This window comes from Geopsychrobacter electrodiphilus DSM 16401 (assembly GCF_000384395.1).
In the GTDB taxonomy this organism is placed as follows: domain Bacteria; phylum Desulfobacterota; class Desulfuromonadia; order Desulfuromonadales; family Geopsychrobacteraceae; genus Geopsychrobacter; species Geopsychrobacter electrodiphilus.
The window spans coordinates 171354-402039 of the sequence record NZ_ARWE01000001.1; the positions used below are offsets into that span (position 1 = coordinate 171354).

201 protein-coding genes, 7 tRNA genes, 1 other RNA gene and 2 riboswitches (2 of these 211 only partly in view) are annotated in these 230686 nt (G+C 54.2%); of the genes, 134 read left to right on the forward strand and 75 right to left on the reverse strand.

Annotated elements, in window-relative coordinates; all coding sequences use genetic code 11:
* From cydB to D888_RS0100840, 3 genes are all read right to left on the reverse strand, one after another.
* Nucleotides 1–661 carry the 5' portion of a cytochrome d ubiquinol oxidase subunit II gene (gene cydB / locus D888_RS0100830; RefSeq protein ID WP_020674622.1) on the reverse strand. The gene continues 470 nt to the left of window position 1, outside the view, so only the first 661 of its 1131 coding nucleotides appear in the window; it begins with the start codon at nucleotides 659–661; its stop codon lies off the left edge, out of view.
* Nucleotides 662–664: 3 nt separating this feature from the next.
* Entirely contained in the window at nucleotides 665–2200 is a 1536-nt protein-coding gene (locus D888_RS0100835; RefSeq protein WP_020674623.1) for a cytochrome ubiquinol oxidase subunit I, read from the reverse strand.
* Nucleotides 2201–2262: 62 nt separating this feature from the next.
* Nucleotides 2263–2481, reverse strand: coding sequence for a DUF4492 domain-containing protein (locus tag D888_RS0100840; RefSeq protein WP_020674624.1), 219 nt, complete (start codon nucleotides 2479–2481; stop codon nucleotides 2263–2265).
* A 260-nt stretch (nucleotides 2482–2741) separates the two neighbouring features.
* On the opposite strand from D888_RS0100840, the gene D888_RS20265 reads away from it, so the two are divergent.
* On the forward strand, nucleotides 2742–3467 hold the full coding sequence (locus D888_RS20265; RefSeq protein ID WP_020674625.1) for an SIMPL domain-containing protein: 726 nt from the start codon (nucleotides 2742–2744) through the stop codon (nucleotides 3465–3467).
* A 47-nt stretch (nucleotides 3468–3514) separates the two neighbouring features.
* On the opposite strand, the gene D888_RS0100850 is transcribed toward D888_RS20265, so the two are convergent.
* Nucleotides 3515–3880 (reverse strand): winged helix-turn-helix transcriptional regulator, encoded by a 366-nt coding sequence (locus tag D888_RS0100850; protein WP_020674626.1) that lies wholly within the window; start codon nucleotides 3878–3880, stop codon nucleotides 3515–3517.
* A gap of 131 nt (nucleotides 3881–4011) precedes the next feature.
* Between D888_RS0100850 and D888_RS0100855 the strand changes: the two genes are divergently transcribed.
* Entirely contained in the window at nucleotides 4012–5007 is a 996-nt protein-coding gene (locus tag D888_RS0100855; RefSeq protein WP_020674627.1) for a YhdH/YhfP family quinone oxidoreductase, read from the forward strand.
* 68 nt (nucleotides 5008–5075) lie between these two features.
* Here the strand turns inward: D888_RS0100855 and D888_RS0100860 are convergent, their stop codons facing one another.
* Entirely contained in the window at nucleotides 5076–5525 is a 450-nt protein-coding gene (locus tag D888_RS0100860) for a DUF302 domain-containing protein (RefSeq protein ID WP_020674628.1), read from the reverse strand.
* A gap of 88 nt (nucleotides 5526–5613) precedes the next feature.
* Between D888_RS0100860 and D888_RS0100865 the strand changes: the two genes are divergently transcribed.
* The 10 genes from D888_RS0100865 (at nucleotide 5614) to D888_RS0100910 (ending at nucleotide 13774) form a co-directional block, all read left to right on the forward strand.
* Nucleotides 5614–6354 carry a TatD family hydrolase gene (locus D888_RS0100865; RefSeq protein WP_020674629.1) on the forward strand — a complete coding sequence of 247 codons (741 nt, stop codon included), beginning with the start codon at nucleotides 5614–5616 and terminating at the stop codon, nucleotides 6352–6354.
* A gap of 12 nt (nucleotides 6355–6366) precedes the next feature.
* The gene (locus tag D888_RS0100870) at nucleotides 6367–7134 is read left to right on the forward strand and encodes a tRNA threonylcarbamoyladenosine dehydratase (protein ID WP_020674630.1); all 768 of its coding nucleotides are present in this window, start codon (nucleotides 6367–6369) and stop codon (nucleotides 7132–7134) included.
* Nucleotides 7135–7890, forward strand: a complete 756-nt coding sequence (locus tag D888_RS0100875) for a sulfite exporter TauE/SafE family protein (RefSeq protein WP_020674631.1) — start codon at nucleotides 7135–7137, stop codon at nucleotides 7888–7890.
* A 170-nt stretch (nucleotides 7891–8060) separates the two neighbouring features.
* Nucleotides 8061–8576 carry a peptide deformylase gene (gene def / locus D888_RS0100880; protein WP_020674632.1) on the forward strand — a complete coding sequence of 172 codons (516 nt, stop codon included), beginning with the start codon at nucleotides 8061–8063 and terminating at the stop codon, nucleotides 8574–8576.
* Nucleotides 8573–9517 (forward strand): methionyl-tRNA formyltransferase, encoded by a 945-nt coding sequence (fmt, locus tag D888_RS0100885; protein WP_020674633.1) that lies wholly within the window; start codon nucleotides 8573–8575, stop codon nucleotides 9515–9517. Before def ends, fmt begins: the two co-directional genes overlap by 4 nt.
* Nucleotides 9518–9522: 5 nt before the next feature.
* Entirely contained in the window at nucleotides 9523–10311 is a 789-nt protein-coding gene (locus D888_RS0100890) for a DUF116 domain-containing protein (RefSeq protein WP_020674634.1), read from the forward strand.
* A gap of 18 nt (nucleotides 10312–10329) precedes the next feature.
* A complete protein-coding gene (htpX, locus tag D888_RS0100895) occupies nucleotides 10330–11160 on the forward strand; it encodes a zinc metalloprotease HtpX (protein ID WP_020674635.1) in 831 nt (276 codons plus the stop codon).
* A complete protein-coding gene (rsmB, locus tag D888_RS0100900; protein ID WP_020674636.1) occupies nucleotides 11161–12525 on the forward strand; it encodes a 16S rRNA (cytosine(967)-C(5))-methyltransferase RsmB in 1365 nt (454 codons plus the stop codon).
* Between the two features lie 23 nt (nucleotides 12526–12548).
* Nucleotides 12549–13208: a ribulose-phosphate 3-epimerase gene (gene rpe / locus D888_RS0100905; protein ID WP_020674637.1), complete on the forward strand. Its 660-nt coding sequence runs from the start codon at nucleotides 12549–12551 to the stop codon at nucleotides 13206–13208.
* Nucleotides 13205–13774 carry a CoA pyrophosphatase gene (locus D888_RS0100910; protein WP_020674638.1) on the forward strand — a complete coding sequence of 190 codons (570 nt, stop codon included), beginning with the start codon at nucleotides 13205–13207 and terminating at the stop codon, nucleotides 13772–13774. The genes rpe and D888_RS0100910 overlap by 4 nt, the downstream gene beginning before the upstream one ends.
* 52 nt (nucleotides 13775–13826) lie before the next feature.
* Here the strand turns inward: D888_RS0100910 and D888_RS22755 are convergent, their stop codons facing one another.
* Both D888_RS22755 and grxC read right to left on the reverse strand, forming a co-directional pair.
* Nucleotides 13827–15209, reverse strand: coding sequence for a S1C family serine protease (locus tag D888_RS22755; protein ID WP_020674639.1), 1383 nt, complete (start codon nucleotides 15207–15209; stop codon nucleotides 13827–13829).
* 111 nt (nucleotides 15210–15320) lie between these two features.
* The gene (gene grxC, locus D888_RS0100920; RefSeq protein ID WP_020674640.1) at nucleotides 15321–15569 is read right to left on the reverse strand and encodes a glutaredoxin 3; all 249 of its coding nucleotides are present in this window, start codon (nucleotides 15567–15569) and stop codon (nucleotides 15321–15323) included.
* Nucleotides 15570–15742: 173 nt separating this feature from the next.
* Between grxC and D888_RS0100925 the strand changes: the two genes are divergently transcribed.
* The 4 genes from D888_RS0100925 (at nucleotide 15743) to D888_RS20275 (ending at nucleotide 21304) form a co-directional block, all read left to right on the forward strand.
* Nucleotides 15743–16159 (forward strand): hypothetical protein, encoded by a 417-nt coding sequence (locus tag D888_RS0100925; RefSeq protein WP_020674641.1) that lies wholly within the window; start codon nucleotides 15743–15745, stop codon nucleotides 16157–16159.
* Between the two features lie 236 nt (nucleotides 16160–16395).
* Entirely contained in the window at nucleotides 16396–18351 is a 1956-nt protein-coding gene (locus tag D888_RS0100930; RefSeq protein WP_020674642.1) for an FAD-dependent oxidoreductase, read from the forward strand.
* Nucleotides 18352–18416: 65 nt separating this feature from the next.
* The gene (locus D888_RS0100935) at nucleotides 18417–20981 is read left to right on the forward strand and encodes a molybdopterin-dependent oxidoreductase (RefSeq protein WP_020674643.1); all 2565 of its coding nucleotides are present in this window, start codon (nucleotides 18417–18419) and stop codon (nucleotides 20979–20981) included.
* Nucleotides 20982–20992: 11 nt separating this feature from the next.
* Nucleotides 20993–21304: a cupin domain-containing protein gene (locus tag D888_RS20275; RefSeq protein ID WP_020674644.1), complete on the forward strand. Its 312-nt coding sequence runs from the start codon at nucleotides 20993–20995 to the stop codon at nucleotides 21302–21304.
* A 75-nt stretch (nucleotides 21305–21379) separates the two neighbouring features.
* On the opposite strand, the gene mltG is transcribed toward D888_RS20275, so the two are convergent.
* From mltG to D888_RS0100955, 3 genes are all read right to left on the reverse strand, one after another.
* On the reverse strand, nucleotides 21380–22375 hold the full coding sequence (gene mltG / locus D888_RS0100945; protein ID WP_020674645.1) for an endolytic transglycosylase MltG: 996 nt from the start codon (nucleotides 22373–22375) through the stop codon (nucleotides 21380–21382).
* A gap of 11 nt (nucleotides 22376–22386) precedes the next feature.
* On the reverse strand, nucleotides 22387–22974 hold the full coding sequence (gene plsY, locus D888_RS0100950; RefSeq protein ID WP_020674646.1) for a glycerol-3-phosphate 1-O-acyltransferase PlsY: 588 nt from the start codon (nucleotides 22972–22974) through the stop codon (nucleotides 22387–22389).
* 146 nt (nucleotides 22975–23120) lie between these two features.
* A complete protein-coding gene (locus tag D888_RS0100955) occupies nucleotides 23121–24293 on the reverse strand; it encodes an MFS transporter (protein WP_033423290.1) in 1173 nt (390 codons plus the stop codon).
* Between the two features lie 145 nt (nucleotides 24294–24438).
* Here D888_RS0100955 and D888_RS0100960 point away from each other — a divergent pair, with 145 nt between their 5' ends.
* Entirely contained in the window at nucleotides 24439–25167 is a 729-nt protein-coding gene (locus tag D888_RS0100960; RefSeq protein WP_020674648.1) for a PP2C family protein-serine/threonine phosphatase, read from the forward strand.
* A 158-nt stretch (nucleotides 25168–25325) separates the two neighbouring features.
* On the opposite strand, the gene katG is transcribed toward D888_RS0100960, so the two are convergent.
* Nucleotides 25326–27521 carry a catalase/peroxidase HPI gene (gene katG, locus D888_RS0100965; RefSeq protein WP_020674649.1) on the reverse strand — a complete coding sequence of 732 codons (2196 nt, stop codon included), beginning with the start codon at nucleotides 27519–27521 and terminating at the stop codon, nucleotides 25326–25328.
* Nucleotides 27522–27706: 185 nt separating this feature from the next.
* Complete coding sequence (locus D888_RS0100975; protein WP_020674651.1) at nucleotides 27707–28144, reverse strand: Fur family transcriptional regulator; 438 nt, start codon at nucleotides 28142–28144, stop codon at nucleotides 27707–27709.
* A gap of 704 nt (nucleotides 28145–28848) precedes the next feature.
* Between D888_RS0100975 and D888_RS0100980 the strand changes: the two genes are divergently transcribed.
* The 12 genes from D888_RS0100980 (at nucleotide 28849) to D888_RS0101035 (ending at nucleotide 44044) form a co-directional block, all read left to right on the forward strand.
* Nucleotides 28849–30984 carry a HAMP domain-containing histidine kinase gene (locus D888_RS0100980; RefSeq protein ID WP_020674652.1) on the forward strand — a complete coding sequence of 712 codons (2136 nt, stop codon included), beginning with the start codon at nucleotides 28849–28851 and terminating at the stop codon, nucleotides 30982–30984.
* Nucleotides 30981–32369 (forward strand): sigma-54-dependent transcriptional regulator, encoded by a 1389-nt coding sequence (locus tag D888_RS20280; RefSeq protein ID WP_020674653.1) that lies wholly within the window; start codon nucleotides 30981–30983, stop codon nucleotides 32367–32369. The genes D888_RS0100980 and D888_RS20280 overlap by 4 nt, the downstream gene beginning before the upstream one ends.
* 297 nt (nucleotides 32370–32666) lie before the next feature.
* Nucleotides 32667–33515, forward strand: coding sequence for a SphA family protein (locus D888_RS0100990; RefSeq protein WP_020674654.1), 849 nt, complete (start codon nucleotides 32667–32669; stop codon nucleotides 33513–33515).
* Between the two features lie 61 nt (nucleotides 33516–33576).
* A complete protein-coding gene (locus D888_RS0100995; protein ID WP_169513257.1) occupies nucleotides 33577–35139 on the forward strand; it encodes a hypothetical protein in 1563 nt (520 codons plus the stop codon).
* Nucleotides 35140–35141: 2 nt separating this feature from the next.
* Nucleotides 35142–36533 (forward strand): radical SAM/SPASM domain-containing protein, encoded by a 1392-nt coding sequence (locus D888_RS20285; RefSeq protein ID WP_020674656.1) that lies wholly within the window; start codon nucleotides 35142–35144, stop codon nucleotides 36531–36533.
* Nucleotides 36534–36568: 35 nt separating this feature from the next.
* A complete protein-coding gene (qhpC, locus tag D888_RS0101005; RefSeq protein WP_020674657.1) occupies nucleotides 36569–36898 on the forward strand; it encodes a quinohemoprotein amine dehydrogenase subunit gamma in 330 nt (109 codons plus the stop codon).
* 80 nt (nucleotides 36899–36978) lie between these two features.
* Nucleotides 36979–37989: a YncE family protein gene (locus D888_RS0101010; RefSeq protein WP_020674658.1), complete on the forward strand. Its 1011-nt coding sequence runs from the start codon at nucleotides 36979–36981 to the stop codon at nucleotides 37987–37989.
* Nucleotides 37990–38064: 75 nt separating this feature from the next.
* On the forward strand, nucleotides 38065–38889 hold the full coding sequence (locus tag D888_RS22760) for a hypothetical protein (protein WP_020674659.1): 825 nt from the start codon (nucleotides 38065–38067) through the stop codon (nucleotides 38887–38889).
* Nucleotides 38886–39854, forward strand: a complete 969-nt coding sequence (locus D888_RS20295) for a U32 family peptidase (protein ID WP_020674660.1) — start codon at nucleotides 38886–38888, stop codon at nucleotides 39852–39854. The genes D888_RS22760 and D888_RS20295 overlap by 4 nt, the downstream gene beginning before the upstream one ends.
* The gene (locus D888_RS0101025; RefSeq protein ID WP_020674661.1) at nucleotides 39848–41602 is read left to right on the forward strand and encodes an ABC transporter ATP-binding protein; all 1755 of its coding nucleotides are present in this window, start codon (nucleotides 39848–39850) and stop codon (nucleotides 41600–41602) included. Before D888_RS20295 ends, D888_RS0101025 begins: the two co-directional genes overlap by 7 nt.
* Nucleotides 41599–42279 carry a S8 family peptidase gene (locus D888_RS22765; protein WP_020674662.1) on the forward strand — a complete coding sequence of 227 codons (681 nt, stop codon included), beginning with the start codon at nucleotides 41599–41601 and terminating at the stop codon, nucleotides 42277–42279. Before D888_RS0101025 ends, D888_RS22765 begins: the two co-directional genes overlap by 4 nt.
* A 43-nt stretch (nucleotides 42280–42322) precedes the next feature.
* Nucleotides 42323–44044 (forward strand): aldehyde ferredoxin oxidoreductase C-terminal domain-containing protein, encoded by a 1722-nt coding sequence (locus tag D888_RS0101035; protein WP_020674663.1) that lies wholly within the window; start codon nucleotides 42323–42325, stop codon nucleotides 44042–44044.
* 132 nt (nucleotides 44045–44176) lie between these two features.
* On the opposite strand, the gene D888_RS0101040 is transcribed toward D888_RS0101035, so the two are convergent.
* Nucleotides 44177–45103: a homocysteine S-methyltransferase family protein gene (locus D888_RS0101040; protein WP_020674664.1), complete on the reverse strand. Its 927-nt coding sequence runs from the start codon at nucleotides 45101–45103 to the stop codon at nucleotides 44177–44179.
* 293 nt (nucleotides 45104–45396) lie between these two features.
* Between D888_RS0101040 and D888_RS20305 the strand changes: the two genes are divergently transcribed.
* Nucleotides 45397–45753 (forward strand): DUF1499 domain-containing protein, encoded by a 357-nt coding sequence (locus D888_RS20305; RefSeq protein WP_020674665.1) that lies wholly within the window; start codon nucleotides 45397–45399, stop codon nucleotides 45751–45753.
* A gap of 31 nt (nucleotides 45754–45784) precedes the next feature.
* Here the strand turns inward: D888_RS20305 and D888_RS0101050 are convergent, their stop codons facing one another.
* From D888_RS0101050 to D888_RS0101090, 9 genes are all read right to left on the reverse strand, one after another.
* A complete protein-coding gene (locus D888_RS0101050; protein ID WP_020674666.1) occupies nucleotides 45785–46405 on the reverse strand; it encodes an SOUL family heme-binding protein in 621 nt (206 codons plus the stop codon).
* 99 nt (nucleotides 46406–46504) lie between these two features.
* Nucleotides 46505–46741 (reverse strand): MoaD/ThiS family protein, encoded by a 237-nt coding sequence (locus D888_RS0101055; protein WP_020674667.1) that lies wholly within the window; start codon nucleotides 46739–46741, stop codon nucleotides 46505–46507.
* Between the two features lie 80 nt (nucleotides 46742–46821).
* Nucleotides 46822–47412, reverse strand: coding sequence for a chalcone isomerase family protein (locus D888_RS0101060; protein ID WP_020674668.1), 591 nt, complete (start codon nucleotides 47410–47412; stop codon nucleotides 46822–46824).
* Entirely contained in the window at nucleotides 47397–47978 is a 582-nt protein-coding gene (locus D888_RS20310; protein WP_020674669.1) for a DUF2878 domain-containing protein, read from the reverse strand. Before D888_RS20310 ends, D888_RS0101060 begins: the two co-directional genes overlap by 16 nt.
* The gene (locus tag D888_RS0101070; RefSeq protein ID WP_020674670.1) at nucleotides 47959–49974 is read right to left on the reverse strand and encodes a DUF1365 family protein; all 2016 of its coding nucleotides are present in this window, start codon (nucleotides 49972–49974) and stop codon (nucleotides 47959–47961) included. The genes D888_RS20310 and D888_RS0101070 overlap by 20 nt, the downstream gene beginning before the upstream one ends.
* Complete coding sequence (locus D888_RS0101075; RefSeq protein WP_020674671.1) at nucleotides 49971–51254, reverse strand: NAD(P)/FAD-dependent oxidoreductase; 1284 nt, start codon at nucleotides 51252–51254, stop codon at nucleotides 49971–49973. The genes D888_RS0101070 and D888_RS0101075 overlap by 4 nt, the downstream gene beginning before the upstream one ends.
* Nucleotides 51251–52033, reverse strand: a complete 783-nt coding sequence (locus D888_RS0101080; protein WP_020674672.1) for a DUF1295 domain-containing protein — start codon at nucleotides 52031–52033, stop codon at nucleotides 51251–51253. The genes D888_RS0101075 and D888_RS0101080 overlap by 4 nt, the downstream gene beginning before the upstream one ends.
* A gap of 13 nt (nucleotides 52034–52046) precedes the next feature.
* A complete protein-coding gene (locus D888_RS0101085; RefSeq protein ID WP_020674673.1) occupies nucleotides 52047–52460 on the reverse strand; it encodes a DUF2177 family protein in 414 nt (137 codons plus the stop codon).
* On the reverse strand, nucleotides 52457–52909 hold the full coding sequence (locus tag D888_RS0101090; protein ID WP_020674674.1) for an SRPBCC family protein: 453 nt from the start codon (nucleotides 52907–52909) through the stop codon (nucleotides 52457–52459). Before D888_RS0101090 ends, D888_RS0101085 begins: the two co-directional genes overlap by 4 nt.
* An 80-nt stretch (nucleotides 52910–52989) precedes the next feature.
* Here D888_RS0101090 and D888_RS0101095 point away from each other — a divergent pair, with 80 nt between their 5' ends.
* The 4 genes from D888_RS0101095 (at nucleotide 52990) to D888_RS22770 (ending at nucleotide 56649) form a co-directional block, all read left to right on the forward strand.
* The gene (locus D888_RS0101095; RefSeq protein ID WP_020674675.1) at nucleotides 52990–53871 is read left to right on the forward strand and encodes a MerR family transcriptional regulator; all 882 of its coding nucleotides are present in this window, start codon (nucleotides 52990–52992) and stop codon (nucleotides 53869–53871) included.
* 1 nt (nucleotide 53872) lies between these two features.
* On the forward strand, nucleotides 53873–54265 hold the full coding sequence (locus D888_RS0101100; RefSeq protein ID WP_020674676.1) for a pyridoxamine 5'-phosphate oxidase family protein: 393 nt from the start codon (nucleotides 53873–53875) through the stop codon (nucleotides 54263–54265).
* Nucleotides 54266–54388: 123 nt separating this feature from the next.
* Complete coding sequence (locus tag D888_RS0101105) at nucleotides 54389–54598, forward strand: hypothetical protein (protein WP_020674677.1); 210 nt, start codon at nucleotides 54389–54391, stop codon at nucleotides 54596–54598.
* Nucleotides 54595–56649, forward strand: coding sequence for a diguanylate cyclase (locus tag D888_RS22770; RefSeq protein WP_020674678.1), 2055 nt, complete (start codon nucleotides 54595–54597; stop codon nucleotides 56647–56649). The genes D888_RS0101105 and D888_RS22770 overlap by 4 nt, the downstream gene beginning before the upstream one ends.
* Nucleotides 56650–56901: 252 nt before the next feature.
* On the opposite strand, the gene D888_RS0101115 is transcribed toward D888_RS22770, so the two are convergent.
* The 6 genes from D888_RS0101115 to D888_RS0101145 all read right to left on the reverse strand — a co-directional run bounded on the left by D888_RS0101115 (nucleotide 56902) and on the right by D888_RS0101145 (nucleotide 64761).
* The gene (locus D888_RS0101115) at nucleotides 56902–58242 is read right to left on the reverse strand and encodes an alginate export family protein (RefSeq protein ID WP_020674679.1); all 1341 of its coding nucleotides are present in this window, start codon (nucleotides 58240–58242) and stop codon (nucleotides 56902–56904) included.
* Nucleotides 58243–58528: 286 nt separating this feature from the next.
* Complete coding sequence (locus tag D888_RS0101125; protein ID WP_020674681.1) at nucleotides 58529–59482, reverse strand: ABC transporter substrate-binding protein; 954 nt, start codon at nucleotides 59480–59482, stop codon at nucleotides 58529–58531.
* A gap of 60 nt (nucleotides 59483–59542) precedes the next feature.
* Complete coding sequence (gene betB, locus D888_RS0101130; protein WP_020674682.1) at nucleotides 59543–61024, reverse strand: betaine-aldehyde dehydrogenase; 1482 nt, start codon at nucleotides 61022–61024, stop codon at nucleotides 59543–59545.
* Complete coding sequence (betA, locus tag D888_RS0101135) at nucleotides 61021–62676, reverse strand: choline dehydrogenase (protein ID WP_033423301.1); 1656 nt, start codon at nucleotides 62674–62676, stop codon at nucleotides 61021–61023. Before betA ends, betB begins: the two co-directional genes overlap by 4 nt.
* Nucleotides 62677–62707: 31 nt before the next feature.
* Nucleotides 62708–63484, reverse strand: a complete 777-nt coding sequence (locus tag D888_RS0101140; RefSeq protein ID WP_020674684.1) for a FadR/GntR family transcriptional regulator — start codon at nucleotides 63482–63484, stop codon at nucleotides 62708–62710.
* A 281-nt stretch (nucleotides 63485–63765) separates the two neighbouring features.
* Nucleotides 63766–64761, reverse strand: coding sequence for an IS30 family transposase (locus D888_RS0101145; RefSeq protein WP_020674685.1), 996 nt, complete (start codon nucleotides 64759–64761; stop codon nucleotides 63766–63768).
* A gap of 647 nt (nucleotides 64762–65408) precedes the next feature.
* On the opposite strand from D888_RS0101145, the gene D888_RS20320 reads away from it, so the two are divergent.
* From D888_RS20320 to D888_RS0101160, 3 genes are all read left to right on the forward strand, one after another.
* Nucleotides 65409–67883 carry a two-component system response regulator gene (locus tag D888_RS20320; protein ID WP_020674686.1) on the forward strand — a complete coding sequence of 825 codons (2475 nt, stop codon included), beginning with the start codon at nucleotides 65409–65411 and terminating at the stop codon, nucleotides 67881–67883.
* Between the two features lie 588 nt (nucleotides 67884–68471).
* Complete coding sequence (locus D888_RS20325) at nucleotides 68472–70217, forward strand: aminotransferase class I/II-fold pyridoxal phosphate-dependent enzyme (protein ID WP_020674687.1); 1746 nt, start codon at nucleotides 68472–68474, stop codon at nucleotides 70215–70217.
* 230 nt (nucleotides 70218–70447) lie between these two features.
* On the forward strand, nucleotides 70448–70810 hold the full coding sequence (locus D888_RS0101160) for a hypothetical protein (protein ID WP_020674688.1): 363 nt from the start codon (nucleotides 70448–70450) through the stop codon (nucleotides 70808–70810).
* A 174-nt stretch (nucleotides 70811–70984) separates the two neighbouring features.
* Here D888_RS0101160 and D888_RS0101165 read toward each other — a convergent pair whose 3' ends face one another.
* Nucleotides 70985–71749, reverse strand: coding sequence for a fibro-slime domain-containing protein (locus D888_RS0101165; protein WP_020674689.1), 765 nt, complete (start codon nucleotides 71747–71749; stop codon nucleotides 70985–70987).
* A 557-nt stretch (nucleotides 71750–72306) separates the two neighbouring features.
* On the opposite strand from D888_RS0101165, the gene D888_RS23525 reads away from it, so the two are divergent.
* From D888_RS23525 to D888_RS0101180, 3 genes are all read left to right on the forward strand, one after another.
* A complete protein-coding gene (locus tag D888_RS23525) occupies nucleotides 72307–72633 on the forward strand; it encodes a hypothetical protein (RefSeq protein ID WP_083928742.1) in 327 nt (108 codons plus the stop codon).
* 541 nt (nucleotides 72634–73174) lie between these two features.
* The gene (locus D888_RS23865) at nucleotides 73175–73546 is read left to right on the forward strand and encodes a hypothetical protein (RefSeq protein ID WP_156826915.1); all 372 of its coding nucleotides are present in this window, start codon (nucleotides 73175–73177) and stop codon (nucleotides 73544–73546) included.
* A 197-nt stretch (nucleotides 73547–73743) separates the two neighbouring features.
* Nucleotides 73744–75096, forward strand: coding sequence for a hypothetical protein (locus D888_RS0101180; protein ID WP_020674693.1), 1353 nt, complete (start codon nucleotides 73744–73746; stop codon nucleotides 75094–75096).
* A 227-nt stretch (nucleotides 75097–75323) separates the two neighbouring features.
* Here D888_RS0101180 and D888_RS0101185 read toward each other — a convergent pair whose 3' ends face one another.
* Nucleotides 75324–76322 carry a transposase gene (locus D888_RS0101185; RefSeq protein WP_245554989.1) on the reverse strand — a complete coding sequence of 333 codons (999 nt, stop codon included), beginning with the start codon at nucleotides 76320–76322 and terminating at the stop codon, nucleotides 75324–75326.
* A gap of 105 nt (nucleotides 76323–76427) precedes the next feature.
* On the opposite strand from D888_RS0101185, the gene D888_RS0101190 reads away from it, so the two are divergent.
* Both D888_RS0101190 and D888_RS0101200 read left to right on the forward strand, forming a co-directional pair.
* Nucleotides 76428–76844 (forward strand): hypothetical protein, encoded by a 417-nt coding sequence (locus tag D888_RS0101190; RefSeq protein WP_020674696.1) that lies wholly within the window; start codon nucleotides 76428–76430, stop codon nucleotides 76842–76844.
* 344 nt (nucleotides 76845–77188) lie between these two features.
* The gene (locus D888_RS0101200) at nucleotides 77189–77524 is read left to right on the forward strand and encodes a hypothetical protein (protein WP_020674698.1); all 336 of its coding nucleotides are present in this window, start codon (nucleotides 77189–77191) and stop codon (nucleotides 77522–77524) included.
* 195 nt (nucleotides 77525–77719) lie between these two features.
* On the opposite strand, the gene D888_RS0101205 is transcribed toward D888_RS0101200, so the two are convergent.
* Complete coding sequence (locus D888_RS0101205; RefSeq protein WP_020674699.1) at nucleotides 77720–80137, reverse strand: hypothetical protein; 2418 nt, start codon at nucleotides 80135–80137, stop codon at nucleotides 77720–77722.
* A gap of 605 nt (nucleotides 80138–80742) precedes the next feature.
* Here D888_RS0101205 and D888_RS0101210 point away from each other — a divergent pair.
* The gene (locus D888_RS0101210; protein WP_020674700.1) at nucleotides 80743–82350 is read left to right on the forward strand and encodes an AAA family ATPase; all 1608 of its coding nucleotides are present in this window, start codon (nucleotides 80743–80745) and stop codon (nucleotides 82348–82350) included.
* Nucleotides 82341–83819, forward strand: coding sequence for a VWA domain-containing protein (locus D888_RS0101215; protein WP_020674701.1), 1479 nt, complete (start codon nucleotides 82341–82343; stop codon nucleotides 83817–83819). The genes D888_RS0101210 and D888_RS0101215 overlap by 10 nt, the downstream gene beginning before the upstream one ends.
* Nucleotides 83820–84052: 233 nt before the next feature.
* Here D888_RS0101215 and D888_RS0101220 read toward each other — a convergent pair.
* The 6 genes from D888_RS0101220 to D888_RS0101245 all read right to left on the reverse strand — a co-directional run bounded on the left by D888_RS0101220 (nucleotide 84053) and on the right by D888_RS0101245 (nucleotide 90722).
* Nucleotides 84053–84129: transfer RNA gene (locus D888_RS0101220), tRNA-Pro, on the reverse strand.
* Between the two features lie 175 nt (nucleotides 84130–84304).
* Nucleotides 84305–86014: an acetate--CoA ligase gene (locus tag D888_RS0101225; RefSeq protein ID WP_020674702.1), complete on the reverse strand. Its 1710-nt coding sequence runs from the start codon at nucleotides 86012–86014 to the stop codon at nucleotides 84305–84307.
* 274 nt (nucleotides 86015–86288) lie between these two features.
* Nucleotides 86289–86774, reverse strand: a complete 486-nt coding sequence (lspA, locus tag D888_RS0101230) for a signal peptidase II (RefSeq protein WP_020674703.1) — start codon at nucleotides 86772–86774, stop codon at nucleotides 86289–86291.
* A complete protein-coding gene (ileS, locus tag D888_RS0101235; RefSeq protein ID WP_020674704.1) occupies nucleotides 86774–89551 on the reverse strand; it encodes an isoleucine--tRNA ligase in 2778 nt (925 codons plus the stop codon). Before ileS ends, lspA begins: the two co-directional genes overlap by 1 nt.
* Before the next feature lie 135 nt (nucleotides 89552–89686).
* Nucleotides 89687–90013, reverse strand: coding sequence for a lipid-A-disaccharide synthase N-terminal domain-containing protein (locus D888_RS0101240; protein WP_020674705.1), 327 nt, complete (start codon nucleotides 90011–90013; stop codon nucleotides 89687–89689).
* A complete protein-coding gene (locus tag D888_RS0101245; protein ID WP_020674706.1) occupies nucleotides 90000–90722 on the reverse strand; it encodes a glycosyltransferase family 2 protein in 723 nt (240 codons plus the stop codon). The genes D888_RS0101240 and D888_RS0101245 overlap by 14 nt, the downstream gene beginning before the upstream one ends.
* A gap of 210 nt (nucleotides 90723–90932) precedes the next feature.
* Here D888_RS0101245 and D888_RS20335 point away from each other — a divergent pair, with 210 nt between their 5' ends.
* Genes D888_RS20335 through D888_RS22780 form a run of 3 tightly spaced genes read left to right on the forward strand, consistent with a single transcriptional unit; the run spans nucleotide 90933 to nucleotide 93926 of the window.
* Nucleotides 90933–92591 carry an ArnT family glycosyltransferase gene (locus D888_RS20335; RefSeq protein WP_020674707.1) on the forward strand — a complete coding sequence of 553 codons (1659 nt, stop codon included), beginning with the start codon at nucleotides 90933–90935 and terminating at the stop codon, nucleotides 92589–92591.
* Nucleotides 92578–93249 carry a phosphatase PAP2 family protein gene (locus D888_RS22775; protein ID WP_020674708.1) on the forward strand — a complete coding sequence of 224 codons (672 nt, stop codon included), beginning with the start codon at nucleotides 92578–92580 and terminating at the stop codon, nucleotides 93247–93249. Before D888_RS20335 ends, D888_RS22775 begins: the two co-directional genes overlap by 14 nt.
* The gene (locus D888_RS22780; RefSeq protein WP_020674709.1) at nucleotides 93246–93926 is read left to right on the forward strand and encodes a phosphatase PAP2 family protein; all 681 of its coding nucleotides are present in this window, start codon (nucleotides 93246–93248) and stop codon (nucleotides 93924–93926) included. Before D888_RS22775 ends, D888_RS22780 begins: the two co-directional genes overlap by 4 nt.
* 13 nt (nucleotides 93927–93939) lie before the next feature.
* On the opposite strand, the gene D888_RS0101265 is transcribed toward D888_RS22780, so the two are convergent.
* Both D888_RS0101265 and D888_RS0101270 read right to left on the reverse strand, forming a co-directional pair.
* Entirely contained in the window at nucleotides 93940–95460 is a 1521-nt protein-coding gene (locus tag D888_RS0101265; protein ID WP_020674710.1) for an ArnT family glycosyltransferase, read from the reverse strand.
* Nucleotides 95461–95501: 41 nt separating this feature from the next.
* On the reverse strand, nucleotides 95502–96170 hold the full coding sequence (locus D888_RS0101270) for an endonuclease III domain-containing protein (protein ID WP_020674711.1): 669 nt from the start codon (nucleotides 96168–96170) through the stop codon (nucleotides 95502–95504).
* A gap of 207 nt (nucleotides 96171–96377) precedes the next feature.
* On the opposite strand from D888_RS0101270, the gene D888_RS0101275 reads away from it, so the two are divergent.
* The 16 genes from D888_RS0101275 (at nucleotide 96378) to D888_RS24520 (ending at nucleotide 117837) form a co-directional block, all read left to right on the forward strand.
* Nucleotides 96378–98906 (forward strand): helicase C-terminal domain-containing protein, encoded by a 2529-nt coding sequence (locus D888_RS0101275; RefSeq protein ID WP_026362160.1) that lies wholly within the window; start codon nucleotides 96378–96380, stop codon nucleotides 98904–98906.
* A gap of 92 nt (nucleotides 98907–98998) precedes the next feature.
* Nucleotides 98999–99340 carry a cytochrome c3 family protein gene (locus D888_RS0101280; protein ID WP_020674713.1) on the forward strand — a complete coding sequence of 114 codons (342 nt, stop codon included), beginning with the start codon at nucleotides 98999–99001 and terminating at the stop codon, nucleotides 99338–99340.
* Between the two features lie 34 nt (nucleotides 99341–99374).
* Nucleotides 99375–99860, forward strand: a complete 486-nt coding sequence (locus D888_RS22785) for a hypothetical protein (protein ID WP_020674714.1) — start codon at nucleotides 99375–99377, stop codon at nucleotides 99858–99860.
* 69 nt (nucleotides 99861–99929) lie between these two features.
* Nucleotides 99930–100613 carry a RadC family protein gene (gene radC, locus D888_RS0101290; RefSeq protein ID WP_020674715.1) on the forward strand — a complete coding sequence of 228 codons (684 nt, stop codon included), beginning with the start codon at nucleotides 99930–99932 and terminating at the stop codon, nucleotides 100611–100613.
* 301 nt (nucleotides 100614–100914) lie between these two features.
* Nucleotides 100915–101277: a type IV pilus modification PilV family protein gene (locus tag D888_RS0101295; RefSeq protein ID WP_020674716.1), complete on the forward strand. Its 363-nt coding sequence runs from the start codon at nucleotides 100915–100917 to the stop codon at nucleotides 101275–101277.
* A complete protein-coding gene (locus tag D888_RS0101300) occupies nucleotides 101274–102233 on the forward strand; it encodes a PilW family protein (RefSeq protein ID WP_020674717.1) in 960 nt (319 codons plus the stop codon). The genes D888_RS0101295 and D888_RS0101300 overlap by 4 nt, the downstream gene beginning before the upstream one ends.
* Nucleotides 102220–102783, forward strand: a complete 564-nt coding sequence (locus tag D888_RS0101305; RefSeq protein ID WP_020674718.1) for a PilX N-terminal domain-containing pilus assembly protein — start codon at nucleotides 102220–102222, stop codon at nucleotides 102781–102783. Before D888_RS0101300 ends, D888_RS0101305 begins: the two co-directional genes overlap by 14 nt.
* A gap of 45 nt (nucleotides 102784–102828) precedes the next feature.
* Nucleotides 102829–106407 (forward strand): PilC/PilY family type IV pilus protein, encoded by a 3579-nt coding sequence (locus tag D888_RS0101310; RefSeq protein ID WP_083928745.1) that lies wholly within the window; start codon nucleotides 102829–102831, stop codon nucleotides 106405–106407.
* Nucleotides 106404–107027, forward strand: a complete 624-nt coding sequence (locus D888_RS20360) for a pilus assembly FimT family protein (RefSeq protein ID WP_020674720.1) — start codon at nucleotides 106404–106406, stop codon at nucleotides 107025–107027. Before D888_RS0101310 ends, D888_RS20360 begins: the two co-directional genes overlap by 4 nt.
* Before the next feature lie 226 nt (nucleotides 107028–107253).
* A complete protein-coding gene (locus tag D888_RS0101320) occupies nucleotides 107254–108759 on the forward strand; it encodes a sensor histidine kinase (RefSeq protein ID WP_020674721.1) in 1506 nt (501 codons plus the stop codon).
* A gap of 169 nt (nucleotides 108760–108928) precedes the next feature.
* Complete coding sequence (locus D888_RS22790) at nucleotides 108929–109486, forward strand: GspH/FimT family pseudopilin (protein ID WP_020674722.1); 558 nt, start codon at nucleotides 108929–108931, stop codon at nucleotides 109484–109486.
* A gap of 14 nt (nucleotides 109487–109500) precedes the next feature.
* Nucleotides 109501–109983 (forward strand): type IV pilus modification protein PilV, encoded by a 483-nt coding sequence (gene pilV, locus D888_RS0101330; RefSeq protein WP_020674723.1) that lies wholly within the window; start codon nucleotides 109501–109503, stop codon nucleotides 109981–109983.
* Nucleotides 109980–111029, forward strand: coding sequence for a PilW family protein (locus D888_RS0101335; RefSeq protein WP_020674724.1), 1050 nt, complete (start codon nucleotides 109980–109982; stop codon nucleotides 111027–111029). The genes pilV and D888_RS0101335 overlap by 4 nt, the downstream gene beginning before the upstream one ends.
* Complete coding sequence (locus tag D888_RS0101340) at nucleotides 111026–111538, forward strand: pilus assembly PilX family protein (protein ID WP_020674725.1); 513 nt, start codon at nucleotides 111026–111028, stop codon at nucleotides 111536–111538. The genes D888_RS0101335 and D888_RS0101340 overlap by 4 nt, the downstream gene beginning before the upstream one ends.
* 49 nt (nucleotides 111539–111587) lie before the next feature.
* Entirely contained in the window at nucleotides 111588–117344 is a 5757-nt protein-coding gene (locus tag D888_RS0101345; RefSeq protein ID WP_020674726.1) for a PilC/PilY family type IV pilus protein, read from the forward strand.
* 79 nt (nucleotides 117345–117423) lie between these two features.
* On the forward strand, nucleotides 117424–117837 hold the full coding sequence (locus D888_RS24520; protein ID WP_020674727.1) for a type IV pilin protein: 414 nt from the start codon (nucleotides 117424–117426) through the stop codon (nucleotides 117835–117837).
* A gap of 76 nt (nucleotides 117838–117913) precedes the next feature.
* On the opposite strand, the gene D888_RS0101355 is transcribed toward D888_RS24520, so the two are convergent.
* From D888_RS0101355 to D888_RS0101390, 7 genes are all read right to left on the reverse strand, one after another.
* Complete coding sequence (locus D888_RS0101355; RefSeq protein WP_020674728.1) at nucleotides 117914–119275, reverse strand: sigma-54-dependent transcriptional regulator; 1362 nt, start codon at nucleotides 119273–119275, stop codon at nucleotides 117914–117916.
* A gap of 148 nt (nucleotides 119276–119423) precedes the next feature.
* Entirely contained in the window at nucleotides 119424–120299 is an 876-nt protein-coding gene (gene sucD, locus D888_RS0101365) for a succinate--CoA ligase subunit alpha (protein WP_020674730.1), read from the reverse strand.
* Nucleotides 120300–120310: 11 nt separating this feature from the next.
* A complete protein-coding gene (gene sucC, locus D888_RS0101370; RefSeq protein ID WP_020674731.1) occupies nucleotides 120311–121474 on the reverse strand; it encodes an ADP-forming succinate--CoA ligase subunit beta in 1164 nt (387 codons plus the stop codon).
* Nucleotides 121475–121791: 317 nt separating this feature from the next.
* The gene (gene fsa / locus D888_RS0101375) at nucleotides 121792–122430 is read right to left on the reverse strand and encodes a fructose-6-phosphate aldolase (protein ID WP_020674732.1); all 639 of its coding nucleotides are present in this window, start codon (nucleotides 122428–122430) and stop codon (nucleotides 121792–121794) included.
* Nucleotides 122431–122457: 27 nt separating this feature from the next.
* On the reverse strand, nucleotides 122458–122706 hold the full coding sequence (locus tag D888_RS0101380; protein WP_020674733.1) for a PP0621 family protein: 249 nt from the start codon (nucleotides 122704–122706) through the stop codon (nucleotides 122458–122460).
* Nucleotides 122707–122712: 6 nt separating this feature from the next.
* Nucleotides 122713–123225, reverse strand: a complete 513-nt coding sequence (gene folK / locus D888_RS0101385; RefSeq protein ID WP_020674734.1) for a 2-amino-4-hydroxy-6-hydroxymethyldihydropteridine diphosphokinase — start codon at nucleotides 123223–123225, stop codon at nucleotides 122713–122715.
* 264 nt (nucleotides 123226–123489) lie between these two features.
* The gene (locus D888_RS0101390) at nucleotides 123490–123933 is read right to left on the reverse strand and encodes a hypothetical protein (protein WP_020674735.1); all 444 of its coding nucleotides are present in this window, start codon (nucleotides 123931–123933) and stop codon (nucleotides 123490–123492) included.
* Nucleotides 123934–124046: 113 nt separating this feature from the next.
* Here D888_RS0101390 and D888_RS0101395 point away from each other — a divergent pair, with 113 nt between their 5' ends.
* From D888_RS0101395 to D888_RS0101425, 8 genes are all read left to right on the forward strand, one after another.
* Nucleotides 124047–124256 (forward strand): hypothetical protein, encoded by a 210-nt coding sequence (locus D888_RS0101395; protein ID WP_156826916.1) that lies wholly within the window; start codon nucleotides 124047–124049, stop codon nucleotides 124254–124256.
* Nucleotides 124257–124376: 120 nt separating this feature from the next.
* A tRNA-Ser gene (locus tag D888_RS0101400) sits at nucleotides 124377–124464 on the forward strand.
* Between the two features lie 256 nt (nucleotides 124465–124720).
* Nucleotides 124721–124818, forward strand: an RNA gene (gene ffs / locus D888_RS23530) — signal recognition particle sRNA small type.
* A gap of 115 nt (nucleotides 124819–124933) precedes the next feature.
* Complete coding sequence (gene dnaX / locus D888_RS0101405) at nucleotides 124934–126661, forward strand: DNA polymerase III subunit gamma/tau (protein ID WP_020674737.1); 1728 nt, start codon at nucleotides 124934–124936, stop codon at nucleotides 126659–126661.
* 43 nt (nucleotides 126662–126704) lie between these two features.
* The gene (locus tag D888_RS0101410; protein ID WP_020674738.1) at nucleotides 126705–127019 is read left to right on the forward strand and encodes a YbaB/EbfC family nucleoid-associated protein; all 315 of its coding nucleotides are present in this window, start codon (nucleotides 126705–126707) and stop codon (nucleotides 127017–127019) included.
* A gap of 292 nt (nucleotides 127020–127311) precedes the next feature.
* Nucleotides 127312–127911: a recombination mediator RecR gene (recR, locus tag D888_RS0101415; protein WP_020674739.1), complete on the forward strand. Its 600-nt coding sequence runs from the start codon at nucleotides 127312–127314 to the stop codon at nucleotides 127909–127911.
* Nucleotides 127912–128074: 163 nt separating this feature from the next.
* Complete coding sequence (gene nifJ, locus D888_RS0101420; RefSeq protein ID WP_020674740.1) at nucleotides 128075–131656, forward strand: pyruvate:ferredoxin (flavodoxin) oxidoreductase; 3582 nt, start codon at nucleotides 128075–128077, stop codon at nucleotides 131654–131656.
* Between the two features lie 81 nt (nucleotides 131657–131737).
* A complete protein-coding gene (locus D888_RS0101425; RefSeq protein ID WP_020674741.1) occupies nucleotides 131738–132643 on the forward strand; it encodes an AEC family transporter in 906 nt (301 codons plus the stop codon).
* 62 nt (nucleotides 132644–132705) lie between these two features.
* Here the strand turns inward: D888_RS0101425 and D888_RS0101430 are convergent, their stop codons facing one another.
* The 4 genes from D888_RS0101430 to D888_RS20380 form a co-directional block, all read right to left on the reverse strand.
* Nucleotides 132706–134838: a two-component system response regulator gene (locus D888_RS0101430; protein WP_020674742.1), complete on the reverse strand. Its 2133-nt coding sequence runs from the start codon at nucleotides 134836–134838 to the stop codon at nucleotides 132706–132708.
* Nucleotides 134835–137924 carry a hybrid sensor histidine kinase/response regulator gene (locus D888_RS20370; protein ID WP_020674743.1) on the reverse strand — a complete coding sequence of 1030 codons (3090 nt, stop codon included), beginning with the start codon at nucleotides 137922–137924 and terminating at the stop codon, nucleotides 134835–134837. Before D888_RS20370 ends, D888_RS0101430 begins: the two co-directional genes overlap by 4 nt.
* Nucleotides 137925–137957: 33 nt before the next feature.
* Nucleotides 137958–138755 carry a PstS family phosphate ABC transporter substrate-binding protein gene (locus D888_RS20375; RefSeq protein ID WP_169513259.1) on the reverse strand — a complete coding sequence of 266 codons (798 nt, stop codon included), beginning with the start codon at nucleotides 138753–138755 and terminating at the stop codon, nucleotides 137958–137960.
* A gap of 92 nt (nucleotides 138756–138847) precedes the next feature.
* Nucleotides 138848–140074, reverse strand: a complete 1227-nt coding sequence (locus D888_RS20380; protein ID WP_020674745.1) for a sensor histidine kinase — start codon at nucleotides 140072–140074, stop codon at nucleotides 138848–138850.
* A gap of 365 nt (nucleotides 140075–140439) precedes the next feature.
* On the opposite strand from D888_RS20380, the gene D888_RS0101450 reads away from it, so the two are divergent.
* The 5 genes from D888_RS0101450 to D888_RS20385 all read left to right on the forward strand — a co-directional run bounded on the left by D888_RS0101450 (nucleotide 140440) and on the right by D888_RS20385 (nucleotide 147487).
* On the forward strand, nucleotides 140440–141780 hold the full coding sequence (locus D888_RS0101450) for a pyridoxal phosphate-dependent aminotransferase (RefSeq protein WP_020674746.1): 1341 nt from the start codon (nucleotides 140440–140442) through the stop codon (nucleotides 141778–141780).
* A 4-nt stretch (nucleotides 141781–141784) separates the two neighbouring features.
* Nucleotides 141785–143146, forward strand: coding sequence for a glutamate--cysteine ligase (locus D888_RS0101455; protein WP_020674747.1), 1362 nt, complete (start codon nucleotides 141785–141787; stop codon nucleotides 143144–143146).
* 240 nt (nucleotides 143147–143386) lie between these two features.
* A complete protein-coding gene (gene tkt / locus D888_RS0101460; protein WP_020674748.1) occupies nucleotides 143387–145378 on the forward strand; it encodes a transketolase in 1992 nt (663 codons plus the stop codon).
* A 283-nt stretch (nucleotides 145379–145661) separates the two neighbouring features.
* Nucleotides 145662–146171, forward strand: coding sequence for a GAF domain-containing protein (locus D888_RS0101465; RefSeq protein ID WP_020674749.1), 510 nt, complete (start codon nucleotides 145662–145664; stop codon nucleotides 146169–146171).
* Between the two features lie 215 nt (nucleotides 146172–146386).
* The gene (locus tag D888_RS20385) at nucleotides 146387–147487 is read left to right on the forward strand and encodes a tetratricopeptide repeat protein (RefSeq protein WP_083928749.1); all 1101 of its coding nucleotides are present in this window, start codon (nucleotides 146387–146389) and stop codon (nucleotides 147485–147487) included.
* A 93-nt stretch (nucleotides 147488–147580) separates the two neighbouring features.
* On the opposite strand, the gene D888_RS0101475 is transcribed toward D888_RS20385, so the two are convergent.
* The 3 genes from D888_RS0101475 to D888_RS0101485 form a co-directional block, all read right to left on the reverse strand.
* Nucleotides 147581–147656 (reverse strand) — tRNA-Asn (locus tag D888_RS0101475).
* Nucleotides 147657–147722: 66 nt separating this feature from the next.
* Nucleotides 147723–148310 carry a GTP-binding protein gene (locus D888_RS0101480; RefSeq protein WP_020674751.1) on the reverse strand — a complete coding sequence of 196 codons (588 nt, stop codon included), beginning with the start codon at nucleotides 148308–148310 and terminating at the stop codon, nucleotides 147723–147725.
* 17 nt (nucleotides 148311–148327) lie between these two features.
* On the reverse strand, nucleotides 148328–148825 hold the full coding sequence (locus D888_RS0101485; protein WP_020674752.1) for a roadblock/LC7 domain-containing protein: 498 nt from the start codon (nucleotides 148823–148825) through the stop codon (nucleotides 148328–148330).
* A gap of 223 nt (nucleotides 148826–149048) precedes the next feature.
* Between D888_RS0101485 and D888_RS0101490 the strand changes: the two genes are divergently transcribed.
* Genes D888_RS0101490 through D888_RS0101500 form a run of 3 tightly spaced genes read left to right on the forward strand, consistent with a single transcriptional unit; the run spans nucleotide 149049 to nucleotide 151712 of the window.
* Nucleotides 149049–150140: a hypothetical protein gene (locus D888_RS0101490; RefSeq protein WP_020674753.1), complete on the forward strand. Its 1092-nt coding sequence runs from the start codon at nucleotides 149049–149051 to the stop codon at nucleotides 150138–150140.
* The gene (gene mqnB / locus D888_RS20390) at nucleotides 150130–150897 is read left to right on the forward strand and encodes a futalosine hydrolase (protein ID WP_020674754.1); all 768 of its coding nucleotides are present in this window, start codon (nucleotides 150130–150132) and stop codon (nucleotides 150895–150897) included. The genes D888_RS0101490 and mqnB overlap by 11 nt, the downstream gene beginning before the upstream one ends.
* Nucleotides 150888–151712, forward strand: a complete 825-nt coding sequence (locus D888_RS0101500) for a 1,4-dihydroxy-6-naphtoate synthase (RefSeq protein ID WP_020674755.1) — start codon at nucleotides 150888–150890, stop codon at nucleotides 151710–151712. The genes mqnB and D888_RS0101500 overlap by 10 nt, the downstream gene beginning before the upstream one ends.
* A gap of 81 nt (nucleotides 151713–151793) precedes the next feature.
* On the opposite strand, the gene serA is transcribed toward D888_RS0101500, so the two are convergent.
* Nucleotides 151794–153386, reverse strand: coding sequence for a phosphoglycerate dehydrogenase (gene serA / locus D888_RS0101505; RefSeq protein ID WP_020674756.1), 1593 nt, complete (start codon nucleotides 153384–153386; stop codon nucleotides 151794–151796).
* Between the two features lie 190 nt (nucleotides 153387–153576).
* On the opposite strand from serA, the gene D888_RS0101510 reads away from it, so the two are divergent.
* Nucleotides 153577–153984 carry a bacteriohemerythrin gene (locus D888_RS0101510; protein WP_020674757.1) on the forward strand — a complete coding sequence of 136 codons (408 nt, stop codon included), beginning with the start codon at nucleotides 153577–153579 and terminating at the stop codon, nucleotides 153982–153984.
* Here D888_RS0101510 and D888_RS22795 read toward each other — a convergent pair whose 3' ends face one another.
* Nucleotides 153985–154485 carry a zinc ribbon-containing protein gene (locus D888_RS22795; RefSeq protein ID WP_020674758.1) on the reverse strand — a complete coding sequence of 167 codons (501 nt, stop codon included), beginning with the start codon at nucleotides 154483–154485 and terminating at the stop codon, nucleotides 153985–153987.
* 183 nt (nucleotides 154486–154668) lie between these two features.
* Here D888_RS22795 and D888_RS0101520 point away from each other — a divergent pair, with 183 nt between their 5' ends.
* Entirely contained in the window at nucleotides 154669–154899 is a 231-nt protein-coding gene (locus tag D888_RS0101520) for a hypothetical protein (RefSeq protein ID WP_020674759.1), read from the forward strand.
* A 140-nt stretch (nucleotides 154900–155039) separates the two neighbouring features.
* The gene (locus tag D888_RS0101525; protein WP_020674760.1) at nucleotides 155040–155612 is read left to right on the forward strand and encodes a hypothetical protein; all 573 of its coding nucleotides are present in this window, start codon (nucleotides 155040–155042) and stop codon (nucleotides 155610–155612) included.
* Nucleotides 155613–155957: 345 nt separating this feature from the next.
* On the opposite strand, the gene ilvD is transcribed toward D888_RS0101525, so the two are convergent.
* Nucleotides 155958–157676, reverse strand: coding sequence for a dihydroxy-acid dehydratase (gene ilvD, locus D888_RS0101530; protein WP_425402577.1), 1719 nt, complete (start codon nucleotides 157674–157676; stop codon nucleotides 155958–155960).
* Between the two features lie 321 nt (nucleotides 157677–157997).
* Nucleotides 157998–158074: riboswitch (cyclic di-GMP riboswitch) on the forward strand.
* A gap of 761 nt (nucleotides 158075–158835) precedes the next feature.
* Between ilvD and D888_RS20400 the strand changes: the two genes are divergently transcribed.
* Nucleotides 158836–159213: a c-type cytochrome gene (locus tag D888_RS20400; protein WP_083928932.1), complete on the forward strand. Its 378-nt coding sequence runs from the start codon at nucleotides 158836–158838 to the stop codon at nucleotides 159211–159213.
* 439 nt (nucleotides 159214–159652) lie between these two features.
* Here the strand turns inward: D888_RS20400 and D888_RS23870 are convergent, their stop codons facing one another.
* Nucleotides 159653–159823: a hypothetical protein gene (locus D888_RS23870; RefSeq protein ID WP_020674763.1), complete on the reverse strand. Its 171-nt coding sequence runs from the start codon at nucleotides 159821–159823 to the stop codon at nucleotides 159653–159655.
* 572 nt (nucleotides 159824–160395) lie between these two features.
* Here D888_RS23870 and D888_RS0101545 point away from each other — a divergent pair.
* The 6 genes from D888_RS0101545 (at nucleotide 160396) to D888_RS0101570 (ending at nucleotide 169961) form a co-directional block, all read left to right on the forward strand.
* A complete protein-coding gene (locus D888_RS0101545) occupies nucleotides 160396–161640 on the forward strand; it encodes a metallophosphoesterase family protein (protein ID WP_020674764.1) in 1245 nt (414 codons plus the stop codon).
* 3 nt (nucleotides 161641–161643) lie between these two features.
* Nucleotides 161644–164106 (forward strand): AAA family ATPase, encoded by a 2463-nt coding sequence (locus D888_RS0101550; protein WP_020674765.1) that lies wholly within the window; start codon nucleotides 161644–161646, stop codon nucleotides 164104–164106.
* 294 nt (nucleotides 164107–164400) lie between these two features.
* Entirely contained in the window at nucleotides 164401–165837 is a 1437-nt protein-coding gene (locus D888_RS0101555; RefSeq protein ID WP_156826917.1) for a PAS domain-containing sensor histidine kinase, read from the forward strand.
* Nucleotides 165834–166505: a response regulator gene (locus D888_RS0101560; protein ID WP_020674767.1), complete on the forward strand. Its 672-nt coding sequence runs from the start codon at nucleotides 165834–165836 to the stop codon at nucleotides 166503–166505. The genes D888_RS0101555 and D888_RS0101560 overlap by 4 nt, the downstream gene beginning before the upstream one ends.
* A 341-nt stretch (nucleotides 166506–166846) precedes the next feature.
* Entirely contained in the window at nucleotides 166847–169204 is a 2358-nt protein-coding gene (locus D888_RS0101565; protein ID WP_020674768.1) for a multicopper oxidase domain-containing protein, read from the forward strand.
* Nucleotides 169205–169289: 85 nt separating this feature from the next.
* Entirely contained in the window at nucleotides 169290–169961 is a 672-nt protein-coding gene (locus D888_RS0101570) for an FKBP-type peptidyl-prolyl cis-trans isomerase N-terminal domain-containing protein (protein ID WP_020674769.1), read from the forward strand.
* 228 nt (nucleotides 169962–170189) lie between these two features.
* Here D888_RS0101570 and D888_RS0101575 read toward each other — a convergent pair whose 3' ends face one another.
* Complete coding sequence (locus D888_RS0101575) at nucleotides 170190–170750, reverse strand: cob(I)yrinic acid a,c-diamide adenosyltransferase (RefSeq protein WP_020674770.1); 561 nt, start codon at nucleotides 170748–170750, stop codon at nucleotides 170190–170192.
* A gap of 161 nt (nucleotides 170751–170911) precedes the next feature.
* Here D888_RS0101575 and D888_RS0101580 point away from each other — a divergent pair, with 161 nt between their 5' ends.
* From D888_RS0101580 to xthA, 22 genes are all read left to right on the forward strand, one after another.
* On the forward strand, nucleotides 170912–171832 hold the full coding sequence (locus tag D888_RS0101580) for an ABC transporter ATP-binding protein (protein ID WP_020674771.1): 921 nt from the start codon (nucleotides 170912–170914) through the stop codon (nucleotides 171830–171832).
* Nucleotides 171829–172620 (forward strand): ABC transporter permease, encoded by a 792-nt coding sequence (locus D888_RS0101585; RefSeq protein WP_020674772.1) that lies wholly within the window; start codon nucleotides 171829–171831, stop codon nucleotides 172618–172620. Before D888_RS0101580 ends, D888_RS0101585 begins: the two co-directional genes overlap by 4 nt.
* Before the next feature lie 33 nt (nucleotides 172621–172653).
* Entirely contained in the window at nucleotides 172654–172785 is a 132-nt protein-coding gene (locus D888_RS24710; protein WP_020674773.1) for a carboxymuconolactone decarboxylase family protein, read from the forward strand.
* Nucleotides 172786–172935, forward strand: coding sequence for a hypothetical protein (locus D888_RS24310; RefSeq protein WP_020674774.1), 150 nt, complete (start codon nucleotides 172786–172788; stop codon nucleotides 172933–172935).
* A gap of 12 nt (nucleotides 172936–172947) precedes the next feature.
* Nucleotides 172948–173814: an Hsp33 family molecular chaperone HslO gene (hslO, locus tag D888_RS0101600; RefSeq protein ID WP_020674775.1), complete on the forward strand. Its 867-nt coding sequence runs from the start codon at nucleotides 172948–172950 to the stop codon at nucleotides 173812–173814.
* Between the two features lie 324 nt (nucleotides 173815–174138).
* Complete coding sequence (locus tag D888_RS0101605) at nucleotides 174139–174495, forward strand: NADH-quinone oxidoreductase subunit A (RefSeq protein WP_020674776.1); 357 nt, start codon at nucleotides 174139–174141, stop codon at nucleotides 174493–174495.
* A complete protein-coding gene (locus D888_RS0101610) occupies nucleotides 174486–175001 on the forward strand; it encodes an NADH-quinone oxidoreductase subunit B (RefSeq protein ID WP_020674777.1) in 516 nt (171 codons plus the stop codon). The genes D888_RS0101605 and D888_RS0101610 overlap by 10 nt, the downstream gene beginning before the upstream one ends.
* A 34-nt stretch (nucleotides 175002–175035) precedes the next feature.
* Nucleotides 175036–175515 (forward strand): NADH-quinone oxidoreductase subunit C, encoded by a 480-nt coding sequence (locus D888_RS0101615; protein ID WP_020674778.1) that lies wholly within the window; start codon nucleotides 175036–175038, stop codon nucleotides 175513–175515.
* 45 nt (nucleotides 175516–175560) lie between these two features.
* Complete coding sequence (gene nuoD, locus D888_RS0101620; RefSeq protein WP_020674779.1) at nucleotides 175561–176736, forward strand: NADH dehydrogenase (quinone) subunit D; 1176 nt, start codon at nucleotides 175561–175563, stop codon at nucleotides 176734–176736.
* 32 nt (nucleotides 176737–176768) lie between these two features.
* Nucleotides 176769–177266 (forward strand): NADH-quinone oxidoreductase subunit NuoE, encoded by a 498-nt coding sequence (gene nuoE / locus D888_RS0101625; RefSeq protein WP_020674780.1) that lies wholly within the window; start codon nucleotides 176769–176771, stop codon nucleotides 177264–177266.
* Between the two features lie 39 nt (nucleotides 177267–177305).
* On the forward strand, nucleotides 177306–179090 hold the full coding sequence (locus D888_RS0101630; RefSeq protein WP_020674781.1) for an NADH-quinone oxidoreductase subunit NuoF: 1785 nt from the start codon (nucleotides 177306–177308) through the stop codon (nucleotides 179088–179090).
* A 37-nt stretch (nucleotides 179091–179127) separates the two neighbouring features.
* On the forward strand, nucleotides 179128–181599 hold the full coding sequence (nuoG, locus tag D888_RS0101635; RefSeq protein WP_020674782.1) for an NADH-quinone oxidoreductase subunit NuoG: 2472 nt from the start codon (nucleotides 179128–179130) through the stop codon (nucleotides 181597–181599).
* Between the two features lie 70 nt (nucleotides 181600–181669).
* On the forward strand, nucleotides 181670–182734 hold the full coding sequence (gene nuoH, locus D888_RS0101640) for an NADH-quinone oxidoreductase subunit NuoH (RefSeq protein ID WP_020674783.1): 1065 nt from the start codon (nucleotides 181670–181672) through the stop codon (nucleotides 182732–182734).
* Nucleotides 182735–182759: 25 nt separating this feature from the next.
* Complete coding sequence (locus D888_RS0101645) at nucleotides 182760–183155, forward strand: NuoI/complex I 23 kDa subunit family protein (protein ID WP_020674784.1); 396 nt, start codon at nucleotides 182760–182762, stop codon at nucleotides 183153–183155.
* A 14-nt stretch (nucleotides 183156–183169) separates the two neighbouring features.
* Nucleotides 183170–183673 (forward strand): NADH-quinone oxidoreductase subunit J family protein, encoded by a 504-nt coding sequence (locus tag D888_RS0101650; RefSeq protein WP_020674785.1) that lies wholly within the window; start codon nucleotides 183170–183172, stop codon nucleotides 183671–183673.
* Between the two features lie 27 nt (nucleotides 183674–183700).
* Nucleotides 183701–184003, forward strand: a complete 303-nt coding sequence (gene nuoK, locus D888_RS0101655) for an NADH-quinone oxidoreductase subunit NuoK (RefSeq protein WP_020674786.1) — start codon at nucleotides 183701–183703, stop codon at nucleotides 184001–184003.
* 42 nt (nucleotides 184004–184045) lie between these two features.
* On the forward strand, nucleotides 184046–186040 hold the full coding sequence (nuoL, locus tag D888_RS0101660) for an NADH-quinone oxidoreductase subunit L (protein ID WP_020674787.1): 1995 nt from the start codon (nucleotides 184046–184048) through the stop codon (nucleotides 186038–186040).
* 44 nt (nucleotides 186041–186084) lie between these two features.
* Nucleotides 186085–187644, forward strand: coding sequence for an NADH-quinone oxidoreductase subunit M (locus tag D888_RS0101665; protein ID WP_020674788.1), 1560 nt, complete (start codon nucleotides 186085–186087; stop codon nucleotides 187642–187644).
* A 37-nt stretch (nucleotides 187645–187681) separates the two neighbouring features.
* A complete protein-coding gene (locus tag D888_RS0101670) occupies nucleotides 187682–189142 on the forward strand; it encodes an NADH-quinone oxidoreductase subunit N (protein ID WP_020674789.1) in 1461 nt (486 codons plus the stop codon).
* Nucleotides 189143–189233: 91 nt separating this feature from the next.
* The gene (locus tag D888_RS0101675; RefSeq protein WP_020674790.1) at nucleotides 189234–190583 is read left to right on the forward strand and encodes a UbiD family decarboxylase; all 1350 of its coding nucleotides are present in this window, start codon (nucleotides 189234–189236) and stop codon (nucleotides 190581–190583) included.
* Nucleotides 190580–192388: a DNA helicase RecQ gene (gene recQ / locus D888_RS0101680; protein WP_020674791.1), complete on the forward strand. Its 1809-nt coding sequence runs from the start codon at nucleotides 190580–190582 to the stop codon at nucleotides 192386–192388. Before D888_RS0101675 ends, recQ begins: the two co-directional genes overlap by 4 nt.
* Before the next feature lie 26 nt (nucleotides 192389–192414).
* Nucleotides 192415–193230: an exodeoxyribonuclease III gene (xthA, locus tag D888_RS0101685; RefSeq protein WP_020674792.1), complete on the forward strand. Its 816-nt coding sequence runs from the start codon at nucleotides 192415–192417 to the stop codon at nucleotides 193228–193230.
* Nucleotides 193231–193330: 100 nt separating this feature from the next.
* Here xthA and D888_RS0101690 read toward each other — a convergent pair whose 3' ends face one another.
* On the reverse strand, nucleotides 193331–193825 hold the full coding sequence (locus tag D888_RS0101690; protein ID WP_020674793.1) for a YqaA family protein: 495 nt from the start codon (nucleotides 193823–193825) through the stop codon (nucleotides 193331–193333).
* A 67-nt stretch (nucleotides 193826–193892) separates the two neighbouring features.
* Between D888_RS0101690 and D888_RS0101695 the strand changes: the two genes are divergently transcribed.
* From D888_RS0101695 to D888_RS0101725, 7 genes are read left to right on the forward strand one after another with little or no spacing between them, the layout of a single operon-like run.
* Nucleotides 193893–194780, forward strand: coding sequence for a UbiA-like polyprenyltransferase (locus D888_RS0101695; protein ID WP_020674794.1), 888 nt, complete (start codon nucleotides 193893–193895; stop codon nucleotides 194778–194780).
* A 5-nt stretch (nucleotides 194781–194785) separates the two neighbouring features.
* Nucleotides 194786–195382: a UbiX family flavin prenyltransferase gene (locus tag D888_RS0101700; RefSeq protein WP_033423320.1), complete on the forward strand. Its 597-nt coding sequence runs from the start codon at nucleotides 194786–194788 to the stop codon at nucleotides 195380–195382.
* 16 nt (nucleotides 195383–195398) lie between these two features.
* Nucleotides 195399–196463, forward strand: coding sequence for an aminofutalosine synthase MqnE (mqnE, locus tag D888_RS0101705; protein ID WP_020674796.1), 1065 nt, complete (start codon nucleotides 195399–195401; stop codon nucleotides 196461–196463).
* Nucleotides 196460–197530 carry a cyclic dehypoxanthinyl futalosine synthase gene (gene mqnC, locus D888_RS0101710; RefSeq protein ID WP_020674797.1) on the forward strand — a complete coding sequence of 357 codons (1071 nt, stop codon included), beginning with the start codon at nucleotides 196460–196462 and terminating at the stop codon, nucleotides 197528–197530. The genes mqnE and mqnC overlap by 4 nt, the downstream gene beginning before the upstream one ends.
* Nucleotides 197527–198579: a histidinol-phosphate transaminase gene (gene hisC, locus D888_RS0101715; RefSeq protein ID WP_020674798.1), complete on the forward strand. Its 1053-nt coding sequence runs from the start codon at nucleotides 197527–197529 to the stop codon at nucleotides 198577–198579. Before mqnC ends, hisC begins: the two co-directional genes overlap by 4 nt.
* Nucleotides 198572–199663 (forward strand): A/G-specific adenine glycosylase, encoded by a 1092-nt coding sequence (gene mutY, locus D888_RS0101720; protein WP_020674799.1) that lies wholly within the window; start codon nucleotides 198572–198574, stop codon nucleotides 199661–199663. Before hisC ends, mutY begins: the two co-directional genes overlap by 8 nt.
* Nucleotides 199664–199675: 12 nt before the next feature.
* Entirely contained in the window at nucleotides 199676–200794 is a 1119-nt protein-coding gene (locus D888_RS0101725; protein WP_020674800.1) for a ribonuclease D, read from the forward strand.
* On the opposite strand, the gene D888_RS0101730 is transcribed toward D888_RS0101725, so the two are convergent.
* On the reverse strand, nucleotides 200791–202167 hold the full coding sequence (locus D888_RS0101730) for a class II fumarate hydratase (protein ID WP_026362168.1): 1377 nt from the start codon (nucleotides 202165–202167) through the stop codon (nucleotides 200791–200793). The genes D888_RS0101725 and D888_RS0101730 overlap by 4 nt on opposite strands.
* 111 nt (nucleotides 202168–202278) lie before the next feature.
* Between D888_RS0101730 and D888_RS0101735 the strand changes: the two genes are divergently transcribed.
* From D888_RS0101735 to D888_RS0101780, 10 genes are all read left to right on the forward strand, one after another.
* Nucleotides 202279–203151 (forward strand): EamA family transporter, encoded by an 873-nt coding sequence (locus D888_RS0101735; RefSeq protein ID WP_020674802.1) that lies wholly within the window; start codon nucleotides 202279–202281, stop codon nucleotides 203149–203151.
* Between the two features lie 47 nt (nucleotides 203152–203198).
* The gene (locus D888_RS0101740) at nucleotides 203199–203780 is read left to right on the forward strand and encodes an HD domain-containing protein (protein WP_020674803.1); all 582 of its coding nucleotides are present in this window, start codon (nucleotides 203199–203201) and stop codon (nucleotides 203778–203780) included.
* 246 nt (nucleotides 203781–204026) lie between these two features.
* Complete coding sequence (gene serS / locus D888_RS0101745) at nucleotides 204027–205298, forward strand: serine--tRNA ligase (protein ID WP_020674804.1); 1272 nt, start codon at nucleotides 204027–204029, stop codon at nucleotides 205296–205298.
* An 87-nt stretch (nucleotides 205299–205385) separates the two neighbouring features.
* Nucleotides 205386–205471, forward strand: a tRNA-Ser gene (locus D888_RS0101750).
* 55 nt (nucleotides 205472–205526) lie between these two features.
* Nucleotides 205527–205614 (forward strand) — tRNA-Ser (locus D888_RS0101755).
* A 249-nt stretch (nucleotides 205615–205863) separates the two neighbouring features.
* On the forward strand, nucleotides 205864–206358 hold the full coding sequence (locus tag D888_RS20410) for a DUF2155 domain-containing protein (RefSeq protein WP_020674805.1): 495 nt from the start codon (nucleotides 205864–205866) through the stop codon (nucleotides 206356–206358).
* Between the two features lie 41 nt (nucleotides 206359–206399).
* Nucleotides 206400–206476, forward strand: a tRNA-Arg gene (locus D888_RS0101765).
* Nucleotides 206477–206495: 19 nt separating this feature from the next.
* A complete protein-coding gene (gene tadA, locus D888_RS0101770; RefSeq protein WP_020674806.1) occupies nucleotides 206496–206987 on the forward strand; it encodes a tRNA adenosine(34) deaminase TadA in 492 nt (163 codons plus the stop codon).
* A 6-nt stretch (nucleotides 206988–206993) separates the two neighbouring features.
* A tRNA-Ser gene (locus tag D888_RS0101775) sits at nucleotides 206994–207081 on the forward strand.
* 140 nt (nucleotides 207082–207221) lie between these two features.
* The gene (locus D888_RS0101780) at nucleotides 207222–208073 is read left to right on the forward strand and encodes a YitT family protein (protein ID WP_020674807.1); all 852 of its coding nucleotides are present in this window, start codon (nucleotides 207222–207224) and stop codon (nucleotides 208071–208073) included.
* Here the strand turns inward: D888_RS0101780 and greB are convergent.
* From greB to D888_RS0101795, 3 genes are all read right to left on the reverse strand, one after another.
* Nucleotides 208070–208579, reverse strand: coding sequence for a transcription elongation factor GreB (greB, locus tag D888_RS0101785; protein WP_020674808.1), 510 nt, complete (start codon nucleotides 208577–208579; stop codon nucleotides 208070–208072). The two genes, D888_RS0101780 and greB, sit on opposite strands and share 4 nt — an antisense overlap.
* 457 nt (nucleotides 208580–209036) lie before the next feature.
* A complete protein-coding gene (locus D888_RS0101790; RefSeq protein WP_020674809.1) occupies nucleotides 209037–210095 on the reverse strand; it encodes an NAD(P)-dependent alcohol dehydrogenase in 1059 nt (352 codons plus the stop codon).
* A gap of 27 nt (nucleotides 210096–210122) precedes the next feature.
* Complete coding sequence (locus tag D888_RS0101795) at nucleotides 210123–211127, reverse strand: aldo/keto reductase (RefSeq protein WP_020674810.1); 1005 nt, start codon at nucleotides 211125–211127, stop codon at nucleotides 210123–210125.
* Nucleotides 211128–211798: 671 nt separating this feature from the next.
* Here D888_RS0101795 and D888_RS0101800 point away from each other — a divergent pair.
* The gene (locus D888_RS0101800; RefSeq protein ID WP_033423323.1) at nucleotides 211799–212416 is read left to right on the forward strand and encodes an arylesterase; all 618 of its coding nucleotides are present in this window, start codon (nucleotides 211799–211801) and stop codon (nucleotides 212414–212416) included.
* Nucleotides 212417–212785: 369 nt separating this feature from the next.
* Here the strand turns inward: D888_RS0101800 and D888_RS20415 are convergent, their stop codons facing one another.
* A complete protein-coding gene (locus D888_RS20415) occupies nucleotides 212786–214171 on the reverse strand; it encodes an InlB B-repeat-containing protein (RefSeq protein ID WP_020674812.1) in 1386 nt (461 codons plus the stop codon).
* A gap of 376 nt (nucleotides 214172–214547) precedes the next feature.
* Between D888_RS20415 and D888_RS0101810 the strand changes: the two genes are divergently transcribed.
* A complete protein-coding gene (locus D888_RS0101810; protein WP_020674813.1) occupies nucleotides 214548–215711 on the forward strand; it encodes a multidrug effflux MFS transporter in 1164 nt (387 codons plus the stop codon).
* A 5-nt stretch (nucleotides 215712–215716) separates the two neighbouring features.
* Here the strand turns inward: D888_RS0101810 and D888_RS0101815 are convergent, their stop codons facing one another.
* Nucleotides 215717–215992, reverse strand: a complete 276-nt coding sequence (locus D888_RS0101815) for a type II toxin-antitoxin system RelE/ParE family toxin (RefSeq protein WP_020674814.1) — start codon at nucleotides 215990–215992, stop codon at nucleotides 215717–215719.
* Nucleotides 215993–215994: 2 nt separating this feature from the next.
* The gene (locus tag D888_RS0101820) at nucleotides 215995–216264 is read right to left on the reverse strand and encodes a hypothetical protein (RefSeq protein WP_020674815.1); all 270 of its coding nucleotides are present in this window, start codon (nucleotides 216262–216264) and stop codon (nucleotides 215995–215997) included.
* Between the two features lie 141 nt (nucleotides 216265–216405).
* On the opposite strand from D888_RS0101820, the gene D888_RS0101825 reads away from it, so the two are divergent.
* Nucleotides 216406–216900 carry a Fic family protein gene (locus tag D888_RS0101825; RefSeq protein WP_026362170.1) on the forward strand — a complete coding sequence of 165 codons (495 nt, stop codon included), beginning with the start codon at nucleotides 216406–216408 and terminating at the stop codon, nucleotides 216898–216900.
* 43 nt (nucleotides 216901–216943) lie between these two features.
* On the opposite strand, the gene D888_RS0101830 is transcribed toward D888_RS0101825, so the two are convergent.
* From D888_RS0101830 to D888_RS0101850, 5 genes are all read right to left on the reverse strand, one after another.
* Nucleotides 216944–218203 carry a HipA domain-containing protein gene (locus D888_RS0101830; RefSeq protein WP_020674816.1) on the reverse strand — a complete coding sequence of 420 codons (1260 nt, stop codon included), beginning with the start codon at nucleotides 218201–218203 and terminating at the stop codon, nucleotides 216944–216946.
* Nucleotides 218193–218522 (reverse strand): helix-turn-helix transcriptional regulator, encoded by a 330-nt coding sequence (locus D888_RS0101835; RefSeq protein WP_033423325.1) that lies wholly within the window; start codon nucleotides 218520–218522, stop codon nucleotides 218193–218195. Before D888_RS0101835 ends, D888_RS0101830 begins: the two co-directional genes overlap by 11 nt.
* A gap of 188 nt (nucleotides 218523–218710) precedes the next feature.
* Nucleotides 218711–219316, reverse strand: a complete 606-nt coding sequence (locus D888_RS0101840) for an SRPBCC family protein (protein WP_020674818.1) — start codon at nucleotides 219314–219316, stop codon at nucleotides 218711–218713.
* 305 nt (nucleotides 219317–219621) lie between these two features.
* A complete protein-coding gene (locus D888_RS0101845; RefSeq protein WP_020674819.1) occupies nucleotides 219622–219999 on the reverse strand; it encodes a PaaI family thioesterase in 378 nt (125 codons plus the stop codon).
* 80 nt (nucleotides 220000–220079) lie between these two features.
* Nucleotides 220080–220280, reverse strand: coding sequence for a hypothetical protein (locus D888_RS0101850; protein WP_020674820.1), 201 nt, complete (start codon nucleotides 220278–220280; stop codon nucleotides 220080–220082).
* Nucleotides 220281–220459: 179 nt separating this feature from the next.
* Between D888_RS0101850 and D888_RS0101855 the strand changes: the two genes are divergently transcribed.
* Both D888_RS0101855 and D888_RS0101860 read left to right on the forward strand, forming a co-directional pair.
* Entirely contained in the window at nucleotides 220460–221389 is a 930-nt protein-coding gene (locus D888_RS0101855) for an AraC family transcriptional regulator (protein WP_020674821.1), read from the forward strand.
* 68 nt (nucleotides 221390–221457) lie between these two features.
* Complete coding sequence (locus tag D888_RS0101860; RefSeq protein WP_020674822.1) at nucleotides 221458–222699, forward strand: M48 family metallopeptidase; 1242 nt, start codon at nucleotides 221458–221460, stop codon at nucleotides 222697–222699.
* Between the two features lie 180 nt (nucleotides 222700–222879).
* On the opposite strand, the gene D888_RS0101865 is transcribed toward D888_RS0101860, so the two are convergent.
* The 4 genes from D888_RS0101865 to D888_RS0101880 form a co-directional block, all read right to left on the reverse strand.
* Nucleotides 222880–224061 carry a hypothetical protein gene (locus D888_RS0101865; RefSeq protein WP_020674823.1) on the reverse strand — a complete coding sequence of 394 codons (1182 nt, stop codon included), beginning with the start codon at nucleotides 224059–224061 and terminating at the stop codon, nucleotides 222880–222882.
* Between the two features lie 240 nt (nucleotides 224062–224301).
* A riboswitch (cyclic di-GMP riboswitch) is annotated at nucleotides 224302–224391 on the reverse strand.
* A gap of 235 nt (nucleotides 224392–224626) precedes the next feature.
* Nucleotides 224627–225829 (reverse strand): L-serine ammonia-lyase, iron-sulfur-dependent, subunit alpha, encoded by a 1203-nt coding sequence (locus D888_RS0101870; protein ID WP_026362172.1) that lies wholly within the window; start codon nucleotides 225827–225829, stop codon nucleotides 224627–224629.
* Between the two features lie 241 nt (nucleotides 225830–226070).
* Nucleotides 226071–227477, reverse strand: a complete 1407-nt coding sequence (locus tag D888_RS20420; protein ID WP_020674825.1) for a radical SAM protein — start codon at nucleotides 227475–227477, stop codon at nucleotides 226071–226073.
* 224 nt (nucleotides 227478–227701) lie between these two features.
* Nucleotides 227702–229318, reverse strand: coding sequence for a glycerol-3-phosphate dehydrogenase/oxidase (locus tag D888_RS0101880; RefSeq protein WP_020674826.1), 1617 nt, complete (start codon nucleotides 229316–229318; stop codon nucleotides 227702–227704).
* Nucleotides 229319–229439: 121 nt separating this feature from the next.
* Between D888_RS0101880 and glpK the strand changes: the two genes are divergently transcribed.
* Nucleotides 229440–230686, forward strand: the 5' portion of a protein-coding gene (gene glpK, locus D888_RS0101885) for a glycerol kinase GlpK (protein ID WP_020674827.1). The gene runs 247 nt beyond the window's last position; the window shows 1247 of its 1494 coding nt (coding positions 1–1247); it begins with the start codon at nucleotides 229440–229442; its stop codon lies beyond the right edge, outside the window.

Below are 230686 nucleotides of genomic sequence, written 5' to 3' on the forward strand. Positions count from 1 at the left end.
GAAAGGGCAGGGCGCAGAGCAGGTTGTTGAACCCCGATTTTTTCAGACGCCGGACCAGACTGTCGTGGTCGAGGTTGTTCGCCAGATAGAGCGCACCGAGGGTCCGTGCCAGAAACACCAGAAAGAGTCCGAAGCTGAGATTGAACAGGCTGAAAGCGGCTTCAAGACCACGCAGCGAATGTGTCCAGTGAACCAGATTATATGCGTTGAGAGTGAAATTTGATCCGGTAAAAAAGGTTCCGAGCGCGGCACCGATCAGTAACACCCCGACGGTCCCGTTGATGAACAGAAAAATTTCGTAGGTCTTCTGACCGAGGAAATTATTCGGTTTACGTCGGAATTCATAGCTGACCGCCTGGATGATAAAGGTAAACAGAATCGCCAGCCAGACCCAATAGGCCCCGCCGAAACTCGAGGCATAAAAGAGCGGGAATGAGGCGTAGAAGGCCCCGCCGAAGAGAACCAGAGTGGTAAAGGTCAATTCCCATTTGCGTCCGAGGGAGTTGGTGATCAGGGTCTTTTCGTTGGCGTCGGCCGCCAGGGTTAAAATCAGGGTTTGCCCCCCCTGAACGAAGGTCAGAAAGACGAAGAGCCCACCGACGACAGAAACGATCAACCACCAGAGTTGCTGTAACGTCGACCAGTCAAGGTTTCCGAGCATGATTTATTCTCCTTCCGGACCGATAGAGATTTGCTTGACCATGATCTTCAGTTCTGCGATCAACAGCGCGGTGAAGAGGGTCAAGAACAGGAAAAACGTCACCATGACCGTGCCGGAATCGAGGTTTGAGCGGGCAATGCTGACCGGCAGTAGACCCTGAATCGCCCAGGGTTGGCGGCCGACTTCGGAGACGACCCAGCCCGCCTGGGATGCCACCCAGCCCAGGAAGAGTGAGGCGACACCCAGCTTGAGGATGAAAGTCTTTTCTTCCAGACGATTTTTTTCCATCAGGTAGATATAAACTACGAACAACAGGATGAAAAACATCCCCAACATGACCATGATGCGGAAGGCATAGTAGGTCAGCAGGACCGAAGGCACCGCCTCTTCGGGCGCGTTCAGATAACCGTAACCGAGGAATTTCTGATCCTGATCAAAGCGGCTGAGGGCCGCCTCGGCTGCAGGTTTATCCCCGGTGGCACTGGCTCTTTTATAGGCGCTCAGGTTAGCGACTGCCTGCTTGCCGCGCGCGATTTTTTCCCCGACCCCGACAATCCCCTGAGTCGGGTTGCCGTAGACCAGATCATTAATCCCCGGCACAAAACCCTGAAAGCTGCGTTTGGCCAGTAGTGTCAGCATCCCCGGAATTTCGATTTTGTAGAAGAACGCGTCCTTGTGATCTCCCGGTTTTTTCTCCGGGTTGATCAGGCCGATGACCGCCAGTCCGGTGGGCAATCCACCATCGTACAGTGCTTCCATCGCGGCCAGCTTCATCGGTTGGGTGCGGGCGGTGATGTAGGCATGCTCATCCCCGGTGAAGGCCACGAAGCATGAACTGAGCAAACCAAAAACGCAGGCTACGGCGATCGAGCGCTTGGCGAACTCGATATGTCGCTTCTTGAGCAGGTACCAGCTGGAAATCCCGAGAACAAAGAGTGAAGAGAGCAGGAACCCCGAGCTGGTGGCATGGACAAAATGGCTGATAGCCACCGGGGATGAGATCACCGCCCACAGATCCTGCATTTCGAAACGGGCGGTTTCGGGGTTGAAGCTCATTCCGATCGGGTACTGCATCCAACCGTTGGCGACCAGAATCCAGAGGGCCGAGAGGCTGGAGCCGACGGCAACCATCCAGGTTGAAAATAGGTGGAATTTTTGTGACACCCGGTTCCAGCCGAAGAACATGACGGCGAAGAAGGTCGCTTCGAGAAAAAATGCCAGAATCCCCTCGATCGCCAGGGGTGCGCCGAAGATGTCGCCGACCATCCAGGAGTAGTTCGACCAGTTGGTGCCGAACTCAAACTCCAGAATAATGCCGGTGGCGACCCCGATCGCGAAATTGATCCCGAACAGCGTCATCCAGAAGCGCGTCAGGGTTTTCCACTGCGGGTTGCCGGTGCGGACATAAATCGTCTCGAAAAATGCGCACAGAAAAGAGAGTCCCAGAGTCAAAGGTACGAATATCCAGTGGTACATGGCGGTCAGGGCGAAGGTCCCTCGCGCCCAGTTCACCATACTCAAATCAAGCGACTCAATCACGTTTGTTCCTCCTGTTCTCGGTCTAAGGTTAGGGTCTTTGACTGGCCGGTTTCTGACGACGGTTAGCGCCCTTTTGTTGATGGCGAGGTCAGCTGCTGCAGAACATAGTCAGCGCACTGTGAATCGGTATCAAAGCGACTGGCTAAAAAGTCGGGGAAAAAGAACAGCTTCAGGACGGCAAAGATAATAAACAGCTTGAGCAGGATGATTTTCCACAGGGTGCGCCCCACAACCATGGAACGAAAGCCATTCAGGTAGAGATCAACGGCATTTTTAAGCATCTTTCCCTCCTCTGATGTCGCACGTTTTGTGTGGAATTATAACAGGTGCGGATGCTTTTACGTGATTGTGTGGACGTGAGTCAAGAAAATTATTACCAAACAGGTTGTAATTTAAGGAGCGGGAGAAATTTATCCCGGAATTGCTGATACCCTGAGCAGCAGTCCGAGGGGGCACTGGTGGTGATTCTTCTGTCAGGAGTGTTACACTGATCCAGCATGCGAATGATTGATAGAACTCATGACTTTTGGAGAGGTTAACAATGCGCTACCTATATTTTTTACTTCCCGTCCTCTTCCTGTCCGCTTGCGTCCCACCCCAGCCTGTGGCCGCACAAAAACAAGTCTCGCAGCTCAGTGTCCGCGGTGAAGCGACACTCAAGGTCAAACCGGATCAGGTGGAAATGTCGCTTGAGGCGGTGACGACCGGTGCGACGGCCGATGCGGCGATGGTGAGCAACAACGCTGCGATGGGGCGCCTGCAGCAATTACTGTTGACGGAAGGCTTGACCTCAGCCGACTACCACACCGGTCAATTCAGCATCCAGCCGCAGTGGAGTCGACCGCCGCGACCGGCGCCTGCCAATTGGGCGCCTGAAATTGTCGGCTATCAGGTGAATAACAGTTTGCAGATTGCGACCACGCATGTCGAATTGGCCGGGCACCTGCTGGCGTTAGCGCAGCAGGCCGGGGTGAACAAGGCGAGCCAGCTGAGATTTTCGCTGGCCGATTCCGAGATCTCAAGCCGTCAGGCGATCGCCGAAGCAACAAACCGGGCGCGCCAGCGGGCTGAAACCCTGGCGAGTGCCGCCGGGGTGAAATTGGGTCGGCTGCTTGAAGCGCGGGTCGATGACAGCGGCGCGGTTGCGCGCCCGATGCTGATGATGGCCGAAGGTGTGTCGGCCCGGGCGGTGAACAATGTGCCGCTCAACGCCGGGGAGGTCGAGGTACACGCGGCAGTGATCTTACGTTATGCGCTGGTGGACTGACGGGATGTTGGCTCTGACCGCCGGCGAAGGAGGCCGCGGGCCAGCCTTTACGCGGAAGCCGGGGCTTTGATGTCGGCGCAATCCAGCTCAATTCCTTTGGTCTCCCGGAGATAATCCTGTCCCCAATCACACATCAGCTCAAGCATGGGGACCACACTAAGTCCACGTTCTGTCAGCGAATATTCAACCTTTGGGGGGACCTCGGCAAAGACCTGGCGATGGATCAAACCTTCTGCCTCAAGTTCACGTAATTGCTGGGTCAGCATCTTCTGGGTGACGGACTGCAGGCGGCGTTGGAGTTGACTGAAGCGCAGGGTTTTAAGACGCAGGTGCCAGAGGATCAAACCCTTCCATTTTCCGCCAATAACAGACAGAGTGACTTCGACACCACAACGATAAACAGGTTCGTTCATATAATTCCTTAGTAAGATCAACAAAGTATCTTTATGGATACTACATATCATAAAGGTTGGTACTTGAGTTTTTTATAGTAGTCGCTTAGGCTGTTCTGATCAATCCAATTCATTTTATGAGGGAGATAATCATGTCCGAAACATTTAAGGCGCTGCTGGTTGAGCAACCGGAGAAGAAGGTTTTTACGCGCAGTATTGTCGCGCGCAGTGTTGCCGACCTGCCTGAAGGCGAACTGCTGGTGCGTGTGCATTATTCATCGCTCAATTTTAAAGATGCCCTGTCGGCGACCGGCAATCCGGGTGTCACCCGCAACTACCCGCATACGCCGGGGATCGACGCGGCCGGCGAAGTCGTCAGCTGCAGTGACGGCGCTTTTAAGCCGGGCGATCAGGTCATTGTGACCAGCTATGATCTGGGGATGGAGACCGATGGCGGCTTCGGCCAGATGATCCGCGTGCCGAGTAAATGGGCACTGAAGCTTCCGGCCGGGCTCAGCCTGAAAGAGAGCATGATGCTCGGCACCGCCGGTTTGACCGCGGCGCTGTCGGTTTACGAGCTGGCGCAGGGCGGCATCAAGCCGGAGGATGGCCCGATTCTGGTCACCGGCGCGACGGGTGGCGTTGGTTGTCTGGCGGTGGCGATTCTGGCCAGGGCTGGTTATCAGGTGACGGCGGCGACCGGCAAGGCTTCGGAGGCGGACTATCTGAAATCGATCGGTGCAACAGAGGTGATTGAACGGAGTGAAGTGACCGAAGGGAGCGACCGGCCGATGATGAAGGCCCGTTGGGCCGGGGTGGTCGACTGCGTCGGTGGCGAAATGCTGGCGGCGGCGATCAAATCGACACGCAACTGGGGGGTGGTGACCTGCTGCGGTCTGGTCGGCTCTATCGACCTGCCGATCAACGTCTTCCCCTTTATTTTGCGCGGCGTGCGTCTGATCGGGATCGATTCGGCCGAATGCCCCCGAGAGCCACGTTCCAAGGTCTGGCAGAAGCTCGCAAATGAATGGAAGCTCGCCGGACTCGAAGCGATGGTTGATGAGGTTGGTCTGGAGGGCCTCGAGGAGAAGATTCAATTGATGCTTAAAGGCGGGATGAAACGTCGCGCGCTGGTTAATCTGCAATAGTTTTTGTCAGGTAGCGCGGCAGAGTCAGGACAGGCGGCTGGGTGATTCCCGGCCGCCTGTCGTTCGAGTTACTTTTTTGTCGCCCCGAGGGCAAAGTTAGCCAGGGCAGCGCTGATTTTTTTCAAATTCTGATCACAACCTTCGATTTGATGTCGATCTTTCAGATAGGTCGGATCATTGTAAGAGAACCAGACCTGCTGATTCTCATCCTGCCAGATCAATGCCTTCTGCGGCAGATCGATGGCCGTGGTCTGGCTGCATTTCATCAGCGGGCTGCCGACCTTGGGGTTGCCGAAGATCACCAGGGTGGTCGGGCGTAGTTCGACGCCGACTTTCTGAGCGGCGGCGGCGTGATCGATACGGTTAAAAACGGTCATCCCTTTGCTTTCCAGCAGAGAGACCAGGCGATCAGCAGTGAGCGAGACAGAGTGTTGGCTGGGCAGGCTGACCAGGCCTTCGGCCGCGACAGCCGGAAGGGCGATAAACAGAGACATGACCGCAATCAGCAGGGTGCGCATAGTGGACCTCCATGGTTTTTGATTGAGTGTTCCCACTATAACAGCTGGAGCATTGCTCTGCAGGGGCTTGAGAAAGTAGGATGCGCTCATGACCTTTTGTGATACACACATTCATCTTTTTGCCCCGGAATGGACAAGTCTCCTGGCTTCTCGACTCGCCGCCGCGCACCAGGCCGGAATTGAGCTATTGCTGCAGCCGGGGGTGCGTGCCACAGGCTGGGCTGAGTTGATTGATCTTGCCGGCCAGAATCCCGGCGTTTATGCTGCACCTGGCCTGCATCCGCTAAGTGCTGATGCCTGGGATGAACGGGTCGCCGTGCGCTTGCGCGAACTTTGTGCCCTGCCGCAGGTGGTGGCGGTCGGCGAGATCGGACTTGACGTCTTGTTAGATGTTGAGTTGGCGGTTCAGGAGCGTGCTTTTCGCGGCCAGCTGGAGATTGCCATCGACGCCAGGCTGCCGGTGCTGATTCATTGTCGCAAGCAGACGGCCGCCGTGCTGCAGATTCTGCAAGAGGTCGACATCGCGCGGGTCGGCGGCATCTGGCACGGGTTCTCCGGGAGCCCGGAGACGGCCCGGCAGATTGTCCCCCTCGGTTTGAAGCTCGGTATCGGCCCGGTGCTGCTGCGGGAGACGGCACGCAAGCTCCCCGCAGTGGTGAAGCTCATGCCGGCAGATGCTCTGGTGCTCGAAACCGACGCGCCGGATATGGCGCCCGGTCCCGAAGCGCTGCTGACCGTGGCGACAAAGCTCGCCGCACTGCGTGGCTGGACTCTCGCCGAGACCGCGCGTATAACCACAGAAAATGCACGTCAATTGCTGAACATATAGGGAATGAGCAAGGTGAGTGAACACAGATTCAGCCGGCTGAAGCTGCTGGTCGGCGGCGCGGGGATGGCAAGGCTTAAAGGCGCGCGGGTCGCGGTCTTCGGCATCGGCGGGGTCGGCAGCTATGCGGCGGAGGCGCTGGCACGGGCCGGAGTCGGCCACCTGACCCTGGTCGATTTTGATGAGATCTGCGAGACCAACGTTAATCGGCAGATCCATGCCCTGAGCAGCACCATCGGCCAAAAGAAGGTTGAGGCGATGGCGGAACGTTGTCGCCAGATCAATCCCCTGGCCGAGGTTGTCGCCATCTATCGGTTTTATGATGCCGAGGCGAGTGCCGAGCTGCTCGGACCGGGGTTCGATTATGTCCTCGACTGCATTGATCATATCACCGCCAAGCTGCATCTGATCCAGAGCTGTCTGGAACGTAAACTGGCAATTATCAGCTCCATGGGCGCGGCCAACAAGATCGACCCCTCCCTGATCAGGGTAGCCGACATCAGCAAGACCGAAAAATGCCGTCTGGCGCGGATTATCCGCAAAGAATTGCGCAACCGCGGGATCAACAAGGGGGTGCAGGTGGTCTTCTCGACCGAAGAGTTCCGCCCCTTAAGCAGCGATACCGCAGCCTGTGCCGAAAATTGTGTCTGTCCCAATAAAGAAGATCAACGCTGGAGTTGTGAAGATCGCCGCGTGATCCTTGGGAGTTCGTCGTATATTCCGCCGATCTTCGGCCTGTGCATGGCGGGTGAAGTGATCCGCAAACTGAGTGGAGTGAATTAAATGGATCCTCTGTACTGGCAGCTTCCCTTGCTCTTCGCCGTCGGTATTATCGCCGGCATCCTCAATGTCCTGGCCGGCGGCGGTTCACTGCTGACCCTGCCGCTGCTGATTTTTATGGGCTTGCCCTCGGCGGTCGCTAACGGCACCAACCGTATTGCCATCTTTTGTCAGAATCTCTTCGCCATCCGCGGCTTCCGCAGCCGTGGCGTTTTACCCCTGCAGCTTGCCCTGCTCTGCACCCCGCCCGCCCTGCTCGGCAGCTGGTTGGGTGCCAACCTGGCGATCAGCATCGATGACCTGATGTTCAAACGTATTCTGGCGCTGGTCATGTTGGGGGTGCTGATCTTCACCGCCCTTGATCCGATGAAGCGTATCCGTCAGCAGGAGGTCGTCTTCGGTTTCTGGCGCAAACTGATTCTGGTGATCAGTTTCTTCGGCGTCGGCGTTTACGGCGGTTTCGTGCAGGCCGGGGTCGGATTTATCGTGATTACCGCCCTGCTGGTTCACGGTCTCGATCTGGTTCGGATCAACGCGATTAAGGTTTTTGTCATTTTCTGTTACACCTTCGTGGCCCTCGGCGTCTTCATCTATCATGGCCAGATCAACTATCTGCTCGGATTTTCTCTGGCCGCAGGCAATTCCATCGGCGGGATGCTCGGCCCGCGTCTGGCGGTGGCCAAGGGGCATGACTGGATCAAAAAGGTGGTCACCCTTACGGTTGCGGTTTTTGCGCTGAAACTGTTGTTATTCCCATAATGCAACCCTCGCCCTTAGGTTGACTGCTACTCTGCAGCCACGTATCATAAGGTTTCATCTGAAGCTCCCCGGCACGCCGAGTTATTGCTGTTGCGACCGGGGATTTCTGTGTCGAATCGGGTGGTTTCTGTTCCCGAAATTTGGCCCATTATAGAAAGGACCGTCGGCCGATGGCCGTTCGTACAATTCTGCATTATCCCGAACCTGTGCTGAAAAAGATTTCTAAGCCCGTTGTCCACTTCGACGAAGCGCTCAAACAATTGGCCGCCGACATGGTCGAGACAATGTACGATGCTCCCGGTGTCGGGCTGGCTGCACCGCAGGTCGGTGTGCTGCAACGGGTGATCGTGATGGACTGTTCAGGCAAGGAGAACCCCCCTGACCTGATCGTCGCGGTCAACCCTGTCCTGGTCGAAACTGAAGGAGAATCTTGCGAAGAGGAGGGTTGCCTTTCGGTACCGGAGTATTATGCCGTGGTGAAACGCTTCAGCCGGGTGACCATGAACTATCAGGATGTCGATGGCAATCCGCGGCAGCGGCAGGCCGAAGATCTGCTGGCGGTGGCGATGCAACATGAAATTGACCATCTGCAGGGGATTCTGTTTGTCGACCATCTCTCCCCCTTGAAGAGATCAATCTTCCGCAAAAAATATCAGAAGCTGATGCAGCAGAGAGACGAAGAATGAAGCCGCAGGATATCCGCACCGTCTTTATGGGAACCCCTGATTTTGCCTTGGACTGCCTGCGTGGCCTGATTGAGTTCGGAGTGCAGCTGGTCGGGGTTTACACCCAGCCGGACCGACCCAGGGGGCGTGGCAATAAGCTGGCGCCACCACCGGTCAAGGAGCTGGCGCTGCAGCACGATCTGCCGGTGTTGCAGCCGCTGAAATTACGCAATCCGGAGGCGGTCGAAGAGTTGCGGGCGCTCAACCCCGATCTTATCGTGGTGGTCGCCTATGGCCAGATTCTGCCGCGGGCCGTGCTCGATATCCCCCAATACGGGTGTATCAATGTGCATGCCTCGTTGTTGCCGCTTTACCGCGGTGCGGCTCCGATTAATAAGGTGATCGTTGATGGCGGCACTGAAACCGGCGTGACCACCATGTTGATGGATGTCGGCCTCGATACCGGCGACATGCTGATCAAGCGGACCCTGACCATCGGCCCCGATGAAACCGCCGGGGAGCTGCATGACCGACTGGCTCCCCTCGGGCGGGAGGCGCTGGAGGAAACCCTGCGCCAGTTGTGTGCGGGGACTCTGGTAGCTGTGAAGCAGGACGATGACAAAACCTGTTACGCGGCGATGATGAAGAAGGAGGATGGCCTCATCGACTGGAACCTTTCGGCGCAGCAGATTCATAATCTGGTCCGCGGGCTCAATCCCTGGCCGGCGGCTTACACCAGTCTGAATGGTGAGACACTGAAGGTCAGCCAGACGCGGGTTGAGGCGGGAACCGGTGAAGCAGGGGCTGTCCTCAGCGCCGATGATCAGGGGCTTTGTGTTGCCTGTGGTGAGGGGGTTCTGCGGATTGGTGCCTTGCAACTACCGGGCAAGAGGATGATGAACGTCAGCGATTTTCTACGCGGGCACAGGCTGCCGGCAGGCATGCTGTTGGGGAAACAATAGTTTCTATGACCGGATCTGAAAATATTCCACAGCCGCGCAAGCGGCTGTTTATCCTTCTATTGGCGGTGGGGGCGGCGCTGGTACTGGGTCTGACTTTTTTGCTCTGGTGGGTGCCGAGCGTCGGTCTTGAAAATATTCATCCGATATTGCCGGTTGTTTTTGGTGTTATCCTACTGGGCCTGGCGCTGTTTATTGTGGGAGGTCTCGGGCTGCTGATTCTGACCCTGCTGACCGGGCGCGACCTGTTTATGCTGCAGTCGTTGCGCGGCCTGGTGGTGCGTTACCTGTTTCCGGCGATAATCTCTCTGGGCAAGCTGTTCGGGGTCGATCGCGACATGCTGCAGCGCTCGTTTATAGCGCTCAATAACCAGCTCGTACATACCCGCAGGCTGCGGGTTCCCGCTGAGCGGACTCTGATTTTGCTCCCTCATTGTATCCAGATGTTCGACTGTGCGATCAAGATCACCGGTGATGTTGAAAAGTGCGTGCGCTGTGACAAGTGTGATATCAGTGGCCTGCTCGGCCTGGCCCAGAAATTCGGGATTGAGATGGCGGTCGCGACCGGCGGGACCCTGGCGCGTAAACTGATTGTTGAGAAGCGTCCCAAGTTGATTGTCGCGGTTGCCTGCGAGCGCGATCTGACCTCGGGCATCCGCGACGCCTACCCGCTGCCGGTGGTCGGCATCCTTAATAAACGCCCCAACGGTCCCTGTTTCAATACCCATATTCTGCTCCCCGAGGTCGAAGAGGTTTTGCAGGAATATGTTCTTCCTGCCGCATCCCGGCCTGGATAGAAAAAGGAGTTAGCGCCAATGAATATCGCAAAAACCGTCATGTTGATGACCCTGCTGACGCTGGTGCTGGTGTTTGCCGGCGGCGCCCTTGGCGGCCAGGGTGGCGCCCTGTTTGCGTTGGTGCTGGCCGGAGCGCTGAACATGGGGTCTTACTGGTTTTCCGACAAGGTTGTGATCAAGATGTATCGTGGGCAGCAGGTTCACAGCGGGCCCTTGTTTGAGGTGGTCGCTCAACTCTGTCAGCGTAATCAGTTCAGTATGCCTCAGGTTTACATGCTCCCGCAGTCGACCCCGAACGCCTTTGCCACCGGACGTAACCCAGAGCACGCCGTGGTTGCGGCGACCGAAGGGATTCTGCAGGTGCTCAGCCGTGATGAGTTGATGGGGGTGATGGCGCATGAGCTGGCCCATGTCCAGCATCGCGATATTTTGATCGGTTCGATTGCGGCGACGCTGGCCGGTGCGATTGGCTTTCTGGCGCATATGGCTCAGTGGTCGATGCTCTTTGGTGGCGGGCGGGACAACGAGGACAGCAATCCGCTGGGGATGATCTTGCTGATGATCCTGGGGCCGATTGCGGCGATGCTGGTGCAGATGGCGATCTCGCGCTCACGTGAATTTGGCGCGGATGCGGGCGGTGCGCGTTACTGCGGTAACCCGCGGTTTCTTGCCAGTGCCTTAAGCAAGCTTGAAACGGCCAATCAGCAGCGGCCGATGCCCAAGGTCAATGAAGCGACGGCGCATATGTTTATTGTCAGCCCGCTGAGCGGCGGAGGGCTGGCCTCACTCTTTTCGACCCACCCGCCGATGGCCGAACGGATTCGCCGACTCGAAGGGATGAGCGTCTAATTGTCTACTGAATATTATCCACTTGATGCGCGGCGCGCCGCCTTCGAGGTGTTGCAAAAGGTCGAACTGGGGGCCTATTCCGATCTGGCCCTCGACACGCTGCTCAAGCGCAACCGGGGGACCGATCCGCGTGATCGCGCGCTCTTGACCGAACTGGTCTACGGCATTCTGCGGCTGCGCGGGCGACTCGATTTTGCCCTGGCCCAGGTCAGTCGTCAGCCCTTTGCCAGGCTCGAATCAGCGGCGCAGCAGCTGCTGCGTATCGGCGCCTACCAGCTGCTGGAGCTGGAGCGGATTCCGGTGCGTGCGGCGGTGAACGAAACCGTCGAGCTGGCGCGTAAACTCGACCTGGAACGGCTTGCCGGGCTGGTCAACGGCACCCTGCGCGAACTGGATCGCAAGCGCGATCAGTTGAATTGGCCACCGCCGGAGAAGGTCCGCGAGTATCTGGAGCAGGTCTGCAGTCTTCCTAAATGGCTGGCGCGCGAGATCATGAGCCAGCTGCCGAATGAGGGCGCACGCAGCTTCGGTGAGGCGCTCAGTCAGGCCGCGCCCATGAGTCTGCGGATCAACGGCTTGAAAACCGATGCCGCAGGTTTCAAGGCGGCGCTGGATGGGGCTGGTTTTCAGTATCGGGAGTGCGGCTTCGCTCCCGAGGGTCTTATCATCGAACAGCGTGGCCCGGGCGGGATTCCGGGGGATGAAGAAGGCTGGTATCAGGTGCAGGATGAGGCGAGTATGCTCATCGCCCATCTGCTTGATCCCCAACCGGGGGAGAAGATTCTCGACGCCTGCGCGGCACCCGGGGGGAAAACCACCCATATCGCCGCCCTGACCGGGAATCGCGCCCGGATCCTGGCGCTGGAGAAACACCCCCAGCGGGTGCGATTACTGGAGCAGGGGGCGGCGCGGAATGGTTGCACCTGTATCGAAGCGCGCCAATATGATCTGGAAGAGTTCCCCGATTTTCTTGAAATAGACAGTTTCGACCGGGTGCTGGTCGACGCACCCTGCAGCGGGCTGGGGGTCTTGCGACGTAATCCGGAGAGTCGCTGGACGCGTCAGGCCGCCGAGTTGAAAGTATTGGCCGAACTGCAGCTGAAGATTCTGTTTAATGTGGCCCCTCTGGTGAAGCGCGGCGGTATATTGCTCTATTCGGTCTGTACTTTCAGTCGTGCTGAAACTACCGGGGTCATCGAGACCTTTCTCGAGAATCACCGTGAATTTGACCTTGAGTCGTTTGGTGGGCAGGTTTCAGATCACTGGCAAGCGCTGCTCGACCCTTCGGGGGCCCTGCGCAGCTTCCCGCATCAGCATGATGGAATGGACGCATTTTTTGCCGTGAAGTTGCGGCGCCAAGCTTGAACAAGCAACAGGAGGATCAGCTGATGGTCAAGATAGCCCCTTCAATACTCTCCGCCGACTTTACCCGCCTGGGTGAAGAGGTTGCGGCCATCGCCGCTGCCGGCGCCGATTATGTCCATGTCGACGTGATGGACGGTCATTTTGTGCCGAACATCACCATCGGCCCGCTGGTGGTTGATGGGCTGCGTAAGGTGACCGAGCTCCCCTTTGATGTCCATCTGATGATCGAGAACCCCGATCTTTATATCCCCGAGTTTGCCCGGGCGGGGGCCGATATCATCACCGTTCATCAGGAGGCAGTGCATCATCTCCACCGTACGGTGCAATTGATCAAGAGTCAGGGGAAAAGGGCCGGGGTGTCGATCAATCCGGCGACGCCGGTCAGCAGTCTCGAAGTAATTCTTGATGACCTCGATCTGGTTTTGATCATGTCAGTTAATCCCGGCTTCGGCGGACAATCCTTTATCGAGAACTGTCTGCCTAAGATTGAGCAGTTGCGCAAGATGATCGACGCGCGGGGTCTGCGGGTCGAACTTGAAGTCGATGGTGGGGTGAAGCCTGATAATATCGGACGGATCGCTGCCGCCGGTGCTGATGTCTTTGTTGCGGGGAGTGCGGTCTTTTCGATGAGTGACTACGCCGCGACGATCCGCGCGCTGAAGGAGAATGCAGTCCAGAGATGATCGCCGAGCTGAAGGGGGTTCTGGCCGAACCTCAAATCAAAATCCTGCCTCAGAGACAAATGCGCGCGGCAGCGGTGCTTGTACCCCTACGCCTGTGTGCAGGTGAGCTGCAGCTGATCCTGACCCGGCGGACCGACCATCTGACGCATCATGCCGGGGAGATCTCGTTCCCGGGCGGGGGGGTTGAGCCGCTGGATGACGATGACTGGGCGACCGCTCTGCGAGAGACCCGGGAGGAAATCGGCGTTGAACCGGATCAGGTCGAGCATCTGGGTCGTCTGAATGACTGTTATTCCATCCATAAATATCGCGTCAGCTGCCATGTCGGCCTGCTTCCAACCGAGCTGGAATTCGTGGTTGAGACCGGAGAGATCGCTGAGTTGATCGAGCTTCCGCTGAGAGCCCTTAATAATCCGCAAATCTACCATCAGGAAGACTGGCAGCATCGCGGGCGGAGTATCCCGGTCGATTTTTACACGCTGGACGGCTATGTGATCTGGGGGATGACGGGGACGATTCTGAAGGATTTATTGCAGCGGCTTGTGCCTTTGCTTGAACAGGGCTGAGATCTAAATTATGACAGGAGGTCGTGGATATCAAATTTACGGCCTCCTGTTATTAATTGAGCAGATGGTTGAAGAAACGTCGGGCCTCATCAATCGGGATCGCAAAGGAGGCCTTTTTCTGCTGGTCGTCAGCGCGGCGGATGTTGATCCCCATGACTTGGCCGGAGCTGTCGAGCAGCGGCCCGCCGGAATTTCCGTCACTGAGCTTGGTGTCGATTCGCAGCAGCGTGGTGCCCTGATATTTTTCGACGCGGGTGATGGTGGTTGGGACAACCGACAAGCCGACATCTTCGCCATAACCGATGGCCACCATCGCTTCGCCAACGTGAACACCTGAAGATTGCCCCAGTTGGAGGGGGATCAGGTTTTCGGGCGCGACAGCGAGCACCGCAATGTCCAGCTTTGGATCACTGAGGATCATGTGGGCTTTCAAGGTGCCGCCCTGCAGGAACTGAAGTTTGATCTCTTCGGCACCCTTTACGACATGCAGGCTGGTGACGGCATAGCCGCGGTCAGAGATGATAAAGCCGCTGCCGGTGCTCTTTTCGGTTAAAACCTTGAAAACGCTCGGGCTGACCTGACGGATCATGTCGGGGAGTTCAAGCTTTTGGGTTGTTGATCGGGTGGTGACGGACTTTGTTTTAGCCGCTCTGGTAGTCGTCGTCAGCGGGGTCCGTCTGCTGGTGGGGGTGCGATTCAACTCATCGGCAACCTTACGCCAGGACCGCTGCAGCAGTTGCAACGGGAGTTCCGCAAGGATCTGCCTATTCATGTCAGCCAGGGTTTGGCGGGTCAACTTACGGATCCATTTGACCTCTTGCGACATTTCCTGTGCCCCAAAAAAGCTCCCCTTCAGCGAGGCTTTACTGGTGTAATCCTTATCGAAAACGCGGATTTTTTCCAGATCTTTATCGACATAGTAGACCACAACATGCCCTTCAAGCATGGCGCTGTAGGTGAACATTTTAACGGGTGCGGCGAGAAAGCAGGTGCCGAAGGTCGCTAGCGCCGCGAGCGGGCTACCATTACCGAGACCGTAGGTGTAGCGCAGGTCAATCGCTACCAGAAAGGCATCGGGCTCCCCTTTCTGGCGAAAACTTTTCTGGTCTTCGATGCGATAACCCGGCAGGACTTTCAGCGGCCCGCGAATGACGGTCTTTTTCAGTCCCTCAGCGAGGCTATAACCGAAATTTTCCGTTTCGGTGGAGTAGAATTGGTCCAGCGTTTCCTGATAAGAAGTCTCCCACAGGTTTGAATCATAGAGTTGCGGGTCGAGGGAGGTACTCAGGTAAGCAGGCCGGTTGATCCGTTCATCGGCATGCACATGACAGGGGATGCTGATCAGCGCGAGCAGAAAAAACAGCAACGGGAGGTATATGCGGGGCTGAAAATACATGATCAGGGTCTCGCGTTTAGGGAGCGTTGGACAGACCACGTCGAATTCCAGACTGGTGCTTATGGCGCTGAATCGAGGTTGTCTAACTATAACGCAGCCTGCAGAAAAACCAATAAAAACTAATGAACTAATGCATGTCTTTCAGCTTGCTTACAGGAGCGGGTCAAGTTTCCCCTGTTCATCCAGGGCAAACAGATCATCGCAGCCGCCAATATGCCGGGTTCCGATGAAAATCTGCGGGACCGTCTGTTGGCCAGTCCGTTGTCTCATCTGTGTTTCCAGAGCGCTATTTTTAGTGACATCGTGTTCAATGAAGGGGATCCCCTTAATGCTCAGGAGTTCCTTGGCCCGGTGGCAATATGGGCAGTAGTCTTTGGTGTAAATTTCGGTCTGATTCATGACTTCTCCCAGGAGTGGATTTAAAAATTCGTGTTAGAATGGGCGCTGTCTCGTAGCGCAAGGGCAGAAGTCTATCCAAAAATTACAAGCATGCAACCTGTTGTCGGGAAAAATCTGCGTGATTTTCCGATTTGCTTTAAACCCCTTATAATCCGATCTCTCCGGGAGGGAACATGAAGAAGCTTTTTTATCTGTCAGCCTGTATTCTGAGCCTGATGCTGGCAGGCTGTGCCTCGAAGGTTGATCTTGGCCCCGGTTATCAGCATACCAGCAAGCGATTTATGGAGGCGATGCGTTGGCAGGATTACAGGGGGGCTGCGGAGTTCCTGCAGGATGAGTATCGTGCGCAGTTGTTGGAATCTTTTGGGCAGTACAAGGATAATCTGCATATCGTCGAGGCGGAATACCTTTTCAGTCAGCTGGACAAAAAAACCGGAACCGCCAAGAGCGAACTGGAATTCAAATATTACCTGCTGCCGTCGCCCCAGGTTAAGGAATGGCACTGGAAAATCGACTGGGTATTGATTCCGGTCGACGCGAATCAACCCGGGACCTGGCAGGTGCAGGGGGCGCCACCAACTTTTCCCTGAAACTGCCGAAACTAGTGAAAAACATCATATTTTCAATCGGTTAAACTCATCTATGGTAAGCGGTAAAGGCTAAAAATGGCCTTGATTTTGCTTTGCCGTCTGTGGTATCTACCTGCATACTGTATACGATTTTCGGGTACTGTAAACCGTTCATTGATCGGGCAATTATCCCCCTGCACAGGGGTTTATCGATCTCCCCTTCAAAGGGAGATTGAAGCAGGTTACAGGAGGCCAGTTTGGCAGAGGTGATTTTTTCCAGCTGGGGGAGAGAGATTGTCGATAACCGCAAGGGGCAACCACAACCCCTGGGCGAGTTGCAGATCAAGCTCCCTGCTCAATATCTTGAAGATGGTGAGATTAAGGCGTTTATCGGGTGGGATGGTCTGATCCTGCTCGACAAAAATGTCGATGTGGTCGCAATGGCGGCCGAATATATGAAGCGGGTGCAGGAAAAATACTGCTGCGGCAAATGTACTCCCGGCAAAAAGGGGACACGGGTTCTGCAGGATACACTGGCGCGCATTCTGGCTGGTCACGGTCAGGAAGAAGATCTGCAGACCATTGAAGATCTGGCCCTGCTGCTCGAAAGCTGCAAGTGTACGCTGTGTATGACCTCCGCCATTCCGGTGTTCGATACCATCAAGTATTTCCGCGATGAGTATTTGGCTTACACCCGCGGGGAAAAGACCCCGGCGGTCAATCTGCGTTACACCGATAAATTGACTGCGCCCTGCATGGACCGCTGTCCGGCGCATATCGATATCCCGGCCTACATCGAAGAGATTAAAGATCGTCGTTTCGACGAGTCTCTTGATGTGATTCGGCGCAATATGCCGATCCCCGCAGTTTGCGGCCGCGTCTGTCCGCACCCCTGTGAAACTGCCTGCCGGCGTGCGCTGGTCGATGAGCCGGTTAGCATCATGGTCTTGAAGCGGGTTGCCGCCGACCATGAATGGATGCATCACAAGACCCCCCCGATGAAGCCGGCACCCGCCAAAGGGAAGACCGTCTGCGTGGTCGGAGGCGGCCCGGCCGGCATTTCGACTGCTTATTATCTGGCCCTCGACGGGTTTAAAGTCACCATCCTCGATATGCTCCCCGAGCCGGGTGGCACCGTGGCCGTCGGCATCCCCGATTACCGTATGCCGCGCGACCTGTTGCGGCGTGAGTATGAGATTGTTGAAGCGCTTGGCGTCGAAATCCGCTATAACACCAAGCTCGGTGTCGATGTTTCGCTCAAAGAGCTTAAAGAACAATATGACGCGGTCTTCCTCGGCGTTGGCGCTTTTCGCTCCAAACCGATGGGGGTCGAAGGTGAAGACGCAGGCTATGAAGGTTTCTCCGAAGGGGGGATCAATTACCTGCGCACCGTGGCGTTGGGGCAGCCGATAAAAACCGGCAAGCGCGTGATCGTGGTTGGCGGTGGGAACACCGCTATTGACTGCGTGCGGGTCGCGCTGCGTGAAGGCGCCGAGGATTCGATTCTCATCTATCGTCGGACGCGCAAGGAGATGCCGGCTGAATCCTACGAGGTCGATGACGCTGATGAAGAAGGCGTACAATTTGAGTTTCTACGCAATCCGACGCGTCTGGTGCATGAAGATGGCAAGGTCGTCGGCGTTGAAGTGGTGGTCATGGAACTCGGCGAGCCGGATGAATCGGGTCGCCGTCGCCCCGCGCCCATGCCCGGCAGCGAATATGTCATCCCCTGCGACATGGTCATCCCGGCTATCGGTCAGGATCCCGATCTCTCCTTCCTCGAGCAGGATGATCTGGGGATTGAGACCACCCGCTGGAGCACCATTGTTACCAAGGGCGGCGTGCTGATGACCGATTCCGAGGGTGTGTTCGCTGGTGGTGACTGCGAGATTGGCCCGATGACCGTCGTCGCTGCGGTTGGCCAGGGGCGCCGTGCGGCGCGGGCCATGTCCCGCTGGTTGACTGAAGGCAAGGCCTATCGCGATGATGCCGATGCGATGGAAGATCTGGTCGCCGAACTGGGTGTCTTCAATAAAAAAGAGCATACCGGACTTATCGGCGGCCTGCATCGGGAACATCAGCCGAAGGTCAGTGGTGCCGAACGTGCGCGCAATTACGCTGAAATTGAACTGGCAATGCCTGAAAGCCAGGCTGTGACCGAGGCTGAGCGCTGTCTGCGTTGTTATCGTGTCGGTATGATTGCGGTCGGTTGAAACGCTATAAACCTGAGCTTTAGTGCCGGCTAGAGTCCCGGTCGATGGCTTGAAGTGGAGATATCATGGTCAACCTCAAGATAGATGGTCGTGACGTAGAGATTGCTAAAGGCGCTACGATCCTTGCGGCCGCAGAAAAGGTCGGGGTCAAGATCCCGACGCTCTGTTTTTTAAAAAAGATCTCCCCGACCGGTGCCTGTCGCATCTGCGTGGTTGAGATCGAAGGCGCTGACAAACCGATGACCGCCTGCAATACCCCCGCAACTGAAGGGATGCAGGTTACGACTCAGACGGAGAAGCTGAAGAAGATCCGTCAGCAGGTGATGCAGCTGATGCTGGTCAATCATCCCCTCGATTGCCCGGTCTGTGATGCCGGGGGCGAATGCGATCTGCAGGACAGCTGCTACGGGCTGGAAGTCTCTACTCAGCGATTTGAGGGGGAGAACCTCAATCATGCGGACATCAACAACTGGCCGTTGATTCAGCAGGTTCCCTCACGCTGTATCCTGTGTGAAAAATGCGTCAAGGTCTGCCATGAGATCGTTGGCGCCAGCGCACTGCAGGTGCATAATCCGGGTGAAGCTGCCTATATCGACACCCGCGACGGCAAACCGCTCAACTGCGAATTCTGTGGCAACTGCGTGGCCGTTTGTCCAACCGGGACCCTCAACTCCAAACCGTTCAAGTTCAAGGCTCGCCCCTGGGCGCTGCGCAAGACGCCATCGGTGTGTACCTTCTGTCCCAGCCATTGCCAGATCGATATCAACACCCATGGCAATGAGATCTACCGGATCACTTCGGATGACGCGGGGACAACCAACAACGGCAACCTTTGCATCGGGGGCTTTTTCAGTTACGGCTATGTCAATCATGCCGAGCGCTTGACCCAACCTCTGATCGGGCAGGAAACGGCGAGTTGGGACCAGGCGTTTGACACCATTGTGAGCGAGGTTGAAGCGATCCGCGAAGCAAACGGCTCGCAAACCCTGGCTGGATTGGGGTCGCCGCGCCTGTCTAATGAAGAGAATTACCTGTTTCAGAAGCTGTTCCGCGTCGCCCTCGGCAGCAACAATATCGATTCCGAGGCCCGTTTCGGAGCCCTGCGTGCCTTGAAGGCGACCGAGTCGGTGCTGGGACTCCGAGGCGCCAGCAACCTGCTCAGCGCTATCGGTAAGTCTGATGCGGTGCTGGTGTTTGGTGCTGATCCGACGGCCGAAGTTCCGGCGGTTGACTGGCAGGTGCAGAATTCCTGTCGGCGTAACGATGGCAAGCTGATTGTCGCCGGCATGCACAAGGTCAAGCTGAGCAAGTTTGCCAATGTTTCACTGGTCTGTAAGCCAGGCACCGAACTTGAACTCGCTAACGGGATCAGCCGTCTGCTTTACGAACGCAATCTGCTTGATACTCCGTACCTTAATCAGTGTCTGGCCAACCCGGAAGAGCTCAAGGTCCATCTTGAGGCGATTAATGTTGACAAGGTCTGTGCTGACACCGGCGTCAGCCGTAAATTATTGGAAGAGACCGCTGATATGCTCGGTGCGGCCAAAACCGTTTCGATTATCTTTGGCGCTGAGATCACCAAGAGTATCCGTGGGTATGAGAAGGCCATCGCCATTTCCGACCTTGCGATTCTCTGTGGCGCCTTGCGTGGCGGCGATGCCGGCGGCCTGTTCCCCCTTGATGAAAAGGGGAACATGCAGGGCATGCTCGACATGGGCGTCTGCCCTGAATATCTGCCCGGCTACCAACCTTATACCGCATCACGCGAGCGCTTCGGCAAGTTATGGAAGGCCGAACTCCCCGCAGGCGGACTCGATGCCATGGGGATCCTTGAAGGGATCGAGGCCGGTCAGATCAAGTTCCTGTATCTGGCGGCAACCAATCCCCTGACCTACCCGAACGCTAACCGTTGGCGCAAGGCGCTCGAAAAAGTTGATTTCCTGGTGGTGCAGGATATTCTGCCGACCGCAGTGACCAAGCTGGCGAAGGTGGTTCTGCCCGGAGCTTCCTGGGCAGAAAAAGGTGGCAGTGTCACCTCCATCGATCATCGCGTGCGGTCGCTGGAGAAGGCGATTTCCTCCCCGGGTGAGTCCCTCGAGGACTGGGAGATCTTTGCCGGTCTCTATGGGCGTCTGACGAAACAGGCGGTCAGCATCAGTCGCAATGAGATTCTGGCCGAAGTCAGTGGCTTAAGTGGGCTTTATGGCGACATCTGTTTTGCCGGGGATGCGCGTAATCACCCCTGCCTCAAGCAACCCTATCGTCCGACCCTGAAAGGGTTTCATTATCAGACCCCGAAGATCGTCGAGGTCGAAACCGGCCTGCAACTGGTGAGTGGCAAATCAATCTATCACTTCGGTACGACCTCGACCTGGTCTGCCGGGCCTCTCGAAGTTGAGAACCAGGGTGTCGTGCGTATCAATCCCGCCGACGCAGCAGCGGCCGGGGTTGTCGATGGGGCGCGCGTCAGGTTGACGACGCGGGTTGGCTCGACCACCGGCAAGGTTCAAATCGACGAAGCCCTGCCGAGTGGACTTATTTTTGCGCCCTATCATTTTTCCGATTTGGGAATTCAGGGTTTGCTGACGGATGGCAGCAACCGTATTGGTGTTCAACTGGCTAAAGCCTAGAAAGGCGATTCATGCAATACGCAAACTATCAGGACAAAATTGCCTACAGTCAGGAGAAAGCCAACAAGGTCTCTCTCGGCGAAACCACCCATGGGCGCATGACCCTCTGGTGTCTGTTGCCCGGACAGCATATCCATGCCCACGTCCATGCCGGTGATCATTACTGGGTCGTGCTCGAAGGCACAGGGAATTATCTGGCCGAGGCGCACGAGAAGGTGGCTGTCTCCGCCGGGACTGTTCTGGTTGCGCCCGCCGGTGAATCTCACGGAATTGAAAATTCAGGGACTGAAGGTCTGGTCTTCGTCAGCGTCTCCGCCGGCTAGGAACAAGCATCGCCCAAATAAAAAGCCCAGCCCCTCATCGCGAGGCGCTGGGCTTTTTGCGTTGTATCTTCAAGGTCAATGATGAAGTTGAAATTTACGCACCGCGCGATTGTGTTCGGCGAGGGTGCTAGAAAACTGATGAGTCCCATCGCCACGTGCCACAAAGTAGAGGTAATCGCTCTGGGCCGGCTCGGCCGCGGCCTGCAGCGCCTTGAATCCCGGGCTGGCAATCGGTCCCGGTGGCAGTCCCCGATTCAGATAGGTGTTGTAGGGGCTTTGGGTTTGCAGGTCCTTGCGGGTCAGATTCCCATTAAAATCCGGGATCCCGTAGATGACGGTCGGATCCGTCTGTAACGGCATGTTGCGTGCGAGGCGGTTATAAAACACCGCCGAAATCAACGGCATCTCCTCTTCCTGGCCGGTCTCCTTCTGGATAATCGAGGCCAGGGTCAGTAACTGATGGCGGTTGAAATGGGTTTTGTGTTTGTCGAGTTTCTGCAGGCGGAGCAGCTGGAGCTCAGTTTCATTGACCATCATCCGCAGCAGCTCAAACCGGCTGATACCGGGGACAAAGTGGTAGGTTTCGGGAAACAGGTAACCTTCAAGCGACTTGGCCTTGACGCCGAGTTTGTCGAGAAAGGCGGCATCTTGAGCAGCAGCGATGATTTTAGTCTGGTCAGCGACCCCTGCTTCAGCCAGGCGTCGGGCGATCTGCTGGAGATTAAACCCTTCCGGGATGGTAATGCTCACCTGATCAACATCGCCAGCGGTAAGTCGATCGAGAACGACGCTGGCTGCTGCGGCGCGGGTAAAGCTGTAGGTGCCGGCCTGGAGGGCTGTTGCACGTCCCTGAATGCGGGCCAGTAAGCGAAATGTCAGCGCAGAACGGATGATTTGATGATCGGCCAGGGTATTGGCGATGGAGAGCAGCGAGCTGCCAGACTCGATGCTCACAGAACTTTCGGCCGGCGGCGTAAGCGGTGAAAAGAGCGACCACCAGCCGAAGCCCAGAGTGCAGAACAGCCACACGACAAAAACCAGAAGCAGGCGGTGTCTCCAGCGAAAGCGCATTCTATTTTAGCCTAAAGGTTAAAGCGGTTTTCGCTGCCTGTGCGCAGGCGCTCAATATTGGCACGATGACGCCAGATGACGATTGTCGCAATCACCAGGGTGGCGACAACGAGCGGGATTGAACGTTCAAAGAACAGGACCAGAAAAGGGACCGCAGCAGCGGCTGTAATTGACGCCAGTGAAATAAACCGCCACAGATAAAGGACTACAACGAAAATACCCAGCACGCCGAGCACGGAAAACGGAGAGAGAACCAGAAAAATTCCGAGGGCGGTCGCCACGCCTTTTCCCCCCTTGAACTTCAGATAAACCGGATAACAATGGCCAAGGAAGGCAGCCAGCGCAACACCGGCGACTTGCTCAACGGGAAGATGCAGCGTATAAACTGCAATCGCCACCGGAAAAACCCCCTTCAGGCAATCACCCACCAGAGTCAAAATTCCGAGTTTACGCCCCGCCACGCGGTAGACATTGGTCGCCCCGATATTCCCGCTGCCGGTTTTACGGATGTCCTGGCCACCGACCATATGGGTCAACACGACACCGGTGGGAATGGCACCGATCAGGTAGCTGGCGAGGAGTAGTATGAAAAGGGTCATAGTGTTTTTCGGTTCGGAGTAGAGGGTGGGGGGCGGGTATGTATCTGTGCCCTCATGTCAATGTAGCCGGGTTCTTTATTGAGGCCTGTTTTTACCATTCTCGCACAGAAAAAAGCAAGATGGTTCACCTCTGGGCTGCTGCGTGTTCAGGTCCCTAAGGCTGAAGCGCTCCCTTTGAGATCGGGGTCGGAGAATTGCGGAATACGTTGTACGGCCAACAAGGAAACCAGGGCGAGAAGGGCGCCGAAAATAAAGGGGATGCGATAATCAACCAGCCAGAGTGCCCCGCCGATGGCCGGCATGACCACCGCGGCAACATGATTGATGGTGAAGCCGACCGCCATACTCGGGGCGATGTCCTGTGGATCCGCGACCTTCTGGAAGTAGGTGCGGATGGCGATGGCGAAATTGAATAGGATATGATCAAGAATGTACATCAGGATGACCACGATTTTAGAGCCGCTGAAGGCGTAGACCATGAAAATAGCGATGAGGCCGGCATACTCAAGCGACAGGACCTTGCGTTCGCCGAAGCGGACGATGGCCCGCCCGATCCTGGGACTCAGCAGATAATTGACCGCGTTGTTGACGACAAACAGCAGGGTGATCTCGGTCAGCGTACAGTGAAAGACCTCGACCAGCAGATAGACCGAAAAGGCGATAAAAATCTGACGTCGGGCGCCGGCCATAAAGGTCAGAAAATAATAGAGTGCATACTTCTTGCGGAAGATCATCTTGCGATGCTGCGGCGGCACGCGGGTATGAGTCGGGTCCTGCTGCAGGCCCCAGAGACCCGCGGCGAGGATCAGACTGCCGACCGCCAGAAACATAACTTCGTAGCTGCAGACCAGGCCGAGCAGAAACAGCAACAGGCCAACGCCGATGCTGGTCGCCGCCGCCAGGCTACGCAATCTGCCGAAAACCAGCGGCGATGTGACGGTGTCGAAATACTGCAGGGTCAGCGACTGATTGGTGGTCTCGTAGTAGTGAAACCCGAAGCTCATGATCAGCGTGGTGATCACCAGACCGGTGAAGCTGGGGAAGACCCCGGTCAGACCGATGCCGATGCCGAGACAGATGATGGAGAGCGCTGAGAGTTTGTGCTCGCGGATCAGCAGCAGCACGAAAATTGCCAGTAGCGCCAGAAAGCCGGGGATCTCGCGCATCGAACCGATGATCCCGATCTGCAGACCATTGAGACCGGCGGATTCCACGGCAAAGTTGTTGAACAGGATCATCCAGCACTGAAGTCCGACCACCGAGGCCGTGGTCTGGACAATCAAGAAGCGCAACATCGGGCGCTGTTCGGCTGAAACCATATCGAAAAATTTTGCGGACAAGGGCGGCACCTTTCAAAGGAGGATAGTCTGCGTCAATGTCCGTTAAAGATAAAGGATTAATATCATTCCCATGCCATGATATGTTGAACCTTTAGGTCCCACAACATGACGCTTGGAGATGACCATGTCAGAAGACCTGCAACTCGCGGCCAAGGTTCATTACGGTTTCCTGCCCGATGATTTTGACGATGACCGTCTGAACATTGCGATTAGTCTGCGCCCTCTGCATGCTCTCGGCGGGGACTACTGCAGCATTCTTCCCCTGGGGAAAGACCGGATACTGGTCGCTATCTGCGATGCGGTTGGTCATGGTGTCTCGGCGGCCCTTTTTGCCGCGCGGATCAATACCTATATCCTCACCCAGGCCAGGCCCGATCTGATCCCCTGTGATCTGGTTGCCGATCTGAACGCCTACCTGTGTAAACGCCTGGGCGATACTGGCATGTATACAACATTTTATGCACTGTTGCTGGATTTTGAATCCGGCAACATGTCCCTGACGGGGGCAGCCCACCCACCGGTCCTGCAACTGCAACAGGGGCAAGAGCGCTGCCGGGAATGGGAATCGATCATTACCTATCTCGGCATCGCCGACCCAATGCCGCTGCTTTGTGGTTCAGAGCGTCTGCCATTAAAAACCGGTGATCGGTTTCTGATCTATTCTGATGGCTTGATAGAGGTGGAAGACGTCGCGGGGCAGGCCTTCGGGATCGAAAGGTTGTCCCGGAGTTTTATTGCACATCGCCATCTCAGCGGTCAGGCATTGAATCAGGCCATACTCTCTGAGGCCGAGTCATACGCGGGGTTTGGTTTTCAGGATGATGTTTTGCTGATGAGCATTACGCTTAAGTAGTTTTCTGCTCTGAATTTTTTTAAACAGTGCAGGGTGGATTCCCTGCGTAAGTGGACCACTAAAAAGGCTGAGCTGAAAAGCAGGATATGATGGGGATCTTCAAAGATAAAAGGCCAGCTATCCAGCTGGCCTTTTATTACTCTATCTATTTACCAGGTTCAGGCGAGGTCAAATCGATCAAGGTTCATGACTTTATTCCACGCGGCGACAAAGTCGTGCAGGAACTTTTCTTGAGAGTCCTTACAGGCGTAGACTTCCGCGACGGCACGAAGCAGGGAGTGCGAACCGAAAATGAGATCGGCACGGGTGCCGGTCCACTTGAGTTCGCCCGTGGTGCGATCACGGCCTTCGAAGAGATCATCGACTTTTGAGGTCGCCTTCCAGGTGGTGCGCATGTCGAGCAGATTCACGAAAAAATCATTGGTGAGCGTCTCTGGCCGCTTGGTGAAGACGCCATATGGGGACTCTCCGAAGTTTGTCTTCAAGACACGCAAGCCGCCAATGAGAACCGTCATCTCGGGAGCGGTCAAGGTTAGTAACTGAGCCCGATCAAGCAGCAGCTCCTCTGCCGATACGCTGTATTTGGTTTTGAGATAGTTACGGAACCCGTCTGCGTCTGGTTCGAGTACGGCGAATGCCTCCACGTCGGTTTGCTCCTGTGTCGCATCCATGCGTCCCGGCGTGAAGGGGACGGTCACATTATGGCCGGCATTCTTCGCAGCTTTCTCAACCGCTGCACAGCCCCCCAATACAATCAAGTCGGCGAGGGAAACCTTCTTCCCGCCCGCCTGCGCGCTGTTGAACTCCTTTTGAATTCCCTCAAGGGTCTGCAGCACGCGCTTCAGTTGGGCGGGCTGGTTAACTTTCCAATCCTTCTGCGGGGCGAGCCGGATGCGCGCCCCGTTGGCCCCGCCGCGTTTGTCGGAGCCGCGGAAGGTGGATGCAGACGCCCAGGCCGTCGTGACCAGTTGTGAGACAGAGAGCCCAGTAGCGAGGATCTTCGCCTTAAGGGCGGTGATCTCCTGCAGATCAATCAATTTATGCGTGACCGCGGGGATCGGGTCCTGCCAGAGGAGCTCTTCCTCAGGCACTTCCGCGCCGAGATAACGCGAGCGCGGGCCCATGTCGCGGTGGGTCAGCTTGAACCAGGCACGGGCGAAGGCATCCGCGAACTCTTCAGGGTTGTCGTGGTAGCGCTTAGCAATCGGGTTATAGACGGGATCCATTTTCAGCGAGAGGTCCGCCGTGGTCATCATCGGACGGTGCTTCTTCGATGAGTCGTATGCGTCAACCACCATGTCCTCTGCGGCTACATCCCTCGCCAGCCACTGATGAGCGCCGGCCGGGCTCTTAACCAGCTCCCACTCGTATTTAAAGAGGACCTTCAGATAACCCATGTCCCATTTGGTGGGGTTCGGCTTCCAGGCGCCCTCGATCCCGCTGCCGATCGTATCGCCGCCTTTGCCGCTGCCGAAACTGCTCTTCCAGCCGAGGCCCTGTTCTTCAATGCCGGCGCCTTCCGGCTCAGGGCTGACATGGGCGGCATCGCCAGCACCATGGCATTTTCCGAAGGTGTGTCCGCCGGCGACAAGTGCGACGGTCTCTGCGTCGTTCATCGCCATGCGCGCGAAGGTCTCCCGTACGTCGATACCCGACGCGACAGGATCCGGTTCGCCGTTAGGCCCTTCCGGATTCACGTAGATCAGGCCCATCTGCACAGCGGCAAGGGGATTGTCGAGTTCGCGGTCGCCTTTATAGCGCTTATCCCCCAACCACTCGTCCTCTGATCCCCAGTAAATGTCCTCTTCCGGTTCCCAGATATCTTCGCGGCCGCCGGCAAACCCGAAGGTCTTAAAACCCATCGACTCCAGCGCGCAGTTGCCGGCGAGGATCATCAGGTCGGCCCAGGAGATTTTCTTGCCGTATTTCTGCTTGATCGGCCAAAGCAGACGGCGCGCCTTGTCGAGGTTCACGTTGTCGGGCCAGCTGTTAAGCGGCGCAAGACGCTGGCTACCTGACCCTGCTCCGCCGCGGCCATCTCCCGTGCGGTATGTCCCTGCGCTGTGCCAGGCCATGCGGATGAAGAGCCCGCCGTAGTGACCGTAGTCGGCCGGCCACCAATCCTGAGAGTCGGTCATCAGCGCAAAGAGATCCTGCTTAACGGCAGAAAGGTCAAGACTCTTGAACTCCTCAGCGTAGTTGAACACTTCGCCCATAGGATTGGACAGGGAAGAGTTCTGATGAAGTATCTTAAGGTTCAACTGGTTCGGCCACCAATCGCGGTTCGAGGTGCCGCCGCCAGCTACTTGTTTGCTGGTTCTGCCCGTGACCGGGCACTTGTTTGCTTCATTCATAAAATTTTCTCCTGTTTATGATGACCTCATTCACGACACTGCACAGGAAATGACCATCTTTTCCAGAAATAAGCGCCCTGAAGAAGTGCAGGCTGAGAAGATCTATTTTATTCTTACCACTGCTTATGATTTTGTCAATACTTATAGATAATAGTTATCCGTAAGTGCTTAAAAAAATATGCGCCCTACTTTTTTTGACAAGAGGGACAGACACCAAAGAACGTGACCTGGTGTGAATCGATGCGGAAACCGCTTGCATTGGCGATTTCTGTCGTCATTTGGTCTGGCAGGTTGACTTGGGGATCGCTGATCTTTTTACATTGGGTACAGATCAGATGAGGATGAGGATAGGGTTTGTTGCCGTCGTAACGTTTTCCCCCATCCGTGAAACCAATCTCCAGGATTTCACCGATATCTTTGAGCAGGCTGACAGTTTTATATACCGTGGCTAAACTGGTCGTGGGGAAATTTACTTTGACTTCTTCATAGACCTGCTCAATACCAGGGTGATCCTGACTCTGAAGAAATATCTTGAGGATGGCTATGCGCTGCGGTGTGATACGGAAATCGCGTTGGCGAAGTTTAGTCAGGATTTCATCCAATCGCGACTGAATATTACTCATTTTGTGTTCCTTTATAAGAGGCCCCCTGATGAGAATGATTGTTAATAAACAATCACAAAATGCCAGCGGTATGTCAAGCCGCTATCTCAGATCATCACTTCAGGGCAATGGGACTCTGTCAGCACATAGTATCGTTCGGTTCTCGGAGGCCTTCTGCTCTCGAACAGTTTTCTTGAGCTTCTCAAAAGGCAATATTTTTGAAATATAGTTCTATTCAGTCTAATATTATTTTCATAAATGAGCCCTTGCTGCCAGCTCGGGCAGTTAACCTATAGATGTTTTTCTAGAGGAACTGAAAGGCCAATTGCCTCCGTGCAATTTGAATCCGTCCTGCTTATACAGGCCAGATGAAGCGGAGTTGCTCTTTTGTTCTATTCCGCGGAGACTGGAGGCTTGGTGTCGGAAATTTACCAAAAACTTTGTCTGTAAGTGAGAATTTAAACTTCGGCACCCCACCTTATTTGAAGCAGGTGAGTCACCGGATTGTATGAATTTCCTGACACCTCGAAATTTCATTTCGAATAATGGATCATATCGTGCAATAAAAAAGAACGGTGTTATTTTACGTTTCAGACGCAGATGCCAGGGGGGCTATCAGGAGAGCCCGTTATGCTGTCTTGGCACGCGTTTGAGAGATGTGCGTTGATCGTGTTGACGTACTGGCCGGATTGTCTATCTCTGTAACAGATTAAGGTCACAATCTTATGTTTCTGGAATATTGGGGGAAAAAACGCCTGATTTTCAAAATCTTCGTCTGTGCCATGGTGCTCTTTTTGGTGCCGATCGGAGTGATATCCAATCTTACTTTCCGGCACCTGCGCACAATCAAGGATGTTTCGCTTCAGGAGGTCAGAAATGCGCTACTCACAGCACAAATTGACTTTTTAAAAAACCACCTGGCGCAAAAAGCGGGAAAAATTTCCACGGAATTTTCAGATATCCGCGATGAGGTGCATCTGCTTAGCGCTTTGTCCCAGGCTATTTTGGAAAATCCGGACAATTTTCGGTATCGGAATGGCAGTCATTACCGGTTGGATGAGGTTGGTGATTACTCCAACCCGGTAGATGACGGAAATTCAAGTCTGTATGTCCCCCGGCGGCTGCCCTCATTGGATTCGCTGATTCCAGCGATGGAAAATTTCGGTAGCGCGAAGTCACCACGAAATATTCCAGAGTACAATACCTCGCTTGATTCGTTGATTTCGGCAACTGAAAGTTTGGATATTATCCTCAAGCCTTTGGTGAAATCAGAGCCACGGGTGGTTCTTGGATGGTTTATTCATAAAGATCTCATCAGTCGCACTTACCCATGGCGGGATTTCAAGCATCTACCTCGCTACCCAAAGGTAACCTCCTGGCCTTTCTACTATCTTTCAGATCCTGCGCATAATCCCTCGAGGCAAGAGGTTTTTACTCCGGTCTACACCGATCCGTTGACGCAGGATAATATGATTTCCTGCTTATCTCCGGTCTTTGTCGGCGGGGAGCAACGCGCCACCGTTGGTGTTGATATCACCGTAGAAACTCTGCTCAAGGAGATTCGCCAGGTTCGTTTGACCGATGGCTCGAGCACCCTGCTCATGTCGCATGGTGAGATAATCGCTGCCTCTGAGAATCTACCCCTCGCCGTCCTTGGTTTGAATCCCACGCTACCTTCCGCTGGCCAGTCTCTTACGCCTGAGTTCCTTTCCGCAACAGGTCGGGCGGTCGTGGGGCCGAAGCGAGATAAGTTTGGCGTAGATTTCGTTAATACCCCAGAGTTAAGAGCTTATGTGGGATATGCCCAAGTCGAATCGTTAGGTTGGCAGCTTTTTCTTTTGGTTCCAGAAGAGGACCTGCTCGGCCCGGTGAATAAAAAAGCTCAAGCAATATTTTCAGAAACTGAGCGAATTCGGGGAAACTTCGTGCATTTTCTGGTTTTTGCCGTCCTCGCAATGGCAAGCATCGGCTATGTGGTGGTGGCCCACCAGTCTCGCGGGCTGCGCACCCTCCTGGCCGGCATTCGCGAATTCGGCCGCGGCAACCTTACCCACAGGGTCCGCGATGAAGGGACTGAGTTTGGCGACCTCAGCCAGGCCCTAAACTCCATGGCGGAGAGCCTTCTCGTGCAAAATCAGAAACTTGAAAAGGCAAACGCTGAAGTTGAACAGGGGCGCAAACTTACAGCTGTTGGTCGTCTGGCGGCCGGGGTGGCGCATGAGGTCAATAACCCTCTGGCGACCATCTCGACCTATACACAGCTCTTGCTGCGGCGTTCGGACCTTTCCGGTGAAGCCTCCGATAATTTGCAAAAAGTCATGGGTGAAATTGATCGCATACAACTAATATTGCGTAATTTCCTGAATCTCTCCCGTTTGCAGAAATTAGTAAAAACCAGAGTTAATCCGGATGTCCTGGTACGAGATGTTGTCGAGATGGCCAGGCATGAAGCGGGTGCCATGGGGGTTGAGTTGCACCTGTTTCTCAGTGAAACCCCAGCGGATTGTTGTCTCGATCAGTCAGGCTTCAAGCAGATATTATGGAATCTATTGGGCAACGCCATCGCTTCTCAGACAGAGGCGGGACAGGTGCTGATTCGGACCAGCTACATTTTATCTGAAAGTGAATCATCCGTATTCATCCTTGAGGTCGAAGACGAGGGGCCAGGGATTTCGGAAGAGGTGATGCCGCATATCTTTGACCCCTTCTTTACGACCAAGGAGGTGGGGAAGGGGACGGGGCTTGGTCTGGCCGTTGTCAGCAGCATTGTTGACGGTCACCATGGCAGAATTGAGGTCCAAAACCTGAGCCCCAAAGGGTGCCGATTTCGCGTGATATTTCCTGCAGGAGAGAGTGAATGAGTACTGTTGCCCGTCCCCGAATTCTGGTGGTTGATGATGATAAGGCCTTGCTTGAGGCGCTGGTTCAGGCATTGAGGCAGATGGGTTATGAGGTGCTTGGCGAACACGATCCCTTAAAAGGCTTGGTTGGAATCGGTTCCTGGGATCCAGATGTCGTAATCTTTGATCTCAAAATGCCGGGGATGGATGGTCTAGAGTTGTTACGCCGAGCACTCCTGATCGAGCCTGAACTGCCGGTCTTGCTCCTGACCGCACACGCGACGATAGAGACTGCTGTTCAGGCAGTGCGCAATGGGGCCTATGATTTTCTGGAAAAACCCTTCGACCTGACCAAAATCGAATTGACTCTGCAGCAGGCCCTCAATTATCGCGGGCAAAAGCGGCGTTATCAATTGCTTGCCGAAACTACTGCCCGGATAGGGACTTTTGAAGGGATTGTCGGGGAAAGCGCCGCGATCCGCGAGGTCATTGAGGCTGTAACGGCGGTTGCCGAAACCGATTCCACGGTTCTGGTAACCGGCGAAAGCGGAACAGGTAAAGAGCTGGTCGCTCGTGCTGTCCATGTTTCGGGTTCACGTAAGGAGAAACCCTTTATTACAGTTGACTGTGCTGCCATTCCCGATTCTCTGCTGGAAAGTGAGCTGTTCGGGCACGTCAAGGGCGCCTTTACCGGCGCATATCGAGAGCGGGCGGGCTATTTCGAAGCTGCAGCTGACGGTACTGTTTTCCTTGACGAGATTGGTGAGATCCCTCATGTCCTCCAAAAAAAACTGTTGCGGGTCCTGCAGGAAAAAACCTTTTCGCGCGTCGGAGAATCCCGACAACGAACCTCCGAAGCACGGATCGTGGCCGCGACCAACCGGAATCTTGAAAAATGGGTGGCAGAGGGTGGGTTTCGCGAGGATCTCTTCTACCGGCTCAAGGTGATCGAAATCCCTGTCCCCCCCTTGCGTGAGCGGTCGGAGGATATCCCCTTGTTGGTTCAACATTACCTCGGCCGACTCAACCGCAAGCTGAATCGTAAGATTCAGACGGTTAGCCCTGAAGTTATGGCTATTTTTCAACGCTATCCCTGGCCTGGAAATATCCGGGAACTGGTCCACCTGCTTGAGCAGATCATGACCTTCCATAATCCGGAAAGACTTGATCCTCTTCATCTTCCGGCTTATTTGCGCAGCGACTCTATTTCGGCATTGCCCCCTGAATCTTATGCCAGCCTCAAAGAGAAATTACTCGCCGAAGTGGGCATCGAGTACTTCAGAAAACTGCTCGGTTATTATCGGGGCAATGTGACACGCGTAGCCGAGCACGCTGGGCTCAACCGCAGACATCTAAGTCGGTTGTTGCAGCATCTTGGCCTCGATCCCGCCCTTTTTCGTAAATAATGAGACAATTTTGTCCCGGTTTCCCCTTGCTTTCCGCACCCGGGACATAGATGTCCCGTCTCTCAGCTCAAGATAGGGCTATTAATGTCTCTATCTCCGTCCCTCAGGTCCACTTCGCTGAAAATAGATAGAACAGTGTTTATCCAATTCTGAAATAAAAATCCCTTTAGTTTAAGTAACATACAATTGAATATCAGCAGTTTTATGCGCGATATATTTATTGTGGAACGTTGTTTGAATATACCGAGGGCGAGTTAATGTCATTCGTCTTGCTACCAATAAGGGAGGATCTGTGAAATGAAAAAAACCGTAATTTCTTTGTGTCTGGGACTAACTTTTCTCTGGGTAAGTGCCGCCGGGGCCGTGCTGGTCGATCCCTACGACAATATTCTCCCCCCCGATGGGCTTTATGGCCTTTATTACGGCAATTACTACCAGGCGGATCGGATAAACGATGCCAGCGGCAACAAGGCGCTCGACATCGATCTTACCGCGAAAGTCAGTCTTTTGCGTGGGCTCTATTATCACCATTTCGGGAAAATACCTATTGCGCTCCAGGTCATTGTCCCCTTTGGTGAAGTTAAAGAGACGAAGTTGCTGAATGAAAAATCCTCGGGTCTGGGAGATATCACCTTCGGTCCTGGCGTCTTTCTTTACACGAATGAAAAAAGTGGCACCTACCTTTCGTACTGGCTCTACCTGACAGCGCCGACCGGCGAGTGGAATATGAATCAAGCCATCAATCTCGGTCAAAACCACTGGTATTTTGAGCATCAGCTTGCCCTGGAGCAGTTGTGGAAAGGGTTCGTTTACGACATGAACCTGAACCTTTATCACCACAATAAAGAATCGGACAACAACTTCCAGGCGCCAAAGAGGTTCGAGGTGGAAGCCAGCCTGGGTTACCAGCTCACTGACAAGCTGATCCTGGGTGTGAATGGTGGCGGCTACTGGGATCTGGAGAATGGCAAGGTTGGCGGAAGCTCCGTTGCCGACACCAAGGCCAGAAGACTTCAATTCGGTCCGACCCTCGGCTATCAGGCCACCGAAAAGATTGGAGTCAATCTTCGCTGGACCCACGATCTGAGCGCAAAAAACGATACCCAGGGAGATGATGTTTGGCTGCGACTGTCTTATGCCTTCTGATGCAGCGGGAAGCCTTTACAGCTGCGAAAATAACCGACAAATAAACAAGAGGTTTAAAATTATGCGAAATACACTGTTGATCCTGATCGCCCTGTTTTTTTCGATGGGGGTCCTCGCCCCCGGAGCCATGGCCTTCAGCAAAGATTCGTTGGTCTGGCAGAAGTGCACCGGCTGTCATGCGCCCAAGGCTAATAAAATCTCCAGGGTTGAAGAGCTACGCACCACACCCGAGGAGTGGGCGGTCATCGTCGATCGTATGGCCAGACTGCATGGGATGGATTTGAAGCCGGGTGAGATGAACCCGCTCATCAAAGAACTTTGCTCCACCCAAGGCCTGACGGCTGCGGAAGCTGCCCAGGTGAATTACCTCGATCTCTACAATAATCCACAAAATATTGAGAAACCACTGGCCACCGATCCGGAGAAGTTGTTTGTCACCTGCGTGCGTTGTCATAGTGCGGGGAAAATCCATTCTTACCGGATGACCGAATCCGCGTGGAAAAAGGTCCGCGACTTCCATCTCTACACAACTCCGACTGTTCTGAGTCAGATGCGGGAAATGAAATGGATTCCCGAGGCCGACGCCGTACTGGCGCAGCTGGCCAAGAGTCAACCCTATGGTGCCGCTCTGAAACCTTCTAAGAATTCACTCCCTGCATCATGGCTGATTCTGGGGTACGAACCCATCAAGGGGAATTATCGCGGACAGGCGTCGCTCAAAAAAACTGCCAACGGGGATTATGCGGTAGTCGGTAATTTACAGTATGCGGACAACACGACCGAGAGCTTCAGCGGTGATGCCTCCCTTTATGGTGGTAGCGCTTTCCGGACCAATTTAGAGCGCAACGGTTTTAAAACGACAGGTGCTTTCGCCTTCGCCGACGGCATGCTGCGCGGCCAGCACAATTTCCCGGCGCCAAATTTTCGTAACTCAACCAGCAGTTGGTATCCCCAGAATGGCAAGTCACGCGTGCTCAAGCTGAGCCCCGGCTATCTGGTCGATGGTGAAACCACAACCCTGGTGCTGGAGGGGGTCAACCTGCCACAGGTGAAGACCGCTGATGTCACTACCACGAATGACGCTATAACAATCATCTCGTTAAAACAGTTGGGCACCAATGCCATTGAGGTCCAGGCTCTCTACCGTGGCAAAGGGGCGGCGCAGGCTAAACTCAGCGTTAAGGGGCTTGTAGCCGGGACGTTGAACCTGGTCGCGCAGATTGATTATATCGCCATCACCCCGGAGTTGGGGCGTGCCAGGGTCAGCGGCGGACCGCACTTTCCTTCGGAAGGGGTGCAGTTTGAAGCGATCGCCTATTCCAAAGGGACCAACGCCGACGATCCGGCAGACGATGTAGCGCTGGGCCCGGTTGCCGCCAGCTTCACCTTGAAGGAGCTGGTGACCCGTCCCGGTGATGACGATCTGCGTTGGCTGGGAGATATCGGGGCCGCCGGGACTTACATCCCTTCCAGCGACTATGGCCCAATCCCCGAAAGAGCATTTCATGCTGAAGGAACTGGTCTGGTCAAAGTCATGGCTGAGTATAAGAAAGACAAGCGCAGTTATTCGGCAGAGGCCAGGTTGGTGGTCACCGAACCCGACTTTATTCCAAGGATAAAGTAACCATGAATTACCTGTGGGCAGAGCATAGGGTTTTTCCGGCCGGCGATGGCGCGATTCTCTTCGGGGTGGATCATGCAAGTCTGTTTTTTATCGACGCGCAGACGCGCGAGGTTCTGCAGCGCTTGGGTTCTCGACCCTCCCTGAATCTTAGCGAGACAGCCCCGCAGGATCGAGAGATTCTGTCCGGGTTGCGAGAAGCGCGTTTTTTACGGCCGGAAATCACCATGGAAAGACCCGCTCCAGTGCTACCTGATCCACAGGGGATTCCCTTGGCGACTATGGTATTGGAAGTGGCGCAGGATTGTAATCTGCGCTGCACCTACTGCTACGCTGAAGGCGGCGGCTACGGCGGCGAAAGGCGCCTGCTCACTCCACAAACAGCCCGCAAGGCCGTTCGTCTTCTACTCAGAGAAGCGGCCGATCGCGAGGTCGTGACTCTGGTGCTGTTTGGCGGCGAGCCGCTACTCAACATGCCGGCGGTCAAAGCTGCGATCGAAGAGGCGGTCCTTAAAGGGGGGGAGGCAGGGAAAAAAGTCCAGATATCGCTGACCACCAACGGCACCCTGCTTAGCCCTGAGATTATCGCCTTCTTGCACCACCATCGTGTCGGCGTTTCAATCAGCCTCGACGGTCCTCCTGACCTGCACGATGCCAACCGTCCCGATATCAGCGGACGGGGAAGCTACACCAGAATCCTGCCGAAGCTGCTGCAGCTGTTGCACAACACCCCGGCGCCGGTTGGCGCGCGGGTGACCCTGATCCCGAATCAATGGAGCCGCATCGAAGAGGTCTACGATCACTTGATCAGTCTCGGCTTTCATGAGGTCGGCATTGCCCCGGCCAGTCCGATTACCAACGAACTGCTTCCCGACAGCGACCAGGAAGAGATCCTTCTCCAGGGTTTTGCCACCATGGCTCGCCGCTTCAAGGAGGAGGCTGAAAAAGGCCGGATTCTCCCGTTCAGCAACATTCTCGACCTGCTCGGTCGGCTCCATCTGGGACAGACGAAATCGATCGCCTGTGGCGCGGGCTTCGGTTATCTGGCGGTCGATGCCGCTGGCGACTTCTTTCCTTGTCACAGGTTAGCCGGCGAGGAGATCTTTCGCGTCGGCGACCTTGATTCAGGTATCGATATGCACAAAATCAGCGCCAGCCTGGCAACACTCACCGAAGGGAAAGCCCAAATGTGCTCGGACTGCTGGGCCCGAACCCTCTGTGCCGGGGGCTGCCACTACGAGAACCATCTCCGGGAGACCAAATTGGGAATGCCCCCGGGGGGCAGCTGTCATTTTATCCGCAGCTGGTTGCAGCTCGGTATCGAACTTTATGCTGAATTGCGCAGAACGGGCGCCGAGGCCCTGCTTGAGAGGCTAGAGAAACGGATCGCTGGTTAACAAATTAACGATATTTTTCACGAAAGGTAAAACTCATGGATAAGAAAAGACGGATTGAGGCCTTGAACCTGAAAGCCAAAGCCATAGAAGCATTGGCCGAGGGGGAAGGAAAAACGGTCGAGGCCCTTGCGGAAGGCGATCCCTTGAACATGCCGGTCGGCTGCACCACCATCTTTGATACCGGTTGGGAAACCAATCCACGCCCGGCCACTCCGGTCGGAAACTGCCTCTCTTCGGCGCGTGATTACGCCGGTTGTGCGGGTGATTGCTGGTGGCCAGCCCAGGTTCCAGACGGTCTCACCAACAGTCCTGATTTCGATGTGGCCTGTCCCAATATCGCCCGGGACTGGCGCACTCTGAAATAGTAAGGAGTTGCCGGCTGTTGACTCAGACACAGTGGCAACGCAGACGAAAACCCTTCATTTTCAAACAACAGGAGTAATTCATGGCTTTCAAAAAGTATTTATTTTTAGCAGCTTTGCTGCTTGGTACCACGCTGATCTGCAGTCGGGTCGAGGCCAAAGACCTGATATTCCAGATGGGGAACGAGATGATTCAGGTTATCGATGCCGACACCGATCACATCACCAACATCCCGATGAAGGGCGCTGCCCGTGATTCGTCTTTTACCGCTGACAAGAAGTTTCTCTATGTCACCGGCAGTCGCAGAGTCATCAACAAGCTTGACCTGCAAAAGATGAAGATCGTCAAAAGTATCAACGTCGAAAAAAAGGGCTGGGAGCGTTTCATCTACGGGATGGCGATCAGCCAGGATGGCAAGACCGGTTACGTGAGTGTTTTCTCCCGCCGCACCGAAAATGGTGAGGCGATCATCGGTGCGCCTGAGGTGCTGCAGATCAATCTCGACAACGGCAAAATACTGCGCAGCCTGAAAATCCCCTTCGGCGTGGTCAGCCTCTGCCTGGTCGAAAATGACACCAAACTCTATGCCGTCGGCCAGGACATTTTTACCATCGACCTCAGCCACAAGCAGATGAAAATAGTGGACACCATCCCCATGTTTGATAAGGGGATGAACATTCTGGCCTTATGGAACTACACCGAGGAGAACGGTGGCGTCTGGCTCTCTCCCTACTACTCAGCCGAGGGGATGGGTCTGCTGAGCATCGATACCAAGACCGGCAAGGTCAACGAGACCATGCTCAAGGGCGAGCCGCCTTTCGCCTATAACGCCATTTATTCACCCGATAAGACCAAGGCCTATGCGGTTATGGATGAGGTGGCGGTCATCGATCTGAAAACCAGAACCTACAGCAAAATTGTTCCCATTCCCGAAGGGACCTGCTACGGCATCATGCCGACCACCGACGGCAAGAAACTCTACGTCGGCGCAGGGGGCTCGACGATTACAGTCTTCGATGTCGCCAGCATGAAGCCGATCAAGGTGTTGCAGATGGAAACCGATGCCATGGGTTTGCGACGCTTGACGCTCTAATTAACCACTGGTGCGGAGCCGAAAAATCTGCATGCGGATTTTTCGGCTCCGCGTTTTTTATCTTGAAAGGCGGATATGGAATACGGCATACGTCTCTCTCGCCCGGTCTTGCCCTTAGATGATCCGCGGCAGTGGTGCCCGAAGAAATGGCGAGACTTGCTGCCTGACGGTCCCTTGACCGCCGTTTATTTTGGTTCCGAGTTCTGTCAGGATCTGCTCCCCGCGGCCAAAGAGGCGGAAGCGTTCTGCGTGCTGGCCACGGAAGCTGGCCTGGAAGCGGTCCTGCTGACTCCACCGGTCAGAACGGATGGGCTGCACCGGATTCAAACCCTGGTCAGCGCCCTTACAACCCGGGGTTATGCGCCGACCATTGTGTTTAATGACTTTGGGGTGCTGCACCTGCTGCGCAGCGCGCACCCCGCAAGTAAACGCCAGGCCGGCCGACTCCTCAATCGCGCCCTCAGAGATCCGCGACTTGTCGAAGAGTCGCCTGCAGCACAACGCCCAGAGACGGCCAGGGGGGGTCAGCTACGCACGCTGCTGCAGCGTTACGGTGTCGCAGGTCTGGAGACCGATCCCGACCTGACCGGGGGGTATCTCGGTGAACAGATGAGTGGTCTGCAGCGGGTATTGCATCTCCCCTACACCTTTGTGGCCTCGGGCCGCAACTGCCTGTTCAAGGCCGAAAGCAACAACGATCAAATGAATTTCGCCACTGGGTTGACCAATTCCTGTTCAGCGTCCTGCCGGGACCGCTGGCAGCAGGAGGAGCGCCAGGATCTTGCCTTTCCCCTCTGGCGGGCTGGGAACACACTTTTCTACGAAGCGCATCAAGCCGCGGTCGAAGCACATCTGGACCAGGTTGACAGAATTGTCGTCCACGAAAGGCCGTTGGCATGAAGCTGCTTGCTCCGTTGCGAAATTCCTCCGAAGTGGAACCCCTGTTGGCGGCCGGGGCAGAGGAATTCTACTGTGGCATAACCCCTCCTGCATGGCAGACGCGGTTCAGTCACAACTGGATCAATCGCCGCTCCCCCGGTTCGGCCGGGATCGACGATTTTGCTGATTTGCAGCGGATTCTGCTCCAGGCTGCAGGCCGTCCCGTTTACGTCACCCTCAACGCCCCATTTTACCCGGCCGGGTCGTTGGAACTACTGGTCGAGTTCAGTGCCGAACTCCTTGCCGCGGGGGTCGCCGGGCTGATCGTCGCCGACCTCAATCTGCTCCTAAGTCTGGTTGAAGCAGGGCTGGCCGCCAAAATTCACCTCTCAAGTCTTGCCACCTGCACCAACCAAGGCGCTGCGACATTTTTTCAGGAACTGGGGGTGTCCCGGGTCATCCTGCCGCGCCACCTGACCCTGGATGAAATCGCGTCGAGTCTGGTCCCCGGGCTCGATTTTGAGGTCTTCCTGCTGAATGACGGCTGCGTCTTTGAAGAGGGTCTCTGCGCGACCACCCACGCCGCCGGGGCCTTCTGTCTGAACGATGGTGAAGCTGTACCGGGGATCTCAGCGCAGACCCTGGAGGGGTACGCCTTCTGGAAGTGGACCCTGAACCATTGTGGCTGCAAAACCAATCATGGCTATCCTCTCGGACCCTGTGGCCTGTGTGCTTTACCGAGGTTGCGGCATATGGGCATCAGCAGCCTGAAGGTGGTGGGGCGTGAGGCCTCACTGCCGCGGAAGCAGGCCGCGGTCAGCCTGGCCGCCCAGGCGCTGCGCCTGGCGCGTTCCGGTGCTGGTCCGGAGGAGATTCGCGACAGGGTGATTGAACTGCGCGGTGGCGCGGCCCTCTGTCAAGGGAGGCACCTCTGTTACTATCCCGAGGTGTGGGCCGCGGCGCAATCCGGGGAGGGCAGATGCTGAAAGGGATAAAACTCTTTACCCGTCATCTGCGCGGCAAGAAGGGATTGCTGGCGGCGGTGTTTATTCTCGGCCTGGCCGGTTCGGCGTCATCCCTGGCGACCCCTCTGATCGGCAAGAGCTTTATCGACGCCGTCGCCGAGCGCAGGGATTTTTCCAGTGTGCCCTTGATCGCCGCCGCCCTGCTCGGCCTGGCTGTAGTTGACTTGCTGCTGGGAACTCTGACCCGGGTGGTGCATACCAAACTTTCGGCCGTGGTGTTGGTGGAGATCAGGGCGCGACTTTTCGCCCACTGCGTCAACGCACCGCTGGAGGCGCTGGAAAAATTTCGCCACGGCGATCTGTTGAGCCGGTTCGGCACCGATATTTCCAAGATCCAGACCCTTCTGGTCGACGGGGCCCTCGGGTTTATTCAGAACCTGATCTTTCTGGTTGTGGCAGCTACCATTCTGTTTAATCTCTCACGCCCTCTGGCGCTATGGTGTTTTCTCGGGATTATCCTCGCGCTGATTATCACCGCCGCCTTCCGTCGTCCCATCGAAGCAGGGACCAGAGGTATTCGCGAGGTGATGGCCGGGCTCTCGCATTTCCTTTCAGAGCGGCTGGGTGCCTTGCGCGCCGTGCGCCTGCACAGCGCGCAGCAGGAGGAACAGCAGCGCTTTGGTCGACATAACACCAACCTGGTCAGCAAACTGCTGAAGTTTCAGTTTTTGGATGCGGCGGCGACCGGCCTGCCCGGCATCATCCTGACCGCGAACCTGGCCTGGATCTATCTGCTCGGCGGCGGGTTGTTGGAGCGCTCGGAGATCAGCCTGGGGACTTTTGTGGCCTTTATCCTCTACCAGGGGCGGCTGTACGGGCCTGCTCGGGGGCTGCTGGGGTTGGTGCGCAATCTTCAGGAAGTGCGCGTGAGCCTGGACCGGGTCACCGAGGTGCTCAGCGATGAAGGCGAGCCCTGCGGGCAGCCAGAAGCTGAGGCGGATGGTGAGGCGGGGGTTCGCCTTGAGGAGATCAGCTATGCCTATCCGGGCAACCCCCTGGTGCTGAACGGAGTCAGTCTGCAGATTGTGCCCGGAGAGCGGGTGGCACTTTTCGGTACCTCGGGCGCAGGCAAGTCGACCCTGATCCAGATCCTTTTCGGCCTGCGCCGCCCACAGCAGGGGCGAGTTTACCTGGGTGAAAAGAGCATCGGCTACGCGGGGAGCGAGCCCTTTTTGTTGCATGCCTCAGTCGAGGAGAATCTGCGCTACGGCAACCCTCAGGCCAGCTTTGAAGCTCTGGTGATTGCTGCGCGGATCGCGGCGGCCCACGAATTTGTCGAGGGGCTGCCACAAGGCTATCAGACCATCATCGGCGGTCGAGGCCAGGCCCTCTCTGACGGACAGCGGCAGAGGCTGGGGATTGCTCGGCTGGTGTTGAGGCGGCCAGATATTCTGGTGTTTGACGAAGCCTTCTCAGCGCTGGATCCAGATACTGAAGCACGGGTGCGTCGTAACCTTTGGAGCCATTTTCAGGAGAAGATCATTCTGGTGGTCACTCATCGGCTCGGAGGTTTGAATGAGTTTGATCGCCTGTGCCTGCTGCAGGAGGGTCGGCTGCGGCAGGTTGATGAACACCAACTTCTCGCCGCATTGGTGACAGCTTCCGCAGCTGAAGGCAATGTCGAATCAGAGCCGGGGCCGGGACGGACTGTCAGGGTTAAGCCGCCGCAGGGACATCCCCCGCTGGAAGTGGCACGGAGATCGGCATGAACAAAAGATTGGTTTTTGAAACCACAGGCTCTTTGCGCATCGGCATTATCGACACGGGGGTCAACCCCTGGCATTCCCACGTGCGCGGTGAGGTGCGTGGACTCCGGATTTATTCAGACGCACAGGGAAGAATTCAGGAGGATGAGGACTTTCGGGACATGGTTGGTCACGGTACGGCCGTCGCCGGAATTCTGCGTCAGGGTCTCCCCGCCGCAGAACTTTTTGTGCTTCGCGTCTTTGATGGGGAGTTGAACTCCTATCCTTCATTGGTGGCTCGGGCGCTACTGCGAGCTGCTGCCGAGGGGTGTCAGATTATCAACCTCAGTCTGGGGATGCTTCATGGCTCGGGGGCCGAGGTCCTTGAACAGGCCTGTCGAACCGTTCTGGATGCGGGATCTGTGCTGGTGGCTGCTGGCCATCCGCAGAGGCCGGGTCTGCTTCCGGCGTCATTTCCTGGCGTGATCGGCGTAGTATCCGCTGAGCATCTGAAACCGGGGGAGATTGAGGTTAATCCGAATCGACCTTATTCATACCAGGCTTCGGGCTGGCCGCGCGACCTGGAGGGGCTGCCGCCAGGGGCCAATCTGTGGGGCAATTCTTTTGCCTGCGCCAGAGTCAGTCTCAATTTTGCCTTGAAAACTCCGGCCGGATTGAGGTCGTCGGAAGCGGTTATCTGAGTCAAATTTTCAATCATTTCACTGTCACTCGAAAGGGCAACTCATGAAGCATCTGCTGCGCATTAATATGGAGAGTCAAACCACACTCAGCGAAACTGTCGACCAGAAATATGCACTTTTCGGAGGGAGAAGTTTGATCGCCCAAATCCTCAACCAGGAGGTTGATGCCAGGGTAGTTCCCCTTGGTTCAGAAAATAAACTCATCCTTTGCCCCGGACTGTTTGTTGATACCGCGGCACCCTGCTCCGGGCGCATTTCGGTGGGGGGAAAGAGTCCACTGACCAAAACGATTAAGGAAGCCAACGCCGGCGGGACCATGGCTAAAAGAATGGCCGCCTTGGATTTGCATGGACTGGTTTTGGAGGGTCAGCCACCCAAGGACAAATGGTTTGTGCTGGTGGTGGATGCCTCTGGGGTCGAGTTTTTGTCGGCTCAGACTTACCTTGGAATGAACAACTACCAACTTGGGGAAGAGTTGAGAAAAAAGATGGGGAGTGATATCTCCATCGCTTCGATCGGTTTGGCCGGAGAACGGGGCTATTTGAACGCTTCGATTCAATTTACCGACCTTGACGGGCACCCTTCCCGGGCCGCTGCGCGCGGTGGCCTCGGTGCCCTGATGGGCTCCAAGGGGGTGAAAGCGATCGTCTTCAAGGATCCGGAGACGACGGATTGGGCGTATGTGGCCAAAGCGAATTTTGTTGCGGCCAACAAGGCTTATGGCCAGGCTATTCTGGCGCACCCCTTTTCGGGACAGGGCCTGCCTGCGCTGGGGACCGCTCTTTTGGTTAACGTGACCAACGAAATGGGCATTTTGCCGACGCATAATTTCAGCAAGGGGCGTTGGGAGCATGCCGAAGAGACCAGCGGCGAGCGGATCGCCGAGCTGCAAGCAGAACGGGGCGGCAAGCAGACCCATGCCTGCCAGCGCGGCTGCACCATTCGCTGTTCCCAGGTCTATAACGACAAGGAGGGCAAATACCTGACCTCGGGGTTCGAGTATGAAACTATCGGGCTGTTCGGGGCGAACTGCGGAATTCGGGATATCGATGTTATCGCCAGACTGGACAGACTTTGTGACGACCTCGGCGTCGATACTATGGACGCGGCCTGTGCGCTTGGCATGTGTATGGAAGCCGGTCTGATAGCCTTCGGCGATGCCGCGGGGGCCTTGCGTCTTGCGCAGGAGATGATCGAGGGCACCGAACTGGGGCGGATTCTTGGTAATGGGACTGAAGCTACCGGTAGACACCTCGGAGTAAAGCGGATCCCTACGGTAAAAGGTCAGGCGATGGCGGCCTATGACCCCCGCGGGTTAAAGGGCACCGGGGTGACCTACGCGACAAGTCCTATGGGGGCCGATCATACAGCTGGTTGCACAGTCGGCGACCAGAGTCTTGATGGAAGGTGCAAGGACGGGCAGGTCGAACTTTCGCGTAATCTGCAGATCATGATGACAGTCTTTGACTCTCTGGGAATGTGTATTTTTTCCGGATTCTGCTGTGAAGATCCCAAGGTGCTCGGGTATCTGATCGATATGGCCGCTGCCAAGTTCGGCGGTGATTGGGACGTCAACCGTCTCATGGGTCTCGGGGTACAGACCTTGCTCTTGGAAAAGCAGTTCAATAAGGCTGCCGGTTTTACCGAGAAGGACGACCGTCTGCCGCAATTCATGTACACCGAGGTTCTCGAAACGGCAGGTACGACCTTTGATCTCACCACCGAGGATCTGGCCAAGACCCTCGCTTTTGGCGAATCAGTGTGAATAACTGCAACTCTGAAAAAGGGTTGAACAAACGCTGCGGATCGACGTCGAACTTTTTGCCACCATCCGGATCGGTCGCTTAAAGCAAGGGCAAAGCGGCTACCTGGACGAGGCTAGTTATCTGGCATGCAATTAAGTATGAAGCTGCTCTGCCAGCATGGCGATATGGTCGGGACCGATACCACAGCAGCCCCCGATCAGGGTCGCACCTTCGTCTCGCCATTGTTGTGCCCAGTGCAGGTAAGCCGAAGGCGTCAAGTCTGTACGTATTTTATTGAGGCCCTCGTTTGCGGACAGGGTTTGAAGCTGCGGGGAAAATGCGTTGGCATAGGCTCCAAGTTCAAGGTCTGGTGTGCCGGCGGATACCAGTGTTTCCCGTGCTACTTGAAGTGCTCCCCTGATGACTTCTGGCTGGCAACAGTTAAATAGAATCGCATCGACCTCCAGGCCGGACAAGGATTTCACGGCGGATACGATGGACTCTCCAGATCTCAATAGCGGCTCAGGGGTGGGCACGGCATCTTCGAGAGAGAAGGAGACCCAGATTGGCTTCGTCCCCTTATCCAGACTTCGGATCAATGAGGTTACGCGTACAGCCTCGGCCACAAGGCTTTGTGTTTCGCAAAGCCATAAATCGACATAGGGACCAAGCCCCTCTATTAAGGGCGTAGCAATTTCGGCAACGCGGTCAGCCTGATAGAGGTCGGCTCGATAAGATCCGAACAATGGTGGAATAGAGCCTGCGACCCGCGTGTTCGTTTGAGTTTCTTTAACGGCTGCACGTGCCACTTGTCCCGCTGTCGCGGCCAGGAGCCTGCCCTGGTTTTTGAAACGTTCCTCTCCGATATGGAAAGGAACCAGAGCATAACTGTTCGTTGTGATGACAGAAGCCCCGCTCTTTATGAACGCCTTATGGACCTCTTTGACCGTTTCGGGAGCCTCGATCATCGCTAACGCCGACCACTCCGGTTGTTTAAAAGGGGCCCCACGAAGTTCAAGCTCTCGCCCCATGCCACCATCCAGAATAGTGATCTTGGTTTCCAACGATTTAACAGTCATCACTCCTCACACTCTTTGTGATCATGAAAACTGATGCGGTGTTTCGGGTCCGCAGAGGACGAGATTGCATGTTGACATGGGGTCGACTCATGTTGCGACAATAGGGATGAAGCCAGAACAATGCAACCGGGGAATTTGCCCTTCCCGGTCGACCCTTTAAGACAAGATCACAGGATCCTATTATGCTAATTTGCAAAACAGTTCCCTTAAGAAAAACACTCTTTCTAACGAGCATTTTTCTTGTTTCCTGTTCGGGAAGCATCCCCCCAACCCTTGGCGTCTCTGGTTCCAGGATGGCTCCCTGTCCGTCTTCACCGAACTGTGTTTCGAGTGATGCCCAGGACAATGAGCATCTGGTTGCCCCGTTTCAGATTGTCTGTCCGACCATGGACGCCTGGAGGGTCGCGCGGGATTTACTCTCGAAGCTCCCGCGTACGCGGATTGTGACGGAAAAACCTGATTATCTGCACGCCGAATGCCGCAGCGCCCTGTTCGGTTTTGTTGATGATCTTGAGCTCAACCTGCGGTCTTCCGAAAGGATCATCGCGGTCCGTTCGGCCTCGCGTCTGGGGTATTCAGATTTCGGTGTCAATCGCCGCCGCATTGAAGGGCTGAGGGCAGCTCTCATCAGCCGCGGGGTTGTAAAATAGGCCGCACTCAGTTGTCGCCCTGGGATCGATTTTAGTGAGCGACAGGAATCAGAATTTCATTGCGCCGCATGAACCAGGGGACAAAAGGCGCGTTGTATCGTGCCCAGACCGCTTCTCCGTTAACGGTCAGGCCTTCTTGTTGAATCCAGACATCCAGTTTTGCCTTGTTCTGCTGATAGTTCTTTTTACTCCAAAACCCGGAGTAGCGCACTGTCGCCACGCGCCTGGCGGGAACCTGGCGCAGCCTGATCAGAGGGTCGTCTGGAGTCGGAAGGGTTTCGATGCTGTAGGACGCTGGCATCATAAAGCTGACCGCCCAACGATCCCCTGATTTTTGTTGTCCGACCGGGGCGGTCATCGCAATATTTTCGCCCTGCGTCTGGGCGACCGGCGCAGTCATGGCGATTTTTGTTTGGGATTGGTTGTCCCCGGAGATGTAACGAAACAGCCGCCGAAATGCGCTGCTTCCCGCCTTCTCAAAGTCGGCATCGACAAGAGTCTCGGCGAGCAGAGAGGGCGCATAATCGCGAATTTCAAAAGCGGCTTCTGTTTTGACGACTGCGTATGGGGCTTCTTCAATAGCCATAGTGTTATGCGATCCTGAGAGTATGATGATCAAAGTGAGAATGATCAGCGGGGTTCGTTGTTTCATTCACTTTCTCCCGTGTCATTTGAGGTTTTGACTGTCATTATGCGCTACCGTAAAGAGAGCGCTTAATGACAGAGAGTTCCGATTAATTACAACAATCCGTTACATACCACCCGTCGCTGGGGCAAAAGCAACCCGGTCACCTTCATGGAGCCGGGTTGTCTGCGGAACAATGACGTTGTTCACATAGACCAGTTTAATCTCTTTACCCTGAAATCCGAGCTTGTCAATCAGGTTGTTGACACTGGCTCCGGTGGGCAGCTCATGGGCGGTACTGTCGCGGTAATCACAGACATCCCTTTTGACCAATTGAGCGAAGCATTTTAACGAGACTTTCATGGCTGAAACTCCTTTCACAGGTTAATTGATTGCCAGCGCCGGGAACCTGGATCCCTCACTGACTCTCTTCCCTCCCTATCTCACAGACCATTTTCAGTGCCTCCTGCTAACAAGTGATCCCTGAAGCCCTTGCTGATCGGTTTCTCCCCCAGCCAGATCCCGAAATAAGCGCCGGCGAAGTCGGCTCCGGGGGCAGTGCCGAGCAGCTCATCATTCAGGTGCAGCTCAGTCCCACGGCCCGGCAGGTAGATTAGACGGTAGCGATCACCCGGCTCGACATCACGAAACAGGGCATAAAAGGTCTTTAACCGTGCCGACAGGCTGGCATACTCTGCGTCGTTAAGAACTTTTTTCAACAGCTTGTCCGAAGCGGACGCGAAATCTGCGGCCTTGATGCCATGGAAGTAAGAAAGCTCCAGACTTTTGCTAATGTCAGTGTTCCAGTCCTCTGAGCTGTGGTTCTCAGGCAGATACAAGGCCCCGGCATAGACATTAATAAAACCGGCCCATTTCATCAGCGCGACGCCCTGAATTCTGAGCGGGGTCCCTTCCACCAGTATGTGATCTTCAAACCCGACACCTTTTATTTCAGCGGCCTGCAGGCTTGTACCCAACACAAACAGGACGGCAAGCAGAGGGCAGATCAGGGAAGATTTCACTCTTTTTCGCATAGCGGAAGTTCTCCTGTCTTGCAGAGGGTTCCCAGGCCGCGATACTGACCTTCAGGCGCAGCGATTCTGGTGCGCAACCAGAATAACAGCGGAATCATCACCCCCCAGACAAGCGCCAGAGAGCTAAGGCTGAAGATCAGATTACCACCAAACTCAGCCGCTCCGATTCTGACTCCACCCAAGTAGGCCAGCGGCCCGCCGAGCAGCCCGAGGCTGGCCCCCAGCAGATAACGCCCGGACAGCCAGTTGAGCGAGAAACGCAACAGGCTGGCGAACTGGGCCCAGATAACGAACACCCAGAGCGGCAGCCACAACCCCCAGTTCGGGTCGGTCCTGAAGGTCAAAACTCCGAACCTCTGCTGCAGACTGTCGACCAGGATGCCGAGCAGGCAGGTGATAAGGATCAACTTTAGCTCGGCGCTCCGTGAATCGGTCAGCAACAGGTGGACAAGCAGCAACAGCAGCGCCGCCAGGGCGCCACTCAAGGGGTAGTCCCAGGCCGCGCCAAGTACGCAGCAGAACCAGCCGAGCTGGTAAAGAAGAATATTAAGCAGCTTGCTCTTCATCGCTGACATCATCCTGAACCTCTTTTGCGTTTGCCGGTTTCTCTACCACCAGCTGGGCCAGATCGATGATCCTGGCTTCAAAACCGGCCATGCAATAGGAAAAATAGTAATCCCACTTGCGCAGAAAGTTATCGTTATAACCAAGCCGCACAATCTCGCGCCGCCTGGCCAGCAGCGTCTCGCGCCAACACTCCAGGGTGCGCGCATAATCGAGACCGAAATGCTCCAGCTGACCAAAAATAAGGCGCGATCCGGCGGCCATCTCTTTGGCCAGCACACCGACCGAGGGGAGGTGTCCACCCGGGAAGATGTGTTTGCGGATCCAGTCGGAGCTGTAGCGATAGGCGGTATATTTGCGGTCAGGGATGGTGATGACCTGAATCACGGCCTTGCCGCCCGGTTGTAACAGACGCTCACAGGTGGCGAAGAAAGGTTTGAGCCCGGCATGGCCAACCGCTTCGAGCATCTCGATGGACACGATCTTGGAATACTCTCCCTTAACCTGGCGATAGTCGCAGAGCTGCAGATCAATACTCCCTTCCAGGCCGGCAGCCTTAACCCGCTCGCGGGCCAGGGCCAGCTGTTCATGCGACAGGGTGATCCCGGTCAGTCGGCAGCCAGTCTGGCGCACCGCCTCAATGGCGAAGCTCCCCCAACCGCAGCCGATCTCCAGCACATGATCCTCGCTGGTGATCCCGGCTTTGGCGATGATCGTTGCTATTTTGTTGCGCTGAGCTTTTGCCAGGCTGGTCTCCTTTGAGGGAAAGATTGCGGCAGAATAGGTCATGCTCTTATCGAGGAAAGTTGCGAAAAAATCGTTACTCAGGTCGTAGTGTTCGCGAATATTGCGTGAGCTGCCTTTGAGGGTATTGGCGCGCAGCAGATGGCGCAGATAGTTAAGTCCGCGGCCGATCTTCGCAGTGAAAATCCGCCGATCATCCAGCGCTGCTTCGTTGGCCGCCAGCAGTCTCAGCAGGCCGGGCAGATCATCCGCCGTCCAGTCGCCATCGGTGTAGGCTTCGCCAAAGCCGATATCCCCTGAAAACATGGCGCGCCGGAAAAAACGATTCTCGCGGATCTCCATTTTCATGGCAGGTGCGCTCCCTGGTTGGCCGAAAACATAGCTGCGGCCATCGGGAATTGTGACCTGCAGTTCGCCTTCAGGCAGACGCGAGAGAAATTTGAAGCAGAGCAACATGCCGAGCCGGTCGAGCAGGGTCGGTGGCACGGCACGCACGGTCATGGTCTGATTCGGAACGGGCTTGTCATACACGGGAAGCCTCCTTTGCCAATAGAGTTTTGCCGCCTGCCAGAGGATGCGGGGCATGGTGAGGCTGGCGCCGAGCGGGAATTTCAATATGATGCCCAGCAGGTTGTGGGTGGTGAAGGGCCGGGATTGGCCCTGCAACCTGGCCACCAGCATCAGCTCACCTTCCAGAAAATAGTTGATCTGGTTGTCGAGGTCGTGGTCCGGCCCAGTCAGCTGGAACTGATACTCTCCCTGACGCTTAAAGAAGGGGGAAACGTGAAACTGTTTTGCCGTCGTATATTGCAGCCGATCAGCCTTCGCTCCAGACTCAGGTTTGCTGAGGAGATAGAGATGCATCTCACCAAAAGTATTTCTGACCTGGGTCAGCACGCAGAGCAGTTCGTCGGTTGCAGAGTAGCAGTAGAAAAAACTGATCGGATTAAAGACGTAGTTGAAATAACGTGCGGCGGTGACCAGCACCACGCGGGCCGGTTCGATGTTGATTGCCGCGTCCTGTAAAACTTTGGCCAACTTTACGCGGATCGGCTCAGCTCCGGGCTGCAGGTAGTCACGGTCGTAAATCGCTACCGGCCGCAGTTGGTTGTAGCCGAACAGCGGGTTCTGGCGCGCAAGGAGTGGCAGCTCATCCAGATCAAACGCGTAAAAATAGGCCGGGTAGCGAAAGCTGTGTTGCAGCGGAGCCAGGCGCGCGTGACTGACCTCACCCTGGTAGATCACGGATTTCATAATTTCCCTCCCAGTGCGGTCCCGACTGCAACCGCAGAGCGAACAGCATCTTCATGGAACCCATAGCCGAAATAACTGCCGCAGAACCAACTGTCGCGCTGGCCGTTAAGCTGCGGAAGTTCCGGCTGCGTCGCAAGTGAGTCGAAACTGTATTGCGGGTGCATATAGTCGAACTCGGCGATCACCGTTTCTGGTCGGAACTGTTGCTGTAGGTTGAGGGTCACGCAGTAGTCCTGTTTAGCTTTAAAACCCTGTAGCAGGTTCATGTAGTAGCTGACATAAACAGGCTGAGTCGCAGAATCCTGGGAGGTGCGGGTAAAGTTCCAGGCCGCCCAGGCCGATTTACGCTTGGGCAACAAAGACGAATCGGTGTGCAGTACGGTGCGGTTGAGCTGATAGCTCCAGGGGGAGAGCAGGCGTTTTTCGTCAGCGCTTGGATCGCCCAGCAGGCGCAGGGCCTGATCGGCATGGCAGGCGATGACCACCCGCTCGAACTGCTCGCTGTGACCATCGGCAAACTGCAGTCGCACGCCATCAGCTTCGCGAAAGACCTTTTCCACGCCAGCGTTCAATTGAATATCACCATTGAACTCCTGCCGGAAAGCTTTCACGTAGGCAAAGCTGCCGCCAACCACCGTCTTCCATTGCGGCCGGTTGCGCACTGACAAAAGGCCATGGTTCTTGAAAAAACGCAGAAAGGCCTCGGCTGGAAAGTCAGCGGCCCGTAGTGCCGGGGTCGACCAGATCGCTGCCGCCATGGGCAGAAGGTAATTATTGACCATAAAAGATGAATATTTCTTATGCTGCAGATATTCACCAAGGGTCACTGCAGGCACAGCATCGGTAGTAAGTTCCTTACGTGCGTTGCTGTTGAAGCGACTGATTTCCAACAGGAAACGGTAAAATTCGGGGCTGGCCAGATTGCGGCGTTGGGCAAACAGGCCGTTCAGGTCGTTCCCAGCGTAAACCAGCCCGCTCTGCAGGCACTGAAAGCCGAAGGACATTTCTGAATTACGGGTTTCGACACCGAGTCGCGCCAGAAATTTTTGAAACAGCGGATAAGTGGCTTCGTTCAGCACGATAAAGCCGGTATCAACTGCCAGGCCGGCATCAGGTCCAGAGCTGATTTCGATGGTGTTGGTGTGGCCGCCCAGGTAGTGGTTCTGCTCGAACAGGCTGACTTGATAACGATCCTGTAAAAGATAGGCAGAAACGATTCCGGCGACACCGCCACCGATGACTGCGACCCGCTGTTTTGTTGTCGATGATGTAGAAGTCATCCACCCCTCCGCTCTTTGGGCAACCAAGGGAAAAAACCGCTGGTGCGTTCTTTATAATTTTCGAACTCCGGGTTTCGTGCATACTTCGCTTCGAGCATCGGAATTCCCGAAACTTTCAGAAGCAGGAAGCCGATCAACATCGGGCTGATGACGCCGATAACACCATGCGGAGAGCCAAGTGAGATCAGAAATATCCCCCACCAGAGGGCCGCCTCGCCGAAATAGTTCGGATGGCGGGTGTAACGCCAGAGTCCGGTCTGGATAATTTGTCCGCGGTTGCCCGGGGCCGCCTTGAAACGCAGTAATTGCCAGTCGCCAACCGCTTCAAAAGTGAAACCAATGAACCAGATCAGGGAGCCGAGCAGATCGACCCAGGTCAGTTCGCCGCCAGGCTGGTTGATGACCAGCAGCACCGGCAGAGCGACCAGAAAGACCACCGCCCCCTGCAGCATGAAAATTTGCAGGAAACTGCGCCAGATGAAGGTTTTGCCCCAGGCTTCGCGCCACTGACGGTAACGGAAATCTTCCCCTTCTTCGCCAAGCTTGCGCAGGGAAATATGGGCCGCCAACCTCAGACCCCAGATCGTCATCAGGGCCAGCACCAGATCCTGCCGCACATGTCCGCTGTCCGCGGCGATATAAAGGCACCAGCCGACCAGGACAAAAGCCAGGCCGTAAGCGATATCGACGATGCTGTTATCCTTCAGTTTCATGGCTAGGGCGAACATCAGGCTCATAAAAATTAACAGGACGATAATGGCGAGCAGAAACGAGTTCATTCTTTCACTTCCTTCAGCCGGGGGTCAGCCAACGGCCGATCTGATAACTTCCCGTGGCGACCAAGGTGCAGAGCAATGTGCCCCAGACAATATCGACAACAACCACCTTGATTGGCCAGTCACGCAGGGTCGCCAGGTTGGTCAGATCGTAGGTGGCGTAGGTGAAGAACCCGAACAGTGCGCCCCAGATTGCCGCTTTACCTAGCGACTCGGCGTCCAGTCCTGGCTTAACCGCGAACAGGATAATCCCGGCGATATACATGAAATAGAACAGCAGTGCTGCCGACCAGTTGACCGCTGGGCTAAGTAAGTGGGAAAGATTGTTCTGGTAGAAGTTCTTCGCCACCACTCCCAGCCAGAGCAGGTCGATGGCGAAAAAGAGCGGTATCGTCAGCAGGTAAAGTTTCAGGTAAAAGTGAATTGTCATGAGAAGATCTCCGTCAGTTTTTGGCTGCGGTAATCAAAGATGCCGGCCAGCATCTTTTTGACCTGAACCGAATGAACCAGGCGGCCCAATAGCCCGAAAGGCAGCTGGTAGGTCACGCGGTCAATCATTCTCGTTCGGTCGTCAGTCATAGACTCAACCGCGTGGTAGTGGTACCAGAAGCGGTAGGGGCCGCACCGTTGTTCATCAACAAAGCTGTGTCCCTCTTTAATATGTTTGATCTCGGTCAGCCAGAGGTGCCGGCCGAAGAGTGGAATGCCGATGGCGTAATGAATCGTCAACCCGTTGAACATCCGCTCCGGAAGCCTGGAGAGAATCTCAAAATGAAGATCGGGGGGTGTCAGCTCGTTGAGGTTGACAGGGTTCGCCAGGAAATCCCAGACCTCCTGGGCGGGTGCGTTGAGAATCATCTCTCGTTCAAGTTGGTACATAAATATTCCTTTTTTAGTTGCAAGAACCTTCGTTTTTATTTATATTACTCACAAGGTTACCATTTTGTCTAGGACAAAAAATGAAAAATATTCAACAGCTCAGCAGTGAGGTCGGGATCGGGGTTGATACCCTGAGGATCTGGGAACGTCGCTATGGCTTTCCGGCCCCCCAGCGCGACCGGCGTGGCCACCGCAGTTATTCCCAAAATGAGGTTGAAGAGCTGAGGATCGTCAAAAAACTTCAGGATCTTGGCCAACGGCCAGGTGTTATTTTCGCACTTAATCCGAATCAACGACGTAAGCTGGTGGAGAAGCTGGTCGAAGAACAGGCTCCGAAATCGGCAAGCTTGAAATATCTGGCCGCGCAGATGCCGGTGGTTGAGATCGGTCCGCAACTGCGCCTGCTGCTCTCAACTCATGGCTTGAGTGACTTTATTCACGAGACTGTCGTACCCTTGGTTCTGTTACTTGGCCTGGGCTGGACCGATGGCAGTATCAGTATTGCGCGCGAACATTTCATCTCGGATCTACTAGAAGACATCATCAAAAATGAAATAAAAAAACCGCCAGCAGATGCAACTGCCAGCATTCTGTGTTCAACTCTCAACGGAGAGCGGCATCGACTTGGCTTGCTTATGGCGGCGGCAATTTTTCATCAGCAGGGAATCGGCTGTCAGCTGATCAGTGACGATCTCCCCATTTCCGAAATTGCACAACTTGCCGAGCAACTTCAGGTCGATGCGGTTGCTCTCTCTTTCAGCCCTCACTTTCCGGCAACCCAGGCGAAAAAAGACCTGGTCAGCCTGCGCAACATTCTTGACCCGCAGATCAAGCTAGTCGCAGGTGGCCAGGCGCTTGATCATGCACCCTACCTGGCGGGGGTCCGTATCTGCACTGACCTCAAACAGATTCCGGCGCTGTGCCAGAAGGAATTCGGCGTCCGGATCATAAAGGAGCAATAAAATGAATTTAAAAAATTATTTCAGTGAACAGAAAGGAATCGGCGTGCTCTCGACGGCCGATAATGAAGGCCGCGTAGATGCGGCGATCTATGCACGCCCCCACATCATGGAAGATGGCCGTCTGGCGATGATTATGCGCGAGCGCCTGACGCATAAAAATCTGCAGGAGAATCCGTACGCCGTCTATCTCTTTGTCGAAAATACCCCCGGTTATCGGGGGCTGCGGCTCTACTTGAAGAAACACTCCGAAGATACTGATCCGGCCCTGATCAAAGAGTTAACCCGGCGTTGCCTCTCCCCTGAGGAGGACCAGGCCAAGGGGCCCAAGTTTCTGGTTTACTTCGAGGTGGAGAACATTCGCCCCCTGATCGGCAATGATGAAACAGATCATTAGCCGACAGCAGATTTGACCTCTTGCTTTCGTATTTTTCTCCTGATGAGGTAAGGGCTATTTTTAAAAACATTTTACAAAACTAATTAATTCTCGTATAGTTTTCTGCCTGAGAATGGGGAAAGTATGGCTGCAATGGTGAGTGCATACCGACGGTTGATCATTGGTCTGGTTGGTCAGAAGCTGCATGTCGGCGGCACACGCCTGGCTGTGACCTTTCTGCAGGATCTGTTAGTAGAATTGACGTGGAATATTTCCGCCTGGATCAGGGTTGGAACGGGTCCCGGGTTTTTCTTCAGCAAAATCAATATGTCTGCAGATCAATGCTCTCCATGAAAAAGGGAATTTTTTCCAGGAACTATCCCTCATCTCCCAGGTCCAGTGTCAAACGAGAGATCTTTCAAAGCAGCGCACTGCTGGCTTTGATTGTGGTTGCTGTTTTCAGCGTTTTTCTCTCAACTATTCTGTATTATTCTGAAATCTCCAAGGCACAAGCGGTCATAAACCGCACCAACCGCGCCGTCACTTTCTCCCTTAAAGCCTATTTCACTGAAATCATCAATACGATCAAGGTGCTGGACGAGAACAAGGAAGTCCGGGATGCGATGAGTCTCGGCAACGAGGCGCGCCAACGTATCAGGGATGAGTACCGCTCTTTTTCCAACGCCAACAGCCATATTACTTACCTCTATTCGGGGTATAAAAACGGGTTGATGCTGATCAACGACTATACTCTGCCTGCAGGGTTTGATCCGACCTCCAGACCCTGGTACCAGGCGGCAATGGCCATTAAGCCTGAGACTTCAATCGGCCTGCCCTACCGGGATATTAGTACGCAAGAGTGGTTGGTTTCGACCAGTCGGGCGCTTAAAAATTCCGCTGGGGAATACGGTGGGGTGGTCTCTATCGATTGTTCTTTTGAGCAGATTTCTCAGCTTATTGCGCAGCCCGAAGAGTATAAAACCGAATACAGTTTTGTCATGGATCGCTCCGGAAATATGGTCATACATCCAGATCCGGCCCTGATGGGCAAGTCGCTGCAGAAAATGGCTGAATCCATTCGGTCGGCCAATCAGGGTGACTTTACCTACCAGGTGAACAATGTAACCCATCTCGCTCACTACAACCGTGTCGCCTCAACCGGTTGGACGGTCGTGACCCTGGTTGACAAGAGCGAAATCCTGCGTCCGATTATCACCAAAATGTTGTTGCTCGTCGGTTTGATCGGTGTCATGGCTGTGTTGCTGGGGTTTGTGCAGGGCGTGCTGCTGAGTAGACGTTTGTCCCAGCCACTGGTTGAGTTGGGCAGAAAAATCAAGGCGACTATTGCCGGAGAGGTGGAGGGCGTTGCGGCATATGTCTATCCGAACAATGAAATCGGGATTATGGCGCGGGAAATCGGTCAGTTAGCAGAAAAAGCTCTGATCGCAAAAACCCAAGAACTTCAGGCAAGCGAAGAGATTTATAAGAGCATCCTGATGGCCTCACCCGATGATATTACGATTGCCGATCTTGCCGGGCGCATCATTATGTTCTCTGATGCCGCACCCGAAATGTTTGGGTACTCTCCAGAGGAAGGGGTCGGCATGTTGATTATGGATTTTATTCATCCTGAAGATCATGCCCGGGCGCGCGCCAATATCGTGAAATTATTGCAGGACAATCATACCGGTCCCAATGAATATCGCGCCATTCGCAAGGATGGCCGCTGCTTCGATATCGAGGTCAAAAATGCCCTGATTCGCGATCGACAGGGAAATCCCTATCGGATGGTTCTTATTATCCGGGATATAACGAGTCGCAAACAAACAGAGCAACAAATTCAACTGCTGGTTCAACAGCTTGAGCTCGAGAGGGATCTTGCTCAACGGAATTCGCTGACGGACAGTCTGACCGGTCTGCCCAATCGGCGGTTTTTTGACAATGCCTTGCGGGCCGAATTTTCAAGGCACCAACGATCAGGTTCGCAGCTGTCCCTGATCATGCTTGATGTGGACCATTTTAAAAAATATAACGATCATTATGGACACCCTGCCGGGGACGACTGCCTGCGTCAGATTGCGCAAACCCTTAAGGCGGTGGTTGAGCGTGAGTCAGATTTCATTGCGCGCTATGGCGGCGAGGAATTCGTCGTCATTCTTGCCGATACCAGTCTTCAGGGTGCGTTAGCTTTGGCCGCGCGCATCAGCAAGGCGGTGTCTAAACTGGCGCTGGCCCATGCCAGATCAGATGTTTCCGACTTTGTCACGATAAGCCTGGGGATCGCAACCGCCGCAGATCATGTCCTGAATGATGGTTCCCAGCTGGTGTCCCTCGCCGACCAGGGGATGTACCAGGCCAAAATGAAGGGCCGCAATCGTTGTGAGGTCATGCCACCCCCGAGTTAAATTCATTTATGTGTATTAAAGGGGCACGTTTTTACTCCTGATTGTTATCTCCAGACCAAAAACCGCTCCATCGGCACAACCGATGGGGCGGTTTAAAATATGGTTCAATGATATTCGGCGAAACCCTCTCGCACCATCTCAACCCCTCTCTCAAAAGCTTTTTAAAATCAAGAGAGTCCCTGCGCGCTTTGCCTTTCAACAGTCAGGCAGCACAAAGTGATCAGGACGTGATTACAGCCTTTCAAGAAACCGTTAGAAGTACAGGAAGGCTGCAATTTCAAAGAGCTTGGTGTCTTCAAGATTGCCCCCTGCACTCCAGGCTTCATCGGGCGTTGCCTGGGCGAAGACGGCGGTAAGCCAGAGGTTGTCATTGACGGCGTAGTCAGCATAGAGGTTAACCTCGGTCGCAAAGTCGTTGCCAAACCCGGCCGCTTGGTCCAGGTTGAAGTCGTAGTAGATGCCTCCGACGGAAAGGCTCTCGGTCGGCTGCAGGTTCAGCTTGAGCATCTGGGTCTTCTGGTTGGAGTTGAACAGCTGGTACTCGCCGACGATTTCGCCCATGAAGTGGGTACCCCAGCCTCGGGAAAAGCCATAGAACAGGGGATCAAAACTTTCATCATCAGAGGTGCCAGCTTTGTCGCCGCTGAAGAAAGCGTACTTGTATGATAATGTCGGGCTCCAGGGAAGAGCGCTAACTGTGTAGCCAGCTTCGGCATACCACCCGGTGGCGTCCTTTTCTACCCGATCGCCCCCGATCTCTTTGACATACTCGGAAGCAAGAAAGAGGTCTTCGATGCCCATGGAGGCAAAGGGCGTGCCTTGGCCGCGGATGCTGTAGACATCCATCCCTTTGCGGTTTTCATAGTAGCCCAGGCCATCTTCATTGGAGTCGGTGACAGTCATCCAGGTCGCACCGATGGTGCCCAGAGTGTCGTTGATGTGTTCAACATTGATACCGTAGAGTTCGGTATCATTGTAATCAGCGTCGGATTTGAGGTAGAAGAGGTCGGCGCGAACCGGTTTTGTGTTAATGCGAACAATCGCCGTATTGTCAAATGACTTGTGGGGCGCGGTCCAGTATGCGCCGTACCGGCCGTCGAACTCGCCATCATAAATCAGGAAGCCGTCGCCGATCTGAAATTCCTGCTCACCCAAGGAAATATCAAGCAGGTCTTCCCCGAGAGAGAAGAGCTTGCCGGATTTCCACCCGATGTATGCCTGCTCGGATTTGATCTTCTCAGTATTGCCCTTCCACATTTCCCACTGTCCGTCGTTACCGTAGCTGCCGGTGGCGACGTAGCTGAGTCCACTGTAAAAGCGGCCAATCTCAGCCGTGTCGTAGGTGAGATTCAGAATCGGCTTGATGAACCCGTCAGAATATCCCCTGTCCTTATCCTTGTCAGCATAATTTACGTTGTCAAAATGGGCGTTCTGAATGGCGATTACAGCTGCGCCCATCTCCAGCGAAAAGTTGGCCTTGAAGCCGCCCTTATCAAACAAGGTAGATTCCGCTTTTGCCATGGCAGGAGTAAATACCAACAAAACCGCCAGAAAACCAAAAACGAAAAATTGCCCTATTCTTCTCTTTTGCATGAATTATCTCCTCTTACTGATCTACCTCTCAATGAGGTTAAAAATGGGCACTGGATTGGACCATGCCCTCGAAATATACCGGTCTATTGGCTACAACCGCTTTTTTGAAATGATTAAGCGAGGTGTCTTAAAGAATGCTTCGGGTACGTGGCCCCTAGGCAGGGTTCTGGGAGAGGGTGAGAGGGATGGGGTGAGCTTGTTGCTCACCTCACCCGACTCGATTACCGCTCTGAGCCTGGTTGGGAGCCCGTCAGCTTAGCGGCTGAGGGCCCCCTTCTCGTCCGGTTCAGGTCTGCTTGAGATAGGCTTCAAAGACCGGCAGTGCTGCCTGGCCATCGATGGTTGTTACCCCTTCGAGCCAGCCGCGATAGATTTCCGGGTGCTTCTTGAGCCAGATCAGTCCGGCCTCGCCGTGTTTCAGCTGCTTGTTGTCCTGCAGCATTTGCGAAATTTCGTTCATCATCCCGATCGGGAAGGTGAAATTTTTGAGAAACCGGCCGAGGTTCGGCTGTTCTTCAGCGAACCCTTTGCGAATATTGGTGAAGACCGTAGCCGTGCCGTCGTTTGCGCCGAAGGTCTCTGCTGTGCTGCCGGTCAAATACTTCATGTCAATAATCTGGTTCATGTAGTGGGGTGACCAACCAAGAAACACCACCCAGGTTTTCTCTCGTACAAGGTTCTTGACCTCGGAGAGCATGATCGGTTCGCTGGTTTCGATCAGTTTGAAGTTGCCGAGTCCGAACTTGTCGTTGTCGATCATGGCTTGAATGATCTGATTGCCGTCATTCCCCCGCTCAATACCATAAATCTTGTGGTCAAGCTGGTCGGCGTACTTGGCAATATCAGAAAAATCCTTCAGACCGCCATCAACCACGTAGGCAGGGGCCGCCAGGGTGTATTTTGCCCCCGGCATATTTGCCACGTACTGGATAACTGTGCCCTGTTTGAAGAATTTTTCGGCTATCGTCTCCATGGAAGGCATCCAGTTGCCGAGGAAGATGTCCGCGTCACCCATGGCGAGGGCATTATAGGCGATCGGCACCGAGAGGGTGACCTTGGAGGCATCATAGCCGAGGCTGTTGAGAATGCTGACCCCCAATTCGGTCTTGATGGTGACGCCGGTCCAGCTGACGTTGGCGAAACGCACCTGATTCGAGGCCAGCGCGGTGCCGCTGAAAAGCAAGGACGCCGCGAGGAGCATGATGGCAATAATAATTCTGCGCTGAGTTCGATAGAACATATCTTTTCCCTTTTTTAGTCAATCTGGATGGAGTCGGCAAGTCCGCTCCTTTTCCAGTAATTAAATGCCGAACCAGTTAATCGGTTTGGGGCTATGGTTTTGGAAAATATGTTTGACTTCGGTGTATTCCTCAAGACCGCTACGGCCGAGTTCGCGGCCCAGGCCGGATTGCTTGTAGCCACCCCAGGGGGCCTGGGTAAAGTAGACGTTGAAGTCGTTGACCCACACTGTACCGAAGCGCAGCCCTTTGCTCAGACGGTGAATCCGGTCCGGGTTGCGGGTCCAGAAACCGGCGGCCAGTCCGTAGATGCTGCTGTTGGCCCGATTCATTGCCTCAGTTTCGTCGCTGAAGGTCTCGATGCTGATCACCGGTCCGAACACCTCTTCCTGGACGATGCGCATGTCGTTGGTACAGGCGGTGAAGAGGGTCGGCAGGTAAAAGAAACCGGCCTGCAGCTCTGGGTCGTCCGGACGCTTGCCGCCGAGCTCGAGTTTGGCCCCTTCTTCCTGGGCAATTTTGACGTAGTTCTCGACCTTGGCGCGGTGTTCAGCTGAAATCAGCGGCCCCATCTGGGTGCCCTCGGCAAAGCCGTCACCGAGACGAATTTTTTCCATCCGTGCCTTGAGCCGGGCAACGAAGTTGTCGTGGATTGATGCTTCAACCAGCAGCCGTGTTCCGGCGGAGCAGATCTGTCCGGCATGGAAAAACACGCCGTTAAGGGCATAGTCGACGGCGACGTCGAGATCGGCGTCGGCAAAGATGATGTTGGGATTTTTGCCCCCCAGCTCCAGGGCGATCTTCTTCACATTGCCGCTCGCCGCGCGCATGATCGCTTTGCCGGTCTGCAGGCTGCCGGTAAAAGAGATCAGGTCGACATCCGGACTTTCAGCAAGCTCGGCGCCGACGCTGACGCCGGGTCCGAGGACGGTATTGATAACCCCTGAGGGGAAGCCGGCCTCGATCGCCAGCTCCGTGACCCTGATGGTCGTAAGTGGAGTAATTTCGCTCGGTTTTATGACGACAGTACAGCCCGCCGCCAGAGCCGGCGCCAGCTTCCACGAGGCCTGCAGCAGGGGGTAGTTCCAGGGCGAGATCTGGCCACAGACTCCAACCGGTTCGCGTATCACCCGGCTGCTTGAGTCGGCGATCGGCGAATCGATGACTTCACCGGCGTCCTTGTCGGCGAGTCCCGCATAATAACGGAAGATCCCGGCGATATCGTCCATATCCCAACGGCTCTCCTCGACGGTCTTGCCGGTGTCGAGGCTCTCAAGCACGGCCAGCGATTCGCGCTCGCGCTCGATCAGTTCGGCCAAACGGTAGAGGAGTGCGCCCCGGGCAGCGCCGGACTGTTCCGACCAGATACCGCTATCGAAGCACTGACGCGCCGCCGCAATCGCGGCCCTGGCCTCTTCGCGATCACCTTCTGCGACGCTCGCGATCACTTGTTGATTGAAGGGGTTGATTATCTCTCTGGTTTGCCCGGTTGCTGCAGGGACCCAGTGACCACCGATGTACATCTTCTGCGTGGTTTCACTCATTTTTTCACCCCATCGTCATGCTTATAAAAACCGGCCGGTGACGGAGTATCCGGATAATTGCCGAGAATCAGGTCGGCGGCTTTTTCGGCCACCATCATCACCGGGGCGTAAATGTTGCCATTGGTGATCGCCGGAAAGATCGAAGCGTCGACTACCCGCAGATTCTCCACGCCGTGAACCCTGAGGTCGGCATCGACCACGGCCATTTCGTCATAGCCCATCTTGCAGGTGCAGCTCGGATGATAGGCGCTTTCTCCTTCGCGGGCGACGAAGTCGAGAATCTCTTCGTCGGTCTGCGCCTCTTTCCCGGGCGACAGCTCCTTGCCGCGCAGATCATTGAAGGCCGCCTGGGCAATGATGTCGCGCGAACACTTGATCGCTTCCACCCATTCGCGCCGTTCCTGGTCGGTGGAGAGGTAGTTGAAGAAGATCTCCGGATAATCGCTCGCCTGTTTCGATGTGATCTTGACGTGACCACGCACATCGGTATTCATCGGTCCGACGTGCAACTGAAAGCCATGCCCCTGGGCGGGCGCCGAGCCGTCATAGCGGATGGCGATCGGCAAAAAATGGAATTGCAGATTGGGATAGGCGACCTCTTTGTTGCCGCGGATAAAGCCTCCGGCTTCAAAATGGTTGGTAGCTGCTGCGCCCTTGCGGCGGAACAGCCAATCAAAGCCGATCTTCGGCTGGTTGTACCACTTGAGGGCCGGGTACATGCTGACCGGCTTGGTGCAGGCATACTGAACATACAGCTCCAGGTGATCCTGCAGGTTCTCGCCGACTCCGGGGAGGTCGTGGACCACATCAATGCCGAGACCCTTCAAATGTTCGCCGTTGCCGATACCGGAGAGCTGAAGTAGCTGCGGGGAATTGATCGCCCCGCCGCAGGAGATGATTTCATTCCCGTAGACCTGATAAGTCTTGCTCCCCCGGCTGTATTCGACGCCGATCGCTTTTTTCCCCTCGAAGAGGATCCGCGTAGCCATAGCCCGGCACTGGACGCGGAGGTTCGAGCGGTTCTTGATCGGATGGAGATAAGCCCGGGCGGAGCTGTAGCGACGCGCCCGGTAGATGTTCTGGTCAAAGCGACCGAAACCCTCCTGCTGATAACCATTGACGTCTTCAGTCTGAGGATGTCCGGCTTCCTCGGTGGCCTTGAAGAAGGCGTCAAACAGCGGGTTGTCGCACTCCGCCGTCGTCAGATAGAGCGGACCATTGGAACCGTGGTATTTGTCTGCCCCCTTCAGCCGGGTTTCAGACTTTTTGAAGTAGGGGAGGCAGTGGGCATAATCCCAGTTTTCCAGCCCCTTGTTGCTCCCCCATTTTTCGTAATCCATGGCGTTGCCGCGGATGTAGATCATGCCGTTGATACTGCTCGATCCGCCGAGAACCTTGCCGCGCGGCTGGGCGATGCGGCGATCGTGCATCTGCGGCTCGGGGGCCGATTCGTAGAGCCAGTTGTAGGTCTTGTCGGTCAGCAGGTAGGTCAGGGCCGCCGGCATGTGGATGCGGAAATCCCACTTGAAGTCGGGTTTGCCGGCCTCCAGGACCAGTACTTTGTGCTGCGGATTTGCGCTCAGGCGGTTGGCCAGCACGCTGCCGGCTGATCCGCCACCGATAATGATAAAATCGTACATCTGCTTTTTCATGGTCATAATGTCCTATCCCTTTTTGGAAATATTAGTCTGCATTTGGTGTCGGTTTGTCGTCCGCCAGGTTTGCGGGACGCTGCGCATCCTCTACTTCCGCTGCGCAACGCTGCAGCATTTCGTAGTGAGCACCGACCGAAGCTTGTGCTCGTAGCGGTTCATTGTCTGCAATATGACGGGCCGTTTCGTCCCAGTTCGCGACGGTTTTCTGTCGGTAGCCCGGATCTTCATACAGGGCGTAATCCTGCGAGCTGAAACCGAGCTGCAGAGCCCGCATGATCCACTCGAAGATCGGGTTCTTGGTCATTTTTGCCAGACGGATATTCAGTTCGCGGTCCATATCCCCCAATGCTTCCATATCCGGCTCTGCTTGCTGAAGGCATTCCTGCAGCTTTTCGACCTCTGTCACCAGCTGTTGCTTCTCGGTGTCGTCGGCACGCGCGATCGCCAGGGTGGTGATAGTGCGATCGATGCTCTCTCGAAATTCTGCGATATGGGCCAGGCCGATATGCTGTTGCTTAAGAAACAGGGCCAGGGATTCGCTCACATTGCTGACGTCGATCTGCTTGACATAGGCGCCACCCCTGGCCCCTTTACGGATTTCGATCAGGCCTTTTTGCTTCAGCGCGCGCATCGCCTCCCTGATCACCCCACGACCGGTTTTGAACTGCATCTGGAGTTCCCGCTCACTGGGCAGGCCCTCCCCTGGCTTAATTTTTTCATCCATAATTGCAGCTTCTATCTGTAGCGCCACATCCTCGCCGGCGCGACCGATCCTGGCCGGTGTAAACAGGAAATCTAAATCCATACCTAGTGGACCTTTCTTTATTGGTAGTACCTATTTGCCAATCCTGAAGGTTTTTTGCGAGGAGGATTGATATAATGGGCAAAATATTTCAAAAAATTGGGATATTAACTACAAAACTGGAAGGGTAAGTTGTCTCCGACCGTTTAATGGTAGGACCAATCTACACGTTGCTGGTGCTTGCGTCAACTTTTATGGCTGAAAAAATCGGATAGGGGCCGGGTTGCCAGCTTAGTTCAATTCAGCGGTAGGTCAGAGAGGTGTGCATCGCAGGGGGGGTAGATTCATATTGCAAGTGCACCATCTGAAGCCTCATCAAGAACTTCTTGGGGTGTCCGGTAGCCAAGGCACTTTCTCGGGCGGTTGTTGATCTTCTGTATCACTTTGGCCAACGCTTTTTCTGATACGCGCTTAAAGTTCATCCCTTTTGGGAAGTAGAAGCGCAGCAAGCCATTGATGTTTTCATTCGCTCCACGCTGCCAGGCGGAATAGGCGTCGGCAAAGAAAACCTTGAGGCCAGTCCCGGCTTCCAGGTCTTTGAATCGTGAGAACTCTTTACCGTTGTCCAGGGTCAGCGTATGGCAAATCCCTTGCGGCAGTGACTGATAAGCCGGAATCGCTGATGCATTGAAGGTCTCGGCTTTTCGGTCCGGCAATAAAGACGCCATGAGATAGCGGCTTTTGCGTTCAATATGGGTGGCAATAGCGCCTGAACCTCGTCGGCCAAGGACCAGATCTGCTTCCCAGTCACCATAGCGACCTCGTTCGGCAACAACCTCAGGCCGCGTTTCAATGCCGACCCTGCCGGGGATGAATCTGCGACCGGCACCGTAGCGTTTCTGCCGTCTGCGGCACTTATGCCGTCTTCGCAAATGGCGATGCAGGTTGCCACCCTGCTCGGCGTCGAGAAACACCCAGCGGTAAATGGTTTCATGACTGATCCGCATGCGTTCGTCATGAGGGAACTCTGAACGCAGGCGTTGAGCGATGACTTCTGGCGGCCAGTCTTCCCTGAGTTTGGTATCGATGTACTGAACCAGTGGGGGATGACTCTGACGCCGGTAACTTCGCGCTCTATGCCGATTTATTTCAACTTGTCGCTCGATAAAGTAGTACCAGTAAACTCCGCCTGGGTAGGTTGGACCATTACGCTTGAGTTCACGACTGATGGTCGTGTGGTGTCGTCCCAGGCGACGAGCAATCTCTCGCAAACTGAACTTCGCCACCTTTAAATGGCTGATGACATACCGATCTCTTGGAGTAAGATGTGTGTAGGGCATGATGGATTCCTTTCTGGTGTATTGGTTGCTCGCACTTCCAACATTACCAGAAACCCCATCATGTCCTGCTTTTTAGCCCGTGTTACGGGTGGTGCACTTACGAATAGAATCTACCGGGTATCTAAGTGAGTAAGGGGTGCATGTTCTGGATATGCCGAACATTATCGGTAAGGGGAACAGGGTTTAACATCGAATTCTGTAGATGGCGGGGAACCCTTTGTTTTGGTAAACTTTCTATGCTGGTGGTGTGGCTCGTGGGGTCAGTGACCTGCTTTTTCCGATTCCCTTATACCTGAAAGGCCACCCCCGTCATTTGCATCATTCGACGAACTGTCCCGGGCCGGATTGGCGGCGAGCCTCTCTATCGCACTAAAATACCTGGTCTTTTAAAGGGATTTCATTGATGATCGTTTATGGCTGTGCTAAATTGTGGGCTTGAGGATTTTTCAGTGATAGAGGGGCGCACAATGGCGGGGAAAATCTGCTATTTATAGATAAGGCGTTTTCGGTCGTGGAGCCGGGGCGTCTTTTTTGGTTTATTCAGGATCAAGGATAAACCCCTTTCGTTCTAATAAGTTGTCTCCCTCATACGGCTGGTGCCGAAGTTGTCGATGACTTATTCTTCTGGATGATTGGTTTAAGGCCCTATGCATAATCTGGATCAGCCGATATCGCTTGCCAGGATTCTGGTCGTGGACGACGAGCTGTTCATGCGGGTTACCCTGCGCGATATGCTGGAGGACAGTGGTTACGCGGTAACCGACGCGGAAAGCGGCACCCAGGCTCTTGGCCTGGTCGCTGCGGGGGGGATTGACGCCGTTCTTCTCGACATCGTCATGCCCGGCATGGACGGTTTTGAAACCTGTGTCGCCTTGCGCGGGATGGCAGAGGGGAAACACCTGCCGGTCCTGATGGTCACCTCCCTCGAGGACGAAACTACCGTCAACCGGGCCTACGCCGCAGGGGCGACAGATTATCTACCTAAACCGGTCAATCAGACCCTGCTACATCACCATTTGCGCTATGTGTTGCGTTCCAGTCAGTTGTTCGAAGAACTCCGCCAGCAGCAGGAACGTCTGGTTGTTGCCCAACGGATCGCCCGCCTCGGCCATTGGGAGTGGGACGCGCAAAAGGGCCAGCTGCTCTGCTCTCTCGAAGCGAAACGGGTTTTCGGACTGACGCAGAGCACCCCGGCAGCATCTCTCAACCTTGAAACCCTGTTGAGCAGGGTTCACCCCGAAGACCGCTCCGCCTTCCGCACCGCTTTGCAGCAAACCCTTGATACCGGAAACCCCAGCGATCTGGATCATCGTCTGCTTTACCCCTGCGGCACCTTGTACTATGCCAATTCGCATCTTGAGACCGGGGACAGCGCTCAAGGCCGCGGCAGCATCCTCACCGCGACCATCCAGGATATTACCGAACGCAAACAGGCCGAAGAGAAGCTGCTGCTGTCAGGAAAAGTTTTCGACCACAGCAGCGAAATGATCCTGATCACCGACGCCGATTTAATCATTATCGACGTCAACCCCGCCTGTTGCAGTCTGACCGGGTTCGAGCGTGCCGAACTCGTCGGCAGCAGCATCCGGAGTTATCCATCGACCAATCAGGATGAACATTTTTTTCGCAGACTATGGGAATCCCTTACCCAATTCGGGCGCTGGCAGGGAGAGTTGTGGAATCGGCGCAAGGATGGTGAATCCTTCCCGACGCTGGTTGCCATCAGCAATGTGACCAATGAACAGGGGGTTATCACTCACTATGTGGCCGTCGCCACCGATATCTCCAAACTGCGTGAAACCGAGCAGCGCCTGCAGTATCTCACCCAGTTCGATCCCCTCACCGATCTGCCCAACCGGGTGCTGTTTTACGACCGGGTGGAACAGGCCCTGGTCCACTCGCGGCGCAACAGCGGGGTGTCAGGCGTGCTGTTTCTCGATCTCGACAATTTCAAAGAGATTAACGACACCTTGGGCTATCAGGCCGGAGATCTGGTCTTGCAGATGTTCGCCAGACGACTGGTCAGTGGGGTGCGGAAGATCGATTCGGTCGCCCGGCTTGGAACCGACGAATTCTCGGTTATCCTGCGCGAACTCAACTGTAACGAAAGCGCCGCCCTGGTCGCGCAACGGATTCTGGATGCCTTGAATCAGCCGTTCGAGGTCAACAACAGCGAATTCTTCTTGACCTGCAGTATCGGCTTGGCGCTCTTCCCCGCGGATGCCGATAACTCCGAAGACCTGATCAGAACCGCCGAAAATGCCATGCAATTCGCCAAGGCCCAGGGCAAGAATAACTATCAATTCTTCAGTAAAGAGATGAACAGTCAGGCTCAGGCGCGTCTGAAATTGAAGACCGATTTACGCCGCGCCCTGGAACGCCAAGAGTTTCTGCTCCATTATCAGGCAAAGTTCGACAGCCAGACCACAGAACTCACCGGGCTTGAAGCCCTGGTCCGCTGGCAACATCCTGAGCGGGGCCTGGTGCCGCCACTCGAGTTCATCCCCCTGGCCGAAGAGACCGGTCTGATCGTGGCTCTCGGCGAGCAGGTTTTACGTATGGCCTGCGCCCAGAACCGCGAATGGCGGGACCGCGGCTTCGCACCGATCCGCGTGGCGGTCAATCTTTCGGCCAATCAGTTTCGCGACCCCAATCTGCTCTCGATGGTCAGCCGTGTCCTGGCCGAGAACCGGTTGCCGGCCGATGCCCTGGAACTCGAAATCACCGAGAGTGCTTTGATGCAGGATACCTTGGAAGTTGCCGAGACTCTGCAGCAGTTCAGATCCATGGGGATTCGGATCGCGTTGGATGATTTCGGAACTGGATATTCATCCCTCAGCTACCTCAAGCGCTTTCCGGTCGACACCCTGAAGATCGACTATTCCTTCGTCAAAAATATCTTCGTCGATGCCGGAGATGCCGCCATTGTAGAAGCCATAATTGCCATGGCCCTGAGTCTGAAAATGCAGATTATCGCCGAGGGTGTCGAAACCGACGACCAGCGTAATTTTGTGCGGGATCGGGGCTGTCAGGAAGTCCAGGGTTATGTCGCTGGAATGCCGCTGCCCGCCAGCGGAATCGAATGTTTTTTCCAGCAGCGGCAGGCAGCGCCCCATCCATAAGTCGCTACCCTTGCGGCAGAGCTGAACTCCCGTGTTGGTTTTCTGCGAACACTCTTGAACAGCTGTTCCATTTAACTTAGATTTTAAAAACTATTTGAACTCCATTATTATTTTTGGGTGATAGATGCCATGTTTTTGATTTCTTGCGGACCTATGTCTTGAAATGATAGTGCCACAACACGTCTGATCTACCATCAAAAGAGAACCGCCCTGAAAGGTATCACATAGAATTTACTCAAGAATTTGACTCTTGAGCGTCTCGAAGAAAACCTTTATCGTGGTGCGTAGCGACATCGGCAGTTCAAATGTTTGCGGCGGTCAGGTCTTGGGGCTTCATCTTCTGAGAATACGTCTGCGCCATCATTGCCCCTCTGACCCATTGACATGTTCAGCCAATCCAGCACGATGAAGTTCAACGATATTGTCAATTCCGCTATGGCTAAATAATTGCTCATTACCTGCCGATAAGAACGTGTCTCTGTGGCAATGCTGCGCGCAGTTGAACTCTCTGGCGCAGCACCCGGCATACCGTACTTAAATGAAATAATGCCCTTTTCTTTAACCCTAATTAGCAGCGGAGGCTGAGGTATGGAGAATCGTTTTTTTTCTATGGGTGAGGTGTTGGTTTCTATCAAAAAAAGCAATATCACTGACATCGACGAACGCGCCTCTCGCATTCAGGCCTACATCGATCATGCAAACAGTGGCAGCGGTTATGAATATGACCGTTTCCTTGAGTTTGGTGCCTCGAATTTTGGCAATGTCGTCACGGAAAATTCAGGGAACAAAAAAGAGTGCATCCTCTGGTGTGTAAACCATTACCTGAGTCTCAACCGAAATGCGAACGTAATAGCGCGGGCGCGGGACACCTTGCTAACCTACGGGACCGGCTGCGGAACCTCAGCGGCTTCCTGCGGCATGAGCTCTTTGCATAAAGAACTTGAGTCGAGGCTGGCAGGTTTAGTTGGCAAGGAGAAGGCTCTGCTTTATCCGACCGGGTTCACTGCCAATACTGCTGCTATCTCATACCTGACCGGGAAGGAAGACCTGATTATTTTCGATCGTGAGAGCCACTCATCAATCATCAACGGCCTCAAGCTATCCGAAGCAAAATGGATCTCGTTTAAGCACAATAACGTGCAGGATTTGGCCCTTAAACTTAAGAGGTACCGCAATTCCTACCAGAATATCTTTGTCCTGGTCGAGGCGGCCTACTCGATGAGTGGCGATTTGGCGCCACTTAAAGAACTGGTGTCCCTCAAAAAGGAATTTGGCTTCTACCTTTATGTCGATGAGGCCCATACTTTTGGCATCTATGGTGACAAGGGCCAGGGTTACTGCCATGACCAGGGGGTCAGCCAGGATGTTGACTTTATTATGGCCACCCTCTCCAAGTCGACGGCAGCAATCGGAGGGTTCGTTGCCGCTAAAAAGGAGTATTGCTCCCTGCTGAAATGGTCTGATCCCTATGTTTTTCAGGCATGTATCCCGCCCGCAGACGCCTCCGTCATTCTCGCCTGTCTCGATGAGATCGAGCAGCGGCCCGAAATGATCAGCGAACTTCACGCTATGAACAGTTATATGCGGGGCCTTTTACTCGAAAAGGGTTTCAATCTCGGGGAAAGCCAAAGTCCCATTATCCCAATCTTTATTGAAGATCATAGAAAGCTGCAAATGGTTGCTCGGGATCTTTACCAGCAAGGGGTCTATTCGACGCCCATCTGTTTTCCCGCCGTCAAAGTGGACGAGGGGAGAATCCGCCTCATTCTCAACGCGGCCCATACCAGAGAACACATCCACGCCACGGTCGAAGCGCTGGAGACTGTCTGTAAACGACATCAGGTTATTGGCGGTCAGGAAGATTCGGTAACGGGACTTTACAACCGCGCCTTTTTCGACGAAAAGCTGGAGAAAGCATTCAATCTGGCGGTGCGACAAGAACAGCCACTTTCAATTGCGATCGTCGCCGTCGATAATTTCAGGCAGATCTTTACCAGTCATCCAGCAGGGACTGGAGATAAAATATTGAACGCCGTGGGTGGCATAATCAACGCTTCAATGAGGTCCAGTGATATAGCAAGTCGCTATGACGAGGAAGCCTTTGCCCTAATGTTTTTTAAAGCAGAGGTCTCCGACATGAAAGTGCTCTGTGAACGGCTGATCGACAGGGTTCAGCAGAATGACTGGTCCGCTATCTGTGCCGGGGAGAAGGTGACCGTCAGTATCGGCCTGGTCGACTCACGCGGTACCACCACCACCGGCGCGTTGATGAAGAAAGCGCTGGAATGTCTCGATCGGGCGCAGCAGATGAAAGGCAGTCACGTCTCAAGTTAGACGAAGCCCCATGACGCTGAAGCAGCCGTGGACTTTTCACTGTGGTTCGGGGAAGTGGTTGAGTTGACGGCAGTCGGATGGTTGGTGAATGTGGATCATGGGGGTTCACTCTCTCGAAATTAAACGACCCAACCAAATTATTAAATGGTTGGGCCAGATAGAATCATTGAGTTGTACCGGGAAGCGGACAAAGTCACTATCAGGTTTGCAGACAAGATAAGGGTGAAATCATGAAACTATTAGTTATTCCCTTTCTACTTCTGGTTTTTGGTGGCTGTACAACAATGGTGCCAGTCGAATTAGCACCAAAACAACTTCATGACAAAATTACTACTTCAGATATTGTTAAGGTCGGACAGAGCGTGAAAATTGTAGTAACTGATGGTTCTCATCATGAATTCAGGGTAACAGAGATTACAGATTCCCATATTTCTGGCAAAGATGTTGCTATCCTGATAGCGGATATCGTCGCACTTGAAACAAGTGAGTTTAGTGGTGGGAAGACAGCCCTTTTGGCCGGAACGGTGATAATGACACCGGTATTAATTCTTACCATCATGTTGATATCAATGGGTGGAGTTTTGGCCCTGTAACATTTTTTGTTTAAATGCCATGCTTTGCAAGTTATTGAGTGTATTGCGGGGGCCTTTCCGTGGAAACAGAAAAGCCCGATCCAATGTTATCTGATCGGGTCGTATAGAAAATAAAAAAGCGGAGCCATTTCTGACCCCGCCTTTGTTTTAGCTGAATTCGTTACACCTTCTGCTCTATGCTTGTCTCCGCTTCCGTCCGTACCAGGCAAGGCCTAAAAGGCCAAAGCCGAGGAGGATGATTGTAGATGGTTCGGGAACCGGTTGAGTATCATTTAATTCAATAGACGTCTCGATTTTTAAATTTGACTGGGTAGTGTGGCGTTCTGCAAAGAAGAAATCAAAATCATAACTCTCGCCATCATTCAGCCCCAAATTGTCTAGATCCACAGACGCAATTGCTGCCGCGTGGATGCCACCAAGATCAACCACAAGCTGCTTGTTGATAAAAACCCAGACATCATCATCACCTGTAAAGTTAAATGTTTGTCCTGACTTATAGGTGAAATCAGTATGTAGTTCGTATGTAAAATGAAAATTGTGCCCGGATCCTGGATAATTACCTAGAAGTAAATTGTCGATTGGAAAGAAACTGCTGTTTTGGTAAGAAAAAATGCCATTTCCTGGAGAGGTTTCATTTAGTGTAATTGTGTAGTCCATCACTCTAGCAGGATCGGAAATGTTGTACCACTCGTTGAAAGATGTGGAGCTGGCGATACTATCGTTAGCCGCTCCTTGATAAACCGGCTTGCCATCCGTACCCAGGGTGTTTTGAACTATCCCCGTTATAACTGCACCTGTATAAGATGCTTGAAAGTCTGAATTAAGTGCCGGTGTAAAATCTCGCACTGTTCCTGTGAGGTTGATAGATGTTGCTGAAGCCATAGTCGCAGTTGACAGCGTGATTATAAGTATTGAGATCCCAGCCAGATAACGTTTCATTAGATTCCTCCATTAGGCAATATTTGGAGAACTTACTGTGCAGTATTAGTGCCGACGTCTAACTTACTGAAATTACATTAGAATCCGTGACACATTGAGGTTGTGTAAACTTTTTAGTCAATTTCCCACTGTTGAGCCAGCGATTAGGGCCAATGCTGTCGGGTTTTTTTACAGTCTTATACCAAAATGCTGTCCAGAAGCACCCCGCTCCAGTCAATGTCCCCGGAGACGTCGTCCCAGAAGCATTTCTCGGATCGGTCCGCCCAGGGTGAAACTTCCCAATCCACTCATTCCGTAAACGAAAGAAGCCCCCGGACCAGAGACGGACCGGAGGCTTTCTTTTGTCATTTTCGACTTGCAGACTCGGGATGCGAAGCCGTCGGAAATTATCAATAAAAGGCTAGAGGGTTTGAACCTCCGACCCTTCTACTTTAATAGTCGGCCCTGAAGCATCGGTTGCTTGGAAAATACAACAAATTTGCATTATCAAGCTAAGGGGAATAACCTGATTTTATGTAAAGTAATGAGTTTAATTTACCCCGAAAGGTGATTAAGAAATGAAGTGTCCTTTATGTAAGGGTAGAGAACATGTAGAAATTGACCTGCATGCAGAGGGCTTCTCCCAAGATGCTCGTGAGTGCGGTGACTGTGGCGCAATTTGGACATTCTCTGGTGATGCTCTCAAGATTATCAAGGGCCGTGTACAGCAACGACAGAAAGTCTGCACAGAATTTGTCTGCCCAACCTGCAGAAGCATAGTCAACGCTGAAACCGATTTGGATGCATTTAAATTCCACGAAGAGCTTTATAAGTGCGCTGCTTGTGGAACGGTTTGCTCTATTGCTCACGATCAAGTGAAGGTAGTTAAAAATTCACAAAAATGATCGTTCCTTTATTCTACTGGTGGCCAGGTGTAATCAGGCGACTATAATGTAACGAGATAAAATTGTATTACAAAGGTCCGTCTTAGTTCAGTTGGAGCATCCCTATACATCCCTGGGTTGTCAGGGGATTGACACTCTTAAGGAGTAATGCCCCTAGCCCTTTGGTTATGTTATCGCATCATTAGTCCTAATACCTTTGCCATTTTTTTCTAGCTCACCGCATCATTGCCCTATCCCGTTGGTCCGATAGTATCTCACAAAGACAAATGTACCCAATGTGACTGTTCCCTGGCGTTAAACGCTGAGGGCGCGACAGAAAGATCTCTAGGCTAAAATAGTTTGCGCTGGAGAAATGTGAGTCATAGGGAAAACCGAGGCGGCTATGGTTGGCTGCGTGAAAGCGCCTTCAGGGGCCATTTCCATAAAGGGGTGGCCTAATAAAATCGAGTTGAAAGCATAACCTAACCATTCAAGCCCAAGGAGAAAAGCGATGAAGAAAATATTGAACGCACTCAAACTCTAGCTGACTGTCTTTGCTTGCATGTTGCTGACAATTTGGACAACACCAACTCAAGCACTGACCCTTGACAATGATCAATCGCAAATTTATCTGGCCAGTGGTGGAGGCAGCGGTGGAGGCAGTGGGAACACTGGAGGACAAAGCGGTCAAGGCGTAACAGGTTCATTTAGTCACGAAACCACGGAAATGGAACAAACACGTGAGAGGGAGCAAGAGCGTAATCAAAATCAGGATCAAGTGAAAGACCAGGATCAAGTGAAAGATCAGGACCAAGTGAAAGACCAGGATCAAGTGAAAGATCAGGACCAAGTGAAAGACCAGGATCAAGTGAAAGATCAGGACCAAGTGAAAGATCAGGACCAGGACCAGGATCGAGATAAGGTTCACCAATAATCATATGCTACCTAACAGGCTGCTGGCCTTGATCATTTTGGGCAAAATCAAGTTAAAACCGCGGCTCAATAGGAACTTCTACGAAAAAACAACCTTTATAAAAATAGGAGGTTTGTAAGTTAGAGATGGGCACTATGCGGAAATTGCCTTGACTGTTTCCAGGCCGGCATATCTCAAACTCGAGGAAGGAGGACAAGATGGGAATCGTTACGAGATACTTAGTTGATGGTCCTAAGAGAAAATGGCAGTCGGCAGGGGGGCTGACTCTCTTGCTGACCTTCTTGTTAGTTCTTCCGACGGCCAGTATGGCGGCTAAAGGCGGCATCCCTGGCCCCCCGGCGGGGGATGAAACCTCGAACAACCTGTCGATGCCGGCGGTACAGACCGAGTCGGTGAACTCGATTCCGGCCAACTGGAGCACACCGACGGAGCCGGTGCTCGGCGTCCACTATTCCTATGGCTGTGATAAAGGGGAAAGCGACGGTAGTTTCAGTTACCCAAACACATCCTGTGTTGACAGTCTGTCAGATCCCACAGTCTTTTACGACGCCACTGAGTGTACTGACGCCGTGATGCCTTCACCCTGCGAGGGGCTACCAGTCGATCGAATCTATTGGCAGAAGGTTGACGTCAACGAGTGGTGGGCCGACGACGACGGGATATCCCCCGACCCGGGGCATGTCGCGTATGTGGATTGGGGTGATGCCCTCGAGGCGGTCTCCTGGAGCGAGCGCTCGGTCATCCGTGTGGAAACTCAGCCTTACAGCAGCCAGATCCCCGATTTCGACCCCGTCATAAGCTGCTATGATGCGGCCATTGCTGCTTCGCTGGATCCGGAAACGGCCTGCAAGGTGGGCTTCCAGATGTGGCACATAGGCGGTCAGGGTATCAATGAAAACTGGGGAGTTCGGGCTGATGAAACCGCGGTCTCGTATAACTACGATTCGCCGTTCCAGATCATCAAGACCGGCAACGCTCGACTGAATTTGACCAAGCTGGCACCAGGGTCGGCGACTTGCCCAATGCCTGGTGGCAATTCCGGTGATTCATCACCTCTCGGGGAAGATGGGATTTGGACCGGTACCGAGTGGCAAGGGACCTGTACCTATTCGGATGAGCCCTATAGTGTCGAGACCAGCGTCGGCGGAAAGTACGTCTACGGCTTCAACTGGCGCATGAAGAACGTCGAGTTGGATTCGCATTGTGCCGGATGGGAAAAGACCGGTTTCTGGCGTCTGACCTTCTATGCCCCAGAGGGCGACGTGATGTTCAGCGATCCGAACGCCCCGAATGTCGCGCCGCCGGCCGTGCCTTCCGAGGTGCGTACCTTGCCGCGGGGGACCGATTTCAACACGGTCACTGTGCCCGCCCCTGAGCCGGTAGTGGTGATCCTCGCGGAGGAGGAAGAGGAAGACCCAACGGCGGATGACAGGCTCTACAGACCGGTCATTGACACGGAAAACAACCTGACCTACCTCGACATCTGCATTGTCGGCAAGACGCAAGGCGGTGGTGGCGGCAAGCCTGGTGGCGGCAAAGGTAAGCCATAACCTGGTCATAACAGGCGCAACAGTTCCAAGGCGTAACGGCTTGTGATTGCCTGAGTCATAACACGCCGGGGGGCGGTGCCCGTCCCCCGGTTACCCGGCAAGGCATTCGGTGCCTGTCTGAATGAGCAATTTTGAGAGGTTGGCGAGAAATCGTTTGCGGTCGGCATCGTTGCGAAAGATGTCACAGCGACCGACACCGCGGAAGATTAATCCTATAGGGACGTTGTTTATTTGTCGATTAGTCTCAACAATACAGGGTTATTCTGCACTAAATGTTCGCCTCGACCCGCAGCAACACTTACACCTGATCTCCCGAGTCCTAACTGTCTTCCGAGTTCGGCCCCATTCGCGCCGGCTTGGCGGGTGACAATGTAGCAGACAACACTACGCACTTCTGCAACACCTGGCGCTCGGGTCTTTAGTCGCAGTTGCTCAGGGGCGATGGAAAAATGAGCACAGACTTTGCCGATCAGTGCGCGGATATCGACGCTGAATGCAAGCTCCGGCGCCAGTTCCCGTCGCGTGCGCAGTTCCTCAATAAAATCCCCACCGCCGAGAATTCGGTCATCATATGGATCATCCGGCAGATTTGTTCTGCGTCTTTTGCCGCTGGTCAAGTCGTCCCGCGTTCCTTGCGCGACACCATCAGTGATAAACCGGTGGTAGTGTCGTCTTGCTTTGGTGGCACTTTTCGAAAAGAGTGCGAGAATGTCGTCTGCCACCTGACCCTCCAATATTCCGTTGCCCATGATGACCGCATGCCCGGTCCAGGGGTAGCTGTCGAGAGTGGAAAGGTCGGGCACCAATCCGGACCGCAGCGGATTGAGATGGATATAGCGCAGCAGTTCGAGAAGATAGACATCCTCATCGCAAACAATCGATTTGTAGCGATTTTGAAAAAGGTGTCCTGCGCGTTTATGGCGAAGGTTAAAGTAAATGGCATAGCCTGTCAGAAGCCTGCGCATCAGAGGTGCCAACCGCGACTGGCGAGGACAGAGCAGAAGATGAACATGATTGGTCATCAACGACCAGGCAAGGCATTCGGTGCCTGTCTGAATGAGCAATTTGGAGAGGTTGGCGAGAAATCGCTTGCGGTCGGTATCGTCGCGAAAGATGTCACAGCGACCGACACCGCGGAAGATGACGTGTTGGAGTAGACCTGGGATATCTAGGCGGGCGGCTCTTGGCATGTAGTGAAGGTAGCAAAGGGATATGAGGCTAGTCAACTAATAAACAACGTCCCTAGATTGCCCTACTTTCGGCAGAAAATAAAAAAGATTGACAGCGCTATTTAGGGCTGGCATAGTAATGAAAAGAAAGGGAGGTTCATTATGAGTGTTCGGCGATTTGACGATTTTGTGGCAGTACCAATCTCTACAGAACTCTACATGGCTATTGCCGCGAGGTATCCAGGAAGTGTTACCTCGCTAATTGAGGACGTTGTTGAGGCTTTCCTCGAGAGAACAAAGGAAGAAGAACCATTTCTGGCAAGATCTTCGAATGGAATTAACTGGAGTTCAGTGTTTCTCGCTACGGGAACAAAATTAAGAGTCAAGTACCGCAATGAATACAAATACGCTGAGATCGTAGAGGATGAGATTCACTATGACGGCGAGGTGGTACCTTCAGTCTCAAAGATGGCAAGTGTTATGTGTAACAACACTTCAGTGAATGCTTGGATCAATGTTGAAGTAAAAAGACCCTCTGACAAGACCTGGATAATTGCTGATATCATTCGCAAGGGTTAGTTCAAATTCTTCTCAAGGCAGGAGTCAAGAATGGACATGACACATCACGCTCAGACAAGGTCCCAGCAAAGAGGAATATCTCCGGTTCATCTGAAACTGCTTACCGCTTTTGGGCAGTCGGAGAAAATGCCTGGAAATGCAACGGCGGTTTTCTTGGGAAAGAAGGGCCTGAAAGACCTTGAGTTCATCTTGCGTGAGGGCCTACAGGTCATGGATAAGCTAAAGGGACAAGTTGTCCTCCTAGCTGAAGATGATAGCGTGATCACTTGCTACCATAGAACCAAGCGGACTTGGCGCTAGGAGAAACGACACAGGATGGAAGCCAAAAAGAGGAGGGACTTAGCATGTTAGATGAAATCAGGAATGCCTTGGAAAAAACAGCAAAGATGGACAACTCCATAGACCGGGCGGAGGAGCTGGATGTTTGTCTCACTTGGATCGAAGATGAACTGGAAGGATGTGGTCTGACTGACCAAGAGTTGGAGAGAATCAACAACATACGCAAGGCCCATTGTCGCGAATTCATCGAATCATTGAGTGGCTACGGCAATTCTGGATATGAGGAGGCCGGACCACTGGCTGGATTGTTTCTCCACCATATTCAACTATGGGGAGAGTTGGGTAGGGATGATCCTGAATTGCTTACAAAGGTCCAGCCCTTTTTCGTATGTATTGAATAGATTTTTGTTTGCAATAAGACGCTGAGGTAGCCGTAGACTTCTCGCCATAGGGTGGGATCGGATTCGGACAGGGGGTGAAGGTCGTCGAGGGATCGGTAGTGGTTCATTGAGGGGGTCCTCTCTTGGGGGAGAAAAAGAAAGGCCCAACCAAATGTGATCTGGTCGGGCCATTGTGCGGATAGTTGTAAATGGTTTTTAAGGTTTCTTGCGGGTCAGGCGCTTCTTATTTTTCTCATCTAACCATGTATGATAAGAAGGCATTTTGAGGTAGAGTTGCTGGGTCAGATCGGCCAAGACTCTCAGGTTTTCTAGCCTTATGTAGGCTGGTCGAACAATGTCGGCGTGTCTACCACCGACTTCTTCCCATGCATTTTGGAGCGAATAACCTGCAAACAACTCTGTGCCAGTCAGCATGATTACTGGTGCCCGCGTTTGTTGTCTTTCTTTTATGTACTCGCGACCCCACTCAGCAAATTTTGCAATACGTTTAATTTCGTCAGTGGACAAGTCGGCCGCTTGTTTCATCGTTGAAAAAACAACTACAGATCCTGGAAAGCGGCAAGCAAGGGTCTTCATCCTATCGATGTCTTCGGCTTTGAACACCTCTTTCCCAAAACTTTTCGCTTCGCCAAAAACGACTTCAGTAGGGAAATTATTTCCAAAAAACTGCTGTCTTTGATACCAGAGTATGAAATCGGACTCTATCTCAATTTTTGGTTCAAGTTCGAGTGTTTGTCCAGCAGACCAAGTTGTATTTGCTTCGTGAAATTGACCAATTACTTCCGAAAAAAATCTAATTGACAAAGAGGCAGCGTAACCCCCTTTGGCATAATCTGGTAATGCAAAAGGTCCAACTAGCCGATATGCCCACCGAGTATTTATACTGCTCGGATCAATATTAGGAAAATTAAACTGTTGTAAACAACGACTACAGTCAATTTTTTGGTCTAAATTTTTTAATGAATACCAACTCCAGTTTGAGCACTTCGTACACTTAACTTCCAACCCTAGTTCTACTGCGCCCCTTTCGACGAGACCTTTAAAGTTTCTTTCATGCCTATCATTGGCTTTCGTTGCATTGTTGATTCTGTTTCTGAACTCCTGATGGTGGGCACTCCGCGATACAGGCCTGCGGGAAATTTCATTTAGCCATCGGACAATCTCTGCATTAGCAAAATTTGCAACACCCCAAAAGCCGCCTAATGTTTGAATTATCTGTTGGGTTGCTTTTCCAGCATCGGATAGTTGGCATTTAATTCCGATTTTCTCAAGCCAATTGCTGATAGCTGTTGAGCCACAAGGGAGTTCCCATCTTTTAGATAAATCTTTATATTTAGGAAACGTCACTAACCCTTCTGTCGTAGGTAAAAGGTGGTTTCCTCCAAGACCGAAATTTGGATAAACGGGGTTTTTAAAATTACAGGGAAACGTGGTGGCAATTTGATTTTTGTAGCTATGATCATTCAGGGTGACTACATTCGCATAACAATTGCTATTCCCATATTTTTCAGAAAAATCTGGTGCCAAGACGTCAAAGTGTATCTCAGGTTTATCATCAATAAATGCAGAATCGAAAGACTTCTCATCGGCGGACAATGTTGGTCGCATTTCACGGTGGGTAAAATTTGGCGATGATCTCCAAATGGAGGGATACCAGTCTTGACGGCAATTCGCTCCATCGACATCAACTCGTAAATGTTTTTTGTGTAGATCTTCAATGTCTGTAGTTGGGATTGACCTCGAAAACATAACCGTCGGACGAATCATCACTCCATTAGGGTTCCCAGGTAGTGGTCGATAGTTTTCTAGAATATAATCCCTGCAAAAATCGGAAAGAGCTTCGATCCATTGAACCGGAATAGGTAAAACATTACGTGTTACTGCCCGAAGATTCCAGAAGTCGATTAAGTCCCTTGGTTCATGCGTATCTAGAATAAACAGGGCTGGATCACGATGATCATGATAATGAACCTCTATCTCTGATCTCCCAATGCGTAGTGCTGAGGTGAAGCTAGATTTGTAGAGTTCGGCAAGGGCCCTACTGCCAAGTGTTTGAACTTTGGGAGTAAATACATCAGTAAAACCCTTATGCAAATACTTTAAATCTTGTTCTTCTGGGAAAGCCCCGAACATACAGGCGCAGAACTCTTTCAGTTTTCTTGACTCAGGTGTAATGTCGACGATGTTATGTTCATGTCTATGGGCAAATTGAAACTCCTTGCGATAGAGGTCCCTATATAGATCAAATACACTCTGACCGAAGCCCTGCCTGTCGCGATCACCATCTAGAGTCAAAATGTCTTCTATTTGCAATACTCTGCCTCTTTCAAAGCCAAGAGAATTTGCTAAGCCCTTTTCAGCTTCAACAAGAAAGTCCGGTTCGAAAAAGTCTAGATATCCATTAATTATCTGTGTAGCATTTTCAAAGTGGTTATTGTGTCGATCCCACCATTTAGGTAATTGTTTGAAGAAAGGAATAATCGGATTGAATTGCCCACCCCACAGGCAAGTGTTTGTCTGGAAAATTTTGAGGAGTCGTTTTCGATCATTAGGGCGTACGAGAAATGCAAACCTTGCAGGCCGTAGCCTGACTTGAGCATTGATAGACGTCATGTTCCCTCCCATTGCAATTCAGGAAGCCTACCTGAAGTTAAGCAATGTCTCCAACTATTTATAACGCCCCTCAATCCTCCCGGTGCGAGGGGTTTTCTTTTGACGTCCCGGAGAGAGACCCTCCCCAAAACCCCGGACCGGACCACCCAGGGTTGCACCTCCCGCCTCCCCATCTCAGATGGACATGAACCCGTACACTCCTCGCCACAGGTCGGGATCGGTTTCGGACAGGGGATGAAGGTCGTCGAGGGTTCTGTAGTGGTGCATAGCGGGGCCCTTTCTGGGATAGTTGTTGCTTCTGTTTTAACAAGGGGCAGGGGCAGCCGGGAAGGACCGGAACATAAATCTGTCCCCTATTCGGGATTCTGATTATTTCGGCTGTTTTAGATCAGCCATAGGTGACGCAAAGATATCTGAACCATTCAAATTTTGACCTAAATTCTCAATTGCTGTACATTGACAAGTATCTTATATTACATGGCAATTTAGAATTTTAAGAGGAAATTAATTAGCAATCACAAGACATCCGTAGAATGATGGATGGCTTTTTTCTTATGGGGACAAGGAGTCATGAATATGACCAGCAGGGAAGGACTTAATCCTTTATGAGTACTGCAACTACTGAAATAAAAATTAAACAGAAGTCATCTTTTGACAATGAACTGAATCTTAACCAGCAAAGTGATATTCGCGAGCGGTTGAAGCAATTGCTCTCACAAATTGGTGCAGGGTTGCATGAGCGAGAGCAAATACTTGCTATTGCATTATTGGGCACTATATGTGGACAAAACACTTTCTTGTTTGGGCCTCCAGGAACAGCAAAAAGTTTGATTTCACGTCGTTTGGCTCGTGCCTTTAAAAGTCCTGTTTATTTCGAATACTTGATGAATAGATTTAGTACGCCCGAGGAAGTGTTCGGTCCTGTATCAATTAAGGCACTTAAAGAAGATAAATATCTAAGGCAAGTTGAGGGTTATTTGCCGACGGCTAACTTTGCATTCTTGGATGAAATTTGGAAATCCAGTCCGGCGATATTAAACACGCTCCTGACATTAATTAACGAACACGTCTTTAAGAATGGCAATGATATTATTGATGTGCCGCTGAAAGCACTTATCGCGGCATCGAACGAAACTCCTGCCGAAAACCAGGGGTTAGATGCTCTTTACGACAGATTTATCCTCCGTTTGTTGGTGCCACCAATTAAGAATGAAGATCGCTTCAATGCATTGCTCAATTCCAAACCATCATTGTCCAAACTGCATGTTGATGTAAATTTAACCATTGATTACCAAGAACTGTCAACATGGCAGCAACAACTACATAACGTTGCGATCAGTGACGACTCATTACTGATTATTAAATTTATTCGAACAACACTGGCAGAACGTTTTGATGAACTTGGCGTTTATGTTTCAGATCGTCGTTGGCAGCGGGCTGCCATGCTTTTGAAAGCATCTGCATTTTGCAACGGTAGAACTGAGACAAACCATAGTGATGCTATTTTACTTAAGCATTGTCTGTGGACGTCTCAGATACATCTACAAGAAGTTTCTGATATTGTCATGCAAGCGGTAGAAGAGTGTGGGTTTGTCACCGACGCTAACCTTTCTGAGCTAGACAAAAAGAAAGAATCGCTAGATAAGGAGATTAATAGAGAGCTATTTTTTAATGAAGATGTGTACGATACTGTAAAATTAGGCTGTAATAAAAAATACTTTAAAGAAACATTTACTTTTAAATCTAAAAGTTATGCTCGTGACACTGAAAGATTTGAGATATTTATGCAGTATTCAGAGTTTAAAGCTAAAAAGGAATTCACGCCTGTTGATGTTAATGGGAATGAAAACGAAGAGATAATTTGCAAATTTGATGAACAAGGCTCTTGTATAGTTTCTTATGTAAATAATTATAATAAATATGAAAATATAATTTTCACTCCTAAAGTTATGTTCCATAAGGGAGATAAAAAAGAAGAGATAAATACGCGTTTAGTCAAATCTCTTGCTGGATCTGTAATTAAACTGCGAGGCGAATTAAAAAAAACATTGTATTTGACTGAAAAAAAACTTCAAGGCTATAAAATTCACCTTGAAAGCTTGTTTGCAGTTGAACGAGAAACTGACGTTGCCGTAAAGGGTATTCAATCGCAAATCGGCCAGTTGAAATTACGAATCAAAGATTGTGAGCGTCTGGAAGCGCTATGCAGGTAAGATCGGTAAATAACGCTTCGGCGTTAATTCAAGCTGAAGTACAAACAGGGCACGAAGAACTTTTTTCACAGGTTGATGGGTTGAGTACAGAATTTGGGAAACTGCTTTCCGATTGGCAGAAAACTAGTGGAAAGTGGCTTCACAGCGAGAACCCATTCGTAGGACACACTGAGAAACTTGAGGGTTGGCATCAACAATTTGCGCTAGGAACCCTGAGTGATTCAAGCTTTCTAATCGGCGACTTTCAACGTTTTAGTCGATTTGCCAAAGTGCCTTTTGATTTGGATTTCTGGAATCGGCAACTCATGGTTGAAGGTGAGTCAGAAAACCCTTTGTCGCATGATATAGGCATAACACAGGAGTTGCTTTTAAGCGATTGGCAAAAAAAACTCGATGAGGCTCAGGCTGCTTGGCAGGTAGAAAAGTTGCAGCTGTTGCGTGAGCAGTTTTTGATGCAAATCAATGAGTGGCTGAGCTTACTTGCGGAGCTAAAGGAGGACTTGGAGTCCCTTGGTTTGGAGCCAGGTATTTGGCTCGATTTGAGCAAGGGTGAGTTGAGCTTGCAGCAGATTGACCAGCTTAAACGCTGGGCTAAGTATCTTGCCGAAGATGAGGGGGCTCGCGCAATTTGTGAATTGTTGGGTAAGGTGAGGCAAGCCGCAAAATTAGAGCGCGTTGAATGGGTTAAGCAGGCAATTTCTGTTGACACACCATACGTAGATGTTTCTTCAAAAGAGGAAATCGTTGGGATAAAACTAGGAAGGGAGATTGAACATACCTTGCCTTCGGAACTGGCTCTATTGTCAGATTCCGATACTTCCATTTTGTTTGATCTGAAATTTTTGGAATCCAGATTACTCTGTTTCGAGATGCAAGGCATTTCATATATACAAGAGCAACAAGAAATGGAAGTCGAGCAGGCACAGGCTGATGATGAGAAGCTGGGGCCAATGATCTTATGTGTTGACACCAGTGGTTCAATGTGTGGAGAACCTGAACATATTGCAAAAGCAATGGCACTATTTCTGTCAACACAAGCCAGAGCACAAGATCGGAAGTGTTACTTAATTAACTTCTCAACAAATATAGAAACCTACGAACTGACAGGCAGAGAAGGGCTTTCTAGGCTGATTAATTTTTTAGGCAGCTCCTTTTATGGAGGTACAGATGTTGGCCTGGCGCTTCGGCATGCGCTTGAAATAATGAAGCAAGAAGCCTATGCAAAAGCTGATATACTCGTGCTCTCCGATTTTATTATGGGGTCTTTGCCGACAGGAATTTTAAATGCCATCAGCAAGCAAAGAGAAAATGGGAATACGTTCAATTCATTGGTGATTGGTGATTGTTTTATGACTGAGCGATCACGTACTTATTTTGATCATGAGTGGGTATTCAACCCAAAAAAAAGCATAATCCAAGAATTAACTCAGTTTGAAATGTGCATACGTGAACCGAAGGCTAGATTTTAGTTTTGCTTCATCATAGGTCCTATCTGGCGCAGTAATTATGCCTTCCAACATGCCGCCCCGGACACGGTCCCTCCCCAAAACCCCGGACCGGACCACCCAGGGTGAAACTTCCCGATCCACTCATTACGTAAACGAAAAAAGCCCCCGGACCAGAGACGGACCGGAGGCTTCTTTGTTGTCATTTTCGACTCTCGGGTTCGGGACGAGAAGCCGTTTAAACTTATCAAAAATTTTGGTCGGGGCGAGAGGATTTGAACCTCCGACCCCCTACTCCCGAAGCAGGTGCGCTACCAGGCTGCGCTACGCCCCGACAACATCTCTTTCGTGGTACGGGCCACATTTCTAGCACCCTCGATTGTGAAAATCAAGACATTTTGCCATGAACTGAAAACGAAAGTAACAAGTGACCAATGTAGGGCCAGGAACTGTCAGCTGCCGGCGCAGGTGGCGGCCAGGTGGATGACCGGCCGGGATGGCAATCCGGCTCAGGTGACATTGCGATTCGCATCCCCTTGATTAAGCTCCGCTTGTTTGCGCAGTACGACCCGTCGGATTTTTCCCGAAATGGTTTTGGGTAATTCGGGTAAGAAGACTATCTGACGTGGATACTTGTAGGGCGCGGTCTCTCTTTTGACGTGCTCCTGGATCTGGGTGGCCAGCTCGTCGCTGGGCTCAAACCCCGGGGCCAGAATCACAAAGGCCTTGACGATGGTTCCACGCAGCTGGTCGGGGGCTCCTATCACCGCACTTTCGGCAACGGCTGGATGGCTCTGCAGGGCGCTTTCGACTTCGAAGGGACCAACCCGATAGCCTGAAGCATTGATCACGTCATCGGCGCGGCCGACAAACCAATAATAACCGTCCTTGTCCTTGTAGGCTTTGTCCCCGGTGTAATACCAGTCCCCGATAAATGACTCCCGGGTCGCTTCTTCATTGCGCCAATACTGCTTCAGCAGGCCGACAGGTGGCTCGGGCTTGACCCGTACGGCAATATTCCCTTCCTCACCCTGAGGCACAAGGTTGCCCTCGTCATCGATCAGTTCGACCTTAAACCCCGGTGTCGGTTTGCCCATGGAGCCCGGCCGGATTTCCAGGCAGGGGAAGTTGGCAATCAAATTGACCGATTCTGTTTGACCGAAGCCATCATAAATGGTTGTGCCGGTGTGTTCTTTCCAAACCTTGATGATCTCGGGATTCAAGGGTTCGCCGGCGGCCAGGGAATGGCGGATGCCCGATAGATCATATTGGGTCAGATCTTCCAGGACCAGCATCCGGTAGACCGTTGGTGGTGCGCAGAAGGTGGTTATTCCGCATGACTGCATGAGTTGAAGGTGGGTTCGCGCGTTAAATTTGCCGTCAGCGTCATGGACCATAATGGCGCAACCGATCTGCCATTGGCCGAAGAGCTTGCCCCAGGCGGCCTTTGCCCAGCCGGTATCGGAGAGAGTCCAGTGCAGGTCGGTCGGCTTAAGATCCTGCCAGAATTTGGCGGTGATAATATGGCCGATCCCGTAGGAGGCCTGGGTGTGGGGGACCATTTTGGGAAATTTGGTGGTCCCGGAGGTAAAGTAGATCAGCATAACATCGTCGGCGCGGGTTGCCTCAACCTCTTCCCGCTTCAGGGAGGCTGAGGCCTGTTGCATCAGGTCGCGGTATGAATGCCAGCCCTCACGCTCCCCCCCGATGGTGATCATGTGTTTCAGGCTCGGACACCCGCTCTTTGCTGCCTCGAGTTTACTGGCGTTTTCATGCCAGACCACCGCACCGACGGCTTCGGCCTGATTGACGCGGTACTCAATGTCTTTGGGCACCAGGATATTGGGCGCCGGCAGCGGAATGACGCCGAGCTTGAAGCAGCCGAGCATGACGGCGTACCATTCGACCAGGCGCGGGACCATGACGAAGAGGCGATCCCCTTTTTTAAAACCGAGGGTTCTCAGGCTGTTGGCAAAGCGGTTGGAAAGACACTGGAGATCGTAAAAGTTGTATTTGCGGATCTCCTCACCGCTGCGGTCGGCCCAGACCAGGGCCAGTTTGGTTCGGTCCTTGGCCCAGCGGTCGAGGACATCGAAGCCGAAGTTGAAAAATTCGGGGATAGTTAGTTGGTAGTTCTTTACAGTCTCCTCGTAGTCCAGCATGTTCGGTCCGTTCAGGTTCACCGGCTGGTTGTCGTAAGAGTGCAATGTCATCGTCATGGCTTCTCCTTTTCTACATATTGAGTACGGCGGGTAAAGGCGTGCAAGATCACTAAAAGTTTCAATCTGTAGAAATAGCAAAGAGGGTGCCAAGCATTGCTTGACCATCGATGTGCGGATAAGTTGCTGTTTTGGATGAAGTTTTTTTAGGAATCTGTGGAATCTGAACAGTGTCTCGACTGTCACCGAAATTAACACTGTCGATCAGGGGTGAAATGTTTTGCCGTGAGCTGGGAAAGCAATTTTAAGTCCGGACGGCCTTCTTTGCCCGATCCTAAACTATTTTCGCCTTGTTCTTTTCTTCAAGCCAGGAATCAATCAGCATCAGGCCGACCCCGATACAGATGGCGCTGTCGGCGATGTTGAACGCTGGCCAGTGATACTGGTACCAGTGTATATCGATGAAATCGATGACTTCATGAAAACGGATGCGGTCGATAAGGTTGCCGACCGCTCCGGAAAAAATCAGTCCCAGGCCGAACTGCAGGCGCCGACTGCCGCCCTGGATTCTCTTGAGGTACCAGAGGATGCCGATCCCGGCGACGATCGAGACCAGAAAAAAGAACGGCAGGCGCAGGCTGTTGTCGGCCAGGATGCCGAAGGCGGCACCCGGGTTGCGCACGTAGGTAATGTGGACAAAATTGGCCAGCAGTTCAATTGACTGGTGCAGTTTAAGGCTGCTGACAATCAGCCCCTTGCTCAACTGGTCGAGCAGGACGCTTACAATCGCAATATTGATGAACCAGCGATATTGGCGCATCAACAGCTGGCCAGCGCCGCAACGCAGCGTTCACAGGCCTGGGGGTGTTCCGCGCTGGCGCCCACCGAGGTGACGTAGTTCCAGCAGCGTTCGCACTTCTCCCCTTCGGCGGCATCAACACGCAGCTGCAGGTCTGAAATCCCTTCGGCGGCGGTTGCCCCCTCGAGGGTCGCGCAGAGCTCAACCTGAGAAACGATGAAGTAACTGGGGAGCAGCGGCAGGTATTCTTGCAGTAACGGCAGCAGGGATGCGGGGGCGTTGAGCAGGACCTTGGCCTCCAGGGACTGGCCGATTCGTTTTTCGCTGCGCGCGACTTCAAGCGACTTGGAGACGGCGCCGCGCACCTTCTGGAGTTGTTCATAGCGTTCTTCGAGGGGCAGGTTACGCCAATTGTTCTGGGCCGGGGCCTTGGCCAGGTGCACACTCTCCTCACGCTCACCCGGGAGCTCGGTCCAGATCTCTTCGGCGGTAAAGCTCAGGATCGGGGCGAGCATGCGCGTGAGCGCGTCGAGGATCAGGTAGATGGCGCTGCGTGCGCTGCGGTACTCGAGACTGCTCTTCGGGCTGGTGTAGATCCGGTCTTTTAAGATATCCAGATAGAAAGCGCTGAGGTCGATGGCGCAGAAGTTATGAATCGCGTGGTAAATGACATGAAACTCATAGGCAGCGTAGGCTTTTTCGACCCGCCCGGTCAGGCCGGTCAGGCGCGACAGCGCCCAGCGGTCAAGTTCGAGTATGTCGCTGGTTGCGATGAGATCGGTGTCGGGGTTGAAGCCGTTGAGATTGCCGAGGATGTAGCGTGCGGTGTTGCGAATCCGCCGGTAGGCGTCGGAGAGGCGTTGCAGGGTCTCCTGGCCGATGCGGATATCGTCACGGTAATCGGTGGCAGCAACCCAGAGACGCAGGATTTCTGCGCCGAATTTGTTGATGATCTCTTCGGGGGCGATGACGTTGCCGGTCGATTTTGACATGGGGCGGCCGTTGGCGTCGAGGACGAAGCCGTGGGTCAACACCGCATCATAGGGTGCGCGGTCACGCGTGCCGACCGATTCGAGCAGGCTCGAATGGAACCAGCCGCGGTGCTGGTCGGAACCTTCAAGATAGAGATCGGCCGGGCTGTGCAGGTTTTCGCGGTGTTCTAGGACCGCAGCGTGCGAGACGCCGGAGTCGAACCAGACATCGAGAATGTCGGTCTCTTTGGTGAATTTGTCATGCTGGCAGGCCGGACATCTGGTCCCTTCGGGGAGCAGTTCGGCGGCGTCTTTTTCGAACCAGATATCGCTGCCGGTCGCTTCGAACTGATCGGCGATATGGTGCATGACCTTGCCGTCGATCAGGGCTTCACCACATTTTTCACAGTAGCAGATGGTGATCGGTACGCCCCAGCTGCGCTGGCGACTGATGCACCAGTCGGGGCGTCCGGCGACCATGTTGAAAATACGGTCGTGACCCCAGGCGGGGATCCATTCGACGCGGTCGATCTCGGCCAGCGCTTTGCTGCGCAGGTCCTTTTGATCCATGGAGATGAACCACTGCTCGGTGGCGCGGAAGATGATCGGTTTTTTGCAGCGCCAGCAGTGCGGATAGCTGTGGTTGATCTCGCTCTGCTTCAAAAGGGCGCCGACCTCGGCCAGTTTGGCGTTGACCGCCTGATTGGCCTCGTTCAGTTTCATGCCGCCGAACAGTTCCAGCTCTGGAACGTAGCGGCCGTAGTTGTCGACCGGATTATAGACTTCGAGTCCGTAGCGCAGCCCGACCACATAGTCATCCTGACCATGGCCCGGTGCGGTGTGGACGCAGCCGGTTCCGGCTTCGAGGGTGACATGGTCACCGAGCATCAACAGCGAGGCGCGATCGTAGAAGGGGTGGCGGCAGTTGCGTTTTTCAAAGATGGTGCTGCTGAAGCTGGCCGCGATGCGGGTGTTTTCGAGGCCGAGGGTTGCCATCACCTTTTCGTAGAGGCCTTCGGCGACGACCAGATATTCACTGCCGATATCCACCGCGACGTAATCCAGCTCGGGGTTCAGGCAGATTCCCAGGTTGGCGGGGATGGTCCAGGGGGTCGTGGTCCAGATCACAAAGGAGAGCGGTTTATCGCCCAGGGCCGCGACCTCGAAGGGGAGTTCGTCGGTATAAGGGAATTTAACGTAGATCGATGGTGAGCTGTGGTCGGCGTATTCGACCTCGGCCTCGGCCAGCGCCGTGACGCAGGATGAGCACCAGTGGATCGGTTTTTTCCCCTTGAAGAGGGAGCCGCGCTCGGCCAGACGCGCCAGTTCCCGGGCAGTGGCGGCCTCGTAGCTGGTCGCCATGGTCAGATAGGGGTGGTTCCAGTTGCCGAAGATACCGAGCCGCTTGAATTCGTCAGCCTGAATGCTGACCCACTCGCTGGCGTAGTCCCGGCACAGGCGACGGAAGTCGGCTTTTTCCATTTCACGTTTCTTTTTGCCCAGCTTCTTATCGACCATCAGTTCAATCGGCAGGCCGTGACAATCCCAGCCGGGAACATAGGGGGCGTAGTGACCCTGCATCCGTTTGCTCTTAATGATGACATCTTTGAGAATTTTGTTGAGGGCGTGGCCGATGTGGATATGCCCGTTGGCATAGGGGGGGCCGTCGTGCAGGATAAACGGTTTCTGGCCAAGGTTGGCGGAATCGATCCGGTCGTTCAGGCCGGAGTCCTGCCAGTTTTTAAGAATTTCAGGTTCCCGTTGCGGCAGGTTGCCACGCATTGGAAAATCGGTCTGCGGAAGATTGAGCGTCTCTTTGTAGTCCATTGCCGCCAGCTTTGCGAAAGGGGTTGAATCTGCTGCAAAATATCCGCGCAGACTAACAAAATAGACCGGTCTGGGGCAAGGGAAATCAGGTGGGGTCTGGACTTAGGGGGCAAAGGCGCATACGCGCTCGTGATGTCATTTTTGGTCTAGCGGGGTCTCCGCCTGTTCTGCCGCCCTTTTTTCACGCCGCTCGCGCGAGATCAGGAAGAGGTTCCGAATGTAGATGATGAAGCCGGTTGATTGTCCGACCATAAAAACCGGATCGCGGCGGATGATGGCATAGATCAGCAGGAGGGAACTGCCGCCGAGGCTGAAGTACCAGAAGGCGGTGGGGATCAGGCTGCGTTTATGTTTTTCCGAATAGAGCCATTGCACAAAGAAGCGCATGAAAAAGAGGGACTGCCCAACGAAACCAATGATCAGGATCAGAATCTCATTGGTGGTGAGCTCAGTGCCGAACATTGGTCTCTTCGATTTCGATGCGCAGATTGCGGATCATCATCCAGCGCACCGCAATCAGGTCGTAGAGTCCTTCAATACCCCGGCGCAGATTGGTGTATTTCGATTCGCCGTGGAGACGCGGGCGATGGTTGACCTTGACCTCTTTAATGCACGCACCCTCCAGTCGCATCAGGGTCGGCAGAAAGCGGTGGAGACCCTTGTAAATACGCACGCGCTTGAGCATGGCCGCGTTCATGATCTTGAGTGAACATCCGGTGTCGTGAATATTGTCGGCGGTTACCCAGTTACGGATGCCGTTGCCCAGTTTGCTGGCCAACTTCTTTGACAGGCTGTCCTGGCGACTGTAACGCCAGCCGGTGACCATCTGATAATCGTCGCCGTAATGCTTGATCATCTCGCGCAGATCGGCAGGGTCATTCTGCAGGTCGGCGTCCAGGGTGATGATGACGTCCCCGCTGGCGTTTTGAAAGCCGGCCCACATCGCGGCCGATTGTCCAGCGTTACGGGCGAACGACAGATACTTAAAACGCTCGTCTTCCGCGGCCAGCTGCTTGATCAACTCAAGACTTTTGTCGCTGCTGCAGTCATCGACCAGCAGGAACTCGCAGGGGGCGCCCAGGTCGGCAGCAACCGCTTGAAGCTCAACCGCCAGGGGACGAAGGTTATCTTCTTCATTGTAAATCGGTACCACAAAACTGATTTTTTCCATCCGAAATCGGCCCTTTCCGTGGGTGATGTCAGATCCGGCGTAACGCCGGATTCAATACTAAAAACGGAACAATTTAACACGCATCTTTTCTCGCTGTCTGCAAAAAAAAGCGTGAAGGTGGAGACCCGCCGACAGCCTTCTTGACATGACATCGGCGAATCACTAGTCTGCGCGGAAAGCCCCACCGTTCGTGGGGACGGAGGTATTTTTATGCGGGCCGTATTAGGTGTGATGGAAAATCTGGAAAAGGGGAGCCGCGCCTATTTCTTTCTGCTGTTGCTCGGACTGCTGTTTTTTCTGCCAGGCTTAAGCACTCTGCCGCCGACGGATCGCGACGAAGCGCGCTTTGCTCAGGCGAGCAAGCAGATGGTTGAGACCGGAAATTATATTGATATCCGTTTTCAGGAGGTGCCGCGCTACAAGAAGCCGATCGGCATTTACTGGCTGCAAGCTGCGAGCGTTAACCTGATGGGCGAGCCGCTGAATGTTATCTGGCCCTATCGGATCCCCTCCTTGTTGGGGGCCTTGGCAACGGTCCTTTTGACCTGCTTCTTCGGGCGCCGGTTTTTCAACCGACGGGTCGGACTGCTGGCCGGTGTCCTGGTCGCCAGCTGTCTGTTGCTCGGGGTCGAGTCACGTCTGGCCAAGACCGATGCCAGTCTGCTGGGCACGATTGCGTTGATGCAGGGTGCGCTGGGACTGATCTACCTGGAAAGACAGGAGCGTCACCGGGGTCGCTGGCCGCTGGTGCTGCTCTTCTGGCTGGCCTGCGGCGCCGGGGTTCTGATCAAGGGGCCCCTGTCTCCAGTGATTGCGCTGGCGACCATTTTGTCTCTGGCGGCGGCTGATCGTAACATCAGTCTGTTGCGAGCGATTCGTCCTCTGCCGGGCTTGTTGATGGTGGTGGCGATGGTTCTCCCCTGGTTCATTGCGATCCAGAATGCCACCCACGGGGAATTTTTACAGAAGGCCTTCTTCGGAGATTTTCTGCCGAAGCTGCTGGCGGGGCAGGAGTCCCACGGGGCGCCGCCCGGCTATTATCTGCTGCTCTTTCCTATTCTTTTCTGGCCGGGTTCGTTGCTGGTGATGCATTTTCTGCCGCGCCTGTGGCGCCGCCGCAGCGAGGATGCCGTAAGGTTTCTCTTCGCCTGGCTCATTCCGGCCTGGATTATCTTTGAACTGGTGCCGACCAAGCTGCCCCATTATGTAATGCCCTTTTTCCCGGCGATTGCCATTCTGACCGCGGCCGGCTTATGTCAGGCAGGACGGCTCGAACCGGCGACCGGGTGGGTGCGTCGTCTTATCCTTGCTCTCGGGACCCTGGTCTGGTGTGTTGGAGCCGTGATCCTGATGCTGGGGTTGCCCCTGTTGCCGGCCTGGTTCGGTCAGTTCCAACCCTGGCACATCCTCCCCTTTGCCGGCGGGGTGCTGGTCTTGCGCGGGGCGTGGAAGCTGCGGCATAACCTGCCGCCGTTGTCGGTTATGCCCTTGTTCCTGGGGGGGGCCTTATTGATTCTGCCATTGAGCTTTGCCGACATTCTGCCACGACTCTCCATCGCCTGGCCGAGTCAGGAGGTGGCCGAAATCCTCCAGCATCGTCCCCCGGGAGAGCTGATTTCCGTCGGCTTTGGCGAGCCCAGCTTACCTTTTTTGAATGGCACCAAAACGCGCATGACGGATGCCGCAGGGGCCGTTCCGTTACTGGCTGACCCCCAATTCCGTTATCTGCTGCTCGAAGGGCGTCAGAAACAGCGGCTGCAGGAACTGGCGCCCGCTGAGCTGGGGCAGATGCATCTTGTCCAGTCTTTTAGCAGCTATAACTACTCCAAGGGAAAAAAGATGAGGCTCGAGTTGTATGCCAAGCCCTGAACCGCGGCGCGCAGGTCTGTTGATTGGCGGCGGGGTGTTCGTCCTGCTGCTCTGTGGTCTCTCCACTGTCTATTTTGATCGGGTGGCGATCAATTATTTTCTGGCCGCTGACCCTTTCAGCCTCAAAATTTTTGACGCCATGACCCAATGGGGAGACTCGCTCTATTCCCTGTTGCTGGGGGCCGGATTGTATTTTGGCTGTCGTTTGCGTTTGCGCGGCAAAATAGACGCGGCGAAACGCCTGTGGCTCGAGCGCTGGCAACAGCGCGGTCTCTTCCTGTTCGTGGCTGTCGCCAGTTCCGGACTCCTGACCGACCTGATCAAGTTTATCTGTGGTCGGGCCCGGCCGGTCAAACTTCTGACCGAAAATCTTTACGGCTTCTCCTTCTTCGAGACCTCCTCGAAGATGACCTCCTTCCCCTCGGGGCACAGCAACACTGCGGCCGCCATCGCGCTGGTGGTCTGGTATATCTGGCCGAAAAGCTGGCCGCTTGGGCTGCTGTTGACCGGCGGGGTTATGCTGAGTCGGGTGGCGCTGCTCAAGCACTATCCTTCAGACACTCTGGCCGGGGCCTATCTGGCCGTGGTCACCACTTTTTACCTGTTTCATCTCTTTCGGCGGCGGTATCCGGCGCTCTTCACGCGGGGCGACCTATGATGCCGAGCCGGCACGAACTGCAGCGTGATTTTCTGCTGCCGTTGGTGATCATCCTGTCCCTGTCGTTGCTGATCAGTCAGACTGATTTTGATCGAACCCTGGCCGGGTTTTTCTATCAGCCCCCGGCGGGTTGGGTGTTCGGCGAGGATTGGCTGTGGGCGACGCTTTATCGGTTCGGCATGGTGCCAGGGCTGATCCTGGCGTTCGGCGGGCTACTGCTGGCGCTGGCCGGGACCTGGGTAAAGCGCTTGCACCGCTATTGGCGTCCGGCGACATTTTTAGTGCTTATGGCCTTGATCGGTCCCGGGCTGCTGGTGAGCCTGGTCGGTAAGGAGATGTGGGGTCGGCCGCGACCCATAGATACCATCGATTTTGGCGGTTTTCGACCCTATCATCAGGTCTATCAGCCCGCCGGCCCCGATATGGGGAAATCCTTCCCCTCCGGGCATGCCGCCATCGGGTTTTATCTGATTGCGCCCTTCTTTGTGCTGCGGCGAAAACGGCGCAAACTGGCCTTGAGCGCGCTGGCTATCGGTGTGGCTTATGGCGCCCTGATGAGCGTCGGGCGCATCGCGCAGGGGGGGCATTACCTGACGGACGTCCTCTGGAGCGGCTATCTGGTTCACCTGAGTGGCATGCTCTTTTACTATCTGCTGGATCCTGAGCGGGAGATTTGAGCCCTTTTCACGCTCAGGGCCGTTGCGGCCAGCTCTTTAAATTCTCACCCAGATAATAGTCGAGCCTGCGCGGCAGACTTCCCCCCAGATCGATCTCTTTTTTCTGTAACGGAATCACCCTGCTGAAGCGTTCAAGCAACTTTGGCGGCAAGGGCGTGCCTGAATCACTGAGGATCAAGGCATCCCAGCCGATGCGGTCGAAGGGACCTGGCCAGACTTCGTACTGTGAGCTGACGACTGGTGGATCACCCGCCCAGCGGTAGGTGCGGGGATGATCCGGGAGGTAAAAGGCGGATTCGGCCGCGTGTTTACGTTCAATCCCGAGGATAAAGGTTTTATCCGAGTGGGGTTGCTGCGCCAGGATCTCTGCTGTCACACGACCTGCTTCTTGCCAGCCACGGATCCGCCAGGTTGGGTCCTTACGCCCCAAATCGAGCAGGTTCTGGCTGACAAAGGGGAGCAGATACCCGGCCAAAAGCAAGATCAGCCCGAGTTTCCAGGCCGGATTGAAGAACCGGCGCAGCCGATCAAGGCGCCCGGCGTTAAGCGCTCCGCGTCCCCAGGCGGCGAGCAGGATCATCCCGGCAGGATAGAAAACAGCTGGCCAGTTGGGGTTAATGCTCTTCTTGAAGCTCATCAGGAAGAAGCCGATAAGACCGATCAAATTGAAGCAGAGCAGGTAAAGGGTCTGTCGCGGCAGCTTTTTCAGCTGCAGCAGCAGGCTGAAGGCCAGCGCGACCAGCAGTAACCAGCTTAAGGGTGAGAGCAGCCCGAGCTGTGAGCCGACAAACTCGCTAAAAGTAGCGAGACGCGCCAGCATATCGGGGTTGCTGCCGCCGATATTATGTGCGGTGTGGCGAAAGGTGATCCAGTCGTGCTGTGCATTCCACCACAGCGGCGGGATCAGAAAAAGCAGACTGCCGCAAACGACCAGCCAGGGCCAGGGGCGTTTGAGTTGTGGCCGATCCTGAGGGCTGAGCAGCAGATAGATCAGCATCAGCAATGGAAAGACCAGCATCATCTGCTTGCCCAGGGTGCCGATGCCGATCAGCAGCGCGGTCGCCAGCTTCCAGCCGAAGGTATCATCCTCCAGGCTGTGCCACAGGGTCCAGAGCGCCAAACTCCAGCAGCAGATCAGCAGAACGTCAGTTGCCATAATCAGCCCAAGGGCGGCGGTGGCCGGGGTTGCGAGCCAGACGACCAGGGTCCAGAAGCCGACCTCGGCAGAGTAAATCCGCCGCGCGGCCAGAAACAGCCCCCAGAGGCCGAGCCCCCCGAGGACGACCGCGGGGAGCCTTACGGAGACTGAGGTGGCGCCGAATAGCGCGGTTGTCAGGGCATTGATCCAGGCGATCAGGGGCGGCTTGCTGAAGTAGCCGAAGGCCAGTCGTCGTGACCAGTCCCAGTAGTAGGCCTCGTCGGGGCCCAGGTCGAGGGGTACGATAAACAGATAGAGCAGACGCCAGAGGCTGATGGCGGTCAGCAGAATCAGGGCACGGCGGGTCCATTGGGCGTTTTCGTTTTGTATTGTCATGGTTTATTTCATGGGTTTAAGAATTAAGGTTGCCTGGCAGATTAGCCCAGGGATGACTGTCGATCAAGTAGATAGCGGCACCGGTCTGCCAACGGGCAGCCTGTGCAGGCCGGTTTTTTGCGGCAGTGTTCTTTGGCGTGGGCAACGATCAGGGCGTGGTATTCGTTGAAGAGGGGAGCCTCCGGCGGCAGAATATCCATGAACATCTGCCTGATGACCGCATAGTTCTTTTGCCCGCACAAAATCCCGAGACGCTCAAAAATCCGCCCGGTGTAAGCGTCAACCACAAAGGTGAGATGTTCGCCGGCGTAGAGCAGGATCGAGTCGGCGGTTTCCGGCCCGATCCCCTTGAGGCTGAGGAGTTCAGTGCGTAACGGTTCAAGGGGCTGCTGGAGCAGCAACTCAAGCCGGCCCTCATAATGCTGCTGCAGGTAGCCGGTAAAGAGTTGCAGCCGCTCTGCCTTCTGACGGAAAAAGCCGGAAGGTCGAATCAGCCCCTCCAGACTGGTGCGCGGCAGCGCGGCGAGCGCGGGAACGCTGAGTGCCTCTGCGTGACGCAGGTTGAGGATCGCCTTCTCGACGTTCCGCCAGTTGGTGTTCTGGGTCAATATCGCGCCGACCGCCATTTCAAACGGGGTCTGTGCCGGCCACCAGTGGCGTGGACCGTAGGCGGCCAAAAGTTTTTGATAGATTTTCAGCAGGTCGGTCATTGTCAGCGCTCCCTGAAATCGGCACAACATAGCACGCTGGTTTGTCGCGGGGTTAGTCAAATGCTCCTGAAAATTGTTTCGCGCAATGGCGCCCTTTTCCGCTGTTGCTACCGGCGTTCGCGGTTCTCATGGCCCTTTGGTTGCGGGCAAAAAATTACCTTGAGGGGTGGTTTCTTTTTCTCCCTCAGCCCTCTATAATCCCGCCCCATGCAAAAGAGATTCTCCATAGACGCGCGGATGCAGCTGCAGGCGGCGATCGCCGAGGCCGGGGGTAACGAGGTCTTCGCCCTGGGACACACCGATGCTGATTGCCGGGTGGTCGAGCTTGACGTGCTGGCGCGTGGTTCGCAGCAGGCGGTGCCGGCGGTTTTGAACAACTGCAGTTACGGCGACATCATTATCCACAACCACCCCTCGGGTAACTTATCCCCATCCGAACCTGATATCCAGATCGCCAGCGGTATAGCCAGCCTGGGGGTCGGTTTTTATATTGTGGATAACGCTGTCGATAAGATTTACGCAGTCGTCGAACCCTTTGCGCCGCAGGATGAGACCCAGCTGGATCCGGCGCGGATTGATGCGATTCTGGGCACAGCTGGACAGGTGGCGCAGCAGCTCCCAGGCTATGAAGATCGCCCCGAACAGCTGCGTATGGCGCTTTGTGTCGCCGAGGCCTTCAATCGCGGCCAGCTGGCGGTGATTGAGGCCGGCACCGGCACCGGCAAGAGTCTGGCTTATCTGGTCCCGGCGCTGTTGTGGGCGCTGAATAACGGCGAGCGGGTGGTGGTCTCGACCAATACCATCAACCTGCAGCAGCAGTTGATCAGCAAGGATCTGCCGCTGTTGCGGCGGGCGACGGGCCTGGAGTTTCGGGCGGTGCTGGTCAAGGGGCGCAGCAACTATCTGTGTCTGCGCCGCAGCGATGAGGCGGGACGCGAGCCGGGTCTGTTCGTGAGCAACGAAGAGGCCGAACTGCGGCAGATTCTGCAGTGGGGCGAAGCGACGAGCGATGGTTCGCGTGACGATCTCGGCTTTAATCCGCAGCCCTCTGTCTGGGAAGAGGTTTGCTGCGAGGCGGATCAATGCAGCCGGGTGCGCTGCCGTTTTTACGCGAAGTGTTTTTTTCACAAGGCGCGCCGCCAGGCGGCCCAGGCCAACCTGCTGGTGGTCAATCATGCCCTGCTGCTCTCCGACCTGGCGCTGCGCCAGCAGACCGATAACTACAACGCCACCGCCGTCCTGCCGCCCTTCGGGCGGGTGGTAATCGACGAGGCCCACCATCTCGAAGATGTGGCGACCAGCTATTTTTCCGGGCAGGTCACGCGCTTCGTTTTTGCACGCACCCTGAATCGATTGCGTCATCCGCGCAAGCCGGACAAGGGGCTGCTGCCGCGATTTTTGTCACAGCTGGCCAAGGAGCTGCCCGATAGCTTCGATGAACTCTATCGCGGCATCCACGAGCGGGTCGAAACCCTGCAGGGGTTGCGACAGACGCTGCTCGATGAAGCGGTCGAAGCGCTGGATCTGGTCGGGCAGCGCCTGGCCAGAGAACTGAAGCAGGAGATCCGTGAAGGGTTTGATCTGCGCCATCGCTTAAAGGCTGAGTTCTTTCAGACCGGTTGCTGGGATGAAATTGTCGGCCTGGTCAAGCCACTCCTCAAGCAGAGTAAGTCTCTGGCGCGCAAACTCGATGGCCTGTTGAGCCAGTGTGAAGAGTTGCCCGACGCGGTCGCCGATAAGCTGAGCTCCCCGCTGGTCGATCTGGCCGGGATCGCCCGCCGACTCGATGGCATCGCCGCAGATCTGAACCTGTTCCTCGGGGCCGCGGAGGAGAACTGTGTCTGGATCGAAGTCAGTAAGGGGCGCATCGGCCGGGCGCGAGGCAATATCACCAAACTCTGCAGCGCGCCGCTGGAGGTCGGCAAGGGGCTGAACGAAGCGTTGTACGAGCGGTTCCGTACGGTGGTTTTGACCAGCGCTACCTTGAGCGTCGCCGGGCGCTTCGACTATTTTTGCGGGCGCACCGGGCTGGACCTGGCCGAAGTTTCGCGCCTGCAATCGCTGGTGCTGGCCTCCCCCTTTGATTATCAGACCCAGGCGCTGGTGGCGGTGCCGACCGATATCCCCGAGCCGGGCCGTCCCGGTTTTGATGCCGCGATCGCCGAACTGACCGAAAAGGCGTTGCTGTTGGCCGGCGGACGCAGCTTTGTGCTCTTTACCGCCTATCAACTCTTGACTAACACCTATGAGGCGCTGGCGCCGCTTCTTGAAGCGCACAAGATTCACGCCTTGCGGCAGGGGAGTGAAAATCGGCATCTGTTGCTCAAGCGCTTCGCCGAGGATGAGACCAGTGTGCTTTTCGGTACCGACTCCTTCTGGGAAGGGGTCGATGTCCCCGGGCGCTCCCTGGAACAGGTGATCATCACGCGTCTGCCCTTTCGAGTGCCGACCGAGCCGGTGCTGCAGGCGCGCGCCGAGGCGCTGGAGGCACGCGGTCAGGACCCCTTCATGAAATACACCGTGCCGCAGGCGGTGATCCGCTTCAAGCAGGGCTTCGGACGCCTGATTCGCAATCGCAGCGACCGTGGCGTGGTCCTCATTCTCGACAGTCGGGTCGTACGCCGCGGCTATGGCCGCACCTTTTTACGCTCGCTCCCGGAGGCTCAGACCCTGAACCTGCCGACGGCCGAACTGCTGCCGCGTATTGCCAGCTTTTTCGCCGACAGTTCTGATTGAATCTGCTAGACTATGCAGCGACCCGCGATATATGCCACCCATTTCGATATCGCGGTTAGATGCTGTTTTGGTTGTCTTATGAGGGTATAACCATGCTTCGCCTGTTGCTGCTGCTGTTTCTGCTGATCCCCGCACCCTTGCTGGCTTCGGACCAGACTGGTCCGGAGGCGGTTGAATACCCGTCGCGCTGGGGGGTCGTCACCTTCAAGCATCTTTCCCATCAGCAGAGACTCGGCAATTGCCGGATCTGTCATCATCAGGGGGTTGAAATGGGCAGTTGCGCCAGTTGCCACGGCGTGATTAAGGGTCTGCCGCAACTGAAGGATGTGCTGCACAAACAATGTGTCAACTGTCATTGGCAGCAGCATGGCCCCACCGAGTGTGCCGGATGTCATGATCCTGAGCGGCTCGATGAGAGCGTCTACAAGGATTAATCTGTCATTTACTGAGGGTTGAAAGGATCTATTTATGAAACAGATTTTGTTACTTGCCAGCTTGATTCTTCTGGCATGGACCTCTCTCTCTCTGGCCGCTGTACCTGAGTCTGCCGAGGCGCAAAAAATCCTCAATACCAAATGCAATAAATGTCACCTCCTCGACCGGATTGATCAGGCCCTGGCCGAACATCGCGACATGCTCGAAATCCAACAGCGGATGATCAGGCATGGGGCCGAACTTGATTCGCATGAGCAGCAGGTGCTGGGGATTTACTATCGCAACTACGCCACGGATAAAGCTTCAACTCAACCTCTTCCAGCTGATCCTTTGGCCGAATATCGTTCTGTCGTTGCGGCGCGTTGCAGCGGATGTCATTCTCTCGCCATCGTCGAAAAGGCGATGCGCGAAAAACGTGACTTCGGCTCTCTGGCGCAGATGATGATTAAACGTGGCGCGGTGTTGAATACCAAGGATATGAAGATTATTCAGACCTTCTGGGGTCAGCCGCTGAGGTAGGTCTGTGAGGAGTGAGGGGTAAGGAGTGAGGCGAGAAAAGCCTTACGATTTTAAAAAAAGGAGGGGGATATGAGTCGGATCAAGGATTGGCCGGAAGACGAACGGCCGCGCGAAAAGCTGCTGCAGCGCGGGGCCGAGCAGCTCAGCAGCGCCGAACTGCTGGCGTTGATTCTGCGCAACGGTGACGCCTCAAGCGGGCGCAGCGCCGTTGATCAGGGGCGCAGTCTGCTCGAGCGTTTTGGCGGGCTGCGCGAGCTGGCCCAGGCGCGCACCGCCGAACTCTGCGAGCTGCCCGGCATCGGACCGGCCAAGGCCGCCGAGATCCAGGCGGTTTTTCAACTGGCGCGTCGTTTCGCCGCCGCCGCCTTGCAACCCGGTGCCCGCTATACCAGTTCAAGTGATGCCTTCAGTCACTTTCATCCCCGCCTGCGCGATTATCGGCGCGAAGTTTTTCTTGCCCTGCTCCTCGACAGCAAAAACTGTCTGCTCCGCGAGGTCCAGATCTCCGAAGGAAGCCTTAACGCGAGCATCGTTCATCCGCGTGAGGTCTTTGTGCCGGTGGTCCGTGAATCGGCCGCCGCCGTGCTCTTTATTCACAATCACCCCTCGGGGGATCCCACCCCCTCCAGCGAGGATATCGCCCTGACCAGCCGTTTGAAACAGGCCGGTGAACTGATGGGGGTTCGGGTTCTGGATCACATTATTATCGGCGATGGGCGCTATCACAGTTTTGCCGACCAGGGGATGCTTTAACAAAAAGTGAAATTCTTTGCTTTACAAATTTAACGCGCAATCGTAGATTACCGCCCATCGATCTCATTAGAGCTCGGAGGGGGAATGAAATCGTGATGTGCTGAGGGAATCCCCTCGGGACACTCCTTTAATTTAAGCAAATTCCCCTCAAAAATCGGTTTTTTTGGTCATGCCTCTGGAGCTGTGTCCCGACTCTGACTCGACGTCGGTGCTCTCGTTTACTCCGGATTGACCCAGATGCGAAATGCTGGCCTGACAACAGGTTTCAGCTGGATTTAAGGTAAAAATGGGGGGGGGGGGAATGCTTGTAAACCGTGGGTTTTCACTGGTTGAGCTGATGGTTGCGCTGGCGATTTTTATGATCGCCGTACTCGGAATGGCACCCTTGCTGATCACTCATATCCGGGTGAACGCTGAGAACCAGCTTCGCAGTGCCGCGCAGGATATCGCGGTCGAAGAGATGAACCGGCTTCAGGTTCTGGACTATCCGGATCTTGCCGCAGTGAGTGCCGGCCCCATCACCGAAAGATCGCTCTATTCGCTGGTCAGAACCATTGAGGGGGATCAGCCCGGGACCGATCAGACCCGCATCACCGTCAAGGTGAACTGGATCAGTCGGGGGGTGAAAAATTACCAATTGATTGCCGTCAGGACCGCCCAATGACGGGGTCCAGAGGGTTCAATCTGGTCGAGCTGCTGGTGGTGATGGCGCTCATGTCGATCATCAGTCTGATCACTTATCCCTTCTTTATCAATTTTCAGTTCCAAAGCCTCAGTCAAATCAACAAGAGCGATCTGAATGATCGTGCCAACCGGCTCCTCAATTACCTGGCTGAAGAGGTTCAGGAGACCGGATTTATGGTGACCTCGGTGCCGCACAACGGCGACGGTACGACCTTTCAGATAAAACACGGCGCGAGCCTCGAGACTTTTAGCCAGAGTATCCGGGTGGAAGATGTCGCCGGGGGGAATGATCGTCTGGATATTCTGAAGGCGGTCTCTTTCTTCCCTCCCCTGGTTGTTACTGAAGTCGATGCGGGTCCTCCGCACAAAGTGAAAATCAATCGCCCGCCAGACTATAACGTCGAAATCAACGATGCCGCCGGCGTGAATGCCATTTTGACGCGCAATCAGGTCATCTTTGAAAATCATAAGAAAATTTATCGGGTCATCGATATCGCAAGCGACAGCCCGGATCTTGATCTCGACGGTGATGGCCACAAGGACCGGTTCCTGACCCTGGTGCAAGCTCTCGCCGAACCGGTGCCCCTCGGTTCTGAAGTGCTGGGAGTGCGGGTGCTGGGTTTTTTTGTCGACGCGGGTGGCTTACGCGCTGACAATTATGTGACATCCCAGGTTCTGGATAAGGATATCGACGGTCTGCAGTTTGAATATTTTATGAAAGATGGCAGTACGAGCGCCGCCCCGATTGGCGCGGCGATTGAAAATATTCGTGGCATTCGCATCGCTCTGCTGGTGCGGGCCACCAGGACCGATAAAAACTATGTCAATACCACGATCTACACCCTGGGGAACCGCTCTTATGGACCCTATGGCGATGGATTTCGACGGGTGGCAGTCGAACGACTGGTGGAGGTCAAAAACTATGCTTTGGAATAGCCGTGGGATCGCCCTGGTTTCGGTCCTTTTGATCACCGCTGTCATGTTGATCATCTCCTCGCTGCTGGCGCAAAAGGTGATTCAGACGACGCGGGTTTCAGCCCAGCAGGGCCTCAAGAAAAAATCTCATTACGCCGCCAACAGCGGAGTCGAAGAGGCGCGACGTCAGTTGGCGCTCAACTATGATTCGACCTCCTTGTGGGGCAATGTCCTGAGCGTCAGTACGGCCGGAGCTTACCCTCTGGCCCCGACCTTTACCACGACGGTCGATAATTTTGCGGTCAGAATCTTTGTGCGGGACAACAACGATGGTGATGGCGACTACACCCACGACAATGATCTGCGGGTTTTTGTTCTGGCCGAAGCACAGGGACCTGATAACACCCGGACCATGGTTGAGACCCTCGGTTTTCTCAAGCCGGGGGGGAGCACCGGCGGCTACAACGGGCAATATGGGCAGGGCGCCGGGAAAACCAACCGCACCAGTGGGGGTCTGGCAGATGCACTGGCCGCTTCAGCGACCGGGTACGATATCAGTGACGCACAGTAGTTTTCTATTGAAACCATTAAGGGCTTGATACAAGAGGAGGGGTGCATGAAAAGAAGGACTCCGGGCAGGATTTTGTCGATGATACTACTGTTGTTGGTGAGCTTGCCTTACACGGCGGCGGCGACCAACAAGACCTTTTCTGCCGGCTCGGTGATTATCCCGATGGATCCCTGCTGGCAGCCCAACAATGATCCGGGTGTCGATCCGGCATTTCTGCATGCGGCCTGCGATTATCAGACCCCGAGTCTGCGCAATGATCAGGGGGTGTTTCAGGCCTATGGCCTGGTTTATACCCTGTTACGCCAGGGCGTGCCGGTGCACTGGATTATCGATCCGCTTAAAACCAGCCGTCATGGGATCGATTTCAGTATCGCCGGGGATGGCATCAGCCCGCCGGTCGCAAGATACAGCAGCGCCCCAGGCCTTGCGACCAGTCTTGATCCTCTGACTGTCCGGACCCTGGGTGATGCGACCCTCGCTGCTCATGTGGTGGAATACCGTGGTGGTCCTTTTGTTATTCGCAAGCAGGACCTTTCCGCCGCCGGGCAGGAGGTGCTGAACAGTTACGCCAATGTCAAAAAGCATCTTGCCCTGGTCGATTTTACCGCCCCGGTCGAGAAGGTTTTGGCCAACCTGCCGCCGAAAATAGCGGTGCTCGGTCAGGGCGCGACGGATGTCCTTAAGGATTATCTGACCGCCTCAGGTCTCGGCAATCAAACCAATGTGGTTTATAACATTATTCAGCCGGCTCAGATCATCGATGGCACCCTGGCCGCCGAATATCAGCTGTTCTGGGCACCTCACTGGATCGTTGAGGATGAGATTGCCGCCCAGGCGGACCGCGACGCGGTCATGCTCAAATTGCGGGAATTTCTGGAGGCGGGCAACTCAGCCTTTCTCGAATGTGCCTCGATCGAGAGTATCGAAGGTTCCTCAAGGGGTGGCGTCGACGCGTCAACTCAGGCCGCCGGTGGATGGCTGACCGGCAAGGCCAGCAGGATTCCACGCATCGAGATCAACCAGGGGAGCCAGGATCCTGCCTACATGGTCTTTGAAGCGCCGGTCTCCTATCTGGCCCAGTGTGCCGGCTGGACCTATCAGGCCACCGGCGGCCATGTGCATAATCTGCGTCCCCGTCAGACGACTCCTTTTGTCTACAATGATACGGTCACCCGTTTTGTCCATGATGGCGATGGTCTCTGGGATCCCGGCAGCACGGTTTACACCCCGGGGTTTGATTACTATCTCGGTGGGCGCATCAACGGCAGCCCGACCCAGGGTTATGTCTCCTATCTGGCCGGGCACAAATATGCCAAGTGCAATGGCGCCGGCGGTGGCGATTTTGTCATGCGGATCAAGCTGGCAAACGCAATCGGCAGTGGGCAGTACGTCGACCTGATGCTGACCTATGACAGCAATCAGACCCTTGAGGCGCGCTATTACACCGACGGAACCTTTACCGCTTTGAGCGGAGCGAACAGGGTCGATCAGCCGGGGGAAAAGCAGGTGCATGATGGCACCATGGGCTTCAACTTTCTCGAGACAGAGTTCAGGACTGATCGCAAAGAGATCCGGAATCTTCAGATTGTTAACCGAAGTGCTGCCAGCCACAAGATCGACAGTATCAGGGTGAGCTATCCGGCCTCCGCTGGCCGTCTTGTCGAGATCCGCGATGCAAACGGGATCGCCAATGTCAGCAATGACCGGTTTTGTAGCAATGTTCGCACGAATCCGGCTTCCTGCCCGGTGAACTACGCTTTGCCGGGGGTCGATTCTGCCGCAGTCACCAGCTGTGATGTGACCTGGGCGGATACCAACACCTGCGGGCTGCGTTATGTGCTCAATACCGTGCTGGGTCTGCAGTTCACCATAATTTCTGCTGAATATGTGGCCTCGTCGCCGATTATTGACGACAAGCTGCTCTTCAGTGCCTCGTTTGAATATCCAGCGCACGTTGGCCATCTCAAGGCTCTTGACCTGACCTCGACGACGGATGCCGGGCGACTGGTGTGGGACGCCGAACGCCAAATTCCCCTGCCGGGGATCGGTGCCGCACCGGGCGATTTGCCGAACAGTGACCCACCGAATCATCCGCAGAAAAACAATATCTACCGCTATCTCTTTACCAATGTGGGCGCGACTGACCTTCCGTTTACCCAGGCTCAGGCTGCCAACCTGCAGGGCGCGCTCGGGACCGCCAGCCTGAATGAAACCAGGGCGCTGATTAACACGGTTCGTGGGCGCTTCGGCGCATCGGAGAGCCTGGTCGACGGGAGCTCGGATCAGGGGCACAGGCTCTGGGGGGTCACCCGTTCGACCCCTGCGGTGATCAGCGGCTCGCCGATTATTTCAGGGTCTAAAGAGCGTGACCGTATCGCCTATATCGGCGCAGAAGACGGAATGTTGCATGCGTTTTACGCCGGCAGCTGGGACGCGACCCTCAACGCCGGCCAGGGCGGTTATACTGCAGGTACCGGCCGGGAGATCTGGGCCTATATCCCTTCGACGCTGTTGCCCTATCTGCAGAACCAGCCGTTTAATGACACCAACCGCTCGGCGATGGTCAACGTCGACGGTTCACCGGCGGTTGAGGATTTCTTTATCGATCTGAATGGGGATGGCGCCAATGAATGGCATACCCTGCTGGTCGCGACGGCCTCTATCCAGGCGCAGAATCTGGGGGTTGTGTTCGCCCTGGATATTACCGACCCCTACGCACCCGACCTGTTATGGGAGCGCACTTTCCCCGATTTGAATATGGGCGATTCGCGTGGGGTCTCCATCGGCTCGGTGCATATGGGAGACAGCCTGCGAAATTCGGTTTATCTGACCTCGACCTATCACAGCAAGCTGGCGTCCGATGGCAGTCTCGATGCGATCAGCGGCAGTTACGGGATTAATGCCTATTCGCTGGATCTGGCCAGCGGGAATCTGCGCTGGCAATTCCAAAGAAATTACCCTGGAGCTGCGAAAAATATCAACGAGTCGCCCGCAATCCCGGCCCTGATGGATCTGGATAATACCGGAAACGAGGATTTTCTCGTTTTTGGCGACATGGCCGGGCGGCTCTGGGCGCTCGATACCAAAACCGGTGACCCGATCACCGCCGCTGACAGCCCGGTCTATACGGTCGGCGCTGGTGCCGACGAGCCGATCGGCGCCGGAGTGGCTATTTTGGGTAACGATCTGGTGTTTGGCACAGGTGGGGCCGATTTCGCGAGCGGGGACAATTATGGCCTTTATGCCCTGCGCCTGAGCCGGACCGGCGGGCGGTTTTTATGGAAATATACCTTGAATACGGGCGAAAAGGTCTGGTCGGCCCCGACCTATGATCGCTTTGGCCAGATCTTTGTCGGCACCGGCATCGGGTTTAATTCACAAAGCAATGCAGACGCCATGGAGTCCACCAGCGGGCGCCTGCTGTTGCTTGACCGGCAAGGCACTCTCCAACGCGCGATCGCGACTGAAGGCGCCCAGCTCGGGAGTGTTGATGTCGGCAGCGGCGCCGCTGTCGCGGTTTCCTATACCGGGCAGGTGACTCAGTTCGGCACACCGGACGGGTCGAGCCGCGGCAGTTCCCCCATCGCGTCATGGCTCAAAATCTTCTCCTGGCGGCTGCGATGAACGGCCAGGGGCAGCAAGGGTTTACCCTGCTTGAAATGCTGGTTGTGGTGAGCGTCATGGGTATTATCGCTGCCCTTGCCGCGCCGAACCTCCACGACTATATTGCGCGCTGGCAAGTCCGCAGGGCAGCCAACCAGGTTTATGACGATCTGCAGAAAGCCCAGCAGGCGGCGCTGCAGGCGGGAAATTACGGATTGAACAGCGCTGGGCGCCTGGCAGAAAAAAAGCTTTTCTGGGTGTTTAATGTCACAAATCGTAGTTATCAGACGTTCCGTTGGGAAGATGAGGATGGCGATGGGACGCCGGATGCGGGGGAGGCGACCCCCCTCTTCATGTCGACCCTCCCCGAGAACGTCAGCTTCGGTATGGTTTCGGGGGTGACGCGCACCGCCTGTGGCGACTCTGTGGGATCTCCTGCCGCCGCGATCACCTTTTCGGCGCCAGGTTATCCGCCGTGCAATGACAGCCCCAGCCTCAGATTTAATAAATTCGGTTTCAGCGAAACCGGACCGGGAGGGATCTATCTGACCAAAGGAGAGGTCTCTTATGCTCTCAGCATGACCCGCCCCGGCAATATCACTATGTGCCGTTGGGATGGCGCTCACTGGCGGCCGATGTGACCCGCGTAAAGTCAGGTCAATGGCTTAAGGAGCCTTTGACGGCACGGAGGGCGGCGCTTTTTTGGGGCAAAAAGGTAATGGTTGTTCAAAATTGTAGATTAGCAGCTGTCTTTTTTAGAGGAGGTAAGCCTGGCACGTTGTTGCCGACCGCATTTCACTTTTAAGGGAATTGTGCTAGTTACTTGTGCAGTATTTTGTACTTGCGCCCCCTTTAAAGGAGGAGTTGTTGGCAAAAGTTGTTGGTTTGCGGACCGAAATCCTGACAACGCTGACCTTGCTGATGGCTGCCGCGCTGTTGCTCGGTGGTTTCCTCATGCTGAGGCTGACGGAACAAAGTCTGCTCAAGCAGCGATTAAGCCAGCTGAACTCAGTGACTCAGGTTATTGGCACCGCGCTGAATGAAAACAACCCACAGGCGTTGCCGCTTGCCAACCTCTCTTTTCCCACGGAGTTATTGAAGCGTTTGCCGGATGAAATGCAGAACAGTGGCTGGTGGTTATTCGACCAGGATCTGCATTTACTTTCTTCTTTTCGCAGCGGGGTTGAACGACCTTTCGATCTTGCCCGCTTGCGTCAGATCATGTTGTCTCAGGAACCTTTTCAGACAGTCGAATTTCCTTCTCTCCTCAACAGTTTCACGACCACGTCCACGCAGAGCAAGATCGTTCTGCCCCTTATAAAAGGAAATCGTTTTTACGGTCTTCTGGAAATCCATTTTTCCCTCGATGACATCTGGTATCGCCTGTTAAAGACGCGACGCTATGTCCTTCTGTATGTCCTTCTCTATGGAACCGTGCTGGTTGTTATCGGCTATTATCTGTTACAGCGGAATGTGGTGAAGCCGGCCCGAAATCTTTTGTTGGCGACCGAAGAGGTCGGACGTGGCAGTCTGGAAACCCGGTTGCCGGTCGCCGGTCCCTTGGAAATTTCGCTTTTGGCCGAAGCCTATAACAATATGGTTGATGCCTTAAAAGGGAGTCGCAGGGAAACCCAGGCGCATATTGAAGCCCTGGAACGCACCAATAATGATTTGAAGGTTTCACGCGAAGAGTTGATCCGGAGTGAAAAATTGGCATCTGTGGGCCAATTAGCTGCGGGGTTAGCGCATGAGCTTGGAAATCCGTTGGCCGCCTTGATCGGCTATCTGGAAATAATGAAGGACCGGATTGAAGATAACTCGAGTCGCGACATCCTGCAGCGATCACTCGTTGAAACAGAACGGATCGATTTCCTGGTGCGTGAGTTACTAAATTTTTCACGCCCGTCAGATAATATGCCTGAACGATTTGATCCTGCAGTTGAGGTGACAGACTGCCTCAACTTATTAAAAAGCCAGGGCGTTTTTGGCCCGCGCCAGATTGAAGTGTCGTTGGGAGAATCCTTGCCCTTCGTCAAGATGGGTCGTCAGAGATTTCAGCAGATTTTTATCAATCTGCTCCTGAATGCCGTGCAGGCGACAGAGGCATCCGGCCAGATTACGCTCACCGGCGAGGCTGGTGAAAAGTTTGTCTGTCTGGAAATCATGGATAATGGTTGCGGGATCAGTGCTGAAGATCGTAGTCGCATCTTTGACCCATTTTTTACGACCAAGGCCCCGGGCTGCGGCACCGGTTTGGGGCTCTCGATCTGCCACCGTCTGATTGAAGAAGTTGGTGGGATGATCGAGGTCTATTCTGAACCCGGCAAGGGGAGTCGTTTTAAGGTTTTACTCCCGGCATCGGATATAACCTAGTGCGCAAAATTTGCACTTAAGCTCGTGCAAATTTTGCATTTATTGGAAACTGGGTTTATTGTCCCCTAATTCCATCTAACTGGAAATACAAGAAATATTCTTCATAGTATCGATGGTGTGAATTTTGCTTTTTAACCTGAGCACAAAGTGAACTGTTTCGTGGGGAGATATGATTAAACATCAAGCGACAGCTAAGACTCAACATGGACCCTGGTCAGCAAGAGCCGCCGGATTCACCTTAATCGAACTGATCGTCGTCCTGGTGATTATCGGGATCGCAGCGGCGATCGCTATCCCCAGCTTTAATGGGTTTTTAGCGAGTAGCGATGTGACGTCTGCCACTAATGATCTGGTCTCAGCGCTGAATCTGGCGCGGAGTGAAGCGGTGACGCGGGGCGTAAATGTCACGGTTTGCAAGAGCGCTGATCAGGCGACCTGTACCACCGCCAATACCTGGGCGCAGGGGTGGATCGTCTTTGCTGATCTTAATGGTAACGGGGTCGTTGATGCCGGGGAAATCGTGCGTGTTTATCAGGGCGCTGGAGGCAACACCACCATGGTTGGCGGGGCTTCAGTGGCTGATCGTGTAACCTATTCAAGCACAGGCTTCCCAAATCCGATGCTTGCCGGGACGGCAGCCCAGTTAACCATCACGGTGACCTCGGGCAGTCGTACCTTACAAGTCATTTCGAGCACAACCGGCCGTGTCCGGACGGCTACGCCATAGATAAGGGAATGTTTATGATGATTAAAGGCGAAAAGAACAATCAGGGATTTACCCTTATCGAAGTTTTGGTGGCGCTGATTATCCTGTCAATCGGTCTGCTTGGGGTTGCCGGCATGCAGATCAGCAGTATGCGAGGAAATCATAACGCCTACTTGCGTTCCGAGGCATTGCAATATGCCTACGAAGTTGCGGATATGATGCGGGCCAACCGCACCGCCGCAATCAGTTCCAACGGCACCATAAACTATACAATTACTGCGACTCAAGACCCGGCCACGCTTTTAAAAACCGGCATTGCGCTAACGGACCTCCAAGAATGGCGGCGTGGGCTTACGGGGGCAAGTAATCCCGCATCCGGGTTGCCTGGTGGACAGGGCGCCATTGCGGTGGTTGCCAACGCCGATAATACCTGGACCGTGACCATTACCGTGTCCTGGGCTGAGGGGCGCTTAGCTGATGACACAACGCCATCTGTCGTAGTGGAGACCAAGTTATGATGTGCCTGAAAAAGAAGAAAATGGGACAAGGCGGCATGTCTCTGGTCGAGTTGCTGGTCGCTTTAACCATAAGTCTTGTGCTGCTGGCCGGGGTCTATCAGGTGTTTACCGGGAGTACGACCAGTAATCGTGAAAATGAACAGTTTGCCCGGCTGCAGGAAAACGCGCGTTTTGCCATGGAGATCTTGGGGCGTGAAATCCGGGTCGCCGGGTACTCGGGATGTTCAAATACCCTCCCTGTAAATAATCTGAATCCGGCAGGAACCGGATACATCGCGCAATTCCTTGATTTCGCGAATGGAGTTCAGGGGAACAACTGGAATGGTGCGGGCTGGACCCCGGCGATTGATGCCACCGTCATTACCAATGCGGTCAATGGCAGCGATATCCTCACCGTGCGGAGCCTCGATAGGACTGACCGCATTGAAATAACGGGGAGTAATATCAATTCCGCCAATTTGGCCGTCGTCGCGCGAAACAGCATCAACCAGGGCGAAATTGTCATTGTCAGTGATTGTCGGGGCGGGGATATCTTCCAAGTCACAAATAACAATACTTCGGCGACACTGGCCCATGGCGTCTCAACCAACCCTGGAAACCTCTCCCCCAATCTGAGCAAGGGGTACAATGCCGGTGCAGAAGTTTTCAAGTTCCGCAGTCAGATTTTTTATATCCGCAATAATCCCGCCGGGGTGCCTTCCCTGTATCGCTTGCGTTGGGATGGGACGACCGGTGCTTTTGGGACCATGGTCGCCGAGGAGTTGGTTCAGGGCGTTGAAAATATGCAGGTACGCTATGGCATAGATACAAATGGCGACCGGCAGGTTGATTCTTATGTTACCGCCGCCGGCGTAGCAAATTGGACCCAGGTTGTGGCAGTGAGGGTTGGTTTACTTTTTCAGAGTGATATCAACGGGAAAACCCCGGTTGATACCTCGTCTTATGATCTGGATGGTGACGGAGTTAATGAATTTAATCCCCCGGATGAACGGCGGATGCGCCGGGTTTTCAAGACGACCATTGCGATAAGGAACAGGGTGTCATGATGAGGACTGTGAAGAAGAATCCCATCGATAATCAACGTGGAATTGTGCTGGTCGCAGGTTTAATGATTCTGGTTATTCTTTCCCTGTTGGGCATTACGACCATGCAGACCTCCACCATTGAAGAAAAAATGGCCAACAATATGGGGCAGCGGCAACTGGCTTTTCAATCCGCCGAAGCTGGGTTGCGTCAGGCTGAGGCCCGCTTGACCGGCTTGGGCGGCATCGACCCGACTCTGCCGATTCTGACACCTGCGTCCCCCGGCGCGACCCCGTTGTGGAATACGGCAAATCGTTGGAGCGGTGCCAACTCAAGCGTCGGTTCAGGCATTTTAGGTGTGACGGAACAGCCGCGTTATATCGTGGAGAAGGTAGCTGAACTGCCCGTCGGCGACGAAGTGCTTGACGCTGATGCCGTGGTGGCAACCAACACCATGTACCGCGTGACCGCCCGCGGGGTTGGCGCCATTAACACCGCTGAGGTGATCCTGCAGATCACCCACCTGCAATAGACAAAAAACGGCTTATCCCGATGAAAAATCAGCTTGATTGGAGACAGATATGAAAAAGCGAACAGAAATTTTACGGTTGTTGAGCATCAGTGTGTTGCTCTGCCTGTTGAGCGTAACGCAGTCTTTCGCCGGAATCTGCTCCATCATCAACGCCGGAACTCTCATTGAAGCCGAACATTTCACAAGCTTTGGCGATAATTTTAAGACCAAGACGAATGGTTCAGCCAGCAACAGTAGTTTTCTAGAAGCGATTTCAAGTTCAGATTATAGCAACCCTCCGTCGGGGACGCCGGTGAGTTTTCAGGTTGACTTCCCGGCAGGAACCTATCCTCAAACCTACCGTCTGGTAGTTCGTGGAGATGGTCGTCACAGTGGCAGTAAGGATTCGATCTGGTATGGGGTCGATGGAACCGCGACGGGTAATTTGAACTTCAACTCTTCCAATGGCTGGAAGTGGAGCAGCACCCGCCAGAACTATGGGAGCAACCCGGCAGATATCGTGATCACCTCGGCCGGAACGCATACCCTGAATTTTTGGACACGTGAAAAGGGTTTCTATTTCGATTCGTTTGTCCTTACCACGGACCTGACCGTCACCTCCTACTCAGACAGTGTTAAGGTGCCACCTGGCGTAACGGCGGTCGACCCGACCGATCCCGGGAATAACAGTTGCGGCTCTGTGGTTGTTGACCCGGATACCGACGGGGATGGCTATACCGATTCAAATGATTGCGCGCCCTTGAACCCGGCCATTCATCCAGGCGCCGCAGAATGTCTGATTACCGGTCTGGGTGATGGCATCGACAACAACTGCAACACGGTGGTCGATGAAGGGTGTCTGACAGATAACGATGGTGATGGCGTCACCAGTTCCCTCGATTGTAATGATAACGACCCGGCAATTTATCCGGGGCATCTCGAGCTGTGCCACGACGGCAAGGATAATGACTGCGACGGGTTCGTCGATATGGCCGACCCGGATTGTGACGTCGATGGCGATGGCTACACCACCGACCAGGGCGATTGCCGTGATGATCGTGCCGACATTCACCCCGGTGCGGTGGAGATCTGTGGTGACCTGATCGATAACGACTGCAACGGGACCGTTGATGATGGTTGTGATACCACCGCGATTACCGACAGCGGCCTGATTTCCCAGATTCCACTCACCCTGAAGAACCCGGCCAAGCCTCAGGTTATGCTTGATATGTCGAACGATCAGCAGCTGTATTTTGCGGCGTACAGCGAATACGGTGACCTCAACCAGGATGGCATTCCTGATGGAACCTATATCCACGCCATCGATTACTTCGGCTACTTTGACGCTCACAAATGCTATGTCTACGATACGGGCGCCGGCTACTTCAGTCCCGTTTCGATCACAGCGGACAAGTATTGCGCCGGGGGCAGCAGCAAAGAATGGAGTGGCAACTTCCTCAACTGGGCATCGACTGCCCGCATTGATGCCGTGCGTAAGATCCTCTATGGCGGTAATCGCTCAACCGATACCTCTGCCCTGACAGTTCTCGAGCGCAGCTATCTGCCGAATGATGCCCATAGCTGGGTGAAGTATTACAGCGGCACTGATATCGCCAAACTGACCCCCTTTGCCGTCGGCAGTCTGCCCAAGACCGCTACCAGCACAAGTTCAGTGGCCATCGGCGGCGGGAGCAAGACCTTCACCACCACCTTTTTGCCGGCCGAAGTCAGGGTGGGCGATCAGTTGATCATCAGTAAGACCATCGATCCAAGCCAGTTTTACATGCGTGGCGCAGTGACCAAAATTTCCGGTTCGGACGTACAGGTCGATGTCAGTGATTTTGCCGGCAGCGGGACCAATGCCGCCTGGACCCTGAGCAACCAGACCCGCAAGGGGATCACCCTGTGTAATACCACGCTCGCAACCTCCGGCTATTCGCAGGACGTCACGGCCGCACCCTTAATTCGGGTTGCGAATGGCGACTACAGTCTCTGGACTGCCAACGAGCGCTGGCAGTGTCGCTGGGACGGTGAAAAAAGTGTTGATAACGGAAACGATATCGGCCTCACCGGGATAACCGCCAACAAAAAAACTCCGGTTCGGGGAGACGTGGCTCTGAGTGTTTCCGGGCTCAGTGTGGCGGGTGATTATGCTGCACGGGTGAAGGTTTGTGACAGCACGCTACTCGGCAACGAAAAATGTCGCCAGTATCCGTCTGGAGATTACAAACCGGTCGGACTGTTGCAGGTGCATGGCGAGAATGACAATCTGGAATTCGGGCTGATGACCGGCAGCTACAAAAAGAATAAGTCGGGCGGGGTGCTGCGCAAGAATATCAGTTCAATCAGCGATGAGATAAATGTTACCACCGATGGGACCTTTACGGCCGCGCCTTCCGCTGGCTCGATCATTGCGACCCTTAATAAACTGCGTCTTTATGGCTATAATCAGTCCACGGGGACATACAATGATAGTGGCAGCGGTGATAATTGTTCCTGGGGCCTGAGCTCGTTTACCGATGGTAACTGCAGCAACTGGGGGAACCCGCAGTCGGAAATCTTCCTTGAGAGTCTGCGTTATTTTGCCGGCAAAACCGCTAACAGCGCGTTTACCTTTAGCGGTGACGACAAGCTTGCCGGGCTGACGACCGCGACCTGGAGTGATCCTCTCAGCGACAAAAACTATTGTTCATCGCTGAACATCATCGACTTCAACGCCAGCATGGCGTCTTACGACAGCGACCAGCTCTCCAGCGTTTCTGATCTCAACACCACTTTGAGCGCTGCAGAAATGACCGATACTGTTGGCGCCGGTGAGTCGATTAATGGCAATACCTGGCTGGTCGGAGAATCAGGCACAAACAACAACCAGCTATGCACAGCTAAGACGGTTGCTTCTCTTGGTGATGTTCAGGGGATTTGCCCCGAGGCACCACGCTTGTCCGGCTCTTATGCGATTGCCGGGCTCGCTCATCAGGCCTTTACTCACGATATCCGCGCCGCGTTACAGGGAGAGCAAACGGTCAAAACCTTTGGCGTGTCTTTAGCGGCGGCGGTGCCGCAGATCGATATTCCGGTTCCGGGCTACCCTGCCAAATCGATTTCGATCATGCCCGCTTGTCGGAATACGAGCCTGTCGCCAAATGCAAACTGCAATATCGTCAGTTTCAAGCCGATCTATTTTAACAAGACCACCGGTTCCGGAAAATTCTTTATCCAGTGGGAGGATAGCGAGCAGGGCGGGGACTACGACCAGGACATGAGCGGTTTTCTGGGCTATAAAATCGACTCATCAACCCTGAAGATTGAGGTCACGACCGATGTTTTTTCTCAGTCGACAGGTAATAGGCTGGGCTTCGGATATATTATCAGCGGAACCAGATATGTTGATGGCACGACCAGCTCCGGTGAAGGTTTCCATGTGCACTCCGGGATCAATGGATTCAGCTATGTAGATGGATCGGGGGCACAGGATTGTAGCGCGGGGTGTAATAGCGCGGAGGATGCCACATCACAGACCTATACAATCTCGGGAACTCCGAGCGGTCGTCTCGAATCACCCCTTTATTACGCCGCCAAATGGGGGGGCTATAACAAGAAAAATACCAGCCTGACCTTTCCGACCGACACGGCCTCCTGGGATGCCGATGGGGACGGACAACCGGATAACTATTTTTATGCGACCAACCCCAGTCAACTCGAAGCAAGCCTCGGTAAGGTTTTCACTGATCTTGCCGAAGTCAACTCGTCGTCGGCGGCGGTTGCCAGTAATTCGACCCAGCTTCAGACCGGTACGACCATCTATCAGGCCAAATTTAACAGCGCTGACTGGTCAGGAGAGTTTCTCGGTATTGGTTTGACCAAGAGCACCAGTGGTGCAGTCGTCACCAATCAGATCTGGAACGCCGAAAATCATTTTCCGACGCCGGCGAATCGGAATATCTTTACCTTTAATCCCAGCGCGACTTCAGCGCCTTACGGAAGTCTCTTTACCTGGGCTACGTTGACGACGGGACAACAGCTGTTGCTGAATACCAGCATCGCTGGAGCCAATGATGGAATGGGTGCACAACGCGTGGCATTTTTCCGCGGTGACCGCACCGTTGAACGCCAGAATGGGGGCACCTTGCGCGATCGCAATAAGGTGTTGGGTGACATCATCAATTCCGATCCGGTCTACGTCGGAACCCCGGACTACGGATACGCCAAACTTCCCGGTACAGAAGGGACGAGCTACACCAGTTTTCGCGCTGGAAGCAGCTATGGAACGCGGACGAGAATGGTCTATGTTGGCAGTAACGACGGGATGCTTCACGCATTCAATGCGGAAACTGGAGCAGAGACATTTGCGTATGTACCAAATTCTGTAATCAATCTCATGCCTCGGCTCACCGCCACCAACTATGGAACGCAACAGAACGGCCACCATTTTATGGTCGATGGCGCGCCGAAGCCTGGCGACGCTTATTTCGGCGGTGCCTGGCACACCGTTTTGCTCGGTTCTACTGGAGCCGGCGGGAGAACGGTTTTCGCGCTGGACGTGACTGATCCTGGAAGTTATTCCACCAGCAATGTCATGTGGGAAATCACTCCGCAGACGAGAGATGCCTCAAGCAATTTTGTTTATGCCGACCTGGGCTATACCATTCCGCAACCGACAATCGGTCGTCTGTCGAGCGGCGAGTGGGTGGCTTTTATCAGCAATGGTTACCATAGTACAAATGGCAAGGCTGTCCTTTATGTGGTTGACCTGGCGACCGGCCTGCCGCTGGCAACCGCTTATGGAACCATTGATGTCGGGGTTGGTGATTCCCTGACCCCGAACGGCCTCAGTACCCCAGTCCCGGTGGATGAGAATGGCGACAAGATTGTCGACTATGTCTATGCCGGCGATCTGCTCGGTAATCTGTGGAAGTTTGATTTCACCGATGCGCTCCCCAGCAAATGGGGGGTTGCCTATAAAACGGGGGGGACCACCCCGGCGCCGTTGTTCACGGCGAAAGGACCCAATGGTGAAGTTCAGCCGATTACGGTTCGTCCTGCGGTTGGTCGTCTGCCGAGCACAAACCAGATTATGATCTGGTTCGGGACTGGAAAGTTCTTTGACAGCAACGATAATGTTATTGACCCGGTTGTGGCGAATCGTCCGGTGCAGACCTTCTATGGCATTCTTGATGAGGGATCCGCGCAGACATACACCAGTCGCAGTACTATTCTGCAGCCACAGACGATTCTCTTTGAGGGGAAGGTTCCGATTCCATCGTCGAGCCCTACAGCGTACTATTTTGATGGTCGCGCCATCCGGGTGCTCTCACAAAATTCTGTGTATTATGGTAGCGGAACAGGGCATAAGTCGGGTTGGTATCTCGACTTGACATCCCCGAATACTCCAACTAAACGCGGTGAGCGTGTTGTTGAACAGGCCATTTTGGACAATGGAAAGATTATTTTCGTAACCCTGATACCCTCTGATAGCCCCTGCGTTTCGGGCGGTTCAAGTTGGCTGCTGGAGATGGATCCGTTCTCTGGTGGTCGGCTCCCAGCCCCGATTTATGATGCCAACAATGATAATAATATCGACAATGGTGACAAGGTGACGGTTAATATTGGCGGGACCGACATTCAAGTTCCGGTGACCGGTCTTGAATCGAGTGAAGGGATCATCCAGTCGCCGAAGGTTCTTAACGATGATTCCGCTGCCAACTCTGATGGGACTGGAACCCAGGTGAAAGTGTTCTCCGGTTCGACCGGTAACCTGATGTTCCAGAAAGAAAAGGGCGGAAGTTTGTCGTCAAAAGGGCGACAATCCTGGCGACAAATAAAGTAAGATTCTGGTTTAGAGATACCAATTTTACAGCGCAGATATGATTGCTGCGCTGTAAAATTTCATCTTGGAGAGTTTCGATATGTTTGGAAATGAAAAAGGTTTTACCCTAATCGAATTGATGATTGTGATTGGTATCCTTGGAATTCTGGCCGCGATAGCAATCCCGGTCTATTCAGGATATAGACACAATGCTTACCGCGCTGCTGCTAAAGCGGCTTTGGTAGAGGGTGCCCAAAATATGGAGCGCTATTTTACTCGAAAAAACGAGTATAAGGACGCAAAGGTGGGTGATCCTGCTACAGGGGATCAAGTGTTACAGACAACGGAGGGGGGGAAGTACACGCTGACATTTCAGCCAGGAAGTGTCACTACGGCGGCCACGACAACGACTTTTACGATCAGGGCGACCCCCTCTTTCACGGATAAGTGTGGCTATCTGGAAATTACCCAAACTGGAGCAAAAACTTCAGAGATTGCTGCTAATTGTTGGTAGGGAGTATATTGCGCATATTTTTAAGGCCTACCGGGTTTTATGGTAGGCCTTTTTCATGTGGAGGTTGGTTTCAAATTTAGCGTATGTCAAATTCTTTCATTTTATAGAGTAGAGATCTTAAGCTGATCTCAAGGAGTTTCGCGGCCTGAGTACGATTACCAAGAGTATGCGCTAATACTTTGGTGATGTATTCCCGTTCTATCCTCTGTGAGGCCTCCTTCAGGGAGAAGTCACCCTCTTCAGGTCGTTGTGTCAGGCGTCTTTCGGTTGGCAGAGGAGGCAATTCCAGAACCTGGTTGCGGCAGAAGATCAGTGCCTTTTCAATGAAGTTTCTCAGCTCTCTAATATTCCCGGGCCAGGAGTATGTTTGCAATTTTTCGAGGGCTTGTTCGGTTAGTCTTGGTGCGGCTCTGCCATCCCGGAAAGAAATTTGGTCGATGAAGTGATAGGCTAAAACCCGAATATCCTCCGGTCGTTGGCGAAGAGGGGGGAGGTTGATGTCGACCACTGCCAGGCGGTAGTAGAGATCCTTGCGGAACAGGTTTTTGTCAATTTCTTGTTCCAAATCTGTCCCGGTTGCTGCTACCACGCGGGTATCAATCCCTTCTGATTTAGTCGCCCCAACCTTTCGAATCTCAGCCTCCTGAAGAACACGCAAAAGTTTAGGCTGTAAATCGAGGGGGAGCTCTGCAATCTCATCTAAAAACAGGGTCCCGCCACGGGCCACCGAAAACAGACCTTGCTTCTCATGCTCGGCACCTGTAAACGCGCCTTTTACATGCCCGAAGAGCTCACTTTCAAGTAACCCCGGGGAGATAGCACTGCAGTTGATTGCCAAAAAAGGGCCAGTCCGGCCGCTTTCGGAATGGAGTGCTTTGGCAATAAGTTCTTTCCCCGTGCCTGTTTCTCCGCTGATCAACACCGATGTGTTCGATGTGGCGACTGTACGCACAGTCTCAAGGATCCGGTTCATGCTGTTGCTTGCAAAGATGATCTGCCTGACATCAAAAGTTGTGACTTGCTGCGACAACTGATTTTTAAGAAAAACGTTTTCCTGCTGTAGTTGAAGGCGCTCTTCTGCTTTTTTCAGGGTCAGCAGGACTTCATCTGGCTTAAATGGTTTTGAAATATAATCATAGGCGCCAAGTTTCATACAATTGAGAGCCGTCTCAATGGAACCATAAGCACTCATCATAATGATTGTGGTTGTCAGGTTAATGATTTTGGGATGGCGGAGGAATTGGAGACCATCCATATCCGGCATGCGAATATCACAGAGGATGACATCAAAAAGTTCTTTTTGGAGCAGCTCCAGGCCAATCTGGCCATTAGAGGCTTCGGTAACACGATAGCCCTGTTGTTCGAGGACCAGGCGCAGCATATGGCGCATGGAGGCTTCATCATCTATAATCAGCAGATTTTTGAAGCTTGCAGGCATAAGCTGTCCATGAAGGCAAAGGGTTGATGGTGAAACACATCAAACAGTGTGGTCAGCATATCTCCTGTGGCCCAAGTTTTCAAATTTATAACAAAAAAGGCCGGGCAAAATGCCCGGCCTTTTTTGTTGAGTTTGAATGAAGCCTAATTCAGGGCTGCCAGATTTTCAGTAGAGCTTCGGCCATCTCGGCCGGGGAATCGGCGACCGAGATACCGCATTCGCGCAAGAAAATTTTCTTGCTTGCGGCGTCCCCTTTGCCCCCGGAAATGATCGCTCCGGCGTGGCCCATGCGTTTTCCGGCTGGCGCGGTCGCGCCGGCGATAAAAGCGGCGACCGGTTTGGTCATATGGTCGCGAACGTATTCAGCGGCCTTCTCTTCGGCGTCGCCGCCGATTTCTCCGATCATGATGACCGCTTTGGTTTCGGGGTCGGCTTCAAACATCTTGAGCGCATCGAGATGGCTGGTGCCGTTGACCGGGTCACCTCCGATACCGATGCAGGTGGTCTGGCCGATGTTACGGCTGGTGAGCTGCCAGACCGCTTCGTAGGTCAGGGTACCGGAACGTGAGACGACTCCGACCGGGCCGGGCTTGTGAATATAGCCAGGCATGATGCCGATCTTGGACTGGCCGGGGGTGATGATACCGGGGCAGTTGGGGCCGATCAGGCGGGTTTTCTTGCCCTCCATGTATTTTTTGACCTTGACCATGTCGAGGACCGGTACGCCCTCGGTGATGCAGATGACCAGCTCCACGCCGGCATCGACCGCTTCCATAATCGCATCGGCGCTGGCGATCGGCGGGACGTAGATGATCGAAACGTTGGCGCCCGTTTGCTCCACGGCCTCAGTTACGGTGTTAAAGATCGGGAAGCCGTCAATTTTGGTCCCGCCTTTGCCGGGGGTGACGCCGCCGACCATCTGGGTGTCGCAGTAATCACGGCAGCCCTGAGCATGGTAGAGGCCGGTTGCCCCGGTGATCCCCTGGGTAATAATTTTGCTGTTTTTATCGATCAGAATACTCATCGTATTTCTCCTTAGCCCTTGACCGCTGTGACGATCTTTTGCGCGGCATCAGCCATGCCGTCGGCGGTGACAATATCAAGCCCTGATTCGGCCAGAATCTTCTTGCCGAGGGCGACATTTGTTCCTTCAAGACGCACGACCAATGGGATCTTGACGCCGACCTGTTTGGCCGCTTCGACGATACCGGTGGCAATCACATCACACTTCATGATGCCGCCGAAGATGTTGACCAGGATCCCTTCGACCTTTTTGTCAGAGAGGATGATCTTGAAGGCTTCGGTGACACGTTCGATGGTTGCGCTGCCGCCAACATCGAGAAAGTTGGCGGGAGCCGCTCCGTAGTGCTGGATGATGTCCATGGTCGCCATCGCCAGACCGGCACCATTAACCATGCAGCCGATATTGCCGTCGAGGGCGATATAGGAGAGGTCATACTGCGAGGCCGCGGTCTCCATCGGATCCTCTTCATCGTAGTCACGCAGATCACGGATGCGGATATGGCGGAAGAGCGCGTTGTCGTCGATGTTGAGCTTGGCATCCAGACAGAGCAGTTTACCGTCGGCGGTCAGCACCAGCGGGTTGATCTCCAGCAGGGCGCAGTCGGCTTCAATAAAGGCGGTATAGAGGTTCATCAACAGCGGGACTGCCTGCTTGACCTGAGCGATGGCGAAGCCGAGCTTGAAGGCCACTTTACGCGCCTGAAAGGCGGTCAGGCCGACTACGGGATCGATCACCTCGAAGAAGAGTTTTTCCGGCGTATTGGCGGCGACCTCTTCGATATCCATCCCCCCCTCGGCTGACGCCATCAGGGTGACCTTTGAGGTTCCGCGATCAACCAGAAAGGAGACATAAAATTCATCGGCAATGTTGCAGCCAGATTCGATCAGGACCCGTTTGACCAGTTTCCCCTCGGGGCCGGTCTGATGTGTGACCAGAGTCATCCCCATCATGTCGCGGGTGAATTGTTTGACCTCGTCGGCGGTTTTGGCGATCTTGACCCCGCCACCCTTGCCCCGGCCCCCGGCATGGATCTGGGCCTTGACCGCCCAGGGCCCTTCGCCCAGACGTTTGGCCCAGTCTCGCGCCGAATTACTGTTGTACACGACGTGACCATCCGGAACCGGTACCCCAAAGTTCCTTAGGATCGCTTTTGCCTGATACTCGTGAATATTCATCGCTTCCTCTTTCGTTGAAGATGACAGTCGGCGATCCTTATATGGAGAGCCTGACTGCTGGAAGATGTTCAGCGTGGCAGCCTCAATTTTGCCACCCGAATGCGTATACACCCGCTTTGGCAGAGTGTCAAGTGGCCAGACCAGGTGACTGGTCGGCCTTCGGGCTCAGCCAGCGCAGAACGTATTAACGAAAGAAGGCTTGCCGCTGGATGTCGCGACAGGCCTTCTTTTTTGATCAGACCTTTAAGTGGCGAAAGGTCAGGGAAACTGTCGGACTAGTCGTGCTCCGATTGCAAGGCAGTTCGTCCGGCAGGTTCCTAGCGTTTTTTCCAATCGGCCAGGAATTTGTCGATGCCGGCATCGGTCAATGGATGTTTAGTTAATTGCTGCATGACGCTATAAGGGATGGTGCAGATATCTGCACCGATCAGTCCGGCGTTCAGCACATGCAGGGGGTTGCGGATAGAGGCGACAATAATTTCGGTTTCATAACCGTAGTTATCTAACAGGGTGCGGATCTGTTCGACTAATTCCATCCCGTCATGGCCGACGTCATCAAGACGCCCAACAAACGGCGAAACATAACTGGCGCCAGCCTTGGCCGCCAGGAGTGCCTGAACTGCACTGAAGATCAGGGTGACGTTGGTTTTGATCCCTTCATTGCTGAAGATACGGGTCGCCTTAAGCCCTTCCTCGGTCATCGGCACCTTGACCACAATGTTCGGGTGAATCGCGGCCAGATCACGTCCTTCCTTGACCATTCCCGGCGCGTCAAGCGCGATCACTTCGGCCGAGATCGGGCCATCGACAATTCCGGTGATTTCAGTGATGACCTCTTTGAAGTCACGACCACTCTTGGCAATCAACGATGGATTGGTGGTGACGCCATCGACGAGGCCCAGTTCATTGGCGGCGCGGATTTCAGCGACTTCGGCGGTATCGATAAAAAATTTCATACAATCTCCTTGGTAAAAGTGAGGTGGTTAATGCTTCTTTTTGAACTGGCTGCGGCACTTGCGCGAGCAGAAGTAGTGCTGCTGCCCCTGGATATTGGCTTTAACGGATTCGCTGAGAGGGATATAGGTCCCGCATTGCGGATCGAGCACCATCTGTTCCCCCTCCGGCTTTGCATTGTCACTACTTTTCGGTCCCTTGGAGCGTGACGGGAAGAGGGTCTGGATAAAACTGTAGCCGACAAAAAAGAGCAGGACGAGTAAGAGAAGTTTGATCATAATTATCTACCAGGTCAGGGTTAGCAGCAGTATGTTTTTGATCTCCGGTAACCGACTGAGCGTTTCAGACAACTTTAGTCTGGAGATCGGATGGCAGAGGTCGGGTGACAGAGCAACCAGGGGCTCCAGCACAAAGCGGCGCTCAAGCATCCGGGGATGAGGAATTTCGAGGTCCTCTTCCTTGATCTGGTGTTGACCGTGGAGCAACAGATCAATGTCGAGGGTGCGCGCCCCCCAGTGTTCCAACCGTTCACGACCTTCGGCCTGTTCGATCCCCAGACAGAGGGCTAACAGTTCCCGTGGCCTGAGCTGCGTTTCAAGCCGCAGAACCGCATTGAGGTAATCGGGTTGTCCTGCCGGGCCACCCACTGGTGGGGTCTGGTAGAGCGGGGAGGCTTGACAGTCGCTGACAGCGGGATGCTCGCCCAATGCCTGACGAGTGCGTCGGAACGCCGCGAGGGGATCGCCCAGATTGCCACCCAGTCCCAAAAATACTGAAGTTTTTTGCACAGATTTCATCGGTAGGGCATTAAAGCACAGGGGCTAAATCGAAATCAATTTGTAAGCAGTGGTGTTTGCCGTCCGGTCGGCCTGTACCGATTTTGCTTCCTTCGGTCGCCGAATTTTTTTCAATTATCAAGGTGTCCTGGATGACAGTAAAGGCTCACAATGGGGGATTGTTACACAGGAGGAATGACTGAACCTGTCAGTGGTGACGGTCTACGAAGATAAGTCGAATAATCTCAACCTGCAGGCGCCGATTCAGTTAGGTGCCTGAGAGCTTTACCTGGCCAGCGCCTTTGAGCGGATGTTGAATCGATACACCGAGAAGGCATCGTTCAGGTCAAGAATAGCGATGGTGATTTCTGCATCGCCGGTACTGTATCTGGCGGCCACAGTGTAGCTGACGACGAGCCGGTCTTTGTCGGAAAAAACTTCTTCAAAGTGTGGTTTTCCCAGGTCCTGGAGCTCGCCGACCCTTGAGAGAGCCTTCAGGGCAGAGGCCAGTTTAGCGGCAGAGGTCTTTTGCATAAAGGTGGCGGACATATATTTCTGTGCTACAGCAGGATCCCATTTTGAGAGCTCGGGGATCACCCGCAGCAGATAGGGGACTGCAGTGGTGGCGTACTGCTTCTCCTTCTGAGCCGAATAATAATGGAAGCTGGCAATTATGGTTATTGCGACGGATGCCAGAACACAGATCATGATAAAAATCTTTTTTTTCATAGAACCCTACATGCAGGACTTAGATTGACGAAGCATTGAATTTGAGCCGCCAGAAGTTAACACGGAACCGCTTGAAATTGCCAATAAGCTGATTATGGACCTTCGTCGAATTGGTGCGCTGGCAGACTCGTGCGGCGCTCAACAGCTTGAAACCGGTGTCCCTGGGTGCGCGGGGTGATATTGCGCAAATGATTCTGGCGGCGGCGCGGCAAGCCAGCGGTGGATATTTGTTGAAGATCCTGAGCTGCAGAGAAGTTCTGGGCGGGGTGCCGATCGGACCGAAATCCCCATCCCTTTATATCAGGCTGTGGCCGAAATTCTAGCCTTTGTGTATCCGCCCAATAATCGTTATGCAGCGCGTAAATCCGGGAATTAGCGCCGCTTTTGCTCACCTGAAAAAGCCTTTACACCCAACACCCCTTGGTGTATCTTGTCCAGCCTGCGGAGAGGTGACCGAGAGGCCGATGGTGCTCGCCTGGAAAGCGTGTGTAGTGCAAGCTACCGGGGGTTCGAATCCCCCCCTCTCCGCCAGTTTCTACTGGGCTGATCAAAAACGCCCATCTGCGGCGTTACCCTCGGACCGCTTCAACGACGTACCATTGAGGTACGTCTTATTCTGCGGACCTTCGGGCGCCTTGCATCTGGGCATTTTTGATCAGCCCGGCAACTGGCTACGACAGTTGAAGTTAATGTTAAAGCAAAAGTGCAAGGGCTAAGCAATTGCTGCAACACAGCAGTTGGTGAGTTTTTGCAACGCCATCTTCTTTGATTTGCCGGCAGAAGTGACAGCCGGGTCCCACGCAACGAGCGGTTGTGAACTCCGTCAGGCCCGGAAGGGAGCAGCGGCAGCAGCTTGATCGTGTGCCGTGGGGGTGCCTGGCTGTCACTTGTGTTGGCAAGTTTATAGAGTCCGGGAATTGTGGTTTTTCCCAGGCTCTTATCTCCTCACCCCTAACACCTCCGCCTTTACGGGCCGAGTTCACGGCGAGGACATCTCCCCATGTCGTACATGGTACTGGCGCGCAAATGGCGCCCCCAGCAGTTTGATGATCTGATCGGTCAGGAGCACGTCAGCCAGACGCTGAAGAATGCGATCACGGCCGACCGGGTGCATCACGCCTTTCTGTTTACCGGGGCCCGTGGTGTCGGTAAGACCTCGGCGGCGCGGATCTTTGCCAAGGCGCTGAACTGCGCTGAAGGTCCGACCCTGACCCCCTGCGGGGTTTGTCCCTCCTGTGTTGAAATTACCGCCAGCCGTGGCATCGATGTCTTTGAAATCGACGGCGCCTCGAATACCGGCGTCGATGATATCCGCGAACTGCGTGAAAATATCCGCTACCTGCCGTCTACTTCCCGCTATAAAATCTTTATTATCGATGAAGTCCATATGCTCTCAATCAATGCCTTCAATGCGCTGTTGAAGACACTTGAAGAGCCTCCTGATCACGCAAAGTTCATCTTCGCTACGACCGAACCCCATAAAATTCCGGTTACGATTCTGTCGCGCTGCCAACGTTTCGATTTCCGCAAGATAGCCCTCGGCAAGGTCGCGGCGCGGTTGAAGACGATTGCCGCCGCAGAGGGGATAAAGGTCAGCGATGCCGGGCTGACGATGATTGCCCGCGCTGGTGGCGGCAGCATGCGTGACTCCCAGTCGACCTTTGATCAGGTGATCGCTTACTGCGGAGAACAGGTTGATGATGTTCAACTTCAGGGGCTGCTCGGGATGGTTGACCAGCGCCTGTTGATCAATCTGCTGGAGGCAATTTTTGAGGGTGATGCTGGACGGGGATTGGGGATTCTGCAACAGGTCGACGAACAGGGTCATTCTTTCCGGCAGTTCTGCCAGCAGCTGATTGAGCTGGTGCGCGCCTTACTCTTTATCAGCGTCGTCGAGGATCCGAGCGAGATGCTGGAGGTCAGCGAATCTGAGCTGCAGGAGTTGAGAAAATTGGCCGTTTCGGCAGATCTTAATCGCCTGCAGCGGACGCTGACCCTGTTGATGCAAACCGAAACTCAGCTCGCGCATGCGAATTATCCGCGGTTGTGTGTCGAGATGGCGGTGGTCAAGTTGGCCAGCCTGCCGAACGGCGCCGATGTCGCGCATCTGATTCATAAGCTGGATCTGCTCGAGAAGCGCCTGCCAGTTGGCGGAGTGGTTCCGTCACGACCTGCGCGGACTGAAACTTCTTCCAACATTCCGCCGCCTCCACCGCAGCCGTTCAGGTCTTCTCCACCAGCGGAGGAACCGGAATCTCCAGCGGAATCCAGAGTTCAAGAACCTGTCCCTGTACCCGCAACTGCCCCGGCCGCTCCACGACAGCAGGATTGGGCAGGCCTGGTTGAGTTTGTCAATCAGAAGCGTCGCGCCCTCGGTTCGGTGCTTGAGCACGCTCACCCGTTGACCAGTGAGTTGCCGCTGCTCAAGTTCGGGTATCCGGAGGGTTCGTTCAATCTGCAGCTGTTGGGAGACAGCGAGACTCGCAGTGCGCTTGAAGCCCTCGCGGCAGAGTTTTTTGGCCGCCCGGTGCGCCTGGAGGTGGTCAAGATGGACGGGGAGCAACAGCCCGCAACCCCGACTTTTGCCCAGCAGCAGAAGGAAGAGCAAGTCAGTCGTCAGCAGCAGTTGCGCGATAACGCGAATGAACACCCGATGGTCAAGGCAGCCAAAAATATTTTCGATGGCGAGGTCGAAGATGTTCGGCCGATTGATAAAGGTTTTATCTGAGATTCTGGTGAAAAAAATTCACGATCTGCAAGGAGAAAAGTAGATGGCTAAAGGTCTTGGTAATATCATGAAGCAGGCCCAGCAGATGCAACAACGTATGGCCCGCGTTCAGCAGGAGCTTGAAGCGCGTCAGGTAGAAGCTTCTGCCGGTGGCGGTATGGTGACCGCTGTTGTTACCGGCAAGATGCAGCTTGTGAGCCTGAAGATTGAAAAGGACGTGGTTGATCCTGAAGATGTTGACATGCTGCAGGATCTGGTCTCGGCTGCGGTTAACGAAGCCTTGAAGAAGAGCCAGGAGATGATGCAAGAGGAGATGGGTAAGGTGACCGGTGGTATGAACCTTCCCGGTTTGTTCTGAACCTGCTGCTGTTGAATTTAGATTACTCTTCATCCAAAAGGCCGTCGGCAACTGTTCCGGGGGTCTTTTGTTGTTTTGTCCTCTGGCGCAAGAAGCTGGAATTCAGACGATAGTTGTGGTTTGAAATTGTGGACTGTATACAATAAAAGATTGAAATGGAGAAAGTTGTTATGCTAAAGTCCTCGCCTGGTCAGACCAATGGACCAAGAATATTTTCGCTAGAATTTAAATTTTTAGCGTCCCTGAAAAAAATAAAACAGCATTTTAATTTGTTGGAAATAGGGCATTTCCCATGCTAGGCTCGCTCCCATCTTTTGCCAGATTGGTCGCCGAACTCGGCAAGCTCCCGGGGATTGGCGGTAAGACCGCCACGCGACTGGCGTTTCATCTGTTGCGCAAATCGCAGGAAGACGTTCAGGCTCTGGCAACCGCGATGGTAGAGATGAAGCGTAATCTCTCTTTCTGCGTCCGTTGCTTCAATATCGCCGAAGGCGAACTGTGCCGCATCTGCACTGATGCTGGCCGGGATGAGAGTTGTCTTTGTGTTGTGCAGGAACCGCAGGATCTGATTGCGATCGAACGCAGCCATGGCTTTCGCGGGCAGTATCATGTTTTGCATGGCGCCCTCTCGCCCCTTGATGGCGTTGGTCCTGAGGACCTCAAACTTCCGCAACTGCTTGAGCGGCTCAGGGGCGACAAGATTCACGAAGTTCTGGTCGCGACCAGCTTCACCGTAGAAGGGGAGGCGACGGCGCTCTATCTGGCCCGGATCCTCAAGGATACAGGGATTAAGATGACGCGCCTGGCTCATGGCATCCCTCTGGGGAGTGATCTCGAGTACATCGATTCGGCTACGGTCCATCAGGCGATTGATAGCCGGCGTGAATTCTAGATAATTTGTTCCAGAAATATGTCCTCTGACAGGTATTTTAACCAAGATCTGTTAGAAGTTTATCCAGGCTTAAATCTCTACTGACTCCATACAATCGACGAAAAAAAATTGGTAGAAAACAGTTGAGCGTGATCTATCCGTTCACCAGCGAAGGAGGAAACTGATGTCTCGAAAGATGGTTTGTATTGATGGTTGTTCCGCTGCCGCGCATGTTGCTCATGCGACCAATGAAGTTATTGCGATCTACCCGATCACTCCCTCATCCGGCATGGGTGAAATCTCCGACGCCAAGAGCGCGGCCGGGCAGAAGAACATCTGGGGAACGATCCCCAAGGTCGTTGAGATGCAATCTGAGGGCGGCGCCGCCGGGGCTGTCCACGGTTCTCTGCAGGCTGGTGCTCTGACCACAACCTTTACCGCTTCGCAGGGTCTGTTGCTGATGATCCCGAACATGTACAAGATCGCCGGCGAGCTGACCCCGACCGTTTTCCATGTTTCAGCGCGCGCCATCGCGACCCAGGCCCTGTCGATCTTCGGCGATCATTCCGACGTCATGGCCTGTCGTCAGACCGGTTGGGCGATGCTCTGCTCCAACAACGTTCAGGAGGTCATGGATTTCGCCTTGATTGCTCAGGCGGCAACCCTTGAGTCCCGCATCCCCTTCCTGCACTACTTTGACGGTTTCCGGACCTCCCATGAGATCCAGAAGGTCGAAGAGCTGACCAAGAAGGACATGAAGGCGATGATCGACGATGATCTGGTTTCCGCTCATCGTGAACGCGCCCTCTCACCGGATCACCCGGTTCTGCGCGGTACGGCTCAGAATCCGGATGTCTATTTCCACGGGCGTGAGATCGCCAACGCCTATTACGAAAAAGTGCCTGGGATTGTTCAGGCGCAGATGGACAAGTTTGCCAAGCTGGTCGGGCGTCAGTACAATCTGGTCGACTATGTGGGTCATCCGAAGGCTGAGCGTGTCGTGGTGATGCAAGGTTCCGGTTGCGAAGCGATGGAAGAGCTGATCATGCATCTGGTCGCTCAGGGAGAGAAGGTCGGTCTGGTCAAGCTGCGTCTGTTCCTGCCCTTCCCCATCGAGCAGTTCTGCAAGACGGTACCCGCCAGCGTCAAGAAGATTACGGTTCTCGACCGCACCAAGGAGCCGGGCTCCATCGGTGAGCCGCTTTATCAGTCGGTTCGCACTGCCGTTGGTGAGGGGATGGTCGATGGCTTCACCAGCTTCGAAGGCTATCCTTCGATCGTTGGCGGGCGTTACGGCCTCGGTTCTTTTGAATTTAATGCCGGGATGTGTAAGGCCGTTTTCGACAACATGCTGCAGGATAAGCCGATGAACCATTTCATCATCGGCTTCGATGATGATATCAGCGGCAAGAGCCTGAAGTTCGACGCTGCCTACAAGGTCCCCTTTACGGGCTACGCGGCCATGTTCTACGGCCTCGGTTCTGACGGCACCGTCGGAGCCAATAAAAACTCGATCAAGATCATCGGTGACAGTACCGATAATCAGGTCCAGGCCTATTTTGTTTATGACTCCAAGAAGGCCGGCAGCTTGACCACCTCCCACCTGCGCTTCGGCAAGGATGTGATCCGCAATACCTACCTGGTCTCTGAAGATGAGGCCGACTTTGTTGCCTGTCATAACTTCTCCTTTCTTGAGAAGTACGACATGCTCAAAAACGCCAAAAAAGGTGCGACCTTCCTGCTTAACTCCGCATTCGGCAAGAATGAGATCTGGGCTCAACTGCCGAAGTTTGTTCAGCAGCAGCTCATTGACAAGCAGATGAAGTTTTACGTCATTGATGGCATTGCTCTGGGTGAAAAGTTGGGTCTGGGTGCGCGGATCAACGTCATTATGCAGACCGCCTTCTTCAAGATCTCAAATATCATTTCCCTCGATCTGGCGATCAGCGAGATCAAAAAAGCGATCCTCAAGTCTTACAGCAAAGCGGGCGAAAAAGTCGTCAACATGAACAACCAGGCCGTTGACGTTGCGCTCGAAAATGTTGTTGAAGTTGCAATCCCGGCGGTTGCCGACAGCGCAGTTGAGATGCAGATCGGCAAGTGGGATGGCTGCTCCGAGATGGTCAAGAAGACCATCGGTCCGATCATCGACGGTCTCGGTGACAAGCTTCCCCTTTCGGCGATGTCAGCCGACGGAACCTTCCCGACCGCAACGGCATGTGTCGAGAAGCGCAATATTGCCGTTACCGCGCCGGTCTGGAAAGATGAGCTCTGTATCCAATGCGGAATCTGCTCATTCGTCTGCCCGCATGCTTCGATTCGGATGAAGATTTATGACGAGGCCGAGCTGAAGGGTGCACCAGCGGACTTTAAGTCGGTGGCGGCCAAGGGTAAGGACATGGAAGGGAAGAAGTTTACCTTGCAGGTTGCAGTTGAAGACTGCACCGGTTGTGGCGCCTGTGTGTACAACTGTCCGGTTAACAGCAAAACCGAAGAGGGCGTCAAGGCGATCAACATGGCGCCTCAGCCGCCCCTGCGCGTCAAGGAAGCCGCTAACTTTGACTTCTTCCTCGGCCTGCCTGATACCGACCCGGCACTGTTCAATCGCGCGACTGTCAAAGGCAGCCAGCTGCTGCCGCCGATGTTTGAATTCTCCGGCGCATGTGCCGGTTGTGGCGAGACCCCGTTTGTTAAACTCTGTTCGCAGCTGTTCGGCGACCGCATGATCGTGGCCAACGCTACCGGGTGTTCTTCGATTTATGGTGGCAACCTGCCGACCACTCCCTGGGCCAAGCGCAAGGATGGCCGTGGACCTGCATGGAGCAACTCGTTGTTTGAAGATAACGCCGAGTTTGGTCTGGGGATGCGTCTGGCGGTCGACAAGACCTCTGAATTTGCTCGTGAACTGCTGATCAGCAATATCGACTGTGGCTGCAGGGCCTGTGAAGGAACTGCCGGTTTGAAGCAGGAGATTCTTGACAGTCTGCAGAATACTCAGGAAGAGATCGAAGTTCAGCGCGGCCGCGTCGCCAAGCTGAAGAAGATTCTTTCCGCCTGTACCCATGAAACCGCCAAGCCCTTGCTGGTTAATGTCGACTATCTGGTCAACAAGTCGGTCTGGATCCACGGTGGTGACGGCTGGGCCTATGATATCGGTTACGGCGGTCTCGATCACGTCCTCGCTTCGGGTGAAAACGTCAACGTGCTGGTTCTCGATACCGAGGTCTATTCCAACACCGGCGGTCAGGCTTCCAAGTCGACCCCGATGAGCGCCGTGGCGCTCTTCGCGGCTGGCGGCAAGAAGATGCCGAAGAAGGACCTGTCGATGATTGCCATGTCCTATGGCAACATCTATGTCGCACGGGTCAATCTGTCTAACCCGGCACAGGCGGTTAAGGCTATGATCGAGGCGGATGCCTATGATGGGCCCTCCCTGATTATCGCCTACACTCACTGTATCGCTCACGGCATCAACATGACCAAGGCGGTCGATAACTGTAAGGAAGCGGTGGCATGTGGTCACTGGCCACTGTTCCGTTACGACCCGCGTCTTGCTGCGCAAGGGAAGAATCCGTTGCAGATGGACAGCAAGGATCCGAGCATCAGTTTCGCCGAGTATGCCAGCCATCAGAACCGCTTCCGGGTGCTGAAGAAGGCGAACCCCGAGCAGGCTGAAGAGTTGATGGCTGCGTCGGCCAAAGATGTGGCAACCCGCTACGATCTGTATAAGAAATTGGCTGAACTGCAGGCTGATTGCGGTAAATAAGCTGATTGTTTTAAGTTGAAACATCGAGGCTCCCGACAATTAATTTGTCGGGAGCCTTTTTAACTTCTATGCAGGGGTGCTATGACGGAATTCTTTTCAGTCTTTTTCAATGTGATTCTGCCCGTGTTCGGTATAGTCGCCCTCGGAGCCCTTCTGGGCGGTCGGCTGGAACTGCAGGCGCGCACTCTTACCCGTGCGGCCTATTATGTGTTCGTGCCGGCATTTATCTTTCAGGCCATCAGCAGCGCGACCGTCCCGTTGGGCAGCGCGATGAAGATGATTTTATTTATCGTGCTCACCCATGTGCTGGCGGCCCTGGTTGCCGGCGGCATAGGTCGGGTGCTGGGGAAATCGAAGGAGATGATCGCCGCGTTTGTGATGATCGCGGCTTTCGGTAATGTCGGCAATTACGGGTTGGCGGTGATCCGGTTTCGACTCGGGGATGCCGCCCTGGCGCCGGCGACGATCTATTTTGTGGCCATAAGCATTACCGCCTTTGTGATCTGTGTCGGTGCCGCAGGTTGGGCACATGGGGGCAGCAAGGGCGCGATCTGGGGGGTCGTCAAGACGCCGGCGCTTTGGGCGACGATCCCGGCGCTGCTGGTTTTATCCTGTGGCTTGACGCCCCCGTTGGTGATCAGTCGCATGATCGGCCTGCTGGCCGATGCCATGATTCCGGTGATGCTTTTTGCCCTGGGGTTGCAACTGCTCGAGCAGCGGCGGGTGTCTCTTTCTCGAGATGTTCTCCTGGCCACAGGCATGCGCCTTTTGCTGGTGCCGGCCCTTGCTTTTGGTGTTGCCATCCCTTTCACACTGGGTCCGATCGAAAACGCGGCGGGAATTCTCCAAGCCGGAATGCCAGCGGCGATTCTGGTGGCGATTATCTCGAAGGAGAATAATATTGTCCCCAATTTTGTGACCTCGGTTGTCGTGGTCTCGACCCTGGCGAGTCTGGTGACGCTGACCCTGCTGATGGTCATGCTTTAGCCTTGAAAAAAAGGAACAGCAGGTCAATTTGACGGGTGATGAGGCATAACCCGCTCTATTGACTACCTGAAACCTTCTTGCCTGAACAGTTCTAAAAATTCGTCGGCGGGTAATGGTCGGCTACGTAGATAACCCTGATATTCCTGGCAACTCAGTTGTTGCAGAAAACCGAGCTGTTCATTGGTTTCAACCCCTTCGGCGATGACCTTCAATTCCAGATGGTTGGCCATCGATATGATTGCCCGGGTTATGGCGGCGCTATCGGTGCTGGTGGTGATATCTCGCACAAAGGAACAATCGATTTTCAAGGTGTCGATCGGGAAGGCCTTTAAATAGGCCAGCGAAGAATATCCGGTACCAAAATCATCAATGGCGATACTGACCCCCACCTTCTTCAATTGCTGCAGAATGAGTCTGGTGTCTTCAGTGTTTTCCATCAACATGCTTTCCGTCAGCTCAATTTCAAGATACTGCGGATCAAGCCGGCTGTTTTTGAGGGAATTCTCCACCATTTCAAGAACTTTTGTACGACTTGATGGCAAGGAGAACTGCTGACCCGAGAGGTTGATTGAGACTCTTATCGCCGGTAGTCCCAGGTTCTGCCAGGCCCTGTTCTGGTGACAGGCTTTCTGAACCACCCATTCAGACAGCGGGGTCATCAGCCCGGCGTCCTCGGCGATGGCGATGAAATCTCCGGGATTAAGCAGCCCCCGGGTCGGGTGCTGCCAGCGGATCAAGGCTTCTGCACCGACAATCCGACCACTCTCTACGTTAAATTGCGGCTGATAAAAAAGCACAAACTCATCCCGTTCCATAGCCTTGCGCAGCTCGTTTTCCAGGGCAAGGCGTTCGGTTGCGACGTTGTTGAGCTCGGCCTTGTAGAATTGAAAGCTGTTGCGGCCCTTGTCTTTGGCGTCATACATGGCGATGTCGGCGTTTTTCAGCAGCAACTCCGCGTCCTGACCATCTTCCGGAAAAAGGCTGATACCGATACTGGTCGTGACAAACACCTCGTGCCCCCCGAGCTGCAATGGTTCTGAAATGGCTTTAAGAATCCTTCGGGCGACTCTGGCGGCATCCTCGGGGTTAGCCAGTTCGCTCAGCAGAACCAGAAACTCATCACCCCCCAGTCGCGATACGCAGGTGTTCGTCTCATCCAGATAAAAGCGTCCCAGCGAATCCGTGTCGCGGATGCAGGTCTCAATTCTCTCAGAGACTGTTTTTAGCAGCAGATCGCCGAGGTGGTGCCCGAGGGTGTCATTGATCCTTTTGAATCGATCCAGATCAAGAAATAACAGAGCCATTAAGCGCTCCGATCGACGGCCGGTCGCCAACGCATTTTGCAAGCGATCAGAGAACAGTTGACGGTTGGCGAGGCCGGTCAACCCGTCGTAAAAGGCCAGATGCCGGATCTGTTCTTCGGCCTCTCTTATTCGGGTCACGTCTTGTATGATGCCGCGAACGATGCTTCTGTTACCAACCTCTGAGAAGACCACTTCCCCCTGATTGAGGAGGTTACGCTCCTCGCCATTTGTCAGCACGACTCGATGATTCAGGGTGAAGGGTTTTTGTTCAGCGAGAGCGTCTTCAATAGTAACGCGGACCAGTTCCTGCTCTGCGACAGGAATATACCTGAAGACCTCCTTGAAGGCGAGCTGCGCGTCCTGGTTGTCCAGGCCCAGCAGACGGAAGCACTCAGCCGAGCCCTTGATGCTCCTGGTCGGTGGGTCCCATTCCCAGTTCCCCAGCTTGGCCAGCTGCTGGGCTTTGGCCAGCTGCAGTTGGCTTTGTTGTAAATCCTGAAAGACTTTGCCGGAACGAAGCAGGTAGCGCACCCGGTAGCCGAGCATGGCCCAATTGAGGGGCTTGCTGATAAAATCGGTGGCGCCCGCCTCAAAGGCGTGGTGAATCGCAGCTATGTCGTCAAGGCCGGTCATCATTAAGACCGGGGTGTGTTCGCCGCCGGGGAGCTGGCGCAGGGCGCGGCAGGTCTCGAAACCGTCCATGCCCGGCATCATGACATCCAGCAGCAGCAGATCTGGTCGGAGCTCGGTAAAGGCTTTGAGCGCTGATTTGCCGTCTCCTCTGATCAGCGTGCTGAAACCGGCCTGTTCCAGTGCGCCGCGCAAGCTTAGCTGCATGGTCAGGTCGTCATCGACAACCAGAATGACCGGCTTTTTAGGGTCTTGAATCATGTATCTGTTTCCAGTCCGCTTCGTGTTTCAATCAGCAGGGCAGCCTGTGCGCGCTGATATTCGTCGCTGATCTGAGTATAAAGGTCTGCGGCGTTTTGCACCTGTCCAGCGCGGCTCCCCATCTCCATGGTTTTACACAGCTCAGCTAAATGCAAGGCCCCAAGGTTGGCGCTGCTCGATTTCAGACAGTGGGCCATCTGTTGGGTCGTCTCCCAGTCGTTATCTCCGACCGCCTGATGCAGTTGGGTCAGAAGTCCGGGGGATTGTTCCAGGTATGCGGCAACTATCTGCTGGACCAGATCGGGCATGGCCTCAGTTTCCAGGGCACGCAGCGCGTCCAGGGCCTTACGGTCGATGGGTGAGGATGGCCCTTGTGCGGCAGCGTCAGCCACAGTTGCTTGTTTGGCGACTTGTTCGATCAGGATCGGTGTCTGTAACTGCGCTGGCCCCAGCCAACGTTCGAGGACGCTGTGTATCTGGCTTTTATTGAACGGTTTGGTCAGGTAGTCGTTCATGCCGGCTGCCAGGCACTTTTCGTTGTCACCTTCCAGGGCATGGGCGGTCAAGGCAATAATCACCAGCGGCTTAGTTCCAAGTTCCTGCTCATTTTTGCGAATCTCGGCGGTGGCCTGGTATCCGTCCATGACCGGCATCTGGCAGTCCATGAAGACCAGTTCGTAGCTGCCAGAGTTGATTGCCTCAAGCGCTTGTTGGCCATTATCAACCACATTTATCTGGCAGCCGAAAAGGCTCAGCATCCCTTTGGCCACCCGCTGATTGACAAGGTTATCCTCGACGACCAGCACCCGCGCATCGAACTGCGTAGTAACGTCCTGCAGATTGTGACGGGTGACCAGCCGTGGACTGCAGTTGTCGGGTTTGGAGTTCATGACCGAGACCATGGCGCTGAAGAACTCGGTCTGCCTCACCGGTTTCGTCAGGTAGGCGTTGATGCCAACCTCGCGGGCCATCTGTCCATCGCCACGCAAACCGACCGAGGTCAGCATGATTTTTTTCAAGGCTTTAAAGTCAGGATCCTGTTGAATCTCCCGGGCGACTTCAAACCCGTCCATTTCAGGCATATGCATGTCCAGCACCAGCAGGTCGAAGGGGAGCTGGCGTGTGCGTGCCGCCCGCAGCATGGCCAGTCCCTGACGGCCGGAGTCGGCGCTTTCGCAGAAGATCCCCCAGTAGCTGAGGCTGTGCGCGAGGATTTCGCGGTTGGTGGCATTGTCATCAACGATCAAGGCGCGCAAGCCGACTAAATCCCTGCGCGCTGAGTTCGGCGTTGGTGTCGCAGATTCACTGCGTGATAATTTAATTGTGAACCAGAACTTAGAGCCCTTGTTGGGTTGGCTTTCGACGCCGATCTCCCCTCCCATCAGTTCTACCAGTTGTTTGGAGATGGCGAGGCCGAGACCCGAGCCGCCATATTGGCGGGTGGTCGAGCCATCCGCCTGGGAGAAGGTTTTGAACAGCTTAGTCTGAGCGGCAGGGGTAATGCCGATGCCGGTATCCTCAACTGAACAGTGCAAACGAACAGTCCTGCCCTGCTCTCGGCCCGCAGTGACTCGCACCACCACCTCTCCCTGCTCGGTGAATTTGATCGCGTTGCCCATCAGGTTGGTCAGAACCTGACGCAGGCGACTGGGATCACCGACCAGGATTTCAGGGACCTCGGTGGTGACCTGAACGGCCAATTCCAAACCTTTGCTGTGCGCGGGGCCAGACAGCAACTGGGCGATATCGTCGATCATTGGCCGCAGTTCGAAGTCGAGCGCTTCCAGTTCCAGTTTACCGGCCTCAATCTTGGAAAAATCGAGGATATCATTGATCAGATTTAACAGGGCTTCACCGGAGGCCCGCACTGTTTCAGCGAATCGTCTTTGCTCCCGGTCCAGGGTGGTCTCCAGCAACAGTTCAGTCATGCCTAGCACACCATTCATGGGAGTGCGGATTTCATGGCTCATGTTGGCCAGAAACTGGGATTTGGATCGATTTGCAGCCTCGGCAGCGTCCTTGGCAAGGCTCAGCGCTCGTTGGTTCTCGCAGATACTGCTGGTCATGCTGTTTACGGCGTCGGCCAGCATTTCGAGCTCATCCCCACTGCTGATATTGAGCCGCTCGGATAAATTTCCGCGGGCAACATTTCGCGCATGCTGGTTGAGTTGTTCGATGTGGCGAACGATCGGTCGGGAGAATCTTCGGGAAAGGAAAATGCCGACCAATAAAACGGCCAGGCAGATGGTTAGAGTCATTAATGCCAGATGGATTGGCACCTTTAGAAATTCGCTCGCCGGAAGTACAGTGAACAGTTGCCACCCGGTTGTCGGTACCTGGGCCCAAGCGACGAAGACCTCTTCCCCCTGATAGGTGCCCTGGTCAAAGCCTGCGGTGCCGTGGAAAAGACTCTGCAGCTGAGAATATTGAGATGGCGCCGGATCCTTGGAGGTCGTGCCAGAAGAGCTGAGCCGGTGGCCACTAGTGTCAAACAGGAGGATAAATCCATGCTCACCAACTTGCTGGTTATTAAAGTTTTGGGTCAAAAAACTTATGGGAACCTGAGCCAGCAAGACCCCTTCAAAGGTATTACCAAAATAATTAAAACGCGCCATGGCCATCGGCAGGGATGGCTCTTGGCTGTCAGGCAGGGTTGTCACCTTACCGAGGACCACCTGATTGGGTTTGCTCATGGCCTGTGCAAACCAGAGGGTCTGTCGATAATTGTCAAAGCGTTGTACGACCTTGTCATTGACAACCTTGACTTCTTCCTCTCCGTCCCGGTTCAGGTAACTCAGGCGAGGTAATACCTTATGAAATTTGGTGAAGTGTTTGACGAGCGGCAGGTCGCGAGAGTATTTCTCATACTCAAGGGTCTCGACGCGTCCCAGTAATGATATTTTATCCTGCAAGGTAGATTCGATAGTGCTGGCCAAAGATTTTGCCAGGACAAGCTGCTTATCGAACAGCGCATCTTTGAGGGCAGTTGTTATAAAGAACATACTGAGACCGCCCAGCAGCAGGATGCTGAGCAAAATGACCAGGGACTGAGCAATCAGGAATTTTTGTTTGATGGTACGGCGCATCAAGTCTCCCCCAGAAGCTGTGACAACGAAAATTTATTTAACACCTGCCGGAACGACCCCGGCGTCCCGGATGATCTTCTCACCCGCCGGACTGAAGATGAACTCAACAAAGGTTTTGGCCAGGCCAGACAACTTGCCTCTCCAGACCAGCCCGAATGGTGCGACCAGGGGGTAAGAACCCTTCTGGACATTTTCTTCAGTCGGCGCAATTCCGTTGAAAGAAAAAATCTGCAAAGGATGATTGAGGGTGGCGGCCAGGGCACTGTAGCCGAGGGTGAAGGCATGGTCCGCAATGGTCTGAATGGTCTCCGGGGTTGAGTAAATCGTCTGGCCGACCGGTTGGGCGATGCTGGCAACTGCTGGAACCACCTTCTCGATTACTGAGCGTGAAGAATCCCCCTCTTCACGCAGCGCGATGAAAATTTTATGCGCCGGGCAAGCGCCCAGCTCTGACCAGTCGGTCAGCGAACCGGAGAGAACCCCGACCAACTGGGCGCTGGTGAGATTATTGAGGCAGCGGCTGGGGAGGTTAGCGGCGAAGATCACCGGTGATCTGGCGAAAACTCGATACTTTAGGTCGGCAGCTTTTGCTCGCTCCTTATCTTTCAACGGTCGGGCGACCCGGGCCAGGTCGCAGTTTCCTTTTATCAGTGATTTGACACCACCGGAGGAACCGATGCTGTCCGGCACCACAACCTGCATCCCCGGATTAACGACCTCAAAGGCCTGCGCCAGAGTTCGCAACAGCTCCTGGCTGTCGCCGGTGCCGTCAATCGTAATCTGATTTTGTGCGGCGGCGGGCATTGCGAGTGTAAGAAGAAGTCCTATCATCAATAACCCGTGAAACACTGATTGTCGCATGCTGACCTCCGATGTTTAAGTTCGAACGACAAATCTTCTGTGAAAATGAGACCGTCGATAATTTACGCTGGTGACTGCACCCTCATTGGAACGACCAGAGGGAGGGTCAAGGTAAAGGTGGTCCCTTTGCCGACTTCACTGGTCACTTTGAGCTCCCCACCATGATTTTTGACGATGTCATAGGAGATGGTCATCCCCAACCCGGCCCCTTTGCCGATCTCTCTGGTGGTGAAGAACGGCTCAAAAATCCGTTTAAGGTTGTCTGCCGGGATGCCGCAACCGGTGTCGGCGACCGCAATATAGATTTGTTCGCCGTCACACCAGGTCTTGATTCTGATTTCGCCTTGTTTCTCAATTGCTTGAGCAGCGTTAAGTAGCAGATTGCCGAACACCTGGCTGAGTTGGTGAGGGTAGCAGGAGAGGTGGGGCAGTTCGCCGAAGTCACGTTGAATAAGGGCCTTGTTTTTGATCCCGTTCCAGACCAGATTGATGGTGGTCTCCAGGCAGCGGTTGATGTCGGTAGGCTCGCGGTCGTTTACATCTCGCCGGGCAAGATCCTTGAGGCCATCCACAATTCTCCGGATCTGATCAGTTCCCTCCAGAGATGCGGCGATGAGTTTCTGTCCCTCCGTCAACAGGTCATCGATTTTATGCATTTTACCTGATACGGCAGCTGGGTCGCGGGCCTCATCAGTCGCCTGTTCCGCTATCACCTTCTCCTGAATGCCCGGCTGCCCGAGAACCTTGCAGAAATATGTGTTCAGGGTGGACAGATTACTTTTGATAAAGCCGAGCGGGTTGTTGATTTCGCGGGCCACCCCGGCTGACAGCTGGCTGGTCGAGGCCATTTTGTCCTGGTGGCGGATCATTGCCAGGGATGTCTGGAGGTCATTAAGTGTCTGGCTGGCTCGCAGCATATAGCGCAACCGGTAGCCGAGCATAATTAAGTTGAAAGGTTTGGTGGTAAAGTCAGTGGCCCCGGCCTCATAGGCACGTTGAGCGGAGTCCACATCGTCCAGACCGGTGATAATCATCACCGGGACGTGTTCGCCGGCGGGTCGTTTCCGCAAGGCACGGCAGGCATCAAAGCCGTTCATGACCGGCATCATGGCATCCAACAGCACAGCTTGTGGCTGTACCTGGTCAAAGACTTCTAGCGCGGCTTCGCCGTTTTCAGCTTCGGCAATGATGAACCCCTCTTCCTGTAAAAACATGCACACCATCACCCGGATGGACGCATCGTCATCCACCACCAGAATCAGAGGACTTTTTTTTTCAGCGCCGGCCAATGTTCGCTCCTCATAAAAATGCCAATGGCGTTTTGCTTTTACAAATTCTCAGGAACAACGCCTTAATCCTGTATTATTAGCATGGTTTTATGTCAATAGCGATTATGTAATGTTTGCTTTTGTGAGATTTGAAATAAATTGACTTGCCGCGACCGCTGTGATAGTTGAGGCGGAGAGTTTTTAATCCGTGAGGAATACTGAATGATCTTGGCAGCGGCGGCAACAGAGGCGACCATGGCGGCAATCGACCGCCGGAGACTGTCTACAGCCTAAGCCGTTGTGAATCACAATTGAGCAGTTTTTATCAGGCCATGGACAGTCACTGTTCATGGCTTTTTAGCATCCGGAGATTCAGGAGAGAGACTATGCGTAACAATATCGTGCACATCGGGGCTGGCGAGTTAATCTACGAAATCCGCGCGATCGTCGAGATCGCAGAAAAGATGAACCGCCTGGGGATCAAAACCAATATGGAAAATATTGGCGATCCGATCGCCAAGGGGGAAAAAATCCCGCAGTGGATGAAGAAGATCGTTGCCGATCTGGCGATGCAGGACTGTTCTTACGGGTATTGCGCGACCAAGGGTCTGCTCGGCACACGCCAATTTCTGGCTGATTTGACCAACGCCCGCGGCAAGGCGCAGATCACCCCGGAGGATATCATCTTTTTCAACGGTCTGGGCGACGCGATTCAAAAGGTCTACGGCCTGTTGAGTCGTGAGGCGCGGGTCATTGGACCGTCCCCCACCTATTCGACCCACTCTTCGGCGGAGGGCGCACATGCAGGGCAGAAGCCTGTGACTTATCGACTGAATCCGGATAACAACTGGTATCCTGATCTCGATGATCTGCGCCTGTCGGTGCAATACAATCCCGCCATCTCCGGGGTTCTGATCATCAATCCGGATAACCCGACGGGAGCTGTGTACCCGGAGCGGATTCTCAAGGAGATCATCGCTATCTGTACGGAGTATGATCTGTTCCTGATCTGTGATGAGATCTATCACAACATTGTGTTTAACGGCGAAAGCACCAAACCGATCTCAGACCTGATTGGTGACCTGCCGGCGATCTCGATGAAGGGGATCAGCAAGGAACTCCCCTGGCCTGGATCACGCTGCGGCTGGATCGAAGTTTACAATGCCGATAAAGACCCGGTTTTTGCCAAGTATATCCAGAGTATTCTGAACTCGAAGATGGTCGAGGTCTGTTCGACGACGCTGCCGCAAAAAGCGATCCCGAAGATTCTCAGCCACCCGGAGTACCCGCTATATCTGGAGACGCGTCGCCTGCGCTACGAGAAATATTCAAATATCGCCTATGATATGTTGAAGCAGGTGCCCGGGCTTAAGGTGAATCGCACCAATGGTGCCTTCTACATGAGCGTCGTGTTCAAGGCGGGTCTCTTGAACAATCAGCAGTCGCTGCCGATTGAGAATGCTGATGTGCGAGCACTGGTCGATGGCTTGATCAATGTCCCGGGCGTCAGCCATGATAAGCGCTTTGTCTATTATCTGCTGGCCTCGACCGGTATTTGCGTGGTGCCGATTTCGTCTTTTTGTACCGATGAACGTGGTTTCCGTGTGACCCTGTTAGAGATGGACGAAAAGGAATTTACCAAAGTGTTCAAGACTCTGGCCAGGGCGGTCGGTGATTATCTTTCTTCCGGCGAGCGGCGTGCGGCAGACGCAAAAATGGTAGACTGACCGCATGAGAAATTTTGCTGCCAATCAACTGATCTCTTCTCGTGACGACCTGCTCGCTTACCTGCGCTCTGGGGCGCGTCCCCGTGAAGACTGGGGGATCGGCCTGGAGACAGAAAAGCTGGTAATCGACGCTGGAACCGGCGAAGCGGCAAGTTATGGGCAGATTCGTGAGCTTCTGACCCAGCTTGATGGGACGGCAGGCTGGCAGGGGATCTATGATGATGAAGCCCTGATCGGCCTGCAGGGGAAGCGCTCCTCGGTGACGCTTGAGCCAGGGGGGCAGCTCGAGCTCTCGGGTCGGCTCTGTTGCGATATGCACTGTAACAAACGCGATCTGGCGCGTTACACCGCGCAGATCAATGAGGTTGCGCCGCGTCTGGGGCTTGCCATTCTTGGTTTTGGGATTCAGCCCTTCACCCCTTTGCCACAGATCGAGTGGCTACCGAAAAAGCGCTATGCCATCATGGGTCCCTATATGCTCAAGACCGGTGACATGGGGCAGCGGATGATGAAGCAGACCGCCGGGACTCAGGTCAATCTCGATTATCTGGATGAGGCGGATTGCGTGCGCAAGCTGCGGCTGCTGCAGTGGCTCGCTCCGGTCTTCTATGCCTTGTTTGCAAACTCCCCGTTACTGGACGGGGTCGAATGCGGCTATCTGTCGGTACGCGGCGAGATCTGGTCACGCACCGATAATGATCGCTGCGGACTGATTCCGGCCTTTATGGAGAAGGGCGGATCCCTCGATGACTATGTCGCCTATGCCCTGCAGACGCCGCTCTATTTTTTGCAGCGGGGGGCAAGACTGGTCGATATGACCGATCGACGGATCAGCTTCGCCGATTTCCTTGAACAGGGCGCGAAGGGAGAGGTTGCCTGTTTGGGTGACTGGGATGTCCATCTCTCGACCCTGTTCCCTGAGGTTCGTTTACGCCCTCAGCTTGAACTGCGGACTCCTGACAGTCTGCCTCCAGATTTTGCGCTCGCGGTCGCGAGTCTGGTCAAGGGTCTTTTTTATGATGACCTGGCTCTTCAGCATGCTGAAGCTCTTATAGAGGATCTGAATTTAACCCGGAGACAGGAGCTTTATCGGGAATCCTGGCGGATCGGATTGAAAGCCCGTTTTGGTGAGGCAACTCTGCTGGAACTGGCGCGTGAACTCGTTGCGTTGGCCCGACAGGGGTTGGCCCGCCAATATCTTCAGGGGTACAACGCGGATGATGAATCCTGTTTCCTTGACCCGCTGGAACCAATTTTAAGGTCGGGGGAAACCCTGGCCGAGCTCGTTTTGGCGGGATGGCATGGCAGCCGGCAGCAGAAGTTGAAGCATCTGCAGCATTTCTGCGGCTATGCGTTTAAAGCCTGAGCCTAACCAGGAGACTGCACAGATGAGCAGTCCTTCTATGTTGATATGGACTCAGATTTTTGTGCGGGACTCCCTGTGAGAAAAAGCCGGCGCAACCCTGTATCCCCCCTTGTCTTTTCGACGCGTTCCTGTTTCAATGTCAGCTCTCGACCGGGCGGAAATCCCTGACCCGGCGTTCTTTTTTCTTCTTATGAAGTGATAAGAGTCGTTCGAACGCAGCCGCCCAACAAAGGAGTTTTCATGCTGCCGAAAGAATTTACTGCCCCCATCGTCAAAGAATCGATCAATACCATTCGCTTGCTGGCGGCTGATGCCGTTGAAAAGGCCAACTCCGGCCATCCCGGAACGCCCATGGAAGCGGCCCCGATCGCCTACCTGCTGTTTAACCGTCATCTGCGACATAATCCGGCCAATCCGAACTGGGCCGGGCGTGATCGGTTTGTGCTCTCGTGCGGACATGCGTCAGCCCTGATCTACAGTATGCTGCATCTGAGCGGTTACGATCTGTCGCTGGATGATCTGCGGAATTTTCGTCAAGCAGGGAGCAAGACCCCAGGGCATCCCGAGTTCGGACATACACCCGGCGTCGAGACAACTACGGGTCCTCTGGGTCAGGGGGTGGCCGTGGCCGTCGGGATGGCAATGGGGGCGCAATTTCTGGCGCAACAGGTCGATGTTGAGCTGTTTGATTACCGAACCTGGGTGATCTGCAGTGACGGCGATCTGATGGAAGGGGTGTCGTCTGAGGCTTCTTCACTGGCAGGCCACCTGAAACTCGGCAATCTTAATTATATCTACCTGGACAACAAGATCACCATCGAAGGGGATACCTCTCTGGCTTTCAGCGAAGATGTCGGCACACGCTATCTGGCCTATGGCTGGCATGTGCAGCGGGTCGAAGGGGAGAATCTGGCCGAGATCGATACTGCGATGGAGCGTGCCAAAAATGACTCCCGTCCGTCACTGATCATCGCCCGTACGCATATCGGGATCGGGGCGCCAAACAAGCATGATAGCCACGAAGCCCACGGTGCACCCCTGGGCGCCGATGAACTGGCACTGACCAAACTGGCCTATGGCCGGGATCCCAAAGAGTGTTTCGTGGTGCCGGAGGGCGTGGCCGAGCATATGCGCGGTTCGCTGGCGCGTGGCGCTGAGGAGGAGGCCGTCTGGAACAAACAACTGACCCTGAAAAAATCGATTCCGGCGGTCGCTGCCTGGCTGGACGTCGCCGATGGCGAACTGCCGGCAGGCTGGGGGACTGAATTGCCGGTCTTTACTCCTGCGGATGGCGCCAAGGCGACCCGCCAAGTCAGCGGAGCCGTGATTCAGGCTCTTGCCAAAAAGATACCGTTGCTGCTCGGCGGGTCGGCCGATCTGGCGCCGTCGAACAATACCGAAATCAAAGGTGCTACATCCTGGCTCCCTGGGAAAAGTGGCCGAAATATCCACTACGGCATTCGTGAGCATGCCATGGGTTCGATCATGAATGGTTTAACCCACACACCCGGGATCATCCCGTTTGCCGGGACCTTTTTTGTGTTTGCCGACTATATGCGCCCCCCAATCCGTCTGGCGGCGATGATGGGACTGGCTCCGATCTACGTCATGACTCACGACTCTATCGGTCTGGGGGAGGATGGCCCGACCCATCAGCCGGTGGAGCATCTGGCCAGTTTGCGGGCGATGCCGAACCTGACCGTGATCCGTCCGGCCGACGCCAACGAGACTGTCGAAGCCTGGAAGGCGGCGATCGCCAATCGTAAGGGGCCGACCATGCTGGTCCTGACCCGGCAGGGGCTGCCCACTGTTGATCGCGCGGTTTATGGTGCGGCCAGCGGTCTGCAACAAGGCGGCTACGTGCTGGCGGCGGAAGAGGGCGAACTACAGATGATTTTGATCGCCACCGGCTCCGAAGTCCAGCATGCAATGGCAGCACGCGCAGCCCTGCAGGCCGATGGGATCGGGACGCGTGTCGTCTCGCTGCCCAGCTGGGAGCTTTTCGAGACCCAGGCGCAGGCCTATCGTGATGCGGTGCTGCCGCCAGCCTGTACAAAGCGGGTGGCGATGGAAGCCGCATCAACCTTCGGCTGGGAACGCTATATCGGTTGCGCCGGCACTGTGATCGGGATGACCAGCTATGGGGCGAGCGCCCCCGCGGGCGAGTTGATGGTGAGGTTTGGTTTTACCGCAGAGCATATGATATCAGAGGCCAAAGCGCTTCTCGGCTGAGAGGTCGCCAAAAGACAGTAGCAAAAAGGGTGGCCCATCACGGACCGCCCTTTTTGCGTTTGATCTAACGTTTAAGGCACCCTTAAATTTTGTTCCTGATGCCGATATAACCATTTGGGGTTCCGGTTTGTCAGGTGCTGGGTGGACTGGGTTTCGTTTTGGGCTGATTTTGAAATTAGACCCAAAAAAACAGTCAACCGATGTTGGCAAGGACCTTATTTTGACGGCACTAGCGTGTTGTGATATCAGACCTTGAGGTCCAACGGCCAACAGGAGTCAGCGCATGGAGATAAAAGAGTTTTGCCGCAACCTTGATCGGTTGCTTGCCAGTCGTGATCTGCTAGGAGCAGGGTTGGCCCTTGCTGTGAAAGCGATCGGCCAGGGCCTGAACGTCAGCACGGGGGAGATTGCCCTGCTGCTGGCGGATGAAAAGGCCGAGGCCTTGCACTTTCTCTGGCCACGTGGCCTACAGAATTCGGGAACCATCCCTTTCTCCAGTAAGGAATCTCTGGCCGCTCGGACCTATCGGGAGTTGGAGCCTGTGATGAATAACAATTTTTCCGTCACCCGCCATACTTCAATTTTTGAAGTGTTTCCGTTAAAAGAACAGTATGGACAGGCCCTGCCGATTCAAAAGATTCTCAGTGTTCCGATTCGAAATCGGGAGCGTTGTCTCGGAGTCTTACAAGTCTGTCGCAAGGCCGCCAGCCACGCCGAAGCGGGCCCGGATTTCACCCGCGAGCAACTTTTGGGTGCGGGACTGATCGCCCGGACGCTCATGCGTCATCTATAGGGGGGATGGATAAGGAAAAAGAGGCAAAAGCCTGCGTTGATAGGTTATACTTTACCCGAGGTAATTCACGGAATGCGGAAGGTTCAGCGCCTTGGGCTAAAACCCGCGAACTCCCTGAAGAGATCGCCGGGCTTGGCTTTACAGTCGGGTGTCCGTTTCGCCGTTGTGATGGATGATTATAAGACAAAGTGTTCTTTTGAGGGGAAGTAATAGTTATGAGTGGAATGGCGCAATCTCACTATCGTCTAGGCATGAACTATTATCATGGCAAGGGGGTTGATCGAAGTTATTCTGAAGCCCGGAAATGGTTTCGATTAGCCGCTCAGGAGGACTATCCGCGGGCTTATTTCATGTTGGGACGAATGGCCGACACGGGAAAGGGCTGTGAGCAGAATCCTGAAGAAGCGGTCTTCTGGTACCGTAAGGCAGCCGATAAAAATTACGCGCGTGCACAAAATCAATTAGGGCAGGCTTATTTCAGGGGACGTGGTGTTGAGCCGAGTTATAATGAAGCCCTCAGATATTTCAGGCTCGCGGCTGCCCAGGGTTTTTCGGATGCGCAGTACAATCTTGGTCTGATGCACGCCAAAGGGCATGGGGTGCCCAAGGATTTTTCAGAAGCCAAACGCTGGTGGAGCAAGGCAGCTGAACAGGGAAACCCCAAGGTTCAGTTTACTCTTGGGCACATGTATCTGGTAGGTAAGGGGGTCAAGCGTAATTATGGCAAAGCCCGGCAATGGTTCCGTCAGGCTGCAGACCAGAATTTTCCAACCGCCCAATATCATCTGGGCCTCATGTATGCGCGTGGTACCGGAGTACTACAAAATTTCACCGAAGCGTATAAATGGCTACAGAAGGCTGCCGAACAGGATTATGTCGATGCTCAATACAGCCTCGGGAGTATCCTGGCCCGTGGAAACGATGAAATCCGAGATCCTGGCAAGGCCTTGGTCTGGTATCTGAAAGCCGCAGAACACAGCCACTTGAAGTCCATGGTTGCTGCAGGCCAATTGTACGCCAAGGGGTTGGGTGTTGCCTCTGACCTTAATGAAGCGCATCGCTGGTGGATGACCGCCGCTGACGCCGGGAATCCAGATGCTCAGTTCAATCTCGGGGTGATGTACATCAACGGCAAGGGTGTCGCACGCGATTATATGAAAGCTCGCAAGTGGTGGACGCGAGCCGCAGATCAGGGTCATACCAAGGCACAATATTGTTTGGGAATCATGTATTCAACCGGTACAGGAGTTGAGCAGGACGTTGATGAAGCGATGAAATGGAAAGAGGCAGCTGAACTTTGGGAGACTCTTGAATAAAGTCTTTCCAGAAATGACGCTGATGACAGGTTTTTGTTTCAGTTAAAAAACAAAAAGGGCTTACAGCTTTTTGTCTGTAAGCCCTTGAATTATTGGCTCCCTTTGCAAGACTCGAACTTGCGACAAGGTGATTAACAGTCACCTGCTCTACCAACTGAGCTAAAAGGGAATAGCGTGTTGCGGGTTCGGAATATATGGGATTGGACGCCCGCTGTCAAGTATTTTCAGGCCGATTTCAGCTACCTTTTTTAAGGTCAATCAGGACCAGTTTGGCGACTGCTTTGAGGGTTTCAAAGGTCCCTTCTCCGGAGGAAGCGCAGGCTTCAAGGTCGGGCACCCCGTTGGGGTTGAGCAGGTCACGAAGCTCTTCTACAGGGGTGCAATTTGGGAGGTCCCGTTTGTTGTATTGAATAACAAATGGAAGTTTTTCGAGCTGAAATCCTTGTTCCTCAAGATTGTCCTTGAGATTTTCCATACTTTCTATATTGGCATCTAATCGTTCTTCTTGAGAGTCTGCAACAAACACCACACCATCAACCCCTTTCAGGATCAATTTGCGTGAGGCGTCGTAAAATACCTGCCCCGGCACCGTATAGAGGTGAAAGCGGGTTTTGAAACCACGAATTTCACCCAGGGCCAGAGGCAAAAAGTCAAAGAACAGGGTCCGCTCGGTTTCAGTCGCAAGGGAGATCATCTTCCCCTTGGCGTCTTGAGCAGTCTTGTTGTAGATATACTGCAGGTTGGTCGTCTTGCCGCAGAGACCAGGGCCGTAATAGACGATTTTGCAGTTAATCTCGCGTGAAGCGTAGTTTATGAAGGACATAAGTTATTAAACCTCGATCAGTTAAAGAGGTTGTCTATATCGTCGTCGGTAATTTCGGCAAATGGACTGTCGACGCCGGGGGATGCAGCGTGAATCTCTGTTTTCCTGACCAGTTCAGCGAAGACATTTTCAAGATCAATGCTGGCTTTTTTGACCCGCAGTCGAACGAGACCCAGTGAACTGCGTTCATCGAAGATGACAACCAGAATGACACGCCCGCCGATGATGGAGATATGGAGATTGTCCTTCTCTCCCTCGTGAAACAGGATCGAGAATTCCTTCTCGCCAATCAGTTTGGCCAGTCCCCCGGTTGCTGCAATGTTGCCAGCCGTCAATGACGCCAGGCTTGTCGTGTCGAGATGCTCTGTTTCGCCGGCGGCAGCGATAAGCTGTCCGTTTTTGTCGACCAAAAAGATAACTTTTGAGTTCGACTCCCGGAGAAGTTTTTCGATGAGCACCATGATGCGCTTGTATTCCTCGTCATACATGACCAGGGATGATTGTGGCCCAAGCATCGGAGTCTCCTTGTGGAATTATTGAAATACCATTGCACTGTATAACACTCTGACTCAAAAGAATTCAAGGCTTTTCGCCAAGTTGGCTTGCGCTCCCATGGAGAAAAACGACAAATGCTTACACTCCAACAGGGCCAGAGTTGACTTGAATTGCTGAAAACTCTATCTTCACGGAGCTACTTTAATGCTGTTGTGGCGATGAGCCCGGGAGAAATTGTATCTAATGTCGCCAAATTATGAATTGCCTCTGGGTTTGCGACGCTGGCACCAGCACGTAGACGAGCCTGTCGATGAGCAGCGTGAGGGGTATGACCTTGCGTTGCTCGAAGATTGTGAAAATGCCTATCGGTTTACGGCGCTTGTCAGCTCAACTAAAATTCAGCCTCTGGTTCGTGCTTTTTCTCGCTATCTGGCAGGAGAAGCATTTTTTATTCTTGAATACTATCCTGAGGATTCCTTGATCCAACGCACTTCAGAGACTGATGACCGTCCGGTTCCTGAAGTTTTTTACTCCCCCTACATGCCGACCGCCGAGATTATCGGCATGGTCCAGCCTTTCTTTGAGCGTCTGGTGCACGATGGTTTTGTCGGATTCGGCCTGGCTAACAACCGTCAGGGGCTGGAGATGTTTTTCTCTGAAGAGAAAGTCCTGACCTTCTTCACGGATAACCATCTAAGGCTATGCAATTTTTTTCAGCGTCAGGGCCTGCCATTTAGCCCCGATCTGGTTTTGCCTGCCGATTTTGGCCATGATCATGTCTCCTTGCTCGGTCTGCCCAAACAGGATCTACCAGAATCTATGGCTCAACTGCACGCCGATGACCTCGATTCCGTAAACTTCTGTCAGCAGCTTATCGATCTGCTCGATATGTACCCGGTCGAAGAGGGGATCTCTTTCTTTTTGACGCGTAAGGAACAGGATGAAGTGGCTCGTCTCATTGGAGCAGAAGCGCGATTTGATGAGATGGGAGAGGTCGAGTTTGGCAGTCTGTTGCTGAACTGGAGCGACTTTGTTGTTGAGTGTGAAGAAGGATTTGATGGGGATCTTGAGGAATACCGTCTGGGGCTTAAGGTCCGAGACTTGATTCAGTTTGTACTCGAGGGTGTTGCCGGCGAATTGGCCGAGAAAATTTCCCGAATTCTCGAAGAACCTGATGGGAACTTCCGCCGTATTCTGGTTGACCGCCGTAAGCGTATCGACAGCCCCGATTCAGGTGATGCCCGCCAGGAACCCTTCTGGTACCAAGGTGTTGTCCGGCAGCAGGGGGTGGAGCTGCGTCGCGACTTGATTCGTAGCGGCTGGTTTGCGCGTTAACCCGATAATGATCTGTCTGCTGGCGGCGACCCCTCATGAAACGGCGCTCTTGCGCCAGCAACTCCCCTTGTCGCCCGATCCACTTCTGCCTGGGCGCAGTTTTTCCTGCCACTTCTGTGAAGTTAAAATTCTGTTAGTACATACCGGTATCGGCGCGGTTTCAGCTGCGTTTAATTTGACCCGCCTGCTGGAACGCATCGCGCCACAAGCATTGATCGTCTTCGGTTGTGGTGGCAGTTATCCAACCAGTGGGCTCCAGAATGGCGATCTGGCATTGGCGACATCTGAACTCTTCGGAGATCTGGGGACTGCCAGTGAAGGGGGCTTTGTACCGCTTGCCGAACTGGGGATTTCTGCGCAACCGGGGGCACCCAAACTTTTTGAACAGCTGCTTTTTCTGAACGATAAATACTACACAGCTGCTCTTGCCTGCTTACGTGAGGCACCAGAGCTGAGTCAGTTCAAAATCAGCCTGGGGCCGTTTGTTACGGTGAATACGGTGAGTGGCACCGAAGTGCTCTGTCGCGAGCTGGAAGCCCGAAGTGGTGGTCTCTGCGAGAATATGGAAGGTGCTGCCCTGGCTCAGGTGGCGAGGGAATATTCCATCCCACTGCTTGAGGTGCGAGGGATATCAAATCCCTGTGGCACCCGCGATCGTTCCTGCTGGGATCTGCCCGCCGGTATGGCCAGCGCCCAGCGCGCCGTTTTGCGCCTGTTGAAGGATCTACCTGAATTGAGGAAGCGCGCATGCAGTTGACTCTCGGCTATTCCCCCTGTCCGAACGATACTTTTATTTTTCATGCCTTGAGTCATGGTCTGGTTGAGGCCCCTTTCCGCCTGCAGGTACGGCATGAAGATGTTGAAACCCTCAATCAGCTGGCGCGGCAATCGATGCTGGATTTGACCAAAATCAGCTATCACGCCTTCGGACATCTGCGCGACCAATATTGTTTATTGCGAGCCGGCGGGGCCCTGGGCCGTGGTTGCGGACCCCTGGTGGTGGCGAAACGACCGATGGAGATGCGTGAACTGGTGGATCAGACGATCGCCATCCCGGGGGAGTTGACGACCGCCAATCTGTTGTTGCAGCTCCACGGGGAGGGCTATCGTAAACTGAAGGTGATGTCGTTTGAGCAGATCATGTCGGCTGTCGCTCTGGGTGAAGTCGCCGCCGGTGTCATTATTCACGAATCGCGGTTTACTTTTGCCGAGCAGGGGTTGGTCAAGCTGCTTGACTTGGGGGACTGGTGGGAACAGGAGACCGGTCATCCGATCCCGCTCGGGGGGATTCTGGCGAAACGAAATCTGGGAAAAGCGCTGATCAACGCGGTCGATGATGCCATTGGTCGGAGTCTGGATTACGCCTGGGCTCATCCTCGGCAGGCTACCGCGTATATCTGCGCCCATGCCCAGGAGATGGATGAAGCGGTGATGCGCCAACATATTGAGCTCTACGTGAATCAGTACTCGCGCGATCTGGGTGATGCCGGCGTTGCCGCCGTCGAAGATCTCTTTGCCCGCGCCGAAAAGCGTGGGCTGATTCCTGGGAGCAGTCAGGCTCTCTTTGTCTGACTATCATGCAGTTTGAATTTAAAAAGGCCGTCTCCTTTGCAAAGGAGGCGGCCTTTTCGACTTTTATAAGATAAACCTGAATCAGGCTTTTAATTTCACCGCTTTGATGTATTTGGCGTCGATCGCCGTATAGATCTTTTGCAGGGTTGCCTCGTCAGCCGGGGAGTCGATCGAGAAGACGACCATCGCTTCGCCGGCCTTTTCGCGGCGTCCGAGGCTCATGTTGCCGATATTGACTCCGGCGTCGCCGAGGATGGTGCCGATCTTCCCGAGGGCGCCGGGACGGTCGGCGTAGGTCATCACCAGCATGTGCGCTTCGGGGCGGAAATCGATATCGAAGTTGCGCATCTTGACGATCTTCGGCGTTCCCTCAAACAGGGTACCGGAGACGGTGCGCGAACCTTCTGCGCTCTCCAGGGTCAGTGTGATCAGGTTGGAGAACGATTCAGTTTCCGTCGAACGAATCTCTTCGACGGCGATCCCCATGTTGTGCGCCACCAGGTTGGCGTTGACCAGATTAACCTCCTGCTCGGTGCAATGATTGAGCAGCGCGGCCAGGCCACTGACCGTCAGCGGTGCACAGTCGAACCGTGCCAGCTTGCCGTGATAGGTGAAGGTGATCTTGTTCGGGTTGGGCGGCGCAAGCTGTGAGATAAAGTCGCCGATGGTGCTGATCAGTCCGATGAAGGGTTTCATCTGGTCCATCAGGTCCGGGTCGAAACGCGGAATGTTCAGCGCATTCTCAAGCGGCAGACCATCCAGATAGCTGATAATTTCTCTACTGACGTCGACCGCGACATTTTTCTGCGCCTCAAAGGTGTTGGCGCCCAGATGCGGGGTGACCACCATATTGGGATGGCCGATTAACTGCTTCAGGGTTTCGGTGTCTGGTGGCTCCTTACTCCAGACATCGAAGGCTGCACCTATGACCTTGCCGCTGTTTAAGGCCTCAAGGGTTGCCTCCTCTTCAAAGATGCCACCACGGGCGCAGTTGATGATGATGACGCCGTCCTGCATTTTGGCAAAATGCCTGGCCGTGATCATCCCTCTGGTTTCTTCGTTGAGCGGTGTGTGTACGGTAATCACGTCGGCGAAACGTACGATATCGTCCAGCGGCACCAGCTTCACACCGAAATCTTCGGCACGTTTTTCTGCAATGTAGGGGTCGCAGGCGATGACTTCCATCTCGAACGCCTTGGCGCGTCGCGCCACCCGGCCTCCAACCTTGCCTAGCCCGATGATCCCGAGTGTGCGGCCTTTCAGTTCATGCCCGGTGAAGGGGGCGCGATTCCAGGCGCCACTCTTGAGGTCGGCGTTGGCCACCGGGATGTTGCGGCACAGGCTGAGTAACAGGGCCATGGTATGCTCGGCCGCTGAATTGGTATTCCCGAGTGGCGCGTTGACGACGATAATGCCACGTTTGCTGGCCGCTGCGACGTCGACATTGTCAATGCCGACTCCGGCGCGGGCGATCATTTTCAAATTGGTTGCGTGATCCAGCAGCGCTTCGTCAACGGTGGTGCCGCTACGGGTAATGATCGCCTCGTAGGCTCCGATGGTATCATGAAGTTGCGCCTTGGAAAGGCCGAGCTTCTTGTCCAGCTCTACGCGAGGGTCCTCGAGAAGCAGCGCCAGTCCGTTCTCTGAAATTTCATCTGTCACCAGTACTTTCATCTTTGTACCTTTCATGTCTGCCACTGCCTGGCGGGGAATTTAAAGAGGGGGATTTTATGCCCAACGGCCACGGCTGTCAACGTTCCGCTCGCGTCGAGGAGGCTGGATTGATCTTAAAAGATGGAAAATAGCGGGGAATATGCTTTACTCTGTGTCAATCACTCAAATTAAAGGCAAGGATTAAATCACGATGGCAATTATGATCTGGAATGAAAAATACAGTGTTGGCGTTACAGAATTGGATGAACAGCATAAGTCCCTGATCCATATGATCAATGAAATGCACTACGCCATGAATAATGATAAGGGCCAGGAAGCGATCACCTCAATCATTGAGCAGATGTTCGCCTATATGGAACTCCATTTCTCAACCGAAGAGGGCTACATGCAACAGTTCGGCTATCTTGGGTTGTTGGCGCATCAAAAATCACATGAGGAGTTCCGTAGCAAAGCCAGGGATCTTCGCGAACGCGTCAGCGCCGGGGAGTTTGTCCTGTCATTTGAAATCCTTCAGTTTCTCTCCGACTGGCTACAGAATCACATCCTGGTCTCCGATATGAAGTACACCTCCCTCTTTGCCGAAAAAGGGCTGCGTTGATCAGTACGATTTACGAAAAATCGTTTTGTGGCACGAGGGACAGGGGGGGATGCGCACGGTCGCTTTGAGGCGCAGCTCCTTACCGCAGTCCTTGCAGGTCAGGGTGCCGGGACTGGTGACCTCGCCGGTGTGAAACTCAAGGACCTTTTCTGAGCGATCTGCGATATCCCCCAGAAAATCGGCAGTTGAAGTGAGCAGCTTGGCCAGGCCACTTTGAACGCCGGCCGCTAAACGGTGGGGCTCCGCTGCCGCAATGACCGTGTCGCGCGACTGTTTGAGCTTGCGACCGACCTCGGTGAGGTCACGGCGTAGATAGGCCCCAGCTTTTTCGGCTTGTTCACGGGTATATTCACCCCCAGACGCAATTTCATCCCCCGCTTTTTTTAACGCTTCATCGATGCTTTTGCGTCCTTCCTGTAAAAGCTCAGCGGCGCGGTCAGCAATCTTTTGATAAAGACGAACGTCCTCGTTCTCTTCGGGATTTTGTTTTTGCTCAGTCATTGATTGTCGCTCCTGTGAAGAATTGTCGGTTGTTGTTATGCTTCTTGGAATTGTAGCAGACGAATGAATAAATTTCTTGCAAAGCCACCCGGGATTTAACGAAAACCGCGCTTCTGTCTTGTGTGACCGCGACCGATCTTTTAGACTCGTCAAAATTTAAATTCATTCCCGCGTGGAGAGACCATGGAAATCGACCTGACACAATTGAGCCATCTGATCTATAAACGGACCGATAAAATTGAAGCGATTGTCGCCGGTAGCGGTTATTTGCCGCGTACCGTTATCGGTGTCGGCACCTACCTGCTCGACAACGAGGGCAATCTCGACCTGCTGACCGCTAAACAGCAGGTTACCTTTGAAAAATTCCTCAAGCCGCTGCTCGAAGCGGCCGCCAGCAAGGCCGGGCGTGTCTGACAAAATGGGGGAAAATCCACTAGGACTATAGCTGAACCATCTCGATTGAAGTGCAGATCCTGACCAGCTGTGTTCGGATTTGCAGTGGGTGCTTACCCGGCCCGTTACCCAATACTCACTTGGTCAGAGTGCCACCACAAATGCTCTATTCACCCTCATTATCCACGACCCTCGCCAGCAGCTGCTCCGTCCTCAAGCTCTTTGTGATCCCGGTTGGCGGCGGCATTCCGGCCGGGGTGCTCCTGGCCCGGGGGCAGGGGTTGGCTTGGCCGCTTATGGCCCTGATCTACCTGATTTCGGACGTGATCCTCGCCCTGATCTTCGAGCCTCTGTTGCGCCTGGGGAGTCGCTGGGGGAACAAAAATCGACTCGGCGCCCGCATCGGTGCTGTCTTCAAGCAGGCCACCGCGAGAAGTGTCGCCCATTTCAATGGCACCGGGGCCGGACCGTTGGCCCTGATCATGATCGCCTTCGGCGTCGACCCGATGACCGGTCGCGCCTCGGCCCTGGCCGCGGGGCACGGTTTCGTTGTCGGCTGGATGATCGCCATCGCCGGGGATATGCTCTATTTCAGCGTGATCGCCGTCTCCACCCTGCGCCTGAACACCTATATTCACGATCCCAACACAACGATGCTGATCATCCTCGCCGCGATGTTCCTGATGCCGGTCGCAGTTCGCGCACTTAAGGTGCGGCTTGCAAGAGTGACATAGAGTTCGCAGGGGATTACCTACCTCTCTCGCAGTCTGAGCCAGCATCTCGCTGGCTTTTTGGTTAGGTTCCTTGCCTGTTCTGTGCCGCGACGATTCTGATGGCTCGGTTATGGATTGACGGTTCGGTGCGGGGCTGATGAGAAAGATGATTACAAAGACTACCGTCATACCGGCTTAGATCCTGGCTGGCGGCTTTTTGTTTTTTGGACCATGGGGGGATGAAGGAGGAGTTTTTCCAAGCGATATCTTTTTTCCCCACGCCTTCGGTTTCAGAAAAAGGCCGGCAGAAAGCTACCTAAAGAAAATTCCTTAAAGCAACAAAGTAACAGCGTCCCCCCTGTTTCACTAACTGGTCACTGCCCCGCGTGACGCCGAAGACACCAGGCGTGCATATTTGGCCAGTACCCCGCGTAAATAGCGGGGCGCGGGCGCCAGCCAGGTACTGCGCCGGCGTTTGATCTCGTCTGCAGTTACCAGCAGGTTAAGCTCCTCATTCTCCAGATTGATCTCGATCCGATCCCCTTCTGTAACCAGTGCCAGCACCCCTCCGACCTGTGCCTCCGGGGCAATGTGGCCGATCATGATGCCGTGGGTGCCGCCGGAGAAACGCCCGTCGGTGATCAATGCCACGCTGTTGCCAAGCCCCGCGCCCATCAGCGCTGCCGAGGGGGCCAGCATCTCCCGCATCCCGGGGCCGCCTTGCGGACCTTCATAGCGAATGACAATCACATCGCCCGGCAGAATTTTCCCGCTCAGAATCGCTGCCAGCGCGTCCTCCTCGCGTTCGAAGACGCGGGCCGGACCGGTGCTGGTCGAAAGCGCCTTGCCGCTCTGCTTGAGGACGCAGCCTTCAGCCGCCAGATTACCGTGCAGAATGCGGATATGTCTTCCCGCCGGGGCATAGGGCTTATCCGGAGGGAAGACGACATCCTGACCGCTCGGCAGGTTGGGAACCTCCTTGAGGTTTTCGGCGACGGTTTTGCCGCTGACGGTCAGGCAATCTCCATGCAGGTAGCCGGCGTCAAACAGCAGCTTCATCACCATCGGGACGCCACCCAGCGGATGCAGGTCATTCATCAGGTAGCGGCCGAAGGGTTTGAAGTTGCCGAGCAGCGGCACGTTTTTGGTGATCGCCGCGATGTCGCTGAGGGTCAGATCGACCGCTGCCTCTCTGGCCAGCGCCAGCAGGTGCAGCACCGCGTTGGTCGAGCCCCCCAGCGCCCAGGCCAGGGTCAGGGCATTCTCGAAGGCCCTGCGCGTCATGATATCGCGGGCCGTCAGACCCGATTCGAGTAAGCCGAAGAGTGCGGCCACGCTGCGCGCCGCATCCCCGCGTTTATCGACTGAGATGCAATTGTTGGCATCGACCGCCATATTGGAAGAGGACCCGGGCACACTCATGCCAAGCGCTTCGATGGCGGCGGCCATGGTGTTGGCGGTGTACATGCCACCGCAGGAGCCGGCACCGGGACAGGCGTGGCATTCGATGGCGTGCAGTTGCCGGTCATCGATTTTGCCTGCGGCATGGGCGCCGATTCCTTCAAAGGCGCTGACGATATTCAGGTCCTGATCAGCGTGGCGACCAGGTAGGATGCTGCCGCCGTAGAGGGTCAGGCCGATCAGATTATTCCGCGCGATCGGCATCAGTGCCGCGGGAATAGTTTTGTCGCAGCCGCTGAGGGTCAGTACCGCGTCGACCCGGTATCCTTCGGTCATCACCTCGATGGCATCGGCAATCACTTCGCGGCTGACCAGCGAGTATTTCATCGCTTCGGTCCCCATTGAGATGCCGTCGGAGACTACCGGCGTGCCGAAGATGATCGCCTTGCCGCCGGCCGCTTCGATTTCGGCCTGCAGCAGATCACCCAGCTCTCGGATCTGGTCGTTGCAGGGGGTGCCGTTGGTGTAGGGAACTGCCAGCGCGATCAGTGGTTTGTCAAAGTCGGCATCCGTAAAGCGGACCGCCCGCAACATGGTGCGCGCCGCCGTACGTTCGACCCAGTTATCGCCGTCCCGCTTACCGGTGATTTCGCTGCTGCGTCGCTTCATCGCTGCCTCCGCTATGTTTTCGGACCGCTTTCCTCCGGGGAGGGGAGAACGGATACCTCCTAGTTAAATCTTAGCATGCGGGTAATTTATAGCGGTAGTGGACGAAGTTTAGATGGGAACGGGGAGGGCACATCGTTGGCAGTCAGAAAAAGAGCGACCACTTTGGCTACCGGGTTGTCCAGGTTTGACCCCTATGGGTTTCGATTCCCTCTGGGTTTTTATGTATACCCTCAGGGGTTTTGATAAATTTAGTTGAATAAATATAATTTCAGACGTCGATTGCTTTTCCGATTCTCAGTGTTAATCATCTAAAAAAATAGGAAGAAATTAGCAATATCTCGACAAAGCTAACCCTCTATTAAGGGGGACAGAAAGCCACGGATCTTCATTGTGAAGATGGCCGATCTGCCGAAGGATTTTCATCCTTATGGTTTGCTCGATGGGCAATGTTCGCACCCAGACACTACAGGGCTTTCCTGCAGATGAGATGAAACAACTGATTAACAAAATACCTTGAGTATGTCAGTTGCAATCGAGTTAAGGAACGGTGTCGGGCGATTTATCTCTTGCTTACCCGGCACTGTTTCAGCTGCGTGGCTAGTTATCCTTACCGATGTTCCAGCCAACGGCTCAGGCTCTCGATAGAGATCGGAATCATTCTGTAGTTGTCGCCAAAATCACCGGCCTGTCGCTTAAAACGATTATTCGTGTTGTCGTTACTTGCCTGGCTGTTTTGATTGTTGAAAATATCTATCTGTCCACACCCAGAGAAACCAGAAAGGGGGCAGGATTGAACGGACCATTTATTATCACTCTAGGCTCTGGGTTGATCCCCCTTTTTAGGGGAGATTTTCTAACAGTCTCCTCAGGAGCAAGCATGAATAAGTTTCAAGAGACTTCATGCTGTCACGGAGCATAATCTGACCAAAGTAAGTTATGATAACAAGGAAGGCAAACCTGTCGTTGTCTGACATAAAGTATCGAAGAGAGAGGTCAATGATCTCAATCAGCGTACCCAAAGCCCTTCATAATCCACACGTGGTATTCCATGAGTCCGAAACTTCCGGGTCATTCCTGCCCGTATAGCCTTCCATTTGTTACGGAGGCATCAAGGTGTGAGTTTGCCCGATTTGCGCTCTCTTTAGAGGAGTCCTTTCACCACATGGAGGTCATTATGTTCAATCTTCGTTTTACCGCCTGTCTTGCGCTTGTATTTTTCAGCCTTTTTCTGGGGGCGTGCAGCAAAAAGGAGGCAGGTCAGAAAGAAACAGGAACAGCCAAAGTAACGGAGTCCACAGAAACAGGGAGCAATCAGCGAGGGCAAGAAGTCTATGATGGGGTTTGTCACTCCTGCCATAGCACCGGAGTCGCCGGCGCTCCAAAACTTGGCGATAAAGCCGCCTGGAGTGGACGAATCGCTAAGGGCGTAGATGCTCTGGTGCAGAGCGCTCTAAACGGCAAAGGGAGTATGCCACCCAAAGGTGGAGAACGTACTTTAAATGAGGCTGAAATCAGGGCGGCGGTTAATTATATGGTTGATCAGGCCCGCTAATTGCCAACATCATCACCGGCCTTATGAAGCCAGCGTCACATTTCAGTTCTGACCGGTACCCGGCAGGTCGTCTTTCTCAGGGAATGACTGCTTAGAGGGCTTAAGGACTTTCGCCAGGTTATCAGAACCTCTTTTTTCGATAAAAAATTGTCGGAAGGATTAAGACAAAAGAATCAAAGGCGGGTGGAGTTGAAAATGGGGCAGATCTAGATTGATCTCACCCCATTTTTAATGCTCTTCATGTTGCTTAAGCGCGTAGTTTGTGCCGACCTTGAGGTCTCCAGCTACAATCGCAAGCTTGGCGGTCTCTCTCCGGTAGGCGTCCGCTGCCGTCTCTGTTTAGCTCTCAAAAATCGTGGAACTTTTATCGGCAAACGAAGCGGTTATTCCAGGCTGAATGCGAATCAGACTCCGCCGGAATCAAGACCGAAGCTCTGAACTAAGCGGCAGCCGTCTGCAGCTGCACAGGCTTGTTGATGACATTCACCTGACCAAGCTTGTTGGTCCAGATGGTTCCACAGTCGCTACACTCGATAATTCCTTCGGCGAAGCCGTCGGAATGCAGATCAACTTCATTATGGTTATGATGGTTGCATGTTGGACAGTTCATAAAATTTACTCCAGTCAAATATGGTTTAAAATACTAGAAATGGTCTAGATAGTATGCAGTATACACTTCTGCACGATTGATGCAAGCGAAAAAATGGATATAAAACAGTAAGTTATCTCTATATGTGTTTTACCTGTTAGACTGCTGGTTTATTAATGCGCCGAGAGGGAGAGTCCCAGTTTTTCTTGGCGGACCTAAATCCCTGGTATACCCACGTAAAGACCAGGTGTGCGCAAAAACAGGCAGAAGCTTTAACCCAAGCTTTAACTTCCTGTTTTTACAGGGGACCGTCTTTTTCTTGATGCGAAGACGATAGAATGTCCCCTTGGACACGCGACAGTTGATTGTTCTGCCCGCAAACGAGCAGTTTTACTAACTAAAGAGGTTCTGAGCAGGAAATTCAAGTCGCACGGTAAAAGCAATTATCGATTTCTCCTCGCAAAATCCATAAAACACCCTTATTGTTTCCCTATTGTTCTTAATTACACCACCCATGAAGCGGTTTTGAGAACAGATCCGGGATGCCTCCTGCCTTGGGATGACGCATCCGCTGAGCAATGAGAAGGTGAACCATGCGCTTTATTCATACCTCCGATATCCACCTCGGCAAGACCTACCGTAACTCGCCCGGCGAAGCCGAACGCTATCAGGATTTCTTCGCCTGCCTGGCCGGCATTGTCACCGATGCGGTCAACGAACAGGTCGATTTTGTGCTGATCGGCGGCGACCTCTTTCACGTCGGGCAGATCTTGCCGAAAACCTTCGCCAGAACCATCGAAACCCTGCAGCCGCTTAAGGACGCCGGTATCCCCTGTATCGCCATCGAAGGGAATCACGACTGGATCCATCGCCGTGACAGCATTAGTTGGATGGAGGCGCTCTCCGAAATGGGCTATATCCGGCTGCTGCGTCCGGAGCGGACCACTGACGGCGGCTACCGCTTTGCTCCTTTCGACAGCGAAACCGGCAGCGGCGGACATGTGGTCATCGGCGGGCTCAATATATACGGTCTCGGCTACATCGGCGCCCAGGCCGGCAGCCACGTCGAACGGATCTGCGCGGCGGTTACCACCGAGAACAACCTGCTGCTCTTTCATGTCGGTATCTGGAGCTATTCGCCGGTCGAAATCGGCAACATGAAGCTCGAAGAAGCGCACCCCCTGGCGGAAAAGTTCGGATATGTCGCGCTGGGTCATGGCCACAAGCCCTACGTCATCGAAACCCCTGAAGGGCGATCCTACGCCTGGAATCCCGGAGCGCCTGAACGGGTCAACTTCGGCGAACAGAAGTATGACAAGGGCTATTGTTTTGTCACATTTGATGGGGCTGAGTATCAGGTTGAACGGCGCGCTACTCACCCGCGGCCGATGCTGGTTGAAACGATTAATCTCGAGGGGGCCGAGAGCGCCGAAGTCGCGTTGCAGAGCTTTGTTGTTCAACTGCGTGAAAAACTTCCAGCGCTTGAGGATGACCGCGCTCCGTTGCTCGAATTGAAACTGACCGGCCGGACAGGGTTCCACCCCTTTGAGTTGGGGCGTGAACGGCTGCAGTATGCGGTTGAAGAGATTCAGCCCGCTTTACACCTTGAACTTAAAAATCAACTTTCGTTGATCAGCCGCAGCACAGAAGCGGAGAATTCCCGGAAAAGTCTGGCTGAAATTGAGCAGGATGTGTTGCAGGGGTTGATCGGGGCGAACAGCGACTATCAGGGGCGTGAGGAGGAGTTGATCCGTCTGGCCATCTGCCTGAGGGATGCGGCCCAGCAGGGCGACCTCGACGGCGATGATCTGTTGGCGTTGCTGGACGGGGAGGCCTGAGGCGTGCGGATTCTTTCGATCCAGCTTAAAAACATCAAGTCACATACCGAGACCAGCCTCGACTTTTCGGCCGGAATCAATGTGCTCTCCGGGCCGAACGGCATCGGCAAAAGTACGATCTTTGAGGCGATCGGTTACGCCATGTTCGGGGTCGATGCCCAGAGTTTTGTCGGTAATATTGAGCGCTTTATCCGCATCGGCGCAAAAAAAGGCGAAGTGAGCATCAGCTTCGAGTCCTGCGCGGGGGAGCTTTTTCGCGTCAGCCGCAGCGTCGGGACAGCATCAAAGTGGTTACTGGCCCGGGAGGTCGGCGGGGCTTTTGAGGTCGAAGAACATAAGGATGCTCGCGAGACTGAGACTCGGCTCAAAGGGCTGCTTGGCCTTGAGAAGAATGGACGCTCACTGGCCGAACAGTTTGAATTGGTCATCGGTCCTTTCCAACATGATTTTCTCGGCCCCTTTGTCATCAAACAGCCGGCCAAACGCCGCGACAGGTTTGATGAGATCCTCGGGATCGATGCCTGGCGTACCACCTTCACGCGGACCAATGAACTTCTCAAGGCGATAAAGGCGAGGGTCGATGTGCTGCAGAGTGCGATAGGACCGCTTAAGGATCAGGTGGCGTCGCTGCCGGAAAAGCGCGCCGAACAGCAGCAGATTCAACTTAACCGGCAACAGACTCAGACACGTCTTGCCAGCTCTCAGCAGCAATTGAAAAACCTTGAGACCCAACTGACCGACGTCGACAGGTATGAGCAATCTCTGAAGTCTCAGGCGGTTGAAATTGAGACCTTAAAAGGGCGTATTGTCAACGGCACGGAGAAGATCGGCGAACAGAAGCGCTTACTCGGTGAAGCCGAAAAGGCCGCCCGGGTTATCGTGGAGACCACCGCAGGTAAGCTGGCTTTTGAGCAGGCGGAAACCCGGTTGGCCCAATTGCGTGAGCAGTCCAAATTACAGCGCCAGCTTGAGCAACAACTGGCTGCTCTCGACAAGCAGATCGGTTCTGTCTCCGGGCGGTTTGCCGCTGAATCTGCCGCTATTGTGCAGACCCGTGACGAACTTAATGCGGAAGAACAGAATCTGGCCGAAACCAGAAAACTCCTGGCCATTGATCAAGCGCTGCAGCAAGGCGCCGATCGCCTGCCCGAACTTCGTACTGCGATTGATGGTTTGCGCAAACAACTCGGTCAACTGGAGGGGCGGCGTGCCGGTCTTGAAGAGGGGAGCGAGAAGCTCGCCGCCGGAGTCTGCCCGTTCTTTCAGGAACCCTGCCTCAATATTGCCGAAAACCCGCCACAGGATGTCTTCTCCGCTAAGTTTGTCGAGCTGGCTGATCAGCGCCAACTGCTGAATGTCGAACTCAAAAAACTCGAAAGCGATGAGGAGATCGCCCGTAAAGCCAGCGATCAGGTCAAGGAGATTGAGGTCGGGATCAAGAGTCTGGATCAGCAGGGGGCAAGGCTCTTGACCAGGCGCAAAATAAATGAGGACAAAGCCCAGGGCCTGCAAGTCCTGCAGGCTGAACAAGTCGCTCTGCAAACCCAGTTGGTTGAAAAACAGCAGGCGTTGCGGACATACAGCAGTCTTCAGGCTGATATTGAGGCGGCGGAAGTGCAGAAACAAGAACATCAACCGGCCCGCGATCTTTACGTAGCGCACCTGAAACTGGCTGAGGAATTGGAGCAACGGACCACGGATCTCCACAAATTTGAACAGCTTTTCATCAAGCTGCAGGCGGATCTGCGTGCTAAAGAGCATGCTTATACCCAGGCAGAAAAGGGCTATGACGCCGATCGGCACCAGGAGTTGCGGCGTCAAAAAGATGCGCTGGGGCTTGAAGTCGGTGCGCTCGGGCAACAGGTAAAAGGCATTGAGGCCGACCTGACGCGACTGGCAAGGGAAATAGATAAACTTAAACAGCTTGAACAGGAGATTGCGGCCAAGCAGCTTGAGATCAAGGCCTATGCTGAGAAGGATGAGCTGGTCAAGTTTCTGCGCCACCGGGTCTTTCGCAACGTTTCGGCGGCGCTCTCCGAACGATTTCGCGAAGAGATCAGCCTGCGGGCCGACAAGATTTACCGCACCATTTCTGAAACCGATGAAGAACTCTACTGGGGGGAGAACTACCAGATCGTCCTGCGGGATATGGCCGACGGCGAGATCCGTGAGCGGGTCAATGACCAGCTCTCCGGCGGGCAGACCATGAGTGCGGTCGTCGCCCTGCGGCTGGCGATGCTGCAGACCATCGGCGCGCGCATCGCCTTTTTCGATGAACCGACCAGCAATCTCGATGCCACCCGACGCGAGAACCTGGCGCGCGCCTTTCGCTCAATCGACGTCGGCAAAGAGGAGGTCACCGAGCATTGGTACGACCAACTCTTTCTGATCAGTCACGATGTGGCTTTTACTGAAGTGACCGATCAGATTATCCACCTCGAGGAGAGGTTGTCCTCCGCATCTTAACCACAGAATTACCTCACTTCTCCCCTTGCGCGTGCCCGGAGTTGCTGGTTAAATTGCCCTTAAACTTTGGGGAATTAACCCTAGTTGAACCTGAACTTTTCTTCCTGATTAGACTTTTAAAAGGATGTAAGCTTTTTTATCTCAGGAACTTAATCGGACATCTGGTGAGTGGTAAAGTTTCAGCTGCTTTACTGTCGGATATTGTTGATTGGGACGTTTCACTTGAGAGCATTTTCGAAACTTACGCTTTTTGTGGGGGACTGCGGTTACAGCATTAAGTTTTTTGGGGGTGAGATGACGAACAAGTTTGGCGACGATTACTCCGCGTTTTCCAAGATAGGTCGACGTAAGACTGAGCAGCTCAGCGTTCCTGGCCTGGATATCTCCGTACTGCGCAATGCTCCGCCATTACTGACCCCGAAATGCATGTTCCTGGTGCTGGGGGGCGCAATATTTATTACCGACATTATTATCATGATTTTGCTGGCCTATGTACCCGTCACGTCGGTTGTCCTGGAGGCCTTGCTCGATGCGACAACCCTGTTGCTTGTTTTTTCGCCCGCCTTTTATTTCATACAGTATCGTCCATTGCAGGCTTACTTTAATGATCGTAAAAAAATTGTTGAGAAGCTGTTTCACAGTGAAGAACGGCTCACTTTAGCACTTAATGCTGTTAATGACGGTCTCTGGGATTGGAATGTGCTGAGCGGTGAAGTCTATATGAGTAGCCGATCCTCGACCATGTTGGGTTTTCAGCCCGGTGAGCTTGGCGACAAAATGGAGGACTGGGGAGCACGATTGCACCCTGAGGATCGTGAGGAGGTTGATCGTCTGCTCAAGGAGCATCTCGAAGGAGGTAACACCTATTATCGTGCAGTGCATCGCCTGCAACACAAGGATGGCGATTATCTCTGGGTATTGGCCCGCGGCCAAGTCGTAGCGCGCAGTGCTGATACATGGCCATTACGCATGATCGGAACTTTTACCGATATCACCTTACGCAAGCAGGCTGAAGAAGCTCTGCGTCGCAGTGAAGCGGACATTCGTAACCTGTCTCGCAAGCTGATGAACAAATCGGAGAATGAAAAAAAGCACCTCGCTCAAGATCTGCACGATGAGTTCGGCCAGGTGCTCTGTGCCTTTCAGTTGGGCGTCGAAATGCTGCGGGATCACAACTACGGGCCACCAGATCAGTACCAGGCACAGTGCGACCGCCTGCTCTCTCTGGTAGAGCGGCTCGAAGTTGATCTGCGTCACATGTGTGATCATCTGCGCCCGGTGATTCTGGATGATCTTGGATTGGTCTCAGCACTTAAGTGGCATTTGGAGCAGTTTGCCAATCGGCACCCGGAGGTAGAAACAAGCTTCTGCGGTACTGAGCAGAAAATATCCATGTCACATGAGAAAGAGATCGCCTGCTACCGTATCTGCCAGGAGGCCCTCAACAATGTCGCCAAGCATGCTGAAGCCAGTTTGGTTGACGTTGAGTTGCAACTTGACGAAGGACTGCTACGGCTTTCAATTCGCGACAACGGGGTTGGTTTCGATGGAGATGAGGTCCGGTGTACTCAGGATGGCTGGGGCCTGGGTCTGTTAGGCATGCGTGAGCGTGCCGCTGCCGTTGGAGGGGATATGCACATCGAGAGCACTCAAGGGCAAGGCACGCTGATTGAGGTCACCCTTTCGCTCGAAGAGACGGAGAAGTACCTGGATGAGGAGGTCTGTGCGTGAGTGAAATTAGAGTTGCGCTGGCTGATGACCATGCTTTGATGCGCGAAGGGTTGATATTGCTGCTACAGAGCCAGACAGACATGGTTGTTGTAGGACAGGCGAGTGACGGAGTCGAAGCCCTGGAGCTGGCGCGTAGCCTGAAGCCCGCAGTGCTGTTGCTGGATATCGGCATGCCCCGTATGAACGGTCTGGAAACCCTCGAACTGATCCGTCAGGCAGTCCCCGCTACCGCGGTGGTGGTTTTGTCCCGCTATGAAAAAGAGGCCTATGTTCATCAAGCCCTGAAGGCGGGTGCGCTGGGCTATGTGGTCAAGGGCGCACCGAGTGCCGATATGTTGGCAGCGGTACGGGCCGCCGCAAAGGGCCAGTTCTACCTGAGTTCGCAAGTCCAGGCCTCGGTCATTGGCCGTTATGTGGAAGGTTTCCGCAATGCAACTCGGACTGGTGATCAACTTGAAAATCTGTCAGAGCGGGAACAGCAGGTGTTCCATCTGATCGTCAAAGGAAACAGCAGCCATCAGATCGCCGATATCCTCTGTATCAGTTCCAAAACCGTTGACAAACACCGCGCCAATATCGGGCGCAAGATCGGCACCGATAACCCTGTGCAGATGGTGCAGTATGCGTTACGCACCGGACTGCTCGCTTCCGACTTCTGGGAAGAATAAGCCTGTTCACTTAAAGGTTTTTCTCGTGGTCGTATCAACCATAGCCCTTTCCTGCCCTGCGACTTGTTCTTAATAAAAGTAGCAAATCCCTCCCCCTGATTTCTCCATATGCTCATTGCTGACCTAAGAGGTTACATATACTGTTAGTCCTACAGATTATGTGCTCTTTTTGTTACAGCGGACTCATAAAAAGTCAGGCCTTTCGTATGAAATGCCTGGAAAGCCAAAGGTCTTCATGGGGGAGATAGCTGGGCTACAGGGGTCAAACAGGCCGACGGGACTTCTACTCCCATCCTTAAAAATCTGTCGCAATCGAGCACCGGTAGTGAAGGAGGTAACATATGTTTTATAGGAACAGGCAACCAGGTTTTCAAGGGTTGATGGCAATTGTTTTTGTCCTGTGCGGAATTGCCACCACCGTGTTGTCGGCGCCGCTGCCGGGGGGGACGCTTGATCCGCTGACGATCCCCAAGTATGTCACGCCGCTGGTGATTCCACCTGAAATGCCCAAAAGCGCAGATGTTAATGTGCCGGTCGCGGATTATAATATTGCGGTCCGCCAGTTTCAGCAGCAGATTCTTCCCGGGCTGCTGCCTCCCACCACAGTGTGGAGTTATGGCCGAGCTGAAGATGTTATCCCGTTAGGCTTCGTTGCCCCGGTGCCGCTGACCAGTAACATTTCTTTCAACTATCCCGCATTCACCATTGAGACCCAGTCAAAACCCGACACCACAACGCCGACCAAGATCCGTTGGATTAATGATCTGGTCTATCCGGCAGGTCACCCAAATGCCGGCAACTATTTGCCACACCTTCTGACCAACACTGTTGATCAGACCCTGCATTGGGCTAATCCTGCGCAGGATGTTTGTCGTGCCGGGACGCCAATCAAGCGGACCGATTGTGCAACCAATAATCCATTGCCCTACACTGGACCAGTGCCAATTGTTACCCATGTTCATGGCTCTCACGTCAATCAGGAGTCGGACGGCTACCCCGAAGCCTGGTGGCTGCCGGGCGCTCCCGGTACCAAAGGAATTCCAGCCACCTACGCTGAGCACGGCACTCTGTACACTCAATATCTTGACACTGCCAACCCCGTCAACAACGTGCCAGGCTCGGCCTTCTATGCCTACGAAAATGATCAGCCTGCAACCACCCTCTGGTATCATGACCATTCTCTGGGAATGACCAGACTTAATGTTTATGCCGGCCCTGCAGGCTTCTACCTGATCCGTGGGGGTGCCTATGATGGCGCCGTTGATGGGACAACAATGCCAACAAATGTGTCTGCAGTCCTGCCCGGTCCTGCACCTGCCGGTCTTGGTGACCCGAACTTTGACGCGGCCTATCGGGCAAGTATCCGCGAGGTGCCGATTGTTATTCAGGATCGCTCCTTCAACCTCGACGGCTCGCTTTTTTACCCCGGCACTCGGGCCTTTTTTGACGGCTACACCGGGCCGACCGTTCCAAACTCGGATATAGCGCCGATCTGGAACCCTGAAGCCTTCTTCAACACCATGGTCGTCAACGGCACCACCTGGCCGACCTATACTGTTGCACCTGAGCGTTATCGTTTCCGTCTGCTCAACGGCAGCAACTCACGCTTCCTTAACCTGAGCATGTTCGAAGTGATCAAGCCTGGCGGCAAGACGCAGGGCAAGAAAAAGGTTAAAGCAGATAAGACCGGAGTGGAGGTTCCCTTCTACCAGATCGGGGCTGACCAGGGTTCCCTGCCTCAGGTCGTCATGATTTCCACCGGCTTTGCGACTCCCTTGCCAGGCGACGGGACAATGCCATTGGTCCTGACCGCAGTTCCCGCCGCCCAGCAGGCGTTATTGATGACTCCTGCCGAGCGTGCTGACGTAATTGTTGATTTCAGTGCCTTTGTGCCTGGTACCATCATCCGGATGTACAATACCGCACCCGATGCGCCTTTCGGCGGATTCCCGGATGTGCCGGCCGATCCTTCGACTACTGGCCAGGTCATGGAGTTTGTCGTTGGTCCGGCACCGCTTGATCCTGCGACCGGTCTCGCGAGGATCGACCCCAGCACCCCGGTTCAGAATCTGCGCCTCAACGCCGAACCGTCCAGTCTAAATCTGGGGACAACTGCCAAAAATGGTTCGCGTCAGGTCTCGCTTAATGAGGCTGGTTCCCATCAGGTTTGTGTGGCGATCAGTCCGCAAGGGACAATCACTGTGCTCGCCAGTTTCCCGACGGCCGATCCGAACATCGTTACAACCTGTGCAGCGCTGGGTGGCGTGGAGATGGGCCCCAAAGAGGCCTTACTGGGGACTGTCGGGGTGACCGGTGGTGTTGCTTCCGGAATCCCACTGTCCTGGATGTCGCCAATCACAGAAAATCCACAGCTCGGTGCTGAGGAGACCTGGGAAATTTACAACTTTACGGTCGATGGCCATCCGATCCACCTCCACCTGGTGCGTTTCCAGGTAGAGGGACGTCAATTGCTCGATCCGCTGACCATGCAACCGGTTGGTACCATGACGCCAGCGACGCCTTCCGAGGCGGGCTGGAAGGATACGGTTCTTGCTTATCCAGGTGAGGTAACACGGATTCGGGCAACCTTCGACAAAGAGGGCCTGTATGTTTGGCATTGCCACATTGTTGAACACGAAGACAATGAGATGATGCGACCTTACTACGTTGGACCGCTCGCTAACTCACCGGTACCGTAATCTGATAACCTGTGGGCAGGTCGGGACTCGCCGGCCTGCCCATGGTGAGTTATTTACCACTGGCATGGAAGAGGAAATTTGGAATATGCGAATCAGACTGTTGTTGACTGCTGCGCTTGTTATTGTCCTTCCGTTTAACCTGCTGGCCGAGGATTTCGTGCTTAAGGATGCGATGGACAAGATTAATTATAGTGTCGGCCACCAGATCGGGGGAGATTTTAAAGATCAAGGCGTAGATATGCGCTCAGATGCTCTGCTGCAGGGGATTCGGGACGCGATTCAGAGTAATAAACCACCGATGACCCAGGGGGAGATGCGTCAGGTCCTGCTCGATTTGAAAAAGATGGTTATCGAGGGAGAAAAGGCCAAACAGGAGAAATACCGCGGCGAGGGGCGAGACTTCCTTAAGGCGAACGCTGCGAAGGAGGGTATCATCAGCCTGCCGAGTGGTCTTCAGTATAAGGTGCTGCAGGTGGGGACCGGGCCGGTCCCGACTGCCGGGGACAGCGTTAAGGTAAATTACCTGGGAACCCGTCTGGATGGGCGGGAATTCGATAGTACTTCACGCCGGGGCGGCCCGGAGGTCATTTCTTTGAGCAAGGTGATTCCTGGTTGGAAAGAGGCCCTGACTCTGATGCCGGTCGGATCGAAATGGCAGCTGTTTATTCCGGCAGACCTCGCTTATGGTGAGCGTGGCCCATTGGCAGAACAAACGGTTATTTTTGAAGTAGAACTGCTGGCTATTGATAAAAGCTGAGATGTTGACAGCCTGCTCTTTGTGTCTGTTTTCATCCCAGAACCGATCCAGAATCAGATCCTGTCCCGATCCGCGGCGTTAGTAAGTAATAGCGCCGCGGATTTTTTAGAGTAATCCTGATGGCCGTCTGCGGTGTCAGAGAAAGCGCTAGCCGGGAAATCCGGTTCGCAGCAGTTTACTGGTGCTGACGGTAGTTATAGTGTCCGTTAGTGGGTTTCCATCCATGAATTAACTCTGCCGCTTCCACAACAGATCATCCCGACCCTCATCATTGCACAGTCGCGCCCAGACAAAAAACAGGTCTGAAAGCCGGTTAAGGTAGAGCAGGCAACGCGGTTCGACGGCTTCGGTCTGCTGGAGCTTGACCACTTCACGTTCGGTGCGGCGGGTCACGGTGCGCGCCAGATGAAAAAGAGCCGAAGCTTTGCTGCCGCCGGGGAGAATAAAACTTTTGGCCGGTTGGATATTTTTGTTGCTCTCCTGCAGCCAGTCTTCCAGTTGTTTGATTTGCTGATCACCCAGTCCCCAGCCGTCAATCTTGGCTTTTGCGGCCGGTGGCGTGGCCAGTTCACTGCCGAGATCAAACAGCTGGTTCTGGATCCGGCAGATTTTTTCAAACAGCCCATCCGGTAACTCTTCGCAGCGGATCAATCCAACCACTGAATTGAGTTCATCGACCGTGCCGTAGGCGCAGACGCGCGCTGAGCATTTGGCGACGCGGCTGCCGTCGACCAGGCTGGTTTGTCCTTTATCTCCGCCGCCGGTGGTGATGCGATCTAGTATTGGCATTGTTTGTCCTCCTTATTTTTATATGGGTATCATTTTGACATAGATTGAACAAAATCGTCAGGGGCCAGAGTGCAACCTCAATGATTCTCCTTTTTGTTTTGATTTTAAATGCTAATACCCACTCTTGCACAGTGGCGTTTCGCAAGGGTATAGTCTGCCCTATGGAAAAAGCACTTCACCTTGAAAATTTGAACAAGGCATTTGGTGGCGTCCCCGCTGTCAAGAACTTGAGTTTCGATATCGAGCAGGGCGAAATCTTCGGCCTGCTCGGGCCGAATGGCGCGGGCAAGAGTACCACCATCAATATGGTTTCCGGGATCACGCGGCTCGATTCAGGCCGGATTACAGCTTTTGGCTGTGATAACCACAGTCAGTATCGTCAGACCCGACGGATGCTCGGCGTGGTTCATCAGGAGATCGTCATCGATAACTTCTTCACCGTCGATCAGGCGTTACGCCTGCACGCCGGATATTACGGGGTTAAGGACGACCCCAAGTGGCGTCAGGAGTTGATCAATCGACTGGGGCTGGGACCACATCTGGACAAAGTAATGTTGAAACTTTCAGGCGGCATGAAGCGGCGCTTCATGATCGCCAAGGCGCTGATTCACCGGCCCCGACTCCTGATCCTCGATGAGCCGACCGCAGGGGTTGATGTCGAGCTGCGCCACAGCCTGTGGGAGTTCGTGCGTGAGATCAATAATAACGGTACCACCATCCTGCTGACGACCCATTACCTCGAAGAAGCCGAGCAAATGTGTGGCCGGATTGCGATTATGAATCATGGTGAACTGGTGGCGCTGGAGCCGACACACGATCTGGTCCGACGCTTGTCGCGCCGTACCCTGAAACTCTGGCTGGAGCGACCGCTGGCCTCGATTCCGCCGGAACTAGAAGCCTATCATCCGCGGCTCGAAGGGGATAACCGCCAGTTGATCCTCTGTCTGCCGAATGATCAGGGCGTTGGAGATCTTCTGCACCGCCTCTCTGCCTTGCATCTGGGAATCAATGATTTTGAGACCGAGCAGAGTGGGCTCGAAGAGGTTTTTCTGCAGCTGACCGGGGAAGGGACGCGGCCATGAGCATCGGCAACGGACAGGGGACGTTTCTGCCCTGGCTCCCCTTTTTTACGCTGCTGCGCAAGGAAATCCTGCGCTTCTGGCGGGTTTCATCCCAAACCCTGTTGACACCGATCATCACCGCCTCGCTCTATCTATTTATCTTCGGCGCGACCCTGGGTCAGCGGATCCATGTGATCGAAGGGTTCAGCTATGCCCAGTTCGTTATCCCGGGTCTGGTTCTGATGGGGGTGATCAACAATTCGTTCGCCAATTGTTCGTCGTCACTCTTCATGTCACGTTATCTTGGCGGAATTGTCGATCTGCTGGTAACGCCGGTTTCTCCCTCACAATTCATCCTGGCCTATACCCTGGCGGCGATGCTGCGCGGTGCACTGGTGGGGATGGTGACCTGGCTGATCTCAACGATGTTTGCGACGCTGCCATGGACCTCACCCTTGCTGGCGATATTGATGGCGATGCTGGCGAGCTTTATGTTCGCCCAGTTCGGGTTGATCGCAGCCCTCTATGCCAAAAACTTCGATACCTTGTCGATGTTTACCAACTTTCTGCTCCTGCCGCTCATCTATCTGGGGGGCGTTTTTTATCCAATTTCAATTCTCCCCGCACCTTGGGGCGGTCTGTCGCATCTAAATCCGCTTTTTTATCTGATCGACGGTTTTCGTCATGCCATTCTCGGCGTGGGAGATATCAGCTTTGCCCTCGCCTTCGGGGTTAGTGGTCTGTTGGCGACTGCCCTGTTTATCTGGGCTGCCTGGTTGATTGGCAGCGGGAAAAGCTTGAGAAGCTGACCCCCTGATTGTTTATCGGAGGAGATTGCGCAAATGTTGACATCCGATTCCGCAAAGAAATATCGCGAATTTTACGATCAAGTGCGCGCCGATACTGCCCTGGATGATGAGACGACGATCATTGTCGGACTTGCTGCCGCGATGGCAGCGGGCTGTGAACCCTGAATGGAACATTACCTTGGCGTTGCCAGGGCGAAGGGGATCAGCGAAGCAAAAATCAGTGCGGTGCAGGGGATAGCGATGGCAGTCTGCGCTGGCAAGGTCAATGCCCAGATGCGACGGGTCGAAGCGAATATCATAAAAGTTAACGATTAACGATGGAGAACTATGCAGGAACATCTGGTACGTGTGGTTACTGAAGACGGGTTGTTTCGTGCCTCCGCTGCCGATACAACCCAATTGGTCAAAGAGATCTGTCGGCGTCAGCAGGTGGATTTGACTGCCAAAGTGGCACTGGGCCGTCTGTTGACCGGTGCGGCACTGATGAGCAGTCTGCTGAAAGGACGACAGCGTCTGGCGCTGGTGGTTGAAGGGAATGGTCCGTTGGGTCGGTTGATGGTCGAGACCGATGCGAAAGGGGGGATTCGCGGGAAAGTCCAAAATCCGCTGGCCGGGCTGCCTCCGCGCAATGGTCGCTTTGATGTTGCCGGTGCCGTGGGGCGGGCCGGGTTTCTGCATGTGATCAAGGATCTCGGTTTAAAAGAACCATATCGCAGTATGGTGCAGCTACAGACCAGCGAGATCGGTGACGATCTTGCCTGGTATCTGACCCATTCCGAGCAGGTTCCCTCCTGTGTCGCACTCGGTGTTGAGTTGGATGCCCAAGGAGAAATCGCCGCGGCGGGTGGGTTTATGGTACAGGCATTACCGCCGGGGGATCAGCTCTCAATTGATCGGCTTGTGGACCATTTGCACGGATTTCCCCCGACGACCAGTCTGCTGCGCCAGGGGGTCGAGCCGACCGCGATTCTTCATAAGGTCCTGGATGGGCAGTCGTTTTCCGTTCTGCAACGCAGTGAACTTGTGTTTAACTGTCCCTGTAGCCGCGAGACGATCGCCGATGTCCTGGCAGGATTGGGGGCCGTTGAGCTGGATGCGATGATCCAGGAGCAGGGTGGTGGTGAAGTGATCTGTGATTATTGTCGGGAGGTCTATCGTTATAACCGGACACAACTGGAAGAGTTGCGTGGCTGACCGCAAACTCCGCGACCAACATTAACAAGTTGTTTACCCGGAAAAGAGACAAACAGTGTTTGACGATAGCAGCGCCTCGGCGTTGGTCTGCGAAACAGACTGATTGTATACCTTAATAGTCCTCATTGAACTTCAAAATCCTTGTAAAATCATGGCTTAAGCAAGAACTCTGAATCATGGTTATTGCATACAGTATACTGTATTTTTCCCTTGACTTGTTGGGGGGATTATCCTAATTTTCGTGACGCTGTGGCGTTCGCGCCGAGGGTCCATCTCTGTCTGGTGAATCTCTGTCTATTGTAAGTTTTTGAAGGAGCGGGTTTTATGCTTGAGAGCTATCTGCCGATTCTCGTCCTGATCGGAATCGCCTTTGCTTTTGCACTTGCGGTGGTTGTTCTGTCGCGGCTGGTCGGGCCAAACAAGCCGAATGACATTAAACTGGCTCCCTATGAGTGCGGGATGCCGCTTATCGGTACGGCCCAGGATCGGTTCTCGATCAAGTTTTATATCATTGCGATGCTCTTTATCCTGTTTGATATTGAAGCAGTCTTCCTTTATCCCTGGGCGGTCATGTATAAGCGTTTGGGGATTTTTGGGTTTGTCGAGATGGGAGTGTTTATTATTATCCTCCTGGTCGGCTTCGCTTATGTGTGGAAAAAAGGAGCTCTGGAATGGGAATAGAGCAGTCAAAAACTCTTGGAAGTGGCTTTGTAACCACGAGCCTCGATAAATTGGTGAACTGGTCACGGGCCAAGTCTATGTGGCCGATGACTTTCGGTCTGGCCTGCTGTGCCATCGAGATGATGGCCACCGGTGCTGCCCGTTTTGACCTCGACCGCATGGGGATTCTGTTTCGTGCCTCACCGCGTCAGGCCGACGTCATCATCATTGCCGGGACTGTCACCAAAAAAATGATGCCGGTCATCAAGACGGTTTATGAGCAGATGCCAGAGCCTCGTTATGTTATCGCTATGGGGGCTTGCGCCTCATCGGGCGGGATTTTTGACACCTACAGCGTGGTGCAGGGTGTTGATGAGTTTCTGCCGGTTGATGTGTATATTCCCGGTTGCCCGCCAAGACCAGAGGGGCTGCTCTATGGTCTGATGAAGTTGCAAGAGAAGATCATGAAGGAACGCAACAGCTTCGGTAACGCGATCGGCGTTGGTGAGATTGTTAACGAGGCCTGAAGAGAGCCCGTCAACACGGGGACAGGAAGAAACGATGAGTAAACAAGTTGTTGAGAAACTCAAGGAGCATTTTAGCACTCTGGTGCTTGGTGACGTCGAGTATCGTGGTGAGACGACTGTTACGGTAGAGCGGAGCGAGATCGTGAAGATCTGCACCTTTCTGCGTGATGACTGTGGTTACAATTTCCTCAGCGATCTTTGTGGGGTCGATTATCTCGGCCGCACCCCGCGCTTCGAGGTGGTTTACAACATGTATAACCTCACCGACAAGACGCGCTTGCGGGTGAAAGTTCTGGTTCGGGAAGAGAGCCCCAGTGTTGATACCGTTTCGGGGGTCTGGTCGACCGCGAACTGGCATGAGCGTGAGTGCTGGGACCTGATGGGCATTACCTTCAAAGGGCATCCCGACATGCGGCGTATCCTGATGCCGGCCGATTGGGTGGGTTTCCCGCTGCGCAAGGATTATCCGTTACAGGGCCCCGATCGCGAGCCCTATCAGGGTCGACTCTCCTGAAAAATACTGACTTTAAATTTATTCCTTTAACGGAAGAGGCATAAAATGGCAACCGAAACGATGACCATCAATATGGGACCTCAGCACCCGTCGACCCATGGCGTGCTGCAGCTGATCCTGGAACTCGATGGCGAAGTTGTTGTTAAGGCAACGCCACATATCGGTTTTTTGCACCGGGGCACCGAAAAGTTGTCCGAGCATCGTACCTACCATCAGGTAATTCCGCTGACCGATCGTCTCGATTATCTGGCGCCGATGAGCAATAACCTCGGTTATGTTCTGGCTGTCGAAAAGCTACTGGGGATCACGGATCTCATTCCTGAACGCGCCAATAATATCCGCGTGATCATGGCTGAATTAACTCGGCTCAAGAGTCACCTGGTCTGGTTGGCCACCCACGCCCTCGATATCGGTGCGATGACGGTTTTTCTCTACTGCTTCCGCGAACGCGAAGAAATAGTCGATATCTATGAAAAGGTTTCCGGCGCTCGGATGACCTCGAACTATTTCCGCGTGGGGGGGCTCTCAGAGGATCTGCCCGCCGGGATTGAAGGAATCATTCGGAAATTTGCTGAGGATATGACCGGCCACCTTGAGACCTATGAAGGTCTTTTGACCGGCAATAAAATCTGGCAGAAGCGGACTATGGATGTTGGTGTGATTAACGGTCAGGATGCGATTGATATCGGTCTGTCTGGCGCCGCCCTGCGGGGTTCAGGTGTTGACTGGGATCTGCGACGCGACGCGCCCTATTGTAACTATGCTGAATATGACTTTGAAGTGCCGGTTCGCACCGAAGGTGATGTCTTCGCGCGTTACAAGGTTCGTCTTGATGAAATGCGTCAGTCAGTTCGCATTATCTTGCAGGGTCTTGACAAGCTGAAGCCCGGTCCGGTCCTTGCGGATTGCCCGCAGATTTGTCTGCCGCCCAAAAAAGACGTCGTCAACACCATCGAAGGTTTGATTCATCACTTCAAGATTGTCTCTGAGGGTTTCAAGCCGGAAGCGGGTGAAGTTTACGTGGGGATTGAGGCGCCAAAAGGTGAACTGGGGTACTACATCGTTTCGGATGGTTCAACCCACCCTTACCGAATGAAAATTCGGCCACCGTCCTTTGTCAATCTGCAGGCCCTGCCGCAGATGGTCCAAGGTTCGCTGATTGCCGACGTTATCGCCACCATCGGGACCCTCGATATCGTGCTCGGGGAAATCGACCGCTAACTCTCATGGGAGAGAAGGTGAATGAGGAAGCTATGACTGAAACTGCTCAGCAGGAAACAGTTGAAGAGATCGACCTGACGGCGGCCAATCGCGTCATCGACAAGTATATCGACATGCATGGTTCGCTGATGCCAGTTCTGCAGGGCATTCAGGAAGCGTACGGATATATTCCTGAGGAGACGGTGCATCTGACGGCTGAACGTCTGAATGTCTATGCTAGCCAGATTTATGGTGTGTTGACATTTTATGCCCAGTTTCACCTGCAGCCTCGCGGTAAATATATAGTGCGCGTTTGTATGGGGACGGCTTGCCACGTCAAAGGGGCGGGCCGGATTGCTGAAACACTGAAGGACCGCCTCGGTATCGAGCATGCCGAGACCACAGAAGATGTCAAGTTTACCGCTGAGTATGTTGCTTGCATCGGTGCCTGCGGTATGGCTCCGGTCATTATGGTCAACGATGCAACCTACGGCAGTTTGACCGTCCAGAAGATGGACGATGTCATCAAAAAATACCAGGCAATGGACTGAAGGGTTCCCCTGACTTTGTTCAGGCATTGAGGAAGATTTATGGCCGAGAATGCTGAAAAGCTAAAAATTCTGATCTGTACGGGAACCGGTGGCCTCGCCTCCGGTGCTGCTGCTGTCGGCGATGCCTTTAAGGCTGAGTTCGAAAAACAGGGTGTTGAAGCCAGTGTCGGTAAGCGTTGCGAAGTCGTCGGCACCGGATGCCGCGGTTTGTGCGCCAATGACGTGCTGGTCGATGTTTGCGTCCCGGGGCAAGAACCCGTGACCTACGATTTTGTGACGCCGGAACTGGTGCCGCAGATTGTTGCCGAGCATATCCTTGCCCATGAACCGGTCGCAAAGAAGGTGGCCGGTCCCTATTACCATAAGTTCCTCGAGAAGCAGCAGCGCGTCATCTTTTCGCGTTGCGGAACCATTGATGCCGAAAGCATTGAGGACTTTATCTCTCATCGTGGGTTCACCGGTGTCAAAAAAGCGGTCACCATGTCGCAGGATGAAGTCATCGAAGAGGTCAAGAAATCCGGTCTGCGTGGACGCGGGGGCGGTGGCTTCCCGACCGGCGTCAAGTGGTCCTTTGCCAAGGGGTCTCCTGGCAGCGAAAAATACCTGATCTGCAATGCCGACGAGGGTGATCCAGGCGCTTTCATGGACCGCTCTGTTCTCGAAGGTGATCCCTATGGTCTCATTGAAGGGATGATGATCGGTGCATACGCTATCGGTTGTACGTTTGCTTATGTCTATGTGCGCGCCGAATATCCGCTGGCGATCAAACGTTTACAGATGGCTATCGACACCTGCTACGAGCTCGGTTATCTAGGTGAGAAGAATGTTCTTGGTTTCCCGCGTCCGCTCGATATGCGGATCAAGGCCGGTGCCGGCGCCTTTGTTTGCGGTGAAGAGACTGCCCTTATGGCGTCGATTGAGGGAGAACGCGGCATGTCGCGTCCCCGTCCTCCATTCCCTGCGGTTCGTGGTCTCTGGGGCAAGCCGACCAATATTAATAACGTTGAAACCTTCGCCAACGTCTCCTACATATTCTACAACGGTGCCGACTGGTATAGCTCGATCGGGACCGAAGGGACCAAAGGAACCAAGATTTTTGCCCTGACCGGCAAAGTGAAGCATACCGGTCTGGTCGAGGTCCCGGCTGGGACCACGATGAAAGAAGTCATTTACGATGTCTGCGGTGGTATTCTCAATAATCGCAAATTCAAGGCGGTACAGGCTGGTGGCCCTTCTGGTGGTTGTTTGCCGACCGAAGCGCTGGACGCCATCGTTGACTACGATTCGCTGATCAAGGCTGGCGCCATGATGGGTTCCGGTGGTCTGGTTGTCATGGACGAAACCACCTGCATGGTTGATATCGCACGTTTCTTTCTTAACTTCACACGCGCCGAATCTTGTGGCAAATGTATCCCCTGTCGCATCGGTCTGAAGATCATGCTCGAGATTCTTGAGCGGATTACTCAGGGTAACGGACGTGAAGGCGATCTCGAACTGCTCGAAGATATGGCGTATGACATCAAAAAGAGTTCGCTTTGTGGACTAGGGCAGACAGCACCGAATCCGGTTCTGTCAACTCTCCGTTACTTTCGACATGAGTATGAGGCTCATATCAAAACCGGCGAGTGCCCATCGCACTCCTGTAAGCCTCTGCTTCACTTTGAAGTCATCGAAGATGCATGTAAGAAGTGTGGTATGTGTCCCAAGGTTTGCCCGGTTGGTGCGATCACTTGGGAAAAAGGCACAGTGGCGTTCATCGATAAGGATATCTGTACCGAGTGTACATCCTGCTACGATGCCTGCCGCTTCATGGCAATTAAATAGGCGACCCGACAGGGTTACGATTTAATAAGAGGTCACAATGGTTAACCTGACGATTGACGGTAAAGAGGTCAAGGTAAGCAAAACCGCCACGATTTATGAGGCGGCGAAAGAGGCTGGAATTTATATTCCGGTTCTCTGCTACGCCAAGAAACTTCTCCCTTACGGCGCATGCCGCGTTTGTCTGGTCGAAGTCGAGCAGATGAAAGGGCGCTTGATCCCCTCCTGCACGACCCCGGTCACCGCGGGGATGGTTGTGACCACCATGTCGGATGAAATCCGCAAGGTGCGCAAAACTGTTCTTGAATTCCTGCTGGTGAATCACGTGGTTGACTGCCCTGTGTGTGACAAGGCAGGTGAATGTGATTTACAGGATCTCTCTTACGAATACGAGGTGGTGACCAACCGCTTTGCCGGTGAGAAATTTGACCTGCCCAAGGATGAGATTAATCCTCTTATCGAACGCAACATGAACCGCTGCGTGCTGTGCGGAAAGTGTGTTCGTGTATGTGATGAAGTCGTCGGCTATGGTTCTTATTCGTTTATTAATCGTGGTTTTGAAACCAAAATAGCCACCGCGTTTGATCGCGGTCTAAATTGCGAGTTTTGTGGTCAGTGCGTTTCCTTATGCCCGGTTGGTGCCATTCTCCCACGTCCATTTAAATTCAAGGCGCGGCCCTGGCAGCTTAAGGAAGTTAATTCGGTTTGTGGGTACTGTGGCAACGGCTGCACGGTGACCTTTGGGACCAAAGACAACGAAGTCCAGACTATTCGGTTTAATGATAAAACCGGAGTAAATGACGGTAATCTCTGTATCCGTGGTCGTTTCGGCGCTACCTACGTCAACAGCGACCAGCGTCTCACCAGCCCGTTGATTCGTAAAGATGGTGAATTGGTTGAAGCCAGCTGGGAAGAAGCACTTGAGAAGGTCACTGAAGGGTTGCGGAGCGCTGGTAGTTCCGCAGGCATTATCAGTGGTGCGCGATTGACCAATGAAGAGCTTTTCCTGCTAAAAAATCTGGCCAAAGCTGTTGGTACCGGCAACCTCGATCACTCTGGCGGAGAATGCTATAAAGGTGTGACCGAAGGTTTGCATGAGACGCTTGGTCTCCAGGCCTCGACTGCAACATTCCCTCAGGTTGAGAAGGCAAACGCCATTCTGGCCATCCGCAACGATTTCTACGAGACCCACCCGGTTTTCGGGATGGTCGTTAATCAGGCCGTCAAGCGCAACAATGCACATTTGACCGTTATTGGCGACAAGCAGGGGAAACTGACCCGCATGCCCCATGCGCGGAATCTGCAACACAAGCCGGGGCTTGAAGTTAATATCCTGAACGCCATGTGCCGTTTCTTGCTCGACGAAAAATTGGCCAAAACTGATGGCCTTCAGGGTGTGGAGGAACTGCAGGAAGCCTTGGCTGATTATGCGGTTGATGCAGTTACTGCAGCCGCTGGTGTTAGTGCCGACGCGATCAAACAGAGCGCCAAAGAATTGGTTTCGGCTGAAAACGCTGCGATCCTGCTCGCCTATGGGCTCCCTTATACGGCCTACAGCCGCGAACTGGGCCTGGCGGCGGCCAACCTCGCGCTTTTGACGGGAATTGCCGGTCGCTCAGGTTCGGGTCTTTACCTCTGCGGTGAGAAGAGCAACAGCCAGGGTGCAATCGATCAGCAGATTCTGCCTGCTGCCGGTGCGCTCGGCGTGTCGGGAATGTTGAAGTCGGCTAGCGAAGGGAAGCTTAAGGCTCTCTATGTCACCGGTGAGGATATGCTGGTTTCTTATCCGGATAAGGGTCTGGTTGAAAAAGCTCTAGACAAAACCCCCTTCGTGGTCGTGCAGGATCTTTTTCTCAGCGAAACTGCAAGCAAGGCGGATGTGGTTCTTCCTGCAGCCAGTTTTGCCGAGAAGTCCGGTACGTTTACTAATGCCGAACGGCGCATTCAGCGCTTGCACCCGGGGATTAAATCTCCTGGCCAGGCAAAAACAGATTTTGCTATCTTTCAGGCCCTGTTGACTGGGTTCGGAGCTGCTGTGCCTGCGACTGAAGCCGCCGCTTTTATGGCTTTGGCTGCAACAACGCCTGGCTATGAAATGGTCGGTCTCGAGATGATCGGCGATCAGGGTTATGTCTGGGGCGGGGAGACCCTTGTGCCGGAGATCAGAAATCTGGTTGCGGTCACGGGCGGCAAGGCACTTGAAGCTAAATATCAGCTGGTTGTTGGTAGTGCTCTTTATCACAGCGGAACGACCAGTGTGCATGCGAAGGGTCCGATGTCCGTGGTCTCTGAACCCTATATTGAATTTGGTCGTGAGGATGCTGCCGAGCTTAAGATTGTTGATGGCCAGCAGGTTAAACTTAAGGCCGCTGGCGGGGAAATCTCGGCCAAGGCCAAGGTTGATCGGCGCCTGCCGAAAGGGGTACTGTTTGCACCCTATCACTTCGGTTCGCTCAAGTTGAATCGTATTTATAACGGCCAGGCTTCAATTGCCGTAGAAATAAGTAAATAAACGAATCTGGAATTGCGGGCATGCCCGCAGTAACGGCACATCGCCAAAAACGTTAAGAAAGAGGATGGTCATGACGCCAGTAGTATTGAGCCTCTCAAACGCCCCGGCACTCTGGGCAGCCGCCATGTTGGTGAAGATCATCGTCGCCTTCAGCGTGCTGATGGGCATCGTAGCCTATGCGACCTGGGTCGAGCGGAAAGTAATCGGCCGGATGCAGACCCGTCTCGGACCTACAATGACCGGTTACAAAGGGTTGCTGCAACCGATCGCTGACGGGATCAAGCTTTTCTTCAAGGAAGATATCATTCCGAATGAAGCATCGAAGTTTGCATTCATGTTAGCACCGATGATGATCCTTGCTCCGGCGCTGATCTCAATGGCGGTTATCCCCTTCGGCAGTGATTATCATCTCACTTTTGGAGGCGTGACATACCTGATCCCACTGCAGATCACCGATCTGAACATCGGGATTCTCTTTATCCTTGCGATGGCTGGTCTGGGTGTTTATGGCATCGTGCTGGCGGGATTGGCCTCAAACAGCAAATATTCGTTGATTGGCGGTATTCGTGCTTCAGCCCAGATGATCTCATACGAACTGGCCGCGGGCCTTTCGATCGTAGCCATCTTCATGCTCTCTGAAACCCTGAGCCTGAGCGGGATTGTTACGGCCCAACAGGGAGTTCTCTGGGGGATCAAGGCCCTGCCGAGCTGGATGCACAACTGGTATATTTTCAGCCAGCCGCTGGCCTTCGGGCTCTTTGTTGTCGGGTCCATGGCTGAGATCAACCGGACACCATTCGACTTGCCGGAGGCGGAGACTGAACTTGTTTCCGGTTTCTGTACGGAATACTCATCGATGAAGTACGCCCTCTTCTTCATGGCTGAATATGCCAACATGGTCACGATCGGTGCCATTGCTACCACCCTGTTTCTGGGTGGTTGGGATGGACCTTTTCTGGGTTGGATCAACTTCCTGATCAAAGTGTTCGGCTTCATGTTCTTCTTTATCTGGGTGCGTGCAACCTTTCCCCGTCTGCGCTACGACCAGTTGATGCAGATGGGCTGGAAAGTGATGATTCCCCTGGCGCTCGGGAACATCGTTGTAACTGCAGTTGCGATCCTGCTCTGGCAGTAACCCTTTTTAAAAGGCGAGGATAGATATGTTTAAAGAGTTTGCCAAAGGGCTAAGTATTACACTCAAGCACCTGCTTCCGGGGCACAGTACGACCGTTGATTACCCGAAGCAGAAGCTTACCATGTCTCCGAGATTTCGAGGCCTCCACCGTTTGGTGCCGACCCAGACCCGTGAGAAATGTGTTGCCTGTTACCTATGCCCTACTGTTTGTCCGGCCAAGTGTATCACCGTTGAATCGGCGGAAAACGAGAAGGGCGAGAAGTATCCCAAAGTTTACAAAATTGATCTGCTACGCTGCATTTTTTGCGGATACTGCGTGGAAGCATGCCCGGTAGAGGCCATTGAGATGTCCGACAAGTATGAGTTGGCCAACTACAAACGGGAAGATTTTATTTTCGACAAAGAACGTCTTCTCAAATAAGGAGCTGGCGCATCATGTTATCGATACTTTTCTACCTTTTCGCGGTGGTCGCGATATTTTCTGCATTTTATGTGACCAAGGCGCGTAGTCCAGTCAACAGTGCGCTGTGTCTGGTCACAACTTTTATCTGCTTCGCCGTGCTCTACATCACACTGGATGCCCCCTTCATGGCCGCAATCCAGATAATGGTCTATGCCGGTGCGATCATGGTGTTGATAGTGTTTGTCATCATGCTCCTCAACCTTGGGACTGCAGTAAAAAAGCGTTACACTCACGGGTTAGCCTGGGGCGGAGCACTATCTATTTTGATGTTGTTCATCACCAACTTATTTATCCGGCGTGGAGTACCTACTGGCAAAGTTGGCGAGATAACGACTCAGACGATTCATAATTATGGTCATACCGAGTTGATCGGTAGGGCGATGTTTACTGATTTCCTGCTTCCGTTTGAAATCGCCTCCATTCTGCTTCTGGTCGCGATTGTCGGGGCGGTTATTCTGTCGAAACGTGAAGTCTAAGCGCAATGGATTCGGGGAGCTAAACCAATGATCACCGTATATCACTATCTGATTTTGAGTGCGATCATCTTCTCTATCGGGACCTTCGGGGTGCTGACAAGAAAGAACGCCATTGTTATTTTCATGTGCATTGAATTGATGCTCAATTCGGTCAATCTGACCTTTATCGCACTGTCGCGTCATTTGCAGAACATGGACGGTCAGATCTTTGTCTTCTTTGTTATGACCGTTGCTGCGGCAGAAGCTGCGGTCGGGTTGGCATTGATGATCGCATTTTACCGCAACCGTGGGTCGATCGATTCGGACGACTTCAACATGTTGAAATGGTAATTGATTCCCGCTCTACGGGTTTTTAAGCAATAGGAGAGTTTGATGTACGACTATCTGTGGCTCATCCCATTCTTCCCGCTCGTCGGGTTCGTATTTAACGGACTCCTCGGCAAGAAGATCAGGAACGAGGCGATTATCGGTGGTATCAGTACCCTGATGATCTTCCTGTCCTTTCTGGTCTCCTGTGGCAACTTTTACACGCTGCTGCACGATTCCGAAAAGGTTCACCAACAGGTCATCGCGTCCTGGATGTCCGTCGGCAACCTGCAGATTGATTGGGGTTTCCTGCTCGATCCGCTCTCGGCGCTGATGATCATGGTCGTCACCGGAGTTGGCACACTGATCCATCTCTATTCGATCGGTTACATGCACGGAGAAACCGGGTTTTACCGTTTCTTCGCTTACCTCAACCTCTTCTGTTTCTCTATGCTGATGCTGGTGCTGGGTAACAATGTGCTGGTGATGTTCGTCGGTTGGGAGGGAGTAGGCCTCTGCTCCTATCTGTTGATCGGCTACTACTTTGAAAAGAAGAGTGCCGGTGATGCCGCCAAGAAAGCCTTTGTCGTTAACCGGATAGGTGACTTCGGCTTTCTGTGTGGTCTGCTGACCCTTTTCTGGACCCTCGGGAGCAAAGGTGTCTGGACGGTCAACTTTGTAGACATTGCGGAGAATGCTCACCTGCTTCAAACCGGTGGTGTTGTTGTTACTGTTGTGACCCTGGCTTTCTTCCTTGGCGCTACGGGCAAGTCTGCTCAGATCCCGCTCTTTACCTGGTTGCCTGACGCCATGGAAGGCCCGACCCCGGTCTCGGCGCTCATTCATGCAGCGACCATGGTCACTGCCGGTGTCTACATGATCGCGCGGTTGAACGGTCTTTTCTCCATGGCGCCTGACACCATGATGACCATCGCTGTAGTTGGCGCAGCAACTGCACTCTTCGCCGCCACGATTGGTCTGGCTCAGAACGATATCAAGCGGGTCCTCGCATATTCCACGGTCTCTCAACTTGGCTATATGTTTCTTGCCATGGGTGTCGGTGCCTATACCGCCGGGATCTTTCATCTCATGACCCATGCTTTCTTCAAGGCCTGCCTGTTCTTAGGTTCCGGTTCGGTCATTCATGGGATGCATCACGGCTACCATCACGCTCATCTGCATGACGATCCACAGGACATGCGGAACATGGGTGGTTTGCGTAAGAAGATGCCGATTACTTTTATCACTTTTTTGATTTCAACCATTGCGATCTCCGGTATTCCGTTCTTTTCGGGGTTCTTCTCTAAGGATGACATCCTCTGGTGGTCGTTCGCAGGTGAACGTGGACACTGGATGTTGTGGCTGGTCGGTGCGGTTGCAGCCCTTATGACAGCCTTCTATATGTTCCGTCTTGTCTTCATGACCTTCTTCGGTGAGCAACGTACTGACCCACGGGCCAAAGACCATATCCCGGAATCGGGTCTGACAATCACCATCCCGCTAATGATTCTCGCCGCCCTGGCAGCAGCTGGGGGCTTCTTAGGTGTTCCCCATGCCCTGAGCGGCTTGTTCGGGCACATGCCGAACTACCTTGAGAATTTCCTCGCCCCGGTCTTCGAGCATTCTCAAGTCCTTAACGGGATCGAGATCAAACCGGAACTCGCGCACTCCAAGGCGCTGGAATTTGGCATGATGAGCGTTTCTGTTGGGCTCGCAACGGTCGGCATTCTGGGCGCCTGGTTTATGTACATCAAAAATCCAGGCTTGCCAGCACGCTTTGTTGCCAGCTTCCCAGGTCTTTGGCGTGCCGTGTTCAACAAATGGTATATCGATGAACTCTACGATGCCGTCTTCGTCAATAACTGCAAGCGGATCGGCACCTTCCTTTGGAAAGGTTTCGATGTCATCGTTGTTGACGGTATTGTCAATGGCACCGCCTGGGTCGTCAAAGGGATTGGATCGGGCTTGCGTTATACCCAGTCAGGTTTCCTGCAAAATTATATGATGAGCATGGTTGTTGGTGTTGTTGTGATCGTCGGTTATTACATCCTCGGTAAATAAGGTTCGGCAGCGAACTTAGATAGAGCAACAAGGAGCGTTTCCACATGGCCCATAATCTACTTAGTTTGATTACCTTCTTTCCGCTGCTGGGGATGTTGATACTTCTCTTCATCCCGCGCGACAACGAAGGGATGCTGAAAAGCTTTGCCCTGGCAGTAACACTGATCACATTTCTGATCAGTTTGCCGCTGGCTTTCGATGATGTTTTTGCCGCTTCAGGTGCGATGCAGTATCGTGAATTTCACGAGTGGATCAGCATCGGTAGCTTCTTTAAGATGAACTACAACATCGGCATCGACGGAATCAGTTTATGGCTGGTGATGTTGACTACCTTCATCATGCCGATCGCAACACTTTCAACCTGGAATGCTGTCGACAAAAACGTCAAGGGCTTCATGGCGCTGCTGCTGCTGCTTGAAACCGCAATGCTCGGTGCTTTCGTCTCTCTCGACCTCTTCCTGTTCTACGTGTTCTGGGAATTGATGCTGATCCCGATGTACTTCATGATCGGTATCTGGGGTGGTAAGAACCGTATCTACGCCGCGGTCAAGTTCTTCATCTTCACCGCCGTAGGTTCACTGCTGATGCTGGTCGCGATCATCTATATTTATTATTATGCGGTCAGTTCTGGTGCTCCGATGGAAGGCTTCGGTATCCAGGAGTTTTACAATCTGGGGATTCCCGTCAATGCACAGCATTGGTTGTTCCTGGCTTTTGCCGTCAGCTTCGCCATCAAGGTGCCGATGTTTCCGCTTCATACCTGGTTGCCTGATGCCCATACCGAGGCCCCGACCGCCGGTTCAGTTATTCTGGCCGCGATCATGCTGAAAATGGGGACCTATGGCTTTGTCCGTTTTGCCATCCCCCTCTTTCCTGGGGCAGTGCAAACCTTTTTACCTTATCTGGCATTACTGGCCGTCATCGGGATTATCTACGGCTCGCTGGTCGCGATGATGCAGGACGATGTCAAAAAACTGGTGGCCTACTCTTCAGTTGCTCACCTTGGATTCGTCATGCTCGGGATCTTTGCTCTCAACCTGCAAGGACTTTCGGGCGGCATTATTCAGATGGTAAATCACGGTATCTCAACCGGCGCGCTCTTCCTTATTGTCGGGTTCATTTACGAGCGCCGTCACACCCGTCAGATCTCCGAGTTTGGTGGGCTGGCCCACAAGATGCCGATCTTTGCCACAATTTTCATGATCATTACCTTCTCCTCCATCGGCCTGCCAGGCACCAACGGTTTTGTCGGCGAGTTCCTCGCCCTGGTCGGGGCTTTCGAGAGTGGCTTGCGCTGGTACGCGGTTGCTGCGACAACCGGGGTAATCTTGGCCGCAGTCTATATGCTTTGGATGTTTCAGCGCGTCATGTTCGGCAAAATTACGAACCCTGCAAATGAAAAACTTAAAGATCTCTCTATCCGCGAAATCGTGTTGATGGTGCCCTTATTGATTTTTGTCTTCTGGATTGGTGTTTACCCCAATACCTTCTTGTCGAAGATGAATCCGGCGATTGAGCAACTTCTGATTCAGGTCAAGTCGAAGCAGGTGGCAGTGGTTGAACCAGTTCAGCCGGTGATCGCTCAGACTCTTGTATTGAAATAATTACGGCTGAAACTTTAGGTTCCAAAAGGAGCTTTCGATGGAAAATCTGGTTCAAATCGCTACGCAGAACGTGAACATGGCAGCAATTATGCCGTCAGTTGTCCTCTGCTGCTTTGGTATGCTGCTGCTGCTGGTCTCGGTCTTTTCAAAACGTGGACGGACCTCCCATATTGCCTGGATGAGTATTGTTGCTCTTGTGATCACGGCAATAGTGACGGCTTCAGCCTGGAATCACCCCCAGGCAGGTTTTGCTGGCAGCGTAGTACTCGATAACTTCGCTATCTTCTTCAGCATGATCTTTATTATTGCCGCGGTATTGACGATCCTGATATCGGATGGGTACCTGCATCGTGAAGGTTATCCGGTGGGTGAATATTACCCGCTGATCCTTTTCTGTACGGCAGGCGCGATGTGGATGGCTTCAGGCACAGATCTGATGACAATCTTCCTTGGTCTTGAAGTTATGTCAGTTTCGCTTTACGTGCTTGCAGGCTTTTTCCGAGGAGATGTCCGCTCCAACGAAGCGGGTCTTAAATATTTCTTTCTGGGTGCCTTCTCCACCGGCTTTTTACTCTACGGTGTCGCTCTGCTTTACGGTGTTTCCGGTTCCACCAAGATAGCGGTTATTGCGCAACACATCAGTGAAATGCCAGCAATTATTGATAATCCGATGCTCATTGCAGGCTCTATCTTGCTGCTGGTCGGGTTTCTGTTCAAGATTGGTGCTGCCCCTTTCCACATGTGGGCTCCCGACGTCTACCAGGGTGCCCCGACTCCGATAACCGCCTTCATGAGTGCGGGTCCCAAGGCTGCTGCTTTTGCGGCCCTGCTGAGGATTTCGATCATCGCGCTCAGCAGCATTCAACCAGATATCTCTGCACTCTTTTGGCTTCTTGCCGTGTTGACGATGATCGTCGGGAACTTTATTGCTCTCAGCCAGACCAATATTAAACGGATGCTGGCCTACTCATCAATCGCTCACGCAGGATATGCCTTGGTTGGTCTCGTCGCCTGGAATCAGATTGGACTATCGGCGATTCTGTTTTACATGCTGGTATACACTTTCATGAACATCGGAGCCTTTGCGGTGTTGGTCCTTGCCGGTAAAAAAGGTGAAGAGAATCTTACCCTTGAAGGCTTTTCCGGCTTTGGCTATAAACGTCCATTCCTCGGTGTCGCTCTGTGTATCTTCCTTTTTGCCTTGATGGGACTCCCGCCAACAGCCGGCTTCACAGCTAAGTTTTTCGTATTTGCCGGTGCTCTTAAGGCAGGCTATGTCTGGTTGGCAGTCATTGGTGTCATGAACTCCGCGGTGTCTCTCTATTACTATCTGCGGGTTATCGTCTATATGTACTTTCGTGAGCCGAAAGAAGACTTTGCCTGGGTTAGCATTGAACTTCCCGCGACCATCTCGATTATTCTGGCGCTCGCCGGGGTTTTTATCCTTGGGATTTTCCCGGGTTCGATAATGGAACTCGCCAAACTCGCCGGGTTCTGATCTCCCGCAGCAAAATGCTCAAGGGCCCTTCGGTGACAATCGGAGGGCCCTTTTTTGTGGGTTGCCTGATGGAATCAGCTATGATGTGGCAATGAACCTGACGAAATTCACCACCAGTCTGTACTCTCGCAAGGAACTTCTATTTATCCCATCTCCTTTTGATGGGCGTCTTGAGTTAGCCGCACTCACTGATTGGGTCTGCAAGAGGGGAGGCCCGGCGTTACAATTCAAGCAGGTTGCAGGTTCAGAAGTTGAGTTGGTAACCAATCTTTTCGGTACCGAATCGAGAATGGCTACCGCGCTCGGTCATTGTCAACTTGCGGACTTTGGTGATTGTCTGAAAAAGTTTCTTAAGGATGCGGGTACCGGAGATTCTGCCTCGCGCCTTGATTTTTTAAGCGTGGAAGAGACCAATACCGATGTTCTTGGCGGTATGCTCGGTCGACTGAATTTAGATTTTCTACCGAAAATTCGGTTCTGGCCCGAAGAGCAGCGGAGTTTTTTTACGCTCGCTGTGGTCATCACTCAAGATGCCGAAACTGCCGCGCAAAATTACGGACTCTACCGTATCGGAATCGTTGGAGACCGGCAGCTGACGCTCAACGTCCTGCCAGGCTCTGGCGGGGCTGCACATCTAGCGCAGTGGCAAGAACAACATCAAAAGATGCCAGTCGCCATTTTATTGGGAGCAGATCCCGGCTTGATTTTTTCTGCGGCAGCCAGCTTGCCACCAAGGTGTGACGAAGCTCATTTTAGTGCCTGGCTTCAAGGCCATCCGGCCAATTTTACCGACTGCCAGACCGTGCCGCTACAATGTCCAGCGTCTTTTCAGATACTGATCGAGGGCTGGGTTGATACTGAAAAAAACATCAACGAAGGGCCATTCGGATGCTATACCGGTCGGTATGGTGGCGGAAATGATTGTCCCATAATCGACGTTTCAGCGGTTTTTGCTGTCGATAAACCGCTCATTCCCCTGACCCTTGCCGGTCCACTCCCGATGGAAGACAGTTGGCTGGCCAGGGCGAATCTTGAACTTATCCGCGCACGATTGGGCATTGATTTTCCTACTATCACTTCAATTGCAATGCCATTGGAGGCGGCCTTTTATGGGCTTTATTTTGTAAAAGTCAATGATGCCCAAATTTCGGTATCTGAAGTTGCAGATCAATTACGCAGCTTTGATTACCTGAAAGGGCTCAAGATGCTGGTTTTACTTGAACCAGAGGAAATCCTTGCCGGCACGTTATGGCGGCAGCAGCTGCGAAAAATTCCGGCGCGCCGAATCTGGCAAAACAGGGCGGCAGACCTGGAGAATCTGCTTGCCCTACAGGCTCCACAGCTGCGGCATGCTCCAGGACTTGCGGAATCACTGCTGCGAAGACTTGAACTGGCGGGTATCCAGCGGGATGAACTTTGTGGGGGGAAGGTTATTATATGAATGTTATAGAACAGGATGCACTGAATCTGCTGCAAAAGGTTTTTGGCTATCAACAATTTCGCGAGCACCAGTTAGATATCATTGCGCAGGTTGTCGCCGGTGGTGATGCGTTTGTCCTGATGCCAACCGGTGGCGGAAAGTCCCTCTGTTACCAGATCCCGGCCCTGATGCGCAAAGGGGTCGGGATCGTGGTTTCACCCCTGATCTCACTGATGAAGGATCAGGTCGATGCACTCTGTGCCAACGGGGTGCGTGCGGCCTGTTACAATTCATCCCTGTCCGCCAACGAGGCCAATCAGGTCTTGGCACGACTCCACGCCGACGAACTCGACCTCCTCTATGTCGCGCCTGAGCGGCTCCTGAGCGAGTCCTTTCTCGAGCGTCTTGCTTCCCTTGAAATCGCGTTGTTTGCGATCGATGAGGCCCATTGTGTTTCACAGTGGGGGCATGATTTTCGGCCGGAATATATCCAGCTCGGCAAGTTACAGCATTTCTTCCCTAGTGTACCGCGGATCGCTTTGACCGCTACCGCTGAAAAACAGACCCGACTGGACATCTTGCAACGGCTTCATCTCGAACGGCCGCTGCAGATCGTGGCGGGATTCGATCGACCGAATATCCGCTACACGGTGATGGATAAACAGCGACCCTATGAGCAGCTCAAACAATTTCTTTCCGGACGCCGGGATGAGGCTGGCATTGTCTACGCGTTAAGTCGCAAACGGGTCGAGGAGATCTCCGCTCGCCTGCAGGAAGATGGTTGCCGGGCAGCGGCCTATCATGCAGGATTGAGTGCGGATGACCGGCGCCGCACGCAGGACGCATTCCTGCGTGATGATCTGCAGATTGTGGTCGCTACCGTGGCCTTCGGCATGGGGATCGACAAACCGAATGTGCGGTTTGTCGTGCATTATGACCTGCCGAAAAATGTTGAAAGTTATTATCAGGAGACCGGTCGTGCCGGGCGAGACGGCCTGCCCGCCGAGGCCCTGCTGCTGTTCGGTTATGGCGATATTGCGGTAGTGCGTGGCCTGATCGAAAAAAGCGATAATCAGGATCAGACAAGGATCGAACTTCAAAAGCTCAATGCGATGGTCTCTTTCGCCGAAGCGGGCTCCTGTCGGCGCAGGGCCCTGCTTGGTTATTTTGGAGAACCGATGGCCTCGGATTGCGGAAATTGCGATATCTGCCTCGATCCACCAGAGACCTACGCCGCAACTGAAGATGCGCGCAAGGCGCTCTCCTGTGTCTATCGGGTTGGTCAGCGCTTCGGCATCGGCCATGTCATCGACGTGCTGCGCGGTGCCAAGACAGAGCGTATCTTCAGCCTGCGGCACGAACAACTTTCAACCTGGGGGATTGGTAAGGAGCAGGGTCAGGAGCATTGGAGCCACCTGTTGCGCCAACTGATCCACCTTGGTTATCTTGAGCAGGATATCGGGAATTATTCGGTGCTTAAACTGACCGAAAGTGCACGGCCATTGTTGCGGGGAGAAATCGAACTGCAGCTGAGCCGACCGCGCGTAAAGGCCGAGCGTAAGAAGAAACCGGCGCGTAAGATTGTCGGGCTCGAATATGATGAGCAACTTTTTCAACTGCTACGCGCCCGGCGCAAAAAGATCGCTGACCGCGACGGAGTTCCACCCTACGTGGTTTTCGGCGATGCCAGCCTCGCCGAAATGGCCGCCAGTTTGCCGACCAGCGACTCAGACCTGCTAGGGATCAATGGCGTTGGACAAACGAAACTGGAACGCTATGGCAGCGAATTTATCACCGAAATCATCGGCTATATGAGTCGTTCTTAAAGGCCTGAGGCGTGAGGAAGGAAAATATGAAAATTGTGTCATTCAACGTCAATGGACTGCGTGCCCGCTTTCATCAGCTGCAGGCGCTCATCGATAAGCACCAGCCTGATATTATCGGTCTGCAGGAGATCAAGGTGAACGACCCCGACTTCCCTCTGGATGTGATCGGTGACCTGGGTTATCAGGTCGTCTTTCACGGTCAAAAAACCCACTATGGCGTGGCATTGATGTCAAAGATTACACCGGAGCAGGTGCAAAAAGGTTTTGCCGGAGAGGAGGCAGATCATCAGCGCCGGGTTGTCCTCGCCAGATATCCGCTGAGTGACGGCCGCCAGTTGCGGGTGGTGAACGGCTACTTTCCTCAAGGAGAGAGCCGCGAACATCCAACCAAGTTTCCAGATAAACGGAAGTTTTACGCCAACCTGCAAAACTGGCTTGAAACCCAGGCCGATCCTCAGGATCTATTGGTGGTAATGGGAGATCTGAATATTTCTCCCGAAGATCTGGATATCGGCATCGGGGACGACAACGCCAAACGCTGGTTGCGCACCGGCAAGTGTAGCTTTCTCCCCGAAGAACGGCAGTGGCTGCAGGGACTCAAGGACTGGGGTTTGATCGACAGCTTCCGAGAACGAAATCCTGCTATCGATGATCGTTTCAGCTGGTTTGACTACCGTTCACGCGGTTTCGAAGCTGAACCCAAGCGCGGCCTGCGGATCGATCTGATCATGGCAACGGCCCCCCTGATGGAAAAGTGCAGAGCCACAGGCATCGATTATGAATTACGTGGGATGGAGAGACCCTCGGATCATTGCCCGATCTGGGCGGAATTTGATCTGTAGCTAAAAATACGGTGACTCAAACGGTTGCTGCAGATTTCAAAGGCCGCAAGTTTCTTGACTCCCGATCGCCTAGCTGGAGGGCAAGAGACACTGTATACGCTCAAAACAGGCTGCGGCCGGTCAGGGTCAGGAGGGCAACCAGGCTGTAGCGGGCAGTCTTCCCCAGGGCGACAAAGAGCACAAAAGTGTCAAAGCGGTGTTTCAAACTTCCAGCTACCAGGCACAAAGGATCGCCAACGACCGGCAACCAGGAAAAGAGGAGCGCCCATTTACCGTAGATTTGAAACCAGTGCCGGGCTTTCTGCTGTGCCTCAACGCTGATTCGCAGCAATTTTTCGATCAACCAGCGGCTTCCCCCGAGTCCGATCAGATAGCTGCTAACAGCACCGAGGCTGTTGCCGACACTGGCCACCAGAATTACCGTGAAAGGTGAACTCCCTTTAAGCAGCAGCGCGATCAGCAACCATTCAGAGCCAAGAGGCAGCAGGGTCGAAGCACAGAAGCTGAGCAGAAAGAGCGAAAGCAGGTCATGTTGGGTGAGAATCTCGGGCATCGCCGGACTATAACAGGCGCGTTGTCTCGAGGGAAGGCGCAACTCTTGCCGCCTGAAGCTGACCGGTGTAGAGTGTCGTTTTGGCCGAAAAGAAGACTCAGGATATCTGATGCAGAGAGTCATGATTCGCGAACAACTTTTTGAAAAAATCCGCGCCCTGCTGGAGATGATCAAGTTCTCCCACACCATCTTCGCCTTCCCCTTCGCCCTGTTTGGGGTGGTGCTCGCCTGCCTCGCAGGTGGCGCTCTCCCCGGTTTCGCGCAGGTCTTCTGGATCTGTGTGGCGATGGTCGGTGCCCGCAGCGGCGCCATGGGTTTGAACCGTCTCATCGATGCAAAAATTGATGCGGACAACCCACGCACTGCCGAACGTCATATTCCGGCCGGTAAGGTCACACGCGCTGAGGCCTGGCTGTTTATTCTCGGTTCACTGACAATCTTTTTGTTGGCAGCCTGGATGCTCAACCCGCTCTGTTTCAGCCTGGCGCCGGTGGCGATTGGACTTTTTGTCCTCTATGCCTACTGCAAGCGTTTCAGTCACTTTGCTCACCTTGTGCTTGGCCTCTGCCTGGCCGCCGCTCCCGTCGGGGCCTATATTGCGCTGCGCGGCAGTCTGGGCTGGCCGATCGTGGCGCTGGCGCTGGCGGTGCTCTTCTGGGTCGCCGGATTTGATATCTTTTATGCCTTGCAGGACTACGAGTTTGACGTCGCGCGCGGACTGCACTCAATCCCGTCGCGTCTGGGACTTGAAAAGTCTTTCCTTCTGGTGCGGATCTTTCACGGGCTGATGCTGCTTTTCCTGTTGCTGGTATTGCCAGGCAGCGGCCTCGGCTGGATCTATTTTTCCGGGGTACTTGTGGTTGCCGGCCTGCTCCTTTATGAGCACAGTCTGGTCAGCCCGGATGATCTGTCGCAGCTGGATGCGGCCTTTTTTAATATGAATGGCTATATCAGCGTGACGATCTTCCTTTTCGCCTTAGTGGATGCGGTGGTTTGAACAGGATGCAAAGAATAGTCGTCGGCATAACCGGAGCGTCCGGTTCTATTTACGGTCTGCGCCTCATCGAAGAGTTGCTCCACGCGCAGAAAGAAGTGAGTCTGCTACTGACAGATGCCGGACGTCAGGTGCTGGCGTTTGAGACCGGATTGCAGCTCGACGTCGATCCCGCCCTTTGTGCCAAGCAGTTTCTTCTGCATTATGGTGCGGTGGGCCATTTACAGAATTATCGGATGGACGACTTTTTCGCCCCGATCGCCAGTGGTTCTTCCGCCCCTGATGCAGTTGTCATCTGTCCCTGTTCGATGGGGACCCTCGGCCGCCTCGCCGCCGGGCTTTCTGACAACCTGCTCGAACGGGTCGCCGATGTGGCACTCAAGGAGCAGAAGAAGCTGCTGCTGGTCCCGCGTGAAACCCCTTTCAACCAGCTCCATCTGCAGAACCTGTTGCGGGTCTCTCAGGCGGGGGGGCAGATTCTCCCAGCGATGCCGGCCTTTTATCAGAAACCCCAATCTGTCGAGGAGCTGATCGATTTTGTGATCGGGAAGATTCTGGATCAACTCGGGATTGAACACGCGCTCTTTACGCGCTGGGGCGATTAAATAAGGTTAGATGAAGATGTTGTTTAAAACGATTAAAGAAAAAGTCGCATCCAATACCCGCATCAGCGACGCTGAAGCCCTGGCGCTGTTTGAGTCGCGCGAGCTGCTGGCGATCGGTGAACTGGCGGCTGAGGCCAATCAGCGCAAGAACGGCGATAAGGTCTATTTCAACGTCAACCGACATATCAATTACACCAATCTGTGCGTCAATCGCTGTAAGTTCTGCGCCTTCTCCAAAGAAGCTGATGACCCTGGGGTTTACACCCTGGCACTGGAGCAGATTGCCGAAAAAGCCCGTGAGGCCTCTAGCGCCGGGGCGACGGAGATTCACACCGTCGGTGGGCTACATCCTGACCTGCCGTTTGAGTTTTATCTGCAGATGCTGCGCAGCATCAAACAGGTTGATCCCCGTCTGCATATCAAGGGCTTTACCGCGGTTGAGATCGATTATTTTTCCCGGCTTTCAGGTTTGAGTATCGAGGACGTGATCGCAGCGCTTAAGTCCGCCGGACTCGGCTCGCTGCCGGGGGGCGGGGCCGAAATCCTCGGGCAACAGGTGCGGGACCAGATCTGTCCCGAAAAGATCAGCGGCGCACGCTGGCTGGAGGTGACCGAAAAGGTGCATGCGGCCGGTCTGCGCAGCAACGCCACCATGCTCTTCGGGCACCTCGAAGGCTACCACGACCGAGTCGAGCACCTGCACCTGCTGCGTGAACTGCAGGACAAGACCGGTGGGTTTCAAACCTTCATTCCCCTCGCCTTTCAGCCGGATAATACCCGAGTGCCCGGGGCTAAAGGGGTCGGCGGGGTCGATGCCTTAAAGACTCTGGCGATCAGTCGGCTCTATCTGGATAACTTCCAGCATATCAAAGCCTACTGGGTGATGCTGGGGCTGAAAATCGCCCAGACCTCCCTCTGTTTCGGGGTCAATGATCTCGATGGCACGGTGGTCGAAGAGCAGATCGGTCATGACGCCGGCGCTGATTCGCCACAGGCGCTCGGGAAGGAGCAGATCCAGTTACTCATCCGCGAGGCGGGGAGGGTGCCGGTCGAGCGCGATACCCTGTACAATGAATTATGATTGAAAATATCCAGCATATTCTCGCAAGCGATGAGCCCCTCAGCCGGGACCAGGCCCTCTGGTTGTTGACCGAGGCCGACCTGTTGCAGCTCGGCCGACTGGCGGATGAGGTCCGGCGGCGCAAGCATCCCGGTAACCGGGTCAGTTTCGTTGTCGATCGCAACGTCAACTACAGCAACGTCTGTGAATCGAAGTGCAAGTTCTGCGCGTTTTACTGTGACGCCGAGTCGGAAAAAGCCTATCTGCTCGATTACGCCACGATCTTCGCCAAGGTCCAGGAGCTGGCCGATCTGGGTGGGACCCAACTGCTGATGCAGGGCGGCCTGCACCCGAGCTTGAAGATCGAATGGTTCGAGGAGTTATTCCGTCAGTTGCGCCAGCAGTTCCCGCAGGTGCAGATTCATTCGCTCTCGGCCGCGGAAATCTGTCATATTGCCAAACTCTCGGGCCTGACCATGTCGGAGGCCCTCAGGCGCTTGCAGGTCGCCGGGCTTAAATCCCTGCCAGGCGCCGGAGCCGAGGTGCTGGTCGATGAAGTCCGTCAGCGCATTTCGCCCAACAAGATCGGCTGGCAGGAGTGGGGTGAGGTGATGGAAGCGGCGCACGCGTTAGGGATGCGCTCTACTGCGACCATGATGTTCGGGAGTTGCGAAACCCCGGTCGATATCGTCGAGCATCTGTTCCGGATCCGTGCAATTCAAGCAAAAACCGGAGGTTTTACCGCCTTCATCCCCTGGACTTTTCAACCGCACAACACTGAACTGGGTGGAAAAACCACGAGCGGTGTCGACTACCTTAAGGTGCTGGCGCTCTCGCGGATTGTGCTCGATAATATCGATAATATCCAGGCCAGTTGGGTGACTCAGGGGGCCAACATGGCGCAGGTGGCACTCTTTTTCGGCGCTAACGATCTTGGCGGAACTATGCTTGAAGAGAACGTGGTCGCTGCCGCCGGCATCTCCTTCCGCATGTCGCAGGAAGAGATCATTGATCTGGCCCAAAGCGCCGGATTTATTCCGGTCAGGCGAACGACCGAATACGAAATTTTAGAGGAATACTTAAAATGACGACCCTGCGTAAAAATATCGCTGAGATGGCCGCTTATGTTCCGGGGATGCAACCCGAGAATGAAGCTGAGTGGGTCAAACTGAATACCAATGAAAATCCCTACCCGCCTTCACCCGACGTTGCCAAGGCGATTCTGGCCGAGGTCGGGAAGGACGGTGCCAATTTACGTAAATACCCGGATGCCAGGAGCAAAAAAGCGCGCGAAATTGCAGCCCGATTGTTTAAGGTTGATCCTGCCTGGGTGATCATGGCCAACGGTTCAGACGAACTGTTGAACAACCTGATCCGCGCCTTCGTCGGTGAAGGGGAGAGGATGGCCTTTGTGCATCCTTCCTACAGCTATTATGCCACTCTGTCAGATATTCAGGGGGCGCAGATTGATCAGTTTGGTCTGGATGACGATTTTCGACTGGTCGATTTTCCTGAGCGTTACTCGGGGAAACTCCTCTTTCTGACCAGCCCTAATGCGCCACTCGGCTTCCGTTTCCCCAATGACTATATCCGCAAGCTGGCCGGGCGTTGTGACGGGGTGCTGGTGGTGGATGAAGCCTATTCCGATTTTGCCGATGGCAGCGCGATGGATCTGGTTGAGCAGTGTGACAACCTAATCGTCACCCGCACCCTTTCCAAAAGTTATTCGCTGGCTGGGATGCGACTTGGCCTGGCGGTTGCGCGTCCCGAGGTGATTGCGGCGCTGGATAAGATCCGGGATCATTACCACCTGGATCGGCTGGCGCTGGTGGCAGCGGAAGCTGCGTTGCTGGATCAGGATTGGCTGGTCGAAAATCTGGTCAAGATCCGCAAAACCCGCGAATGGTTCAGCAGCCAGCTGCGGGAGCTCGGCTATCGGGTTATTCCGTCACAGGCCAACTTCATTTTTGTTACGCCACCCGATCTCGATGCCGAGCGGGTCTATCAGGGCCTCTTTGAACGTCAGATCCTGGTTCGTTACTTTACCGAGCCCTTGCTTAAACACGGCCTGCGCATTTCGATCGGCACCCGTGAAGAGATGGAAACAACCCTTAAGGCGATGACAGAGATTGGCTGAACGGCGGTTTGAGCAGGGTGAGGTCGCCACGCGTCTGCTCGCCTGGTACGGGCGTGCCGGTCGCAGCCTCCCCTGGCGTCAGACGCGCGATCCTTACCGTATCTGGCTTGCAGAAATCATGCTGCAACAGACCACCGTCGCGGCCGTGATCGGTTACTTCCGACTCTTTTTGGAAAAATTCCCGACCCTTGAAGCGCTGGCTGCCGCCCCCCTGGAAGAGGTTATCGATCTCTGGGCGGGGCTCGGCTACTATGCGCGTGCGCGTAACCTGCACGCTACAGCGCAAAAGTTGATTGCACAGGGGGGGCATTTCCCGGTCAGTGTCGCGGAGCTGATGCAGTTGCCAGGGATAGGCCGTTCGACGGCAGGGGCAATTTCGGCACTCGCCTTTGACCAGCCGGCGCCGATTCTGGATGCCAATGTGCGGCGGATTCTCTGTCGCTTGTTTGCCTTGCAGAAGATGCCGCGGTCTGTTCAGGCAGAAAAGCAGCTCTGGGTCTGGGCTGAAACCCTGACCCCGCAACTGCGGATTCATGATTACACCCAGGCGATTATGGATCTGGGGGCGACTATCTGTCTGCCACGCAGACCGCGCTGCACCGAATGCCCGCTTGAAACGCTGTGTGAGGCGCGGCGCCTGAACCTGGTTGATCAGCTGCCGCTGAAGAAATTGAAGCAGCCGATTCCCCTGCGGCATGAATTGGCGCTACTGCTGGTCAGCGATGGCAAGGCGCTGGTACGCCGTCGCCCGACCAAAGGACTTCTCGGAGGCCTTTGGGAGTTTCCCGGTCTCGAAGTGGCCGAGACAGATCCGGTTGAGCAGATTCATCGCTACTGTGCCGGTGGTTATTCGGTGCGTGGTATAAGTCTGCTCGGGCAGGCGCGCCACACCTACAGCCATTTTCGGCTTGAGATCGACTTTTATCGTGTCGAGCTTGAACCTGAAGGGGCTGTGGCTGAGCAGGCAGACCATTCTGGCCAGTGGTTGCCGCTGGCCGCTCTCATGCAACTCCCCCTGCACGGGGCACATAAAAAATTGCTGACGCTGATTACTGCGTCGAAAAAATCTTCCAGCATCAACTGAATTGGATTCCGCATGCCCTTGCCACAAATACTGACCCGTACCGCCGAAGTCGAAGAGTTGGCTGCCGAACTTTCGACTTTTCCTCAGATAGCTGTCGATCTTGAAGCCGATTCGATGCATCACTATCAGGAGAAGGTCTGCCTGCTTCAATTTACTGCCGGTGAGCAGACGATTTTGCTCGATCCGCTGGATGGCGCAGACCTTTCCAGTCTGCGTCCGGTGCTGGCGAACCCCGGCATCCGTAAACTGTTTCATGCCGCCGATTATGATATCCGTTGTCTGGCCCGGGATTTTTCTATTCAGATTTACGGGCTGTTCGACACCATGATCTCCAGCCAGTTCCTGGGGGAGGCGAAGTTCGGTCTGGCCGACGTGCTGGGGAAGTATTTCGGCCTTGAGGTCGACAAGAAGTATCAACGTGCTGACTGGACCATCCGTCCCATCAGCCCGGAGATGGTCAGGTACGCGGCTGGTGATACGCGGTATCTGGCGGATCTGGTCGTGATTCTGGAGGAAAAACTTCACGCCATGGGGCGGCGAGATTGGGTCGCTGAGGAGTTTGCCCTTCTGGAAAAAGCACGTTTTGCCGAGCCGAACGGGCTGCTTTGCCTGCGGGTCAAGGGTGCCGGCAAGTTGACCAGGCGTCAACTCGGTCTGCTCGAAGAGTTGCTTCAGTGGCGCAATGCCGAGGCTCAGCGTCGCGATCTGCCCCATTTTAAGGTGTTGGGTACAGCGAGCCTGCTACACCTTGCAACCCAGGCTCCGAGTTCGGTCCGGGGACTGGTCGCGATTGAAGGGATTTCACCGCGGCTGGTTGAACGCTACGGTAAGGCTCTGATGCAAGCCGTCGAACAGGGGGTAGGGCTGGATGAGGCTGACCTGCCAGCTTTCCCCCGGGTCGAACGCCGTGAAAAGGACCCCGCCGCCGACAAGCGGTTTCTGCAGCTCAAGGATTGGCGTAAAAAAACCGCTGCACAGCTGGCTCTTGATCCCGGCGTCCTGATCAATAACGCGACCCTCGAGCAGGTCGCCCGCGCCAACCCGCAGAGCAGAGCGGAGCTGGAGGGTTTGGGTGCTCTGAAAAACTGGCAGCTGCGTGAACTGGGTACGGGGATGTTGCAGGCTCTCTAAATCATCTGCTTCGGGTCCAGCAGCCGATTCAGCTCCTCTGCCGGCAAGGTCTGTTCGGCCGTCAACAGCTCACGAATGGTCTTCCCTTCCTGGTAGGCCTGTTTGGCCAGGTCGGCGGCGCGATCGTAGCCGATGACGGGAGCGAGCGAGGTCACCAGGGCCAGACTTTGCTCCACCAGCTCAGCACAGCGTTTATGGTCAGCCTTCAATCCGGCCAGACAGCGGTCACCGAACAAAGTGATCGCGCGACTTAAGAGTTCAATACTCTCCAGCATCGCCGCCGCCATCAGCGGCATCATCGTATTCAGTTCGAAATAGCCTCCCAGGCCACAGAGGGTGATGCTGGCATCGTTGCCGATCACCCGCGCGCAGACCTGGATCAGGCTCTCGGCCATCACCGGGTTGACCTTCCCCGGCATGATCGAGCTCCCCGGCTGCACCGCAGGCAATTGTAACTCTCCATAACCACAGCGTGGACCGCTTCCGAGCAGGCGGATATCGTTGGCAATTTTCGACAGGCTGACGGCGCAGGACTTGAGTGAGCCACTTACCGCCACCAGCGCATCACGGGCGGCCTGAGCCTCAAAGTGATTGAGCGCTTCGCGAAATGGCAGACGTGTCTCCGTGGCGATTCGGCCGATGGTGCGTGCCGCGAATTCGGCGTGGGTGTTAATCCCGGTCCCGACCGCGGTTCCGCCCAGCGGCAGCTCGTAAAGGCCGGTTGATTCACAGGCCAGGCGTTCTTGAGCGAGTTTAATCTGACGCGCATAGCCGCTGAACACCTGGCCAAAAGTGATCGGGGTGGCATCCTGCAGATGGGTCCGGCCAATCTTGATGACGCTGGTAAATTCTGCCGATTTTGCCGTCAACTGCGTCTCCAGCTGCTGTAAGGCCGGGAACAACTTCTCCTGAAGCTGCTGCGCGCAGGCGATATGGATGGCGCTGGGGAAGACATCGTTGCTTGACTGTCCCAGGTTGACTTCATCGTTGGGGTGGAGCGGACGTGCCGATTTGTGGTTCAGCAGTTGGCTGGCGCGGTGGGCGATCACCTCGTTAGCGTTCATGTTACTGCTGGTTCCTGAGCCGGTCTGATAAATATCAACCGGGAACTGACAGTCGTGCATCCCCTTGAGGATTTCGGCAGCGGCCTGAGAAATAGCGGATGCCCGCGTCGCTTCGAGCAGCCCGAGCTCGGCATTCACCAGCGCCGCCTGCTGTTTAATCAGCGTCAGGGCGTACAGCAGGGGGCGAGGTAACGGCTGGCCTGAAATCGGGAAATTTTCAACGGCGCGCGCAGTCTGGGCTCCGTAAAGTGCATCGGTCGGCACCTGCATGGTGCCGAGGCTGTCCTTTTCAATACGTGTCTTGCTCATGGTAACCTCTCTGTTAAGGATGACCTTCGCGGTCAGATTCAAGCATACCAACCCCTCCAGTGCTGTCAATCGCGCTTTCTTTGTCCGTGGGCATCGGCTAGAATGCCGGCCATGCAAACTCTCGCTCTGGTTTTGATCCTCTTTTCAGCGCTGATGCACGCCCTGTGGAATCTGCTGGTCAAGCAGAGCCGTGACAAGACGGTGTTCATCTGGTGGATGTTCGTTTGCGCCTTTATCCTGATGAATTTTCTGATGCTCCTGCCGGGGCGGCCCTTTCCGCCCATGTCCCCCCGCTATCTGCTGCTGGCCGGGAGTGCGGCTGCCTGCTTTGTGCTCTATCACTGGTTTACCGGCAAGGCCTACCGCGAGGGGGACCTGTCGATGACCTATCCCCTGGCCCAGACCTCGATGCTTTACGTGCCGATCTGGGGGGTGCTGCTTTTGGGTGAGAGACTTTCCCTGCCCGGCATTCTGGGGATTCTGCTGATGGTGGCCGGAGCCTACAGCATCCAGCTCCGCTATTTTCAACTGGGCGAATTGCTGCGCCCCTTTCGTAATCTGGGGAACAGTTCGGTCCAGGCGGCCTTGCTGGCCGGGCTCTGCTATTCCTTCGGCGCGATCATCGACAAACAAGGGGTTACCAGCTATACCGCTTACCATTTCACTTATATCCTGGTGCTCTTCATGCTTGGTTACATGAGTCTCAATCTGTTGCGCCCCTGTTACCGTGGACGGGTTTTGGCTGAGCTGCGGCATAGTCCCAAACTGGTCATGCTGTCGGGACCGGTTATGCTCGCCTCGTTCCTCACCTTCCGCTACGGCCTGCAACTTTCACCGGTCAGCTATGCCGTCCCGCTAAGGCAGGTGAGTCTGCTGGTCGGGGTCCTGATCGGGATTCTGTTTCTGGGGGAATCCTTCGGGCGCATGCGCCTCTGTTCGGCGGGACTGATATTGGCCGGAGTCGTGTTTATCTGGCATGGCTGAAATCCTGCACTGTGGGGCGTGAAATATGAGAAGTGAAAGGATAAATGATGAAGAATCTGGCCAATTTTCTGTTTGAAGTCGGCATGCTCAAGCGCACCCCCCGCACCGGTTTTCAATTCCTCGGATCGGGCGCCGAATCTGTGGCTGAGCACAGTTTTCGCACCGCGATCATCGGTTACACCCTGGCGCAGATTGATGGCCAGGTTGATGCCGCGCGGGTGATGCAACTCTGCCTGTTTCATGATCTCCCAGAGGCACGCACCGGCGACCTGAACTATGTCAACAAGAAGTATGTCAAGGTCGACGAACAAAAGGCGATCGATGACCTGGCCGAGCAGCTCCCCTTTGGCGATGACTACCGCGCCACCCTCGCCGAATTTATGGCGAAGCAGACCCCCGAAGCGCTGATCGCCAATGATGCCGACCAGTTGGAAATGATTCTGGCTCTCAAGGAGCACAAGGATCTGGGGAACCGTAACGCTGATGAATGGTTCCCCTTTTCCCTTGAACGGCTCAAAACCGATGCCGCAAGGCAGCTCGCCTCCAGTATCTGGAGTACCGATTCGTCGAAGTGGTGGTTTGATGATGATAGAGAATGGTGGATTAATGGTTCTCACGATCACGAGTGAGAGCTGCACCGCATCTGCGACGTTGCTTCTTGGCTTCCATCCTCGACCTAGCGCTGCTAGGCCTGCGGTGAAATCCTGCGGCGCGCCTTGCACATGCCGCACATCTCTCACTCGTTTGAGCGTTGTTGTTTTTAGAAATTGAAATAATTCTCCAAATGTCTCTCGCCTTTTGCTGAACTTGACCCTTGATATGCAGAAATGCTATCTACTGCGGTTCGGTATTATCGTTTTGTGGAGGAATAATTCATGCTCGACATCAAATATTTGCGTGAAAATCTTGCTGCGGCGACCGCTTCCCTGGCCAATCGGAGTGGCGAAGTTGATCTTTCAGCGTTCACAGGTCTTGATCTGCGCCGCCGTGAACTGCTCGGCGAGGGGGAAGCTCTCAAGGCCGAGAAGAATCGCGTTTCGGCCCTGATCGGTCAGACCAGGGATAAAAGCCAGGTCCAGAGCGAGATCGTGCAGATGAAAGAGGTTTCAGCGCGCATCAAGCAGATTGATGAGGAGCTAAGGCTGGTCGAGGAAGAGCTGCAGGCGTTGCTCTTGACCATCCCCAATATTCCACATCAGGACTGTCCCATCGGGCGCGACGAAAACGCCAACCGTGAGGTCCGCACCTGGGGAGAAGTTCCCAGCTATGATTTTGCACCCCAGGCGCACTGGGATCTGGGGGAAAAACTGGAAATCCTCGATTTCGAACGTGGCACCAAGATCGCCGGGGCGCGATTTGTGCTCTATCGTGGTGCCGGGGCCCGTTTAGAGCGGGCGCTGATCAACTTTATGCTCGATCTGCATACGGATGTGCATGGCTACACCGAAACCCTGCCACCGTTTCTGGTCAATCGCGCCAGCATGACCGGGACCGGGCAGTTGCCGAAGTTTGAAGAGGATCTGTTTCATACCGAGGATGTCGATTATTTTCTGATCCCGACTGCCGAGGTGCCGGTGACAAATATCCATCGGGACGAAATTCTGAATGATGCCGATCTGCCGCTCAAATACACCGCCTACACCCCCTGTTTCCGTAAGGAGGCGGGCTCGCATGGACGCGATACCCGCGGTCTGATTCGGCAGCATCAGTTCAACAAGGTCGAGCTGGTCAAATTTGTCCGCCCCGAAGATTCGGATGCCGAACTGCAGAGCTTACTGGCGGATGCTGAAAAGGTTTTGCAGTTGTTGAAGCTGCCATACAGGGTGGTTGATCTCTGCACCGGCGATATCGGGTTTTCGGCGGCCCGCACCTTTGATATCGAGGTCTGGCTGCCAGGTCAAAACGGTTATCGCGAGATCTCTTCCTGTTCAACTTTCGGGGATTTTCAGGCCCGGCGCGCTAGCATCCGGTTTCGTCGTGAAGGTGCCAAGAAACCTGAGCTGGTCCATACCCTGAATGGCTCAGGGTTGGCGGTGGGGCGCACTTTCCTGGCGATCCTGGAGAATTATCAGCAGGCTGATGGTTCGATCCTGATTCCCGATGCCCTGAAACCCTACATGGGCGGGTTGGAGAAAATCAGTAATTAGTTTGTGCCGGGCTACGCCTTTCTACTTGCTTTTTGGGCCGATGTTCGTTAAAGTCGGCGCGCTTTTCGGAATGTTTTACAACGCTACGGAGGAGTGGCCGAGTGGCTTAAGGCGGCGGTCTTGAAAACCGTTGTACGAAAGTACCGTGGGTTCAAATCCTACCTCCTCCGCCAATTTTGTGTAGACCGTTCCAAGGATTTGAACAAAAAAACTGAATATACGACTTGCGGAGAGGTGACCGAGAGGCCGATGGTGCCCGCCTGCTAAGCGAGTGTAGCGCAAGCTACCGGGGGTTCGAATCCCCCCCTCTCCGCCAGTATTATTCAGAAATCCTCTGCTTGGGGATGTGAAGTGAAAAGAGCGCTGACTAAATGCCGGAAGAGCGGCCCGGATGGCCGCGGTAGCGAGTACAGGTGAGGTTACGCCGGAATCGCCATGACAGCGATGAAGGTTTGGCCGAATCCCCCCCTCTATGCCAGTCTTTTCAAAAATGTCTCCTTCTTAAGGTTGTCCTGGAGGTGTTGGACCTGTTTTTTGGGTTAAGTCAGCATCAGGAGGTGCTTTAATGCTCAACCTTGTTGTCAGTCTGTCTTTACTTGTCGTCCTCTTGTTCGGATGTAGCAAGCAGGAAACCAATGCTCCTGTTACCAAGACTGTTGAAAAGAAGACAGAACTTGAGGTAATCGTTCCGGAAAAAGTCAAAGCTGACTGGTCTGCGGTAAAGATTAAGGTGACGGATAAGGAAAATAATTCTTCGGCCGTTTATACGGTTTCCGTCGGTGGTAGCTTTGTTGTTCCCGGATCGGGATTGAAGGTCGAGATTAAAAATTTTCTTCCCAACTTTATTATGTCCGGGAATAGAATTACATCGCGTGGTCTTGAAACAGAGAATCCGGCAACCCAGGTTGTTATCAGTGATAATGAGCAACAACTTTTTTCCGGCTGGTTGTTCGAGAAAAACCCTAAATCACATAACTTTGTACATCCTCGATATAATCTCACCCTTAACGGATTTGTCGCAACTCGGCGGTCGGCCCCTGAGGCTGCAAAAAAGGGTTGACAATCGCGCCAGGTTAAGCGATAAAGCTTGTCTTTCTATGTGCGCCACTAGCTCAGCTGGATAGAGCGTCTGACTACGGATCAGAAGGCCGGGAGTTCGAATCTCTCGTGGCGCGCCATTTTAAAAATAAGGGCCATATGCATCCTTCTTTATTTCAGGATCAGGTCTTTATGCAAGAGGCCCTGGTGGAGGCAGGTAGAGCTGAGGCTCTGCTTGAGGTCCCTATCGGGGCCATTGTCGTTCATGGTGGCGAAATTGTCGGTCGCGGGCACAACCTGCGTGAGACTTCGCAGGATCCAACGACTCACGCCGAGCTCATTGCCATTCGTCAAGCGGCTGAAAAGCTTGGGTCCTGGCGACTGATTGATTGTACCCTGTACGTGACCCTCGAACCCTGTGTCATGTGCATGGGCGGGATCATCTTGGCGCGTATCCCGTACCTGGTTTATGGTTGTCGTGACCCCAAGGCTGGTGCAGCAGGGTCGCTTTATAACCTGACGCTGGATGAACGTTTTAATCATCGGGTGGATATCAGGGAAGGTGTTCTGGCAGATCAATGCAGCGAACAGCTTAGTACGTTTTTTAAGCGCTTAAGAGAACAGAAAAAAATAGCAAAAGAGCAGAATTGACACTTTGGAGAGGTGTCCGAGTGGTCGAAGGTGACAGACTCGAAATCTGTTGAGGGGCAACCCTCCGGGAGTTCGAATCTCCCCCTCTCCGCCATAAAAAACAAGGGCTTAGCCGGTAACGGTTAGGCCCTTGTTTTTTGAAACTGCATGAATACACATCTGATGCTACCCTTACACGGATTTATTGGCCTAAATAGATTGAATCTCGTATTGCTGAGTCTCTTGGGGATTTTTATGACGAATATGTTGCGGCGTGAATTGCGTAACCTGGTTTTGATCAGCCTGGGGTCAACCTTGCTGGCGCTGGGTGTGGTGTTGTTTCTGGCTCCGAATCGGATTGCGACTGGTGGAACACCGGGGGTGGCGATCCTTTTGCACTTTGTGGTTGATCTGCCGATCGGCGGCCTGATGGTGCTGATCAATCTGCCGCTTTTGCTGGCTGGTTGGCGCCTGCTCGGTCGTGCCTTTGCGCTGCGCACGGTTGGGGCTATTCTGTTGATGTCGGTGCTGATCGATCTGTTTACTGAGATCCTCAAGCTGCCGGCCGTGAGCAATAATCAGCTGCTCGCCACGCTTTATGGTGGGATCGTTGTCGGTCTGGGGGTCGGCTTGATTCTGCGGGGGAATGCCTCGGCCGGAGGTTCGACGATCATCGCCAAAATCGTGTCCAGCCGCACCAATATCAAGCCGGGACAGGTAATTTTTGCCCTCGACCTGTTGATCGTTTGCGCTTCGGCCCTGGTTTTTCGCAGTATCGAACCGGCGCTCTGGAGCCTGATCTGTATCTATGTCACTTCAAAGTGTATCGACATGATTTTGACCGGCGCTCTGACCGAAAAGGTCGTGCACATCGCCACCCGCAGACCTGATGAACTGGCACGTCAGCTTATTGAACAGTTGGGGCGCCATGGGACGATGTTGTCCGGGACGGGGCTTTTTCGCAATCAGGAGAAAACCCTGATCTTTGTCACGGTAGAGGCGCGGCGCATTTCACTGCTGCGGGATATCATCCGTCAGACTGATCCTGACGCCTTTATGGTAGTGATGGATGCCGCCGAGATGCTCGGCCGGGGGCATGGAGTTTAATCCAGGGCCAGGTATTCGACCTGGATTACTTCGAGTTCGGATTTTCCGCCCGGGGTGTTGAACGAAATCACATCGCCTTCTTTGGAGCCGAGCAGGGCGCGTCCGATCGGGGAGGTCCAGCTGACGTAGCCCCGCGCGGCATCAAATTCATCTGCGCCGACAATACTGTAGACCTTCTCTTCCCCCTCTTCGTTTTCAACCGTGACGGTACAGCCGAACAATACCCGACCCTTGGCGATTGCCCCCTGCTCAACTGGGTCGACGATGGCCGCGGCTTCGAGGCGCTGGGTCAAAAAACGGATCCGCCCGTCAAACCAGCGCAGCTTCTTCTTGGCGTAGTGGTAGTCGGCGTTCTCCGAGCGGTCGCCGTTGCTCGCTGCCCAGGCGGCGGTCTTTACCATTTCGGGCCTGAGGGTGTAGAGAATCTCTTTAAGTTCTGCACGCAGGCGCTGGGCGCAGGTCGGGGTCATGTAAATGGGAGTCGGGGTGGTCGCTTGTTTTGGCATGGGTCTCGTTCGTTGCTGGAGTGACAGATCAGTCTATCTTAAGCCGCTTTGGCCTGAATGCAAAGCACGAGGGGCCGGAAAACATGCGCCCATCTGCACCCATCGGGGAAATGCGCATTCGATGTTCTGTTTCGTATGCCCCCTGCTTGATCCGTGTTTGTTTGTCACGACTGATCTGACCCCATAATTTTATCCATAACTGGACCTACTCTCGGAAGCAAATTCTGGGTAATCTGCCCTGGATCAAGGGCGAAGTCCGGGGTCGCCATGCCTCAGCGACAGACCTGGGTGAGGAGGGCGATACCCGCTTCGATCTCTCTGGTGGTCATGCCGCCGAAACGCTGTTACTGGATTCCAGGTTAGCAAGTTTCTTTTGTGTTGTTGATCCGACATTTAAAGGGCCATCCCAAACTCTGGGATGGCCCTTTAAATTTTGTAATCATTCAACCATATGCGATCAGTCTTTTAACGAAGCCATATCGATGGAGAAGCGGTACTTTACCTCTGACTTGAGCAGGCGTTCGTAGGCTTCGTTGATCTTCTGGATCGGGATCACTTCGACATCTGAAGTGATGTTGTGCGCACCGCAGAAGTCGAGCATTTCCTGGGTCTCCTTGATCCCGCCGATGAGCGAGCCGGAGAGGCTTTTACGCCCGGAGAGCAGGGCGAAGGCCGAGACCGGCAGCGGTGTCTCTGGTGCACCGACCAGGGTGATGTTGCCGTCGAGCCCGAGCATGCCGATGTAGGCATTGATGTCATGTTCGGCGGCGATGGTGTCGAGGATGAAACTGAAACTGCCGGCGTGTTGTTTCATCTCTTCGGCGTTGGTTGAGATTATGACCTCATCAGCGCCGAGGCGCAGCGCATCTTCCTTCTTGCCTGGTGAGGTGGTGAAGACCACGACCTTGGCGCCGAAGGCGTGGGCGAACTTGACCCCCATGTGACCCAGCCCGCCGAGCCCGACCACACCGACTTTTTTCCCCTTGATGTCGCCCCAGCGGCGCATCGGCGACCAGGTGGTGATGCCGGCGCAGAGTAGCGGCGCGACTCCTGCCAGGTCGAGGTTGAGGGGAACACGGAGCACCATCCCTTCGTCGACGACGATGCTCTCGGAGTAGCCGCCGTAGGTGACCGGCGCGGTGCCGTGCTTATCCGGGGAATTGTAGGTGAAGACCGCCCCCGGGCAGAACTGCTCGACGTTGGCCTGGCAACTGGGGCAGCTATGGTCGGAATCGACCAGGCAGCCGACGCCGACCAGATCCCCCGTTTTGTATCTGGAGACTTTGTTGCCGACCTGGGTCACCCGACCGACGATCTCGTGTCCCGGCACGCAGGGGTAGGTTGTCGCCATGATGCTGCTCCACTCGTTGCGCACCGTGTGCAGGTCGGAGTGACAGACGCCGCAGAAGAGAATTTCGATCTGCACATCGCGCTCGGTCGGTTCGCGGCGCTGGATTGTTGCTGAGGCCAGCGCAGCGGTGGCGCTGGCGGCGGAATAAGCTTTTGTCGTTTTCATGCTCTGCTCCTTATGATGTTTCGTTGGTTACAATCCGGTCATTTTTTCGACGGCTTCCGGGTATCGTGCCCCTTCAATCTTAACCTTCTCTGCGGAGTTGTTGATCTCGCGCAGATCATCAGCCGTAAGATTGATAGTCACCGCACCGATGTTCTCGTCCAGTCGGCTCTGTTTGGTTGTTCCCGGAATCGGTACAATCCAGGGTTTCTGGGCCAGCAGCCAGGATAAGGCGATCTGGGCCGGGCTGGCCTTTTTCGCGGCTGAAATTTTTAAGAGCAGTTCGATCAGCTCCTGATTTGCCTTCAGCGCCTCCGGCGCAAAGCGAGGGAGTTTGCTCCTGAAATCGTCGCTGCTGAAGGTCGCGTTCGCTTCGATTTTACCGGTGAGGAACCCCTTGCCGAGCGGGCTGTAGGGGACCAGTCCGATACCGAGCTCTTCAAGAGTCGGGATGATTTCATCTTCCGGCTTGCGCCACCAGAGTGAATATTCGCTCTGCAGTGCCGTAACCGGTTGCACGGCGTGGGCGCGGCGGATGGTCCGTACGCCGGCCTCGGAGAGCCCGAAGTGTTTGACCTTGCCGGCCTGGATCAGCTCTTTTACGGCCCCCGCCACCTCCTCGATCGGCACCTCCGGGTCGACGCGGTGCTGATAGAAAAGGTCGATGTGATCGGTCTTAAGCCGTTTGAGCGAAGCTTCGGCCACCACCTTGATATGCTCAGGACGACTGTTCAACGCCGATTCCCCCGGCTTGGGGTTGCGCGGGTCGATGTTGGTGTTGAAGCCGAACTTGGTGGCGATCACCACCTTGTTGCGCAGCGGCGCCAGCGCTTCGCCGACCAGCTCCTCGTTGATGAAAGGACCATAGACCTCGGCGGTGTCGAAAAAGGTCAGGCCGCGCTCTACCGCAGTCCTGATCAGCGCGATCATCTCCTGTTTATCTCTGGGAGAACCATAGCCAAAGCTCATCCCCATGCAGCCCAAACCGAGTGCCGAGACCTCGAGGCCGCTATTGCCTAATTTACGTTTTTGCATCGTTTCTCTCCTTTAAACTGTTCCAAGTGTTCTTGTTGATGAGTATAACCTACTCCCGAAAGAGCGCAGGCCGATAGACCGATCCTGTTTGATTATTGCCTGATCGTGCGAAGGATTGGATGACCGGTTCGCGACACAGAGTGGAATTGGACGTGAAGCGGGCAAATAAAACCATCATGAAATTAATAGTCGAACGACAGAGCCAGGAGTTGCAGCAGGGAAGTTGCGCTAAAAATTCAGGCACTAATATTGCCTGATAGGCCGAATATCCCGCCTAGCCTTCAGCTCGGCAGTATTTGCAGGAAGACGAGAGGTTCCACCCTGACGATGAGACTGTCAAAGGTGGACGTTGTGTTGTTTTTGAATTCCAAATGGGGAAAATGGCCCGTAATTCCAGGTCGCAAAATTTTGACTATTTGCTAGACACCTCAACTCCCCGCAGCACAAGTTTCCGGCACCAGGTTATCCCCTCGCGCTGCGTCAAGACAGGCAACCTCCCGCAATTACAAACAAATGATCCCCCGCACTCTTGGCACAGGATATGAAGTGTACTGTGCAGAGCAAACAACATAGCTGGTAGGCAATGGCGCCTATCCAAGGAGGTATCCCTTTCCCTTTTTGAGGGCGTTTACGAGTACACCTCCGGTAACAAGTGCGCTATGCTTTCTCCCATGCTGAAATTCCGTCTGACAACTCTTTTCGCCCTGCTGCCTCTCCTGTTGCTGTTTGCCAGCTGCGACGCGAAGCCGACGATCCGTCCGCTGGCGCCCGGCGCGACGATTCTTGCCTTTGGCGACAGTCTGACGCATGGCAACGGGGCAAGTGCCGGTCAGAGCTATCCGGCGCTGCTGGCAGAGTTGCTCGGGGTCCGAGTGGTCAATGCCGGGGTTCCGGGAGAAGTCTCGAGCGCCGGGCGCCAACGGTTGCCCGGGGTGCTGGAGAAGGTGCAGCCACAGCTGGTTATCCTGATTCACGGCGGCAACGATTTTTTGCAGCGACTTGACGTTATGCAGGCGAAGCAGAACCTGCGGGCGATGATCGAAATATGCCGGCAGCAGGGCGCCGACGTAGTACTCGCCGGGGTCCCGCAGCTCGGCCTGTTCCTTTCGCCAGCTCCCTTTTATGCAGAACTCGCCGAAGAGTACCGCCTCCCTTATCTTGAGGACACCCTAAGCGACATTCTTAAAGACAGAAGTTTGAAGAGCGATGCCGTCCATCCTAACGCAGCCGGATACCGGCAACTCGCCGAGGCGCTCGCGAAGCTGATTCGTGACGCCGAACGGCACTAACCGGCCGCTCCGAAAAGCATAGAAAGAGATTCTGGAATTTCCTGTTCTCTGTGGTTCAAACCCAGGAATAGGGGAATTGTAACTTCATAACTGTCCATGGAGTCTTCGGGGACGTTCTTGACAGAACGACAGGCCGGCAGGTAGTTGCAGCGCTGCGGCTGTTTAAGCGTTAATCCTTTTGTCAGGAAGGTCCCCCAGTTGGTCTACGGTGCAGGCTACAAATATCAACTGACGGACTGCTAGCGAGCTCTCACTGGTTCAGGCCAGCCATCCGCAGAACATTTGTCTTGAGAGTGGGAAAAAAGGGACAGGCTACTTTTTTGATACGTAGCCTGTCCCTTTTTTATGTCTTAAATGCCTTTGATGTCTCTAAAAGTGGCCGTCGAAGACCAGATAGCGGCTATTTGCGTCGTCACCGACGATGAGCTGGGTGCCGCCCAGATGGAGCCCGGTAGGATAATTCATGATCGCTTGGGTTGTTCCGCCGGCACGGGAGACAAAATCGGTCTGGCCCAGTACCCCGTCGGCGGCCTGACCGTTCACAGTCGGCCAACTGTTCCAGATCAGTACACGATTATTGCCGGAGTCCGTCACGAACAACTGGTTACCGTTGACGGTGACGCCGTCCACGGGGTCATTCGTCGTGCTGGCGGTTGGGACGGCTACTTGACCCTGATTGGCGGCCACGCTGGTGAAATCCTGCTGGCCGAGGACCAGGTCGGCCGGCTGTGCGTTGCTGGTGGGGAAGGCGTTCCAGATCAGGACGCGGTTATTGTATTCATCCAGCACCACCAGCCGTGTCCCGTCGGTCCAGGCGCCTGCGGGGTAGTTCAGTGTGCTGGCGGAAGGGGAACCACCGGCGTTTATGCCGGCGCCGCTGAAGTCGGACTGGCCGAGGACCAGGTCGGGGGCCGTGTCGCTGGTGGGGATGGTGTTCCAGATCAGGACGCGGTTGTTGCTGGAATCCGTCACCACCAGTTTGCCGCCACCGACCGCCAGGCTCTCCGGGCTACTCATGCTGCCGACCGTGTTGGCGGTGAGGTAAAAGTCTGGCGTCTGCGGTGTAACGGCGCTCGGGGCGCTGGTAGCCGCGGTGGGGACAGTATTGTAGACGGCGATCCTATTGTCACCGTACACAGTGACGTAGAGGGCCCCGTTGTAGTCGGCGACCGTCTGGGCGCTTGACAGGGAGCCGACCGAGGTGAAGTCGGGTGCGCCCAGCACAAAGTCGGCATTGGCGCCGTCGCTGGAGGGGATGGCGTTGAAGCCGAGCACGCGGGAATTTCCGAAATCCCCTAGGTAGAGAGCACCGTTAACCATATCCGGGTTGCCATAAACTCCGCCGATGAGACTCTGCGTACGCCCTATTGAGTTACTGGTAAAGTCGGGCTGGCCGATGACCACCGAAGCCGCCTGGCCGTCGGTGAAGATCACCGGGGCAGCCACGGGGGCAGCGATGAAACTGGCGGTGACGGTACAGTCGGCGGTGATGGCGCCAGTGGTGTAGGTTGAACCGGAGAGGGAGCCACCGCAACCGCTGACGGTATCGATGTTGTAGCCGGTATCCGGCGTCACCGTGAAGCTGGTGGTCTGGTTCGCCGTGACCGTGGCGCTGGTCGGACTGATGCTGCCGCTCGTCCCGGCGCTGGTGCTGACCGTATAAGATGGCATGGTCGAACCGCCACCGCCACCGCCACAACCGGTGAGCATTCCGAAAACGATTAAAATCAGTGCTGCGTTGATGGTTTGTCGCAAGGGGACCTCCATATATTTTTCAGATTGATGCTAAGTGGTAAGGGCAAAAGAGTAGCTGGTTCCAAAGGTTTAGTTGTGCGTAGTGGCTGTAATGGGACGAGAATAGTCAGGGTTCAAGATACGTAAATTTAATTTAAAGTCAACCCAATAGGTTCCCTGAGGGTGATTGCTTGTCGCGGCAAACAGCTCAGGTTCGGTATTAATGAAAGGGACCCTGGTATTCGGTGGGGAGATAAAGCAATCAAGCAACAACGTCCCCTGGGATTTCCCTGGGATTTCTCCTATTTATGTTTCAGCGCCAGTCAGAGATTGATGAATGAAAGCTGAGTGATTATTTGTTTCCTTTCTCAGGTGATTCCCGGTAAAAGATTGGCCTATGAAAAAATCTCGTACATTTTTGCTGCTTGTTCTGCTCTCCGCTTTTCCTCCGTTATCGACCGATATGTATTTGCCGGCGATCCCCCTGCTGCAAAAAGACTGGCATCAGCCGCTGTCGGTGGTCAATTTGACCCTTATCGGATTCTTTATCAGCTACTGCGTGTTTCTGCTGATCTACGGGCCTTTGTCTGATCGTTTCGGACGCAAACCGCCGCTGCTCGTCGGTATCACGCTGTTCATCTTCGCGTCCCTGCTCTGTGCACTGTCAGGGAATGTTACCAGCCTGATTCTCTCCCGTGTGCTGCAAGCGGCGGGTGCGGCGGCGGCCGCAACGCTCAGTTTGGCCATGACCAAGGATATCTATGTCAGTGAAGAGCGGGTGCGGATTCTCGCCTGGATGGGCGTTATCATGGCCCTTGCGCCGGCAATTGCCCCGATTATTGGCGGCTGGTTGCTCGTCTGGTTCTCCTGGCATTGGATTTTCGTTTTTCAGGCCAGCGTCGCGACGATTGCCCTGATTGGGGTCTTCAGGATGCAGGAGACACTTCACGAAAAGTCACCGTCCGGTGCCTTGGAGACAGTGAAAATATATCTATCCCTGTTTCAGAATCGACGCTATCTGGCTTATGCCCTGATGGTCAGCTTGACCGTGATGCCTCTTTTCGCCTTCATTGCCGGGTCGGCAGACATCTACATCACCCGATTCGGTTTGTCTGAACAGATCTTCGGCTATCTTTTTGCGATCAACGCCCTGGGTTTTATGGCGGGCTCCTTTCTTTGCACGCGTCTGCTCCACCGCCTCACGTCAGGGAGGGTGATGACGCTGGGCTTTATCGGCATTCTCCTTGGCGGGATCCTTATGCTCCTCAAACTTTTTCCCGCCCCCTGGTCTTTAACCGTCCCGATGACCCTGGTTACTTTTTCTCTGGGTTTGAGTCGCCCGCCCAGCAACAATCTGGTGCTGGAGCAGGTGAGCCGTAACGCCGGAGCAGCGTCTTCACTGCTGGTCTTCTTGTACTTTGGGATGGGCGCCGTCTCCATGTGGGTCATCTCGAACGATTGGACCGATAAAATCCAGATTATCGGAATTCTGTCGACCGCTGTTGGTGTAACTGCTCTCAGTTTGTGGTCATTTTTAGCCCACAGGCCATCAACTGGTTGATGCGGCTACCGGTACACTTCATCATGGCTGCCGATGTCGAGCAGGATAATCTCATTTTCGGTCAGCAGCAGGGTCAGGGTTATGCGGTAGGAATAGGTCAGTCTGACGGCATGGCATCCGGAAAGCTTGCCGGTGAGCGGATGAAGGCCGAGGCCCGGCTGAAAGGGGTCCTGTTGCAGGGCGCTGACCGTTGCCGCAAAGCGCGGTTTAAGATCAGGGTGTTTCCTGAAAAACTTGCGTGCCTGGCGGAGAAAGATTTCCGAGGTGGTAATACTGAACACGCTCAGTCGCCGTCGTGATCAAGCGTCTGCAGCAGTTCATCGGCAGAAGCAAATTGGCGTACCCGACCCGCCTTCACATCTTCAAGCGATGCCTTGACCCGCGCCATGTACGCCTCCTCGGCCTCGGCCACCAGTTCCTGGTAACGCGCCTCGGTTAGCACTACGTACTCGGGTCGATTGTTACGGATAACATGCACGTCACCCTGCGAGATCAACCCGTCAACCGCGGCAATGCCGCGCCGCTTAATTTCCTGAGCTGGGATGGTATTCATATGCGTACTCCTTTCGATACCTTTTTCAGTACCTGATAGTGTGCCACGGGTCATGTTTGGCAACAAGAAAATTCTTGCAGAGACTGACCTCCTTTTGAATATGATAAGACCTCATCAGAAGGAATAAGGATATTTTCGGGTATGTTTACGGGTAATTCCAATTATGGATTTAATCGGCCGACTTTCCCTATCCTCACCACACTGCTGCTTATGCAAAGCGGCTATCGCCATGTTCCGTACAGTTCACTGGAGCGGATTGTGGAGCAAAACAAGGATGGTTATTACCGGGCGTTACGAGCATCACAGAACCAGATCTGGAGCGAAGGGGAAAACCTGGATGACTGGATGCGCTTCTTTCTGACCAGCCTGAAAAAGCAGAAAGACGTCCTGCTCGGCAAGATCGAACGTGAGCAGTTACTGAAGAAGCTGGCACCGCTGGCCGAAAAGATACTGGCCATGACCAGGGAGCGGGGCCGGGTCACCATTGCCGATGCGGTCACGCTTCTGGCCGCCAATCGCAATACCGTTAAGCTGGTATCTGGTGTCAATGGGGGACGTTGTTGCTTGATTGCTTTATCTCGCCGCGCCGGTCTCGTCCCAAGCCCCGACAACTTGGTCTTGATATGCCCTACCTAAAAGGGAAATGGGGACACTTCCCTATTCCCCAATCTCCAGATCATCACTCAATCGAAAACGGATTAAGAAACTGCCGTCCCCACAGATAGTTTTTATCAACCGGGCTAAGCTCAGCTTCTTCGCAGACCCTCTCCCAATTGTCGCGAATGGCTGACTCAATTCGCTCAATCGCATCGACCGCAGCCTGACGGGAAAGCAAGAAGTGGTGCGCGGCCGCAAGGCAGGTTTTAATCTGACTGAACCGGTTTGCGCCGGTTATGAGCATGGCCTGGGTTGCTTCATTGCCGGTACGACCTTGCGGGCAAATATCATAGGCCGGTGTTAAGGTCAGCTCTTTCCCATCCCAAAAAGCGGCGTGATTGCGGGCGTGATCATCGGTATTGCCACACAGGATATTAAAAACCAGCCGACCATAAAGCTCTTTAAGGGTTTCTCCCGGTTGGGTAAAGCGATGCCGAATGATTTCGGCAAGGTCTTCGTAGCTGGCATAACGTGCCATCATCTCGCTGAGGCCAAACAGGGTCAGGGCGGAAACCATCGATTTCCGAGCCCATCCGGCTTCGAGCGCTATCCGGTCGAAGCGCTCAATCAGCAAAATATCCTTTCCAGCCGCCTTGAACAGCTTGACGGGAGCGGTATTCAATCCGGCAAGGGAAGCCAGGCGCATGGCAAGGTATTCGGCTTTGACGACACTGTAGAGATCGCTGCTGGACGAAAATTTAGCAATGTACTTGGTGCCCCGATCTTCTACCTGGGCTTTGGGGCGGGCACCACCAATCGAGCTGCCATGGAAGAGCGCCTGATCCAGCTCGGCGCTTAACGGCACCCCTTGTTCAACCCGTGCGGCCGATTCCTGCAATTCTTCCAGGCTGGCATTATTTGGAACTCTGGGGACAAATTCTGTGGGGGAGCGTTGAAAATCAAGCGCACCAATCCGATCGGACCCCGATTCCAGCAGATAGGTGAGCTCGTCCAGACTGCCGGTATCCGCATTCCGACCTTTCAGCCCGAATTGCTTGTTGATGATAACGCGTCGTCCCCAGGCATCGGGCGCGGCATCCCGAATACAGTTTGGTATCTCCAGGCCGTTGAGTAAGGGTAAAATCCCGGCTTGCAGAGGTAATTCCGGAGCATAAATCGGAATGGCGGGATTTAGGTCGTTAATCCGATCAAGATAACTTTTGCCATAGTTAAAATGGATTGTGCCGTTATTCGCTTCAAGCTTACCGGCGACCACCGGTTGCATTTCTCCGGGGAGCCATATCCAGACAAAAGCTGCTTTATTTTGCGGGTTAGAAGTCATCATCCACCGCCCTGGTTTTGTTGCTGATCCGTTTAGGGAGAAGAGCAATTTTGCTTTGTGTCAGTTCGATGCTGGTTGCAAGTGCCCGGCTGTTCTGCTCAAACAGGGGGACGCCAACCAGTGCGGCGACTTCAAGGACCAGCCCGATGGACGGAGACATTTCACCGGCCTCGATCTTCTGGAGTGTCGCTCTGGAGATACCGGCTCTTTCTGCAAGGCTCTGCTCAGACCAGTGGCGCTCTTTGCGCCCGAGCTTGATCTGCTGACCGAGCAATAAGGCGGCTTCTTTTGCGTATTTTGAATATGTCCGTTGTTTCATTATCGCCAATCCAAACATGAAACGACCAAAATAATAGTCATTAATATACTTAATGGCCACTATATTGGTCATTTAGCTAATTTTCAAGAAATAATTGGTGATTGGCTAAAATAATAGGCACAAGAGGTCCAAATGACCAGGATGTTGGTCATTTGGTAGAGGTTGTACCGGGATAAAAAGAGATAGATCTATTTTATTGCTCGCTTGCGGGTACTCTCAAGGATGTCAGGCAAACTCCCCTTGGTCTGCAGATCGACAATCCAGCCGGTGCCGAAAGGAATGTCGCCGGGATCGGTGCGGACCCGATACTCGACCAAGGTCTTATCCCCAGGCAGAGGGGTCAGCCGCCAATAACCGCTCGTGTCGCGGATGGTCTCCGCTGCTGACAGTTCCGGCCAGGGAATCAGTTGCCAGCCGATTTCGGCTTTATCCGCCGCGATCTGGTAAGTCATCTTCAGCCGGTAGCGTTTCTTTACCCCCATCGGCAGTCCCAGATAATAATCGAGACGTGCCACCTGTTGATCCGCGCCGCGGACAACCACCTTCTCAACGTTCGGCATAAAGTCTGGATAGGCCGAAAAATCGATCAAAACTTTGTAGATTTTGGCGAGCGGGGCGGCGATGACGGCATGGGCGAGGAAGGTTTGGTAACCCTTAACCTCCTCCGGAACCTCCTTGACCAGGATCGTCCCCCCTTGCAGGGTCTGGAGTTCATCCGGGGTGACCGTTGCGGCAAAAGCTGCCGGGGTGAGCAGGGCGAAAAAGAGCAGGAAGAGGAGCAGAGACGATTTCATCACAAACCTTTCAGCAGGGCATGCGTAAGGCAGCGCAGACGTCTTCACCCTACTCCAGATCCCCGCAAATCGTCTATACGATCACCGGTCTTTAGATCCTGAAGTGCATGGGGGCCACTGTTATCTCTTTACCTACCAGGAGACTATCGGACAAAGCTTTTTGATGGGCCATATTCTTGCCCTTCCCAGCAGTTATTATTCAGAATTGAGCATCCCGTAATAGTCGTTTCACCCCGCAGGTTAACATCAGATTCCTTCAGCCCTCTGCAGAACCGGCGTTGGTATTATTTCGCGCCAGGTCTACTCTATTTGGCCGGCACATGGTTGGTGGTCACATCGGCAATCAAGCGGTCTTTTTTGCCGTAGATGATGGTTCGCACGACATTGACCTTTTTTCCCTTCTTGACGTAGGTCGCGACGGCTTTGAATGTTCCCTCCTTCTGGTTGCTGACAAAGTTCGCGTTCAGGGTAATGGCAAGCGGGAATCCCGCCATGCCTTCGGTGGGACGGGAGGATGGTCCCATGACCAATAGAGTGGCGGTGATATCCGCAAACCACAGGATTGCACCGGCATTGACCACGCCATAGGGATTTAGTACCCCGGCCAGAATCGGCATTTCTGAAATGACCTGCTCGGGGGTTTGCTCCACGACCTCGAATGCGATTTTCCCTTCAATTTTCATCCGTATTTCTCCGTCTTTCGTAGGGTAATTGTCTGGTTAATGCCCATGAGGCTGGCACGAGCCTGTCGTGCCGGTCAAAATCATGGCAGATGCGATGCCGGTATGCACCTTCCACCAACATGTTTAAACTCCGGAATGAGCAAGCGCATGGAAATGAGGCTGCCGATCCCGCAAATTGCAATCACCCAGCCCATCGGCCAGGGCGTACCGTTGAATTTGTCCCTGGTGAATTTTTCGCCGCTGGGAAAAATAACACTCTTGCTCAGGTTGTTGGCATTCATACCTTATCTCCCTGATCCCTCCTTAATGACCCTGTTAGACTACGCAGGAAAGGCTGAGGGCGGGTAGTCCGATCCTGCCAGATTCTTGCCTGATCTTCTGATTTACTGGATTGGGGTTGTAACCCAAAGCCGGGATGGTTAGTATTGAATTGTAAAAATCGACGCGAAAATAGGACCTTATGGAAGAAAATCAAAATGCCCGTACCGAATTTGCGATAAAGGAGCTGGGTAAGAGAATTGCCCGAAGGACCGAGCAGGGGGAGTTGCACACCTCGGCCGTTCCGGGCTTGTCGCTGTTCCGTCGTGATGAGCCGACTGAGCCCATGACCGGCATGTACCTGCCGAGCATCTGTCTGGTCGCCCAGGGGGCCAAGCGTGTCCTGCTTGGCGATGATACCTACGTGTACGACTCACAACATTACCTGATCACCTCCCTGCATCTGCCGACGGTGGTGCAGATTGTCGACGCGAGTCCGGGGAAACCTTACCTGGGGCTCAGGCTGACTTTTGATCTGCGTGAGATTGCCCAGCTCATGGCCGACAGCCACCTCCCGCCGCCGCGCACCCAGCAGTCGAGCCGCGGTATGGCGACCGGTAAAGTGACGCTGCCGCTGGTGAATGCCTTTCTGCGTTTGATCGACCTGCTTGGCGAAGAAGAGGACATTCCAATCCTCGCGCCTATTATCCAGCGCGAAATTATCTACCGGCTGCTGACGGGCGATCAGGGCACGCGTCTGCGCCAGATTGCGGCGACGGGGAGTCAGAGCCATCAGATCGCCAAGGCTCTCGACTGGCTGAAGGGGAACTTTACCCAGTCTCTGCGTATCGATGATCTTGCGGCACAGGCGCGTATGAGCACCTCAACCTTCCATCATCACTTCCGTGCCATGACCGCCTTAAGTCCTCTGCAGTACCAGAAGCAGCTGCGCCTGCAGGAAGCCCGACGCCTGATGCTGGCGGACCACCTGGACGCGGCTACCGCAGCGTTTCAGGTGGGCTACGAAAGCCCGTCCCAGTTCAGCCGTGAATACGGCCGCCTGTTCGGTGCGCCACCCGTACGGGATGTCACAAGTTTGCGCCAGCTGGCGGTCAGCACCACCGGGGAATAGAGGCTTATTGCGGTGAGGGGAGCAATGGCCCCTTGGCGGCGGCGCAGATTTCTGTATAATCCCTCTCCATGATAACACTCATTATTTTTCTCTACCTGGCCGTTCTCGCCTGCAGCTGCTGGCTGCACTTGCTCAATAACCGCCATCTCCACCAGCATGGTCAGCGGGTCCCGGCGGAGTTCGAAGGGGCGATCGATCCCGAAGTTCTGGCCAAATCCTCGGCGTATACCCTGGTCAAAGGGCGGGTCACGCTGGTGCAGACCCTCTTTGACAGTGGGCTGACGCTGCTCTTCGTCTATGGTGGCCTGCTGGTCTGGTACGACGGCTGGCTGGCCGCTTATACGCTGAGTTTCATCTCGGCCGGACTTATCTTCTTCGTGGTTTTGAGTCTGGCGAAGATGCTGCTCGATCTCCCCTTCGACCTCTATAACCATTTCAAGGTCGAAAGCCGCTTCGGCTTCAACCGGATGAGTTTTAAACTCTGGTGTGTCGATCTGTTGAAATCGTTGCTGCTATCCACGCTGTTCTTTATTTTGCTCGGCTCGGCCGCGTTCTGGCTGATTCAAGCGGCTCCGGCCAGCTGGTGGTTGTGGGTCTGGGGGTTGGTGGTCGGCTTCAGCCTGTTGATGATGGTTATCTCCCCATACGTGATTGAACCGCTCTTTTTCAAGTTCGAGCCGCTTAAGGTTGAGGGGCTTGAAGAGAATATCCGTGAGATGATGGGCAAGGCGGGCCTGTCGGTGAGCAAGGTGCTGCAAGTCGATGCGTCAAAGCGCAGCGGCCATTCCAACGCCTACTTCACCGGCATCGGCAAGCAGAAGCGCGTGGTGCTCTTCGACACCCTGTTGGCGCAACTGTCGCCGCCGGAGATCCTGGCGGTGCTGGCTCACGAGCTGGGACACATGAAGAAGAAGCATATTCTGAAACGGATGCTCCTGATGGCCGGGATCGCGCTCTTTTACTGCTGGCTGGCGCATGCCCTCATCGATTGGCCGGCACTCCCCCTGCTGGTTGGAATCTCTTCTGCCAGTTTCTACGCGCGGCTGGTGATCCTTTTCTTCCTCTCCGGGATTCTGACCTTTCCCCTGACGCCGCTCTTCAGCAGTCTGTCTCGCCGCGATGAGTACGCAGCCGATCGCTTTGCCTGCGCGCTGCACGGCAATTCCGAAGATCTGGCGACGGCCCTGATCAAGATGAGCAAGGAAAATCTCGCAAACCTGTATCCCCATCCCAGCTACGCGCGTTTCTACTATTCGCACCCGCCGGTGGTGGAGCGGGTGCGAAGTTTGCGGAGCAGGGATAAGGGATGAGCAAACTTCGCACCTTCTTTCATCTCATGGAGCGTCTGCCTGAAATTTTCAGGTTCTGTCCATTCTGCACTGTTTAATGCTTCCCACTTTGTGGAAAGCAGCTTTGCGATCAGCGGATCTCCTTGCTTCTCCTCGCTCATGGCTGCCGACCAGCTAATCGATAGTTCCCCTCCTTAAGGATTATGGCCAGGATATGGTCACCGGGTTTGAAACACTTCGGGCGTAATTACTTGTGCCGCTGTAGATTCGGGTTTGCATCTGCCAGCTCACGGTTGTGGCTGATGTGAGTTGGCCCGTTAGACCGATCTGCTGAACCAGGCTGGCGGACAGTGTGACCTGGGAGACTCCCGGCAAGACCCGACCATAAAAGATGGCATTGCCACTGGCATCGGAGAAGTAGACCCGATATTGATCGAAGGTATCAGCAGGCTCTGCCCAGGACAGGGTAAGACTGCCGTCAAGATTCCATTGGGAGGCCATACTTGTCGCCGTGACAGGGATGAGTGAGGTCTGGCCTGGAAAATTTACAGTGTAATTAAAAGGTGAACCTGTCGCGGGCTGAACGGTAAATGTCCATGTTCCGGGAGTAATACTCAGGTGATTGGACAGGTCGAAAATATAACCGGAGTCACCACTTGTCGCTATCGATTCGAATTGGGTGGTTGCTCCGTTCCATGCGGCAATCGTATAGGTCGCTGAGTAGAATTGCGCAGGGGTTACTGGAAAAATCTGCGTTGTATTCGGGTCGAAAAGCTCAACACTCTGAATGTCCGTTGCCTGGATCATCTGCCCGTTATTTCGCAAATCGATAAACGCGCGATGCTGGTCTGCGGTGGGATCTTCAAAGGTTCGGTATTGCAGGTACGTTACAGTGGTCGCCGAAATGCTTGATAGATTCGGTGAGGATGTGAGGGTGTAGGCTCCGGTTGTTGCGGGATCGAAAGAGCTGACAGCGATCACGTAAGTCCCTGCGGCCAGAGCCGGTAAAACAAGCTGCGTGTCCCTGGTCACCGGGTCGATGTTGATATCCGCACTAATGAGATGATTGATCCAGTTGTTCATATTGGGCTCATTGAGTGCGCTTCCCTGCAGGAGAACCAGCACAGTATCAAAGGCTGATGAATCCAAATGGATAAGCAGGTCGGTCGTGCTGGGAATTGTGAGTTTATAGAGATCGAAGTAATAGCCATCTGCATCTGAAATATCACTCGTAGCCAGAGAGCCAAAGACCGTTGCATCTGAAGAAATCGGTGTTGATGGCCATACAAAATCACCCCCGCCGCCGCCACCACAACCAAAGAGAGAAAAAATAGTTAGCAAGAATATCCATCGTAACCTTTTCAAAAATTTCGACATTTTCATGGTGTCCCCTTTCGGATCGGCTAGGTTGAATATCTGTTGCGGGTGGAAGTTCCCCCTGAAAGTATTTGAGTTTTAACTCTGCGTCATTTCTGTCGCAGGTCATTGTGTGGCGGACAAAGAAGGTATAAAAAACAAGGCTAAAGGGGGAATAATGATCCAACTGGCATCGAACCCCCTTCCGACTTTGCGAGGAAAGCCACCTCAGACAAAAAAAGCCGGGCGCCAAAGATAAAATCATCCTTCGGTAGCTCAGCCGTCTTGTCGTAGTTTTTGAAGTAAAGACCCGCCGCTTTCCGTTCCCCCCTCACGGGAAGTTAGGCTTTTCGGGATTGCAGTACTTTTGTTAGGATTTGTAGCAGGCGTTGTTGAGCTGTCAAGTCAACTTCTTAACTGTGTACAAAAATTAATTACTATTGGCACATAAGGTTGGTTTGTTCATTTAGGGCAGCGCAACGGCAGGGTGTGTGTTTATGGGTGATTTTGCTGGATCTTCAGACGTCACAGGCGGGATGGATCAGAGATGTGTCGGTCTGCGTTGTTTCTGGCTTAGTCATGCCCTCCTGGTTTAGGGCTCATAGGCCTGGGCGATGCCCGCGCCTGAGGTTTCGCGGTAGAGGGCCGGTAGTGCCTGGCCGGTCTCTTTCATGACCCGGACGATGGTGTCGAAGGAGACCTTGTGCTGGCCGTCGGATAAAAGGGCAAAGTGACAGCAGCTGAGGGCACGCGAGGCGGCATGGGCGTTGCGCTCGATGCAGGGTATCTGCACCAGCCCGCCGACCGGATCGCAGGTCAGGCCGAGGTGATGTTCCAGCCCCATCTCGGCGGCGTATTCGATCTGGGCCAGCGAGCCGCCATGCAGCCTGGTCGCCGCCGCCGCCGCCATGGCACAGGCGGTGCCGATCTCCCCCTGACAGCCGACCTCGGCGCCGGAGATAGAGGCGTTGGTCTTGACCAGATTGCCGATCAGACCGGCAACTGCCAGGGCGTGCAGAATATCCTGCCGACTGCAGTCGAGGCTCTCATCCAGATAATGCAGCACCGAGGGGAGCACCCCGCAGGAGCCGCAGGTTGGAGCGGTGACGATGGTTCCACCGCAGGCGTTCTCTTCGGCGACCGCGTAGGCGTAGGCGCAGAGCAGCCCGTTCTGTTTCAGATGTGGACCGAAGAGCGAGGCCTTGCGATAGAAGGATCGCGCCTTGCGCGCCAGGCCCAGGCCGCCGGGAAGGGCGCCCTCCTGCTGCAGACCGCGCGTGATGGAGAGCTGCATCGCCGCCCAGATCTGATCCAGATACTCTTCAATTCCATCCCCCTCGCAGGCCTGAACATAATCAACGAGCGAGGTTCCCTGTTTTTCACACTGATTTAGAATTGCGGCCAGTAAGGTGAGGGTATAAACCGGCTGGGTTGTCTGGGTAATCGGTCCGCTCTGATCGAGCAGCGCGCCGCCGCCGACGCTGTAGACCTCCCAGCTTGCAAGCACATCTCCGGTTGCCGAAAGGCTCTCAAAACGCATGCCGTTGGGGTGCAGCGCGAGTTGCTGCTCGGGAGACCAGACAATCTCCAGAGGCCGGGGAGAGAAGCTTTCATTCAGAGCCTGATCGGTCAGATGACCGCGACCGGTGGCGGCCAGGCTGCTGAACAGGGTCACACGGTAGCCGGGCGCATTGGGCTGACGCTTGAGAAAAAGCTGCGCGGCGGTCCGTGGTGCCATGGTGTGGCTGCTCGAAGGGCCCTGGCCGATACGATAAAGCTGGCGGATCGATTCCATCGTGGTCATTTCGGTCATCCTTTAAAGGTGAATGCCTCACTGACACTATACCTCATCTCACTGCAGGCGGGTTTCTGGGGCCCTATCCCAGATCTTGCGTGTCGCGCAGCTTGCGGTAGAGCGAAAACAACATTGCACCGATCAAAAGGACCCCCAACCCGAGCACGGCCAGTGGCTGAACTCTCTCCAGGGGGAATAATCTTCAGATCATGGGACGTCCTGAATTTAAGCCCTGTTCGGATTAAAAATAGGGTTGTAACCCTTCTGGAATATGCTCCCATTTACCGAAGATACGCTGGCTGACTGGGACGTTTGCCGGGCTGACCTCTGCCAGCCATGTTTCGGAAAACTGTCGGGTTGCCGTTGGTCCAAGTAATATCTCAGATGAGACTGCACGACGAATGACGCGCGCGACCTCTCCAGAGTCAAGGGGAATCGTCCATTCGTCCGGTTCCAACTTGCCTTCCTGCATGAGCTGAACCTGAGCGTAGCTGACCGTGAGTCGCAGACGGTGCCAACGGATCAGCGGGATAAGTTGAGGCGATATCTCGAGGCGCGAAGCCGCTGTGGACAGGTTCCAGAGCGCGGTGTCCTGGCCGGTCTGCTGCCATAGTTCAACCTGCTGCTGGAGCTGTTTCGCTTCCCCGCAGAGGGCGAGTTTGCGGATGAAGCCCGCACGGGTGACCGTTTCCCAGGGGCGCTTGTCTAACTGGGCGACGCGACGCAGGGCGGCAGCTTTTTGATGGCGATGCTTGAAGACAAAGGAACAGTAATTGACTGGCAGGTTTAGCTGAGTGCGATGAACAAAGCTGAGAATCTCGAGTGCCGCCAGTTCTGAATCGAGCACGGTAATCTTTTCGCCATGCAGGAAGGTGTAGTTTCTCTCGTTCATCTGTCTGAAGTTGTGCTGGGTCAGGCGCAACTGGTGAAGATTGAGGTGATTAACCCCAAGTTCTGGCAGCTCCGGCAGGACCTGTTTGAGGGTCGAAACTGCTTCTGGAACTGCTGGGATCTCAATGCTGATCACCGGGATCAACCCTTTGGCCTCGGCAATCTTATGGCACTTGTAGCCCGTCGCGCCGATATCAAAACGGATCTCATCGAGCCCCGCCTCTGCCAGTTGTCCGGCAATCTCACGCGTCAGCAGGATGCCGTTGGTGTACATCCAGAGGTGACCATGTTTCCCCAGTCCCTTGCGTGCGGCGCGCAGAAAGGCCAGGGTGCGGTTCAGGGTCAGCAGAGGTTCACCTCCGCTGATGCTGGACCCGCTGAAACCGAGTCGTTTCAGGTAAGTTGTGTAGCTCCGGGGGTGCCTGAATGACAGATTGTTGGTTGCCGGAATTTCACCCCGGTCCTGCGCGGTGGGACAATAAAAACAGCTGGCGTTGCAGCTGGCGTTGATAAACAGACAGGACCAGTTACCGGCGACACATTGCTGGCATCCGGGGGAGAGCTCGCCGATATGTGGTTTGGTTCCACCCGCTGTCCACTGCAGCTGCTCAGCCAGTGAGGCGAGCAGCTCCTGTCGCTTTCGGTCCGCTGATACCTGGCGCCGGCGGCCGGGAAATTTAAGGGCGCGATAGTATAGGCCAAATTCGTCCTCGTTGCCGGTGATCAGCCGACGAGATAACCCTGGTAAGTTGGGCATATATGTGGAGCTCCAGTGGGAAAATATGTTCGCCTGAATCAGCGAGGGCTTGCCTGGAAAAGGCGAGCTTACGGATGTCCTGCTATTAGCGCTTAACGCGGTTTTTTTGCAATCAAGAAATGCAGACGAACCAAAAACGCCCCGCCGATTGCGGCGGAGCGTCATTCACTCATCTGCATAAGAAGAGAGCCCTGGGCGGTACGTGCTCAACCCGAGGCTGTAGGTTAGAGTGCTTCAGTCAAGCGTATTTCTGTCAGCAACTCCTCTTCCTTACAGCGTCGCTCGTCCCAGCCGAGTTCGGTCTGCATGATCTCCATTACGCGTGGTGCCGCGGTGCGTGCAGCCTGGGTGTCGAGCAGGGCCAGGGGCATGCGCCGTGCCAGAACATCAATGACTCGTTCGGCCATTTCATGGCGTACGGCATAGAGGACTTCGGCCTCTAGTACCGGATGATTCTCGACCAGACGTCTGCCGCCGTCTTCCTTCGCCAGAATTGCGATATGCTCAGCCTGGTCGCCGTAGGTGCGATTTAGATAGGCGGCGACATCGGTGTCAAAACCATATTTTCTGCTCAGCTCCAAATCTCCCTTTTCGGCATAGGTGGCCCCGCCGATAATCGCCAGGCCTTCAGTCTGGCAGGCTGGAATGGCTGGCGACAGCTGGAAGTTTTTCAGGGCATGATCCACAGTGTCTTCAGCCATCTTGCGGTAGGTCGTCCATTTCCCCCCGGCTATGGTCAGCAGGCCGGTCGGGCTCAAATCCAGAATATGATCACGGGCCAGGCGGGCGGTATCGACCGCCTGGGGGTCGGAGACCAGCGGGCGCAAACCGGACCAGACCGCCTTGACATCCGAGCGCTCAACGCTGAGGTTAAAATAACGCGTCACATGGCGCAGCAGGTAGGCGATTTCAGCTTCAAGGGGCTTGGGGTGCTCACTGATTTCGGCCGGCTCGTCAGTGGTGCCGACCAGGGCATGATCTTCCCATGGCAGGACGAACAGCACCCGGCCATCTTCAGTCTGGGGGATCATCAGCCCGGTGTCAGGTGGGGCGAAGCGCTTATCCAGTATGATGTGAATCCCGCTGCTGGCCGACAGAATTTTAGGTACCTGCGGGTTGTCGAGCCTGCGGATCTGGTCGGTAAAGGGGCCGGTTGCGTTGATCACACCTTTGGCGCGTACCTGCCAGGTTTTCCCAGTTAACGAATCGCACAGCTGCACGCCGCAGATTTTGCTCCCGTCTTTGATGAGGTCTTTGACTGCCACATGGTTGGCGATTACGGCACCCTGTTGGGCTGCGGTCAGGGCCAGGGAGAGCGCCATGCGTGCATCGTGAAACTGGCCGTCGTAATAGAGGACCCCGGCCTTCAACCCTTCGGCCTTTACCGTCGGGAAACGGCGCAGGACTTCCTTGCGACTGAGCAGGCAACTGTGGCCGACGCTGCGTTTTCCCGCCAGGATATCGTAGAGCTTGAGTCCGGCGAACACATAGGGGACGTCGATCCAGCGGTAGAGCGGAGTAACCAGCGCCAGCCGGTTCGACAAATGAGGTGCGTTCTTCAGCAGGGTGTAGCGTTCGCGCAAACCATCCTTCACCAGATTGTACTGGACCCGGTCGAGTTTTTTGACCGCCATTTCCAGATAGCGCACCCCGCCATGGACCAGTTTGGTGCTGCGGCTGCTGGTCCCTTCGGCGAAGTCGTTCTTCTCAACCAGGGCCACTTTCAGCCCCCGGCTGGCGGCATCCAGTGCGACGCCACAACCGGTGGCGCCTCCGCCGATGACCAGCAGGTCGTAGCTGCTGCCATCTTTTAAGTGCTGGAGATACTGGCTTCGTTGCATGATTACTCCTGATTTGGTGTTTTCCTGACAACTAGGCAATACTAGCAAATATAGAAACATATTAGGTAAACGCTTTGATATTCTTTAATATGTCACAAATTGACTCAGATGGAGGCATCTTATGAGGGAAGGCCATATCCTTGCCATCGATCAGGGGACGACCAGTTCCCGGGCGATGATTTTTGACCAGAGCGGACACTGTGTTGCGCGGGCTCAGCAGGAATTTCGTCAGATCTACCCGCGGGATGGCTGGGTCGAGCATGACCCGGAGGAGATCTGGAAATCTGTGCTGGCGGTCTGTCGTGACGCGTTGCAACAGGCCGAGCGGATAGGGATTCAGGTCATCGGCATCGGCATCACCACTCAGCGCGAAACCACCATAATCTGGGAGCGTAAAACCGGCAAACCGCTTTACAACGCGATTGTCTGGCAGGATCGCCGCACCGCTGAATATTGTGCCGAGCTTAAACGGTCTGGACATGAAGCGAAGGTCGCTAAAAAGACCGGCTTGCTCCTCGATCCTTATTTTTCTGGTACTAAGTTAAACTGGATTCTCGGGCATGTCGAGGGCGCGCGGGCCAAGGCCGAAAAAGGGGATCTGGCCTTCGGCACCATCGACAGCTTTCTGCTCTGGCGGCTGACTGGAGGGAAGGTGCACGCAACGGATGCGACCAATGCTTCTCGAACCCTGCTGTTCAACATCCATGAACAAAAATGGGATGAATCACTGCTCGAACTGTTCAATATCCCTGCTGCACTGCTCCCCGAGGTGAAGGACTGTGTCGCCGATTATGGCACGACCGACGCGCGTGTCTTTGGCCGGGCCATTCCGATTGGTGGCATCGCCGGGGATCAGCAGGCCGCTGCCATCGGCCAGGCCTGCATCGAGCCGGGGATGATCAAGAGCACCTACGGCACCGGTTGTTTTGTTTTGATGAACACCGGCGAGAAGGCCTTCCGTTCGCAGAATCGTCTCTTGACCACGGTCGCCTATCGCATCGCCGGCAAGACCAGTTACGCCATCGAAGGTTCGATTTTTGTTGCCGGGGCGGCGATCCAGTGGCTTCGCGACGGGCTTGAATTGATTGGCTCGGCCGGTGAGGTCGAGGGGCTGGCGCAGGGGCTCGAATCAAACCGTGGCGTGTATCTTGTCCCGGCGTTTACCGGATTGGGCGCGCCTCACTGGGACCCTGACGCCCGTGGAGCGATCTTCGGTCTGACGCGCGATACCGGCATTGCGGAAATTGCGCGCGCCACCCTCGAATCGGTGGGATATCAGACCTATGATCTGATGGAGGCGATGAAACGTGACAGCCAGACAGGATCGCTGAGCTTGCGCGTGGATGGCGGGATGGTGACGAATAACTG

Coding starts and splice junctions, on each gene's coding strand:
- D888_RS0100960 (WP_020674648.1), top strand. CDS start 24,439: ATGTCAGAAGACCTGCAACTCGCGGCCAAGGTTCATTACGGTTTCCTG.
- xthA (WP_020674792.1), top strand. CDS start 192,415: ATGAAAATTGTGTCATTCAACGTCAATGGACTGCGTGCCCGCTTTCAT.
- nuoH (WP_020674783.1), top strand. CDS start 181,670: ATGACGCCAGTAGTATTGAGCCTCTCAAACGCCCCGGCACTCTGGGCA.
- D888_RS0101630 (WP_020674781.1), top strand. CDS start 177,306: ATGGCCGAGAATGCTGAAAAGCTAAAAATTCTGATCTGTACGGGAACC.
- D888_RS0101430 (WP_020674742.1), bottom strand. CDS start 134,838: ATGATTCAAGACCCTAAAAAGCCGGTCATTCTGGTTGTCGATGACGAC.
- D888_RS22760 (WP_020674659.1), top strand. CDS start 38,065: ATGGAATACGGCATACGTCTCTCTCGCCCGGTCTTGCCCTTAGATGAT.
- D888_RS0101485 (WP_020674752.1), bottom strand. CDS start 148,825: ATGCTTGGGCCACAATCATCCCTGGTCATGTATGACGAGGAATACAAG.
- D888_RS24310 (WP_020674774.1), top strand. CDS start 172,786: ATGGAACATTACCTTGGCGTTGCCAGGGCGAAGGGGATCAGCGAAGCA.
- D888_RS22790 (WP_020674722.1), top strand. CDS start 108,929: ATGATTAAACATCAAGCGACAGCTAAGACTCAACATGGACCCTGGTCA.
- katG (WP_020674649.1), bottom strand. CDS start 27,521: ATGAATGAAGCAAACAAGTGCCCGGTCACGGGCAGAACCAGCAAACAA.
- D888_RS20275 (WP_020674644.1), top strand. CDS start 20,993: ATGCAATACGCAAACTATCAGGACAAAATTGCCTACAGTCAGGAGAAA.
- D888_RS20265 (WP_020674625.1), top strand. CDS start 2,742: ATGCGCTACCTATATTTTTTACTTCCCGTCCTCTTCCTGTCCGCTTGC.
- D888_RS22795 (WP_020674758.1), bottom strand. CDS start 154,485: ATGACTGAGCAAAAACAAAATCCCGAAGAGAACGAGGACGTTCGTCTT.
- D888_RS0101450 (WP_020674746.1), top strand. CDS start 140,440: ATGCGTAACAATATCGTGCACATCGGGGCTGGCGAGTTAATCTACGAA.
- D888_RS0101615 (WP_020674778.1), top strand. CDS start 175,036: ATGAGTAAACAAGTTGTTGAGAAACTCAAGGAGCATTTTAGCACTCTG.
- D888_RS0101165 (WP_020674689.1), bottom strand. CDS start 71,749: ATGAAACGTTATCTGGCTGGGATCTCAATACTTATAATCACGCTGTCA.
- D888_RS0101075 (WP_020674671.1), bottom strand. CDS start 51,254: ATGACTTCTACATCATCGACAACAAAACAGCGGGTCGCAGTCATCGGT.
- D888_RS20305 (WP_020674665.1), top strand. CDS start 45,397: ATGGCTCCCTGTCCGTCTTCACCGAACTGTGTTTCGAGTGATGCCCAG.
- D888_RS0101190 (WP_020674696.1), top strand. CDS start 76,428: ATGAGTGTTCGGCGATTTGACGATTTTGTGGCAGTACCAATCTCTACA.
- D888_RS0101425 (WP_020674741.1), top strand. CDS start 131,738: ATGACGGAATTCTTTTCAGTCTTTTTCAATGTGATTCTGCCCGTGTTC.
- D888_RS0101345 (WP_020674726.1), top strand. CDS start 111,588: ATGAAAAAGCGAACAGAAATTTTACGGTTGTTGAGCATCAGTGTGTTG.
- D888_RS0101670 (WP_020674789.1), top strand. CDS start 187,682: ATGGAAAATCTGGTTCAAATCGCTACGCAGAACGTGAACATGGCAGCA.
- D888_RS0101200 (WP_020674698.1), top strand. CDS start 77,189: ATGTTAGATGAAATCAGGAATGCCTTGGAAAAAACAGCAAAGATGGAC.
- D888_RS0101275 (WP_026362160.1), top strand. CDS start 96,378: ATGCAAAAGAGATTCTCCATAGACGCGCGGATGCAGCTGCAGGCGGCG.
- D888_RS20400 (WP_083928932.1), top strand. CDS start 158,836: ATGTTCAATCTTCGTTTTACCGCCTGTCTTGCGCTTGTATTTTTCAGC.
- D888_RS0101585 (WP_020674772.1), top strand. CDS start 171,829: ATGAGCATCGGCAACGGACAGGGGACGTTTCTGCCCTGGCTCCCCTTT.
- D888_RS0101825 (WP_026362170.1), top strand. CDS start 216,406: ATGTTTACGGGTAATTCCAATTATGGATTTAATCGGCCGACTTTCCCT.
- ileS (WP_020674704.1), bottom strand. CDS start 89,551: ATGGACTACAAAGAGACGCTCAATCTTCCGCAGACCGATTTTCCAATG.
- D888_RS23870 (WP_020674763.1), bottom strand. CDS start 159,823: ATGAACTGTCCAACATGCAACCATCATAACCATAATGAAGTTGATCTG.
- D888_RS0101125 (WP_020674681.1), bottom strand. CDS start 59,482: ATGTTCTATCGAACTCAGCGCAGAATTATTATTGCCATCATGCTCCTC.
- mqnC (WP_020674797.1), top strand. CDS start 196,460: ATGATTGAAAATATCCAGCATATTCTCGCAAGCGATGAGCCCCTCAGC.
- D888_RS0101335 (WP_020674724.1), top strand. CDS start 109,980: ATGATGTGCCTGAAAAAGAAGAAAATGGGACAAGGCGGCATGTCTCTG.
- D888_RS0100850 (WP_020674626.1), bottom strand. CDS start 3,880: ATGAACGAACCTGTTTATCGTTGTGGTGTCGAAGTCACTCTGTCTGTT.
- D888_RS0101410 (WP_020674738.1), top strand. CDS start 126,705: ATGGCTAAAGGTCTTGGTAATATCATGAAGCAGGCCCAGCAGATGCAA.
- D888_RS0101060 (WP_020674668.1), bottom strand. CDS start 47,412: ATGCGAAAAAGAGTGAAATCTTCCCTGATCTGCCCTCTGCTTGCCGTC.
- D888_RS20295 (WP_020674660.1), top strand. CDS start 38,886: ATGAAGCTGCTTGCTCCGTTGCGAAATTCCTCCGAAGTGGAACCCCTG.
- D888_RS0101865 (WP_020674823.1), bottom strand. CDS start 224,061: ATGAAAATGTCGAAATTTTTGAAAAGGTTACGATGGATATTCTTGCTA.
- D888_RS0101510 (WP_020674757.1), top strand. CDS start 153,577: ATGGCAATTATGATCTGGAATGAAAAATACAGTGTTGGCGTTACAGAA.
- D888_RS24520 (WP_020674727.1), top strand. CDS start 117,424: ATGTTTGGAAATGAAAAAGGTTTTACCCTAATCGAATTGATGATTGTG.
- D888_RS0101575 (WP_020674770.1), bottom strand. CDS start 170,750: ATGCCAATACTAGATCGCATCACCACCGGCGGCGGAGATAAAGGACAA.
- D888_RS0101795 (WP_020674810.1), bottom strand. CDS start 211,127: ATGCAAAAACGTAAATTAGGCAATAGCGGCCTCGAGGTCTCGGCACTC.
- fmt (WP_020674633.1), top strand. CDS start 8,573: ATGAAGCCGCAGGATATCCGCACCGTCTTTATGGGAACCCCTGATTTT.
- qhpC (WP_020674657.1), top strand. CDS start 36,569: ATGGATAAGAAAAGACGGATTGAGGCCTTGAACCTGAAAGCCAAAGCC.
- D888_RS0100855 (WP_020674627.1), top strand. CDS start 4,012: ATGTCCGAAACATTTAAGGCGCTGCTGGTTGAGCAACCGGAGAAGAAG.
- D888_RS0100865 (WP_020674629.1), top strand. CDS start 5,614: ATGACCTTTTGTGATACACACATTCATCTTTTTGCCCCGGAATGGACA.
- D888_RS23525 (WP_083928742.1), top strand. CDS start 72,307: ATGAAGTGTCCTTTATGTAAGGGTAGAGAACATGTAGAAATTGACCTG.
- D888_RS22780 (WP_020674709.1), top strand. CDS start 93,246: ATGATGCCGAGCCGGCACGAACTGCAGCGTGATTTTCTGCTGCCGTTG.
- D888_RS0101675 (WP_020674790.1), top strand. CDS start 189,234: ATGAACCTGACGAAATTCACCACCAGTCTGTACTCTCGCAAGGAACTT.
- htpX (WP_020674635.1), top strand. CDS start 10,330: ATGAATATCGCAAAAACCGTCATGTTGATGACCCTGCTGACGCTGGTG.
- D888_RS0101880 (WP_020674826.1), bottom strand. CDS start 229,318: ATGCAACGAAGCCAGTATCTCCAGCACTTAAAAGATGGCAGCAGCTAC.
- D888_RS0101390 (WP_020674735.1), bottom strand. CDS start 123,933: ATGAAAAAAAAGATTTTTATCATGATCTGTGTTCTGGCATCCGTCGCA.
- D888_RS0101095 (WP_020674675.1), top strand. CDS start 52,990: ATGAAAAATATTCAACAGCTCAGCAGTGAGGTCGGGATCGGGGTTGAT.
- D888_RS24710 (WP_020674773.1), top strand. CDS start 172,654: ATGTTGACATCCGATTCCGCAAAGAAATATCGCGAATTTTACGATCAA.
- D888_RS0101310 (WP_083928745.1), top strand. CDS start 102,829: ATGAAAAGAAGGACTCCGGGCAGGATTTTGTCGATGATACTACTGTTG.
- grxC (WP_020674640.1), bottom strand. CDS start 15,569: ATGAATCAGACCGAAATTTACACCAAAGACTACTGCCCATATTGCCAC.
- D888_RS0101810 (WP_020674813.1), top strand. CDS start 214,548: ATGAAAAAATCTCGTACATTTTTGCTGCTTGTTCTGCTCTCCGCTTTT.
- D888_RS20360 (WP_020674720.1), top strand. CDS start 106,404: ATGAACGGCCAGGGGCAGCAAGGGTTTACCCTGCTTGAAATGCTGGTT.
- D888_RS0100990 (WP_020674654.1), top strand. CDS start 32,667: ATGAAAAAAACCGTAATTTCTTTGTGTCTGGGACTAACTTTTCTCTGG.
- D888_RS0101245 (WP_020674706.1), bottom strand. CDS start 90,722: ATGGAAAAAATCAGTTTTGTGGTACCGATTTACAATGAAGAAGATAAC.
- nuoG (WP_020674782.1), top strand. CDS start 179,128: ATGGTTAACCTGACGATTGACGGTAAAGAGGTCAAGGTAAGCAAAACC.
- D888_RS0100975 (WP_020674651.1), bottom strand. CDS start 28,144: ATGAGTAATATTCAGTCGCGATTGGATGAAATCCTGACTAAACTTCGC.
- D888_RS0101730 (WP_026362168.1), bottom strand. CDS start 202,167: ATGAGCAAGACACGTATTGAAAAGGACAGCCTCGGCACCATGCAGGTG.
- D888_RS20335 (WP_020674707.1), top strand. CDS start 90,933: ATGCGGGCCGTATTAGGTGTGATGGAAAATCTGGAAAAGGGGAGCCGC.
- D888_RS20420 (WP_020674825.1), bottom strand. CDS start 227,477: ATGCCCAACTTACCAGGGTTATCTCGTCGGCTGATCACCGGCAACGAG.
- D888_RS0101610 (WP_020674777.1), top strand. CDS start 174,486: ATGGGAATAGAGCAGTCAAAAACTCTTGGAAGTGGCTTTGTAACCACG.
- D888_RS0100840 (WP_020674624.1), bottom strand. CDS start 2,481: ATGCTTAAAAATGCCGTTGATCTCTACCTGAATGGCTTTCGTTCCATG.
- D888_RS0100925 (WP_020674641.1), top strand. CDS start 15,743: ATGAAGAAGCTTTTTTATCTGTCAGCCTGTATTCTGAGCCTGATGCTG.
- D888_RS0101605 (WP_020674776.1), top strand. CDS start 174,139: ATGCTTGAGAGCTATCTGCCGATTCTCGTCCTGATCGGAATCGCCTTT.
- recQ (WP_020674791.1), top strand. CDS start 190,580: ATGAATGTTATAGAACAGGATGCACTGAATCTGCTGCAAAAGGTTTTT.
- D888_RS0101340 (WP_020674725.1), top strand. CDS start 111,026: ATGATGAGGACTGTGAAGAAGAATCCCATCGATAATCAACGTGGAATT.
- D888_RS0101380 (WP_020674733.1), bottom strand. CDS start 122,706: ATGATCAAACTTCTCTTACTCGTCCTGCTCTTTTTTGTCGGCTACAGT.
- tkt (WP_020674748.1), top strand. CDS start 143,387: ATGCTGCCGAAAGAATTTACTGCCCCCATCGTCAAAGAATCGATCAAT.
- greB (WP_020674808.1), bottom strand. CDS start 208,579: ATGCCAAAACAAGCGACCACCCCGACTCCCATTTACATGACCCCGACC.
- D888_RS0101300 (WP_020674717.1), top strand. CDS start 101,274: ATGACGGGGTCCAGAGGGTTCAATCTGGTCGAGCTGCTGGTGGTGATG.
- D888_RS0101180 (WP_020674693.1), top strand. CDS start 73,744: ATGGGAATCGTTACGAGATACTTAGTTGATGGTCCTAAGAGAAAATGG.
- D888_RS0101855 (WP_020674821.1), top strand. CDS start 220,460: ATGGAAGAAAATCAAAATGCCCGTACCGAATTTGCGATAAAGGAGCTG.
- betA (WP_033423301.1), bottom strand. CDS start 62,676: ATGAAAAAGCAGATGTACGATTTTATCATTATCGGTGGCGGATCAGCC.
- D888_RS20285 (WP_020674656.1), top strand. CDS start 35,142: ATGAATTACCTGTGGGCAGAGCATAGGGTTTTTCCGGCCGGCGATGGC.
- D888_RS0101085 (WP_020674673.1), bottom strand. CDS start 52,460: ATGACAATTCACTTTTACCTGAAACTTTACCTGCTGACGATACCGCTC.
- D888_RS0101645 (WP_020674784.1), top strand. CDS start 182,760: ATGTTTAAAGAGTTTGCCAAAGGGCTAAGTATTACACTCAAGCACCTG.
- nuoE (WP_020674780.1), top strand. CDS start 176,769: ATGACTGAAACTGCTCAGCAGGAAACAGTTGAAGAGATCGACCTGACG.
- nifJ (WP_020674740.1), top strand. CDS start 128,075: ATGTCTCGAAAGATGGTTTGTATTGATGGTTGTTCCGCTGCCGCGCAT.
- D888_RS20310 (WP_020674669.1), bottom strand. CDS start 47,978: ATGAAGAGCAAGCTGCTTAATATTCTTCTTTACCAGCTCGGCTGGTTC.
- D888_RS0101090 (WP_020674674.1), bottom strand. CDS start 52,909: ATGTACCAACTTGAACGAGAGATGATTCTCAACGCACCCGCCCAGGAG.
- D888_RS0101820 (WP_020674815.1), bottom strand. CDS start 216,264: ATGAATACCATCCCAGCTCAGGAAATTAAGCGGCGCGGCATTGCCGCG.
- nuoK (WP_020674786.1), top strand. CDS start 183,701: ATGATCACCGTATATCACTATCTGATTTTGAGTGCGATCATCTTCTCT.
- D888_RS0101545 (WP_020674764.1), top strand. CDS start 160,396: ATGCGCTTTATTCATACCTCCGATATCCACCTCGGCAAGACCTACCGT.
- D888_RS20375 (WP_169513259.1), bottom strand. CDS start 138,755: ATGATAGGACTTCTTCTTACACTCGCAATGCCCGCCGCCGCACAAAAT.
- D888_RS0101570 (WP_020674769.1), top strand. CDS start 169,290: ATGCGAATCAGACTGTTGTTGACTGCTGCGCTTGTTATTGTCCTTCCG.
- D888_RS0101735 (WP_020674802.1), top strand. CDS start 202,279: ATGCAAACTCTCGCTCTGGTTTTGATCCTCTTTTCAGCGCTGATGCAC.
- D888_RS0101800 (WP_033423323.1), top strand. CDS start 211,799: ATGCTGAAATTCCGTCTGACAACTCTTTTCGCCCTGCTGCCTCTCCTG.
- D888_RS0100890 (WP_020674634.1), top strand. CDS start 9,523: ATGACCGGATCTGAAAATATTCCACAGCCGCGCAAGCGGCTGTTTATC.
- D888_RS0101145 (WP_020674685.1), bottom strand. CDS start 64,761: ATGCCCTACACACATCTTACTCCAAGAGATCGGTATGTCATCAGCCAT.
- hslO (WP_020674775.1), top strand. CDS start 172,948: ATGCAGGAACATCTGGTACGTGTGGTTACTGAAGACGGGTTGTTTCGT.
- pilV (WP_020674723.1), top strand. CDS start 109,501: ATGATGATTAAAGGCGAAAAGAACAATCAGGGATTTACCCTTATCGAA.
- D888_RS0101740 (WP_020674803.1), top strand. CDS start 203,199: ATGAAGAATCTGGCCAATTTTCTGTTTGAAGTCGGCATGCTCAAGCGC.
- D888_RS20280 (WP_020674653.1), top strand. CDS start 30,981: ATGAGTACTGTTGCCCGTCCCCGAATTCTGGTGGTTGATGATGATAAG.
- D888_RS0101700 (WP_033423320.1), top strand. CDS start 194,786: ATGCAAAGAATAGTCGTCGGCATAACCGGAGCGTCCGGTTCTATTTAC.
- recR (WP_020674739.1), top strand. CDS start 127,312: ATGCTAGGCTCGCTCCCATCTTTTGCCAGATTGGTCGCCGAACTCGGC.
- D888_RS0101555 (WP_156826917.1), top strand. CDS start 164,401: ATGACGAACAAGTTTGGCGACGATTACTCCGCGTTTTCCAAGATAGGT.
- D888_RS0101100 (WP_020674676.1), top strand. CDS start 53,873: ATGAATTTAAAAAATTATTTCAGTGAACAGAAAGGAATCGGCGTGCTC.
- D888_RS0101115 (WP_020674679.1), bottom strand. CDS start 58,242: ATGCAAAAGAGAAGAATAGGGCAATTTTTCGTTTTTGGTTTTCTGGCG.
- D888_RS0101040 (WP_020674664.1), bottom strand. CDS start 45,103: ATGACTGTTAAATCGTTGGAAACCAAGATCACTATTCTGGATGGTGGC.
- nuoD (WP_020674779.1), top strand. CDS start 175,561: ATGGCAACCGAAACGATGACCATCAATATGGGACCTCAGCACCCGTCG.
- radC (WP_020674715.1), top strand. CDS start 99,930: ATGAGTCGGATCAAGGATTGGCCGGAAGACGAACGGCCGCGCGAAAAG.
- D888_RS0100995 (WP_169513257.1), top strand. CDS start 33,577: ATGCGAAATACACTGTTGATCCTGATCGCCCTGTTTTTTTCGATGGGG.
- D888_RS0100955 (WP_033423290.1), bottom strand. CDS start 24,293: ATGGTTTCAGCCGAACAGCGCCCGATGTTGCGCTTCTTGATTGTCCAG.
- D888_RS0101835 (WP_033423325.1), bottom strand. CDS start 218,522: ATGAAACAACGGACATATTCAAAATACGCAAAAGAAGCCGCCTTATTG.
- D888_RS0101500 (WP_020674755.1), top strand. CDS start 150,888: ATGCAGTTGACTCTCGGCTATTCCCCCTGTCCGAACGATACTTTTATT.
- rpe (WP_020674637.1), top strand. CDS start 12,549: ATGGTCAAGATAGCCCCTTCAATACTCTCCGCCGACTTTACCCGCCTG.
- D888_RS22765 (WP_020674662.1), top strand. CDS start 41,599: ATGAACAAAAGATTGGTTTTTGAAACCACAGGCTCTTTGCGCATCGGC.
- plsY (WP_020674646.1), bottom strand. CDS start 22,974: ATGACCCTTTTCATACTACTCCTCGCCAGCTACCTGATCGGTGCCATT.
- D888_RS20320 (WP_020674686.1), top strand. CDS start 65,409: ATGCATAATCTGGATCAGCCGATATCGCTTGCCAGGATTCTGGTCGTG.
- folK (WP_020674734.1), bottom strand. CDS start 123,225: ATGAAATCTGTGCAAAAAACTTCAGTATTTTTGGGACTGGGTGGCAAT.
- D888_RS0101050 (WP_020674666.1), bottom strand. CDS start 46,405: ATGAAACAACGAACCCCGCTGATCATTCTCACTTTGATCATCATACTC.
- D888_RS23865 (WP_156826915.1), top strand. CDS start 73,175: ATGTTGCTGACAATTTGGACAACACCAACTCAAGCACTGACCCTTGAC.
- D888_RS0101725 (WP_020674800.1), top strand. CDS start 199,676: ATGCCCTTGCCACAAATACTGACCCGTACCGCCGAAGTCGAAGAGTTG.
- D888_RS0101080 (WP_020674672.1), bottom strand. CDS start 52,033: ATGAACTCGTTTCTGCTCGCCATTATCGTCCTGTTAATTTTTATGAGC.
- D888_RS0101580 (WP_020674771.1), top strand. CDS start 170,912: ATGGAAAAAGCACTTCACCTTGAAAATTTGAACAAGGCATTTGGTGGC.
- D888_RS20410 (WP_020674805.1), top strand. CDS start 205,864: ATGCTCAACCTTGTTGTCAGTCTGTCTTTACTTGTCGTCCTCTTGTTC.
- D888_RS0100910 (WP_020674638.1), top strand. CDS start 13,205: ATGATCGCCGAGCTGAAGGGGGTTCTGGCCGAACCTCAAATCAAAATC.
- D888_RS0101845 (WP_020674819.1), bottom strand. CDS start 219,999: ATGAAAATTGAAGGGAAAATCGCATTCGAGGTCGTGGAGCAAACCCCC.
- D888_RS0101225 (WP_020674702.1), bottom strand. CDS start 86,014: ATGACGATGACATTGCACTCTTACGACAACCAGCCGGTGAACCTGAAC.
- betB (WP_020674682.1), bottom strand. CDS start 61,024: ATGAGTGAAACCACGCAGAAGATGTACATCGGTGGTCACTGGGTCCCT.
- D888_RS0100875 (WP_020674631.1), top strand. CDS start 7,135: ATGGATCCTCTGTACTGGCAGCTTCCCTTGCTCTTCGCCGTCGGTATT.
- D888_RS0101025 (WP_020674661.1), top strand. CDS start 39,848: ATGCTGAAAGGGATAAAACTCTTTACCCGTCATCTGCGCGGCAAGAAG.
- D888_RS20385 (WP_083928749.1), top strand. CDS start 146,387: ATGAGTGGAATGGCGCAATCTCACTATCGTCTAGGCATGAACTATTAT.
- D888_RS0101520 (WP_020674759.1), top strand. CDS start 154,669: ATGGAAATCGACCTGACACAATTGAGCCATCTGATCTATAAACGGACC.
- def (WP_020674632.1), top strand. CDS start 8,061: ATGGCCGTTCGTACAATTCTGCATTATCCCGAACCTGTGCTGAAAAAG.
- D888_RS0101265 (WP_020674710.1), bottom strand. CDS start 95,460: ATGACAATACAAAACGAAAACGCCCAATGGACCCGCCGTGCCCTGATT.
- sucC (WP_020674731.1), bottom strand. CDS start 121,474: ATGAATATTCACGAGTATCAGGCAAAAGCGATCCTAAGGAACTTTGGG.
- D888_RS22770 (WP_020674678.1), top strand. CDS start 54,595: ATGAAAAAGGGAATTTTTTCCAGGAACTATCCCTCATCTCCCAGGTCC.
- D888_RS0101105 (WP_020674677.1), top strand. CDS start 54,389: ATGGCTGCAATGGTGAGTGCATACCGACGGTTGATCATTGGTCTGGTT.
- D888_RS0101305 (WP_020674718.1), top strand. CDS start 102,220: ATGCTTTGGAATAGCCGTGGGATCGCCCTGGTTTCGGTCCTTTTGATC.
- D888_RS0101840 (WP_020674818.1), bottom strand. CDS start 219,316: ATGAAATCGTCTCTGCTCCTCTTCCTGCTCTTTTTCGCCCTGCTCACC.
- D888_RS0101210 (WP_020674700.1), top strand. CDS start 80,743: ATGAGTACTGCAACTACTGAAATAAAAATTAAACAGAAGTCATCTTTT.
- D888_RS20325 (WP_020674687.1), top strand. CDS start 68,472: ATGGAGAATCGTTTTTTTTCTATGGGTGAGGTGTTGGTTTCTATCAAA.
- lspA (WP_020674703.1), bottom strand. CDS start 86,774: ATGCGCCAATATCGCTGGTTCATCAATATTGCGATTGTAAGCGTCCTG.
- D888_RS0101780 (WP_020674807.1), top strand. CDS start 207,222: ATGACGAATATGTTGCGGCGTGAATTGCGTAACCTGGTTTTGATCAGC.
- D888_RS0101355 (WP_020674728.1), bottom strand. CDS start 119,275: ATGCCTGCAAGCTTCAAAAATCTGCTGATTATAGATGATGAAGCCTCC.
- D888_RS0101525 (WP_020674760.1), top strand. CDS start 155,040: ATGCTCTATTCACCCTCATTATCCACGACCCTCGCCAGCAGCTGCTCC.
- D888_RS0101490 (WP_020674753.1), top strand. CDS start 149,049: ATGTCGCCAAATTATGAATTGCCTCTGGGTTTGCGACGCTGGCACCAG.
- D888_RS0101070 (WP_020674670.1), bottom strand. CDS start 49,974: ATGAAATCCGTGATCTACCAGGGTGAGGTCAGTCACGCGCGCCTGGCT.
- D888_RS0101480 (WP_020674751.1), bottom strand. CDS start 148,310: ATGTCCTTCATAAACTACGCTTCACGCGAGATTAACTGCAAAATCGTC.
- D888_RS0101695 (WP_020674794.1), top strand. CDS start 193,893: ATGCAGAGAGTCATGATTCGCGAACAACTTTTTGAAAAAATCCGCGCC.
- D888_RS0101160 (WP_020674688.1), top strand. CDS start 70,448: ATGAAACTATTAGTTATTCCCTTTCTACTTCTGGTTTTTGGTGGCTGT.
- D888_RS0101830 (WP_020674816.1), bottom strand. CDS start 218,203: ATGACTTCTAACCCGCAAAATAAAGCAGCTTTTGTCTGGATATGGCTC.
- sucD (WP_020674730.1), bottom strand. CDS start 120,299: ATGAGTATTCTGATCGATAAAAACAGCAAAATTATTACCCAGGGGATC.
- D888_RS0101215 (WP_020674701.1), top strand. CDS start 82,341: ATGCAGGTAAGATCGGTAAATAACGCTTCGGCGTTAATTCAAGCTGAA.
- D888_RS0101665 (WP_020674788.1), top strand. CDS start 186,085: ATGGCCCATAATCTACTTAGTTTGATTACCTTCTTTCCGCTGCTGGGG.
- D888_RS0101010 (WP_020674658.1), top strand. CDS start 36,979: ATGGCTTTCAAAAAGTATTTATTTTTAGCAGCTTTGCTGCTTGGTACC.
- D888_RS0101870 (WP_026362172.1), bottom strand. CDS start 225,829: ATGGAATCGATCCGCCAGCTTTATCGTATCGGCCAGGGCCCTTCGAGC.
- D888_RS0100860 (WP_020674628.1), bottom strand. CDS start 5,525: ATGCGCACCCTGCTGATTGCGGTCATGTCTCTGTTTATCGCCCTTCCG.
- D888_RS0101205 (WP_020674699.1), bottom strand. CDS start 80,137: ATGACGTCTATCAATGCTCAAGTCAGGCTACGGCCTGCAAGGTTTGCA.
- D888_RS0101280 (WP_020674713.1), top strand. CDS start 98,999: ATGCTTCGCCTGTTGCTGCTGCTGTTTCTGCTGATCCCCGCACCCTTG.
- D888_RS0101055 (WP_020674667.1), bottom strand. CDS start 46,741: ATGAAAGTCTCGTTAAAATGCTTCGCTCAATTGGTCAAAAGGGATGTC.
- D888_RS0101270 (WP_020674711.1), bottom strand. CDS start 96,170: ATGACCGACCTGCTGAAAATCTATCAAAAACTTTTGGCCGCCTACGGT.
- D888_RS0101295 (WP_020674716.1), top strand. CDS start 100,915: ATGCTTGTAAACCGTGGGTTTTCACTGGTTGAGCTGATGGTTGCGCTG.
- D888_RS20370 (WP_020674743.1), bottom strand. CDS start 137,924: ATGCGCCGTACCATCAAACAAAAATTCCTGATTGCTCAGTCCCTGGTC.
- D888_RS0100935 (WP_020674643.1), top strand. CDS start 18,417: ATGGTCAACCTCAAGATAGATGGTCGTGACGTAGAGATTGCTAAAGGC.
- D888_RS0101790 (WP_020674809.1), bottom strand. CDS start 210,095: ATGAAAACGACAAAAGCTTATTCCGCCGCCAGCGCCACCGCTGCGCTG.
- serA (WP_020674756.1), bottom strand. CDS start 153,386: ATGAAAGTACTGGTGACAGATGAAATTTCAGAGAACGGACTGGCGCTG.
- D888_RS0101140 (WP_020674684.1), bottom strand. CDS start 63,484: ATGGATTTAGATTTCCTGTTTACACCGGCCAGGATCGGTCGCGCCGGC.
- D888_RS0101850 (WP_020674820.1), bottom strand. CDS start 220,280: ATGAATGCCAACAACCTGAGCAAGAGTGTTATTTTTCCCAGCGGCGAA.
- mltG (WP_020674645.1), bottom strand. CDS start 22,375: ATGCGCTTTCGCTGGAGACACCGCCTGCTTCTGGTTTTTGTCGTGTGG.
- mqnE (WP_020674796.1), top strand. CDS start 195,399: ATGTTGTTTAAAACGATTAAAGAAAAAGTCGCATCCAATACCCGCATC.
- tadA (WP_020674806.1), top strand. CDS start 206,496: ATGCATCCTTCTTTATTTCAGGATCAGGTCTTTATGCAAGAGGCCCTG.
- D888_RS0101465 (WP_020674749.1), top strand. CDS start 145,662: ATGGAGATAAAAGAGTTTTGCCGCAACCTTGATCGGTTGCTTGCCAGT.
- nuoL (WP_020674787.1), top strand. CDS start 184,046: ATGTACGACTATCTGTGGCTCATCCCATTCTTCCCGCTCGTCGGGTTC.
- fsa (WP_020674732.1), bottom strand. CDS start 122,430: ATGAAATTTTTTATCGATACCGCCGAAGTCGCTGAAATCCGCGCCGCC.
- D888_RS0101455 (WP_020674747.1), top strand. CDS start 141,785: ATGAGAAATTTTGCTGCCAATCAACTGATCTCTTCTCGTGACGACCTG.
- D888_RS0101240 (WP_020674705.1), bottom strand. CDS start 90,013: ATGTTCGGCACTGAGCTCACCACCAATGAGATTCTGATCCTGATCATT.
- hisC (WP_020674798.1), top strand. CDS start 197,527: ATGACGACCCTGCGTAAAAATATCGCTGAGATGGCCGCTTATGTTCCG.
- D888_RS0101565 (WP_020674768.1), top strand. CDS start 166,847: ATGTTTTATAGGAACAGGCAACCAGGTTTTCAAGGGTTGATGGCAATT.
- serS (WP_020674804.1), top strand. CDS start 204,027: ATGCTCGACATCAAATATTTGCGTGAAAATCTTGCTGCGGCGACCGCT.
- D888_RS0101650 (WP_020674785.1), top strand. CDS start 183,170: ATGTTATCGATACTTTTCTACCTTTTCGCGGTGGTCGCGATATTTTCT.
- D888_RS22775 (WP_020674708.1), top strand. CDS start 92,578: ATGCCAAGCCCTGAACCGCGGCGCGCAGGTCTGTTGATTGGCGGCGGG.
- D888_RS0101035 (WP_020674663.1), top strand. CDS start 42,323: ATGAAGCATCTGCTGCGCATTAATATGGAGAGTCAAACCACACTCAGC.
- dnaX (WP_020674737.1), top strand. CDS start 124,934: ATGTCGTACATGGTACTGGCGCGCAAATGGCGCCCCCAGCAGTTTGAT.
- D888_RS22785 (WP_020674714.1), top strand. CDS start 99,375: ATGAAACAGATTTTGTTACTTGCCAGCTTGATTCTTCTGGCATGGACC.
- D888_RS0101860 (WP_020674822.1), top strand. CDS start 221,458: ATGATAACACTCATTATTTTTCTCTACCTGGCCGTTCTCGCCTGCAGC.
- D888_RS0100980 (WP_020674652.1), top strand. CDS start 28,849: ATGTTTCTGGAATATTGGGGGAAAAAACGCCTGATTTTCAAAATCTTC.